At 67.9% G+C, this 225,098-nt stretch carries 206 protein-coding genes (1 of these 206 running past the window's edge); 100 read left to right on the top strand and 106 right to left on the bottom strand.

The features are described from left to right. The 3 genes from BAU06_RS13615 to cuyA form a co-directional block, all read right to left on the bottom strand. Positions 1–389: the 5' portion of a glutathione S-transferase family protein gene (locus tag BAU06_RS13615; RefSeq protein ID WP_066349911.1), read on the bottom strand. The gene continues 223 nt to the left of window position 1, outside the view; 389 of the gene's 612 nt are visible here — the first part of the coding sequence; its start codon is at positions 387–389; the stop codon falls past the left edge of the window. Between the two features lie 128 nt (positions 390–517). Continuing rightward, a complete protein-coding gene (locus tag BAU06_RS13610) occupies positions 518–1,417 on the bottom strand; it encodes a LysR family transcriptional regulator (protein WP_066349910.1) in 900 nt (299 codons plus the stop codon). Between the two features lie 83 nt (positions 1,418–1,500). Next, positions 1,501–2,529: a D-cysteate sulfo-lyase gene (cuyA, locus tag BAU06_RS13605; protein ID WP_066359035.1), complete on the bottom strand. Its 1,029-nt coding sequence runs from the start codon at positions 2,527–2,529 to the stop codon at positions 1,501–1,503. A gap of 135 nt (positions 2,530–2,664) precedes the next feature. Here cuyA and BAU06_RS13600 point away from each other — a divergent pair, with 135 nt between their 5' ends. Both BAU06_RS13600 and BAU06_RS13595 read left to right on the top strand, forming a co-directional pair. Then, positions 2,665–3,573, top strand: coding sequence for a LysR family transcriptional regulator (locus BAU06_RS13600; protein WP_066349906.1), 909 nt, complete (start codon positions 2,665–2,667; stop codon positions 3,571–3,573). 168 nt (positions 3,574–3,741) lie between these two features. Next, positions 3,742–4,233 carry a universal stress protein gene (locus BAU06_RS13595; RefSeq protein ID WP_066349900.1) on the top strand — a complete coding sequence of 164 codons (492 nt, stop codon included), beginning with the start codon at positions 3,742–3,744 and terminating at the stop codon, positions 4,231–4,233. Positions 4,234–4,292: 59 nt separating this feature from the next. Here BAU06_RS13595 and BAU06_RS13590 read toward each other — a convergent pair whose 3' ends face one another. Further along, entirely contained in the window at positions 4,293–5,291 is a 999-nt protein-coding gene (locus BAU06_RS13590; RefSeq protein WP_066349898.1) for a zinc-dependent alcohol dehydrogenase family protein, read from the bottom strand. A 233-nt stretch (positions 5,292–5,524) separates the two neighbouring features. On the opposite strand from BAU06_RS13590, the gene BAU06_RS13585 reads away from it, so the two are divergent. Further along, entirely contained in the window at positions 5,525–8,251 is a 2,727-nt protein-coding gene (locus BAU06_RS13585; protein WP_066349897.1) for a bifunctional acetate--CoA ligase family protein/GNAT family N-acetyltransferase, read from the top strand. Between the two features lie 121 nt (positions 8,252–8,372). Here the strand turns inward: BAU06_RS13585 and BAU06_RS13580 are convergent, their stop codons facing one another. From BAU06_RS13580 to BAU06_RS13565, 4 genes are all read right to left on the bottom strand, one after another. Beyond that, a complete protein-coding gene (locus BAU06_RS13580; RefSeq protein ID WP_066349896.1) occupies positions 8,373–8,798 on the bottom strand; it encodes a universal stress protein in 426 nt (141 codons plus the stop codon). A gap of 31 nt (positions 8,799–8,829) precedes the next feature. After that, the gene (locus BAU06_RS13575; RefSeq protein WP_066349891.1) at positions 8,830–9,666 is read right to left on the bottom strand and encodes a universal stress protein; all 837 of its coding nucleotides are present in this window, start codon (positions 9,664–9,666) and stop codon (positions 8,830–8,832) included. 106 nt (positions 9,667–9,772) lie between these two features. Beyond that, a complete protein-coding gene (locus BAU06_RS13570) occupies positions 9,773–9,961 on the bottom strand; it encodes a hypothetical protein (protein WP_156770227.1) in 189 nt (62 codons plus the stop codon). A gap of 98 nt (positions 9,962–10,059) precedes the next feature. Further along, complete coding sequence (locus tag BAU06_RS13565) at positions 10,060–11,961, bottom strand: PHA/PHB synthase family protein (protein ID WP_231933874.1); 1,902 nt, start codon at positions 11,959–11,961, stop codon at positions 10,060–10,062. A 283-nt stretch (positions 11,962–12,244) separates the two neighbouring features. Between BAU06_RS13565 and phbB the strand changes: the two genes are divergently transcribed. The 4 genes from phbB (at position 12,245) to BAU06_RS13545 (ending at position 16,544) form a co-directional block, all read left to right on the top strand. Further along, a complete protein-coding gene (gene phbB / locus BAU06_RS13560; RefSeq protein ID WP_066349889.1) occupies positions 12,245–12,988 on the top strand; it encodes an acetoacetyl-CoA reductase in 744 nt (247 codons plus the stop codon). Positions 12,989–13,098: 110 nt separating this feature from the next. Continuing rightward, complete coding sequence (locus tag BAU06_RS13555; protein WP_066349888.1) at positions 13,099–14,601, top strand: sensor histidine kinase; 1,503 nt, start codon at positions 13,099–13,101, stop codon at positions 14,599–14,601. Further along, a complete protein-coding gene (locus BAU06_RS13550) occupies positions 14,598–15,011 on the top strand; it encodes a response regulator (protein ID WP_066349887.1) in 414 nt (137 codons plus the stop codon). Before BAU06_RS13555 ends, BAU06_RS13550 begins: the two co-directional genes overlap by 4 nt. 51 nt (positions 15,012–15,062) lie before the next feature. After that, on the top strand, positions 15,063–16,544 hold the full coding sequence (locus tag BAU06_RS13545; protein WP_066349885.1) for a hybrid sensor histidine kinase/response regulator: 1,482 nt from the start codon (positions 15,063–15,065) through the stop codon (positions 16,542–16,544). A 134-nt stretch (positions 16,545–16,678) separates the two neighbouring features. On the opposite strand, the gene BAU06_RS13540 is transcribed toward BAU06_RS13545, so the two are convergent. Further along, positions 16,679–17,116, bottom strand: coding sequence for a universal stress protein (locus tag BAU06_RS13540; protein ID WP_066349881.1), 438 nt, complete (start codon positions 17,114–17,116; stop codon positions 16,679–16,681). Positions 17,117–17,248: 132 nt separating this feature from the next. On the opposite strand from BAU06_RS13540, the gene BAU06_RS13535 reads away from it, so the two are divergent. Then, complete coding sequence (locus tag BAU06_RS13535; RefSeq protein WP_082993676.1) at positions 17,249–20,020, top strand: cation-translocating P-type ATPase; 2,772 nt, start codon at positions 17,249–17,251, stop codon at positions 20,018–20,020. Positions 20,021–20,024: 4 nt separating this feature from the next. Here BAU06_RS13535 and BAU06_RS13530 read toward each other — a convergent pair whose 3' ends face one another. The 4 genes from BAU06_RS13530 to BAU06_RS13515 all read right to left on the bottom strand — a co-directional run bounded on the left by BAU06_RS13530 (position 20,025) and on the right by BAU06_RS13515 (position 26,767). Continuing rightward, entirely contained in the window at positions 20,025–21,548 is a 1,524-nt protein-coding gene (locus BAU06_RS13530) for an efflux transporter outer membrane subunit (RefSeq protein WP_415834865.1), read from the bottom strand. Positions 21,549–21,581: 33 nt separating this feature from the next. Next, positions 21,582–24,800 carry an efflux RND transporter permease subunit gene (locus BAU06_RS13525; RefSeq protein WP_066349874.1) on the bottom strand — a complete coding sequence of 1,073 codons (3,219 nt, stop codon included), beginning with the start codon at positions 24,798–24,800 and terminating at the stop codon, positions 21,582–21,584. A 61-nt stretch (positions 24,801–24,861) separates the two neighbouring features. Beyond that, on the bottom strand, positions 24,862–26,049 hold the full coding sequence (locus BAU06_RS13520) for an efflux RND transporter periplasmic adaptor subunit (RefSeq protein ID WP_066349868.1): 1,188 nt from the start codon (positions 26,047–26,049) through the stop codon (positions 24,862–24,864). 28 nt (positions 26,050–26,077) lie between these two features. Next, a complete protein-coding gene (locus tag BAU06_RS13515) occupies positions 26,078–26,767 on the bottom strand; it encodes a gamma-glutamylcyclotransferase (RefSeq protein WP_066349867.1) in 690 nt (229 codons plus the stop codon). A gap of 173 nt (positions 26,768–26,940) precedes the next feature. Between BAU06_RS13515 and BAU06_RS13510 the strand changes: the two genes are divergently transcribed. Then, positions 26,941–27,846: a LysR family transcriptional regulator gene (locus BAU06_RS13510; RefSeq protein WP_066349862.1), complete on the top strand. Its 906-nt coding sequence runs from the start codon at positions 26,941–26,943 to the stop codon at positions 27,844–27,846. A 149-nt stretch (positions 27,847–27,995) separates the two neighbouring features. Next, positions 27,996–28,640, top strand: coding sequence for a glutathione S-transferase N-terminal domain-containing protein (locus BAU06_RS13505; RefSeq protein WP_066349852.1), 645 nt, complete (start codon positions 27,996–27,998; stop codon positions 28,638–28,640). 12 nt (positions 28,641–28,652) lie between these two features. On the opposite strand, the gene BAU06_RS13500 is transcribed toward BAU06_RS13505, so the two are convergent. The 3 genes from BAU06_RS13500 to BAU06_RS13490 form a co-directional block, all read right to left on the bottom strand. Beyond that, positions 28,653–28,865, bottom strand: a complete 213-nt coding sequence (locus BAU06_RS13500) for a hypothetical protein (protein WP_066349850.1) — start codon at positions 28,863–28,865, stop codon at positions 28,653–28,655. Positions 28,866–28,927: 62 nt separating this feature from the next. After that, positions 28,928–29,194 carry a hypothetical protein gene (locus BAU06_RS13495; protein ID WP_066349848.1) on the bottom strand — a complete coding sequence of 89 codons (267 nt, stop codon included), beginning with the start codon at positions 29,192–29,194 and terminating at the stop codon, positions 28,928–28,930. A gap of 196 nt (positions 29,195–29,390) precedes the next feature. Further along, entirely contained in the window at positions 29,391–29,594 is a 204-nt protein-coding gene (locus BAU06_RS13490; RefSeq protein WP_066349845.1) for a cold-shock protein, read from the bottom strand. Positions 29,595–29,820: 226 nt separating this feature from the next. Here BAU06_RS13490 and BAU06_RS13485 point away from each other — a divergent pair, with 226 nt between their 5' ends. Genes BAU06_RS13485 through BAU06_RS13475 form a run of 3 tightly spaced genes read left to right on the top strand, consistent with a single transcriptional unit; the run spans position 29,821 to position 32,515 of the window. Continuing rightward, the gene (locus BAU06_RS13485; protein ID WP_066349839.1) at positions 29,821–30,777 is read left to right on the top strand and encodes a chromate resistance protein ChrB domain-containing protein; all 957 of its coding nucleotides are present in this window, start codon (positions 29,821–29,823) and stop codon (positions 30,775–30,777) included. Positions 30,778–30,835: 58 nt separating this feature from the next. Further along, entirely contained in the window at positions 30,836–32,032 is a 1,197-nt protein-coding gene (locus BAU06_RS13480; protein ID WP_066349835.1) for a chromate transporter, read from the top strand. A gap of 27 nt (positions 32,033–32,059) precedes the next feature. Continuing rightward, positions 32,060–32,515, top strand: a complete 456-nt coding sequence (locus BAU06_RS13475; RefSeq protein ID WP_066349833.1) for a chromate resistance protein ChrB domain-containing protein — start codon at positions 32,060–32,062, stop codon at positions 32,513–32,515. A gap of 110 nt (positions 32,516–32,625) precedes the next feature. Here BAU06_RS13475 and BAU06_RS13470 read toward each other — a convergent pair whose 3' ends face one another. Next, positions 32,626–33,525, bottom strand: coding sequence for a LysR family transcriptional regulator (locus BAU06_RS13470; protein WP_066359031.1), 900 nt, complete (start codon positions 33,523–33,525; stop codon positions 32,626–32,628). Between the two features lie 319 nt (positions 33,526–33,844). Here BAU06_RS13470 and BAU06_RS13465 point away from each other — a divergent pair, with 319 nt between their 5' ends. The 4 genes from BAU06_RS13465 (at position 33,845) to BAU06_RS13450 (ending at position 39,142) form a co-directional block, all read left to right on the top strand. Then, on the top strand, positions 33,845–35,191 hold the full coding sequence (locus BAU06_RS13465; protein ID WP_066359029.1) for a D-serine ammonia-lyase: 1,347 nt from the start codon (positions 33,845–33,847) through the stop codon (positions 35,189–35,191). A gap of 55 nt (positions 35,192–35,246) precedes the next feature. Continuing rightward, positions 35,247–36,227 carry a Bug family tripartite tricarboxylate transporter substrate binding protein gene (locus BAU06_RS13460; protein WP_066349832.1) on the top strand — a complete coding sequence of 327 codons (981 nt, stop codon included), beginning with the start codon at positions 35,247–35,249 and terminating at the stop codon, positions 36,225–36,227. Between the two features lie 111 nt (positions 36,228–36,338). Further along, entirely contained in the window at positions 36,339–37,862 is a 1,524-nt protein-coding gene (locus BAU06_RS13455; RefSeq protein WP_066349831.1) for an amidase, read from the top strand. Between the two features lie 38 nt (positions 37,863–37,900). Further along, on the top strand, positions 37,901–39,142 hold the full coding sequence (locus BAU06_RS13450) for an NAD(P)/FAD-dependent oxidoreductase (protein ID WP_066349830.1): 1,242 nt from the start codon (positions 37,901–37,903) through the stop codon (positions 39,140–39,142). 20 nt (positions 39,143–39,162) lie between these two features. Here BAU06_RS13450 and BAU06_RS13445 read toward each other — a convergent pair whose 3' ends face one another. Beyond that, positions 39,163–40,065, bottom strand: a complete 903-nt coding sequence (locus tag BAU06_RS13445) for a LysR family transcriptional regulator (protein ID WP_066349826.1) — start codon at positions 40,063–40,065, stop codon at positions 39,163–39,165. Between the two features lie 160 nt (positions 40,066–40,225). On the opposite strand from BAU06_RS13445, the gene BAU06_RS13440 reads away from it, so the two are divergent. Next, entirely contained in the window at positions 40,226–41,287 is a 1,062-nt protein-coding gene (locus BAU06_RS13440; protein ID WP_066349824.1) for an aldo/keto reductase, read from the top strand. On the opposite strand, the gene BAU06_RS13435 is transcribed toward BAU06_RS13440, so the two are convergent. The 3 genes from BAU06_RS13435 to BAU06_RS13425 form a co-directional block, all read right to left on the bottom strand. Next, complete coding sequence (locus BAU06_RS13435) at positions 41,274–42,251, bottom strand: Bug family tripartite tricarboxylate transporter substrate binding protein (protein ID WP_066349823.1); 978 nt, start codon at positions 42,249–42,251, stop codon at positions 41,274–41,276. The genes BAU06_RS13440 and BAU06_RS13435 overlap by 14 nt on opposite strands. Before the next feature lie 116 nt (positions 42,252–42,367). After that, positions 42,368–43,228: an amidohydrolase family protein gene (locus BAU06_RS13430; RefSeq protein WP_066349822.1), complete on the bottom strand. Its 861-nt coding sequence runs from the start codon at positions 43,226–43,228 to the stop codon at positions 42,368–42,370. 78 nt (positions 43,229–43,306) lie between these two features. Further along, a complete protein-coding gene (locus BAU06_RS13425; protein ID WP_066349821.1) occupies positions 43,307–43,741 on the bottom strand; it encodes a carboxymuconolactone decarboxylase family protein in 435 nt (144 codons plus the stop codon). Positions 43,742–43,894: 153 nt separating this feature from the next. Here BAU06_RS13425 and BAU06_RS13420 point away from each other — a divergent pair, with 153 nt between their 5' ends. The 3 genes from BAU06_RS13420 (at position 43,895) to BAU06_RS13410 (ending at position 45,694) form a co-directional block, all read left to right on the top strand. Further along, the gene (locus BAU06_RS13420; RefSeq protein WP_066349820.1) at positions 43,895–44,599 is read left to right on the top strand and encodes a GntR family transcriptional regulator; all 705 of its coding nucleotides are present in this window, start codon (positions 43,895–43,897) and stop codon (positions 44,597–44,599) included. A gap of 99 nt (positions 44,600–44,698) precedes the next feature. Then, complete coding sequence (locus tag BAU06_RS13415; protein WP_066349818.1) at positions 44,699–44,953, top strand: hypothetical protein; 255 nt, start codon at positions 44,699–44,701, stop codon at positions 44,951–44,953. A gap of 168 nt (positions 44,954–45,121) precedes the next feature. After that, positions 45,122–45,694 (top strand): TetR/AcrR family transcriptional regulator, encoded by a 573-nt coding sequence (locus BAU06_RS13410; protein ID WP_066349816.1) that lies wholly within the window; start codon positions 45,122–45,124, stop codon positions 45,692–45,694. Between the two features lie 27 nt (positions 45,695–45,721). On the opposite strand, the gene BAU06_RS13405 is transcribed toward BAU06_RS13410, so the two are convergent. After that, the gene (locus BAU06_RS13405) at positions 45,722–46,729 is read right to left on the bottom strand and encodes a Bug family tripartite tricarboxylate transporter substrate binding protein (protein ID WP_066349812.1); all 1,008 of its coding nucleotides are present in this window, start codon (positions 46,727–46,729) and stop codon (positions 45,722–45,724) included. A gap of 57 nt (positions 46,730–46,786) precedes the next feature. Then, complete coding sequence (locus tag BAU06_RS13400; RefSeq protein WP_082993674.1) at positions 46,787–48,040, bottom strand: CaiB/BaiF CoA transferase family protein; 1,254 nt, start codon at positions 48,038–48,040, stop codon at positions 46,787–46,789. 63 nt (positions 48,041–48,103) lie between these two features. On the opposite strand from BAU06_RS13400, the gene BAU06_RS13395 reads away from it, so the two are divergent. Genes BAU06_RS13395 through BAU06_RS13360 form a run of 8 tightly spaced genes read left to right on the top strand, consistent with a single transcriptional unit; the run spans position 48,104 to position 56,066 of the window. Further along, positions 48,104–49,054, top strand: coding sequence for an NAD(P)H-dependent flavin oxidoreductase (locus BAU06_RS13395; RefSeq protein ID WP_066349811.1), 951 nt, complete (start codon positions 48,104–48,106; stop codon positions 49,052–49,054). Between the two features lie 35 nt (positions 49,055–49,089). Further along, the gene (locus BAU06_RS13390; protein WP_066349810.1) at positions 49,090–49,821 is read left to right on the top strand and encodes an enoyl-CoA hydratase/isomerase family protein; all 732 of its coding nucleotides are present in this window, start codon (positions 49,090–49,092) and stop codon (positions 49,819–49,821) included. Continuing rightward, the gene (locus BAU06_RS13385; RefSeq protein WP_066349809.1) at positions 49,818–51,014 is read left to right on the top strand and encodes a CaiB/BaiF CoA transferase family protein; all 1,197 of its coding nucleotides are present in this window, start codon (positions 49,818–49,820) and stop codon (positions 51,012–51,014) included. The genes BAU06_RS13390 and BAU06_RS13385 overlap by 4 nt, the downstream gene beginning before the upstream one ends. 44 nt (positions 51,015–51,058) lie before the next feature. Continuing rightward, positions 51,059–52,030 (top strand): Bug family tripartite tricarboxylate transporter substrate binding protein, encoded by a 972-nt coding sequence (locus BAU06_RS13380; RefSeq protein ID WP_066349808.1) that lies wholly within the window; start codon positions 51,059–51,061, stop codon positions 52,028–52,030. Positions 52,031–52,039: 9 nt separating this feature from the next. Further along, positions 52,040–52,822, top strand: coding sequence for an enoyl-CoA hydratase/isomerase family protein (locus tag BAU06_RS13375; protein ID WP_066349807.1), 783 nt, complete (start codon positions 52,040–52,042; stop codon positions 52,820–52,822). Next, on the top strand, positions 52,809–54,470 hold the full coding sequence (locus BAU06_RS13370) for an AMP-binding protein (RefSeq protein WP_066349806.1): 1,662 nt from the start codon (positions 52,809–52,811) through the stop codon (positions 54,468–54,470). The genes BAU06_RS13375 and BAU06_RS13370 overlap by 14 nt, the downstream gene beginning before the upstream one ends. Positions 54,471–54,484: 14 nt before the next feature. Beyond that, positions 54,485–55,465 carry a hydroxymethylglutaryl-CoA lyase gene (locus tag BAU06_RS13365; RefSeq protein ID WP_231933872.1) on the top strand — a complete coding sequence of 327 codons (981 nt, stop codon included), beginning with the start codon at positions 54,485–54,487 and terminating at the stop codon, positions 55,463–55,465. Positions 55,466–55,508: 43 nt separating this feature from the next. Continuing rightward, positions 55,509–56,066, top strand: coding sequence for a MarR family winged helix-turn-helix transcriptional regulator (locus tag BAU06_RS13360; protein WP_066349805.1), 558 nt, complete (start codon positions 55,509–55,511; stop codon positions 56,064–56,066). A gap of 32 nt (positions 56,067–56,098) precedes the next feature. On the opposite strand, the gene BAU06_RS13355 is transcribed toward BAU06_RS13360, so the two are convergent. From BAU06_RS13355 to BAU06_RS13330, 6 genes are all read right to left on the bottom strand, one after another. After that, positions 56,099–56,830, bottom strand: coding sequence for an SDR family NAD(P)-dependent oxidoreductase (locus BAU06_RS13355; protein ID WP_066349804.1), 732 nt, complete (start codon positions 56,828–56,830; stop codon positions 56,099–56,101). Between the two features lie 42 nt (positions 56,831–56,872). Beyond that, complete coding sequence (locus BAU06_RS26625) at positions 56,873–57,826, bottom strand: Bug family tripartite tricarboxylate transporter substrate binding protein (protein WP_066349803.1); 954 nt, start codon at positions 57,824–57,826, stop codon at positions 56,873–56,875. Positions 57,827–57,849: 23 nt separating this feature from the next. Next, the gene (locus BAU06_RS13345; protein WP_082988204.1) at positions 57,850–58,317 is read right to left on the bottom strand and encodes a 2,4'-dihydroxyacetophenone dioxygenase family protein; all 468 of its coding nucleotides are present in this window, start codon (positions 58,315–58,317) and stop codon (positions 57,850–57,852) included. 131 nt (positions 58,318–58,448) lie between these two features. Next, positions 58,449–59,414: a LysR substrate-binding domain-containing protein gene (locus BAU06_RS13340; protein WP_066349801.1), complete on the bottom strand. Its 966-nt coding sequence runs from the start codon at positions 59,412–59,414 to the stop codon at positions 58,449–58,451. 157 nt (positions 59,415–59,571) lie between these two features. Beyond that, positions 59,572–59,823: a CsbD family protein gene (locus BAU06_RS13335; protein ID WP_066349800.1), complete on the bottom strand. Its 252-nt coding sequence runs from the start codon at positions 59,821–59,823 to the stop codon at positions 59,572–59,574. A 196-nt stretch (positions 59,824–60,019) separates the two neighbouring features. Continuing rightward, positions 60,020–60,706: a GntR family transcriptional regulator gene (locus BAU06_RS13330; protein WP_082988203.1), complete on the bottom strand. Its 687-nt coding sequence runs from the start codon at positions 60,704–60,706 to the stop codon at positions 60,020–60,022. A gap of 130 nt (positions 60,707–60,836) precedes the next feature. Here BAU06_RS13330 and BAU06_RS13325 point away from each other — a divergent pair, with 130 nt between their 5' ends. The 3 genes from BAU06_RS13325 to BAU06_RS13315 are packed head-to-tail and all read left to right on the top strand — an operon-like array spanning position 60,837 to position 63,942. Beyond that, entirely contained in the window at positions 60,837–61,838 is a 1,002-nt protein-coding gene (locus BAU06_RS13325; protein ID WP_066349799.1) for a Bug family tripartite tricarboxylate transporter substrate binding protein, read from the top strand. A gap of 25 nt (positions 61,839–61,863) precedes the next feature. Next, entirely contained in the window at positions 61,864–62,664 is an 801-nt protein-coding gene (locus BAU06_RS13320) for an enoyl-CoA hydratase/isomerase family protein (RefSeq protein ID WP_066349798.1), read from the top strand. 39 nt (positions 62,665–62,703) lie between these two features. Then, entirely contained in the window at positions 62,704–63,942 is a 1,239-nt protein-coding gene (locus tag BAU06_RS13315) for a CaiB/BaiF CoA transferase family protein (RefSeq protein ID WP_231933871.1), read from the top strand. Between the two features lie 23 nt (positions 63,943–63,965). Here the strand turns inward: BAU06_RS13315 and BAU06_RS13310 are convergent, their stop codons facing one another. The 6 genes from BAU06_RS13310 to BAU06_RS13285 all read right to left on the bottom strand — a co-directional run bounded on the left by BAU06_RS13310 (position 63,966) and on the right by BAU06_RS13285 (position 72,542). Next, positions 63,966–64,658: a GntR family transcriptional regulator gene (locus BAU06_RS13310; RefSeq protein ID WP_066349797.1), complete on the bottom strand. Its 693-nt coding sequence runs from the start codon at positions 64,656–64,658 to the stop codon at positions 63,966–63,968. A gap of 38 nt (positions 64,659–64,696) precedes the next feature. After that, the gene (locus BAU06_RS13305; RefSeq protein ID WP_066349796.1) at positions 64,697–67,834 is read right to left on the bottom strand and encodes an FAD-binding and (Fe-S)-binding domain-containing protein; all 3,138 of its coding nucleotides are present in this window, start codon (positions 67,832–67,834) and stop codon (positions 64,697–64,699) included. Then, a complete protein-coding gene (locus BAU06_RS13300) occupies positions 67,831–69,351 on the bottom strand; it encodes a tripartite tricarboxylate transporter permease (protein WP_066349795.1) in 1,521 nt (506 codons plus the stop codon). Before BAU06_RS13300 ends, BAU06_RS13305 begins: the two co-directional genes overlap by 4 nt. A gap of 365 nt (positions 69,352–69,716) precedes the next feature. After that, positions 69,717–70,223 carry a tripartite tricarboxylate transporter TctB family protein gene (locus BAU06_RS13295; RefSeq protein ID WP_066349794.1) on the bottom strand — a complete coding sequence of 169 codons (507 nt, stop codon included), beginning with the start codon at positions 70,221–70,223 and terminating at the stop codon, positions 69,717–69,719. Positions 70,224–70,275: 52 nt separating this feature from the next. After that, a complete protein-coding gene (locus BAU06_RS13290; RefSeq protein WP_066349793.1) occupies positions 70,276–71,253 on the bottom strand; it encodes a Bug family tripartite tricarboxylate transporter substrate binding protein in 978 nt (325 codons plus the stop codon). Positions 71,254–71,324: 71 nt separating this feature from the next. Beyond that, the gene (locus BAU06_RS13285; protein ID WP_066349792.1) at positions 71,325–72,542 is read right to left on the bottom strand and encodes a pyridoxal-phosphate-dependent aminotransferase family protein; all 1,218 of its coding nucleotides are present in this window, start codon (positions 72,540–72,542) and stop codon (positions 71,325–71,327) included. A gap of 241 nt (positions 72,543–72,783) precedes the next feature. On the opposite strand from BAU06_RS13285, the gene BAU06_RS13280 reads away from it, so the two are divergent. From BAU06_RS13280 to BAU06_RS13225, 12 genes are all read left to right on the top strand, one after another. Further along, the gene (locus BAU06_RS13280; protein WP_066349791.1) at positions 72,784–74,106 is read left to right on the top strand and encodes a hypothetical protein; all 1,323 of its coding nucleotides are present in this window, start codon (positions 72,784–72,786) and stop codon (positions 74,104–74,106) included. Between the two features lie 25 nt (positions 74,107–74,131). Beyond that, complete coding sequence (locus BAU06_RS13275) at positions 74,132–75,703, top strand: serine hydrolase (protein ID WP_082993673.1); 1,572 nt, start codon at positions 74,132–74,134, stop codon at positions 75,701–75,703. Between the two features lie 260 nt (positions 75,704–75,963). Then, positions 75,964–76,335, top strand: a complete 372-nt coding sequence (locus tag BAU06_RS13270) for a hypothetical protein (RefSeq protein ID WP_156770225.1) — start codon at positions 75,964–75,966, stop codon at positions 76,333–76,335. Between the two features lie 88 nt (positions 76,336–76,423). Then, positions 76,424–76,669 carry a DUF2933 domain-containing protein gene (locus BAU06_RS26190; RefSeq protein WP_231934098.1) on the top strand — a complete coding sequence of 82 codons (246 nt, stop codon included), beginning with the start codon at positions 76,424–76,426 and terminating at the stop codon, positions 76,667–76,669. Continuing rightward, positions 76,669–77,322 carry a methyltransferase family protein gene (locus tag BAU06_RS13260; RefSeq protein WP_066349787.1) on the top strand — a complete coding sequence of 218 codons (654 nt, stop codon included), beginning with the start codon at positions 76,669–76,671 and terminating at the stop codon, positions 77,320–77,322. Before BAU06_RS26190 ends, BAU06_RS13260 begins: the two co-directional genes overlap by 1 nt. Beyond that, the gene (locus BAU06_RS13255) at positions 77,315–79,537 is read left to right on the top strand and encodes a copper-transporting P-type ATPase (RefSeq protein WP_415834864.1); all 2,223 of its coding nucleotides are present in this window, start codon (positions 77,315–77,317) and stop codon (positions 79,535–79,537) included. Before BAU06_RS13260 ends, BAU06_RS13255 begins: the two co-directional genes overlap by 8 nt. Before the next feature lie 165 nt (positions 79,538–79,702). After that, complete coding sequence (locus BAU06_RS26185) at positions 79,703–80,029, top strand: ArsR/SmtB family transcription factor (protein WP_082988199.1); 327 nt, start codon at positions 79,703–79,705, stop codon at positions 80,027–80,029. 101 nt (positions 80,030–80,130) lie between these two features. Next, positions 80,131–80,625, top strand: a complete 495-nt coding sequence (locus tag BAU06_RS13245; protein ID WP_066349784.1) for an arsenate reductase ArsC — start codon at positions 80,131–80,133, stop codon at positions 80,623–80,625. Positions 80,626–80,776: 151 nt separating this feature from the next. Further along, a complete protein-coding gene (gene arsH / locus BAU06_RS13240) occupies positions 80,777–81,493 on the top strand; it encodes an arsenical resistance protein ArsH (protein ID WP_066349783.1) in 717 nt (238 codons plus the stop codon). Continuing rightward, positions 81,493–82,701, top strand: coding sequence for an MFS transporter (locus BAU06_RS13235; RefSeq protein WP_066349782.1), 1,209 nt, complete (start codon positions 81,493–81,495; stop codon positions 82,699–82,701). The genes arsH and BAU06_RS13235 overlap by 1 nt, the downstream gene beginning before the upstream one ends. Positions 82,702–82,812: 111 nt before the next feature. Then, positions 82,813–83,037 carry an antitoxin MazE family protein gene (locus tag BAU06_RS13230; protein WP_066349781.1) on the top strand — a complete coding sequence of 75 codons (225 nt, stop codon included), beginning with the start codon at positions 82,813–82,815 and terminating at the stop codon, positions 83,035–83,037. Beyond that, positions 83,037–83,360 (top strand): type II toxin-antitoxin system PemK/MazF family toxin, encoded by a 324-nt coding sequence (locus BAU06_RS13225; protein ID WP_066349780.1) that lies wholly within the window; start codon positions 83,037–83,039, stop codon positions 83,358–83,360. Before BAU06_RS13230 ends, BAU06_RS13225 begins: the two co-directional genes overlap by 1 nt. A gap of 211 nt (positions 83,361–83,571) precedes the next feature. Here BAU06_RS13225 and BAU06_RS26180 read toward each other — a convergent pair whose 3' ends face one another. The 3 genes from BAU06_RS26180 to allB all read right to left on the bottom strand — a co-directional run bounded on the left by BAU06_RS26180 (position 83,572) and on the right by allB (position 87,476). Further along, entirely contained in the window at positions 83,572–84,501 is a 930-nt protein-coding gene (locus tag BAU06_RS26180; protein ID WP_066349778.1) for a LysR family transcriptional regulator, read from the bottom strand. Between the two features lie 268 nt (positions 84,502–84,769). Continuing rightward, positions 84,770–86,119 (bottom strand): MmgE/PrpD family protein, encoded by a 1,350-nt coding sequence (locus BAU06_RS13210; RefSeq protein WP_066349777.1) that lies wholly within the window; start codon positions 86,117–86,119, stop codon positions 84,770–84,772. After that, complete coding sequence (gene allB / locus BAU06_RS13205; protein WP_066349776.1) at positions 86,112–87,476, bottom strand: allantoinase AllB; 1,365 nt, start codon at positions 87,474–87,476, stop codon at positions 86,112–86,114. The genes BAU06_RS13210 and allB overlap by 8 nt, the downstream gene beginning before the upstream one ends. Positions 87,477–87,603: 127 nt before the next feature. Here allB and BAU06_RS13200 point away from each other — a divergent pair, with 127 nt between their 5' ends. Beyond that, on the top strand, positions 87,604–88,479 hold the full coding sequence (locus BAU06_RS13200) for a helix-turn-helix domain-containing protein (protein ID WP_066359021.1): 876 nt from the start codon (positions 87,604–87,606) through the stop codon (positions 88,477–88,479). A 14-nt stretch (positions 88,480–88,493) separates the two neighbouring features. On the opposite strand, the gene BAU06_RS13195 is transcribed toward BAU06_RS13200, so the two are convergent. From BAU06_RS13195 to BAU06_RS13175, 5 genes are all read right to left on the bottom strand, one after another. Continuing rightward, positions 88,494–89,291, bottom strand: coding sequence for a transporter substrate-binding domain-containing protein (locus BAU06_RS13195; protein WP_066349775.1), 798 nt, complete (start codon positions 89,289–89,291; stop codon positions 88,494–88,496). A 195-nt stretch (positions 89,292–89,486) separates the two neighbouring features. After that, the gene (locus BAU06_RS13190) at positions 89,487–90,461 is read right to left on the bottom strand and encodes a Bug family tripartite tricarboxylate transporter substrate binding protein (protein ID WP_066349774.1); all 975 of its coding nucleotides are present in this window, start codon (positions 90,459–90,461) and stop codon (positions 89,487–89,489) included. A 134-nt stretch (positions 90,462–90,595) separates the two neighbouring features. Then, positions 90,596–91,240 carry a 3-isopropylmalate dehydratase small subunit gene (gene leuD, locus BAU06_RS13185; protein WP_066349773.1) on the bottom strand — a complete coding sequence of 215 codons (645 nt, stop codon included), beginning with the start codon at positions 91,238–91,240 and terminating at the stop codon, positions 90,596–90,598. Further along, positions 91,237–92,652 (bottom strand): 3-isopropylmalate dehydratase large subunit, encoded by a 1,416-nt coding sequence (gene leuC / locus BAU06_RS13180; RefSeq protein WP_066349772.1) that lies wholly within the window; start codon positions 92,650–92,652, stop codon positions 91,237–91,239. Before leuC ends, leuD begins: the two co-directional genes overlap by 4 nt. 11 nt (positions 92,653–92,663) lie before the next feature. Then, entirely contained in the window at positions 92,664–93,623 is a 960-nt protein-coding gene (locus tag BAU06_RS13175) for a tripartite tricarboxylate transporter substrate binding protein (RefSeq protein ID WP_066349771.1), read from the bottom strand. Between the two features lie 98 nt (positions 93,624–93,721). Here BAU06_RS13175 and BAU06_RS13170 point away from each other — a divergent pair, with 98 nt between their 5' ends. Beyond that, positions 93,722–94,633: a LysR family transcriptional regulator gene (locus BAU06_RS13170; RefSeq protein ID WP_066349770.1), complete on the top strand. Its 912-nt coding sequence runs from the start codon at positions 93,722–93,724 to the stop codon at positions 94,631–94,633. Positions 94,634–94,698: 65 nt separating this feature from the next. Here the strand turns inward: BAU06_RS13170 and BAU06_RS13165 are convergent, their stop codons facing one another. Then, the gene (locus BAU06_RS13165) at positions 94,699–95,694 is read right to left on the bottom strand and encodes a Bug family tripartite tricarboxylate transporter substrate binding protein (protein WP_066349769.1); all 996 of its coding nucleotides are present in this window, start codon (positions 95,692–95,694) and stop codon (positions 94,699–94,701) included. Between the two features lie 23 nt (positions 95,695–95,717). Continuing rightward, positions 95,718–96,521 carry a maleate cis-trans isomerase family protein gene (locus tag BAU06_RS13160; protein ID WP_066349768.1) on the bottom strand — a complete coding sequence of 268 codons (804 nt, stop codon included), beginning with the start codon at positions 96,519–96,521 and terminating at the stop codon, positions 95,718–95,720. 181 nt (positions 96,522–96,702) lie between these two features. Here BAU06_RS13160 and BAU06_RS13155 point away from each other — a divergent pair, with 181 nt between their 5' ends. The 3 genes from BAU06_RS13155 to BAU06_RS13145 all read left to right on the top strand — a co-directional run bounded on the left by BAU06_RS13155 (position 96,703) and on the right by BAU06_RS13145 (position 100,680). Continuing rightward, positions 96,703–97,419 carry a GntR family transcriptional regulator gene (locus BAU06_RS13155; protein WP_066349767.1) on the top strand — a complete coding sequence of 239 codons (717 nt, stop codon included), beginning with the start codon at positions 96,703–96,705 and terminating at the stop codon, positions 97,417–97,419. Positions 97,420–97,481: 62 nt separating this feature from the next. Further along, a complete protein-coding gene (locus BAU06_RS13150; RefSeq protein WP_066349766.1) occupies positions 97,482–99,008 on the top strand; it encodes an ATPase domain-containing protein in 1,527 nt (508 codons plus the stop codon). Beyond that, complete coding sequence (locus BAU06_RS13145) at positions 98,995–100,680, top strand: ATP-binding protein (RefSeq protein WP_066349765.1); 1,686 nt, start codon at positions 98,995–98,997, stop codon at positions 100,678–100,680. The genes BAU06_RS13150 and BAU06_RS13145 overlap by 14 nt, the downstream gene beginning before the upstream one ends. 24 nt (positions 100,681–100,704) lie before the next feature. Here the strand turns inward: BAU06_RS13145 and BAU06_RS13140 are convergent, their stop codons facing one another. From BAU06_RS13140 to BAU06_RS13120, 5 genes are all read right to left on the bottom strand, one after another. Continuing rightward, complete coding sequence (locus tag BAU06_RS13140; RefSeq protein WP_066349764.1) at positions 100,705–101,280, bottom strand: restriction endonuclease; 576 nt, start codon at positions 101,278–101,280, stop codon at positions 100,705–100,707. Further along, positions 101,277–101,510 (bottom strand): RNA-binding S4 domain-containing protein, encoded by a 234-nt coding sequence (locus tag BAU06_RS13135; RefSeq protein WP_066349763.1) that lies wholly within the window; start codon positions 101,508–101,510, stop codon positions 101,277–101,279. The genes BAU06_RS13140 and BAU06_RS13135 overlap by 4 nt, the downstream gene beginning before the upstream one ends. A 99-nt stretch (positions 101,511–101,609) precedes the next feature. Then, entirely contained in the window at positions 101,610–102,038 is a 429-nt protein-coding gene (locus BAU06_RS13130; protein WP_066349762.1) for a nuclear transport factor 2 family protein, read from the bottom strand. Positions 102,039–102,166: 128 nt separating this feature from the next. Further along, positions 102,167–102,637 carry a MarR family winged helix-turn-helix transcriptional regulator gene (locus tag BAU06_RS13125; protein ID WP_066349761.1) on the bottom strand — a complete coding sequence of 157 codons (471 nt, stop codon included), beginning with the start codon at positions 102,635–102,637 and terminating at the stop codon, positions 102,167–102,169. 58 nt (positions 102,638–102,695) lie between these two features. Further along, on the bottom strand, positions 102,696–103,490 hold the full coding sequence (locus BAU06_RS13120; protein WP_066349760.1) for an alpha/beta fold hydrolase: 795 nt from the start codon (positions 103,488–103,490) through the stop codon (positions 102,696–102,698). An 88-nt stretch (positions 103,491–103,578) separates the two neighbouring features. Here BAU06_RS13120 and BAU06_RS13115 point away from each other — a divergent pair, with 88 nt between their 5' ends. The 3 genes from BAU06_RS13115 (at position 103,579) to BAU06_RS13105 (ending at position 106,125) form a co-directional block, all read left to right on the top strand. Further along, positions 103,579–104,484 carry an alpha/beta hydrolase gene (locus BAU06_RS13115; protein ID WP_066349759.1) on the top strand — a complete coding sequence of 302 codons (906 nt, stop codon included), beginning with the start codon at positions 103,579–103,581 and terminating at the stop codon, positions 104,482–104,484. Positions 104,485–104,530: 46 nt separating this feature from the next. Next, positions 104,531–104,932, top strand: a complete 402-nt coding sequence (locus tag BAU06_RS13110; protein ID WP_066349758.1) for a tautomerase family protein — start codon at positions 104,531–104,533, stop codon at positions 104,930–104,932. Positions 104,933–105,111: 179 nt separating this feature from the next. After that, positions 105,112–106,125 (top strand): tripartite tricarboxylate transporter substrate binding protein, encoded by a 1,014-nt coding sequence (locus BAU06_RS13105; protein ID WP_066349757.1) that lies wholly within the window; start codon positions 105,112–105,114, stop codon positions 106,123–106,125. Between the two features lie 69 nt (positions 106,126–106,194). Here BAU06_RS13105 and BAU06_RS13100 read toward each other — a convergent pair whose 3' ends face one another. Next, positions 106,195–107,019, bottom strand: coding sequence for a TauD/TfdA dioxygenase family protein (locus BAU06_RS13100; protein ID WP_066349756.1), 825 nt, complete (start codon positions 107,017–107,019; stop codon positions 106,195–106,197). Positions 107,020–107,131: 112 nt separating this feature from the next. Here BAU06_RS13100 and BAU06_RS13095 point away from each other — a divergent pair, with 112 nt between their 5' ends. Then, complete coding sequence (locus tag BAU06_RS13095; RefSeq protein ID WP_066349755.1) at positions 107,132–108,100, top strand: Bug family tripartite tricarboxylate transporter substrate binding protein; 969 nt, start codon at positions 107,132–107,134, stop codon at positions 108,098–108,100. Between the two features lie 99 nt (positions 108,101–108,199). Here BAU06_RS13095 and BAU06_RS13090 read toward each other — a convergent pair whose 3' ends face one another. Continuing rightward, complete coding sequence (locus BAU06_RS13090; RefSeq protein WP_066349754.1) at positions 108,200–109,105, bottom strand: LysR family transcriptional regulator; 906 nt, start codon at positions 109,103–109,105, stop codon at positions 108,200–108,202. A 123-nt stretch (positions 109,106–109,228) separates the two neighbouring features. On the opposite strand from BAU06_RS13090, the gene BAU06_RS13085 reads away from it, so the two are divergent. Next, positions 109,229–109,630, top strand: a complete 402-nt coding sequence (locus BAU06_RS13085) for a carboxymuconolactone decarboxylase family protein (RefSeq protein ID WP_066359019.1) — start codon at positions 109,229–109,231, stop codon at positions 109,628–109,630. Between the two features lie 144 nt (positions 109,631–109,774). On the opposite strand, the gene BAU06_RS13080 is transcribed toward BAU06_RS13085, so the two are convergent. Next, a complete protein-coding gene (locus BAU06_RS13080; RefSeq protein WP_082993665.1) occupies positions 109,775–110,668 on the bottom strand; it encodes an alpha/beta fold hydrolase in 894 nt (297 codons plus the stop codon). A 21-nt stretch (positions 110,669–110,689) separates the two neighbouring features. Beyond that, positions 110,690–111,784: an alpha/beta hydrolase family protein gene (locus BAU06_RS13075; protein WP_066349753.1), complete on the bottom strand. Its 1,095-nt coding sequence runs from the start codon at positions 111,782–111,784 to the stop codon at positions 110,690–110,692. 192 nt (positions 111,785–111,976) lie between these two features. Between BAU06_RS13075 and BAU06_RS13070 the strand changes: the two genes are divergently transcribed. The 3 genes from BAU06_RS13070 (at position 111,977) to BAU06_RS13060 (ending at position 114,532) form a co-directional block, all read left to right on the top strand. Next, complete coding sequence (locus BAU06_RS13070) at positions 111,977–112,651, top strand: heavy metal response regulator transcription factor (protein WP_066349752.1); 675 nt, start codon at positions 111,977–111,979, stop codon at positions 112,649–112,651. After that, complete coding sequence (locus tag BAU06_RS13065) at positions 112,648–114,081, top strand: heavy metal sensor histidine kinase (RefSeq protein WP_066349751.1); 1,434 nt, start codon at positions 112,648–112,650, stop codon at positions 114,079–114,081. The genes BAU06_RS13070 and BAU06_RS13065 overlap by 4 nt, the downstream gene beginning before the upstream one ends. A 115-nt stretch (positions 114,082–114,196) precedes the next feature. After that, on the top strand, positions 114,197–114,532 hold the full coding sequence (locus BAU06_RS13060) for a four-helix bundle copper-binding protein (RefSeq protein WP_066349750.1): 336 nt from the start codon (positions 114,197–114,199) through the stop codon (positions 114,530–114,532). A 41-nt stretch (positions 114,533–114,573) separates the two neighbouring features. On the opposite strand, the gene copD is transcribed toward BAU06_RS13060, so the two are convergent. The 5 genes from copD to BAU06_RS13035 all read right to left on the bottom strand — a co-directional run bounded on the left by copD (position 114,574) and on the right by BAU06_RS13035 (position 119,577). After that, positions 114,574–115,503 carry a copper homeostasis membrane protein CopD gene (gene copD / locus BAU06_RS13055; protein WP_066349749.1) on the bottom strand — a complete coding sequence of 310 codons (930 nt, stop codon included), beginning with the start codon at positions 115,501–115,503 and terminating at the stop codon, positions 114,574–114,576. Positions 115,504–115,507: 4 nt separating this feature from the next. Further along, on the bottom strand, positions 115,508–115,894 hold the full coding sequence (gene copC / locus BAU06_RS13050) for a copper homeostasis periplasmic binding protein CopC (RefSeq protein ID WP_066349748.1): 387 nt from the start codon (positions 115,892–115,894) through the stop codon (positions 115,508–115,510). 11 nt (positions 115,895–115,905) lie between these two features. Further along, positions 115,906–116,817 carry a copper resistance protein B gene (locus BAU06_RS13045; RefSeq protein WP_156770222.1) on the bottom strand — a complete coding sequence of 304 codons (912 nt, stop codon included), beginning with the start codon at positions 116,815–116,817 and terminating at the stop codon, positions 115,906–115,908. After that, complete coding sequence (locus tag BAU06_RS13040; RefSeq protein WP_066359013.1) at positions 116,814–118,667, bottom strand: copper resistance system multicopper oxidase; 1,854 nt, start codon at positions 118,665–118,667, stop codon at positions 116,814–116,816. Before BAU06_RS13040 ends, BAU06_RS13045 begins: the two co-directional genes overlap by 4 nt. A gap of 169 nt (positions 118,668–118,836) precedes the next feature. Continuing rightward, the gene (locus BAU06_RS13035) at positions 118,837–119,577 is read right to left on the bottom strand and encodes an IclR family transcriptional regulator (protein WP_066349747.1); all 741 of its coding nucleotides are present in this window, start codon (positions 119,575–119,577) and stop codon (positions 118,837–118,839) included. A gap of 94 nt (positions 119,578–119,671) precedes the next feature. On the opposite strand from BAU06_RS13035, the gene BAU06_RS13030 reads away from it, so the two are divergent. The 9 genes from BAU06_RS13030 (at position 119,672) to BAU06_RS12990 (ending at position 128,596) form a co-directional block, all read left to right on the top strand. Then, positions 119,672–120,643: a Bug family tripartite tricarboxylate transporter substrate binding protein gene (locus BAU06_RS13030; RefSeq protein ID WP_066349746.1), complete on the top strand. Its 972-nt coding sequence runs from the start codon at positions 119,672–119,674 to the stop codon at positions 120,641–120,643. 69 nt (positions 120,644–120,712) lie between these two features. Next, positions 120,713–121,720 carry a Bug family tripartite tricarboxylate transporter substrate binding protein gene (locus BAU06_RS13025; protein ID WP_082993664.1) on the top strand — a complete coding sequence of 336 codons (1,008 nt, stop codon included), beginning with the start codon at positions 120,713–120,715 and terminating at the stop codon, positions 121,718–121,720. A 49-nt stretch (positions 121,721–121,769) separates the two neighbouring features. Continuing rightward, positions 121,770–122,453: an RraA family protein gene (locus BAU06_RS13020; RefSeq protein WP_066349745.1), complete on the top strand. Its 684-nt coding sequence runs from the start codon at positions 121,770–121,772 to the stop codon at positions 122,451–122,453. Then, positions 122,450–123,397, top strand: a complete 948-nt coding sequence (locus tag BAU06_RS13015) for a hydroxyacid dehydrogenase (protein ID WP_197509290.1) — start codon at positions 122,450–122,452, stop codon at positions 123,395–123,397. The genes BAU06_RS13020 and BAU06_RS13015 overlap by 4 nt, the downstream gene beginning before the upstream one ends. Positions 123,398–123,412: 15 nt before the next feature. Beyond that, positions 123,413–124,483: a cyclase family protein gene (locus tag BAU06_RS13010; RefSeq protein ID WP_066349744.1), complete on the top strand. Its 1,071-nt coding sequence runs from the start codon at positions 123,413–123,415 to the stop codon at positions 124,481–124,483. Positions 124,484–124,554: 71 nt separating this feature from the next. After that, entirely contained in the window at positions 124,555–125,520 is a 966-nt protein-coding gene (locus BAU06_RS13005) for a Bug family tripartite tricarboxylate transporter substrate binding protein (protein WP_066349743.1), read from the top strand. A 69-nt stretch (positions 125,521–125,589) separates the two neighbouring features. Then, positions 125,590–126,585, top strand: a complete 996-nt coding sequence (locus BAU06_RS13000; RefSeq protein ID WP_066349742.1) for a Bug family tripartite tricarboxylate transporter substrate binding protein — start codon at positions 125,590–125,592, stop codon at positions 126,583–126,585. A 34-nt stretch (positions 126,586–126,619) separates the two neighbouring features. Then, entirely contained in the window at positions 126,620–127,537 is a 918-nt protein-coding gene (locus BAU06_RS12995; protein ID WP_066349741.1) for an SMP-30/gluconolactonase/LRE family protein, read from the top strand. A 66-nt stretch (positions 127,538–127,603) separates the two neighbouring features. Then, positions 127,604–128,596 carry a Bug family tripartite tricarboxylate transporter substrate binding protein gene (locus BAU06_RS12990; RefSeq protein ID WP_415834862.1) on the top strand — a complete coding sequence of 331 codons (993 nt, stop codon included), beginning with the start codon at positions 127,604–127,606 and terminating at the stop codon, positions 128,594–128,596. Positions 128,597–128,695: 99 nt separating this feature from the next. On the opposite strand, the gene BAU06_RS26175 is transcribed toward BAU06_RS12990, so the two are convergent. Both BAU06_RS26175 and BAU06_RS12980 read right to left on the bottom strand, forming a co-directional pair. Continuing rightward, on the bottom strand, positions 128,696–128,941 hold the full coding sequence (locus BAU06_RS26175) for a hypothetical protein (protein WP_156770221.1): 246 nt from the start codon (positions 128,939–128,941) through the stop codon (positions 128,696–128,698). Between the two features lie 243 nt (positions 128,942–129,184). Then, a complete protein-coding gene (locus tag BAU06_RS12980; RefSeq protein WP_066349740.1) occupies positions 129,185–130,114 on the bottom strand; it encodes a LysR family transcriptional regulator in 930 nt (309 codons plus the stop codon). A gap of 97 nt (positions 130,115–130,211) precedes the next feature. Here BAU06_RS12980 and BAU06_RS12975 point away from each other — a divergent pair, with 97 nt between their 5' ends. Together BAU06_RS12975 and BAU06_RS12970 are read left to right on the top strand one after the other, a co-directional pair. Continuing rightward, positions 130,212–131,465: an MFS transporter gene (locus tag BAU06_RS12975; protein ID WP_066349739.1), complete on the top strand. Its 1,254-nt coding sequence runs from the start codon at positions 130,212–130,214 to the stop codon at positions 131,463–131,465. A 66-nt stretch (positions 131,466–131,531) separates the two neighbouring features. Then, entirely contained in the window at positions 131,532–132,356 is an 825-nt protein-coding gene (locus tag BAU06_RS12970; protein WP_066349738.1) for a L,D-transpeptidase, read from the top strand. 38 nt (positions 132,357–132,394) lie between these two features. Here the strand turns inward: BAU06_RS12970 and BAU06_RS12965 are convergent, their stop codons facing one another. The 3 genes from BAU06_RS12965 to BAU06_RS12955 are packed head-to-tail and all read right to left on the bottom strand — an operon-like array spanning position 132,395 to position 136,121. Then, positions 132,395–134,617 carry a xanthine dehydrogenase family protein molybdopterin-binding subunit gene (locus BAU06_RS12965; protein ID WP_066349737.1) on the bottom strand — a complete coding sequence of 741 codons (2,223 nt, stop codon included), beginning with the start codon at positions 134,615–134,617 and terminating at the stop codon, positions 132,395–132,397. Next, entirely contained in the window at positions 134,614–135,594 is a 981-nt protein-coding gene (locus BAU06_RS12960; protein ID WP_066349736.1) for an FAD binding domain-containing protein, read from the bottom strand. The genes BAU06_RS12965 and BAU06_RS12960 overlap by 4 nt, the downstream gene beginning before the upstream one ends. Beyond that, entirely contained in the window at positions 135,591–136,121 is a 531-nt protein-coding gene (locus tag BAU06_RS12955; protein ID WP_066349735.1) for a (2Fe-2S)-binding protein, read from the bottom strand. The genes BAU06_RS12960 and BAU06_RS12955 overlap by 4 nt, the downstream gene beginning before the upstream one ends. Before the next feature lie 260 nt (positions 136,122–136,381). Here BAU06_RS12955 and glf point away from each other — a divergent pair, with 260 nt between their 5' ends. The 3 genes from glf to BAU06_RS12940 are packed head-to-tail and all read left to right on the top strand — an operon-like array spanning position 136,382 to position 141,749. Then, on the top strand, positions 136,382–138,784 hold the full coding sequence (gene glf, locus BAU06_RS27285; RefSeq protein WP_066349734.1) for a UDP-galactopyranose mutase: 2,403 nt from the start codon (positions 136,382–136,384) through the stop codon (positions 138,782–138,784). Between the two features lie 11 nt (positions 138,785–138,795). Beyond that, positions 138,796–139,959: a glycoside hydrolase family 1 protein gene (locus BAU06_RS12945; protein WP_066349733.1), complete on the top strand. Its 1,164-nt coding sequence runs from the start codon at positions 138,796–138,798 to the stop codon at positions 139,957–139,959. 14 nt (positions 139,960–139,973) lie between these two features. Then, positions 139,974–141,749 carry an ABC transporter ATP-binding protein gene (locus tag BAU06_RS12940; RefSeq protein ID WP_066349732.1) on the top strand — a complete coding sequence of 592 codons (1,776 nt, stop codon included), beginning with the start codon at positions 139,974–139,976 and terminating at the stop codon, positions 141,747–141,749. A 54-nt stretch (positions 141,750–141,803) separates the two neighbouring features. Here the strand turns inward: BAU06_RS12940 and BAU06_RS12935 are convergent, their stop codons facing one another. The 3 genes from BAU06_RS12935 to BAU06_RS26875 are packed head-to-tail and all read right to left on the bottom strand — an operon-like array spanning position 141,804 to position 143,001. Then, a complete protein-coding gene (locus tag BAU06_RS12935) occupies positions 141,804–142,283 on the bottom strand; it encodes a BON domain-containing protein (protein WP_082993663.1) in 480 nt (159 codons plus the stop codon). Beyond that, positions 142,280–142,831, bottom strand: a complete 552-nt coding sequence (locus BAU06_RS12930) for a hypothetical protein (protein ID WP_066349731.1) — start codon at positions 142,829–142,831, stop codon at positions 142,280–142,282. Before BAU06_RS12930 ends, BAU06_RS12935 begins: the two co-directional genes overlap by 4 nt. Further along, positions 142,828–143,001: a hypothetical protein gene (locus tag BAU06_RS26875; RefSeq protein ID WP_197509504.1), complete on the bottom strand. Its 174-nt coding sequence runs from the start codon at positions 142,999–143,001 to the stop codon at positions 142,828–142,830. Before BAU06_RS26875 ends, BAU06_RS12930 begins: the two co-directional genes overlap by 4 nt. A gap of 170 nt (positions 143,002–143,171) precedes the next feature. Here BAU06_RS26875 and BAU06_RS12925 point away from each other — a divergent pair, with 170 nt between their 5' ends. After that, the gene (locus tag BAU06_RS12925) at positions 143,172–144,500 is read left to right on the top strand and encodes an NAD(P)H-binding protein (RefSeq protein ID WP_066349730.1); all 1,329 of its coding nucleotides are present in this window, start codon (positions 143,172–143,174) and stop codon (positions 144,498–144,500) included. Continuing rightward, positions 144,488–144,964 (top strand): DUF2269 family protein, encoded by a 477-nt coding sequence (locus BAU06_RS12920; RefSeq protein ID WP_066349729.1) that lies wholly within the window; start codon positions 144,488–144,490, stop codon positions 144,962–144,964. The genes BAU06_RS12925 and BAU06_RS12920 overlap by 13 nt, the downstream gene beginning before the upstream one ends. 24 nt (positions 144,965–144,988) lie before the next feature. On the opposite strand, the gene BAU06_RS12915 is transcribed toward BAU06_RS12920, so the two are convergent. The 10 genes from BAU06_RS12915 to BAU06_RS12870 all read right to left on the bottom strand — a co-directional run bounded on the left by BAU06_RS12915 (position 144,989) and on the right by BAU06_RS12870 (position 155,602). Then, a complete protein-coding gene (locus BAU06_RS12915) occupies positions 144,989–146,047 on the bottom strand; it encodes an HAD family hydrolase (RefSeq protein WP_066349728.1) in 1,059 nt (352 codons plus the stop codon). 283 nt (positions 146,048–146,330) lie between these two features. Continuing rightward, entirely contained in the window at positions 146,331–146,837 is a 507-nt protein-coding gene (locus tag BAU06_RS12910) for a GAF domain-containing protein (RefSeq protein ID WP_066349727.1), read from the bottom strand. 8 nt (positions 146,838–146,845) lie between these two features. Continuing rightward, on the bottom strand, positions 146,846–147,760 hold the full coding sequence (locus tag BAU06_RS12905) for a branched-chain amino acid ABC transporter permease (RefSeq protein ID WP_066349726.1): 915 nt from the start codon (positions 147,758–147,760) through the stop codon (positions 146,846–146,848). A 12-nt stretch (positions 147,761–147,772) separates the two neighbouring features. Further along, on the bottom strand, positions 147,773–148,642 hold the full coding sequence (locus tag BAU06_RS12900; RefSeq protein WP_066349725.1) for a branched-chain amino acid ABC transporter permease: 870 nt from the start codon (positions 148,640–148,642) through the stop codon (positions 147,773–147,775). Between the two features lie 10 nt (positions 148,643–148,652). After that, positions 148,653–149,864 carry an ABC transporter substrate-binding protein gene (locus BAU06_RS12895; RefSeq protein WP_066349724.1) on the bottom strand — a complete coding sequence of 404 codons (1,212 nt, stop codon included), beginning with the start codon at positions 149,862–149,864 and terminating at the stop codon, positions 148,653–148,655. A gap of 72 nt (positions 149,865–149,936) precedes the next feature. Then, positions 149,937–150,710 (bottom strand): ABC transporter ATP-binding protein, encoded by a 774-nt coding sequence (locus BAU06_RS12890; protein ID WP_082988187.1) that lies wholly within the window; start codon positions 150,708–150,710, stop codon positions 149,937–149,939. Then, positions 150,707–151,537 (bottom strand): ABC transporter ATP-binding protein, encoded by an 831-nt coding sequence (locus BAU06_RS12885; RefSeq protein ID WP_197509503.1) that lies wholly within the window; start codon positions 151,535–151,537, stop codon positions 150,707–150,709. Before BAU06_RS12885 ends, BAU06_RS12890 begins: the two co-directional genes overlap by 4 nt. A gap of 126 nt (positions 151,538–151,663) precedes the next feature. Further along, positions 151,664–153,031 (bottom strand): MmgE/PrpD family protein, encoded by a 1,368-nt coding sequence (locus BAU06_RS12880; protein WP_066349722.1) that lies wholly within the window; start codon positions 153,029–153,031, stop codon positions 151,664–151,666. Between the two features lie 6 nt (positions 153,032–153,037). Next, positions 153,038–154,036 (bottom strand): Bug family tripartite tricarboxylate transporter substrate binding protein, encoded by a 999-nt coding sequence (locus tag BAU06_RS12875; protein ID WP_197509502.1) that lies wholly within the window; start codon positions 154,034–154,036, stop codon positions 153,038–153,040. Positions 154,037–154,123: 87 nt separating this feature from the next. Next, positions 154,124–155,602 carry an FAD-dependent oxidoreductase gene (locus BAU06_RS12870; protein ID WP_066349720.1) on the bottom strand — a complete coding sequence of 493 codons (1,479 nt, stop codon included), beginning with the start codon at positions 155,600–155,602 and terminating at the stop codon, positions 154,124–154,126. A 342-nt stretch (positions 155,603–155,944) separates the two neighbouring features. On the opposite strand from BAU06_RS12870, the gene BAU06_RS12865 reads away from it, so the two are divergent. Further along, positions 155,945–157,315 (top strand): MmgE/PrpD family protein, encoded by a 1,371-nt coding sequence (locus BAU06_RS12865; RefSeq protein WP_066349719.1) that lies wholly within the window; start codon positions 155,945–155,947, stop codon positions 157,313–157,315. A gap of 16 nt (positions 157,316–157,331) precedes the next feature. Here BAU06_RS12865 and gcvA read toward each other — a convergent pair whose 3' ends face one another. Then, positions 157,332–158,243 carry a transcriptional regulator GcvA gene (gcvA, locus tag BAU06_RS12860; RefSeq protein WP_066358999.1) on the bottom strand — a complete coding sequence of 304 codons (912 nt, stop codon included), beginning with the start codon at positions 158,241–158,243 and terminating at the stop codon, positions 157,332–157,334. Between the two features lie 123 nt (positions 158,244–158,366). Between gcvA and BAU06_RS12855 the strand changes: the two genes are divergently transcribed. The 3 genes from BAU06_RS12855 (at position 158,367) to BAU06_RS12845 (ending at position 162,059) form a co-directional block, all read left to right on the top strand. After that, positions 158,367–159,842, top strand: coding sequence for an aldehyde dehydrogenase (locus tag BAU06_RS12855; RefSeq protein WP_066349718.1), 1,476 nt, complete (start codon positions 158,367–158,369; stop codon positions 159,840–159,842). A 49-nt stretch (positions 159,843–159,891) separates the two neighbouring features. Beyond that, positions 159,892–161,094 (top strand): NADH:flavin oxidoreductase/NADH oxidase, encoded by a 1,203-nt coding sequence (locus tag BAU06_RS12850; protein WP_066349717.1) that lies wholly within the window; start codon positions 159,892–159,894, stop codon positions 161,092–161,094. A gap of 62 nt (positions 161,095–161,156) precedes the next feature. Beyond that, entirely contained in the window at positions 161,157–162,059 is a 903-nt protein-coding gene (locus BAU06_RS12845) for a hypothetical protein (RefSeq protein ID WP_066349716.1), read from the top strand. Between the two features lie 31 nt (positions 162,060–162,090). Here BAU06_RS12845 and BAU06_RS12840 read toward each other — a convergent pair whose 3' ends face one another. Both BAU06_RS12840 and BAU06_RS12835 read right to left on the bottom strand, forming a co-directional pair. Next, positions 162,091–162,966, bottom strand: coding sequence for an OmpA/MotB family protein (locus BAU06_RS12840; protein WP_082988184.1), 876 nt, complete (start codon positions 162,964–162,966; stop codon positions 162,091–162,093). Then, positions 162,963–163,868: a motility protein A gene (locus tag BAU06_RS12835; protein ID WP_066349711.1), complete on the bottom strand. Its 906-nt coding sequence runs from the start codon at positions 163,866–163,868 to the stop codon at positions 162,963–162,965. Before BAU06_RS12835 ends, BAU06_RS12840 begins: the two co-directional genes overlap by 4 nt. Before the next feature lie 431 nt (positions 163,869–164,299). Between BAU06_RS12835 and BAU06_RS12830 the strand changes: the two genes are divergently transcribed. The 4 genes from BAU06_RS12830 (at position 164,300) to BAU06_RS12815 (ending at position 167,685) form a co-directional block, all read left to right on the top strand. Next, on the top strand, positions 164,300–164,755 hold the full coding sequence (locus BAU06_RS12830; protein WP_066349710.1) for a DUF305 domain-containing protein: 456 nt from the start codon (positions 164,300–164,302) through the stop codon (positions 164,753–164,755). Between the two features lie 22 nt (positions 164,756–164,777). After that, positions 164,778–166,253: a YncE family protein gene (locus BAU06_RS12825; RefSeq protein WP_066349706.1), complete on the top strand. Its 1,476-nt coding sequence runs from the start codon at positions 164,778–164,780 to the stop codon at positions 166,251–166,253. Between the two features lie 83 nt (positions 166,254–166,336). Next, entirely contained in the window at positions 166,337–166,897 is a 561-nt protein-coding gene (locus BAU06_RS12820; protein ID WP_082993870.1) for an RNA polymerase sigma factor, read from the top strand. After that, positions 166,894–167,685 carry an anti-sigma factor family protein gene (locus BAU06_RS12815; RefSeq protein WP_066349694.1) on the top strand — a complete coding sequence of 264 codons (792 nt, stop codon included), beginning with the start codon at positions 166,894–166,896 and terminating at the stop codon, positions 167,683–167,685. The genes BAU06_RS12820 and BAU06_RS12815 overlap by 4 nt, the downstream gene beginning before the upstream one ends. Positions 167,686–167,717: 32 nt before the next feature. On the opposite strand, the gene BAU06_RS12810 is transcribed toward BAU06_RS12815, so the two are convergent. Then, positions 167,718–169,157, bottom strand: a complete 1,440-nt coding sequence (locus tag BAU06_RS12810; RefSeq protein ID WP_066349689.1) for an MBOAT family O-acyltransferase — start codon at positions 169,155–169,157, stop codon at positions 167,718–167,720. Next, positions 169,157–170,176: a hypothetical protein gene (locus tag BAU06_RS12805; protein WP_066349688.1), complete on the bottom strand. Its 1,020-nt coding sequence runs from the start codon at positions 170,174–170,176 to the stop codon at positions 169,157–169,159. The genes BAU06_RS12810 and BAU06_RS12805 overlap by 1 nt, the downstream gene beginning before the upstream one ends. 266 nt (positions 170,177–170,442) lie before the next feature. Here BAU06_RS12805 and ppk2 point away from each other — a divergent pair, with 266 nt between their 5' ends. Continuing rightward, positions 170,443–171,372 (top strand): polyphosphate kinase 2, encoded by a 930-nt coding sequence (gene ppk2, locus BAU06_RS12800; RefSeq protein WP_415834861.1) that lies wholly within the window; start codon positions 170,443–170,445, stop codon positions 171,370–171,372. A gap of 50 nt (positions 171,373–171,422) precedes the next feature. Here the strand turns inward: ppk2 and BAU06_RS12795 are convergent, their stop codons facing one another. Beyond that, the gene (locus BAU06_RS12795) at positions 171,423–172,457 is read right to left on the bottom strand and encodes a CorA family divalent cation transporter (RefSeq protein ID WP_066349683.1); all 1,035 of its coding nucleotides are present in this window, start codon (positions 172,455–172,457) and stop codon (positions 171,423–171,425) included. A gap of 305 nt (positions 172,458–172,762) precedes the next feature. Between BAU06_RS12795 and BAU06_RS12790 the strand changes: the two genes are divergently transcribed. The 3 genes from BAU06_RS12790 (at position 172,763) to BAU06_RS12780 (ending at position 175,580) form a co-directional block, all read left to right on the top strand. Continuing rightward, positions 172,763–173,830 (top strand): alpha/beta hydrolase family protein, encoded by a 1,068-nt coding sequence (locus tag BAU06_RS12790; RefSeq protein ID WP_082988183.1) that lies wholly within the window; start codon positions 172,763–172,765, stop codon positions 173,828–173,830. A 31-nt stretch (positions 173,831–173,861) separates the two neighbouring features. After that, positions 173,862–174,806 carry an ABC transporter substrate-binding protein gene (locus BAU06_RS12785; protein WP_082988182.1) on the top strand — a complete coding sequence of 315 codons (945 nt, stop codon included), beginning with the start codon at positions 173,862–173,864 and terminating at the stop codon, positions 174,804–174,806. Positions 174,807–175,259: 453 nt separating this feature from the next. Beyond that, positions 175,260–175,580: a hypothetical protein gene (locus BAU06_RS12780; RefSeq protein ID WP_156770220.1), complete on the top strand. Its 321-nt coding sequence runs from the start codon at positions 175,260–175,262 to the stop codon at positions 175,578–175,580. 112 nt (positions 175,581–175,692) lie between these two features. On the opposite strand, the gene BAU06_RS12775 is transcribed toward BAU06_RS12780, so the two are convergent. Beyond that, positions 175,693–176,559, bottom strand: a complete 867-nt coding sequence (locus BAU06_RS12775) for a nickel/cobalt efflux transporter (RefSeq protein ID WP_066349679.1) — start codon at positions 176,557–176,559, stop codon at positions 175,693–175,695. Positions 176,560–176,671: 112 nt separating this feature from the next. On the opposite strand from BAU06_RS12775, the gene BAU06_RS12770 reads away from it, so the two are divergent. Genes BAU06_RS12770 through BAU06_RS12760 form a run of 3 tightly spaced genes read left to right on the top strand, consistent with a single transcriptional unit; the run spans position 176,672 to position 179,209 of the window. Next, a complete protein-coding gene (locus tag BAU06_RS12770; RefSeq protein WP_066349678.1) occupies positions 176,672–176,944 on the top strand; it encodes a metal/formaldehyde-sensitive transcriptional repressor in 273 nt (90 codons plus the stop codon). A 58-nt stretch (positions 176,945–177,002) separates the two neighbouring features. Then, positions 177,003–178,250 (top strand): chromate efflux transporter, encoded by a 1,248-nt coding sequence (gene chrA / locus BAU06_RS12765; protein WP_066349675.1) that lies wholly within the window; start codon positions 177,003–177,005, stop codon positions 178,248–178,250. Between the two features lie 8 nt (positions 178,251–178,258). Then, positions 178,259–179,209, top strand: a complete 951-nt coding sequence (locus BAU06_RS12760; RefSeq protein ID WP_197509501.1) for a homocysteine S-methyltransferase family protein — start codon at positions 178,259–178,261, stop codon at positions 179,207–179,209. Positions 179,210–179,336: 127 nt separating this feature from the next. On the opposite strand, the gene BAU06_RS12755 is transcribed toward BAU06_RS12760, so the two are convergent. Further along, positions 179,337–179,732: a VOC family protein gene (locus BAU06_RS12755; protein WP_066349672.1), complete on the bottom strand. Its 396-nt coding sequence runs from the start codon at positions 179,730–179,732 to the stop codon at positions 179,337–179,339. A gap of 123 nt (positions 179,733–179,855) precedes the next feature. On the opposite strand from BAU06_RS12755, the gene BAU06_RS12750 reads away from it, so the two are divergent. Beyond that, complete coding sequence (locus BAU06_RS12750; protein ID WP_066349670.1) at positions 179,856–181,484, top strand: methyl-accepting chemotaxis protein; 1,629 nt, start codon at positions 179,856–179,858, stop codon at positions 181,482–181,484. A 337-nt stretch (positions 181,485–181,821) separates the two neighbouring features. Here the strand turns inward: BAU06_RS12750 and BAU06_RS12745 are convergent, their stop codons facing one another. The 5 genes from BAU06_RS12745 to BAU06_RS12725 all read right to left on the bottom strand — a co-directional run bounded on the left by BAU06_RS12745 (position 181,822) and on the right by BAU06_RS12725 (position 187,986). Beyond that, positions 181,822–182,952, bottom strand: coding sequence for an L-dopachrome tautomerase-related protein (locus BAU06_RS12745; protein WP_082993660.1), 1,131 nt, complete (start codon positions 182,950–182,952; stop codon positions 181,822–181,824). Positions 182,953–183,112: 160 nt separating this feature from the next. After that, positions 183,113–183,805, bottom strand: coding sequence for a DUF2894 domain-containing protein (locus tag BAU06_RS12740; protein WP_231934056.1), 693 nt, complete (start codon positions 183,803–183,805; stop codon positions 183,113–183,115). Continuing rightward, complete coding sequence (locus tag BAU06_RS12735) at positions 183,798–184,529, bottom strand: OmpA family protein (protein ID WP_082993659.1); 732 nt, start codon at positions 184,527–184,529, stop codon at positions 183,798–183,800. The genes BAU06_RS12740 and BAU06_RS12735 overlap by 8 nt, the downstream gene beginning before the upstream one ends. Then, complete coding sequence (locus tag BAU06_RS12730) at positions 184,526–187,234, bottom strand: DUF802 domain-containing protein (RefSeq protein WP_066349667.1); 2,709 nt, start codon at positions 187,232–187,234, stop codon at positions 184,526–184,528. The genes BAU06_RS12735 and BAU06_RS12730 overlap by 4 nt, the downstream gene beginning before the upstream one ends. Positions 187,235–187,245: 11 nt before the next feature. Further along, positions 187,246–187,986, bottom strand: coding sequence for a DUF3348 domain-containing protein (locus BAU06_RS12725; RefSeq protein ID WP_066349664.1), 741 nt, complete (start codon positions 187,984–187,986; stop codon positions 187,246–187,248). A gap of 374 nt (positions 187,987–188,360) precedes the next feature. On the opposite strand from BAU06_RS12725, the gene BAU06_RS12720 reads away from it, so the two are divergent. After that, positions 188,361–190,160, top strand: coding sequence for a chloride channel protein (locus BAU06_RS12720; protein ID WP_066349659.1), 1,800 nt, complete (start codon positions 188,361–188,363; stop codon positions 190,158–190,160). 102 nt (positions 190,161–190,262) lie between these two features. On the opposite strand, the gene BAU06_RS12715 is transcribed toward BAU06_RS12720, so the two are convergent. The 8 genes from BAU06_RS12715 to BAU06_RS12680 form a co-directional block, all read right to left on the bottom strand. Then, positions 190,263–192,401 carry a M48 family metallopeptidase gene (locus BAU06_RS12715; RefSeq protein ID WP_197509500.1) on the bottom strand — a complete coding sequence of 713 codons (2,139 nt, stop codon included), beginning with the start codon at positions 192,399–192,401 and terminating at the stop codon, positions 190,263–190,265. 363 nt (positions 192,402–192,764) lie between these two features. After that, positions 192,765–194,462 carry an aspartate-alanine antiporter gene (gene aspT / locus BAU06_RS12710; protein WP_066358980.1) on the bottom strand — a complete coding sequence of 566 codons (1,698 nt, stop codon included), beginning with the start codon at positions 194,460–194,462 and terminating at the stop codon, positions 192,765–192,767. A 27-nt stretch (positions 194,463–194,489) separates the two neighbouring features. Continuing rightward, complete coding sequence (locus tag BAU06_RS12705; RefSeq protein WP_066349657.1) at positions 194,490–196,190, bottom strand: aspartate:alanine exchanger family transporter; 1,701 nt, start codon at positions 196,188–196,190, stop codon at positions 194,490–194,492. Positions 196,191–196,264: 74 nt separating this feature from the next. Continuing rightward, positions 196,265–199,021 (bottom strand): aminotransferase class I/II-fold pyridoxal phosphate-dependent enzyme, encoded by a 2,757-nt coding sequence (locus tag BAU06_RS12700; protein ID WP_066349656.1) that lies wholly within the window; start codon positions 199,019–199,021, stop codon positions 196,265–196,267. A 221-nt stretch (positions 199,022–199,242) separates the two neighbouring features. Further along, entirely contained in the window at positions 199,243–200,760 is a 1,518-nt protein-coding gene (locus BAU06_RS12695; protein WP_082993657.1) for an efflux transporter outer membrane subunit, read from the bottom strand. 1 nt (position 200,761) lies between these two features. Continuing rightward, a complete protein-coding gene (locus BAU06_RS12690; RefSeq protein WP_066349653.1) occupies positions 200,762–203,977 on the bottom strand; it encodes an efflux RND transporter permease subunit in 3,216 nt (1,071 codons plus the stop codon). 12 nt (positions 203,978–203,989) lie between these two features. Beyond that, positions 203,990–205,234: an efflux RND transporter periplasmic adaptor subunit gene (locus BAU06_RS12685; RefSeq protein ID WP_082993656.1), complete on the bottom strand. Its 1,245-nt coding sequence runs from the start codon at positions 205,232–205,234 to the stop codon at positions 203,990–203,992. Between the two features lie 227 nt (positions 205,235–205,461). Then, positions 205,462–206,196: a helix-turn-helix domain-containing protein gene (locus BAU06_RS12680; protein WP_082993655.1), complete on the bottom strand. Its 735-nt coding sequence runs from the start codon at positions 206,194–206,196 to the stop codon at positions 205,462–205,464. 131 nt (positions 206,197–206,327) lie between these two features. On the opposite strand from BAU06_RS12680, the gene lhpI reads away from it, so the two are divergent. Further along, on the top strand, positions 206,328–207,257 hold the full coding sequence (gene lhpI, locus BAU06_RS12675) for a bifunctional Delta(1)-pyrroline-2-carboxylate/Delta(1)-piperideine-2-carboxylate reductase (protein WP_066349648.1): 930 nt from the start codon (positions 206,328–206,330) through the stop codon (positions 207,255–207,257). A 3-nt stretch (positions 207,258–207,260) separates the two neighbouring features. Here lhpI and BAU06_RS12670 read toward each other — a convergent pair whose 3' ends face one another. Together BAU06_RS12670 and BAU06_RS12665 are read right to left on the bottom strand one after the other, a co-directional pair. After that, positions 207,261–208,766 carry a tripartite tricarboxylate transporter permease gene (locus BAU06_RS12670; protein WP_066358970.1) on the bottom strand — a complete coding sequence of 502 codons (1,506 nt, stop codon included), beginning with the start codon at positions 208,764–208,766 and terminating at the stop codon, positions 207,261–207,263. 433 nt (positions 208,767–209,199) lie between these two features. Next, a complete protein-coding gene (locus tag BAU06_RS12665) occupies positions 209,200–210,504 on the bottom strand; it encodes a LysR family transcriptional regulator (protein WP_066349646.1) in 1,305 nt (434 codons plus the stop codon). 104 nt (positions 210,505–210,608) lie between these two features. Here BAU06_RS12665 and BAU06_RS12660 point away from each other — a divergent pair, with 104 nt between their 5' ends. The 3 genes from BAU06_RS12660 (at position 210,609) to BAU06_RS12650 (ending at position 214,094) form a co-directional block, all read left to right on the top strand. Continuing rightward, positions 210,609–211,748 carry a 4-oxalomesaconate tautomerase gene (locus tag BAU06_RS12660; RefSeq protein ID WP_231934055.1) on the top strand — a complete coding sequence of 380 codons (1,140 nt, stop codon included), beginning with the start codon at positions 210,609–210,611 and terminating at the stop codon, positions 211,746–211,748. A 203-nt stretch (positions 211,749–211,951) separates the two neighbouring features. Then, positions 211,952–212,932 carry a Bug family tripartite tricarboxylate transporter substrate binding protein gene (locus tag BAU06_RS12655; RefSeq protein ID WP_066349641.1) on the top strand — a complete coding sequence of 327 codons (981 nt, stop codon included), beginning with the start codon at positions 211,952–211,954 and terminating at the stop codon, positions 212,930–212,932. 187 nt (positions 212,933–213,119) lie between these two features. After that, positions 213,120–214,094: a Bug family tripartite tricarboxylate transporter substrate binding protein gene (locus tag BAU06_RS12650; RefSeq protein ID WP_066349637.1), complete on the top strand. Its 975-nt coding sequence runs from the start codon at positions 213,120–213,122 to the stop codon at positions 214,092–214,094. A gap of 70 nt (positions 214,095–214,164) precedes the next feature. Here the strand turns inward: BAU06_RS12650 and BAU06_RS12645 are convergent, their stop codons facing one another. From BAU06_RS12645 to BAU06_RS12630, 4 genes are all read right to left on the bottom strand, one after another. Continuing rightward, complete coding sequence (locus tag BAU06_RS12645) at positions 214,165–215,148, bottom strand: Bug family tripartite tricarboxylate transporter substrate binding protein (protein ID WP_082993653.1); 984 nt, start codon at positions 215,146–215,148, stop codon at positions 214,165–214,167. 140 nt (positions 215,149–215,288) lie between these two features. Continuing rightward, on the bottom strand, positions 215,289–216,104 hold the full coding sequence (locus BAU06_RS12640; protein ID WP_066349635.1) for an enoyl-CoA hydratase: 816 nt from the start codon (positions 216,102–216,104) through the stop codon (positions 215,289–215,291). Beyond that, entirely contained in the window at positions 216,104–216,844 is a 741-nt protein-coding gene (locus BAU06_RS12635) for a FadR/GntR family transcriptional regulator (RefSeq protein ID WP_066349629.1), read from the bottom strand. The genes BAU06_RS12640 and BAU06_RS12635 overlap by 1 nt, the downstream gene beginning before the upstream one ends. Before the next feature lie 39 nt (positions 216,845–216,883). Next, on the bottom strand, positions 216,884–218,062 hold the full coding sequence (locus tag BAU06_RS12630; RefSeq protein WP_066349626.1) for a CaiB/BaiF CoA transferase family protein: 1,179 nt from the start codon (positions 218,060–218,062) through the stop codon (positions 216,884–216,886). Between the two features lie 394 nt (positions 218,063–218,456). Between BAU06_RS12630 and BAU06_RS12625 the strand changes: the two genes are divergently transcribed. From BAU06_RS12625 to BAU06_RS12615, 3 genes are all read left to right on the top strand, one after another. Further along, positions 218,457–218,651 carry a hypothetical protein gene (locus BAU06_RS12625; protein WP_066349622.1) on the top strand — a complete coding sequence of 65 codons (195 nt, stop codon included), beginning with the start codon at positions 218,457–218,459 and terminating at the stop codon, positions 218,649–218,651. A 253-nt stretch (positions 218,652–218,904) separates the two neighbouring features. Then, positions 218,905–219,930 carry an amidohydrolase family protein gene (locus tag BAU06_RS12620; RefSeq protein ID WP_066349620.1) on the top strand — a complete coding sequence of 342 codons (1,026 nt, stop codon included), beginning with the start codon at positions 218,905–218,907 and terminating at the stop codon, positions 219,928–219,930. 156 nt (positions 219,931–220,086) lie between these two features. Next, positions 220,087–220,365, top strand: coding sequence for a peptidylprolyl isomerase (locus tag BAU06_RS12615; protein WP_066349617.1), 279 nt, complete (start codon positions 220,087–220,089; stop codon positions 220,363–220,365). Positions 220,366–220,449: 84 nt separating this feature from the next. Here BAU06_RS12615 and BAU06_RS12610 read toward each other — a convergent pair whose 3' ends face one another. Then, positions 220,450–221,052, bottom strand: coding sequence for a hypothetical protein (locus BAU06_RS12610; protein WP_156770219.1), 603 nt, complete (start codon positions 221,050–221,052; stop codon positions 220,450–220,452). Positions 221,053–221,212: 160 nt separating this feature from the next. After that, positions 221,213–221,815 (bottom strand): hypothetical protein, encoded by a 603-nt coding sequence (locus BAU06_RS12605; RefSeq protein WP_066349601.1) that lies wholly within the window; start codon positions 221,813–221,815, stop codon positions 221,213–221,215. Positions 221,816–222,359: 544 nt separating this feature from the next. Here BAU06_RS12605 and BAU06_RS12600 point away from each other — a divergent pair. From BAU06_RS12600 to BAU06_RS12590, 3 genes are all read left to right on the top strand, one after another. Beyond that, a complete protein-coding gene (locus BAU06_RS12600) occupies positions 222,360–223,571 on the top strand; it encodes a GGDEF domain-containing protein (RefSeq protein ID WP_066349599.1) in 1,212 nt (403 codons plus the stop codon). A 187-nt stretch (positions 223,572–223,758) separates the two neighbouring features. Beyond that, entirely contained in the window at positions 223,759–224,226 is a 468-nt protein-coding gene (locus BAU06_RS12595) for a hypothetical protein (RefSeq protein WP_066349593.1), read from the top strand. Positions 224,227–224,449: 223 nt separating this feature from the next. Further along, positions 224,450–225,061, top strand: coding sequence for a LysE family translocator (locus BAU06_RS12590; RefSeq protein ID WP_066349592.1), 612 nt, complete (start codon positions 224,450–224,452; stop codon positions 225,059–225,061). The last annotated feature ends 37 nt before the right edge of the window (positions 225,062–225,098 follow it).

Genomic DNA, 225,098 nt, shown 5'->3' with positions numbered 1-225,098 from the left:
TGGGCACGGGCGATGGCAGCCTGGGCGTCCAGCGAGGCGCCGAACACCGTGACCAGCCGCGCGGCGGCGGGGCCGAAGGCGATATCGCCGGCCGCGACCGACAGCCAGCGCTGCACGGCGGCCGCCTGCTCGGGCGCTTCCGGCACCCAGTCGGTCCTGCCCAGTTTCTTGCCCACGTAGACCAGGATGGCGTTGGAGTCCGCCACCACCGTCTCGCCGTCGACCAGCACCGGCACCTGGCCGAAGGGATTCAGCTTCAGGAATTCCGGCTGCTTGTGGGCCCGCGCAGCCAGGTCGACCTCGACGAGCTCGGCGGGCGCGCCGATCAGGGACAGGAACAGGCGGGCGCGGTGGGAGTGGCCGGAGAGGGGGTGGTGGTAGAGTTTCATGGCGGCAGTCCTATGTTTGCGGTTTTTGCACGTAATCTCGTGCTGGAACGAATCATAGGAGGGCTACGGACCGGGAAAAACCGCCGCCAGGAGAAAGTATTCTTCTTATATCAGCAATAATAGCTGCATCAATTGAGCGATTTGTCCGCGCGCAGCCGATCGATCGCCAGGTCCAGGAAGGCCCGGACTTTCTGCATGGCGTGCCGGCCTTCGCGGTGGATCAGATGGATGGGCAGGGGCGGCGGTTCATAGTCCGCCAGCACCACGCGCAGCTGGCCATCCCACAACTCGCCGGCCACCTGGTACGACAGCGCGCGCGCCACGCCCAGGCCGGCGACGGCGGCGGCGATGGCCGAGTCGTTGGTCGACGTCGCCAGCCGGGGCGTGAAGCGCAGGTGCCTGGGTTCGCCTTGTTCCAGGAAGCGCCATTCCGCCATCGTGCTGACGCCGGTGGTCTGGATCAGCGTGTGGCCCAGCAGATCGTCGGGCGTGCGCGGCACGCCATGCCGTTCCAGATACGCGGGCGCGGCGCATACCACGCGCCGCACCCGGCCGACCGGGATGGCCTGCAGCGATGAATTCGCCAGGTCCCCGATGCGCACGCCCACGTCCACGCCTTCGTCGATCAGGTTGACGTTGCGGTCCAGCAGCAGGCACTGGGCGTCGACCTCGGGATAGCGTTGCAGGTACTCGACCACGATGGGGGTCACATGGCGGGCGCCGAACAGCACCGGCGCGGTCACCACCAGGTTGCCGCGCGGCGCGGCATGCATGCCGGCGGCGGCGAGTTCGGCTTCCTCGATCTCGCCCAGGATGCGTTTGCAGTTTTCGAGATAGGCGGCGCCGGTGTCGGTGGGCCGCACCACGCGGGTGGTGCGCGTCAGCAGGCGCACGCCCAGATGGGATTCCAGCTCGGTGATGACGCGGCTGACGACCGACAGCGAGACATCGAGCTTGCGCGCGGCGGCGGTGAAGCCGCCGCTTTCCACCACGGTGACGAAGGTCTTCATGGCGTGTAGCCGGTCCACGCGTCTGCTCCCGGAATGATTGCGCAGGCGGCAGTATATCCAGCACCGGGCAGGGCCGGAGGCGCCGGCCCGGGGGAAGGCGGTCAGGCCTTGGGGGACTTGGCGATGGCCGCCTCGAAAGTCGAGCGATAGGCGAACAGCGCCGCCGACCCGCCGGTGTGGACAAAGACGACATTCTGGCCGGCGCTGAACTTGCCGGCGCGGATCTGCGCGATCAGGCCCGCCATGCCCTTGCCGGAATACACCGGGTCCAGCAGGATGCCTTCCAGTTCGGCGGCCAGGCGCACGGCCTCTATCATGCCTTCGGTGGGCACGCCGTAGCCGCCGCCCACGTGGCCGGCGTCCACCGCGACATCCTCGCGGCGCACCGAGCCGGCGGGCAGGCCCATGTAGTCGCGCGTGGCCTGCACCAGCTTCCAGACGTTTTCTTCCTGCTGCTGCTGCGCGGCGCGCACGCTGATGCCCATGACCGGGATGCCGCTGTTGCTGGCGGCCAGCCCGGTGACCAGGCCGGCCTGCGTGCCGGCGCTGCCCGTGGCGTGCACCACGCAATCCAGGCGCAGGCCCGTTTCGAAGGACTGGTTCAGCAGTTCCTGGGCGCAGGCCACGTAGCCCAGCGCGCCCACGGGGTTGGAGCCGCCGCCGGGAATGACGTAGGGCTTGCGGCCCTGGTCGCGCAATTGCGCCGCCAGGTCTTCCATGGCCTGTTGCATATTGGTGCCCGCCGGCAGGCGCGTGACGATTTCGCCGCCCATCAGGCGGTCCAGCAGCACGTTGCCGGATTCTTCGTAGTCCTCGCCGCCGTCGCTGACGCGCTGCTCCAGCAGGATCTTGCATTGCAGGCCGAAGCGCGCCGCCGCGGCGACCGTCTGGCGGGCGTGGTTGGATTGCACGGCGCCCTGGGTGATCAGCGTGTCGGCGCCCTGTGCCAGGGCCTCGGCCACCAGGAATTCCAGTTTGCGCGTCTTGTTGCCGCCCGTGGCCAGGCCGGTGCAGTCGTCGCGCTTGATGTACAGATTCGGTCCACCCAGGTGGCGGGACAGATTGGGCAAGGGCTCCAGGGGCGTGGGGAAATGGCCCAGGCGGACGCGCGGATAGGCGGCAAGATGCATCATGGCTGTTCTGCGTAAGAAGTAAGGGTGGGAAGACAAGCGGTCGAGATTAACGGACAGCCCGCCGGGGCGCCTAATGCTATATTTTCCGGCCCTTATGCTTTTTTTGCATAAGCTCCCCGCGCGGTTCCCCGAATGAAACTGATCTGGCTCGAAGACTTTCTCGCGCTGCTGCACGCCGGCACGTTTTCGCGGGCGGCCGCCATGCGCAATATCACGCAGCCGGCCTTTTCGCGCCGCATCCAGATGCTGGAAGACTGGCTGGGAGCGCCGCTGATCGATCGCGGCAGCCCGGGCCTGCGGCTGACGCCCCTGGGCGAGCGCTATACGCACGAGTTCCGCGCCCTGTTGATGCAGGCCAATGAACTGCGCGCCCGCATCCAGGCGGAACAGCAGGGCGTGCGCCGCGTGCGGGTGGCCGCCCAGCACACCCTGACGATCACCTGGCTGCCCAGCCTGCTGCGGCGCGTGCAGCGCGATGCGCCCGGCATCGAACTGGGGGTCGATGCCCACGATCGCCCCGAGAGCATCGCCCGCTTCTCGTCCGGCGAGGCGCAACTGCTGCTTTGCCTGGAGGCGGAAACGCCGCTGCATGCAACGATGCCGCGCACCGAGTATCTGCACCTGGGCCATGAACGGCTCGTCGCGGTGAGCGCCGCCACGCCGGGGGGCGCGCCGCTGCATCGGCCGCAGGCCGGCCGTCCCGTGCGGCTGCTGGGCTATCCCGCGCCCAGCTTCATGGGCGGCGTGCTCTACAAGCGCTGCCTGCCGCCGCTGATGGACCGCTATCCGGTGCGCATCGTGCAGGAATCGGGCTTTGTCGCCGGCATCAAGGAAATGGTGCTGGCGGGCATGGGCATGGCCTGGCTGCCGGAACGCCTGATCGCGCGCGAGCTGGCGACGAAAACCCTGGTCAGGGCGGGGCGCGGATTGCCCGCCGTGGACATCCCGGTCTCTCTTTACCGCGTTGCGCGCGGACCGGGGCATGGGGCGGTGGACGAGATCTGGGCACTATTGAGCGCCCGTCAGGCGCGCGACGCATAGCGCCCGCCGCGTCCGGGTTGACGCACATCAAAGGACAGGCCGCGCGCGCTGGATACAGTGGCCCTGATCCCGTATGCCTGGCGGCGTCGCGGCCCGGCCGCTTCCGCGCCATCGGCCGCTTGCCCGCAAGGCGATGCACGGGCAATGCAGCCATACGGAGAGGCGGTCATGTACGAGAAAATCCTGGTGCCCATCGACGGCAGCGAAACCGGTGAACGGGCGCTGGAACAGGCCGCCAGTCTGGCGACGCTATGCCATGCGCGGGTGCGCCTGCTGCATGTGCTGGACACGCTGTGGTACGCCAACGGTTTCGAGCGGCCGGAAATCTACGAGCATCAATTGCGGCCTTCCATGGTTCGCGCCGGCCATCGCATCCTGACGGCGGCGCGGCACGTCATGGAACAGGCCGGCGTGCCCTGCGATTGCCATCTGCAGGAGAGCGACGACCGCCGCGTATTCGAAATCATCCTGGACCATGCCAGGCGCTGGGGCGCGGACGTCATCGTGATGGGCACGCATGGCCGCCGCGGCGTGAATCGCCTGCTGATGGGCAGCGATGCCGAATTGGTCGCCCGCTCGGCGCCGGTGCCGGTGCTGCTGGTGCGGCCGCCGCGGTCCGAGCAGCCCGAGGATGCCGGGGCCCTGGCCGACATGCATTGAAGCATTGAACCGGCCCTGTGCCTGAGGTGGCCGCCTCTGCATACAGGCGCCGGCGCTCGCTACTGGCCGGCGCCAGTCGGTAGCAGCACGGCCGCACCCACCAGGCGGCCCTCGCGCAGGTCGGCCAGGGCGCGATTGGCGTCGGCCAGGGCATAGCGGGTCGTATGCATGCATATCCCGGCCGCCGAGGCGATGCGCAGGAATTCCTCGCCATCCTTGCGCGCCAGATTGGCGACGGACACCACCTGCCTTTCCTCCCAGAGCAGCCGGTAGGGAAAGGCCGGGATGTCGCTCATGTGGATGCCGCCGCAGACCACGCGGCCGCCCTTGCGCACGGCGGCCAGCGCGGCGGGGACCAGCGCGCCGACGGGCGCGAACAGGATCGCCGCGTCCAGGGGGCGCGGCGGCGCTTCGTCGGAACCGCCCACCCAGGCCGCGCCCAGTTCGCGCGCCAGCGCCTGGGCGGCCTGGTCGCCCGGCCGCGTGAAGGCGTAGACGGTGCGCCCCTGCCAGCGGCACACCTGCGCCAGGATATGCGCCGCCGCGCCGAAGCCGTACAGGCCGATATGGGGCGCATTGCCGGCGGCCCGCAGCGCGCGCCACCCTATCAGGCCGGCGCACATCAGCGGCGCGGCCGCGACGGGGTCGTCCAGACCGGTCAGGGGAAACACGAAGTCCGCGTCCGCCAGCGCATGCGTGGCGAAACCACCGTCGAAGGTATATCCGGTGAACAGCGGCGCATCGCACAGGTTCTCCTGGTCCTGGCCGCAGTAGGGGCACACCCCGCAGGTATGCGCCAGCCACGACACGCCGACGCGCGTGCCGATGGCGGGCAGCCCGACGTCCGGGCCCAGTGCGTCCACGATGCCGACGATCTCGTGGCCGGGCACGATGGGCAAGGCGGGATGCGGCAGTTCGCCGTCCACCACATGCAAGTCCGTACGGCAGATGCCGCAGGCCTCGATGCGCACCCGCACCTGGCCCGCCGCGGGCTGGGGCAGGGGACGCGTTTCCCTGACCAGGGGCTGGCCGGGGCCGTGCAGAACCATGGCTTCCATAACGGGTCTCCCATACGGTTGCCGAAAGGGGGCGCCGAAGGGCGGGGACGATGCGCGGTGGCGCCGGCGCATCGCAGGGACAGCGTACAGGAGGAAGGGCCGCCGCCGTTGACCTGCATCAAGGCCCCGGCCGCCGCGATGAGCGATGGTGTGTTCCATGGCGCCGCGGCCGGCGCCCGCCGCCCCATGGCCGCGCGCCGTATCGCGATGGCGGACCCGCATAGGAACGAATCATGAGCATCAGGAATCTGAAGGCGCTTTTCCACCCCGGCTCGGTGGCGGTGATCGGCGCCTCCGAACAGCCCTATAACGTGGGCGCGCGGGTGTTTTCCAATCTGCTGGCCGGCGGCTACGGGGGCGCCATCTATGCGGTCAATCCGAAATACTGCATGGTGCGCAACACGCCCTGCTACCGCGACGTGGCCAGCCTGCCCGCGGCCCCGGAACTGGCCATCCTTTGCACGCCCGCGGCCACGGTTCCCGGACTGGTCGCGCAACTGGGCGCGCGGGGCACGCGGGCCGCGATCGTCCTGAGCGCGGGGCTGTCGGCGCCCGCGCCGGACGGCAATGGGACGCTGCGCGAAGCCATGCTGGCGGCGGCACGGCCCCATCTGCTGCGCATACTCGGCCCCAACTGCCTGGGCATGCTCATCCCGGGGCTGGGCCTGAACGCCAGCTTCGCGCCCACGATGGCCTTGCCCGGGCGGCTCGCGTTCGTATCGCAATCCGGGGCGCTGGCGACGGCGGTGCTGGATTGGTCCAACAGCCGCAACATCGGTTTTTCGCATTTCGTGACGCTGGGCGACAGCGCCGACATCGACCTGGGAGACCTGCTGGACTATTTGGCGGACAGCCCGGAGGCCAACGCGATCCTGCTCTACATCGAAGCCGTCACCGCGGCGCGCAAATTCATGTCGGCGGCACGCCGCGCCGCGCGCAACAAGCCGGTGGTCGCGATCAAGGCGGGCCGGGCGCCGCAAGGGGCCCGGGCCGCGGCCACGCATACCGGCGCCCTGGCGGGATCCGATCTGGTGTACGACGCGGCCATCCGCCGCGCCGGCATGCTGCGCGTCGACACCACGGACGAATTGTTCGATGCCGTGGAGACGCTGGCGCGCGCCCGGCCCTTGCGCGGCGACCGCCTTGCCATCATGACCAACGGCGGCGGGGCGGGCGTCATGGCCACCGACGAGCTGGTACGCCGCGGCGGTACGCTGGCCGAACTGGACCCCGCCACGGTGAGGGCGCTGGACGCCGTGCTGCCGGCCACCTGGTCGCACGCCAATCCCGTGGACATCGTCGGCGATGCGCCGGTGAAGCGCTATGTCCAGGCGCTGGACATCCTGCTGCGCGACCATGGCAGCGACGCCATATTGTTCATCCACGCGCCCACCGCCATCGCCTCCAGCGACGACATCGCTTCGGCCATGCAGCCGCATATCGCGGGCTCCCCGCGCAATGTGTTCTCCGCCTGGCTGGGCGGCGATGCCGTCGCGCACGCGCGCAAGCGTTTCCGCAACGCCGGGATCCCCACTTACGACACGCCGGAGCAGGCCGTGGGGGCCTTCATTCATGCCGTGCAATACCGGCGCAACCAGGCCCTGTTGCTGGAAACGCCCTCGCTGGATGCGCGGGCGGACAGCCGCGATACGGAGCAGGCGAGAAGAATCGTCGCCGGCATCCTGGCGCAAGGCCGCGCCATGCTGACGGACGACGAAGCCAAGGCCGTGCTGGCGGCGTATGGCATTCCGGTGCTGGAAACGCGCGTGGCGCGCGATGCCGAGCAGGCCGTCGCCCATGCGCGGGAGCTGGGCTTTCCGGTGGCCGTCAAGGTCCTGTCCTCGGCCATCACGCACAAGTCCGACGTCGGCGGCGTGGCGCTGGACCTGGACGATGCGGAGCAGGTGCGCCTGGCGGTGGCGTCCATGCGGCGCCGTATCGGCGAACTGCGCGCCGATGCGCCCATCGATGGCTATATGGTGCAGCGTATGCTGCGCCGGCCCCATGCGCGGGAACTGATCGTTGGCGCGGCCGTGGATCCCGTGTTCGGGCCCGTGGTGCTGTTCGGCCAGGGCGGCACGGCGGTGGAGGTGCTGGCCGACCGCTCCGTGGGCCTGGCTCCGTTGAACGAGCCGCTGGCGCGCGATCTGGTGTCGCGCACGCGCGTGGCCAGCCTGCTCGCCGGCTATCGCGACCGTCCGGCGGTGGCCCACGAGGCCCTGTACCGCATCCTGACCCGGGTGTCGCAGCTGGTGTGCGACATCCCGGAGATCGAGTCGCTGGATATCAACCCGCTGCTGGCGGATGGCCACGGCGCGATCGCCATGGACGTCCGCATCGGCGTGCGCCCCTGCGCCGGCGCCGCGACGGACCGGCTGGCGATCCTGCCGTACCCCGCGGCGCTGGAGGAGCTCGCCCAATGGGGCGGTTCGACCGTCCTTATCCGTCCCGCGCGCCCCGAGGACGAAGTCCTGTATCGCGGCTTCTTCCTGGCCTTGACGCCGGATGACGTCCGCCATCGCTTTTTCGGCATGGTGCAGCCATTGCAGCATCGCGAGCTTGCCCGAATGGCGCAGCTGGACTACGACCGGGAGATGGCTTTCGTGGCGGTCCGCCGCGGCGCGGACGGCCAGGAGACCATGCTGGGCGAGGCGCGCGGTGTCGTCGATCCCGACAACGACACGGCGGATTTCGCGCTGATGGTGCGGTCCGACCAGAAGAACCGCGGCCTGGGGACGCTGTTGATGGCGCGCCTGATCCGCTATTTCACCGCCAAGGGCACCCGGCGTCTGGTGGGGATGGTCATGGCCGACAATAGCGGCATGCTGGAACTGGCGCGCCGCTGCGGCTTCGCCGCGGAGCCGCATGGCATCGGCGCGGAGATCCGCATTTCCCTGGCGCTGAACGCCGCGGCGGGCGCGCCGCGCCGGGAAGAGCCCGCCGCGTCGCAAGCCGCCTGACTGGTCCGGCGCGCGGCGCCGGACAGGCATTCCCGGACAGAACAAAAGGCGGCCCGCGCGGGCCGCCCTTGCCGATCGCCGCGTCGCCGCCGAAGCCGGCGGCGCGACGGTGCGATAGCCGCTATTTGACGATCGTGACCGGAACCTGCGCCAGGTGCAGCGTCTTGGTGGTGACCGAGCCCAGCCACAGGCTGGCAGTGGAACCCAGGCCGCGCGAGCCCATGACGATCTGGTCGCATTTGTTCTGCTCGGCGGTCGACACGATGGTCTCGGCGATGTGGCCGACCTTGATATGCGCCGCATAGGGGATATGCGCTTCGTCCAGCATGGCCTTGGCCTTGGCCAGCATCGTTTCGCCTTCTTCCTGGTGATAGCGCCGTATCGTTTCCTGGTCGATGAACATCCGCACCGCGCCGGAGACGATGGGGATCTGCACGTTCAGCAGGTGCAGCGAGAGCGGTTCGTACATTTTCATGTGCTGGACGACGTGGTTCAGCGCGCGCAGCGCGTTGTCCGAGCCATCGATGGGGACGAGGACGCAGCTCATGGATTCTCCTTTCAGGGGTTCGAACGGGACGTCAATGGGAAAACAGCACCGGCACCGTCATGCTCTTCAGGATCGCGCGCGAGGCGCCGCCCAGGACCCATTCACGGGCACGGCTATGGCCGTACAGGCCCATGACGATCAGGTCGCAGCCGTAGTCGGATGCGGCGTTCAGGATGGCGTTGCCGGTGCCGATTCCGGCCGTCTCGCCGGTGGTCACGCGCGGACGCACATAGCCGTGCGCGTGGAAATAGGCTTCCAGGTCGCCCACGACGGTTTGCCTGCGGCGCATTTCATCGGAATTGGCGTCCAAGGTCAGGGCGACGATTTCGCTGGCCGTGGCAAAGAAGGGCGCGGCGTCGGCCAGGGCGCGGGCGGCTTCGCGGCCGTGGTCCCAGCAGAACAGGATGCGCGTGCCCACGGTCTCGAACTCGCCGGAGTAGGGGACGGCCAGCACCGGCCGGCCCGCCGTCAGGATGACGGATTCCGTCATGTCCGGCGCCAGGACGGAGTCGGTCACGCCGTCGACCGACTGGCTGATCACCAGCAGGTCCGCGCAGCGCGCATGCCGGGCGAGCAGCTCATCGGCACGGCCCTCCGGCGCCCGCCATTGCACCGCGATCCCGGAGCCGCCCGCCTGGCGCTGGAAGGCCTCTTCGCACTTGCGGCGGTCTTCCTGCATCTGGCGTAGCGCGATCTCCTGTAGCGCGCTGGGCACATAGGCCTCGTCGAACAGATATCGCGGCGGGGCAAAGGATACATAGATACCTAGCAGCTCCGCATGGAAACGGGCCGCCAGGGCGGCCGCCACGGCCGTGCGGCCGGCGCACGCGGCGTCTTTCTCTACTTGAAGGGCGATACGCTTCAGCATTTGGGGGCCTCGCGGGAGAACGTCGGGCTTGCGGGAAGGGCAGACCGGGATCGGGGTCGTGTGCCGTGCACAAGGGCCTGCGTGGCGCGGGTCAGTGCGGCGCGGTTCAGTGCAGCGCTGTTACTTGCGCGCCGGGATCGGCGGCCTGCCCACGCTCTTCGTCATAGGCGTCGCGCAACATGCGTTCCGCCAGCTCGAGCACGCGGATGGCGTCCTCGATGCTGGCGCCGGATCCCAGCACGAAATGGATGGCCAGGGAAGCCAGCCGGGCGATGTCATACTGTTCTGCATTCATGGCGGTGTCCTCGCGATGCATGCCGTCAGTTTCCACCCATCGCCGTCCGCCGTTGTTGACCTGCATCAAGCCCGCGTGCCGCCCGCCCGGCAAGGCGGCTAGCGGTCGAAAACGTATTCCCCCGGGGCGTCGCCCAGCATCGTTTCCGGCGGGTAGCCAGGCGCGGGCCCCTTCGGTCCGGAATGCCGCACCAGCCATGCTTCCCAGTGCGGCCACCAGGAACCCTCTACCGTTTCGGCGCGTTCGGCCCACTCCTGCGGCGCCAGGTAGGGCGCTCCCTCGCGCCGCACACCCCAGCGGAAGTGGCGGTGGGGCCGGTCCGGCTCGCTGACGATGCCCACGTTATGGCCGCCCGAGCACAGGATGAAGGTCAGGTCGCGGTGATTGAGCAGGTGCAGCTTGTAGACCGATTCCCACGGAGAGATGTGGTCGCGCTCCGTGGCGACGGCCAGCATGGGAAGGCGGATATCCGCCAGCGCCACGGGCTGGCCCCGCACGCACAGCCGCCCGGCCGCCAGGTCGTTGTTCAGGTACAGGCGGTGCAGGGTCTCGCTGTGCATGCGATGGGGCAGGCGGGTGATGTCGGCGTTCCAGGTCATCAGGTCGGTGATCTGCAGCTGGTGGCCCAGCAGGTAATCGCGCACCAGGCGCGACCAGATCAGGTCGCGCGAGTTCAGCAGCTGGAATACGCCGGCCAGTTGCTTGCCGTCCAGGTAGCCTTGCTGCCACATCAGCGCATCCAGGCAGGCGACGCCGCTGGGGCTGATGAACAGGCCCAGCTCGCCGGGCTCGTCGAAGTCCGTCTGCGCGGCCAGCAAGGTGATACTGCGCAGCAGCGGCCGCCGTTCGTGGCGCCGTGCTAGCGGGCGCCGTGCCAGCGCCGCGGCGCCGATGGCCAGCAGCGTCCCGCCCAGGCAATAGCCCACCCCGTGCACGCGGCGCCCGCCGCTATCCTGCGATGCCTGCTGCAAGGCCTGCAGCAGCCCGTCCTGCACGTACTTGTCCATGTCCCAGTCGCGTCCTTCTTCGCGCGGGTTTTTCCATGAGACGGCATAGACCGTGTGTCCGTGCGCCACCAGATAACGCACCAGGGAATTGTGCGGCGACAGGTCCAGGATGTAGTACTTGAGCAGCCAGGACGGCACGATGACCACCGGTTCGCGCCAGGTCTCGCGCGTGGCGGGCGCGTAGCGAATCAGTTCGAACATCTCGTTGCGGTAGATCACGGCGCCCGGCGTGGCCGCGATCTCCTTGCCCACCCGGTACACCTGGCGTTTGGTGGCCGAGGTGCCCGGCGCGCAACCCGCCAGCAGGTCGCAGGCGTCCGACCACCAGCGCTTCGCGCCTTCGAATAGATTCAGCCCCGCCGTATCGCCGATCGCCTCCAGGACTTCCGGGTTGGCGAACCAGAAATTGCTGGGGGACACGATGTCCAGCAGTTGCCGTCCGATGAAGTTCATGACGTGCTGGTGGTGCGGCATGGCGCCGCTGACGCCGTGCGTGGCGGCGTCCCAGCTGCCTTCCATGCGCTGAAAGCCGGCACGCCACTGCGCGTAAGGCCAACGTTCCCAATCCGGATGGCGAAATCGCGGGTCCGGCCGATGGTGATAGCGCTCGAACCGCCGCGCGGTTTCCGCCGGGGATTGTGTCGCCGCCAGCCATAGCGATAGCTGCTTGCCGGGCGATATGGCCAGGTGCATGGCCCAGTCCACCCAGTCCAGGTAGATGCCCAGCGGCGACACGCCGCCCACCGTGCGGGCCACCGCGGCATGGCTGAGCCGGTCCAGGTCGCGCCAGGGCGGCTCGGGCGGTTCGGGGCACGACAAAGGCACGCGCGGCTCGGCGGGCAGGGGGGCGGCCTCCTTCGCGATGGCGGCCGACGTCCGCGGACGCGCGGCGAGGGGCCGCGGACGGCGCTCACGCGGCGTGGCCGGCGCGGCGGCCGCGGCCGCCGCGCCGGCCATGGGCGTCTCGTTCGACGGGGATAGGTGCTTCGACATCGCGCCACCTTGTCGGTCGGGTGATGCCTCAATGCTAGGTCCGGGGTATGGCCGGAGTATTGATTTAACGCAAGGTCGCGCGGGCATGGCGCCGCCGCCGCGCCCGGCGCCCGGCCCGGCCTGATCGCGCCCTCGCGGCGGTCCGGCCGGACCGGCTTGACCCATATCAAGATGCCGCGCGCCGCGCCGGCCTAGTGTGTCCGGATAAGTGTCCGGATACCTCGCCGATAAGCGTCCGGATAGACCCGGGCGTCCACCCCCGACTCTTTTCAGGAGCGCAGCCATGTCGCAGAAAATCGCATTGATCACCGGCGGGATGGGTGGACTGGGGCAGGCCATCGTATCGCGCCTGCACCAGGCGGGACATCGCATCGCCGTGACGGTGTCCCCGGAGAACCGGCACGCCGCCGCCTGGCTGGAAGAACACCGGCGCAACGGCCTGGACATCAACGCCTATCCGGTCGACGTCGCGGACTTCGATAGCTGCCTGGCCTGCGTGGGCAGCGTGCGCAAGGAGATGGGCGAGGTCGACATCCTGGTCAACAATGCCGGGGTGACGCGCGACGCGAGCTTGCGCAAGATGCGGCGCGAGGATTGGGACAAGGTCATACGCACGGATCTGGACTCGGTGTTCAACATGACCCAGCCGGTACTGGAAGGAATGATCGCCAAGCGCTGGGGACGCATCGTCAATATCGCGTCCGTCAACGGCCAGCGCGGACAGTTCGGCCAGGCCAACTATGCCGCCGCCAAGGCGGGCATCCATGGCTTTACCATGTCGCTGGCCCTGGAGATGGCCCGGCATGGCGTGACGGTCAACACCGTCTCGCCGGGCTACCTGGCCACCCGGATGGTTACCGCCGTGCCGCGGGAGGTGCTGGACACCAAGATACTGCCCTCGATCCCGCTGGGGCGCCTGGGCGAGCCGGAGGAAATCGCGCACCTGGTGAACTTCGTCGCATCGGAGGAAGCGGCCTATATGACCGGCGCGAACCTGGCCATCAACGGCGGCCTGCACATGCAGTAGCGCTTCGGCGGCATCGCCGGCCGCCTCGCTTAGAATCCACGGTGACGCATCCCCCGGCAAGAGCGGCGCGCCGCCGCCACGGGCATGCTGCCCAGTACATCCCGAGCCCTATGAAAGACCACATCCTGGAAAGCCAGACCATGGACTGGCTGATCCGTTCCGCGACCGAAGCGATCGTCATCGCCGACGCGGAAGGCCGCATCGTCCTTGCCAATGCGGCGGCGGCCGGCCTGTTCGGCCATGCGGCCGAAGCCTTGCCGGGCCTGGCGCTGCCCGCGCTGCTGCCGGAGTGGGAAATGGCCGAACAGGGCAAGGCCGGGCTGCCGGGCGGCGGCCGGGCGGGCGTGTTCGAGGTTTCCGCACAGCGCGCCGACGGCAGCGCCTTCCCGGTCGAAATCTGCGTATCGCCGCTGACCACCCATTGGGGCCTGGCGCTCTGGATGGTATCCATCCGGGACATCACGCCGCGCATGCGCAGCGAGCAGGCCATGCGCGACAACGAGGCCCGGCTGCGCGCGGTGTTCGACACGGCCGTCGACGCCATCGTCACCATAGACGAGGCCGGCCGCATCGAGCGGTTCAACCCCGCCGCCGTACGGCTGTTCGGCTATGCCGAGGACGAAGTCCTGGGGCGCAATGTCTCCATGCTGATGCCGTCGCCGTATCGGGAAATGCACGACGGCTACCTGCACCACTACCTGCGCACCGGCGAGAAGAAAATCATCGGCATCGGCCGGGAAGTCGTCGGCATGCGCAAGGACGGCACCGTGTTCCCCATGGATCTGGCGGTGGCCGAGATGCGCGTGGGGGGCAGCCGCATGTTCACGGGCATGGTGCGCGACATCACCGAACGCAAGCGCGCGCAGGAGCAATACGCCCAACTGCTGCGCGAGGTGACCAGCGCGAACGAGGAACTCACCAACTTCGCCTACATCGTTTCGCACGACCTGAAGGCCCCGCTGCGGGCCATCGGTTCGCTGGCGAACTGGCTGGCCGCCGATTATGCCGACCGCCTGGATGACGAAGGCCGCGAGCACCTGCGCCTGCTGGTGGGGCGTGTCCATCGCATGAGCGGCCTGATCGACGGCATCCTGGAGTACTCGCGCATCGGCCGCATCAAGGAGGCCCGCGTGCCGGTGGACCTGGACGTGCTGGTGGGCGACATCATCGACCTGCTGGCGCCGCCGGACCATATCGAGGTACTGGTCGAGAATCCCCTGCCTGTCGTGATGGCGGAACGCACGCGCATGCAGCAGCTGTTCCAGAACCTGGTGTCCAACGCCATCAAGTACATGGACAAGCCGCAAGGGCTGGTGCGCATCGGCTGCGAGCCCGCCGGCGAAAGCCGCTGGCGCTTCTGGGTGTCGGACAACGGTCCGGGGATCGAGGCCCGGCACCACGAGCGGATTTTCCAGCTGTTCCAGACCCTGGCGCCGCGCGACCGGGTCGAAAGCACCGGCGTGGGCCTGACCCTGGTGAAGAAGATACTGGAGCTGTACGGCTCGGATATCTCGGTACAATCCACCGTCGGCGCCGGCACCGCCTTCGTTTTCACACTGCCCATGATGCCGCCCGGGCACGATCCCGATCATTCCCCAAGATCCCATCCATGAAGACGCCTTCCAAGCCGGTACTGCTTGTCGAGGACGACACGGTCGACGCCATGACCGTCAGGCGCGCGCTCAGGGAAATCAACGTCCTGAATCCGCTGGTGCGCTGCGAGCATGGCGAAGAGGCCCTGGAGTACCTGCGCAATCCCGCCAATGAGCGGCCCTGCATCATCCTGCTGGACCTGAACATGCCGGTGATGAACGGCATCGAGTTCCTGCACGTGGTCAAGGCCGACGAGCAGCTGCGCCGCCTGCCCGTCATCGTGCTGACTACCTCGGAAGAGCAGCAGGACAAGGTCAATAGCTTCAACATGAGCGTGGCCGGCTACATGGCCAAGCCGGTGGATTACCGCCAGTTCGTCGAGATCATGCGTTCCATCGACCTGTACTGGACGATCAGCGAGCTGCCCTAGGGGCGGCGCGCATACCTGCCGCCCGACCAGGATCGCGACCGGACAGCCGCCATGCAGCCAGCCATCATCCGCGTATTGCTCGTGGAAGACGATGCGGTGGACCGCATCGCCTGCCGCCGCGCGCTGGCCGCCGCTGCCGTCCACCGCTTCGAGGTGGCCGCCGCCGAAACCGCGGACGCGGCCCTGGATCATCTGCGGTCGAACCGCGTGGACTGCGTGCTGCTGGATTACCGGCTGCCCGATCGCACCGGCCTGGAATTCCTGGATGAGCTGGCCGACGGCACGGGGGAAGTCACCGTGCCCGTGCTCGTGCTCACGGGCGAGGACAGCACCGAGGTCGCGGTGGAGATGATGCGCCATGGCGCCCGCGACTACCTGTACAAGGATACGGAAGGCCGCTACCTGCAGACGCTGCCCGCCGCCATCGACCGCATGCTGCGCGGCCAGCGGCTGCTGGAAGACAAGCGGCAGGCCGAGGCCATGTTCCGCGCGCTGGTCGAACAGATCCAGGCCATCACCTACGTGCGCGAGCTCGGCGGGGAGGGCAGGCTGCGCTATATCAGCCCGCAGATCAGCGCCCTGGGCTACGCGGCGGACGATTGGCTGTCCGACCCGGCCGCGCCGCTGGCCGCCATCCATGCAGCCGATCGCACCCGAGCGGCCGCCGCCATCGCGCACAGTATCGCGCAGGCCGGAACGCTGCGGGTCGAATACCGCATGCTGGGCAAGGACGGTCGGGAACGCTGGTTCCGCGACGAAGCCGAGGTCGTGCGCGACTCCGCCGGCCGGCCGCTGTTCCAGCAAGGCATCCTGATCGACATCACCCAGAACAAGCTCGCCGAAGAGGCCTTGCGCGAATCGCGCGAAGCCCTGCGCCGCCTGGCGGCGCACCAGGAGAACATCAAGGAAAGCGAGCGCAAGCGCATCGCCCAGGAAATCCACGACGAGCTGGGCGGCCTGCTGACCGGTATCAAGGCCCACGTGTCGGTATCCTGCGAACGCGCGGCCCAGGCCGGCGCCACGCCGGATCCATTGCTGCGCGAGGCCGCGCGCCTGACCGAGGAGGCCATCCAGGCCGTGCGCCGGGTCATCAACGACCTGCGTCCCAGCGTACTGGACCAGCTTGGCGTCTGGGAGGCCATCGAATGGTATGCCAGCCAGGTAGAAGCCCGCTTCGGCCTGGTGTGCGATTGCACTATCGCGGCCTCGGCCCGGGAAGCCCCCGTGGACCCGGATCGCAGCATCATGCTGTTCCGTATCGTCCAGGAATCCCTGACCAATGTGGTGCGGCACGCCGACGCGTCGCTGGTTTCCGTCCATGCCGCCGCCAAGGACGGCGTCATCCTGGTCGAGATCCGCGACGACGGCAAGGGCTTCGCCACGGACCAGCCCGCGAACCGGCATTCCTGGGGCATCCAGGGCATGCAGGAACGCACGCGCCATTTCGGCGGCCAGCTGACCGTGTCCAGCATCGCCGGCAAGGGCACGCGCGTCGCGCTGCGCCTGCCGCTGGAAACCCGGGACGCGCCCTGAATGCCCGCTGCGGCCCGCGTCAGGTCGGGCCGGGCCGCGTCAGGCCGGGCCGCGTCAGGCCGGGCCGCGTCAGGCCGGGCCGCGTCAGGCCGTGCCGCGTCAGGCCGCGTCAGGCCGGGCCGCGATGGATCCCATCATCGGTATACCAGCACGGGGATCTGGCAGTGGGTCAGGACCTTCTGCGTGACGCTGCCCAGTATCACCGCCTTCACGCCGCCGAACCCGTGCGAGCCCATCGCGATGACGTCGCAGCCGCGCTTGCGCGCCGCTTCAATGATGGCTTCGTGGGGGTGGTCGTGCTCGACTTCCTCGCCCTCGCATTCGACATCGGCCGCCTGGCAGATCTCCTTGGCCCAGCCCAGGTACTGCTGAGCGTGGTCATGCTGGTAGGCCTTGTATTCGTCGCGCACGCGTTCGATCTGGTCGGCCTCGGCCGACAGCATGCGGAACGGGTGCGTCACCGTCAGGAACGTCACCTTGGCCCGCATATCGCGCGCAAGTGCGACCGCCGGCCTGGCGGCCGCGAAGGAAGGCTCGGAACCGTCGATGGGGATGAGCATATGCTTGAACATGGCGTCACCTCGACCCGCCGGGATAGGGGCTTTTATCGTCGCCGCGCGCGCCCGGCCGGGCATTGACCTGGATCAAGCTTGCACCGGGTCCCCGGGCCGATCATTGGCGCACGGCATCACGCGGAGCGCGACATGAAGGGCCACATCGCTGCCGCCAGGCAGGACGGAACCCAGGACGGCCGGGCGGTGGCGGACATCTCCGGCGGACCGGCCGGCGGTGTTGCGCTCCCGTACGCATGCGGCGCCGCGGAAGTGCTGCGGAGCTTGTGCGTTTCCGCCGCGCAAGGGCTGAGCGACGAAGAGGCGGCGGCACGCCGGGCACGCCATGGGCCCAATGCCATCGCGGCCCGGCGCGGCGCCAGCGCGATGCGGCTGCTGCTGCATCAGTTCAAAAGCGCCGTGGTCTATCTGCTGGCCGGCGCGGCGGCCCTGGCCCTGTATTTCGGCGAGATGGAAGAGGGCGCCGCTATCGTCGCCGTGCTCGCGGTCAACGCGCTGATCGGCTTCGTCACGGAGCTCAAGGCGGCGCGCTCCATCGAGGCGCTGCGCGCGCTGGGGGGGCACGGCGCACGCGTTCGCCGCGCCGGCCGTGTCCGTCTCGTTCCGGCCGAGGAGCTCGTGCCCGGAGACATCGTCGTGTTCGACGCCGGCGACGCCGTGTCCGCCGATGTCCGGCTGACCGAGGCCTCGCGGCTGGCCGCGGACGAATCGACCCTGACGGGCGAGTCGGTCGCCGTGGACAAGCAGCCCCACGCGGTCAGCGCCGACGCCCGCCTGGGCGACCGCTCCTGCATGCTGTACAAGGGCACCGCCGTCACGCGGGGCAGCGGGGCCGGCGTGGTGGTGGCCACTGGGCTGGCGACGGAGCTCGGCCAGGTCACGCGCCTGGTGCTGGATGCCCATCCCGGCACATCGCCGCTCGAGCGCAAGCTGGCCCGCCTGTCGGCGCAACTGGTCTGGGCGACGCTGGTGCTGGCGGCCGCGATTGCGGCCGTCGGTCTCCTGCGCGGAGGCAACACTTTCCTCATGGTGGAAGCCGCCATCGCGCTCGCGGTGGCGGCGATTCCCGAAGGCCTGCCCATCGTGGCCACGCTGGCGCTGGCCCGCGGCATGTGGCGCATGGCGCGCCAGCACGCCCTTATCGAGCGGCTGTCCGCCGTCGAGACCCTGGGAGCCACCACCATCATCCTGACCGACAAGACCGGGACGCTGACCGAGAACCGCATGGCGGTGCGCCGGCTTTGCACGGCGACGGGCGAGATCCCCCTCGATCCCGATACGGCGGACACGGACCCGCTCCATCCCCTGGCTGGCGACGCGCAAGCCACCGCCTTGCTGCGCGTGGCGGTCCTGTGCAACGACGCCCACCTGGATCGCGCCAATGGGGACAGTGGCGATCCGATGGAGATCGCCCTACTGCGCGCCGGCCTGCGCGCGGGCTTGAAGCGGCTCGCCTTGCTGCACGGCCACGCCCTGGCGCGCAAGCACGCTTTCGACGGCGCGACCAAAATGATGGCCACCGTGCATGAGAGCGGCGACGGTTACCTGTTCGCCGTAAAGGGGGCGCCCGAGGCGGTGATCGCCGCCTCCGCGCGCGTGCCGGACACGCACGGCGAGGCGACCCTGGACGAGGCGCGGCGGGCCGACTGGCTGGCGCGCGCGGACGAGCTGGCGCGGCACGGCCTTCGTGTACTGGCCTTCGCCATGAAAATGAGTACGCAGGCCGATGACGCTCCCTACTCGGGCCTGGTGCTACTGGGTTTGGCGGGTCTGGAGGATCCTGCCCGGGCCGACGTGCCGCGCGCGATCCGCGACTGCCAGCAAGCGGGCATTCGCGTGGCGATGGTGACCGGCGATCACGTCGTCACCGCGCGCAGCATTGCCCGCGCCGTCGGCATCGGGGCTGGCGCGCAGGCGGTGGAGGGACGCGGCGTCGCGGGAATGCTGCGAACCGGCCAGCCGCCGCTGCGCGATGTCGGCGTCTACGCCCGCGTCAGCCCCGCGGAAAAACTGGAGCTGGTCAAGGCCTACCAGGCCTGCGGCGAGATAGTCGCCATGACGGGGGACGGCGTGAACGACGCGCCGGCGCTGCGGCAGGCGGATATCGGCGTGGCCATGGGCCTGCGCGGCACCGACGTGGCGCGCGAAGCCGCCGCCATGATCCTGCTGGATGACGCCTTTCCCACCATCGTCAAGGCCGTGCAGGAAGGGCGGGTCATCTTCGGCAATATCCGGCGCTTCGTGGTCTACCTGCTGTCATGCAACCTGAGCGAGGTGATGGCGGTCGGCCTGGCGGTGCTGGCGGGGCTGCCCTTGCCGCTGCTGCCGCTGCAGATCCTGTACCTGAACCTGGTCACCGACGTATTTCCCGCCTTCGCGCTGGCGATGGGCGAGGGCGAGCCGGGCGTGCTCGGGCGCGCGCCGCGCCCCCCCAGGGAACCCATCCTGGGACGCCGCCAATGGGCCGCCATCGTTCTGCATGGCGCCGCGCTGACCGCCGGCACTTTCGCCGCCATGGCCTTGACCCGCGTATTGGCGCTGGATGCGGGCGCATCCGTTACGGTTACCTTCCTGACCCTGGCGTTCGCGCAGCTGTGGCATGCGTTCAATATGCGCGCCATCCGATCGGCGCCCTTCGTCAACGAGGTCACTCGCAATGCCTGGCTGTGGGGCGCGCTGCTGCTGTGCGCAGGCCTGCTCGCCATTCCTCCGTACATGCCGGCGCTCGCCCGGCTCCTGCATCTGGTCCCCTTGAATGGGACGGCCTGGGCGGTGATCATGGCGGGCAGCCTGGTCCCGCTGCTTGTGGCGCAGCTCGTGCTGGCTGCCATCGGTGCGCGGGACCGCCGTGGCCCCGGCTCCGGCGCGGCGGGTTGGTCGCCGCCACCAGGCCGATTGTCGTAAGGGGCTATGACTCCGATATCCCCGCGGCGTTCCAGCCCCCGCCCAGGGCACGGATCAGGTTGATGGTGGAGCGCGCACGCTCGCCGTCCAGCTTGACCGCGGCGCGCTGCTGCTGCAGAACCGTGCGGTCGGCGTCGATGACGTTGAGATAACCGATGGCGCCTTCGCGGTACTGCGTATGCGAAAGCCGCGCGGCGCGTTCGGACGCGGCGACGGCCTCGTCCTGCGCCTTGCCCTGTTCGCCCAGGATGCGCAAGTTGGCCAGGTTGTCTTCCACTTCGCGGAAGGCGTTCAGCACCGTCCCGCGATACCGGGCGACCTCTTCCTCATAGCTGGCGCGGGCGCGATCCAGTCCGGCCTGGCGGCGGCCGCCGTCGAACAATGGCAGGTTCAAGGCCGTCCCCACCAGGGGCCCCAGGAGGAAGGTGCGGCTGGACCAGTTGAACAGATCGCCCAACTGCGCCGACTCGAATCCCATGGCACCGGTCAGGCTCAGGCTGGGGAAGAAGGCCGAACGGGCCACGCCCACGCGGGCATTGGCCGCCGCCATCGCGCGCTCGGCGGCGGCGATGTCGGGACGGCGCTCCAGCAGGGCCGAAGGCAGGCCTGCCGGGACGCTGATGGCAATGCGGGCCAGGGGGCGCGGCGGCAGGGAGAACTCGGCCGGCGTACTGCCGAGCAGGACCGCCATGGCGTGTTCCGCGGCCGCCCGGCGCCGTGCGATGCCCAGCGCCTCGGATTGCGCGGATGCCAACTCCGCCCGCGCACGGGCCACGTCCGCTTCGTTGGTATCGCCTTCGTCGTAGCGGCGCCGCACCAGATCGAGGGACTGCTGCCGCAGTGCCACGGTGCGTTGGAAGAGCGCGCCTTCCGCGTCCAATTCGCGCAGCTGGAAGTATTGCTGCGCGACATCGGCCTGCAAGGCCAGCAGCACCGAGCGAAAGAGCGCTTCCCCGCGCTGCGCGTCGGCCGTGGCGGCGTCCACGGTGGCCGACACGCGGCCGAACAGGTCGACCTCGTAGGAGACGCCGGCCTGCGCCCGGTACAGGGTGGATGCCGCCGATGCGGCGCCGTCTTCCAGGCCTTGCGAAGCGGGCGAAGGACGTTCGCGCGTGGCTCCCACGCCGGCATTGATTTCGGGATACAGGCCGGCGCGAGCGTTCTTCACCAGGGCGCGGGCCTGTTGCAGTCGCGCGGCGGCCGCCTTCAGGTCCTGATTGGCCTCTTGCGCGCGCGCTTCCAGTCCATCCAGCGTGTCATCGCCGAATACCTTCCACCATTCGCCGCGGCCGGCGTCTTCGGCGGGGCGTGCCGCCTTCCAGCTACCGGACGGGTCGCCTGCCACCGTGGCGGGGCCGGCTTCCTTGTAGGCGGGCGGCGTCTGTACAGCCGGCCGCTCGTAGGCGGGGGTCACCGAACATCCCGCCACGACCATCAACGTGGCGAGCAGCGTCGACCCGATACGGACCAGCCGCGGTAGTCCGCCCGTCATTGTCGACGGGCCGTGCGTGTGTCGTGCGTTGTTCATGAACGAGCTCCGGTAATGTCGGCATCGGCCGGCTCAGGCCTGGGCGCCTTGCTTCGGGACGGTGTACGCCGGCGTGTCCGCGCCGGCCGTGATGGGGGCATCGTGGCGCGCCGCCGAGTGCAGCTTGCGGTTGCCCGTCAGCTGGCGCAGCAGCACATAGAACACGGGCGTCAGCAACAGGCCGAACAAGGTGACGCCCAGCATGCCGAAGAACACGGCGATGCCCATCGCGCGTCGCATTTCCGCGCCGGCGCCGGTGGACATGACCAGGGGAACGACACCCATGATGAAGGCGATCGAGGTCATCAGGATCGGGCGCAGGCGCAGGCGGCTGGCTTCGATGGCCGCCTGGATGGCGGTACGGCCCTGCATTTCTAGTTCGCGGGCGAACTCGACGATCAGGATGGCGTTCTTGGCCGACAAGCCGACCAGTACCATCAGCCCGATCTGGGTGAAGATGTTGTTATCGCCGCGCGTCAGCCACACGCCCGCCAATGCCGACAGGATGCTCATGGGAACGATCAGGATGATCGCCAAGGGCAGCGTCAGGCTTTCGTACATCGCGGCCAGCACCAGGAATACCAGCAGGACGCTGATGGGGAATACCCAGAGCGCGGCGTTGCCGGCCAGGATCTGCTGATAGGTCAGGTCGGTCCACTCGAACTTGATGCCGCGCGGCAGGGTCTGCGCGGCGATGCGTTCCACCGCGGCCTGCGCCTGCCCGCTCGAATAGCCCGGGGCAGGGCCGCCGTTGATGTCGGCGGCGGTGAAACCGTTGTAGCGCACGACCATTTCGGGTCCATAGGCCTGCTTGACCTTGAGCAGCGACGACAGCGGCACCATCTCGCCGTTCGCATTGCGGGTCTTCAGCAGGCCGATATCCTCCGGCGAGGCACGGAACGGCGCGTCGGCCTGCGCGCGAACCTGGTAGACCCGGCCGAAACGGTTGAAGTCATTGACATACAGCGAGCCCAGGTAGATCTGCATGGTGTCGAACACGTCCGTCACCGAGACGCCCAGCTGCTTCGCCTTGGCGCGGTCCAGGTCGATATCCAGTTGCGGCACGTTGATCTGGTAGCTGGTGAACATGGGGCCCAGCGCGGGATCCCGGGCGGCGGCTTTCATGAAGGCCTGCGTCGCATCGTTCAGGGCTTCGTAGCCCAGCGCGCCCCGGTCCTGGATCTGCAGCTTGAAGCCGCCCACCGTGCCCAGTCCCGATACGGGCGGCGGCGGGAAGGTGGCGATAGCGGCGCCCTTGATACGTGAAAACTCGGCGTTCAGGGTGGCGGCGATGGCTTCGGCCGACTCTTCCGGGGGCCGTTCCTTGGAAGGCTTGAGCACCGAGAAAACCAGGGCGCTGGACGAGGAATTGGTCAGGCCGTTCACGGACAGCCCCGGGAAGGACGGCACGTTGACCACGCCCGGTACCCGCAGGGCGATCCGGTTCATTTCGCGTACGACCGCTTCCGTGCGCTCCAGGGAGGCGCCGTTGGGTAGCTGGACGATGCTGACCAGGTAGTCCTTGTCCTGTGCGGGCACGAATCCGCCAGGCACGACCTGGCCGAGCAGGGCCGTGGCGCCCAGCAGCACGGCATAGACGGCGAGCATGGCCATCTTGCGGTGGATCACGCCCGCCACGCCGCGCCCATAGCTTTCCGAGCCGCGATGGAACAGCTTGTTGAATGCCATGAAGAAGCGGCCCAGTACGCGATCGATCAATCGGGTCAGCCGGTCCTTGGGGTCGTGATGGCTTTTCAGCAGGATGGCGGACAGGGCGGGAGACAGGGTCAGCGAGTTGAACGCCGAGATCACCGTCGAAATCGCGATCGTCATGGCGAACTGCTTGTAGAACTGTCCCGTCAGGCCCGACATGAAGGCCAGCGGCACGAACACCGCCACCAGCGTCAGCGCGATGGCGACGATGGGGCCGGAAACTTCACGCATGGCCTTGTAGGTGGCCTCCCGTGCCGAGAGCCCGGCGGCGATATTCCGTTCGACGTTTTCGACGACCACGATGGCGTCGTCGACCACGATACCGATCGCCAGCACCATGCCGAACAGCGACAAGGCGTTGATGGTGAAGCCGAAGGCCAATAGCAGCGAGAACGTCCCGACGATGGATACCGGGACGGCCAGCAGCGGGATCAGCGAGGCACGCCAGGATTGCAGGAACACCACCACAACGATGACGACCAGCACGATCGCTTCGAGCAAGGTATGGATCACCGCATCGATGCTTTCGCGCACGAACTGGGTCGGGTCGTACTTGACGCCGTAGTCGACGCCCTCGGGCATGTCGGCCTTGAGCTCCTCCATGGCGGCCCGCACGTCGTCGGAAATCCGCAGGGCGTTGGCTCCCGGCTGCTGGAAGATGATCAGCTGGACCGCCGGCTTGTCGTCCAGCATGGCGCGCAGCGCGTACTCCGCCGCGCCCAGTTCCACCCGGGCCACGTCGGACAGATGCGTGACGGCGCCATCGGGCGATGTTTTCAGGATGATGCCGCGAAAGTCCTCTTCGGTCTTGAGCCGCCCCTGGGCATTGACGTTGAATTGCAGCGCCACGTTGGCGGGCATCGGCGAAGCGCCTATCGTGCCCGCGGCCGCCTGCACGTTCTGTTCGCGGATGGCGTTGACCACATCGGTTGCGGTCAGGTTCTGCGCCGCCACCTTGGTGGGATCCAGCCAGACCCGCATGGCGTAATCGCCCGAGCCCCACATCACCACTTCACCGACGCCGGGAATGCGCGCAAGGCGGTCCTTGACGTTGATCAGCGCGTAGTTGCGCAGATAGGTCAGGTCGTAGCGGTCGTTGGGCGAGAACAGGCTCACCCCCATGGTCAGGGTGGGAGACGATTTGACCGTGCTGACACCCAGGCGCTGCACATCTTCGGGCAGGCGAGGCAGGGCCTGTGTCACGCGGTTCTGCACGAACTGCTGCGCCTTGTCGGGATCCGTTCCCAGCTTGAAGGTCACGGTGGTGGTCATATTGCCGTCGCTGTTGGCCTGCGACTGCATATACAGCATGTTCTCCACGCCGTTGATCTGTTCCTCGATGGGGGCGGCCACGGTCTCGGCGATCACCTTGGGATTGGCGCCGGGATATTGGGCGCGCACGATCACGGATGGCGGGACGACTTCGGGATACTCGCCGGTGGGCAGCATCTTCAGGGCGATCAGGCCGGCCAGCAGGACGATGGCCGAGAGCACGCCGGCGAAGATGGGCCGGTCGATGAAGAATTTCGAGATGTTCATGTTGGGCTCCGATCGCGGCTCCGCTCCATGCGGGGGAGCGGGCCACGGTCATGGGGGTTCATCAGGCGGCCGGCTTGGCTGGCACGGCGGACGCCACGGGCTTGCCGTCGGTCATGCCCACCAGTCGGGGCTGGACCGTCTCGGCGGGGCGCACGCGCTGCATGCCATTGACGATTACGCGCTCGCCGGGCTCGAGGCCCGCGGTGACGATGCGCATGCCTTCGTATTCATTGCCCAGCACGATTTCGCGGTACCGGACATGGTTGTCGTCGTCGACCACCAGTACGAAGCGCCTGGCCTGGTCGGTGCCGATCGCGGCCTCGTTCAGCAGCACGGCCTGCGTGGGCGTGCCGGCACCGACCTTCACGCGGGCATACAAGCCAGGCAGCAGGTCGTTGGCGGCGTTGTCGAAGCGGGCGCGGACGCGGATGGTGCCGGAACGCCTGTCCATCTGGTTGTCTACAGAGTCGATGCGGCCCTGGCGCGAGTAGCCGTCTTCGTCCGCCAGGCCCAGGTACACCGGCGTGCGGGAAGATCCGCCTTGGCGCAAATAGCGCAGATAGGTCTGTTCGTCGACGTCGAAGGACGCGTAGATCGGCGATTGCGACACCACCGTCGTGAGCAAGGGCGCGTTGGCGCCGGCCTGCACAATGTTGCCCACGGTCAGTTCGGCGCGCGATACGCGGCCGGACACCGGCGCCGTCACCTGCGTATAGGACAGGTTGATACGGGCGCTTTCCGCCGCCGCCCTGGCCGCGCGCAGCGCCGCATTGGCCTGCAGCGAGGCATTGCGCTTTTCCTCGAAGTCCCGGCGAGCGACGGCATTGTCGGCCAGCAGCCGCTGGTTGCGCGCCAGCTCGGATGACGCATAGGCCACCCGCGCCTCCGCGGCCGCCACCTGGGCCTGCGCGCGTTCCAGCTCGGCGGCATAGGGCTGCGGATCGATGGTGAACAGCAAGTCGCCCTTGCGCACCGTCGCGCCGTCGTGGAAATGCACGGCGACTATCCTGCCCGAGGCCAGCGGACGGATCTCCACCTTGTCTATCGCTTCCAGGCGGCCCGTGTAGCTTTGCCATTCCACGATGGGCTCGCTGGCGACACGGGCGACGTCGACCTCGATGGCGGGAGCGGGCGCGCTGGCGGCCCGGGCCGGGACCATGCCGTGGCCATGATGGATGGCGCCGGCCGCGGCGGCCGCGATGAAGAGGGCGCCCAGCGTCAGCGACAGGCGTTTGCGTCGGATAAGCATAAGAAACTCCTCGATGGGGAAATGGCTGCTAGGAGCGGTCCCTGTCCGGGCCGTGCTCGGGATCGGATCCGATGCGGCGAAGCTCGCACGCCAGCGCCTCGACGTAGTCGTCGGTGAAGCCGCGGTCCGCCAGCGCGAAGGAAAGCTGGAATACGTAGTCGGCGTTGCTGCCGTACACGCCGCGCGCCGACGCGATCAATGGGGCCGTCGTGGCGACGGAGGCATCCGCCTCGTATTGCGGGCGCCGCCGGTCGGCGATGAAGGTCAGCGCGTGGACCTGCCGGCCGTCGTCCAGGGAGACCGGCAGCCACGTGGGCAGGTAGGCGCCCGAGACCATCTCGCGTTCCCACAGCAGCGGCAGCTCTCGCGCCAATTTGTCGACGTGGATGCGCAGGGCGATACCCTGGGTCCTGCCACCCGGCTCCAGCGCCAGCATGCGTCCGGGGGTGTCGTGGCTGGCGCGGCCAGCCACCATGCGCAGGCAAAAGCTCCGGTGCCAGCCGTCCAGGATGGCGGCCTGCCGGGCGTGGAAGTCCAACAGCGGATTCCAGATCAGGGACCCGTAGCCGAACACCCATACGTCGCCACTGCCGGGGCGGATCCGCATCGTTTCTTCAAGGGAGCGCAGGATGCGCTCGCGCGGCCAGCGCCACGCATCCGGCAGCGTTGCGAAGTGCCGCAGGTATTCGCCCGAACTGATTGATTTCCTGGTCAACATGACTGTGCCTCATGCCCTTGTGCCGCCGTGCATCGCGACCGCGGTGTGGGAATCCCAGGCTTGGCCAGCATGGCTGGCCTGTCAGGCCCGGGAACGATGGAGCGCAGTATGACTTTCGCCGAATCTTTGATAAATTCCACGAAATGAGTTTCTTTGTCGCCAGGATGGATACAATGAGCGAAAGGGCGGACGCCTCGATACCGGAGATCACGGCTTTTGCCGCCGTGGCACAGACAGGCAGCTTCACCAAGGCGGCCGAAAACCTGGGCACCAGCAAGTCGAACGTGGGCAAGGCCGTGCAGCGCCTGGAAAAGCGCCTGGGAACCCGGCTCTTCCAGCGCACGACGCGCGCGGTCCGGCTCACGGAAGAGGGCGAGACCTATCTGCAGGCCGCGCAAGTGGCGCTGGACCATCTGCGGGATGCGGAACAGGCCCTGGCGGCGCGGCGAGACGAGCCGATAGGACGGGTGCGTATCGATCTGCCCGCCGGTTTCGGGCGTCTGCTATTGCCCAGCTTCGTGGCCTTGCGCCGGCGCTATCCGAAAATCACGCTGGAAGTCGCGTTGACCGATCGCATGTCGGACGCGGTGGGCGAGGGCTGGGATATCGTCGTTCGCATCGGCATATTGCCGGTGGACAGCGAGATGACCGTGCGCAAGCTTTGCGATCTGCGGCTGGGACTTTATGCGGCGCCAGAGTATCTGTCGCGGCATGCGCCCATCGAGGCCGTGTCCGGGCTCAGCGCCCATGAAGCGGTGATTTTCCGCGGGCCCAACGGACGCCTGCGCCCCTGGACCGTGCAGGATGGCGACATCGTGCGCGAGATATCGCCATCGCCCGTCATGGTATTGGCCGATGGCCAGGCCCTGGTGGAAGCCACCATCAATGGGCTGGGCATTTCGCAGATCCTGGATCGCGTTGCGCGGCCGCACGTGGCGGCCGGGCGGCTGGTGCATATCCTGCCGTCCGCCGATGTCCCGGGGCCGCCGGTGCATGCGCTGATTCCCCTCGGACGGCGCATGCCGTCCAAGACCCGGGCGGTGCTGAACCATCTCGCCGAGCAGTTTCAGGAAAGCTGACGCCGGGCGGGGACGGGCAATTGTCGCCGCGATGGCGACACTCTTATGCAATAGGGACGCTTTATCTCATTTGTTGGTGCCAATACAGTGGCGAACCATGACGGACCGTTAAGGGAACGGTCCGGAGCCAACTCCATAAGGGACCAACCATGAAGCTCTACATCGCCAAGGCCACCTGCTCGCTTGCCGTCCAGATCGTTCTCAACGAGTTGGGCATGGACGACACCGAGCTGGTGCATTACGACGTATTCGGCAAGTCCACCTCCAACGGCGAGGACTTCGCCCAGGTCAATCCGTTGGGATATGTGCCGGTATTGCGGCTCGACGAGGGCGAGCAGGAGCTGCTTGCCGAGACGGTCGTCATCGGCAGCTATCTGGCGGACCTGCATCCGCGGTCCGGGCTCGTTCCGGCGCGCGGCACGCTGGAGCGGGTAAGGGTCGATGCGCTGCTGAATTTTGTCGCGACCGAGATCGCGCAGAAGCACATCCCCCTGATGCGCAAACTGCTTACGGAGGAAGGCAGCAGCTGGACGCGAGCCAAGCTGGTGGCCGCCTACGCCCGGCTGGACCGGATGCTTCAGGACGGGCGTCCATGGCTGACCGGCGAGCGATTCACGGTGCTGGACGCTTATGTGTGGGCCACCTTCTGGCATGAACGCAGCGGCGTGGACATCGGCCACCTGGAACATCTGATGGCCTACAAGTCCCGGATCGAGGCACGCCCGTCGGTGATCAAGGCTTTGGCCGACGAGGCCGCGCTGGTGCTCGCGCACGAAACCCGCCTTGCCGCGTAACGCCCCGCGGGTTCAGGGCTTGACCATGCCTTCCTTGCCCGGGCGCCGCGCACCCGCGCCGTGTTGCCGGCTGCTGGCCTGGTCCTGCCCGGTGCCCAGCTGGTTGGCGTGGCCGTCCTTCTTGGTCCGGTTCTGGCTGTCGCCGTGGCTGCGCTGGCTTTCGCGCGATTGGTCGTCGGCCTGGGCGGAAGTCCCGTCGGTGGCGGCGTTCTGGGGATGCGTCATGGCGTGCTCCTGGATCGTTGCATGAGATCCGATCCAAGCATCCTGCATGCCCGCGCGGGCGCTTACCCGCGTCGCGCGCCCAGATTCATGCTGTCGACGACCTGCCGCCCATAGGCCACGGCCGCGTGCACGGCCTGGGCCGGATTGCTGACCGAAACGCCGCTATCGAACTGGGGAACGGGGTAGGTGTTGTCGGGCAGGACCGGCTCGCCGGGAAGGCTCACCACGATGGAAGCCTTGAAAAGGATCGCGCCGGCGCCTTCGCGCGGCACGCGGTCGACCAGCGCGGAGAGCCGGTAGCCTTTGTAGATCGTATTGTTCAGGTGCATGGCGCACCTCCATAGGGAGAGCGGCCGCGCGGTGCGCGCGGGATCGCGCTTGCGGCGCGCTGCCGCCGCGCGCATGGCGAGCGACGGTGCCGGGATGTCGCATGGACGACCCGCTTGCGATACGCGACAAGCATGAGCAGGGCGCCAGGGGACGTCCCGCATGAAAATGAAAAAGCCCTCCGGAGAGGGCTGGTCTTTACATCGCGCGGATCTTGGTGGCCTGGGGGCCCTTGGCGCCGGGTGCCGACGTATAGCTCACGCGCTGGTTTTCCTCCAGGACTCTCGGGCCGTCGCCCTCGATATTGGAGATGTGGGCGAAGAGATCCTTGCCACCCGCTTCGGGCATGATGAAGCCGAAGCCCTTTTCACTGTTGAACCACTTGACGATGCCGGTTTCCATATTGCTCATCCTGACGTTGAAGGCATGCCCCCTTCCGGGCAAGACAATCAAGGAAAGGAAGTGAACGGTGGGCGCAGGCGCAGTAGGCGTACAAATCGCGGTACTTGAAGATCTCCGGGCCACTATGGACGCTGGCGGGCGATGTGTCAACCAATATCGCGGCCCGGGTGTATGTCGCGATGTCTACATGCTTGCAGACGCCATGACCGCAACCTAAGCTGCGGCCATGGAAAATCCCGCCTGGCTCCTTCTTATCGTCAGCCTGCCCACCCGCGGCGCCACCGCGCGCATGCGCGTCTGGCGGGCCGTCAAGGTACTGGGCTGCGCGGCCTTGCGCGACGGTGCCTATCTATTGCCCGCCAGCGCGCCCCAGGCGGGACAGTTGCAGGCGCTGGCCGACCACACGGCCGCGGAAGGCGGCCAGTCCTGGATGCTGCACATCACGCCGCGCACAGCGGAAGAGCATGCCGCCTTGCAGGCGCTTTTCGACCGCTCGGCGCAGTACGAGGCCTGGCTCGCGAAGCTTCCGCAAGCCAGGGCCTCGCTGGCCGGCCTGGCGCCGGCCGAGCTCAACCGCCTGTTGCGGCATCACGCGCGCGCCTACCAGGCGATCCAGGCCATCGATTTTTTTCCCGACGAGATCTCCATACGCGCGGGCGCGCAATGGCGCGACTTCGCCGGCGCCATACAGGCGGCCCTGTCGCCGGGTGAACCGCATGCCACGGCGGGAAGCATCCCGCCGCGCGACCGCACCCAGTACCAGGGCCGCCAATGGGCGACGCGCAAACATCTGTGGGTGGATCGCGTGGCCTGCGCCTGGCTGATACAGCGCTTCATCGACCCGGCCGCCCGCTTTCTGTGGCTCGATGACCCGCGCGGCTGCCCGGACGATGCGCTGGGCTTCGATTTCGACGGCGCCACCTTCACCCACGTGGGAGATCGCGTGTCTTTCGAGGTCCTGTTGGCCAGCTTCGGCTTGTGCGAAGACCGTGGCCTGGCGCATCTGGCCACCCTGGTCCACGTGCTGGATGTCGGCGGGGCGCCCGTGCCCGAAGCCGCCGGCTTCGAAGCCATGCTGGCCGGCGCGCGCAAGCGCCTGCAGGACGACGACGCCTTGCTGGCCGAGGTCGGCAAGGTACTCGATTCCCTTCATGCGCACTTCTCCGGTGGCCGCAAACCCTAGGCGGCGAACGGCAAAGGCGCATCCCGAACGGCCCACCCGACGCTTGGACGAGCACCCCATGAACCCCACTTCCACAAGGGCCGGCGAGACGGCCCCGCAAGACGGCGCCGGCTACACCCTATGGCAGCTCGTCCGGTACTTTCTCCGCCTGGGCGCGATGGGTTTCGGCGGGCCGGTCGCCTTGGCCGGCTATATGCACCGGGACCTGGTCGAATCGCGCAAGTGGATCGGCGACGCCGACTACAAGGAAGGACTGGCGCTGGCGCAACTCGCGCCCGGTCCGCTGGCCGCGCAATTGGCGATCTATCTGGGCTATGTGCATTACCGGGTCGCCGGCGCGACCATGGTCGGCATCGCCTTCGTGCTGCCATCCTTCGCGATGGTCGTCGCGCTGGGATGGGCCTACGTGCGCTACGGCGGCCTGGCGTGGATGCAATCGGTGTTCTACGGGGTAGGCGCCGCCGTCATCGGCATCATCGCGATCAGCGCCTATAGGCTCACCACCAAGAGCGTCGGCAAGGACTGGCTGCTCCGGATCGTCTATCTCGTGCTGGCCGTTGTGACCGTCATCACGGAATCGGAGATGGCCTGGCTGTTCCTGGCCGCCGGCGTGCTGGCCTGGCTATGGCGGGCGCCGCCGAAATGGCTGCGGCAAGGCAGGTTGCCCATGATGGCGGCCGTTTCCCTGCCCGCGGCCGGCGCCACCGTCGGCATGATCGATTGGCCGCTGCTGGCCCAGATCGGCGTGTTCTTCGCCAAGGCCGGGGCCTTCGTGTTCGGCTCGGGGCTGGCCATCGTGCCGTTTCTCTACGGCGGCGTGGTGACGGAGCTGCATTGGCTCAACGACAAGCAGTTCGTCGACGCGGTGGCCGTGGCCATGATCACGCCGGGTCCCGTGGTGATCACCGTCGGCTTTATCGGCTACCTAGTCGCCGGATTTCCGGGCGCCTGCGTCGCCGCGGCCGCCACCTTCCTGCCTTGCTATCTCTTCACCATCCTGCCGGCGCCGTATTTCAAGAAGTATGGCAAACGGCCCGCCATTCTTGCCTTCGTCGACGGCGTTACCGCGGCCGCCGTCGGCGCGATTACCGGCGCGGTCATCGTCCTGGCGCAGCGTTCGATCGTCGACCTGCCCACCGGCCTGCTGGCCGTGGGAACGGCCGCGGTCCTGATGCGATTCAAGCTGCCGGAGCCGGTCATCGTGCTTGCCGCCGCGGCGATCGGCCTGATCGCCTACCCGCTGCTGCATCGTTGAGCCGCGTTCGACCCATTGGAGGTCATCATGAAATGGATCACAAGGGAACATCCCAAGATCGACCGTATCGCCTGCCCCTGGCTGATCGCGCGCTTCGTCGACGACACGCCCGAATTCCTTTACGTTGCACCGCCTGACGTACTGCGCATCGCCGAGGAGACCGGCGCGATTCCCTACGACATTCCCGGCGTGGAGCTCACCCACGTGGGCGAGCAATGCAGCTTCGACGCCTTCCTGCGCAAATACGGCCTGGGCGACGATCCCGCCTTGCAGCGGCTGGCCGGCATCGTCCGGGGCGCGGATACTTCGCGCCTGGACCTGACGCCCCAATCGGGAGGGCTGTATGCGATCTCGCTGGGCCTTTCGCACCTGTATGCGGACGACCGCGAGATGCTCGACCACGGCATGGTGATGTACGACGCGCTCTATGCCTGGTGCAGGTCCTGCCAGGACGAGACGCACGCCTGGCCGCCCAGAATGTAGCGGCGCGCGGCCGGGCGCCGAGCCGAACGCTGCGTCAGCGCCCGGGCGCGCTTCCAGGGGGGGCCGGCCCCTGTCTTGGCCGGTGGGGGCCGATGCCGTCGGGCCCCGTCTTATATCACCTTCTTCAGGTGGGCAATGAAGGCCTTGCAGGCCTCCGGCAGCGGGCGGCCGGCTAGGGTCTGGACTTCGAAGTGCCGCTCGTTCATTTCGCGGTCGCGCAGCGGCACGCATACGACCTCGCCGCGCTTGAGGCGGCCGCGTACCGCGAGCTCCCCGCAAAAGGTTACGCCGCCGGATTCCGCCGCGAAGGTGATCAGCGCATCCAGGTGGCGGCTGGTGAAGGCCGGCTCGTAGACCAGTTGCTGGCGGCTGCAGGAGATCTCCAGCAATTGGCGCAGGGTCGAGGCGCGGTCCGGCAGCGCCAGCGGGTAGGGGACCAGTTGCGCCAGCGACAGCGTACGTTTGCCGGCCAGGGGATGATCCGGCGCCAGCACGGCCATGACGGGGGCGGGCGTGCGCAGCTCCACACGGATGTCGCGTTCGGAAGTCAGGCTCAAGGTCAGGCCGATGTCCGCCTCGCCGTCGCGGATGCGGCGCGGGATGTCCTGCTGCGACACGGCCTCCAGCGAGAAGCGGATGCCTGTGTATTCGCGCCGGAAGGAGGCGATCAGCGCGGGGATGAAACCGAAGGCATACCCTTCGGTGCCGACCAGGCGGATCTGCCCCTGGCGTACCCCGCGCAGGGCCAGGATATCGCTGCCCAGGCGGTCCAGGTCCTGGCGGACGCGCTTGGCATGCGCGGCCAGCAGCTCGCCCGCCGCGTTGGGCACCATGCCGCGCGCGCGCCGTTCGAACAGCAGCGTGTCCATCTCCCGTTCCAGGCGCGCGATCTGGCGGCTGACGGCGGAGGGCGCGACCTCCAGGCGTTCGGCGGCGTCCGTGACGGATCCGCAGCGGACGACTTCCAGGAAGTAGCGCAGGGCAGGGCTTTGCAGGGCGGGAGTGTTCATCATGGAATGCGCCGGCAGGCAGGTGCAGGCATGGGGCGGTAAGAGGCGGAAATTCGGCGCGGGAGGGTGTCAGGGTATTCCCCACACCCGGCTGGCCGCCACGGAGTGCGTTGCCGGTTCGGCAACGATGAATTCTACCCGTTGAGCTTGTTGTACAGGGAGAGCGTTCCTAGCATTGCGCTGAACGATCGCTTCCTCGACCGCCTCCACTGCCTTGACCGCCTTGACGATTCCGCCCCGACCCGCCATGACGCCCAGCCTTGCCGACCTTTCCGCGACCGGCGCGACGAGCGCCGGTACCCGGCCATCTTCCGCCGCCATGGGCGTCGATGCGGGCCCCGGCGCGGAGGCCCTGGCCGCGCTGCGATCCGCGCGGCCCTTGCTTTGGTTGCGTACGTCGGCGTCCCGCGCGGCCCCCGGCGGCGATCCCGTTGTCGACCCGGCGCTCGTGGCGCAGGCGCAAGCCCGCTTCCAGCGCTTCGCCCCCTTGCTCGCCGACCTCGCCCCCGAGACCGCCGCCACGGGTGGCATCATCGAGTCGCCCTTGCTGCCGGCGCCACGCATGCGGCAGGCGCTGGGCCTGGCGCCAAACCAGGGCAGCTTGTATATCAAGGCGGACCATGGACTGGCGGTGGCCGGCTCCATCAAGGCGCGCGGCGGTATCCATGAGGTGCTGCAGTTCGCCGAAAGCCTGGCCATGCGCGAAGGCCTGCTCGGGGCTCGGGACGATTACCGCGCATTGGGCGGCGATGCGGCGCGCGCCCGCTTCGCCCGCCATCGCATCGCCGTGGGCTCCACCGGCAACCTGGGCATGTCCATAGGCATCATCGCCGCGCTATTGGGCTTCCAGGCGGAGGTGCACATGTCGGCGGACGCCAAGCCCTGGAAGAAGGCGCGGCTGCGCGCCCATGGCGTCAAGGTCATCGAACATACCGGCGACTACGAACGCGCGGTGGCGGCCGGCCGCGGCAGCGCCGCCGCGGATCCCCTGGCGTATTTCGTGGACGACGAACGCTCCGTGGCCCTGTTCGCCGGCTACGCGGCGGCGGCGCTGCACCTGCGGGACCAACTGCGGTCCGCCGGCATCCAGGTCGACCGCGAGCATCCCTTGTTCGTCTATCTGCCTTGCGGCGTGGGCGGGGCGCCCGGTGGCATCGCCTATGGCCTGAAGATGCTGTTCGGCGCGGACGTCCATTGCTTCTTCGCGGAGCCGGTGCAGTCGCCATGCTTTCTGGTGGGAATGATGGCCCAGGGCGGGGAAATCCCGGGCCTGCCGGCGCTGCCGTCGGTCTACGACCTGGGCCTGGAGAATCGCACCGAGGCGGACGGGCTGGCGGTGCCGCGTGCGTCGGAGCTGGCGCTGGGCGCGATGGCCACACGGCTGTCCGGGGTGTACACGGTCAGCGACGATCGCCTGTTCGCCGACCTGGCCCGCCTGTACGAAAGCGAAGGGCTGCGCATCGAGCCCTCGGCGGCCGCGGGGTTCAGCGGCCCCGAGCGCGTGTGCGGCAGCGCGGCCGGCACCCGTTACTTGCGCGAGCACGGCCTGGAATCCCGCATGGCCGGCGCCACGCATCTGGCCTGGACCACGGGCGGCCGGTTCGTGCCCGCCGAAGAATTCGACCAGTTCCTGAGCCGCGGCAGGTCCAGCGCGGCCAATCCTTGAAAGGCTCGCGACAGGGCCTCCCATCCACCAGAACCCTCGCACTTCCTTATCCATCATGAAAATCCATGCCTTGATCGCCGCCACCGGCCTTGCAGCCGCCTGCGTCGCCGCCGCGCCGGCCCTCGCCGCGGACAGCTATCCCGCGCGTCCCATTACGCTGGTGATCCCGTTTCCCCCGGGCGGCGCCACCGACGTGGCGGGCCGCGTGCTGGCCCAGGGCCTGACGAAACAGCTGGGCCAGAACGTGATCGTCGAGAACCGCGCCGGCGCGGGCACCGTGATCGGCGCCTCCTACGTGGCGCGCTCCGCGCCGGACGGCTACACGCTGCTGGTCAGCTCCGGCACTACCTTCACCATCAACCCGGCGGTGCGCGGCGATCTGCCCTATGACCCGGTCAAGAGCTTCCAGCCCCTGGGCATCGTCGCGCGCACCGGCCTGATCCTGCTGGCCAATCCCAAGGTGCCCGTGCATGACATCCCTTCTTTCCTGGCCTATGTGAAGGACCCGGCCCACCCGGCCACCCCCTATGGTTCCTTCGGCAGCGGCACCACCGCCAATTTCGTGGGCGAGGCCTTCGCGGCCGCCGCCGGCATCCAGCTGACCCATGTGCCGTACAAGGGCAGCTCGCCGGCGATGGCCGACCTGATCGGGGGCCAGATTCCATTTTCGGTCGACACGGTCGCCGCCGCGCTGCCGCAGATCAAGAGCGGCAAGGTCAAGCCGGTCGCGGTGTCCAGCCCGCGGCGCTCCAGCTTCCTGCCGGATGTGCCGACCTTCGCCGACCAGGGCTATCCGCAGATCGCCATGGACACCTGGCTGATGGTGGCCGCGCCGCGCGGCATCCCGGACGGCGTCAAGAGCCGGCTGGAGACGGCGCTCGCCGCCGTCGTGGCCGATCCGGACGCACGCCAGAGCCTGCAGGCGCAAGGCTTCGAAGTGGGTTTCCAGGACGCTGCCGCCGGCTCGGCGCTGATCGCGAAGGAATTGCCGCAGATGCATGAAATCGCCCAGCGCGCCCACATCAAGGTGGAATGACCGCGGCCCTTGGGCGGGGCCTGCCTTGCCCGCCGCCCCGCGCGCGAGAGCCAGGCCGCAAGAGACAAGCAGCAAGACAAGCAGCAAAAGACAAGCAGCAAGAGACCTTCCATGCCATCGAATTCTTCTCTCGTATCCCTGGATGCCGTGGAACTGCGGCGCTTGATCGGCACCCGGCAAATCTCGCCGGTCGAACTGCTGGAGGCCTGCATCGACCGCATCGCCGCCATCAATCCGTATGTGAACGCGATCACGGCAACGGCCTACGAGCGGGCCCGCGCGGAGGCCCGTGCCGCCGAACAGGCCGTCATGCGCGGCGAGGAGCTCGGCCTGCTGCACGGGCTGCCGCTGGGCGTGAAGGACCTCGAACCGACGGCGGGATTGCTGACCACGTATGGATCCGAAATCCACCGGGCCAATGTGCCCGGGCAGGATGTCGAACTGGTCGCGCGATTGCGGCGTGCCGGCGCGATCGTTACCGCCAAGACCAATGTGCCGGAGATGGGCGCCGGCGCGAATTCGCGCAACACCGTGTGGGGCGCCACGGGCAATCCCTTCAACCCCAATCTGAACGCGGGCGGATCGTCCGGCGGCTCGGCCGCGGCGCTGGCCTGCGACATGCTGCCGGTGTGCACGGGTTCCGATACCGGCGGCTCGCTGCGGATACCGGCGGCCAAGTGCGGCGTCGTCGGTTTCCGGCCGTCCCCGGGCGTGGTGCCCAGCGTGCGCAAGTTGCTGGGCTGGACGCCGATTTCCGTGGTGGGACCCATGGGGCGTACCGTGGCCGACGCCTGCCTGCAACTTGCCGCGAGCGCGGGCATGGATGCGGGCGATCCGCTCAGCTACCCGCTGGATCCGCTGTCCTTCCTGCGGCCCGGCAGGGCCGACTTGGGAAACCTGCGTGTCGCCTATACCGAGGATTTCGGGATCTGCGCGGTCGATGACGGCATACGCGCCGTCTTCCGCGAAAAAATCGCCGCCATGCGCCATCTGTTCGCGGCCTGCGACGCGGTGGACTTCGATATGGGGCAGGCGCACCGCTGCTTCGACGTGCTGCGCGCGGAGTCCTTCGTGGCCGGCATGGGAGAAGCCTATGAAAACGATCCCGCCAGCCTGGGGCCGAACACCCGCGCCAACTACGAAATGGGCGCGGCCATGAGCCTGAAGGACAGCGCCTGGGCCCATGCCGAACAGACCCGCCTGGTCAAGCGTTTCCAGACCGTCTATGCCGATTACGACCTGGTCCTGTCGCCCACCACGCCCGTCTCGCCTTTTCCCTGGACGCAGCTTTACGCCGAGACCATCAATGGCCAGCGGCAAGAGAATTACTACCGCTGGCTGGCGCTGACCTATGTCATCACGCTCACGACCCATCCGGCCATCTCGCTGCCCTGCGGCCGCGATCGCCAGGGCATGCCCTTCGGCTTGCAGGTGGTGGGCCGTTTCCGTGGCGACCACGCGCTGCTCGCCGCCGCGCGGGCCATGGAGCAGGCATTCGCCGGCGTGCCGGCGCTGGCGCGTCCGCGTCCGGACCTGTCGCACATGCCGGCGGCCGTCCCCGCGCTGACGTCCATCGTGACCCATCCGCCCATCCTGGGTGGGCGGCAGGGCGGGGCGGCGACCTCCGCGGTTTGAATGAAGAGGGCGTCGGGCCGCGAGCCCGGCGCGACAGCATGACGCATCGTTTCGACACCTTGGTACTGGGCGCCGGCATCGTCGGCGTATCCGTCGCCGTGCATCTGCAGGCCCGCGGCCACAGCGTGGCGCTTATCGACCGCCGTGCGCCCGGGCAGGAGACGTCGCACGGCAATGGCGGCCTGATACAGCGCGAGGGCGTCTACCCCTATGCCTTCCCGCGCAGCCTGCGCGCGCTGTTCAAGTACGCCGGCAATCGCGCCCCGGACGTGCGCTACCACGCCACCGCCTTGCCGCGCGTGGCGCCGTTCCTGGCACGGTACTGGTGGCATTCGGCGCCGCGCAGCCATGCGGCCATCGCCCGCCGCTACGCCACCTTGATCGAGCATTGCGTCGCGGAGCACCGCGTGCTGGCCCGCATGGCCGGCGTGGCGGACATGATCCGGCCGTCCGGGTGGCTGAAAGTCTTTCGCGACGCGGCCTCGCAAGACCGGGAACTGCGGCAGTCGGAACAATGGCGGCGCGAATACGGCGTGGCCTACGAAGCCCATGACGCGGCCAGCCTGCGCGCGATCGAACCGCATCTCTCGGGCCTGGTCGGCGCGCTGCGCTACGTCGACGCCGATACGGTCGGCGATCCCCGGGGGCTGACGCAGGCCTACGCCCGCTACTTCCAGCGGCTGGGCGGACAGCTGCTGGTGGGCGACGCCATGTCGCTGGAGCCGGGCTGGAGCGTCGATACCGACGCCGGGCCGGTGCAGGGACGCGCGGCGGTCGTGGCGCTGGGGCCCTGGTCGGGCGACCTGGGCCGGCGCCTGGGTTACCGGCTGCCGCTCGCGGTCAAGCGCGGCTATCACATGCATTACAAGGCGCAGGCGGGCACCGGCTTGCGCCATCCGGTCCTGGACGCGGACAACGGGTTCCTGCTGGCGCCCATGGCGCAAGGCATACGGCTGACCACGGGCGCCGAATTCGCCTTGCGCGACGCGCGGCGTACGCCGGTACAACTGGCCGCCGTGGAGCCCCTGGCGCGGGCCATCTTTCCGCTGGGCGAACCGGTCGACACCCAGGCGTGGATGGGCGCGCGGCCCTGTACGCCGGACATGATGCCTATCGTGGGGCCCGCGCCGCGCCATGGCAATCTGTGGTTCGCCTGCGGACATGCGCACCACGGGCTGACGCTGGGCCCGGTGACGGGGCGGCTGCTGGCCGAGATGATGACCGGCGCGGAAACCCTGGTGGATCCGGCGCCATTCGCGATGACGCGTTTCCGGACCTGAGCCGGTTGCGTACGCGCCGCTCAGGCGCGCGGCCGCGGCGGCGGCCCCGCGCCCAGCAGCGGATGCGCGCCCACGGTATCCGCCAGGAACTGCGCCACGGCCCGCACCCGGGCCGATCCGCCCAGGTCGGCGTGCATCACGACCCAGATGTCGTTGCTGAAGACCGCTGCGGGCGGCATGACCGCGACCAGATCCTTGTCCCTGGCCAGGAAGTCCGGCAACACGGCCAGCCCCAGTCCGGCGCGCACGGCCGCGATCTGCGTGGGCAGGCTGGAAGTCGACAGCGCCAGCCGGATCCCTTGCGAACGCGCGGCGAACCAGCGCGCGGCCGGCAGGTGGGCCCGGTTGTCGTCCCAGGTGATGAAAGCGCGTCCGGCCAGCGGATCGCCGCCGCGGGCGGGGTGCCGCTTCAGATACTGGCGCGAACCGTAGACCGAGTAAGTCATCACGCCCACCTTGCGCAGCTTGACATTGCCCGCCGTCGGCCGCACCACGCGCAGGGCCAGGTCGGCCTCGCGCCGCGCGAGCTGCGCCGTGGCGGTGTCGGTGACGATCTCCAGCCGCAGGTCGGGGTGCCGCGCGGCGAAGCCCGGCAGGGCGGGAATGACCAGGTCGGTCGCGAAGTTCTCCGACGTGGCCAGCCGCACCGTGCCGGCGACACTGCCCCCGCGGCCGGCGGCCTCGCGCTCGAAGGCCAGCATCTGTTCTTCCACGGCCTCGGCCCGCTCCAGCATGGCGCGGCCTTCGTCGGTCAGGAAATAGCCGGCCTGGCTATGCATGAACAGGGTGGCGCCCAGGCCGGATTCCAGTTCCGCGATACGCCGCGCCACCGTCGAAGGGCTGACGCGCAAATCGGCGGCGGTACGCGTCAGGCTGGCGGTCCGCGCGACAGACACGAAGTACCGCAGGTCGTTCCAGTCCATATGGTTTTGCGGAAATGAAAAACGATATGCCAATGTTGTCCGTTTTCATCGGCCCGGGCAAGCCGTAGCATTTGCTTGGAACGGTGAAAAACCAGCGGATGCGGCATTCGATCCCTGGTTTCAGGCCGTGTACGCGATTTTTCATTTTTGGAGGTAATCCATGCAATACACGCCATTGGGCAATACCGGCCTGCTGGTGTCCCGGCTGTGCCTGGGCACCATGACCTTCAGCGGCGGCCAGGGCATCTACCAGCACATCGGGGACGTGGGCCAGGCCGATGCCGACGCCCTCGTCAAGGCCAGCATCGAGGCCGGCATCAACTTTTTCGACACGGCGGACGTGTATTCCGCCGGCGAGAGCGAGCAGACCCTGGGGCAGTCCTTCCGCAATCTGGGCGTGGCGCGCCACGAGGTCGTGCTTGCCACCAAGGGCTACAGCCGGATGGGCAGCGGCCGCAACGACGTGGGCGCCTCGCGCGGCCACCTGATGGATGCGGTCGAGGCCAGCCTGCGCCGGTTGCAGACCGATCACATCGACCTGTACCAGGTCCACGCGACCGACGTACTGACGCCGCTGGACGAGACGCTGCGCGCCTTGGACGACATGGTGCGGCAGGGCAAGGTCCGCTACATCGGCGTATCGAACTGGGCCGCGTGGCGCATCGCCACGGCCCTGGGCATCGCCAACGCCAGGAACTACGAGCGCTTCGCCACGGTGCAGGCCTATTACTCGATCGCCGGCCGCGACCTGGAGCGGGAACTGGCGCCCATGATGGCGCACGAGAAACTGGGCCTGCTGGTCTGGAGCCCCCTGGCGGGCGGCCTGCTGTCGGGCAAGTTCAGCCGCGATAACCAGAACCCGGCCGGATCGCGCCGCTCCGGATTCGACTTTCCCATCGTCGACAAGGACCGCGCCTGGAATATCCTGGATGCCATCGCGCCCATCGCCCGGGCCCATGGATGCAGTCCCGCCCGCATCGCGCTGGCATGGCTGTTGTCCAGGCCCGTGGTGACCTCGGTCATCGTGGGGGCCAAGCGGCTCGCCCAGTTGCAGGACAACCTGGGGGCCATGGATATCGTGCTTTCCGAGGACGAGCTCAAAACCCTGGATGCCGTCAGCGCATTGCCGCCCGAGTACCCGGGCTGGATGCTGGACACCCAGGGGGCCGACCGGCACGGCCCGGTGGACCTGTGGGCGCGGCGGCGTTCTACCCCAGCTTGAGATTCGTCGCCTTGATGATCTTGCCCCACTTTTCCGTTTCCGACTGGATGAAGCGCTGGAATTCCTGTGGGGTATCGCCGACCAGATCGACGCCCGTGGCCTTGAATTTGGCGATGACGGCGGGATCGGCCAATACCTGCCGGACCGCCGCGTTCAGCCGGCTCACGATGTCGGGCGGCGTATGGGCGGGCGCCACCAGTCCGAACCAGGCGTCGGATTCGAAACCCGGCACGGTCTCGGCGATCGCGGGAATGTCCTGCATGCTGGGCAGGCGATGGCTGGACGCCACGCCCAGCGGGCGCATGGTGCCGGCCTGGACCTGCGGATAGGTGGTGGGCGAATTGTCGAACATGACCTGGATCTGCCCGCCGATCAGGTCGGTGGCGGCCGGGGCGCTGCCGCGATAGGGAATGTGCTGCAGGTCGATGCCGGCGTCCAGCTTCAGCAGCTCCATGGTCAGGTGGCTGGTCGTGCCGCTGCCTTGCGAACCGTAGGCCACCCGGCCCGGATGCGCCTTGGCGTAGGCGATCAGCTCCGGCACGGTCTTGAACGGGGCCTTCGTATTGGAGACCAGCATGATGGGCACCGAGGCCAGCATCGACACGGGCGTGAAGTCCTTCAAGGGATCGTAGCCCGGCGCGGCATACAGCTGCTGATTGATGCTCAAGGGGCCCGCGCTGGAGACCAGCAGCGTATAGCCATCCGGCCTGGCGCGCGCCACATAGGCCGCGCCTACATTGCCGCCGGCCCCCTGGCGATTCTCCACGATCACCGACTGCTTCAGGATCGGGCCCAGCTTCTCGGCCAGGACGCGCGCCACCACGTCGGTCGTGCCGCCGGGCGGGAAGGGGACGACGATGTTGATGGGTTGCGCGGGCCAGGCATCGGCGGCCAGGGCCGGGCCGGCGGGCAAGGCAAGGACGATGGCCGCCGCCGTCACGGCGCGCCGCAGCTGTACGAACATGGTTTGTCTCCGTCGTGGAATGTCGTTATTCGTGTCGGGCTTCGGTCGGGATGGCCGGGCCGGGGCGGGCGCGGCGCGCCATGAGCGTCCGCTCGCGCGCGGCCGTGGCCGGTGCTTCAGAATCCGTACAACGCCGCCGGGTTGGCCACCAGCATCCGCTGTTGCACCGAGGGATCCGGTATCCACAGGGGGATCAGGTCCACCAGATCGCCGTCATTGGGCATGGGCACATCGCAGATGGGATGCGGCCAATTGCTGCCCCAGATCAGGCGGTCCGGCCAGCGGCGCGCCGCCTCGTGGATCATCGGCAGCATGTCCTCGTGCGGGTAGGGTTGGCTGGATAGCCGGTACAGGCTGGCCAGCTTGATCCACACGCGGCCGGTGTCCATCAATCCGGATAGCGCGCGGAACGCCGGGCTGTCCACGCCCTCGTCGGCGCGGATGCGCGCCAGGTGGTCCAGCACGACATCGACGTGCCGCGCGCGCAGGCGGGGCGCCAGCTCGACCAGTTCGGCCGACTTCTTGAAATGCAGCACCAGGTGCCAGCCCATTTCGCGCGCCTCGGCCGCCAAGGCGTCGAACGCGTCGAAGCCCACGCCGCCGCCCACGACGGTGGACATGCGATACCCCCGCATGCCCAGCGCATGCATGGCCTCGCGCTCGGCCAGGGGGCGGCCCGGCGGGATGACCGCCACGCCGCGGGCCCGCGGTCCCATGCGGCGCAGGGCATCCAGCGTCGCGGCGTTATCGGTGCCGTGCGCGCCGCCGTGGACGATGACGCAGCGGTCTATGCCCAGCGTCGCCAGCAAGCGCTCGTAGTCCTCCACGGTGCAGTCCTCCGGCGTGTAGCTGCGGTCCGGGGAGTAGGGAAAGCGATGGGCCGGGCCGAAGACATGCGCGTGGCAATCGCAGGCGCCCGCCGGCATCCTGAAGCGCGGCGTGCGGGTATTGCGGTCGGGACCGGGGCAGGCGTGCATGGGCGTCTCCTTTGTCGGCCGGCTTGGCGATGCGCCGGCGCTTTGTCGGTATGGGAATGGGCGGGCGCGGCGGGCTGCCTACTGCCCGCCGGCGGCCTCGCGTTCGGCGATGCGCGCCAGCATTTCGGCGCCGCGATTGGCAGCGGACACGCCGCGGAAGATGTAGGCCATGCTGACCACCGCCTGCATTTCTTCCCAGGTGGCGCCCGCGCGGCGCGCGGCGATGCCGTGGATGACGGCGGCGTCGCTCAGTTCCACCACCAGCATGCCGAAGATCATCAACTGGGCGGTCTTGGTGTCGAAGCACTTGGGGTTCATGGCGTGCGCGCGCACCTCTTCCTGCAGGCGCACCAGTTCGGGATCCAGCGCGCCGGTGACCAGCAGTCGGGACTCCACGCGGGGCGGCAGATAGCCGAGCAGGTCGCGGTACGAGTCGCCCAGGGCCCGCATGCTTTCGTGCGGCTGTCCCATGGCGTTGCGGGCGATGTCTCGGTCGATACGGGCTGCGGACATGTGGTTCCTTGTACGGGCGGCGGCGGGCGCCAGGAGCGGCTATCTTTCGCCAAGAGATAATCGAAGTCAACAGAAAAATCGATTTTCTGTGGTTGAATCGATTAAAGCGCCGGGCGAGGTAGAATCCGCCCATGCACAGGCGGACCCATAGGCATGAATAATTTCCTGGAAGCGCTCGCGGCGGACGGCACGCCCGAAACCGGCGCATCGCTGACCGCGGCCGTCGCCATCCAGGTGCGCGCGGCCATCCTGCAAGGCATCTACGCGCCCGGCGCCAAACTGCGCCTGGACGACTTGCGCGTGGAATACGGCGTCAGCCTCAGCCCGCTGCGCGAGGCCCTGACCCGCCTGGCGGCGGAGGGCCTGGTACAGATCACCGACCAGCGCGGCTACCGGGTGGCGCCGGTGTCGGCGGACAACCTGCGCGAAGTCACGAAGCTGCGCACGCAGCTGGAGGTCATGGCCTTGACCGAATCCCTGGCCCAGGGCGACGACCGCTGGGAAGACAGCCTGGTGGCGGCCTATCACCGCTTGAGCCGCCTGGAACGCGAGGGCAGGCGCGACGAAAGGTGGGAGAAGGCGCATCGCGCCTTCCACCTGACGCTGTTCGCCGCCTGCGGCATGCCCTTGCTATTGCGCTTTTGCGGCACGCTGCACGACCTGAGCGACCGCTATCGCCGCCTGTTCCTGGTGCGGCATGCGCCGGACGCCGACGTGCCCGATGAACATCTGGCGATCTTCGAGGCGGCGATGGCCCGCGATGCGGCGCGCGCGGCAGAGATACTGACCCGCCATCTGGAACGGACCGGGCGCAATGTGATGGCCATCCTGACCGAGGCCGGCGCCTTGCCCCGATGAGCCGGCAGGGCTCACGATCGGCCGCCTTGGCGCGGATCGCTACTTGCCTGCCGACGCCCGCAAGGGGCGCATCGCCCCGGATCATCGAGGGCGACAAGTATGGAAGCGGAAGTTCTGGACCTGCTGCAATGGCCCGCCATGGCGGCGTCGCTCGCCGCCGCATGGCTGGTGGCATCGACACGCAAGCACCGGCGCAATGCCGGATTCTGGGTATTCCTGTTGAGCAACGTGCTGTGGATAGCCTGGGGCTGGCACGACGACGCCTACGCCCTGATCGCCCTGCAACTGGGACTGGCGGCGACCAACATCCGGGGGCTGTTCAAGACCGCGCCTGCCGCCGAACAAGCACCTTGACCGATTCCGGTACCTGGCCTGCATGCCGGGGCTTGCCGGCTGGGGCCGATTGTAATTATGATCATAATCCAACATCACGGTCATAATACAAAGTACAAAGCGTTGCCGACACGCCGGATGGAGTCCGCGGTGGGTAGTCAAGGTGTACGAAGACAGGCGGATTCAAAAATGCGTTTCGAGAAAGGACACAAAGAGAACACGCGGCGGCGCATCATCGATGTCGCGTCGCGGCGTTTCAGGAAAGACGGGATTTCCGCATCCGGCCTGGCCGGCATCATGGCGGAATCCGGGCTGACCAACGGGGCGTTCTATCCCCATTTCGATTCCAAGGAAACCCTGGTCCGCGAGGCTGTCTCCAGCGCCCTGAGCGACCAGGCCGCGCGGCTGGCGAACGGCGGTGAAGCGGCCGCCGGCATCGAAGGGGCCATCCGTGACTACCTGAGCATGTCCCATCTTCAAGGATGCGAACAGGGCTGCCCGTCGGCCGCCTTGCTGCCTGAAATCGGCCGGCAACCGGCGCCCACGCGACAGGCCTACCAGGACGGGCTCCTGGCCTATGTCGCGCAACTCGCGACGCTGCTTCCCAAGCCGAAATCCGCGCAGGCGCGGCGGCGCGCGACCGCCATTTTTGGCCTGATGGTCGGTACGCTGCAACTCGCGCGCGCCGTGGCCGATCCGGCGCTGGCCGAGCAGATCCTGGAAGAAGGCGTGCAGGCCGCGCTGAGCCTGGCGAAGGCGTGACGGCGCGTGACGGCGCGTACCGGCGCATCACTCGATCTTTATGCCCGACGACTGGATCAGCCTGGTATAGGCGGCGCGCTCCTCGCTCACCAGCACCTGCAAGTCGCGCGGGCCGCCCGGTAGCGGGACGTTGCCCGTCGAGGTCAATTGCGCGCGCAAGGCCTCGCCCGTCAGCGCCTTCTGCATCGCCGCATTGATACGGTCGACGATCCCGGGCGGCGTGCGTGCGGGGGCGAACACCGCGAACCAGTTGCTTGCGGTGAAACCCGGCACCCCGGCCTCGATGACCGTGGGCAGGTCCGGCAGCAGGGCTTCCCTTGCATTGCCCGTGGTCGCCAGCGCTTTTACCTTGCCCGCCTTGACCAGGCTCAGCACCGTGGGCACGGAGTCGAACAGCAGGTCGATATTGCCGCCGGCCAGGTCGGTCAAGGCCGGCGTCGTGCCCTTGTAGGGAATGTGGCGCAGCTGTATGCCCGCTGCCCGCTGGAAGGCCGCTGCCGCCAGGTGGGTGTTCGAGCCGTTGCCCGCCGAGCCGATGGTGAGCTCGCCCGGCTTTTGTCTCGCGTGCGTGACCAGATCGGCCACCGTCCTGTACGGCAGATCGGGACGGGTCATCAGCACGTACTCGAACCGCGCCACCGATCCCACCGGGACGAAGTCCTTCTCGGCATCGTAAGGCAGGTCGGTCATCAGCACCGGGTTGATCACGAACGTCGCCGCGCTACCCAGGAACAACGTATAGCCGTTCGGCGCGCTCGTGGCGGCGGCGCGCGCCGCAATGGCGCCGCCGGCGCCGGGGCGGTTCTCGACGATAAACGGCTGCCCCAAGGGGCCGGCGATCTCCGAGGCCAGGGCACGCGCGATGAAATCGCTGCCGCCGCCGGGCGCGAAGCCGACGATGAGCCGCGGCGGACGGTCGGGAAAGCCCGCCGCGGGCGCGTCGGCCCGCGGCGAGCCGCCCTGGGCCCTGGCCCCGGATGCGATGCCGGCCAGGGCGGCGGCGGCCAACAGCCTGCGGCGTTGTAGGTCTGTCATGGGTTTGTCTCCGTCCGATGATGGCTCGATGGGTTTTCGAGGGTTCATGCCGCCTTGCTATGCATGTGGGGGAGCATCCGCGGCGGTGTAGGCGGCCCCGCTGTCGAACAGCTCCGCGATGCGCTCAGGCGCATAACCCAGTTCGCCCAGTACCTCGCGGGTGTGCTGGCCGATATGGGGCGCCGGCCGGCGCACGGCGGGATCGAAACCCGTCATGCGGATGGCCGGGCGGATCTGGCGGATCTCGCCCTGTGTCGGATGCCGGGCGGCTTGCACCAGTCCCACGTCGCCCAGGTGGGGATCCGCCAGCAATGACTCCAGCGTGTGGCAGGGCATGCAAGGAATGTCGTGACGCAGAAGCAGGTCGACGATGTCGCCGGTCGCGCGCTGCGCCAGCAATTCGGCGCGCAGCGCGAAGAACTCGGCGATATGTTCGATGCGCGCCAGCGACGTGGCGAAGCGCGCGTCGGCCGCCAGGTCCGGCCGGCCCAGCGCGATGAATAGCTTGTGCACCTGCGCGTCGGTATTGGTCGTGATGCAGACGTGGCCGTCACGGGTGCGCACGGGCCGGGCGTTGGCGTCCAGCAAGCGGCGGTCGCCCAGGCGGTCGGTGGGCGGCTCGAAACTGTGGCCGTACAGATGTTCGCTCAATAGCAGGCCGGCGTAGCTTTCGAACATGGGAACTTCGATCTCCCGGCCCCGGCCATCCCGTTGGCGCGCGAAAAGGGCGGCCAGTACCGCGTGCGCCACCATCAGACCGGCGGTGCGGTCGATCACCACATAAGGCACATAGCGCGGCTGGCCATCCGCGCCGGCCAGCAGGCTCGCCAAGGCGGTACCGCCCTGCAGGATGGAGTCGTAGGCGGGACGCCCCGCGTACCGGCCGTCGCTGCCGAAACCGACGATGCCGCAATACAGCAGACCGGGGCGGCGCGCCATCAGGCTTGTCCCGTCCAGGCCCAGCCTGCCTACCGCGGCGTTGCGCATGTTGTGCAGGAACACGTCGGCGCTGTCCACCAGCTTCAGCAGCGCTTCGCGTCCCGCCGGCTGCTTGAGATCCAGCGAGATGCTGCGCTTGTTGCGGTTCATATGCATGAACTTTCCGGACATGCCGGGTGTCCTGGAGCGCCCGGAAATCCAGCGGATGACGTCGCCGGATTTTTCCTCCAGCTTGATGACGTCAGCGCCGTAGTCCGCCAGCACCTGCGTGCAATAGGGCCCCACCACCGCCGAGGTCAGGTCCACCACCCGTATGCCGGCCAAGGGCATCGCCATATCGGCGGGCGCCGCCGCTGTCTCCGTGTTTTTCATAGTAGTTGATTTCGTCCACTAGATAGTTTAGTTTATCAACTACTTTCACCAGTCGCCAGGGCCATGCGTACACGGATCACCACCATGCTCGGTATCGAGCATCCCATCGTGCAGGCGGGAATGAGCTGGGCCTCGTCCAGCGCGGCGCTGCCCGCGGCCGTTTCCAATGCCGGCGGACTGGGCGTGCTGGCCGCCGGCCCCTTGCGGCAGCAGGACTTCGTGCGCATCCTGGGCGAACTGGCCCGGGCCACCGACAGGCCCTACGCCGTGAATATCCCGCTGTATCGCGCCGGCGCCGCCGAGATCCTGGATGCCATGCATGGCCAGCGGGTACCGGTGGTGATTGCCTCCCAAGGCAGTCCCAAGGCGCACCTGGCCCGCTTCCGCGACATCGGCACGATATGGATACAGGTCGTCGCCACCCTGGAACATGCCCGCAAGGCCGCGGCGGCGGGCGTCGACGCGCTCGTGGTCGTGGGCACGGAAGCGGGCGGCCATCCACCGGCCAGCGAGGTCACCACCCTGGTGACGGTGCGGCGCGTCCTGCAGGAAGTGTCCATCCCCGTCATCGCCAGTGGCGGCGTGGCCGACGGCTGGGGCATCGCCGCCTTGCTGGCGCTGGGCGCCGATGCCGTGCAGCTGGGAACCCGCTTCCTGCTGACGGAAGAGGCCACCGTGCATGCCAACTACAAGGCCGCGGTCCTGGCCGCGGACGTCCAGGACACCGCCCTGGTGGGACGCCGCGACCTGCCCATACGCGGGTTGCGCAACGCCTTCGCGCAGGCGGTCTTCGACGCCGAACGCGATCAGGTGGGCCAGGACGAATACCTGGCCCTGTTCAAGAAAAGCACGCTCAGGCAGGCCGCGCTGGACGGCGACGTGGAATGGGGCAGGGTGGAGCTGGGCCAGTCCGCCGGCCTGATTTCCCGCATCGAGCCGGCCGCGGCCGTGATGGAGCGGCTGGTCCGCGAGCTGGACCAGGCCACGGGCCGGCTGCGGGCAATGGCCGGCTGAGGCGCGCACGATTCCTTCCTCGACTTGCGAACGCCATGGAACACCTGCTCATCGAAGACCGCGGCGCCGTCCGCATCCTGACCCTGAACCGGCCCGAAAAGCACAATGCCTTGAACACGCGCCTGACGCAGGAACTGCTGGACAGCCTGCGCGAGGCCGACCGGGCCGACGGCATCAACGCCGTGGTGCTGACGGGCGCCGGCAAGTCCTTTTGCGCGGGCGCCGACACCACGGAATTTTCCGCGCTGACACCACAGGACCCGCAAGCGGTCAGCGCCCGCGCGGACCTGACCACCAGCCTGCACCTGGTGTTCTCCCAAATGAACAAGCCGGTGATTTCCGCCGTGCGGGGCAACGCGCTGGGCGGCGGCGCCGGGCTGGCCATCGCCTGCGACTTGTGCGTGATGTCCGAGACCGTGCGCTTCGGCTATCCGGAACTGCGGCACGGCATCGTCGCCGCGGTCGTGATGGCCAATCTGGTCCGCCAGCTCGGCCGCAAGCAGGCCTTCGAGCTCGTGGCCCTGGCCGAGCCCCTGGATGGCCACGCCGCCCGGGCATGGGGCCTGTGCAACCGCGTCGCGCCGGACGAACAGGTACTGGAGACGGCGCTCGCCCTGGCCGACAGAATCGCCGGCTGGAGCCCCATCGCCATGGCGACGACCAAGCGCGCCTTCCACCGCGCGGCGGACCTGGGCCTGGCCCAGGCGCTGGAAGTCGGCCGCGATGCCAACGTCATGATGCGCGGCTTCCGCAAGGACAAGGCATGAGGCCGCTGGAAGGCATCACGATCCTGGACCTGTCGCGGGTCCTGGCCTGCCCCTTCGCATCCATGATCCTGGCCGAGCTCGGCGCCGAGGTCATCAAGGTGGAGCAGCCGGGCACCGGCGACGAAACGCGGGATTTCGAGCCGGTCGTGCAAGGGGAGAAGGGCAGCGTGTCGGCCTACTACATGGCCTTCAATCGCAGCAAGCGGTCCATCACGGTCAACCTGCGTTCGCCGCAGGGCCAGGACGTGGTGCGCCGCCTGGCGGCCCAGGCCGATGTCCTGCTGGAGAACTTCCCGGTCGGCACCTTGAAGAAGTACGGGCTGGACTATGCCGCGATGTCCGCCTTGAACAGCCGCCTGGTCCACGTCAGCTGCACGGGCTTCGGCATGACGGGGCCCTATGCCGGGCGCAAGGGCTACGACACGGTCTTCCAGGCCATGTGCGGCATCATGAGCCTGACGGGAGAACGCGGTGGCGGCCCGGTCAAGCCCGGCCTGCCGGTGGCGGACCTGAGTTCCGGCCTGTGGGTATGCATCGCCATCCTGTCGGCCCTGGCGGGGCGCGAGAAGACCGGCCGGGGCTGCCACGTGGACTTCTCCATGTTCGACGGGCAAGTGGGGTTGCTGTCGCTGGCCGCCGCCCGCTGGTTCACGCTGAAGGAAGTCCCCGAACGCCTGGGCACCGAGCATCCGGGCCGCATTCCATCGGCCGCCTTCCTGTGCGCCGACGGCAAGTGGGTGCAGATCACGGGCAGCGACCAGCATTGGGCGCCGCTCTGCAATCTGCTGGGCCTGGAAGGCTGGGGCGCCGATCCGGGCCTGGCCCGTAACGCCGACCGCCTGGCGCGGCGCGAGGAAATCATGGCTGGCCTGCAGCAGGCCATAGGCCGCCTGGCGCGCGACGAATTGTGCCGACTCTGCGACGCGGCCGGCGTACCGGCCGGGCCCATCCTGCAGGTGGATGAAGTGCTGGCCAATGAACACGTGGCCGCGCGCGGCATGGTGGCGGACTTCGAGCATCCGCTGGTCGGCCGCTTCCCGGCCCTGCGGGTGCCGCTGCGTTTCGACGGCATGGACGACCCGCGGGTGGGCAGGCCGCCCCTGCTGGGCGAACACACGGACGAGGTCCTGCGCGACAAGCTGGGCCTGGACGACGCCGGGATCGCCAGCCTGCGCCGCGCCGGCGCCGTCTAGATACCGGGGCGCGGAGCGCGCCGACAACAAGGAGGAGACAGAATATGAAACCCTTGCGCCGTATCCTGCTGGCGGCCGGGCTCTGCGCGGTGCTGCCCCCGGCGATGGCCGCGGATGCCTATCCCTCGCATCCCATCGTGCTGGTCAACCCCTATGCGGTGGGCGGTCCGGCCGACCTGCTGGGACGCGCGCTGGCCAAGGAGCTGGGAGAAATCCTGGGGCAGTCCGTCATCGTGGAGAACAAGCCGGGCGGCGGCGCCAGCATCGGCGCGGCCTACGTCGCCAAGGCCGCGCCCGACGGCTATACCTTGCTGCTGGGCACCGCGGCCGCCCACACGGTCACGCCGGCGGCGACCAAGGTCCCCTATAAAGGCATCGAGGACTTCAGTTTCGTCGGCATGGTGGCCAACGTGCCCAACATCCTGACCGTCTACCCGTCCGTTCCCGCGCAGGACCTGAAGTCCTTCATCGCCCTGGCCGGATCGCAGCCCGGCAAGCTGAACTACGCCTCGGCCGGCATGGGCAGCTCCCCGCATATCGCGGCGGAGATGTTCAAGTACTACGCCAAGGTAGACCTGGTGCACGTGCCCTACAAGGGCGCGGCGCCGGCGGTCAACGATATGGTGGCGGGGACCGTGCCCGTCGGCCTGCTCAATATTTCGGCGGTACTGCCCTTCATCAAATCGGGCAAGCTGCGGGCGCTGGCCTACGCCAACACGGAGCGCTCGCCGGACCTGCCCGACGTGCCCACCTTCGCCGAATCGGGCCTGCCCGACATGGTGTCGGGCAGCTGGTACAGCCTGGCGGTTCCCGCCGGCACGCCGGCGGCCGTCGTCGACAAACTGGCCGCCGCCCTGAAGACGGTGCAGGAGCGGCCGGCCTTCAAGAAGATCCTGGCGGCACAGAACGCCATCGCGATGCCTCAGCGGAAAGAGCAGGCCACCGAATACATCCGTACCGATGGCGCCCGCCTGGCCGAACTGGTCAAGGCCACCGGCATGAAACTACAGGACTGAAGGACCGCAATGCCCACGCTACCCCAATACGAAACCTTGCAGCTCGACGCCGACGGCGCGGGAATTGCCACGCTGTGGCTGAATCGTCCGGACAGCCGGAATGCGCTGAACCTGCGCATGTGCCACGAGATCACCGCTGCGTGCGAGGCGCTGCAGGCCGACGACGCCGTCCGCGTGGTCGTGCTGCGGGCGCGCGGCGTGGCCTTCTGCGCCGGCGCGGACCTGAAGGAGCGGCAGGGCATGAGCCCGGCGGAGATGGTGGCGCGCCGGGTCGATGGCTTTACCGCCTATGCCGCCCTGGAGGCCCTGTCCAAGCCCCTGATCGCCGCCGTGCACGGGGCGGCCTTCGGCTCCGGCTGCGAGATCGCCGCCGCCTGCGATTTCGTCCTGGCGACCGCCGACGCGGCATTCAAGTATCCCGAAGTGGGCTGGGGCACCGTCGGCGCCACCCAGCGCCTGCCACGCATCGTCGGCCGCCGCATGGCCAAGGAGCTGCTTTTCACGGGCAGGGTGGTGGACGCGCGCGAAGCGCGCGAGCTGGGACTGGTCAACCACGTCTACGAGCCCGCGGAATTCGACGCGGCCATCGCCGACATGGCCGGGCGGATCGCGGCGGCCAACCCGCTGACCGTGCAACTGACCAAGCAATGCATCGACGATGGCCTGGACACCACGCGCGAAGGCGCCATGGCCATCGAACTGGTGGCCATCCAGCGCAATCTGCGGCATAGCGATTGGCAGCAGGCGATCGCCGGCTTCGGCAAGAAGGAGAAGGGCGATGCGGCTTCTTGACGATCGCGGGATCCCCCTGCCCATCACGCTGCCGCGGGTGCTGGACGCGACGGCGCGCGAGCGGGCCGGGCGCGAGGCCTACGTGGGGCCGGGCGAACGGCTGACATGGGACGCCTTGCGCGAGCAAAGCCGGCGCCTGGCGGCCGCGCTGCACCAGGCGGGCATAGGCAAGGGCGACCATGTCGGCCTGATGCTGGGCAATTCGGGGCTGTGGATCGCGGCCTTCTTCGCGTGCGCATCCATCGGCGCGGTCACGGTGCCGGTCAACACGCGCTTCCGGATCGAGGAATTGCAGTTCTGCCTGAAGCAGGCCGATGTAAAGCTGCTCTTGTACGCGGATACCTTCCTGGGCATAGACTTCACCAGCCTGCTGCGCCAGGTGGAGCCGGCCATCGACCGCGCATTGCCCGGCGACGCGCTGCCCCGGCTATGCGCGGCCATCATGGTGGGCGACGGCGCCGCGCCGGCCGGCGTGCGCACGCTGGACGATTTCCTGTCGGCCGGCCAGGCGGTCCCGGACGCGCAACTGGACCGGCTGGCCGACGCGGTGGCGCCCGGCGATGTACTGCTGATCCAGTACACCTCCGGCACGACGTCCTTCCCCAAGGGCGTCATGCTGAGCCACCGCAATATGCTGGGCGACGCGGCCGCCGTGGCGCGGCGGCTGGGCGTCACGCCCGAGGACCGCTATTTCAGTATCCGCCCGTTCTATCACGTGGCCGGCAGCACCTTGTCGGTGCTCGTGGCCCTGGCGACGGGCTGCTGCCTGTTGAGCCTGCCCAAGTTCGATGTCGCCCGGACGCTGGATGTGCTGGAAACCGAGCGCTGCACCCTGACCTCGGGCAATGACACCATCTTCCTGATGATGATGGGCCACGCGGACTTCGATCCCGGGCGCCTGTTCCTGCAAGGCGGCTGGGCGGCGGCCGGACCGGAAGTCATGCAGAAGATCCGCGACGTCATGCGCGTGCCGTATGTCTGCAACGCCTATGGGCAGTCCGAGGCCTCGCCCAATGTGCTGGTCAGCGATCGGGAGGACGCCTTCGAACTGCGCCGCGACGGCTACATGTTGCCGCACCCCGGCGTGGAGGTACGCCTGGCGGACCCCGACACAGGCGCGGTCATCGCGCCCGGCGCCGGACAGGGCGAAATCCAGGTGCGCGGCTGGAATGTCATGCGGGGCTATTACAACCTGCCGGACGCCACCGAACGCGCCTTCACGGCGGACGGCTGGCTGCGCACCGGCGACATGGGCGAACAGCGCGCCGACGGCCGCATGCGCATGGTCGGCCGGCTGAAGGACCTGTTCCGCGTCGGGGGCGAAAATGTCGCGCCTGCGGAAGTCGAGGAAGTCCTGCATGGCCATCCCGCGGTGCAGATGGCGCAAGTGGTGGGCGTGCCGGACGCCCGGCTGGGCGAAGTGGCGGGCGCCTTCATCCTGCTGAAGCCCGGCCAGCAAAGCAGCCGCGAGGAACTCCTGGCGTGGTGCAAGGCGCGTTGCGCCAACTTCAAGGTGCCGCGCTATATGGCGCTGGTGGACACCTTCGAGAACATCGGCATGACGGGCAGCAGCAAGGTCCAGAAGAACAAGCTGCGCGACTACGCGATCGAGCTTTGGAAAATCGAACGCGATACGGTGGCCTCATGAGCGGCGGCAATCGAATGGACGACATGGCCATGCTGGAACAGGACGGCCGCGACGTCGTGCTGTGCGAGTGCTTTGCCCGCGACGGCCTGCAGCATGAACCGGCGTTCCTGCCCACCGCCACCAAGGTGGCCCTGGTGCGGCAATTCGCCGAGATGGGGTTCGCGCGCGTGGAGGCCACCTCGTACAGCAATCCCAAGGTGGTGCCGCAGTTCTCCGACGCCACCGAGCTGCTGCGGGCCCTGCCGCGCCGGCCGGGCGTCTTCTACAAGGCTACCTGCGCCAACGTGCGCGCCGTCGAGCGCGCCGTGGCCGACGCCCAGGCCGGCATCGGCGCCAACGAAATCAGCCTGCTGGTATCGGCGACCGAATCGCACTCGATGAAGAACCTGGCGCGCAGCCGGGCGGACCAATGGGCCAATATCCGGCAGATGGCCATGGCCGCCGGCGGCCGCTTCCGGCTGATCGGCACGATCTCCATGGCCTTCGGTTGTTCCTTCGAAGGCCATGTGGACGCGCAGACCGTGATCGAGGACGTCGGCCGCATGCGCGATGCCGGCGTGCGCCACGTGGCCCTGGGCGATACCACCGGCACGGCGACGCCGGTCACCACGCGCGCGCTGTTCCGCCTGATGATGGCGGAATACCCGGACGTGGTGCCCATCGCGCATTTCCACGACACGCGGGGCACGGGCCTGGCCAATTACGTCGCGGCGCTGGAGGCCGGCGTGCGGCACTTCGATTGCGCCTTTGGCGGCGTGGGCGGCCATCCGGCCAAGGTGCGGTATGGCGGCGGGCACACCGGCAATGTCTGCACCGAAGACCTGGTGGACCTTTTCGAGAACATGGGCGTCAGGACGGGTATCGACCTGGACCGGCTCGTGTCCACCGTCGAGGCCTGCGAACAGGCGCTGGGCCGGACCTTGCAGGGCAGGGTGGCCCGCAGCGGCCTCAATCCCCTGCGCACCGCCGCGCATGCGCCCGCGGGCCCCGCATGACGGGTTTGAGCCCGATCGACTATCCATTAGACTTCGCCACACCATGAACACCGGAACCCTTAGCCGCACGAAAACGCCCTCGGCATCCCAGTCGCCGCCGGCCGCTGCCCCGGCGCGCAATTTCAAGGAGCTGATTTCCTTTCGCCTGAACATCCTGGCCAGCACCTGGAGCCGGCTGGCGGCCGAATCCAATCAGCGGGACTTCGGCCTGGATCCGCGCGAGTGGCGCATCGTCGGCATGTTGGGCGCCTTCGCGCCGATGTCCCTGCAGGGCCTGGCCCGCGAGGTCAACCTGGACAAAAGCCAGGCCAGCCGCACGGTGTCGGACATGATCGAACGGGGCCTGTTGCAGCGGGACTCGGACGAAAGCGACGGCCGCGGCGTGCAACTGAGCCTGACGGCACAAGGCAAGGCGCTGTACCGCAAAGTGTTTCCGCGCGCCGTCAAGCGCAACGAGGAACTGCTGTCCGTGCTCAGCGAGGAAGAACGCGCGGTACTGGACCGCGCGCTGGATGTCCTGACACGCCACGCGCAGGAAACCCTGGCGAAGTCGCGCCAGGCGGCCGGGCGGCAAGGCCGGGCGAAGCCGGGCACGCCGTGACCGCGCCTTGTCCACGGCATCCGCTTGAAGCCTTAAAGATAAAGACCGCCGTCTATCATGATCTCCGCCCCGGTGATGTACTTGCCGGCGTCGGAGAGCAGGAACAGGACCATGGGCGCGACGTCCTCCGGGTCGGCCAGCCGGCCCAGCGGCACCATGCCGGCGCGCCTTTGGTTTTCCTCATCGCCCCGGAAATGGATCATCGATGTATTGACCGGCCCGGGCGCGACATAGTTGACGCGCACATTGTGCTTGCCCACGTCCGCGGCCAGGGCCTTGGTCATGCCGCGCAATGCCCATTTGGTGGCGCAGTACGAGAACGAATTCGGCGAACCGCGCATGCCCGCCGCGGAGCCTATGTTGACGATGCTGCCGTTCTTCCTGGCGCACAGGTGGGCGACAAACACTTTCATGCCCAGGAAGGGACCCAGCTGGTTCACGCGGTAGTGCCTGTCGAAGTTCTCGGCCGATGTCTCGCCGATCGGTGCGGGGTCGTAGATTCCCGCGTTATTGACCAGGCCGTGGACCTCGCCCATGTCCATCGCCACCGCCAGCGCCTGCCGCCAGTCCGCTTCCCGGCTGACGTCCATGGGCACGAACCTGGCCATTTCGCCCAGGGCTCGCGCCGCCTCGCGGCCTGCCTCCTGCAATATGTCGCATAGCACCACGCGGGCGCCCCGCTCCACAAGGAGCCGGGCTTCCAGCAGCCCCTGGCCCTGCGCGGCGCCGGTAACGACTACGACTTTTCCGGTGAACTCATCCATGGTGTTCCTGTACGCCGATGCGAGTGGATTCCTGCAAGGTCCTTAGTCGGCGGAAATATTGCCTTCCGTCACGATGACCTTCCATTTGGCGACTTCGGCGCCGATGTACTCCTGCGCCTGCTGCCGGGTCTGCGCCATGGGCAGCGCGGCATTTTCCCGGAACAGTTTCTGCAGCCGTTCCGTCTTGATGACGGCCTGCGTCGTCTTGTTGAGCTGGTCGAGAATCGCCGGCGGTACGCCCTTGGGCGTCATCAGCGCCACCCAGGTGGTGGCATTGAAGCCGGGATAGTATTTCGCGATGGACTCGACCTCGGGGTAGCCGGGCAGGCCTTTCGCGGAGCCGGTGGCGATCATCTTCAGCCGTCCGGACTGGATATGCGGCATGGCGGCCGGCAGCGATTCGACCATCAGGTCCACGTCGCCGCCGATCAAGCCGCTGAGCGCCGCGGTCGCGCCTTTGTAGGGAATGTGCACCACGTCCACCCCGGCATAGCGCTTGAACATTTCCATCGTCAGATGGTTGGTCAGCCCGATGCCGCCCGACGCGTAGTTGGTGCCCGGCTTCTTCTTCAGGTAAGCCACCAGTTCGTCCACCCGGTTGGCCGGCATGTCGGTGCGGGTGACCAGGACCTGCGCCATTTCGTAGAGGACGGCGATGGGATCGAAGTCCCGCAGCGTGTGGTACGGGATGGACTTGTACAGGCTCTCGTTGATAGAGGCCGGCCCGCTGGAGGTGAACAGGATGGTATAGCCATCGTTGGGAGATCGCTTCGCGGCCTCGGTGCCGATGATGCCCCCCGCGCCAGCCTTGTTCTCCACGATGACGGGCTGCTTCAAGTCCTTCTGCATCTCTTCGGCGAAGGCCCTGGCGATGATGTCCGTCGTTTGTCCGGGGGGAAAGGGAACGATGAGCTTGATGGGCGCTTCGGGATACGCCGCGTGGGCCGAAAAGGCCAGGCAGGCGCTGGCCAGCAATCCCCTGATGATGGTTTTCATGTTGTCTCCTGATTTTTTATGGTCTAGCGGATGAAGTGCTTTACGAAGTCCTTGCCCAGGCCGACTTTCTCGAAATGCGCTTCGGCCAGGTTGATGTAGTAGAAGGTGTCGATGACTTTGTCGATGCTGCCGTCTTCCCGGTAGTAGGTGATGGCGCCATGGTTCTGGAAGAGCGTGATCATCTCGTCCTGGTCTTCGTCGACCACCAGGGTGTGGATGTCGCCGGGCGTCTCGAACAGGTAGGAGCCCGGCCGCGCGACCCAATCGCGTTCCAGGTATCGCCACGAGCCCTTGATCACATAGGCATGGACGGGCGCGGGATGCCGGTGCCGCGACAGGAAACCCTTGCCGCGGAAGCGGGTGAGGTGCACCCAATAGCCCTGCGAGACATTCAGGCAGAGCGGCCTGGACCACCTGTTCTCGCCATTCGGCACCCATAGCCTTTCGTCGTCGGCCGACAGGACATCGGGCACGAAAAGTTCGGGCAGCATGTGACGCTCTTGCGGTCCGGCATACGGTTTCAATTGATCCACGGTTCCCTTCTCTTGCGGCATCGATCTACGGAGCCGGAAGTGTAGGGGGGCGCGCTTTTTCGATGTATCCCCGCCGGGGAATGGCGCCATCAGTTTTCGTGATGGATCGGCTTGACGCCTTGCCAGGTGCCATCGGCGATCAGCTGACGGACACAGCTCCTGAGTACCGTGCGCGCCGCCAGGGCCGCCGGCGACAGTTCATCGTCGTTCAGGCTGCAGAGCAGGTTGATCCGCACCGCGTGCGGGTCCTTGACCAGGGCCCATTCGAAACGGCGGCTCGCGTCCTTGACGCTGCCCATCGCGGCCCAGGGCTGGATCATGGACGCAAGGCCGGCCTCCAGCGCCGCCATCGTCATCGGCTGCGAGTCGATCTCGAGCGCGATGCGGGGCGGGATATTGGCATGCGTGAAGGCGGCGTCGAGGATGGTGCGCAGCCCATGCCTTGCCGTGGGCAGGATGAGCGGCTCCGCCGCCAATGCGGCCAGGGTGGTCTCGGCGGGAAGCGCCCGCCGCGGCGTGGCGTCGCGCGCGCGGATCAGGAAGAGCTGTTCCTCGAACAGCGGTAGTACCATCCAGCGCCGCCCGGCATAGATGTTCTGGCGGCCGGACAGGCGCTGGTCGAAGAGTATCGCCATGTCCAATTCCCGGGCGTTCAGCATGTCGCCCAGATTGCCGGACATGCCGCCGACCATGTGCAGGCGCACGTCCGGATAGCGGCTGCGCATGGCGGTGATCAGGGGCAGTCCCAGGATGGATTCGGTGGTGGCCGGAAGCCCTATGCTGACGGAGCCGGTCAGGCGCGACTGCTGGGCGCTGCGCACCGCTTGTTCCGCATGGCGCAGGGTGAGCTTGGCCTCGCGAAAGAAGGCGGCGCCTGCTTCGGTGGGTTCGACGCCCCGTGGGTTGCGCTTGAGCAGCCGGGTGCTGAGTTCGCCCTCCAGGCGGCTGATCTGCTGGCTGAGCGCGGACTGCGCCATATCTAGCTCGATGGCGGCGCGGCTCATCGAGCCCAGTTCGACGATGCGGACGAAATAGCGAAGCTGGCGGAGTTCCATTCGAAGGCGCGGCTGCGGCAGGGATGTCGAAGATACATCATCCTGCCCGCTCCCGAGGCGGGGCCGGCGATCCGCGTGCGGCGACCGCCCGCGCGGATGGGCAAGACGCGCGGGCCGCACAGGGCCCGCGCGCCGGCTTCGCGATGGAAGGCCGCGGTCAGCGCCGCGACGAAAGCAGGGCGCCCAGCAGCAGGCCCGCGCCGACCGCGACGGCCACGGTGGCCAGCGGATTATTGGTCGCGCAATCGCGCACCATATTCAGGGCATCGCCATAGGACTCCTGGGCGCGTCCCGTCAGTTCGCGTGCCTTGCCCTTGATTTGCGTGCCGGTATCGCCCGTCATTTCGCCAATGGCGTCTTGCGCCTTGCCGGCCCATTTTTCAGCGGTACCTTCGGTTTTTTCCAGCATAGTGGCTCTCCTTGTCCATGTGGGTTCATTGGAAACCCAGGGCCGCGCACGGGAGCGGCGCGGCGTATGGGCACAAGTGCCTTCTTCAGCAATGCGCGTGCCGGCCGGCGCACCGGCCAGTGACCGGGCAAAGCGGCGCGACGGACGGGCAGGATGCGCAGCATAGGCCGAAGCCGTTCGCGCCCCGCCGGCCCGGCTACCGCAGGTTGTAGGCCTTTTTGCTATACAGGTGCGCGCGCATCAATTGCTCGGCGCGTTCGCCGTCGCGTGCCAGCAGCGCCTGCACGATGCCTTCGTGGTCGGCGACGCCGGATGCCCATTCATCCGGGTCCAGGTTGGACTTGTAGCGCAGCGCCTGCACCTGCAGGTTCAGGCGGTCGTAGCTGGACACCAGCGCGGGGTTGTGGGCGGCGCGGCTGATGGCGATGTGGGTGCCCATGCTGGCCTCGAAATAGGCGGCGATATTGCGCGCCTCGTAGCCACGCAGCATGCGTTGGTGCAGGTCGGCGATGTGCGCCATCTCCGCCTCGGTGGCGCGCTGCGCGGCCTGCCGCACCGCCAGGCCCTCCAGTACGCTGAGCACGTCGAAGGTGTTCTCGATGTCCTCGCGCGAAAGCTCCACCACCATGGCGCCGCGCTTGGGCTGGATGCTGAGCAGGCCGTCCGACGCCAGGATGCGATAGGCCTCCCGCAAGGGGGTGCGCGAAACCTTCAGCAGGTCGCAGAGATCGCGCTCGTTCAGCCACGTGCCGGGCCGCAAGGTCCCGTTGACGATGAGTTGCCGCAGCCGGTCGGCGACGACCGCGGGCAGGGTGGGGTGGTGGATCGCCAGGCCTTCGGGGGGCACCGGGACGGTCGCGAGCGCGGAATCAGGGTTTGCCATAGGTGTACATCGCCAGGTTAGACGGTAGGCTGGTGTCTGGTATACCAAATATCAAATTCCAGAAAAATACCAGCTCTGCCCGAATCATAGACCAGGCTGTCATGGGCGGCGCACCCCAAAGGAGACCGTCATGTGGAAGGAAACCCTCGCCGCGCTTGCCGGCACGCTGCTGCTGTTACAGGCATCCCCCGCCGCCGCCGAATACCCCGATAAGCCGATACACCTGTACGTGGGCTTCGTGCCGGGCGGCGGCACCGACGTATCGGCGCGCATCGTCGCGCAAAAGCTGTCGACCATCCTGAAACAGCAGATCGTCATCGAAAACAAGCCCGGCGCGTCGGGACTGATCGCGGCGGACATGGTGGCGAAGGCGGAGCCGGACGGCTACACGCTGCTGCTGGCCAATATGCAATCCACGGTGGCGGCTCCGTATGTGCTGCCCACCTCGTTCGACCCCATCAAGGACTTCACCCCGGTGCGCTATATCGGCACCGTGCCCAACGTGCTGGTCATCAATCCCACCCGCCGCGATTTCAAGTCGGTGCAGGATCTGGTGAAGGCGGCGCGCGCCAAGCCCGGGGCCCTGACCTACGCGTCCTCCGGCATGGGCAGTCCCCAGCACCTGACGGCGGCGCAGTTCTCGCAGATCGAAAAGGTGGAAATGGTCCACGTGCCGTACAAGGGCAGCGGCCAGGCGGTCGCCGATCTCCTGGGCGGCCAGGTCGATCTGAACTTCGACACGCTGCCCGGCGTCATCGGGCAGATCCAGGCGGGCAAGCTGCGCCCGCTGGCCGTGACCGGCGCGCAGCGCAGCGCGCGCCTGCCGGACGTGCCCACGCTGGCCGAGGCGGGCGTCAAGGGCGTGGACGTAGTGCAGTGGTATGCGGTGCTCGCGCCCGGCAAGCTGCCCAAGCCGGTTCTCGACCGCCTGGACGCGGCACTGGCCGAGACGCTCAAGGATCCCTCCGTGCGGGCCAAGCTGGCCGACCAGGGCATGGACGTGGGGGGCGGCCCGGACACGCCGGCCGCGTTCCGCGCCTACGTGGATGCGGAATGGGCCAAGTACGGACGGCTGACGCGCAGCCTGGGCATGACCAAGGAACAGGCCGACGGCCGCGCCGCCAAACAGTGAATCGCCTAGCAAGAGGAAACCCATCATGACCGAACCCGCGGCATCGGCCGAATCTCCCATCCTGACCCAACGCGACGACGCCATCGTTACCGTCACGCTCAACCGTCCCGCCAAGCTGAACGCGCTGACCGTCGACGCATGGCGTCTGCTGGGGGATATCTTCCTGGCGCTGTCCGCGGACGACGACGTGCGCTGCGTCATCCTGCGCGGGGCGGGGGAAAAAGCCTTCTCGCCGGGCAACGATATCTCGGAGTTCGAAACGTCGCGCGCCAACACGCGGCAGGCGCGGGAATATGGCGCCATCATGCGGCGCACGATCGAGGCCATCGGCGGATGCCGCCATCCCGTCGTGGCGCAGATCCACGGCATCTGCGTGGGCGGCGGCATGGAGATCGCCAGCCTGGCGAACGTCCGCATCTGCGGCGCCAGTTCGCGCTTCGGCGTGCCGATCAAGAACCTGGGCCTGGTGATGTCCTATTCGGAGCTGACGCCGGTGGTGCGCCTGGTCGGGCCCGACGCGGCGCTGGCGATGCTGCTGGAAGGCACGATCTTCGATGCGCAGGAGGCCCTGCGGCTGGGCGTGGTGACGCGCGTGGTGGCGGACGACCAGGTGGCGGCCGAGGCGCAGGCCACCGCACGGCGCATCGCCGCCGGCGCGCCGCTGGTCGCGCGCTGGCACAAGAAGTTCGTGCGCCGCATTGTCCAGGGCGGCGAGCTGACGGACGCCGAGCGCGACGAGGCCTATGCCTGCTTCGATACGGAAGACTTCCAGACCGGCTATCGCGCTTTCCTGGCCAAGCAGACGCCCCGGTTCAACGGCCGCTGAGACGATCCGGGAGACCGACCCGGGATGAAGGAAGGAGCAATGATGGAAGAACGGAACACGCCGGCGCCTGGCAAGGGCGCGCTTGCTGGCATGCGGGTCATCGAGCTGTCGCAGATCATGGCCGGCCCGACCTGCGGCATGATGCTGGCCGACCTGGGCGCGGATGTCATCAAGGTGGAAAAGCTGGACGGCGGCGACGACGCGCGCCAGTACCGCGATCCGCAGGTCAACGGCGTGTCCATGCCTTTCCTGATGCTCAACCGCAACAAGCGCGCGATCGCGCTGGACCTGAAGCACCCGGAAGGCAAGGCCGTGCTGATGCGGCTGCTGCGGGATGCGGACGTCATCACGGAGAACTTTCGCAAGGGCACCATGGAAAAGCTCGGCCTGGGCTACGAGGATCTGCGCCGGGAGAACCCGGGCCTGATCTATTGCAGCGTGTCCGGCTACGGCAGTACCGGACCCTACGCGGACAAGGGCGGCTTCGACCTGATCGCCCAGGGCTTCTCCGGGCTGATGAGCATTACCGGCGAGCCGGGCGGCCCGCCCTTGCGCACGGGCAATTCGGTGGCCGATATCAACGCCGGCCTGCTGGCCGCATTCGGCGTACTGGCGGCGTACCAGCACAAGCAGCGCACCGGGGAAGGCCAGCGCGTGGAGACTTCCCTGCTGGAGGCCAGCCTGCAGCAACTGTACTGGCATGCCGCCATCTACTTCGGTTCCGGCGTGTCGCCGGGTCCCAGCGGGTCCGCGCACGTGTTGACCGCGCCGTACCAGGCTTTCCCCACGGCCACCACCTGGATCATCATCGGCGGCGCCAATGAAAAGAACTGGGCGCGCATCGCGCAGACGCTGGGGCAGCCGCAGTGGATAGAGGATCCGCGTTTCGCCTTCAACCGCGACCGGATGGCCAATCGCGAGGAACTGACGCGGCTGATATCGGCGATCCTCGTGCAACGTCCGGCCGAACACTGGCTGTCCGAACTGGACCGCGCCGGCGTGCCGGCGGGCCCGGTGCATTCGGTGGGCGAGGCGCTCTCGCACCCGCAGACGCTGGCCAGGGATATGGTGGTGGAGCAGGAGCACCCCCAGGCCGGCAAGATCCGTACAGTGGGCATGCCGGTGAAGTTCTCGGCCACGCCGGCGCATTACCATCGCGCCGCGCCGCGCCTGGGCGAAGACACCCGCGCCATCCTGGCCGAACACGGCTACGATGCCGCGCGCATCCAGGCCCTGCTGGACGCCGGCGTGGTGCGCGAAGTCGCCGGCGCGGCGTAGTTCCGGCGCGCGCCCTCCGCGGACTACCTGGGAAGCCCCAGCTCCAGCAGGGCGTCGCGCTTGTCCAGCAGATGCTGGCGCAGGATGCGCGCCAGGCGCGCGCCGTCGCGTTCCTGCAGCGCCACCAGCATCTGCTCGTGGTCCTCGATCGCGCTGGCCCATTTGGGGCCCTTCAGGTTGGAGCGTAGGCGCAGGGCCTGCACCCGGCGGTTCACCGACAGATAGGTTTGCCGCAGCACCTGGTTGCGGGCCGCCAGGTTGATGCGGTCATGGATCTGTTGGTTGCGGCTGTAATAGCCGGGCAGGTCGCCGCGCGCACGGCACTCCAGCATGGCGGCGTGCAGGGCGCGGATCTGTTCGACTTCCTCGTCGCTGATGCGTTCGCAGGCCAGTTCGCCGGAGAAGGCTTCCAGCCCGCTCAGTACTTCGAAGGCTTCGCGGATCTCCGCTTCCGACATGCGCGCCACGGCGGCGCCGCGGTTCGGCGATATCTCGATCAGGCCTTCCGCGGCCAGCACCTTCAGGGCCTCGCGCAGCGGCGTTCGTGAGATTCCCAAGGTCTCGCACAACTGCCGTTCGTTCAGTTTCATGCCCGGGGCCAGGGTGCCCTCGATGATGAAGTTGCGCAGGTGCTCGGTGACCGAATCGTGAAGGATCGCCCGTTCCACCGGCGTCAGGAGCGGCGTGGCGCGAGAGGTTTCCTGGTCTGTATACATGGCGGATCCGGATCGGCTGGCAGGCGCGCCGGCGGCGGTCAGGCGGGCGCGTCCTGCTGTTCCCGGGGCGGGGAAGCGGTGGCGAGCGCCGCCGCCAGTACCTGCGCGACGTGCAGCGATTCTACCCCGGCCCCATCCAGGATCTGGTGCCGGCAACTGGTGCCGTCGGCCACGATCCAGCTGTCCGGCGGCGCGGCGCGCACGGCCGGCAGCAGGGCGGCCTCGGCCATGGCCCGCGATACGGCGTCGTGCTCGGCCTCGTAGCCGAAACTGCCGGCCATGCCGCAACAGGAGGACTCGATGACGGACACCTCCAGTCCGGGGATCCATCCCAGCACGGTGCGAACCGGCTGCATCGCGTCGAAGGCCTTCTGGTGGCAGTGGCCATGGACGAGCGCACGCCGGCGCGCGGGCGTGCCCAGCGGCAGCGACAGCCGGCCGGCCTGGTGCTCGCGCACCAGGAATTCCTCGAACAGGAAGGCCGATTCGGCCAGGCGGATCGCGGCGTCGCCGTGGCCGTAGTTCAGGCACTCGTCGCGCAGCGTCAGCAGGCATGACGGTTCCAGGCCCACGATGGGCACGCCGCGCGCCACATAGGGCGACAGCGCATCCAGCAGCCGGCGCGCCTCCGCCTTCGCTTCATCCACCAGGCCGGCGGCCAGGAAGGTCCGGCCGCAGCACAGCGGCCGCTGGCCCGGACGCGCATTCAGGTGCACCGTGTAGCCGGCCGCCTCCAGCACCTGGCGCGCGGCGCGCGCATTGCCGGCTTCCATGTAATTGTTGAAGGTGTCGACGAACAGCAGGACTTCCTTGGCGCCGGCCTGGGCGGCGCCCGGGCGCCCGGCCCCCTGGGCGGGCGCCGCCGCCGTGGCGGCAGCAGGGGCGGCCCGGGACGTATCGAGGGCAGGGCGGTCCCTGCCGGCCGCCTCGCGCAGGAAGGATCCGCCCAGCGGCGGCAATGAGCGGTGCGCCGCCACGCCCAGGCCGCGCTTGACGAGCCGCGCCAGCGCGGGCGTGCGGTCGATCAGCCGCAACAGGGGGCCCAGGCGGCTGGCCAGCGGCGCATAGCGGGGCAGGAAGGCGATCATGCGGTCGCGCAGCCTCAGCCCATGGGCCTGCGTCCAGGCGCGGCGCGCCTCGATTTTCAGCTTGGCCATATCGACGCTGGTGGGGCACTCGCGGCGGCAACCCTTGCACGAGACGCACAGGTCCAGCGCCTCTTTCACCGCGGGGCTGGCCAGTCCGTCCAGCCCCAGTTGCCCGCTCAGGGCCAGCCGCAGCGTATTGGCGCGTCCGCGCGTCACGTGCTGTTCGTCCTTGGTGACGCGGTAGCTGGGGCACATGGTGCCGGCGTCGAACTTGCGGCAATGGCCGTTGTTGTTGCACATCTCCACGGCCTTCGCCAGGCCCGCGGCGGGGTCGCCCCCGCTGCCGGGCGCGGACTCGCGGCCCGTCATCGGGTCGCGCGTCACGTCCCAGGCCGACCAGTCCAGCGCGGGCGCGTAGGGCCGGACGCGGTAGGCGGGCGGGAAGCGGAAATTGGCCGGATCGTCCATGCGCGGCGGGTTGACGATCTTGTCGGGATTGAAGCGGTTGCCGGGATCGAACAGGGCCTTGATCTCGCGAAAGGCCTGGTTGATGCGCGGGCCGTACTGCCAGCTGACCCACTCGCCGCGGCATAGCCCGTCGCCGTGTTCGCCGGAATAGGCGCCCTTGTAGCGGCGCACCAGTTCGGCGGCTTCCTCGGCGATGGCGCGCATGCGCGCCGCCCCGTCGCGCCGCATGTCCAGGATAGGACGCACGTGCAGCGTGCCGACGCTTGCATGGGCATACCAGGTGCCCTCCGTGCCGTGCCGGTGGAACACTTCCGTCAACTGGCGCGTGTACTCGGCCAGGTGCTCCAGCGGCACGGCGCAGTCCTCGATGAAGGATACGGGCTTGCCGTCGCCTTTCATGCTCATCATGATGTTCAGGCCGGCCTTGCGGACTTCCCACAGTGCCTTCTGCGCATTGGCGTCGGCCATTTCCACCACGGCGCCGGGCAGGCCCAGGTCGGCGATCATCCCGGTCAAGGCGCGCAACTGCCGCAACAGCGCTTCCTTGTCGTCCCCCGCGAACTCCACCAGCAGGATGGCCTGCGGCTGCCCCACCAGGGCGCGTTCGATGACCGGCCGGAAGGACGGATTGTCCATGGCCAGGTCTATCATGGTGCGGTCCACCAGCTCCACCGCCACCGGCCCCAGCCGCACGATGTGCTGGGCCGTGTCCATGGACTGGTAAAAGGTGGGGAAATTCACCACCCCCAATACCTTGTGGGCGGGCAGGGGCGACAGCTTCAGGGTCAGCCGCCGCGTAAAGGCCAGCGTGCCTTCGGAGCCCACCAGCAGGTGGGCCAGGTTGGCCTCGCCGTCGTCGCTATAGGCGCGCGGATTCTGGCAATCGAAGATATCGATGTTGTAGCCGGCCACGCGCCGCAGCACCTTGGGCGTGCGCGCGGCGATCTCGTCGCGTTCGCGCAGGGCGATGCCGCGCACGCCTTCCAGGATGCCTTGCAGGCGCGGGTGCGCCGCCAGCCGCGACACCGGCCCGAAGGTCCCCTCGGTGCCGTCGGCCAGGATGGCGTCGATGGACTGCACGTTGTGCACCATGTTGCCGTATTCGATGGAGCGCGACCCGCAGGAGTTATTGCCGGCCATGCCGCCCAGCGTGCATTGCGCCGAGGTCGATACATCCACCGGAAACCACAGGCCATGCGGCTTGAGCCAGGCATTCAGGCGATCCAGGACGATGCCGGGTTCGACCGTCACCGTCCGTGCGCCCGGATCGAAATCGATCACCTGGTTCAGCCATTTGCTGGTGTCGATGACCAGCGCCTCGGCCACCGTCTGCCCGCACTGGCTGGTGCCGGCGCCACGGGCCAGGACCGGTATGTCCTGATCTCGGGCCACGTCCAGGGCGGCGGCCAGGTCGGCCTGGTCGCGCGGCACCACGATCCCGATGGGCGCGATCTGGTAAATGGAGGCGTCGGTGGCGTAGCGGCCGCGGCTGGCGCCGTCGAACAGCACGTCGCCGCGCAAGGCCTTGCGCAACTGCGTGGCCAGGGCAGGGGCCGCGCCTGCGGCATAGGGCATCAGGCGCACGGGCCGCGGCGCGACCGAAGCGGGGGGCGTAGTCATGGATAGCGTGGCGACAGGTTGCTGCGGTGCTTGCGCAGGCGCGTGAAGGCCGCCGAGATCAGCGGCCAGAACAGGGCGACCAAAGCCAGGGCGACGATGCTGCCGACCAGGCCGTTGGACCAGAAGACACTCAGGCTGCCGGAGGAAATCAGCATGGTCTGGCGGAAGGCGTCTTCGGCGCGATCGCCCAGCACCAGGGCCAGCACCAGCGGGGCCAGGGGGTACTGCAGCTTCTTGAACAGATAACCCACCACGCCGAACACCAGCATCAGCCAGATATCGAAGCCCGCGTTATGCACGGTGTAGGCGCCGATGGCGCATACCACCAGGATCATCGGCGCGACGATGGAAAACGGGATGCGCAGGATGGCGGCGAACAGCGGCACGGTGCACAGCACCACGAACAGTCCCGCCAAGTTGCCCAGGTACATACTGGCGATCAGGCCCCACACGAATTCCTTTTGTTCCGCGAACAGCAGCGGGCCGGGCTGCAGGCCCCAGATCATCAGTCCGCCCAGCAGGACCGCGGCGGTCGCGGAACCTGGAATGCCCAGGGCCAGCATGGGCAGCAGCGCGCTGGTGCCCGCCGCGTGCGCCGCCGTTTCGGGCGCCAGCACGCCTTCCACATTGCCCTTGCCGAAGGAGTCCGGGTCCTTGGCGAATTTCTTCGCGACGCCATAGCCCATGAAAGACGCCGCGATGGCGCCGCCCGGCGTCACGCCCAGCCAGCAGCCGATCGCCGCCGAACGCAACAGCACCAGCCAGTAGCGCGGCAGCCCGGCCCAGGTCTTGAACACCACCTTCAGGTCGATGGCGGCTTTCTTGCCCTTGAAGGCGACGCCTTCCTCCATGGTCAGCAGGATCTCGCCGATGCCGAACAGCCCGATCACCGCCACCAGGAAGTCGAAGCCGCGCAGCAACTCCGACGAACCGAAGGTCATGCGCAGGTCGCCCGATACGGTGTCCATGCCCACGGCGGCCAGCGCGAAACCGATGCCCATGGCGATGATTATCTTGGGCTTGGATTCGCGGCCCATGCCGATGAAGCTGCAGAAGGTCAGCAGGTAGACCGAGAAGAACTCCGCCGGCCCGAAACGCAGCGCGAAGCGCGCAACGGCCGGGGCCAGGAAGGTGATCAGCAGCACCCCGACCAGCGCGCCGAAGAAGGAGCCGGTGAAGGCCGAGGTCAGTGCCTGTCCGGCGCGCCCCTGCTGGGCCATCGGATAGCCGTCGAAGGTGGTGGCCACCGACCAGGCCTCGCCCGGGATGTTGAACAGGATCGACGTGATGGCGCCCCCGAACAGCGCGCCCCAGTAGATGCACGAGAGCAGGATGATGGCCGAGGTCGGATGCATGGAAAACGTCAGGGGCAGCAGGATCGCCACCCCGTTGGGGCCGCCCAGGCCGGGCAGCACGCCCACCACGATGCCCAGCAGGATGCCGACCATCATCAGGCCGACGTTGCCCCAGGACATGACGACGCCGAAGCCGTCCCAGAGCGCGGATAGTTCTTGCATGGTGTCCTCCCTAGGCGTGTCGCCCGCCTGTCGCCGCGCGCTTCGCGTGCCGGAATCCGCGGCATCCGGCACGGCCCGGCCGCCGCGCCGTCTCGTCCTAGGGCCTGTTAACGCTAGAAGGAGCCTCGCACTGGCCGAGTCCGGGGCGGCAGACTAGGCGCGGACGACGCGGCGTGGTTAATCCACGTGAGGAGTCCGTAACGACGTATGCCGCCCCGGACTCGGCCAGCCCGTAGGGTGAGTACGCAAACCGGCGCCTGGCCGCGTTACGAATGCTCGCCGTGGCACCACCACGACTGCGCTTCGTGCCTTGCCATCCACCGGTTTGCGTACTCATGCGAGGCTCCTTCTAGCGTTAACAGGCCCTAGTAGCCCAGCAGGTTCTCCAGCGGCCCCTTGGGCAGCGGCACCAGGAACTTCATCTCGAATACCCAGAACAGGACCATCATGATGGCCACGGCCAGCGGCAGCCCCTTCCACAAGGGGTACTTGCCCACCCAGCGCATGAAGGCCGCGACGAAGAGCGCGGAGGCGACATAGATGCCCAGGAAGTGGATCAGGGCGACGTAGACGACCAGCGGCACCAGTACCACGCCCACCTGGCGCAGTTCGTCCAGGTGCACGAAGGCGCGCCGGTCGCGCTTGCGCAGGGCCTGTATCGCCACCGCGGCGGTCGCGATCAGGATGATGATGCCGATCCGCATCGGGAAATAGCCCGCCTGCGGCCCGTCGTCCGTCCAGCCCGCGCCGATGATGTAGTTGCTCCAGATCACCGTCGCCGCCAGCGCGGCAAGCAGGACGGCGACCGCCAGCTCCATGGCCATGTACGACACCACGGCGCGGCTCCCGGGCCGCTCTTGCTCTTGCTCCATGTTCGTGCTCCTTCCATGGCGCGCCGCGCGCGGCGCGCCGCTCCGGCACCGTCTAGAAGCCGGCGGACTTGATGATGTCCTTGTGCAGGGTTTCGTCCTTCTCCAGATACTGGGTCAGGGCGGGGCCGGTCAGCAGCTCGGGCTTCAGCGCCGATCGCTCCAGGTATTGCTTCCATTCCGGCGTCTCGCTGATTTTCTTGAAGACGTCGGCGTAGTAGGCGACCTGGTCGGCGCCGACCTTGCCCGGCAGCAGGAAGATGCGCAGCATCTCGTAGTGGACGTCCAGGCCCTTTTCCTTGCAGGTCGGGATGTCGGCCCAGCTCTGCGTCTCGGTCACCTTCTGCGTATAGGACAGCCGCTGTTCGGCGAAGACGCACAGCGCGCGGTGCTCGCCCGCGCGCCATTGCGCGACGGACTCCGCCGGGTTGTTGACGTTGGCATCGATATGGTTGCCCGACAGCTGCGTGGCCGCCTCGCCGCCGCCCTTGTAGGGCACGTAGATGAACCTGGCGCCGGTGGCGTGTTCCACCATGGCGGTAATCATCTGGTCCTCGCGCTTGGAACTGGTGCCGCCCATCTTCAGCTTGCCGGCCTTGGCCGCGGCGATGAACTGGTCCACCGTCTGGTACGGCGACTTGGCGTTGACCCACAGCACGAACTCGTCCACCGCCACCATCGCCACCGGCGAGAGGTCGCGCCAATTGAACGGCAGCTTGCTGATCAGCGGTACCGTGTACAAGGCCGACGAGGCCACCAGCAGCTTGTGCGGATCGCCGGTGGACGCCTTGGCGTCCATCAGGCCTTCGGCGCCGGACGCTCCGGCCTTGTTCACGACAACCAGGGGTTGCTTCATCAGGTTGTGCTTGGCGACGATGCCCTGGATGGTGCGGGCCATCTGGTCGGACGCGCCGCCGGCGCTGAACGGCACGATGATTTCCACCGGCTTGGTGGGCTCCCAGGCCCACGCCGCCGCCGGCATCAAGGCCGCCATCGCCAGGGCTATCGCGCTGCGCACTCTGCTTGACTGCATCATGGTCTCCTCCGTGGTGTGTGGCCGCGGACGTGGCGTCGCCTTCTGGGTGGCGGTCGCCCGGCGCGGCGTCAGGCCGCCTTGGCCCGGCGCTCCCGGGCCTTGTCCTGCAGGATGTCCATCGCCGCCTGTACGCCGCTGCCGGCCAGCGCGACGCCGGAAAGCTTCAAGCCCATCTCGCACCCCGCCAGGGTCGCCATCAGGGTCAGGTCGTTGCAATCGCCCAGGTGGCCGATGCGGAACATGCGGCCCTTGATCTTGCCCAGCCCGGTGCCGAGCGACATGTCGAAGCGCTCGTAGATCAACTGGCGCACCGCGTCGGCGTCCACGCCGTCGGGCATCATGACGCCGGTCAGCACCGGCGAATAGCGTTCGGGCTCCACGCACTGGATCTCCAGGCCCCAGGCCTGGACCGCCGCCCGGCAGGCATGCGCCAGCCGCTGGTGGCGCGCGAAGACCGCGTCCAGGCCCTCGGCCAGGATCATCTCCAGCGATTCGCGCAGGGCGTACAGCAGATTGGTGCTGGGGGTATAGGGCCAATAGCCCGTCTTGTTGCTTTCCAGGATCTCCGACCAGCGCCAGAAGCTGCGCGGCAGGCCGCCTTGCTCGCTGCGCGCGATGGCCTTGGGCGACACCGCGTTGAAACTGATGCCCGGGGGCAGCATCAGTCCCTTCTGCGAGCCCGATATCGAGACGTCCACGCCCCATTCGTCGTGGCGATAGTCGGCGCAGGCCAGGCCGGAAATCGTATCGACCATCAGCAGGGCGGGGTGGCCGGCGGCATCGATGGCGCGGCGCACGGCGGCGATGTCCGAGGTGACGCCGGTGGAGGTTTCGTTATGCACGACGCAGACGGCCTTGATCTGGTGGCCGGTATCCGCGCGCAGGCGATCCTCGATCATCCGCGGCTGCACACCGCGGCGCCAGCCTTCGGTGCCGGGCAGGCCCAGGAATTCCGTCTGCAGGCCCAGGCCGTCGGCCATCTTCTTCCACAGGCTGGCGAAATGGCCGGTCTCGAACATCAGGACGCGATCGCCGGGGCTCATGGTATTGGACAGCGCGGCTTCCCATGCGCCCGTGCCGGAAGCCGGGTAGATGATCACGGGATGCTGGGTCTTGAAGATTTTCTTGATGCCTTGCAGGACTTCCAGGCCCAGCGCGCCGAACTCCGGCCCGCGATGATCGATGGTGGGATAGCTCATGGCCCGCAGCAGGCGGTCCGGCACGGGGCTGGGACCGGGGATCTGCAGGAAATGGCGGCCGGCGGGGTGGAAGTCGAGTCGCAGCATGGGGCCTCGCTCCTGGCATCTTGAATTTTGAATGCAAAATACCATAGCAGCGGATCGCGGCCGTGGGAAGGGCGGGGAGGCGATTTCTTATAGTGGTTTACCCGCGCAAGGACGGCTGGCCCAAGCGCCGCCAGCGCGCGCGCGGCGCACGCCCGGCCGGACCGCGGTACCGCTTCAAACGCGAATTCCGGGGTATTCACGGCGTTTTTCCATCGCTTGGGCTCTACCGTGGATTACTAGAATGCGCTTGCCATTCCGCCGCGCCGTGCGGGATGCCGTGGGCGCGATGACCGCATGCGGCCGCCTGTACACACCGATCCAGGAAATGCCGCCATGCACCCCGGCCACGCCGCCATCCCGCAATGACCGTCCCGTTTCCCGGAGCCTCGTGATGGTGCGCGCCAGGACCGCACTTTCCCCGCGAGCCGCCATGGCCTGCGTCCTGCTGGCCATGATGCCCACTGCCGCGAGCGCCTCGCAATCGGAGATATTCCTGGATCCCGCGCCGGAAACCCAGGGCATGGCGCCGCCGCAGGCCTATCCATCGGTGCAAGGCCGTGTCCTGGGCTACGTGGAGAACGCCAACTTCTTCGGCGTGAAGGGACCCGGCGCCACAGGCCTGCCTTCTTCATGGCATACCGTGGATCCTTTCCTGCAGGGCGCGGCCGTCGCCCGCTTGTCGCCGCGCTGGACGCTGTCCGGCCTGGCCGAACTGCGCGCTTTCGGCAATGACCCGGGAGACCGGGCATTCGAGACCCTGGACGGACAGCTGCGCAACCTGTTCCTCAGCTACGACGCCGGCGCGGTGTCCTACTTCGCCGGCAAGTTCGAGGTCGGCCTGGGCGAAGCCTGGGAATCGATGGACGGCATATACAGCGGATTCTCGGGGGACTACGCCTATCCGGGGTCGCTGGGGGCAGGCGCCCGCTGGAGCCTGCGGCGGTCCGACTCGGCCAGCCATACGGTCACCGCCATCGTGTTCAAGCGCGACAACACGACGCTGGGGCAGACCTGGTTCAACAACTACCCGTCGCAGCCCGATAGCGCGGACGGCGGGCCCGCCAACACGCCCGGCCTGCAGTCCGGCGGCATCGCCTACGACATCGGCAACATTCCGGGCCTGGACGGCTTGCGCGCCGGCGCCACCGTCGCGCGCCTGGGCGCGGGGCAGGGTGACGCCCGCTCGCAGACAGCGCTGGAAGCGCACGTCAACTACGAAAGGCCGCTGGGCGACGGCATGGGCCTGCGGCTGTTCGCGGAAGCCGTCCACATGCGCGGCTTCCTGGGCCGAGAGGCGGCCGCAACGGATACGATCGCCGCGGCCAGCCTGTCGGCGGGCCGCTGGCTGTACACCATCGCCGCGGCCCAACGGAATCTGCAGGCGCTGAGCGGTTCCCTGTCCGCTCAGGGATTCAGCGACAGCCGCGATTGGGGCGTGTCGGGCACGGTGGCCTACCAGACGGACATCGGCGTGATCGTCCAGGCGGGACTGCTGCGTCAACAGGAGCAGGGCGTGACGTTCAACCAGGGCCTGCTGCGGTTCATCTTTCAAACCAGTCTGTAGCGGCCGCCGAGCCGGGGAGGTAGGAATGAAGCAAGGAATACTGCGCCAACGGGGATTGAAGCGTCTGCTGCCGTGGATGGCGGCGGCCTGCATCGCTACTTCCGCGCAGGCCTATAACCTGGATGTCGGCGGCGCGGCGTCGCGGCAGGCGGTGACGCCCCAGGATGTGGAGCGCATCCTGCCGCAATTCGAGGCCTATGCGCAGGACCTGCTGAAGCGCAGCGGCGTGCCGGGCATCGCGGTCGGCATCCTGGCGGGCGGCAAAACGGTGCTGGCGCGCGGCTGGGGCGTGGGCGACGTGCGCGAGGGCAAGCCGGTGACGGCGGACACGGTGTTCCCCCTGGCTTCCGTCTCCAAGGCCCTGGCGGGCGCCTCGGTCGCCGCGCTGGTCGGAGAGGGCAAACTGGATTGGGATGCCAAGGTCTCCTCGCTGGTGCCCGACATCCGGTTCCAGGATCCCTACGTCACCAGCGAGATGACGCTGCGGGACCTGCTCGCGCAGCGCACGGGCTACGCGCCGTTCTATGGAGAGGACCTGGATCTGGTCTTCGGCTACGGCCGCCAGGAAGTTTTCCGGCGCTTGCGCAACCTGCCGCCGGCCACGGCCTTTCGGACCCAATACGCGTATTCGAACTGGAACCTGACGCTGGCCGGCGAGGTCGCGGCGCAGTCGGCCGGCATGCATTGGGAGGACCTGGTGCGCCAGAAGATCATCCAGCCGCTGGGCATGCAGCGTACCGTGGCCTCGTACAAGGAATACATGGCCTTGCCCGACCGCGTGGCGCCCCACGTGGTGGAGGGCGGCCATGCGCGCGCCGAAACCCTGGCGTCGCGCGATGCGCAGGCGCCGGCCGGCGGCGTGTCGTCCACGGTCAACGACATGCTGCGCTGGCTCGCCTTCGAAATCGACGGCGGCAAGTTCGCGGACAAGCAGATCGTGGCGGAGAGCGCGCTGCGCGAAACGCAGGCGCCGCAGTCCATCGTCAGCGCGGGCTTTCCGCCCATCCACTACGGACTGGGCCTGGAGGTGCGCAACGACCATGGCCGCAAAGAGCTCGAGCACAATGGCGGCTTCGAGGAAGGCATCAATACGCGCATCGCCTTCCTGCCGGACGAACGGCTAGGCATCGTCATCCTGACCAATGCGCCGCCCATGGGCATCCCCGAAGCGCTGGAGTACAAGCTGCAAACCTTGCTGTTCAAGGACCGGCCCGATGTGGATACCTGGCCCGAACTCGCGGAGAAATGGCGGCAAGCCCTGCAGTCGTTGCTGGACCGGCCGGGCCGCCTGCACGGCCAGCCGCCCGCGGGCGCGCAAACCGCCCTGGACGCCAGGCGCTACGCCGGGCGCTACTCGCATCCGTATTACGGCGATATCGTCGTCTCGGCCAAAGGCGGCGCGCTGGAGATGCGGGCGGGCGCCGCGGCGCCTCGTCCCTTGCAGCACTGGCAGGGCGATACCTTCCGCGTTCCCGCGCTGGAGGACGCCGCCATGACCTTCGTCCTGGGTTCGGACGGCACCAGCCGGGCGCTGACGCTATCGTCGCTGGACGACGTGCCCGATGCGCTGTTCGTGCGTGGCGACGACAAGCCGTGATGCGGTCCCGGGGGCGGTCCCGGGGCGGTCCGCCGCGCCGGGTCCGAAGCCGCCGTGCAAAGAAATCCCTGTAGCGCGATCCATAGTTTCCATGCGGAATAGGGCTGTTCTTCGGGTCCGATCGGATTTGACATAGGTCAGTCGAATTGCCGCAGGGACTCCGTAGCATGTCTGGATGATGCAAAGAATCGCGGAGGGGCGCCTTCAGATAGCCCGTGGCGTCTCGTCCCGCACATTCACATATGCTTGAGGAGGTCCCCATGAACAACGGTTTCCGGATGCGCTTCGTCGCTGTGCCGTCCCTTATTACAGCCCTGTTTGTTGCTCCCGCTTTCAGCGAGGAGGCCGAGCATGATCACGATCATGGCGCCCCCACGCCCGAAACCGTTGCGCCGGACGCCGGGACGAAGACGCCGAAGTCTGTATCCGAGAGCAAAGACCCAAACAGCCAAGCGGCGGCCAACCAAGGGGGGATGATGATGGACAAGAAGTCGATGTGCGATATGCACCGGCAAATGATGAACGCGAAATCGCCCGCTGAACGTCAGGGAATCATCGATGAACGCATGCAGGGAATGCCATCGGACGCCAGGCAGACGCATTTACAAATGATGGACGAGCAATGTAAGTAGCCAGGCGATAGAGACGTCGCCCCCCCTGGGTGCCGTCGCTCCAGGTGACGCCGGCGCACAGGCGCTATTGGAGATAGCCATGGACGATATGCACCTTTCCCAGAGAGCCCACGTCCGGCGCGGCAGGTGGGTTTTGTACGGATTCCTGGCCGTTGCTGCCTTTTTCTTGTGGACCGAACACCGCGCCCATCTTCTCGGATTTCTTCCTTACCTGCTGGTTCTGGCCTGCCCGCTGATGCACCTGTTCCATCACGGGCATGGACAGCATCGACCGGATTCCCAGCCCGATGCCGGCCGCGGCACGGGACAATCGCCGAAACCGGGAGAACAGTGATGCATGACACTACTCCGGCCTATGGCCTCTGGTCCCTTGTCATTCTGAACTCGCTGGTGTTCGTCATCTTCGCCTTCAGCTTCACCAAGCCGAAGACGTCTCGCGACTGGCGCTCGTTCGGCGCATTTTCGGCCTTTATTGTCGCGCTGTTCACCGAGATGTATGGCTTCCCGTTGACGATCTACCTGCTGTTGCCCTGGCTCTCGAAACGCTTCCCGGGAGTCGACTTCCTGTCCCACGACGCTGGCCATCTGCTCGAAGTGGCGTTCGGCTGGAAGGTTAATCCACACTTCGGCCCCTTCCATATCGCTGGCATTGCCTTGATCGTTGCCGGTTTCTGGCTCCTGGCATCGGCATGGCGCGCGCTATACCAGGCCCAGACAGCGCACCGTCTGGCGACTACCGGCCCCTATGCGCGTATCAGACATCCGCAATACGTCGCGTTCATCCTTGTCATGCTCGGCTTCCTGCTGCAGTGGCCGACCATCGTCACGCTACTCATGTTCCCCGTATTGGTCGTCGTGTATGTACGGCTCGCGAAGTCCGAGGAACGCGACATGGAAGCAGACTTCGGCAGCGAGTATGTCCGGTATCGTGACCGGACGGCCGCTTTTATTCCGTCCTTTCATCGGGAGAGGAGGGCGCATGGATAGACGAGCAAATGGCCATCACCAGCATGGCGATGCGCAGATGAAACACCATCACCATGCTGGCGACTTGTCAGGGCAGGGGTATCCGGCCGGCGCTTCCGCGACGTCTTCGCCGGAATCCGGCACTGTCTATACATGCCCGATGCATCCGGAGGTCAGGCAAAACGAACCGGGGAATTGCCCGATTTGCGGCATGACGCTCGAGCCCGTCATGCCATCCCTCGACGACGAAGAGAATCCCGAACTGATCGATTTCCGGCGGCGCTTCTGGTGGACCTTGCCGTTGACCATCATCGTCACGGTCCTGGCGATGGCCGCCCACAAGATCTTTTACGAGGGATTGCCGTACCAGAGCTGGATAGAGCTCGCGCTGAGCACCCCGGTCGTACTGTGGTCGGGATGGCCGTTCTTTGTTCGCTGCGCCCGGTCCATTGCCCAGCGCAGCCCGAATATGTGGACGCTTATCGGGACGGGAACCGGGGCGGCGTACGGCTACAGTCTGATAGCGACCGTCGCGCCCGGATTATTTCCGGAGACGTTCGTCATGCATGGCCGCATTGGGGTCTATTACGAGGCCGCGGCAGTCATCATTTCCTTGACCCTGCTCGGGCAGATTCTGGAGCTGAAAGCACGATCGCGGACGTCGGCCGCCATCAAGTCCTTGCTCGGCCTGGCGCCCAAGACGGCCCGTCGCATTGATCCGAACGGGACCGAGGAAGACGTTCCCTTGACGCACGTGCACATTGGCGACACGCTTCGCGTGCGCCCCGGTGAGAAAGTCCCTGTGGATGGCATTGTCCTAGAGGGCGAAAGCGCGGTCGACGAGTCCATGCTTACCGGCGAGCCGGTGCCCGTCACCAAACGGCCGGGCGACAAGGTGGTTGCCGCCGCCATCAACACCAACGGCAGCCTGATTGTCAGGTCCGAAAAAGTGGGCTCCCAGACGATGCTGTCCCAAATCGTCCAGATGGTGGCGCATGCGCAGCGTTCGCGCGCCCCGATGCAGCGTCTCGCGGACGTCGTGGCCGGCTATTTCGTCATGATTGTTGTCGCCATCGCAGTGCTGACGCTGCTGGGCTGGGGATTCTTCGGCCCTGAGCCGAGCTGGGTCTATGGTTTCGTGAACGCGGTCTCGGTCCTTATCATCGCCTGTCCCTGCGCGCTTGGTCTGGCGACGCCAATGTCCATCATGGCGGCAACCGGGCGGGGCGCTACCCAAGGCATCCTGTTCCGTGATGCCGCCGCCATCGAGGAACTGCGCAAAGTCGACACCCTTATCGTCGATAAGACCGGGACGCTAACCGAGGGCAGACCGGCATTCGACAGGGTCGTACCGGCCGCCGGTATGTCGGAGCACGATGTCCTGCGCATCGCGGCCAGCATCGACCAGGGCAGCGAACATCCGCTCGCGCACGCCATCGTCGCCGAGGCACGCAAGCGATCGATTCCGCTGGATAAGCCGGAGACGTTCGAATCGTCCAGCGGCATCGGGGTTCGCGGCATTGTCGCCGGCAAACGGATCGCCTTTGGCAATACGGCGCTGATGGAGCAGGAACGGGTCGACTGGACGCCGCTCCAAAAGCACGCCGAGGTTCTCAGGGGCGAAGGCGCCAGCGTCATGTACCTGGCCGCGGACGGCAAGCTGCTCGGCCTGGTCGCGGTATCCGACCCGGTCAAGGCCACCACGCCGGAAGCACTCCACACCCTGAAAGCGGCCGGCATCACGGTCATCATGGCCACCGGCGACGGTGTGACGACGGCGAAATCGGTCGCGGCGCGGCTTGGCATTTCCCGGGTGTACGGAGAGGTAAAACCCAAAGACAAGCTCGATCTCGTCGAAACGCTGCAGAAAGAAGGCAAGACGGTCGGGATGGCGGGCGATGGCATCAATGACAGTCCCGCGTTGGCCAAGGCGAACGTGGGCATTGCCATGGGCACGGGTACCGACGTGGCCATCAATTCGGCGCACGTGACCCTGGTGAAAGGCGACCTGCGTGGAATTGCGCGGGCCCGCCGGCTGTCCCTGGCTACGGTGCGCAATATGCGGCAGAACCTGGCTTTTGCCTTTGTCTATAACGCACTGGGCATTCCGCTCGCGGCCGGGCTGCTATATCCGTTCACGGGGCAATTGCTGTCCCCGATGATCGCAGCCTTGGCGATGAGCCTGAGCTCCGTGTCGGTGATTACGAATGCATTGCGGCTGCGAGGCACAGCCTAGTGATGGCCCGTGTCTGATCCGCATAATGTATATTATGTAAAGTCAGATATCTTATTGCCGGAGGCTTCTCCACGTACACAGGCTTGGCCTCGGACCTGGCCTAGGACGCCAGTGATATCTTCGTGCTAAAGTTCAATAAAACATGAATTGATGTACAGGTGAATCGTGGAAGAAAACGACGCAGTGCTCGCATTGGCGGCGTTGGCGCACCCGCAACGCCTCAGGGCATTTCGTGCGCTTGTAGTGGCCGGTCCCGAAGGCCTTGCGCCCAGCGTTCTGGCAGAGCATCTGGGCGTGGCGCGCAATGCGCTCTCTTTCCACCTCAAGGAGCTGTCGCATGCCGGCCTGGTCCACAGCGAGCAGCAGGGTCGCTACCTGATCTATCGCGCCAACTACGACCGGATGAATGGCCTGCTCGGCTACTTGACCGAACATTGTTGCCAGGGGGGCGCCTGTGAAACCGGTCCGGCCGCCGCCTGCCGGGCGTGTTGAGCGAATCCGGTGTTCCGCGAGGCTGACAATGCGTCGAGCTCTCCGTCGAGTTGCCGCGCGTCGGCATCTCCATCCCCCAAACCCTTGATGCTGAGACACCCATGCAAGAGAAAATCTATAACGCCCTGTTTATCTGTACCGGCAATTCCGCGCGCTCCATTCTGGCAGAGGGATTGTTGAACGGCATGGCGCGGGGACGCTTTCGCGCGTACTCCGCGGGCAGCCAGCCGAAGGGCGAAGTGCATCCCTTGGCACTGGCCGCGCTCGAGAAGCTGGGCATGCCCTCGGCCGGCTATCGCAGCAAGAGCTGGGACGAGTTCACCTTGCCCGATGCACCGCCGTTGGATTTCATCTTCACGGTGTGCGACAACGCGGCCGGCGAAGTGTGCCCGATCTGGCCGGGCAAACCGATGTCGGCCCATTGGGGCGTACCCGATCCTGCCGCTGTAGAGGGCTCCGATGACGAAAAGCGCAAGGCCTTCCAGGACGCCGCGCGGGTGCTCAAGCGCCGCATCGAGCTGTTCCTTTCCCTGCCGATGGACCGACTGGATGCGATGTCGCTGCACAGGGAACTGCACGGCATCGGCAAGGCATGAAGCGAGCCATGTCCGCCCGCGCGCGGCTCCCCTTCCCCATCCAGCACCCTCTAAGCGCGCCCGGACAAGTCCGCCGGCATTGGGCGGGCGGCATCGGCGCCACATCGCGGCCAGCTCGGCGCCATGATCGCGGCCTCAGGTGAAAGTTCCAATGGTCAAGCTCGACGATCTACCAAACGTACAGACGGACTGCTTTGACGACGGCATTGCGCGGCGGCTGGATGCACCCCGGTCCGTACATCCGCCGCGCATCCTGTTGCTCTATGGGTCGCTGCGCGAACGGTCGTTTAGCCGCTTTGCCGCCGAAGAAGCGTCCCGGCTGCTACGTGCGATGGGCGCGCAAACGCGTTTATTCAGCCCCGCCGGGCTTCCCCTGGTGGACAGCGAGCCGGAAAGCCACCCGAAGGTCGCGGAGCTGCGCGAGGCCGTGCAATGGGCCGAGGGCATGGTGTGGTGTTCGCCGGAACGGCACGGCGCCATGACGGGCCTCATGAAGACGCAGATCGACTGGATCCCGCTGTCGCTGGGTTCGGTGCGGCCCACGCAAGGCAAGACGCTCGCCGTCATGCAGGTCAGCGGCGGCTCGCAGTCCTTCAATGCCGTGAACCAGATGCGCGTGCTGGGCCGCTGGATGCGGATGATCGCCATCCCCAACCAGTCGTCGGTGGCCAAGGCCTGGCAGGAATTCGATGAACACGGGCGCATGCGGCCGTCGGCCTACTACGACCGCATCGTCGATGTCATGGAAGAGCTCGTGAAGTTCACGCTGCTTACTCGCGATGTCGCGCCCTATCTGGTGGACCGCTATAGCGAACGCCGGGAAAGCGCAGAGCAAACATCCAGGCGCGTCAATCAAGGAAGCATCTGATGCGTCTGTCTCGGCGTCGCGATGTGGTGCTGGCTCTGGGGACGACGCAAACACTCGCGTGGGCATCTTCATACTATCTGCCGGCGATGCTGGCCGCGCCAATGGCCCGCGACCTCGGCGTGGGTACGCCCACGATCTTTGCGGCCTTTTCCTTCGCCCTGCTGATTTCCGCCCTGCTCGGGCCCTATGCCGGCCGTGCCATTGACCGTTGGGGCGGCAGGCCGGTTCTCGTAGCCACCAACCTGCTGTTCGCGGCGGGACTGGCCTGGCTGAGCCAATCGCATGATCTTTGGAGTCTGTTCGCTGCCTGGGCGGTACTGGGTATCGGGATGGGGAGCGGCCTGTATGAGGCCGCCTTCGCCTCGCTGGTACGCCTGTACGGCCGTGACTCGCGCGGCGCGATTTCCGGCATTACGCTCATCGCCGGGTTTGCCAGTACGGTGGGTTGGCCCGTCTCGACCTTCCTGGAGCTGCACTTCGGCTGGCGCGGCGCCTGCCTCGGGTGGGCGGCGCTGCATCTTATCCTGGGACTGCCCTTGAACTGGCTGCTCGCATCGCCTCCGTCCGCGGTGGGCGTCGGCTCGCCGTCGGGCGCGAGGCATACGCAGGACATGCAGCCCACGCCGTCCGGATCGCTGCGCGCATCGGTCCTTCTGGCCGTGGTTTTTGCCGTCACCTGGTTCATCAGCACGGCCATGGCCGCCCATCTGCCCCGCCTGCTGATGGCCGCCGGCGCGACCTTCGCCGCCGCCGTCGCGGCGGGGGCTCTGGTCGGGCCGGCCCAGGTGGGCGCGCGGCTGTTGGAATTCGGGCTGCTGCGGCGTGTGCATCCTTTACTGTCCGCCCGCCTGGCCGCCATCGCGCACCCCGTGGGCGCCGTTGCGCTTTTGGCGTTGGGCGCGCCGGCCGCCTCGGCTTTCGTGATCCTGCACGGCGCGGGCAACGGCATCTTGACGATCGCCAAGGGGACCTTGCCGCTGGCCCTGTTCGGCCCACAAGGTTATGGCGCCAGGCAAGGCATCCTGATGGTCCCCGCCCGGATCGCGCAGGCGCTGGCGCCGTGGCTGTTCGGGCTGGCCCTGGATCATTGGGGTGTCGGCGCCCTGTGGGTCTCCGCCGCTTTGGGATTGGTCTCTTCAGCAGCCCTCGTCATGCTTCGGAAGCACATGAACTCGCCAGTCGCCAGGCCAAGCACCGTGTCCCCGTAGCCGGCGTTGCGTCAGATTCCAAGCCAATGTCAAAACTAGAACAAACGGATCAGCGATGTTGCATGCCACTAGTAAGCCGGCTAGCCTGTTACATGCAACAGGCGGACCATCATGCCGGGAAGCAACGTTAACGCCCGTGTGAATAAGCACCGTGCGGCTTTGCGCATGGCAGGGCTGCGGCCGGTGCAAATCTGGGTACCCGATACGCGCCGGCCGAATTTCGCCGAGGAATGCCGTCGCCAATCCGTCTTGGCAAGCCGTGACGATTCAAGGGACGACGATATGCAGCGGCTGATGGACCAGGCCGTGTCCGAGGTAGACGGCTGGGATGCCTGATGCGAGGTGATCTGGTAACCGTCGCTGTCCAAGGGGATTTTGGAAAGCTTCGTCCCGCGTTGGTGATCCAGTCGGACCTGCTCAGCGAACATGGCAGTGTGACGGTCCTTCCGGTAACCAGCAGTCTGGTCGAAGCGCCGCTGCTGCGAGTAATGGCGAAACCTAGCCTGCAGAACCGCCTGCGGCAACCTTCCCAAATTATGGTGGACAAAGCCGTCACCGTAAGGCGTGACAAGCTCGGCGCGGCTTTCGGTCGTATCGAGCCGGAAACCCTCGTCGAGGTCGAACGGTGCCTGGCGGTCTTTCTTGGAATCGCCAAGTAGCACCCACCGGGACGCCGTATTCCGGCTCGGGCCCCTCGGTCATTTCTTCTTTGCTTGATCGCGATGCCACTTGATCGCGAAGAACATGCCCGTGCCGAACACGAGAACCTTGAACGTGATGAAAACGATAGGAACCCAATCCATTATTTCGAGTGCTTCCAGGCTTTGATTTCCCGCTTTTTTAACACGTCTGCCCGGCGCGTCCGCGCGGTCAGACCCAATGTGTCGACGAGCGCGTCGCCACGACCAGCGGATCATGCATCAATATCGTCGCGAACTGATGAGCCAGGTCGGACTGGCTCGACGACCGCTTCATGACCAGGTGCAGTTCCCGGAATGCCCAGCGATCCAGCAGGTTGACCGCGCCCACCCGCCCGTCGCGCAGCGCCGATTCGGCCACGCTCATCGGTACCAGCGCAACACCCACGCCCGCCGCCACCAGGTCCATCATCGCCGCGAAGTCATGGGCGTACACGCGGGCTTTCACGGGTTTGCCTATTTCCTGGGCGCGCTGGAACAGGAATTGGGTATTGCTGCTGGCGGTGTCGCGACAGACGAAATCGTTGTCCAGAATGTCCTTGAGGCTGGCGCGAGAGCGCTGGACCAGGGGATGGGCCGGCGGCGTGGCGCAGATCAGCCTGTCTATCGCGTATAGCTCGCACGTCAGGTCGGCGTCTTCCACCCGGCCGGCGAACACACCGATATCGGCTTCGCCATCGCGGATACAACCCGGAATCGCCTCGCTGCCCAGTTCCTGGATTTCGACATCGACCCGCGAATTCGCCGCCAGGAATCGGGCAACGCTGGGAACGATAAAGCCCTGCAGGGCGCTGCTGTTGGCCAGCAGCTTTACCTGGCCATGCAAGTCCGTGGCATACGTGCTGAGCTCCTCATGCATGGCGTTCAAATCGCCGAGCAGCGTATCCACGTGCTTTTCCATGGCGTCGCCGGCCGGCGTCAAGGTCATTCCCCGCGGGCTGCGCACGAACAGCGGACAACCCGCCGTGTACTCCAGGTTCTTCAGGCGGTAGCTGGCCAGCGAGGCCGTCATGTTCAGCGCCGCCGCGCCCGCCGCCAGGTTGCGGGCCTGGGCCACGGCCTTGAACAGGCGCAAATCCTTCAAGTCATACGCGTAAGGCATGGATGGTCTCCAGTCGCGGTACGGCGCCATGAGCAGGCGGTCCGGGCTCCCGGATCCGTAGCCGGCTTGGCGACGTCCCCGGGGATGCAAACATGCGGCTATCCCGAACTGTATTGCACCATCCACGCCTTTTGCACGCAGCGTATGCCACGGCGGGTGTCCGCCATATGGGCGATACGCGCGCCCCGGCGTCCCCGCGCGGTGTCCGCCAGGGCGATGGCGGCAATGCCACGTCCTTGCGGACCACCCGCTTCCGTGGGTCCAAGCGCTACCGCAGCAAGCTGCGAATTCCAATGGCGCCCAGGTACTTGCCGCCCCCGGGCAGATCCAGCAGCGCGCGCAACAAGGTCGTATGGCGCCCGCTCGCCAGCGCAAGGCACTTTCGGGCGATGTCGGCGCTATCGAGAGGCTTTGCCTGGCTTCCCAGCGGCGACAGGCATTGGGCCTGCCCCGACCGTCCATCGCCCAGCGTGACGGTGACCCGTGCCGCGCGATGATGCGGCGGCGGCAGCGCAGGCCGCAGCGGGCGTAGCCGGATCGCTTCGCGCAAGCGCGCCACCCGGGCGTCCCGCAGGAATGCGGCACCCAGTGCATCGGCGTCCGTGCGGCCATGCAACCACGCCACCGCGAGCAGATGCGGGATGGAAAACCGTGCCGCGAGGCTGGTGCGGACGTCGCGCTGGGCCATGCCGACGGCAAAGGCGTGCACTTCGGCGTCGATGCGCACCCCGGCATCGAAAACCTCGCAACCTTGCGCGAGCAGGTCTTCGCGGATCCGCAGCAATGCCTCCAGCGCGGCGTGGCTTTGGCCGGCGCACGGCAGCACCTTGAAGTAGTTCAGGCGTACGGCCCAGGCGCCGCCCAGGTCGTCCGTGCAGGCCGCGGCATCCGTCTGTACGCCCAGCATTTCGCCCAGGCGGGCCAGGGCCTGCGCGGGCGCTGGCAAGCCGCCGTCCGCCCGCGCCGTGCAGGCAAAGGCCTGCTCCACCCCCTTCCCCACCCATAGATTGGCGGCCAGGCCGCCATCGGCCACGATGGCGAACGGCCGGGGCGCAGCAAAGGAAGCCGCATGCAGCAAGGCCTGGTGCAACGTATCGCCGTCCAGGGCCCGCAGCAAGCCGAGTGTCGCGGTTGCGCCCAGCGTGCTCCACAGGGAATGCGGGTGGACGGGTGCCGCGCCGAATGTCCAGGCCGCGGCCAGGCGGCAGGTCATCTCATAGCCCAGTGCGACCGCATGCAGGAACTGTCCCAGGCCCAGGTCCGCCGCCTCGCATTCCGCCAGCGCCGCCGGCACGCAATAAATGCCGGCATGGCACATCAGGCGATGATGCCCTTCATCCAGCTGCAACCAATTGGCGGCGACCGCGTTGTGGCGGGCGGCGATGCCCGGGGATGCGCGCGCCTGGCCCTTCCCCAGCACGGTGCATGCGCCCGTGAAGATATCGGGATCGGAATCGCGGGTCCACGCGCACAGTTCCGCATCCTGGGCCGCGCCCAGCGCGCAAGCGATCGTGTCGGCGGCAACCGCCCCGATACGGGCCAGCACGTCCGCCGGAACGGCATCCGGCGCCGCGGCGGCGGCCCATTGGCACAGGTGCCGTAGCGCGAGGTCATCCATGGGAAGGACGGCCCCAGTCCGGCGCGATGGCCCTGCCCCAGCCGGGTTCTCCCACCACGCGCCGGTTCCGCATGACCGCCCTGCCGCGCACGATGGTATGCACGGGCCGCGCCGTCACCAGCCGCCCGTGCCAGGGCGAGATGCGGTTGAGCGAATGCAGTGTCGCCTGGTCGATCCGATAGGCGCCGTCCATATCGACGATCGCGAAGTCGGCATCGGCCCCCACGCCGATATGTCCTTTCCGGGGATAAAGTCCCCAGGCCAGCGCCGGGGCCAGCGCGCTCCAGCGCGCATATTCCGGCAAGCTCATCCGGCCTCGCTGCGATTCGGTCAGCATGACAGGCATCTGCGTTTCCAGGCCGATCATGCCGCGGCAGCATTTCCAGATGTCCGGATTGCGCTTCTCTTCTTCGGTATGGGGCGCGTGGTCGGTGGCAATCATGCCTATGGTGCCGTCCAGCAAGGCCGCCCATAGCGCGTCCGCATGCGCGCCGCCTCGTATGGGCGGATTGACCCGGACCATGCCGGCCAGGCTGTCGATCTCCGGCATGCCGAACAACAGGTATTGCGGACAGGTCTCGGCCGTCATGTCCAGCCCCTGCCCCAGCGCCTGACGAATGGCCTGCACACCGCCGGCCGAGCTCACATGGGCAATATGCACGCGGGCGCATGCCGCGCGCGCCAGGGCGCTCACCCGCCCGATTGCTTCGACCTCGCAGATCTCGGGCCGGGATTCCTCGTGCGCGCGCGGGTCCGTGCGGCCGGCCTCCATGAGCCGGCGCCGGCGGTGCTGCATGATGGCGGCGTTCTCCGCGTGGACGGAGCAACGCACGCCCAGCCGGCCGAGGCGTTCCAGGCCTTCATGGATGACGCCGTCGTCGGGGGATTCCAGGTCCCCCGTGTTCTCCGTCATGAAGCACTTGAAGCCGCCGATGCCGTCCTCGGCCAATGCTTCCAGATGCGGCAGGCTGCTGCTGTCCAGGACGCCATACAGGCCCCAGTCGACCAGCGACAAGGCCCCTGCCCGTTCGCGCTTGCACGCCAGGGCCCGCGGACTGGCGGTGGGGGGATCCGTATTGGGCATGTCCATCACCGTCGTCACGCCTCCGGCCGCGGCGGCGCTGGATCCCGTCCGCCAGTTTTCCTTGTAGGTAGAGCCGGGGTCGCGGAAGTGCACATGGCAGTCGATGGCGCCGGGCAGCACATGCAGTCCGGCCGCGTCGATGACTTCGCGCGCGCCGGGCAGCCCGGTCAAGGCGCCGAGCGCCACGATACGTCCCGCTTCGACGGCGATATCGGCTTGCACGACAGCGTCGCCGATGACGGCGTGGCCGCCCGCGATGATCAGGTCCATCATGGCGCACCCTTTCGGTATGAACGTGGATTTACTTTCAACATGGCCTGTTCTATAAGCATCGGAGCCGATCCTGTCGCATCCGGTGAGATCGCCGCGACCCGGGACCGGCAAGGGGACGTTGCGCAGCATGGATACGAAGTTGTTGGAAATCGGCATGCGCCTGCGCGCATACCGGATCGGTGCCGGACTCAGCGCGGATGCGCTGGGAGAGCGCCTGAACGTTTCGCGCGCATCCGTCTACCGCATGGAGGCACAGGGCATAGGCCGGCTGGATGTGCTGCTGCGCGTCGCGCGGCTGCTGGACGTACCGCTGGAAACCCTGCTTGGCGTCGGCGTCGAATACGTTGCGTCGGCGCTGGCGTACTTCGAGCGGCTCAGGCAGATCGAAGCGCGCGCGGAGCACATTTTCGTGGCTTTCGGTCCCATCGTTTACCTGCTCACGTCCGATGGCTACGACACCCTGCTGCGCCAGGCCCTGGCCACCCGCGCCGCGGCGACGAAGCGTCCGGCACGCGCCCGGATCGACATCGACGCCCTTATGTCGATACTGAAACTGCGCAAGGCGCAATACCTGCAACGCCGCCCCGCCATCACCAACGTGCTGTCGTTGCCGGAACTCGTGCAGTTCAGCGAACAGGGCCTGGAGGACGAGGGCGCCAGCGCGCCCGTGCGCGTCGCGCATCGAAAAATGGTGCTTCATGAGCTGGAACGCGTGGCGCAATTGCTGGAGTCTCCGCCCATGGGCATCCAGGTGGGGATACTTTTCGACAGGCTGCCCACGACCAGTTTCTCCGTCATTCGCCAGGCGGATGCCACGTTTTCCCTGACAAGTCCGTTTCGCATCGGGCCGCAGCTCAATGTGTGGCGTGGCGTCGGTACGATCTCCCAGGATGCGGAGGCCTTGCGCCTGCATCGCGAGCTTGCCACCGGGTTGTGGTCGGAGGTCGTGACCGGCCAGCGGGCCGCGGATTTCGTCCGCCGCCGCCTGCTGGCCCGCGCCTGACCCGCCCGCCGTCTCTATTTCGCGTTGGCCTGCAGGAGTTCCGGCGATAGCGGCTGCTGCAGCCATTTGCGCGATATCGCGTTCAGGCTGCCGTCCGCCTTGATACCGGACAGGAAGGCATTCATCTTGTCCAGCAGGCGCTTCTCTCCCTTGGGCACCGCCGCATGCACCGGCGAATTGAGCAGGATCAGTTTTTCCTCGAAGGCCGGCGAGCCTTTCTGCCGTAACGCCACGGCGATGACGTTGCCTATGGCCATGGTGCTGGCCTGGCCGCTGAAGAACGCGGCGATGGTGCTCGCGTTGTCGTCGTAGCGCGAGAGCCTGGCGTCCTTGGCCTGTTCGGTCAGCAGGCGTTCTTCGATGGCGCCCTTGGTCACCGCCACGGTAACCCCTTTCAGGTCGGCCGGGCCATGGATGGCGGGACTGCCGGGCTTACCGTAGATGCCGATGTAATACGGGGCATAGGGCTGGGTGAAGTCCACCGCCTTGGCGCGCTCTTCACTGCGGCCGATATTCAACATGATGTCGGCCTTGCCGGTCTGCAGGGTGGCGACCCGGTTGGGAGCCGTCACCGGAACGAATTCCACCCGGACGTGCCAGGCCTGCGCGAGCAGGGCCGACATGTCGATGTCGTAGCCGCGCGGCTGCATCTGCTGGTCCACGCTGCCGAATGGCGGATAGTCGGTCATGATGCCGACCCGCACGACGCCGCGCGCCGTGATGTCGTCGAGCAGGTCGGCCTTTGCCGGGAGCGCCAAGGCGCACAGGCTGGCCAACAGCGCCGCCGCAAAAGAAGAAGCGGAGAGACCCATGGATTTTCCCCAAAAAATAGTTATGGGGCCTTGATCTCACACGCTTGCCCCTGCCAGGCATTCTCGCGGCATAGGGCGCGTTGCGCCAGATCAGATTTCGCGGATCGTCTCAGAAAACGAGACACGGCCCGGCGCCACGGCGTCATGCGGCTCGCGCGCCGGCGCCGGAGGCATGACGCCAGGCCGCGCCCTTGCCTAGTTCGCCGTGATGTTGCGCGTCTTGACCAGATCGCCCCAGCGCTGGCGCTCCTGCTCCTCGAAGCGTGCCAGTTCCCTGCCCGTGGCGTTGCCCGGCACGGCGCCCAGGGCCTTGAACTGTTCGCGGACCGCATCCGTGCGCAGTGCCTGCTGCGCGGCGGTGATGAGCTTGTCCCGTACGTTGCCGGGAATGCCCGCGGGCGCGTAGAGCGCGAACCACGCCGTCACGTCCATCTTGCCTATGCCGCTTTCCGTCACCGTCGGCACGTCGGGCAGCGAGGGCGAGCGCTCGGCGCTCGTGACGGCAAGCGCGCGCACGCGTGTGCCGTCCTTGAGCTGCCCCAGGGTGCTGGGCAGGTTGTCCAGCAGCACATCGATCTGCCCGCCGATCAGGGCGGGCATGGAGGCCGCGACGCCGCGGAACGGCACGTGCAGCATCTCTATTCCGGCGATGTGTTCCAGGTAGGCGCCCGTCAGATGCACCGACGACCCGATGCCGGGCGAGCCATAGGTCATCGGCTTGCCCTTGCTGCCCTTGGCGTACGCGACCAGGTCCTGCATGGACTTCAGTTGGGAATCGGCGCGCACCACGATCACGTTGGGCGTGGTCAGTACCAGGGCCAGCGGGGTGAAGTCTTTCTCCGCGTCGTAAGGCATGTCCTTGTAAATGAACTCGTTGATCGTCTGGGTGCCGATGGTGCCCATTCCTATCGTGTAGCCGTCCGGCTGCGCCCGCTTGACCATCCCCATGCCGATATTGCCGCCCGCGCCGGCCCGGTTGTCCACCACCAGCGGCTGCCCCAGGAACGGCGCCATCGCCTGGGCGACGGTTCGCGCGGCGATGTCCGTCGTTCCCCCAGCCGGGTAAGGCACGATGAGCGTAACGGGCCTTTCCGGGTAATCGGCGGCATGGGCCGTCCCCGCCACGAAAGTCGCGATTGCGCAAGCAGCTGCCAACAGAGTGAACCGCATGGTTTGATCTCCTTATTGGAATGGGCGTGGCCGCGATGATCCCGACTTCGGCCACGGCCTAGCTTAACCGCTGCGCGCCCGCCACGCGTCCCCTGGTCCACCGGATATCGAATGCGCCTGCCGGTGCACCGTCCTCATCCGCGCGAGAGCCGTTCCCGTGTCAGGGCCGCGACATCCTTCAGCCAGGGCTGCCGCCGCCAATGCGCCGTGGCGAAGTCGCGCACCTGGTCCTGGTAGGTCAGCGACAGGCCTATGTTGTCCAGCCCTTCCAGGAACATCTTCCGGTGGCGCGGCACCATGTCGAAACGCGCGTCCAGGCCGCGGCTCCGGATGGTCTGGGCCATGACATCGATCTTTACCGCGTTGCGCGCGGGATCGCTGGCATCTTCCGCCAGCCTGGCCATGGCGTCCGGCGGCAAGGTGATCAGCAGCAGCCGGTTGTTCATCGCATTGGAAAAGAAGATCTCCGCGAAGCTGGGAGCGACGATAGCCTTGATGCCGTACTGCAATAGCCCCCAGACGGCGTGCTCGCGGCTGGATCCGCAGCCGAAATTCGAGCCGCCCACCAGTACCGACACCTTGGCATACTCGGGGCGATTAAGGACGAAATCCGGATAAGACCGGCCGGCTGGATCGAAGCGCAGGTCGTATAGCAAGCCTTCTTTCAAGCCCGATTTATCGATGCCCCGCAGGAACTGCTTGGGCATGATCTGGTCCGTGTCCAGATTCTCGATGGGCAAGGACGCCGCGCGCCCTTCGATGCAGTGGAAGTCGGTCATTGCGCCCTCTCCAGCCGACGGATATCGGTAATGCACCCGGTCGTCGCCGCCGCGGCCGCCATGGCGGGACTCATCAGGTGGGTGATGGCGCCGCGCCCTTGCCGGCCTTCGAAATTGCGGTTGGTGGTCGACGCGCAGCGCACGCCGTCGCCCAGCACGTCGTCGTTCATCGCCAGGCACATCGAACAGCCGGCGTTGCGCCATTCGAAGCCGGCGTCGATGAATACCCTGTCCAGCCCCTCGGCTTCCGCGGCCCGCTTCACCGTCCCGGATCCCGGCACGACCATGGCCCGCACGCCGGGCGCGACATGGCGGCCGCGCACCACGTCGGCCGCGGCGCGCAAGTCCTCGATACGGCCGTTGGTGCAGGAGCCGATGAACACATGCTGGATGGGCGTGCCCTCGATGGCCGTGCCGGCCGCCAGCCTGGCGTATTCCATCGCGCGCGCGCCGCTGCTGCGCGCGGCGCCCTCTTCCAGCTGGTCCAGGCGGGGCACGTGCTGGTCCACGGCGATCACCTGGTCGGGACTGGTGCCCCAGGTCACCTGGGGGGCGATCATGGACGCATCGAACACGTGGACGGCATCGAAGACGGCGCCTTCGTCCGATCGCAGGTCCCGCCAGGCTTGCAGCGCGGCGGCGCGGTGCGGCCCGGCCAGGTCGGGCGCACGGCGCAATACATAGTCGACGGCCTTGTCGTCGGGCGCGATCAAGGCGCCCCGCGCGCCGGCTTCCACGATCATGTTGCACAGCGTGAAGCGCGCTTCGATGGAAAGCGCATCGATGGCGCTGCCGCTGTATTCCAGCACATAGCCCAGCGCGCCGCGGGCCCCGATGCGGCCGATGATGGCCAGCACCAGGTCCTTGGCCGTCACGCCACGGGCCAGTTGGCCGTCCACGCGGATATGCATGGTCCGGGCGACGCGGTACACCAGCGTCTGCGTCGCGAGTACGTGCTCCACCTCGGTCGTGCCGATGCCGAAACCCAGCGCGCCCAGGGCGCCGTAGGTGGTCGTATGGCTGTCGCCGCAGATCACCACCATGCCGGGTCGGATCATCCCGTGCTCGGGCGCCACCACGTGTTCTATGCCCTGCAGCGGATCGTTGGTATCGAACAGCGGGATGCCGAAGGTGTCGCAGTTCTTCTTCAGGTAGCGGGCCTGCAGCGCCGACGGCGGGTCGGCGATGACGCGTATCTTGCCGGGATGGGTGGGAATGATGTGGCTGACCACGGCGACATTCTGGCCGGGCATGGGGACGCCCCGCCCTTCCTCGTACAGGCCGGCGAACGCCTGCGGACTGGTGTACTCGTTCATCAGGTGCAGGTCGCAGAACAGCAGGATGTTCTGTTCGTCCAGCGACGCGACGGTATGCGAGTCGATGAGTTTGCGATAGAGCGTACGTGGGGGCATTTTTCGTCGCCTCATTGCATGGTGATGCCGCTTTCCTTCACAAGCTTCTTCCACTGCGGCAATTCGCGCTCCAGGCGTGCCCGTGCATCGGCGGGCGACGACGGCATGGCCTCGAAGCCTTCCCGCGTCATGCGGTCCGCCGTCGCGGCCGACGCAAGAACCTGGTTCAACGTGCGATTCAGCGTATCGATGACCGGCTGCGGCGTGTTGGCGGGCGCGAACACGATGAACCAGGTTTCGAAGCTGTAGTTGGGAAGGCCCGCCTCCGCGATGGTCGGCACATCCGGCATCAGCGGCGAACGCTTCGGCCCGGTGACGCCCAGCGCGCGGATCTTGCCGGCCTGCACCTGGCCCCGCGCGGCGGACAGCACGGGGAAGCACAGCTGGACCTGGCCGCTGATGGTGTCGATCAGCGCCGGACCGCCGCCCCGGTAGGGAATATGCGCGATATCGACACCGGCGACGGCCTTGAACAGTTCCGCCGCCATGTGGAAGGTGCTGCCCGGGCCGGCCGAGCCGTAGCTCAGCTTGCCCGGCTCCTTCTTCGCCAGCGCGATCAGTTCCCGCACGCTTCTGGCCGGCACCTCGTTATTGACCACCAGCACGTGCTGCGAAGAGGCCACCATGCCGATGGGCGCCAGGTCCTTCAGCGTGTCGTACGGCATGTGGGCGAACAGCGCGGGATTGATCGCCAGCGATACCGTCTGCAGGCCTATGGTGTAGCCGTCCGGCGCGGATTTCGCCACGGCATCGACGCCCACGTTGCCGCCGGCCCCACCGCGGTTCTCGATGACGACCGGCTTTCCCAGCGCCTTGGCCCACTCGTCGCCGATCATGCGGGCGACGATGTCGGCGCTGCCGCCGGGGGCGTAGGGCACGATCAGCTTGACCGGGCGCTCCGGATACTGCGCCTGGGCGGCTGTGCCGATCGCGGACATGGCAAGGACGGCCAAAAGCATGCGACGCAACATGGATGTCTCCTCTTATGGTGGTTGTGGGAACATCTTAATGGTGAATTGCGCTGCGATAATGTCCGTCGGTTCAGTTGTTTATTTCTTCAAAGTTCACAATGAGCCCCCTATCCGACCTGGAGTTCTTTTCCGTCCTGGCCAAGCACGGCAGCCTGCGCGAAGCCGCGCGGCAGCTGGGGATTACGCCGCCGGCGGTCAGCAAGCGGCTGTCCGCGATCGAGCGCCGGCTGGGCGTGCGCCTTCTGCACCGCACGACCCGGCGCGCCAGCCTGACGCCGGAAGGCGAAACCTACTTGCTGGACGGCGCCCGGGTGCTGGAGGAGCTGGAGGCACTGGAACGCAAGGTCGCCGGATCCCATGCCGCGCCACGCGGCCTGCTGCGCATCGTTTCCACGCTCGGGTTCGGCCGGCGGCACATATCGCCGGCGCTGTCGGCGTTCGCCCTGCGCCACCCGGAGGTCGAAGCGCGTCTGACCTTGACCGACCGTCCGGTCAATGTCATCGAGCAAGGCTACGACCTGCAGATCCGGCTGGGTGAATTGCCGGATTCCACGCTGACCGCGCGGCTGCTGGCGCACAATCGCCGCGTCCTTGCGGCGTCGAGAACCTACCTGTCCAAGCGCGGCCATCCCGCAACGCCGCGCGAGCTGGCCCAGCATGCCTGCCTGTTCATCCAGGAAAGCGACGAGACCTTCGGCACCTGGCACTTGCAGTCTGGCGCCCATGCTGAAACCGTGAAAGTCCGAGGACCGCTGGCCTCCAACGACGGGGAATGCGTCGTGAACTGGGCCGTGGCCGGTCACGGCATCCTGATGCGCTCCTTATGGGAGATCGCGCCCCTGCTGCGCTCGGGCCGGCTGCTGCCCGTGCTGCCCAAGTGGCATGCGGCCGCGGATGTCTACGCCGTCTTTCCCACCCGCAGCCACCTGTCGGCGAAGACCCGTGCGGCGGTCGACTTCCTGCTGGATGCGTTCCGCGAGCATCGGCTGGACAGGGACGGGAATTGGTAGGCGGCAGGCGGTTCCCCGGCTGCCTGGTCCGAAGTCCCGCGTCCCATCGCCGCCCGCCTTAATCGCTACTCCGTCACGATCTTCTTGTCGGCCGCAAGCTTGGCCCAGCGGGCGATTTCCGCCTTGAGATAGGCATCGGCCTGCTCGGGGGTACCTCCGGCGATCTCGGTGCCCAGTTCGACGAGCTTCTTGCGCACCTCCGGCGTTTGCAGCGTGGCGTTGACCGCATTCGATAGCTTGTCGACGATGGGCCTGGGCAGTCCGGCGGGCCCCATCAGCATGTACCAGGCGCCGATCTCGTAGTCCGGCACGCCTGCTTCCATGACGGTGGGCACATCGGGCAGGCTGGCCACGCGCTGGCGCGTCGTGACGGCCAGGGCGCGCAAGGAACCCGAACGGATCTGTTGCAGCACGGTCGGCACGGTGTCGAAGTTCACATCCACCTGGCCGGCCATGAGATCGGTGAGCGCCGCGCCGCTGCCCTTGTACGGCACGTGCACCATGGTCGTGCCTGTCGCCTGCTGGAACAGTTCCGCCGCGAAATGCTGCTGCGTCCCCGTCCCGGAGGACGCATAGTTCAGCCCGCCCTCTTTCGTGCGCGCCAGCTGGATGAATTCGGCCAGCGTCTTCGCGGGAGAGGAACGGGGCACCACCACCACCTGCGGGACGCTGCCGATAAGCGCGATCGCCGTGAAGTCGCGCGCGGCCGAGTACGGCAGCTTGGGCATGATCGCCGGCACCATGGCGTTGGAACTGACATGCCCGAGCAGCAGCGTGTAGCCGTCGGGATGCGCCTTGGCGACGGCTGCCGTGGCGATGGTGCCGCTGGCCCCTGCCCGGTTTTCGATGACCACGGGCTGTTTCAGCAGCTCCGCCAGGCGCGGCGCGATGTGGCGCGCGATCAGGTCGGTGCCGCCGCCTGGCGCGAATCCCACCAGCAGGGTGATGGGCCGGGCGGGCCAGGTCTCCTGCGCGAACGCGTGGACCGGCGCGGCCAGCGCGGCGCATGCCGCCAGGCCCAGCCGGGCGGCGCGCAGCAGCATCGTTCTTCTTGTCTCCATGCTTGTCTCCTTCCCTCGCCGGCTCAATGGAATTCGCAAAGGCTGCCGAAGCCGGGGAACTGGTCCTTGATGCCCATCTTGCGCAATGCGGACCAATAGATCACCGGTCCCGACGCGAATACCGGCATCTTCAGCCACTTCTCGGCATCATTCGCCACGCGCGCATAGGCCAGGTTGGTACCCAACTGCAGGATGGCGTCGGGCTTGGCCGCGTGGCACCGCAGCGTGGCCTCGGCAAGCTGTTCGTAGGTTTGCGACGCCACGTGGATGATGCTCTTGCACTTCAGCCCTTCCACGTGCACGACCTCGAATCCCCGCGCCGTGAAGTAGCTGATGGCGTTCTGCTCGATGACCGGGTAGTACGGCGTGAGCAAGGCGATGCGCTTGGCGCCGCACAGCTTGAAGGCTTCCTCGGCCGATTGCGCGCCCATGGTGACCGGCACGCCCGACAGCTTCTGCAGATGCTCCAGCAGCGCGAAGCTTCCTTTCTCTCCGCCCATATAGCTCTGCGAGGACATGCCCAGGATCAGGTGGTCGATCAGCGCCTCTTTCAGGCGGCGTACCGAGTCGTCCAGGTTGGCCGCCACATTGCGCATGATCACCGACCAGTCCTCGTTCTCGGCGATCTTCTGGTTGGGAACGTAGTAGCGGTCCACGGCATTGATGACGCCGCGCGGCCGCATGTCCATCATCTCGTTCTCGACGTTGACGTTGGGGCCCGGGGTCATCACGCCGATCACCCCCCTGGGTCCGAGCGCATTGACGTAGCGCTGGGTGTCATGGGTCGAGCCCGCGATTTCCTCTATCCCTTTCTGAAATGCATTCATTATTCGCTCCTTTGCGGTGATATGGCGCCGAAAAACGCTTTCTTTTGCCAAAAATGAATGCGCTCAATGTAGAGTGCGGGTCGCGCACCGTCAACAGATATGAATTCAAACTAGGGTTTATACGGAGATATTTCTCGCCATGATGGCTCTGAAAGCCGAATAATGAATGCATAATCGCGGTATGAGCAAAATCTTTGTCCACGCTTCCCTGCTCGACCAGTTGCGCGAGGTCTTCGTCCAGGGCGAGATCCCGCCCGGCAGCAAGGTGCCCGAAGCCGCGCTGTGCGAACGCTTCGGCGTCTCCCGCACGCCCTTGCGCGAAGCGCTGAAAGTCCTTGCCGCGGAAGGCCATATCGAGTTGCTGCCCAATCGCGGCGCGCGGGTGCGCGAACTATCGCTGGATGAGGTCGAAGGCCTGTTCGCGGTCGCCGGCGCCCTGGAGGCCCTGGCCGGGGAACAGGCCGCCGAACGCGTCACCGACGAGGAACTGGCGGAGATCGCCGCGCTGCACGAGCGTATGCGCCAGGCATATCTGCGCCGCGATCGCCAGCCGTACTACGAGGACAATCGCGCCGTCCATGAGGCCATCGTTCGCGCGGCGCGCAACCCTGTGCTCGTCAGCCAGTATGCGATCGTCAATGCGCGCATCCGCTTCATACGCTTCCAATCGCCGATGACAGAGGAAATCTGGAGCCGCGCCATGGCCGAGCACGATGGCATGCTGAATGCCTTGATGCGGCGCGATGCCGCGGCGCTCTCGGGCATCCTCAAGACGCACCTGAAGCACAAATGCCAGGCGATCGTCAGGGAGCTGCAGGCACAGGCGCCCGTCCCGCCCACGCGCCGCCGACATTCCACCGCGACGGCGGACCGTACCGGATCCGCGTCCCGCAAATAAGGAGATGCCAGCGAGCATTTGCGGTACGCTTGCCCAAGCGAGGCCAAGCGAAAAGGAACGGCGTGAGCAACGAACTTCACGATAGCGATCGGGACAGCGATGGCGAAGCCCGTATTTCCACGGGCAGCCAGGGACTGGACGATATCCTGGCGGGCGGACTGGACCGCGATCGGATGTACCTCTACGAAGGCAATCCCGGCACCGGCAAGACGACCATCGCCATGCAGTTCCTGCTGGAAGGGGCGCGCCAGGGCGAGCGCGTGCTCTACATTGCGCTGTCGGAAACCCGGCAGGAACTGGCCCTGGTGGCGAAACGGCATGGCTGGTCGCTGGAAGGCATCGAGATTTTCGAGCTCGTTCCGCCGGAGACCACGCTGGATCCGGAACGCGAGCTGACCGTGCTGCATCCCGCCGAAGTCGAACTGAACGAGACCACCAAGCTTATCGTCGACTGCGTAGAGGCCATCAACCCCACGCGCGTCGTGCTGGACAGCCTGTCCGAGCTGCGCATGCTGGCCCAGACCCCGTTGCGCTACCGCAGGCAGGTCCTGGCGCTGAAGCACTTTTTTGCCAGCCGGCAATGTACCGTGGTGCTGCTGGACGACCTGTCCTCCGATTCCGTGGACCTGCAGCTGCACTCCATTTCGCATGGCGTGGTGTCGCTGGAGCAGATTGCCATCGACTATGGCGCGCAGCGCCGCCGGCTGCGCGTGATCAAGATGCGCGGCATCGATTTTCGGGGCGGCTATCACGACTTCACGATCAAGAAAGGCGGACTGTGCATCTATCCGCGCCTGGTGGCGGCGGAACATCATCGAAGCTTCCCGATCGAGCGGATCGCCAGCGGCAATGCCGAACTGGACGCGCTCCTGGGCGGCGGGCTCGAACGCGGGACGAACGCCTTGTTGATCGGCTCCGCGGGAGTCGGCAAATCCTCGGTCGCGCTGTCCTATGCCGTGGCCGCCACGCAGCGCGGCCACCATGCGGCCGTGTTTGCGTTCGACGAGGGCCGGCACACGCTGGAAGCGCGCGCGGCCAGCCTGGGCATGGGGCTGACGCCCGCCCTGGAAAGCGGACTGCTGCGCATCCAGCAGATCGATCCGGCAGAGCTTTCCCCCGGCGAGTTCGCCGCAATCGTGCGTGACAGCGTGGAGAAGGATGGCGCGCGCGTCGTGGTGATCGATAGCCTGAACGGCTATCTGAACGCGATGCCGGATGGCCGCTTCCTGATCCTGCAGATGCACGAGCTGCTTACATATCTGGGCCAGCAAGGTGTGAACGCGATACTTGTCCTGGCACAGCATGGGCTGGTCGGCCCCATGGATACGCCGCTGGACATCAGCTACCTGAGCGACAGCGTGCTGATGCTGCGCTATTTCGAGTATGCCGGCACGGTGCGCCGCGCCCTTTCCGTGGTGAAGAAGCGCGCCGGGCGGCATGAGCAGACCATACGCGAATTCCGCCTTGGCGCTGGCGGCCTGCAGGTCGGTCCGCCGCTGACCGGTTTCAGCGGGGTGTTCGCGGGAACGCCCCAGTACACGGGCGACAGTCTGCCTTTGATGCCAGGCGACGACGATGGAGCGGATTGATGCATGCGAGGCGCGCGTCCTGGTCTATGCGCCCATCGGCCGGGACGGCCCGGCATCCGCCGCCCTGCTCCGCCGCTCAGGGCTGGAGGTCCAGCTCTGCACCAGCATGGAAGACGTGCTGGCCAAGGCGGAAATGGGCGCATCCGCGCTGTGCGTGACCGAAGAAGCCCTGTTCGGCCGGAACCTGGTCGCCATGACGGCCTGGGTGGACAGGCAAGCCGCCTGGTCCGACATGCCCTTCGTGGTCCTGACCAGCCGCGTGCAGCAGACCGCGGTGGTGGCATGGCGGCAGAAGATGGTGACCGCGTTGCGCAATGTGTCTCTGCTGGAACGGCCGGTGCACGGCATTACGCTGACCAGCACCGTGCACGCCGCGGTGCGCGCGCGCATGCGGCAATACGAGATGCGGGCGCTGTTGCGCGCGCGCGAGGAAGCCGCCGCCGTGCTGGAAGACATGGTGCGCGCCCGCACCCGTGAGCTGGAAGACGCCAATGCGCAGCTACGCCAGCAGATGAAGGAGCGCGCACAGGTCGAGGAATCGCTGCGCCATGCACAGAAAATGGAGGCGCTCGGCCAGCTCACGGGTGGCGTGGCGCACGACTTCAATAATCTGCTGATGGTGATTTCCGGCGGCCTGCAAATGTTCGACCGGCAGACGGATCCGGAGCGCCGCGCCCGCCTGCTGCGCGCCATGGAGCAGGCCGTGGAGCGCGGATCGGGACTGACGCGGCAGCTCCTGGCGTTTTCGCGCAGGCAACCGCTGCAGGCCGAGCCGGTGGATCTGGTACGGCAAATCAACGCCATGCGGGAAATGCTGGATCGCAGCCTGAGAGGCGATATCAACGTCAGCCTGCGCTTGCCCGAAACGCTGTGGCCGGTCGAGGTCGATCCTGGCGAACTGGAACTGGTGCTACTCAACCTGGCCGTGAACGCCCGCGATGCGATGCCCTCGGGCGGCACGATCGAGATACGCGCGGAGAACGTCCCGGACTACCGGGAAGACGGCCTGGCCGGCGATTTCGTCAGCCTGTCCGTCGTCGATACGGGAACGGGAATGACCGAAGCGGTCAAGGCGCGCGTCTTCGAGCCCTTCTTCACGACCAAGGACGTCGGCAAGGGCTCGGGCCTGGGCCTGGCGCAGGCCTACGGCTTCGCGCGCCAGTCCGGCGGCAGCGTGCGCATTTTCAGCGAACTCGGCCAGGGCACCACGGTGCGCCTGATGCTGCCGCGCTGCCGGAAGCCATTGCCCGCCGCCGAACGGCCGCCAGGCAACACCGTCGCGGCGGCGTCCCCGTGCGCCCACGTGCTGGTGGTGGAGGACGACGACGAGGTCGCGGCCCTGGTAAGCGACATGATGGCGCAGCTGGGATTCGAGGCGACCCGGGTTGCCAGCCCCGCCGCCGCCTTGGGCGCGCTGGCCAATGGCCACATCGATGTGGTGTTCTCCGACATCATGATGCCCGGCGGCATGAACGGCCTTGAATTCGTCCGCGAAATACAGGCCCGCCGGATCGAGCTGCCCATCGTATTGACCACCGGGTATATGGGCCAGGAAGCCCGGGCGGCGGAAAACCGCGGCATCCCGCTGTTGCCCAAGCCTTATCGGCTGGAGGAACTGGGTACGGTCCTGCGCGCCGTCCTGGCGGGCCGGGGGCCGGCGGCCCCGGCGTAGCGCCGGACTGGCCGAAGGCGCCGTTCAGGGTCGGGAATGCCGCAATAGCTTCGCGAGTTCGGGCGCGGCCATGAAGGAAATACCGTGCGCCGCGGCATACTCCCGCGCCGATGGAGAGATCTCCCCCAAGGCGATATAGATGGCTTCGTGCGCGCCGCGGCGCTCGCGGGCGGCTTGCAGCGCCCGCACGGGCTCGACACCCGTACGGGCGGCCTTCCAGCGCTGGGCGCTGACCAGCGCGATACGCCCGGCCTTGGTCAGGACGAAGTCGGCGCCGCCGCCATCCAGCTGCTCTACCTGGCAACCGTCGCGCTCCAGGCCTTCCCGGACGGCGCGCGAAAACGCCGCCCATGGCATGGCCGCGGCGGCCGCGGCAACGGCTTCCACGCGCGCGGCGGACGGCGCCCGCAACTGCCGCATGCCGGCCAGGACGGCAATGACCGCGAAGGGTATGGACGCGAAAACCCCTATCGCCCAATACTCCCTGGACAAGGCGGCGACCGCGCCGGCGATCAGCACGAGGGCGATGCCCGCGCTCATCCACCAAGGTGAACGCAACAGCACACCGAACAGGGAATTTTTGGCCGGCTGCAACTTCATGCCGGGTCCGCCTCGCGCACGACAATGCGCACATCGCCGCAGCTTACCGTCTGCCCGGCCCGGATCTTCGCGGTCTTGCGGGTCTCTACCGCGCCGTCCACGCTGACCCTGCCGTCGGCGACCATGGCCTTGCCCGCCCCGCCGCTGTCGCAGACGCCCGCGGCCTTGAGCAGGTGGTTGACTTCAATGTAGAGAGCGCCCGGCGCGAGCTGGAATTCGATGGTTGGCATTGGCGTGTGCGGCAATAAGAAATGATGCGGATGGCGAGCCGAGCGGGAAGCCCGCGCATCCGGATTTTGCCATCATCCCGCGCCTTGCCGAACCCCATGTCAATCCAGCAGAAGCTTGGGATACCGCCGCGGCTCCCTTCCTTCCAGCACGTCCCTGCCCCGTGCCGTATCGGCGTAGATCCGGCCGTAGGCGATCTTTCCGTCCTTCACCCGGAACAGGAAGCAATGCTCGTTCTCCATGGAGAATCCCGTCTTGGCCTTGGCGCGCATCACCACGGGAATGATGATGTAGTCCTCCGCCCGCAGGATCGTCCGAAGGTCGTAGTTGAGATACTCGTACTCACTATCGACGTGTTTCCAGAAGGCCAGGAACTCCTTCTTGCCTCGATACGTGCCGCCATAAGGCAACGAGTCGGAGAACTCGAACACCACGTCGTCGGCCAGGGCGGCCACCAGGTCCGCGCGGTCGTTTCGTTCAAATCCGGTGAAGGCCTTCCTGCACGCGGCCAGCAATTCTGCATCGGTCATACCTGGTCTCCTCGTGGAACGTCTTACAAAAGTGCCGACGTTATTATGAGCATATACGCATAACAAGGCCGGAAAAAGCGGGTACAAACCCGCGGAATCCATGGACGGCAAAGCGGCGCGCCGGGGCGCTAGACGGCGCTCTCCGCCCAGGGCTCGAAGCCCGTCTGCAGCACAAAACCCAAGGCCTTGCGCAAATCCTGGGCGCGCTTGGCGCCATAGCTGGACTCGAAGCGCGCCTGCACATCGGACCACAAGGGGAAGGCCCGCTTGTAGCGCGCCTTGCCCGTGTTCGTGATGACCGCGAGCTTGGCACGGCGGTCTTCGCCTGTCGTCAGGTCGATCAGCCCATCGCGCTGCAGCAGCTTGAGGTTGGTCGACAACGTGGTGCGGTCCATTGCCAGCCGCGCGGCCAGCTCCCCGATGGGCATCGGGCCATTCTTCGCCAGCTGGTACAGGATGGAGAACTGGGTGATGCGCAATCCCGCGGGGCTGAGCGCCTGGTCGTAGACAGCGGTCAGGTAGCGCGACGCACGGCGTACCGCCGTCAGGTTGCACAACCCGTCGATATTGACCAGCAGCTCTTCTTCCAGCGTCGGCATGCCCTGCTACTCCCGTATCGTCGCACGCGACGAATATACGCTTATCTGCGCCTGTTCTTCAAGGCGTATCGGCGCCAAGGCCCAGGAAATCCCGCAACCGCGCCGCCGTAGCCGCAGGCTGCTCTGCCTGCGGCCAATGCCCGCTGCCTTCGATGAAGGACAGCTCGGCCCGGGGATGGCGCGCGGTCCGGATGCGCTCGACCATCTCGCGCGGGATAACCCGGTCATCGGCGGCGCCCAGGATCAAGGTGGGCCCACCGTAGGCGCTGGGTCGTTCGCCCGCGCGATCGCCGTCCGTGAATGCATCGTAGTAGCCGCGGGCCGCCGCCTTGCCCATGATGCGCGCGGGGTGCAGGCTGCCCTGCAGGAAATCATCGGACAGATTGCGCGAGAACAGTTGCCGGATTCGGCGCTGGGCCTGGATGTCTCCGCCCGATTCGCGCAGCATGGCCCGCACGTCGTCCGGCAGCGCATTGCCTTCCAGCGGCGTCGGTGTGATGAGTACGAGCGCGGCGATCTGCCGCGGAATGCGCATCGCCACCAATTCGGCGATCTGCGCGCCCATGCTATGGCCGACAAGGGCCAGACCTTCCGCGGGCCCGGCCGAGCCTACCCGTTCGAGCACGTCGTCCACGGCCTGGGCCAGCGTATACGGCCCCTGTTCCGCGGCCCGCTCGCCGGCGCCGCGCAGGTCCGGGGCAAGGCACTGCACCCCATAGGGAGACAAGGCGCGGACCAGGGGTGTCCACGAGGCTCCGCTATCCAGGAATCCATGGATGAATACGGCCGCGCGGACGGGTTCAACGGACCTGTCCCGGGCCTGCTGCGATGGATGGTTGGATGGTGCGTCCATGTCTCGGCTCCGTTATCGAAAAGCTTGTCATCGGTGATGGACATGAATATTATGTGTATATGCTCGTAATGTCCATGAGGAATCCAGGATGACGATCAGGAAAGATATCGAGTTCACCGGCGAATCCGGCGTCACCCTGCGCGGATGGCTATTCCTGCCGGACGGCGCGGCGGACAAGCGCAGCCCGGCGATATCCATGTGCCATGGCTATGCCGCGGTCAAGGAACATGGGCTGGAGCCCTACGCACAGGCCTTCGCGCGGGCGGGTTTCGTGGTGCTCGTGCACGACCATCGCAACTTCGGGGCGAGCGACGGCGAGCCGCGCCACGACATCGACCCCTGGCAGCAGATAGAGGATTGGCGCCGTGCGCTGTCCTGCCTGGAATCGCGTCCCGAGGTGGATGCCGGCCGTATCGGTATCTGGGGAAGCAGCTACAGCGGCGGCCACGCGCTCGTCATGGGCGCCACCGACCGGCGCGTGCGGTGTGTCGTGTCCCAGGTGCCGACCATCAGCGGCTTCGAGCAAGGACGACGGCGTGTCTCGCCCGACGCCACGCCGGCCCTCCTGGATACGTTGATGCAGGACCTGCGCGCGCGGCACCAGGGACAGGCGCCGCAGTACCAGGCCATCGTGCACGCCGATCCGGCGCAGCCGGCCGCCTACCGCTCGGCGGACGCGCTGGCCTTCTATTCGCGCGACATCGGCGCCGCGCGCTGGACGAACACGGTCACGCTGCGTTCGACCTTCGCCGCCAGAATGTACGAGCCCGGCGTATGGGCCGCCCGCGTATCGCCGACCCCGCTATTGATGATCGTCGCCCAGGAAGACCGCCTGACCATGACGGATCTGGAGCTGCAAGCCTACGAAAACGCGCTGCAGCCCAAGCGCCTGGTGCTGTTGCCGGGCGGCCATTTCGATCCCTACGACAAATATTTCTCACGTGCCTGCACCGCGGCCGCCGAATGGTTCGGCGAGCACCTGGCAGGCCACTAGCTGCCGTCGCCAGGCGTTCCTGGCAAACACGGATTGGAGGATTCCCATGCCCGTATTCCATGCGTACATACCCAAGGGACGCTATACGCGCGAGCGCAAGATCGCCATTGGCAATGCCTTGAACCAGTCCCTGGTGCAGGGACTGGGCATACCCGAGGGCGACCGCTTTATCGTGATCTCCGAGCACGGCGACGACGAATTGTTCATCCATCCCACCTTCATGGACATGGCGCGCACCGGCGAGGCCATGATCATCGAAGTACTGGTGGGCGCGCATCGGCCGTCTTCGGACAAACGCAAGCTGATGGCCACCATGACGCGCCTGCTGGAAGTGGAAGCGGCGGTATCGCCCGATGACGTCTTTATTGCCTTCGTGCCGGTGCCCAACGAGAACTTTTCATTCGGGCGCGGCATCCCGCAGCTCGCCGACATCGAGCCCAGGTGGTAGCAGCCTGCCGCCCGCGCGCCATGCCGGGCGGGCGCAAGATGTTTTTTTCACTGCCCTTCCGAGCACTGCTCATGAAAGGCAACCGGCGGGGACGCGGCCGGCACGACAGTGGAATGCGCGCCGAACCGATCGCGGCGCCAGCCGTTGCGCCGCGCACAAGCACCATACCGGAGACTGCCATGCCCCGCTTTTCATTCGCGCTCTTATCGTATTGGCTCGACCGCCTTGGACGGGCAGCCCTTTTCGCCGCCGCCTGCATGGCCATGGCCAATGCGGCGGCGGACACCTTTCCTTCGCAGAATATCGTGATCAAGGTGGGCTACCCGGCGGGCGGCGGCGGCGATGTGGCGGCAAGGCAGCTGTCCGGCCAGCTGCAGCACATACTGGGCAAGCCCGTGGTGATCGAGAACCAGGGGGGCGCGGGCGGCAGCGTCGCCACGATGACGTATCTGCGCCAGCCCGCCGACGGCCATTACCTGGTGGTCCTGACCGGCAACGACGCGGTGATGAACCCGATTGTTTCCGCATCGGCGAAGTACCGGCCCGATGAACTGCGCTTATTGCATCCGCTGATTTTCTCCGATCTGGTCCTGGTTACCGCGCGGGACGATGCCCCTGGCAACATCGACGAACTGATCGCCCGCATGAAAGCCCCCGGCGCGGCCGAATATTCCTTCGGCAATTGGGGCATCGGTTCCACGCCTCACCTGGCGGCGGCCGATTTTCGCGCACAGGCCGGCATCCAGTCCCTGGATGTTCCCTACAAGGGGATTTCGCCCATTGTGCAGGACTTGATCGGCAAGGGGCTGGACTACGCTTTCATCCCCTTGATTTCATCGGTGCTGGATATGATCCGCAGCGGCCGGCTCAAGGCGGTCAGCATGGCCACCGCCGGACGCAATCCGCTGCTGCCCGATGTTCCGGCCGCCGGGGAAAGCAAGGTACTGAAGGCGTTCGATTACAAGGTCTGGCCCGGTATCTTCGTCAACGCCAAGACCCCCCAGCCCGTCGTGGAGACGCTGCACGCGGCAATCTCCTCGGTGGTCAACGGCGAGCGATACCAGAAGTGGTCCGTGGAGACCGGCAACCGGCCGATGACGCCCATGACGCTGGCACAGGCCGATGCCTTCTACCAGGATGAGCTGGCGCGCAACCAGCGCCTGGCGGCGATGATGAAGCTGAGCCCCCAGTGAAGGCCGGGCGAGCGCCCGATGAGCCTCCAGGCGAAGGGCCGTGGGGCGCGGGCCCGCTTCCCACAGCCCTCAACGCGGCCGGTCGCCCTTGAGCGTGATGCGGTGCATGACGCGGCGGTGGCCATGGTAGTCGTTGACCGGGTTGTGCATGGCGCAGCGATTGTCCCAGAAGGCGATCGCGTTCTTCGTCCACATGAAGCGGCAGGTGAACTCCGGCTTGACCTGGTGTTCGAAAAGGAAGGACAGCAGCGGCGCGCTTTCCTGTTCCGTCATGCCCTTGATGCCGGCGGTATGCGCGACGTTCACGTACAAGGCCTTGCGCCCGGTTTCCGGATGCGTGCGCACGATGGGATGTTCGGCGATGTAGTTGCGTGGCGCTTCCTGCTTGCCGTCGGACTTCATGCGGTCTTCGCGGGTCTTCGATACGTCGGCCTTGGCCGAGGTGCTGATGCCCACCAGCCCGTCCAGCAGGCGCTTCATCGTGTCCGACAGCGCCTCGTAGGCCAGGTACTGGTTGGCGAACAGGGTATCGCCGCCGTACGGCGGGATCTCGCGCGACAGCAGCATGGAGCCCATCGGCGGCTCTTCCAAGTACGTGGTGTCGGAATGCCAGATGCCGCCGAAGTTGACGCGTTCGTTTTCCAGCTTCTTGACTTCGATGATCTGCGGAAAACCGTCCAGCCCCTTCACGAAGGGATACTCGATGGGCGTTCCCATCGCGTGCGCGAAGTCCAGGAATTGCTGCGGGCTCAGGTCCTGGTCGCGCAGGAAAATGACCTGGTGATCCAGCAGCGCCTTGCGTACTTCGGCGGCCTGCGACGCGTCGAGCTTCTTGCGCAGGTCGATGCCGGTGATTTCCGCACCCAGCGCCCCGGCGATCTTGCGGCTTTCCATGTTGTCTCCGATAGGGACCGAAGACGCGGCGCCATCGGGCGCCGGCGTGGCCCATTGTATGATTTGTGAACGCGAAGCCCGGCTTCGCGACAATAAATTATACGGAGACATAATGCGGATCATCCCCCGGATGCTCGGCGCCGTCCTGGCCGCCGCCTGTATCGCGACCCCCGCCCTGGCGGCCGACGCCTTTCCCGACAAGCCCGTGCACCTGGTGGTGCCGCAGGCGCCTGGCGGCGCTTCGGATACGCTGGCGCGCATCCTGGGCCAGTTCCTGGGCCAGAAATGGAAGCAGTCCGTCGTGGTGGAAAACCGCGCGGGCGCGGGCGGCAACATCGGCATGGAATACGTGGCCAAGTCCGGAACCGATGGCTATACGCTACTGATGAGCTACGAGGGCTCGCATGCCATCAATCCCGCCATCTATCGTCATCTGCCCTTCGACGTGAAGAAAGACTTCACGCCCGTGGCCACGGTCGCCACCCTGCCCTTTGTCGTGGTCACCAGCCCGAAGTCGGGTATCAGGAGCCTGCAGGACCTGGTAAAGGCCGCCAAGGAAAAACGCATGACCTTCGGCTCGGCCGGCAACGGCTCGGTCAACCATTTGCTGGGGGAAATGTTCAACGGCGCGGCCGGGGTGAAGATGGTGCATGTGCCCTATCGCGGCGCCGCGCCCGCCATCCAGGACCTGCTGGGCGGCCAGATCGACGTGGTGTTCACCAGCTTTCCGTCGGTCAAGGGGTATATCGATGCGGGGACCTTGCTGCCGCTGGCCGTCACGAGCGCCAAGCGGTCGGCCAGCGCGCCCGATATTCCGACGATCGCGGAACAAGGCTACCCCTCGTTCGACGTGAACCCCTGGTTCGGCCTGTTCGCGGCGGGCGGCGTCAGCGCGGACAAGGTCGACAAGATGAACCGCGACATCAACCAGCTGCTGGCCACCCCGGAAATCGCGGAGAAGTTCGCCGCCCAGGGGGCGGTCGTGTATGCGACGACGCCGCGGGAGTTCAGCCAGCAGGTCGACGCCGCGCTGGCCAAATGGGCCGAAGTGGTGAAGGCATCGGGCGCGCAGGTGGAATGAGGCGCCTTGGGGATGGCCGGGCCGTTGGCCCGGGCCGTCGGCCCGGGCGCCGTGGCGTATCGCGATAGCGCGCGCCGTGGCGGCGGGCATGGCGGGGCGTCAGGCCGTCTTGCGGTCCTTTGCCGCCCACGGCAGCACCAGGCGGGGCAGCAAGCCCAGCAGCTCCGCGCGGTCGGGATGCGCCGCCAGGCCGATGGAAACCGCCAGTTCGTCGCCCTCTTTCAAGGGCCGGTAGCAGACGCCGGTCCGTTTCAGGGACATGAAGGAACGCGGCAGCAGCGCGCAGGCTTCGCCGTTCGCGACGCCGGCCAGCAGCACGTGATGGTCTTCCGGCTCCCTGAGGGTGCGCGGCGCGTAGCCATGGCGCCGGAAGACGGCATGGCAATGGTCGAAGAATGCCGGCTGGCGCGCCCTTTCGAACGCATACATCGTGGTGTCCCCCAGCTCGCGCAGCGACACGCTCCTGCGCCGGGCCAGCGGATGCGCGGTGGACATCGCCACCATCATGGCCTGCCTGTCCAGGATCGTCACGGACAGGCCTTCCGTCTCCGTCGGCAAGGCGATGAAGGCGGCATCCAGCCGCCGCGCGCGCAATTGCCGCACCAGGCGCGGTGAACTATCGGAGGTCGTCAGCACCGCGTCGAAGCGTCCGCATGATGCGATGCGGCCCACCATCCCGCGAAACCAGGGCGGCTCCACCGCGGTGGTCAGCCCCAGGCGCAGGCGCGCGGGCAAGGCCGGGGCCGCCACGCTGGCCTGCGCCTGCTCCAGCAGGCGGACGATACGGCGCGCGTGGGGAAGCAGGCGCTCTCCGGCGGGCGTAAGCCGTACCGTATGCGTATCTCGGAAAAACAGGGGCGTGCCCAGGCGGTCTTCCAGCTGGCGGATGGCGCGGCTGAGGGGCGGTTGCGACATGTGCAGGCGTTCCGCGGCCTGGCGGAAGCTGAGCGTATCGGCCACCGCGAGAAACAGCGCGATGCCGCGGGAGTCGAGGGCTGCGGTCATATCGAAAAGGTATCACGAAATCGGTCATTCCCCGGTCCGGCGGCCATGCCTAAAGTGCTCGCCAAGGCCATCGCGCATCCGTGCGGCGGCGACGATCAACCGGAACGGACAAGGACGGACATCATGGCATCCGAGCGCTACATCACGGGTTTGCGGCAGCTTCACGCGGTCGACGGCGAGGCCGGCGTCGCCGTCGTCGAAAGCCTGCGCCAGGCGTTTCCCGATTTCGCCACTTACGTGGTCGAGTTTCCTTTCGGCGACATCTATGCCCGTCCGGGCATAGGGTTGCGCGAACGCGAGCTGGCCACGGTCGCGGCCCTTTGCGCCCTGGGCAATGCGGCGCCCCAGTTGCGCGTACACCTGCACGCCGCGCTGCATGTCGGCTGCACGCCGGCCGAGATCGTCGAGATCGTCATGCAGATGGCCGTGTATGCGGGCTTTCCGGCGGCATTGAACGGCCTGGCCGAAGTCCGGCGGGTTTTCGAGGAACGCGGCATCCCGCTGCCATTGCAGGCGGCGGCGTGATGGGCCGCCGCCTGCCGGCGGTACTTCCCGGAGCGGGCACGTCGCGCGCCCCCAGCACCCCGGGGAACGACGGAAACGGACCGCGGCCCGAAGACAGGCGGCGTCAGGCCCGGCACGCGCGGTCAGGCGCACCAGGCCCCGGCCTTATCCCCCCGCCGCCGCGCGCGGCAGCGATTTTTCCCACTTGACGATCGCGTCGACCACGGCGGCCGGCGCCTCCGGTACCAGGGCGTGGCCGGCGCCGGGAATGACGACCATCGTCACCCGGTCGCCGAACTCGTCCTTGACCTCGTTGCGGGTGGATGCCGGCTTGAAGGGATCGCTGCCCGCCTGCAGGTCCAGCATGGGCACCTTGCCGCCGGACCACCAATCCGACTGCTTCGTCGCCTTGCCGGCCAGGCGTTGGCTTTCGTTGACCGCCGGATACCAGCCACGCAGCCATGCGCGGGCGTCGTGGCCCGGCGCGAAGAACGCGTACTGCAGCGACTTCACGCGCTCGGCATCGGGCAGCGACAGGTCGGCGCTGCGGTCCACGTGTTCGCTCAGGCCGGGCGGATACTGCTTGGCGGCCGCCGCCACGATCGCGACGCCGCGCACCAGCCCGGGGTGGTCCACGGCGGTGGTCCGCGCGACCCAGTTGCCGAAGGCATGGCCGACGATGACGACGGGCTGTCCCGCCTGGTCGCGGATGACCGCCGCGACGTCATTGCCCAGATCGTGCAGGGTGATGTTCCGCATGGGACCAGTGCTCCGGCCTATGCCCCGGGGCTGCGGGCGCAGCACCCGATAGCCGGCCTGGGCCAGGCGCCGCGCCACGTCGTCGAAGTCCTCCGCGCCGCGCCCGCGGGACGGCAGCAGCACCAGCGGGCGGCCGGCGCCCTCTTCGATGACGTCGATGCGGACATCCGGCGCGGCCTGCACTAGGACATGATGGCGCTGGCTGTCCGCTTGCGCGCCCACGTCGGCTGCCCGCGCGGCGGCGACGCCGGACACGGCGCATGCACCCACCAGGGCCCATGCCGTCATTGTTTTCTTCATGGCTGTCTCCCCGATGTCCGTTCACGACGGACGCTGGTCGCGGGTCCGCTTGCCGGCGGACGCCGCCTGCCCCGCGCGCTCGACGTTGCGATCGATCCAGGCCAGGATCAGGTCCGCGACCTGCAGGTTGTTCTTGTCCTGCATCATCATGTGCGAGTTGCCATGGATGCCGATGGCGGGCAGGCTCAGGAACTCGCCCGTGCCGCCGGCCGCCTTGAAGGCGGAGATAAAGTCCTGGCAGGCCGTGAAACGCGGCGCCCAGCGGCTGGACTCCTGCACGTGGTCGCCGAAGACCACCAGGATGGGTATGCCGACCAATCCCTCGGCCTCCTCTACCTTGGGACACTCGCCCGGTTCCACCGCGACGATCCCCGCCACGCCTTGCTTGTTCAACTGCGCGGTCTGGAAGGGATAGATGCCCGATTGCGAGTGGCTCATCAACACCGTGCCCTTGAGCTTGATGGCCAGCTTGGACAGGTCCGGCACGGTGGGGTTGGGCGTGGGCAAGGCGGTGATCCAGTCGGGCACCATCTGCTGCCACAGTTCGCCCTGGGCTTGCACGGGGAATTGCGTGTCCTTGTAGGCTTCCGGGTACCTGGGACCGAAGCGGAAGATGGTCCAGGCGGCCTCGTGGCCGGCGGCGAATACCGCGGGCAGCGTATCGGGCGCGGCCTTGCCCAGGTGCGCGGCATTGATCGCGGAGATGTCCGTGGCGGAACGCCCGCGGCCCGCCTGGTCGATGGTGTAGGTGGCGTAGCCCTTGCGCACGAAGTACTGGTTCCAGCCCATCCTGCCGTCGGGCGTGGTCTCCCAGGTCTTGCCCGTCAGGCAGCAGCCGTGGATCAGGGTGATGGAATAGCGGCGGGCGTGGACCGGGATCTGGTATTGCACGTACATCTGGTCCACCGTCACGGTCCCGTGGGGATCGTACTTGGGCGTCAGCGACAACGTGTCGGAAGGCACTTCGCGGCCGCCGACAAAGAAGCTGCCTTCGTCGGCCAGGACCAGGGGGGCCCGTTTGGCGGGAGTGGCGCCGTCAGGCGCCGCGGTCGCGGAAAAAGCGGTAACGATGAACAGGCCGGCGGCGAGCCGGGCGAACAACCGGTGCAGGGACATGGGTGATGCTCCACGAAATCGAGTACGAAGGAACGCGCTGTCCGGCTGCTGTCGTCCGGTCGATATCGCGAAAAGCCCCCGCGGACGGATTTCGCCCGCAGACCATAATGTTTCTTTGCATTTGCCGCAAGAGGCATGCGCGCCGCGTGCGGGATAATGCTGTTTATTGTTCTCGCCCCGCCCCGGCATCCCATGCGGCTACTCATCATCGAAGACGAACACAAGCTTGCCGATCACCTGTGCAAGGGCTTGTCCGAGCGAAACTATCAGGTGTCGCTCGCGCGCGATGGCATTGCCGGACGGCGCGCAGCGCTGGCCGGGGGCCATGACCTGATCATCCTGGATGTCATGCTGCCGGGCATGGACGGCTTCGGCATCCTGGCGGAACTGCGCAAAAGTGCCAATACGCCGGTGCTCATGCTGACCGCCCGCGACAAGGTGGAGGACCGCGTCCGGGGCCTGGAAGGCGGCGCCGACGATTACCTGGTCAAGCCCTTCGCCTTTTCTGAACTGCTCGCGCGCGTGCATGCTTTGCTGCGCCGCGGCCGCAGCCACGAAGCCACGCTGCTGAAGCTGGCGGACCTGGAGCTGGACGTGGTGCGCCGCAAGGCGCACCGCGCCGGTACGCGGCTGGACCTGACGGCCAAGGAATACGTACTGCTATCGCTGATGTTGCGCCGCCAGGGCGAAGTCGTGTCGCGCGCCACCCTGGCCGAGCAGGTGTGGGATATGCACTTCGACAGCGATACCAATGTCATCGAGGTCGCCATCCGCCGGCTGCGCGCCAAGCTGGACGATCCCTTCCCTGTCAAGCTGCTGCACACGGTGCGGGGCCAGGGCTATGTATTGAAGCAAGGCAAGGCATGAAGCTCCGGCCGATCGCGTCCATCCGCCTGCGCCTGACGCTTTACCTGGCGGCGATCGCGCTGCTGGTTTCGAGCGTCGCCGGCTATACCCTTTATCTGGCGCTCAAGTATGAGGTACAGCGCCGCGAAATGGCCGAGGTCGCCGGGAAGCTCGACCTGATCGACCATTTGGTCGGCATGCAGGGCACGTCCGGCGAGCTGCAGGCCCTCAAGGGCACGCTGGACAACATCCTTATCGGCCACAACAACCTGAAAGTGTGGCTGGTCGATCCGAACGGCCGGCTTCTATACGGCGTATCCCCCGCGCCCCCGGCACAAGCCGCCGACCGCCGCGAGGTGGCATTCGAAACGCCAGCCGGGAATCCGGTGCGTGCATTGCAGGTTCGCGTGGACTCGCCGGCCGCGCCCGGCGCCGTACTGACGGTGGCCATCGACACGCAGCCCAGCGCGGAGTTCCTCTACGGCTACGCCACCGTGCTCTTGGCCATATGCGGCGTCTGGGTGGGGGCCACGGCCCTGCTGTCTGCCTGGGCGGTTCGCCGTGGCCTGGCACCCGTGCAAAGTCTTTCGCGCCAGGCCGCCCGCATCCAGCCCGACCGGCTGGACCTGCGCCTGCCCGTCGGCGGTATCGACCGCGAGCTGCGTGAACTGTCGATGGCCTTCAACAGCACCTTGGATCGCCTGCAGGCGGCGTATCGCCAGTTGGAGGGTTTCAATGCCGACGTGGCGCACGAGCTGCGCACTCCCTTGGCGACGCTGATCAATGGCACCGAGATCGTCCTGGCTTCCGACCGGTCCAACGCGGAACTGCGCGAGGTGCTGGAATCCAACCTGGAGGAGCTCGTCTCCTTGAAGGCCCTGGTCAACGACATGTTGTTCCTGGCGCGCGCCGACGGAGGCGAACTGGCGCGCGACCTGGACGAAGTCCAGATAAGCAGCGAAATCCGCCATGTCGTCGACTACTACGATGCGGCGCTGCAAGAGGCGCGTTTGACGGCGCACGTGGCCGGGGACGCGCGCATACGCGCGAACCCGCGGCTGCTGCGCCGCGCGGTCTCCAACCTGGTGGCCAATGCCATCAAGGCGTCCCCGCCTGACACGACGCTGGAGATCGCCTGCCATGCGTCGCCAAGCGAAGTGGAGATCCGGGTGGCCAACGGCGGCGCGGCGATTCCGCCGCAGGCCTTGCCGCGCATTTTCGATCGTTTCTACAGGGTGGACGATGCCCGCGCGGGGCGCGCGGAGGGACATGGCCTGGGCCTTGCCATTGTGCGCGCGATCGCGCGGATGCACGGGGGCCGCGTATTCGCCCTGTCCGAACCGGGCCGTACGGTGATCGGATTCAGCCTGCGCTGGGTGGGGCCCGCCTCGGGCTCACCGCAGCCTGCGAAGCCTGCCGGCGCGACGGCGACGCTGCCCCTGCGGACCTGACAATCCCGTAATGAAACAGCGCTTTGCCCCCTGCCCCGCGCGGCACGGCGGGTGCTGCATTCCGGCTTCCATCCGGCGCCGGCATGGGGCCGCGCCGGTCTCGAGGGAGACGACGATGAACGCCCAGCAATTCGAAAGCTGCATCCGCGAGTGCTACACCTGCGCCGCGACATGCGACATGTGCGCCACGGCCTGCTTGCAGGAGCAGGACGTCGGCGCGATGGCAAGATGCATCCGCCTGGACCTGGACTGCGCGCAGGCCTGCCGCTTCGCGGCGGCCGTCATGGGGCGCGGCAGCGAACTATCCGGACGTGTATGCGCCCTGTGCGCCGAGATCTGCCAAGCCTGCGCGCAGGAGTGCGGGCAACACCAGATGGATCACTGCCAGCAGTGCGCCCAGGCTTGCCAGCGCTGCGCCGAGGCGTGCCGGTCCATGGCGGCGCAAGCCTGAAGCGATCCGGTGCCGCAGTCGTGGCGCTTACGTCGCCACGATTATGACGACGGGGATGGATCCAGCATTCCCAGCCACGCGACGATCGCCAATATCAGCGTGGCGGCGCCGGCTTCCAGCAGGACACTCCTGCCCAATGCGGTAGCCGCGACCGGAGCGTGCCGGGCCTCGATGGCCCGTCCCAACGCCGGCACCAGGCGATAGCGGTTGCCGGCCGCAAGGGCGATCATGGCGGCCACCAGGGTCAGCTTGGCGACCAGCAGCAGGCCGTATTGCGTCGTCATCAAGGGCGACAGGCGCGGGCCGGCCGCCAGGCAGTAGTTCAGCGCCCCGCTTACGCCCAAGGCGAGAACGATGGCCGTTCCCGGCCAGGCAAAGCGTGACAGACCCTGGTGCGCCAGTCGCCATCGCGACAGCGACACTACCCCGCGTTGGCGCAGCAGCAGCGCGAATGCCGCCAACGCACCTAGCCACGCAGCGGCCGCGATCAGGTGGACGATGTCGGCCGCCATGTGGATGTAAGCGCGCGCGCCTTCGTTCATCGCGGCGTGTCCAGTCCATGCCAGCGAGACCAGCGGCACGGCGCCCAGTACGGACAGGGACCGGATCGGCAGGCTGCCACGCGAGCGGGCGGCCCGGGTCAGCAGGGCGACCGAAACCAATGCCGCGATACGTATCCACCATGCGATGCCCGCGTCGGTGTGGCCGAGTACGGTGGCAAAGACTTCGCCGTCCAGGTCGGACAGGGCCGCCACCCCGCTCATCGCCCGGGCAAGCATCGCCAGATGGCACAGGGACACCAACAGTCCCATGCTCGCCAGCACGACCAGCAGCCGGCGCAGCCCGATGGCAAGCGCCATCCGCCCGGCGTCCTGACGAAAGGCCAGGAGCGCAGCCAAGGGAAGGCCGGCCATCAAGCCCAGGTCGAGGTACAGCGCCCAGCGGACAACGACATGGAGCGTGTCGTCCATCGCCTTACTTCACCTCGAAAGAGAAGTTTCCCGTCACGGTGTGGGTATCCGACGATACCGCGCGCCACTCCACCCGATATGTGCCCGGAACCAAGGGCTGCGCGGGAACGATGATCATGGTCTTGGGATCGTCGCCGGCCGACACGCCGGACTTGATCGCCATCGGCGCGTGGGCGCCCATGCCGGGCATGCCCGTCATGAGCAGCCTGGCGCCGGAAAACCGCGGCACCAGCGGCTCGGAGAAATGCAGCTCGATCCGTCCTGGCGCCCCGCTTTGCGCCTGCGCCGCGGGCGTGGAGGAAAGAAGCTTGGGATGCGCCTGCGCCGCCCCCGCGGCGGCAACGCCGGCGGCAAGCACGAGGGTAGTGAAGATGGAACGCACGATAGTCATGGATCATTCCCTTAAAACCACATCCGCACGCCGACCAGGAAGCGCGTTTCGTTGCGGCTGCCGCCATCGGCCCGCACGAAATCCGCGGTATTGCCGTACGACCGGTTCCAGCTCACGCCGATGTACGGTGCGAGTTCACGCCGGATCTCGTAGCGCAGGCGCAAGCCCAGCTCCGAGGTTCCCAAGCCCGCTCCCTGGCCGCGGGCCGGATCGTTCTTGCCGTAGAAGTTGACCTCCACCATCGGCTGCAGAACCAGACGGTTGGTGATCAGAACGTCGTATTCGCCTTTCAGGCGCAGCGATGTCTGGCCGCTGTCGCCGACGAAGCCGGTGATTTCCGACTCCAGGTTGTACAAGGGCGTGCCCTGGATACCGAAGGCGGCCCAGGTCTGCGAGGGCCCGGGCTTGAAGTCCTGGCGTATGCCGCCAACGGCGTCCCACCAAGGCGAGACCGCATGTCCCCACAGGGCCTGGACCTCCGCGTGCTCGAGCTTGCCGCTGTCGCGCTCGCCCTCCGAGCGCAGCCAGAAGCGGTCGATATCGCCGCCTATCCAGCCGGTGAGGTCCCATTTCAGGGTGCCGCCGTCCTTGGCATCCTGCCATTCCAGCTCATCGAACAGGAATTGGTAGTTGATCGCCTTGTCATGGACGACGTGGCCGTCTCCGCTGTATGAGGCGGCTTCGCGGTCGGCATCCGTCAGGGCGGGAATGGGCGTGCGGCTATGCACCGGCGCGGCCGGCTCATTGGCTTGCGTGGCGGGCACCGTCTGTCCAGAGTCGGTGGCATGGGCCGCGTGGCCGCCATGGGCACCCTGGGCGCGGGCCTGTGCCGGTGCGATGCCCAGCGCCACCATGATGGCTGCCGCGAGCACGCTCTTCGAGGTGGGCGCGCGCGCGATCGTCGTTGCGGTGGCGAACTTCATTCCTGCACCCTGACTTCGCGGAACATGCCCATTTCCATGTGGTAGAGCAAGTGGCAGTGGTACGCCCAGCGGCCCAGGGCATCGGCGGTAACGCGGTAGCTGCGGCGCGAGCCCGGGGGCATGTCGATGGTGTGCTTGCGCACCAGGAAGTTGCCGTCCGCGTCCTCCAGGTCGCTCCACATGCCATGCAGGTGGATGGGGTGGCTCATCATGGTGTCATTGACGAGCACGATGCGGATTCTTTCCCCGTACGTCAGGGTCACCGGCTTGGCATCCGAGAACTTCACGCCGTCGAAGGACCAGGCGAACTTTTCCATATGGCCGGTCAGGTGGAGCTCCAGGGTGCGGGCCGGTTCCCGGCCATCGGGATCCTGGAACGCGCTGCGCAGGTCCGCGTAGGTGAGCACGCGCCGCCCGTTGCCGCGCAGCCCGATGCCCGGATCGTCCAGCTTCGGGGCCGAACTCATGGCCTGCATGTCCACCAGCGGATTGCCGCTCTCCGAGGCCGGATGTCCTTGCATGGCGCCCATGCTTCCGGCCTGGCCATGGTCCATGCCCGCCATGTCCGCCGACCGGCCACTGCGGGTGTCCGGCGCGCCGTGGACCTGGCCATGGTCCGTGCCCTGCCCGTCGCCCGCTTCCGGCTCGCGCGCGGCCTGCATTGGCGTGTACTCGTCCGCGGGGGCGCCGGTCGCGCTGGCATCCATGCCGCCCATGCCGCCGTGGTCCATGCCCCCCATTCCCATATCGTCCATGGTCAGCAGTGGCCGGGGATCCAGGGCGGGAACCGGGGCTGTCCGCCCCGCGCTGACGGCCAGGGTCCCCCGGGCATAGCCGGTACGGTCCATGGACTGGGCGAACACGGTATAGGCGTCTTCCGCGGCCGGCTCCACGAGCACGTCGTAGGTCTCCGCCACGGCGATGCGAAACTCGTCGACGCTGACCGGCTGGACATACTGGCCGTCGGCGGCCACCACGGTCATTTTCAGGCCGGGGATGCGCACGTCGAAATACGTCATGGACGAGCCGTTGATGAAGCGCAGGCGCACACGTTCCCCGCGTCGGAAGATTCCCGTCCAGCCCGGCTCGGGCGCGCGGCCATTCATCAGATACGTGTAGGTCGATCCGCTCACATCGGCGATATCGGTGGGATTCATGCGCATGCGGGCCCACATCATGCGGTCGTCCACGGTCGGGCCCCACCCCTTCGTCTCCCCGTCCTTGAACAAGTCCGCCAGGGTGCGCTTGTGGAAGTTGTAGTAATCGGCCTGCTTCTTCAGCTTGCGGGCAACGGCGGCGGGATCCTCGTCCGTCCAGTCGGAGAGCATCACCACATAATCGCGGTCGTAGGTGAACGGCTCAGGATCCCTGGCGTGGATGACCAGGGGGCCGTACACGCCGGCCTGCTCCTGGAACCCTGAATGGCTGTGGTACCAGTAGGTGCCGTTCTGCCTGACGGTGAACCGGTACACGTACATGCCGCCGGGCTCGATGCCGCGAAAGCTCAGGCCCGGCACGCCGTCCATATTGGCGGGCAGGATGATCCCGTGCCAATGGATGGACGTCGTGTCCCGCAGGCGGTTGCGCACGCGCAGCGTGACGGTATCGCCTTCGCGCCAGCGCAGGATGGGTCCCGGTATGCCGCCGTTGATGGTCAGGGCCGTACGCCGGCGCCCGGTGTAATCGACGGAGGCTTCCTCGATGGAGAGGTCGAATTCGGTGCCCGTCAGGACATCGGGCCGGCCGCTGTTATCGGCCGCCCAGGTGGGATCCCACAGGCCCACGCCCCCCATCAAACCACTGGCGCCCAGCGCCTTGACGAACCTGCGTCGGGAGATTGAACGTTGCATCGAGATTGCGGCGATCCGGAAGGCGGCACACGGCACGCAGTCCTGGCGGGACATGCGGTCCAGCCAGGCACGCGTACCGGCCGCGCGCATTGAGACAGCGGGATGGTGCCAGATCGTGCGGGGCGCTCGATTACATTTCTGTCAGCTGTGGGGCCATGCGGCGCGCGCCTTAGCGCGGCTGCCCTTGCCGCATGCCCATCATCGCGCGCGACAGCTTGCTGGCCGCCGACAGGATATGGTCCTTGTGCGCCAGCAGCACCTGCTCCGTCAGCCGCGATAGCGGGCCGGATATGCAGATGGCGCCCACCAGGCTCCAGTTGATGCCGTAGACGGGCGCGGAGATGCTGGAGACCTCCGGATCGCGCTCGCCCAGCGACATCATGTAGCCCGCGCGCCGTATCGATTCATAGGGCTCGTCCGGCTCGCCCGAAAACGCCAGAAGCACGCGCCCGGGGCTGCCCAGGTCCAGCGGCAGCGCGGCCCCGACGCGCACGTGATGGCGTATCGACCTGGGCCCTTCCACCCGTGCCACGCATATCCGCTGCTTGCCTTCCCGCACATAAAACGTGGCGCTTTCGCCGGTGGCGGCGGAAAGCTCGCGCAGTACCGGTTGCACGACTTCCAGCACATTGAAGGTGGCCTGGTAACAGGCGCCCAGCCAGCCCGCGGCCCGCGCCAGGCGCCAGTTGCCGTCGGGGCGCTGCGCCAGATAGTCGTCCATGGCCAGCGTGCGGGCCAGGCGCAGCACGGTGGACCGGTGGCAACCGGTGCGCCGGCTCAGCTCCGCCAGGGATAGATAGGCGTCGTCCACGCCGAAGGCTTCCAGGATGCGCATGGCGCGCCGCACGGCCACCACGCCCTCTTCCGGACCGGCGTCTTCGGCGCCGGGCGGGGTCTCGTCTTGCTTCATACCGTGATACATGTCTCATCCAGTGAAATGGCATTGTAGTACGCGGAACATCCGACCACAATGCGCGCATTCCATAAAAACATCGGAGACAGCGATGAAATTCCTGCGCCACGCGTTCACGGCCCTGCTCATGGGGGCGTGCGCCCTGCATGCGGGGGCCGCGCAAGCCTACCCCGACAAGCCCATCCGCCTGATCGTGCCCTTCCCGCCCGGCGGCGGCACCGATGCGCTGGCGCGCCAGGTGGCCACCGAAATGGGCGCCCTGAACGGCTGGACCTTCGTCATCGAAAACCGGCCCGGCGCCGGGGGCAATCTGGGCGTGGACCAGGCAGCCAAGGCGGCGCCGGACGGCTATACGCTGGTCATCGGCCAGACGAGCAACCTGGCGATCAATCCCACCTTGTATTCCAGGCTGCCCTACGACCCCGAACGCGACCTGACGCCGATCGGCCTGGTCGCCGAGGCGCCCCTGGTGCTGGTGGTGGCCAGCAACTCGCCGTACAGGACGCTGGCCGACGTCGTGGCCGCATCCAAGGCCAAGCCGGGTTCGCTGGACGTAGCGACCTCCGGCAATGGCACCGTGGCCCATCTGGCCACCGAAATGTTCCAGAAGGCCGCCGGCATACGGCTGACCCATGTCCCGTACAAGGGTGCGGCACAAGGATCGACCGACCTGATCGGCGGCCAGATCGATATGTATATGTCCTCGGTGCCGACGCTGATCGGCCATATCCGCAGTGGCGCGATGCGCGCGCTGGCGGTGACCTCGGTCCAGCGCAGCGACGACCTTCCCGACGTTCCCACCTTCGCCGAGTCCGGCTTCAAGGATTTCGATGCCGTGACCTGGTTCGGCCTGGCCGGTCCCGCGGGCCTGCGCGCCGATGTCGTGCGCACGCTGAACAAGGCCTTGATCGGCGCGCTGGACGCACCCGCCACCCGCAAGCTGTTCCAGGCGCAAGGCGCGGCGGTGCGCGGCAGCACGCCGGAAGCCTTCGCGACCTTGATCCATGACGACCGCATCCGCTGGGGGCGGATCGTCAAGGACTCGGGCGCGCGCATCGATTGATCGGAGGCAGGCCCGGCGCGAGCGCGGCGCCGGGCCGCCCATGAGAAAGAACCCGGATCGGGAGACATTATGAATGCATCATCCGACTCGCCGCGGCGCAGCCGACGGCGTTTCCTGGCCCGTGCCGCAATGCTGGCCGCCGGTACGGCGGGCGCCCGCGCGGCGTCGGGCGCCGAGGCCTGGCCCGCGGGCAGGCCCATCACCTGGGTCGTGCCCTATCCGCCGGGCGGAAGCACCGACGTACTGGGGCGCAGCATCGCGCAGCAACTGAACGGACCGCTGGGGACCACGGTGATCGTGGAGAACAGGCCGGGGGCGACGGGCACCATAGGCGCGGCGCTGGTCGCGCGCGCCACGCCCGATGGGCTGACGCTGCTGGGAACATCCATCGGTCCGCAAGCCATTGCCCCGCACATGATGGGCAAGCTGCCCTACGACCCCGTCGCGTCCTTCGCGCCCGTCATCACCATCGGGACCATCCCGCACGTTCTGGTGGTGGCCGCGCGCCAGCCCTATTCGTCGGTCCGGGCACTGGTCGAGGCGGCGCTTGCCGCGCCGGGAACGCTGGCCTTCGCCTCCGGCGGCACCGGCACCATCCTGCAAATGCAGGGAGAGCTGCTGCAGCAACAGAGCGGCGCGCGCTTCCTGCACGTTCCCTACAAGGGCGATACGCCCGCGCTGCAGGACACGCTGGGCGGCCAGGTGCAGTTCATGTTCGCGCCGGCCGCCGCCGCCCTGCCCCACGTGCAAAGCGGCGCCTTGCGCGCCCTGGCCGTGACCTCGGCGGCGCGCCTGTCCGCCTTGCCCGACACGCCCACCATGACGGAGGAAGGCTACAAGGACTTCGTCGTCGAGCAATGGCAGGCGGTCTTCGCGCCGGCCGGTACGCCCGGTGGCGTCATAGAACGATTGAACGCGGCGATCGGCGCGGCCATCCGGACACCCGCCGTGGCCGAGCTGGCGGACAAGCTCGGCATCACGCTGGCCGGCGGTTCTCCGCAGCAACTGGACGCCCTGCGTCGCGCCGACTACGACAAGTGGGGCAGGCTGATACGCGATGCCCACATCAAGGCCTGACCGCCGTGGCGAGAAGGCCGGCTTCTTTCTCTTGCAACCAGGAATCACCATGAGCAGCTCCGATATCGTCAACGATTTCCCCCGCGTGCCCGCGCAGGTCGTGGCCCAGGCCGCGCGCTTCCAGCCCGCCATCCTGGCCGACGTGGCGGGCCGGCGCGGCGCGATGCACGGCCGCATCCGCCCCCTGCATCCGTCCATGAAGCTTGCCGGCCCGGCCTTCACGGTGGAGGTGCGGCCGGGCGATAACCTGATGATCCATGCGGCGATCTCGCTGGCGCGGCCGGGCGATGTGCTGGTCATCGACGGCAAGGGCGATCTGACCTCGGCCCTGATGGGCACCATCATGATGACCGCGTGCAAGCAGCTGGGCCTGGCGGGCGTGGTGATGGACGGCGCGGCCCGCGACAGCCTGGAAATCGTCGAGATGGACTACCCCGTCTTCGCCGCCGGCACCAATCCCAACGGCCCGACCAAGAACATCGGCGGCCGCATCGGGCATCCCGTCACGGTGGGGGGCGTCACGGTCCACCCCGGCGATTTCATCATCGGGGACAACGATGGCGTGGTCGTCGTCGAGCGCGACAAGATCGAAGGCCTGCTGCCGGCGGTCGACAAGAAAGTGAAGGACGAAGCCGCGCGCATCGCCGCAATCAAGACCGGCGATACCGCGGCGAAGTGGCTGGTTCCGGCCCTGCGCGCCGCGGGTGTCCTGAAGGAAGGAGAGACGCTTTGAACAGCCCTGCTCCCGAACGGCCGGCCATCCTGGTGACCGCGGCCGATCTGGCGCCGCAGGCGCTGGCCTTGCTCGATGGGTATGACGTCGTCTATGCCGGCAGGACGCCCAGCGAAGAAGATATCGTGGCGCTGTGCCGCGCGCACGACCCCGTCGCCATCATCGTGCGCTACAGCAAGGTGGGCGCGGCGGCGATGGATGCCGCCCCGTCGCTGAAGGTGATTTCCAAGCACGGCAGCGGCACCGACACCATAGACAAACAGGCCGCCCAGGCGCGCGGCATCGCCGTGGTGGCGGCGGCCGGCGCCAACGCGGCGGCGGTGGCCGAGCAGGCCATGGCGCTGCTGCTGGCCTGCGTCAAATCGGTGGTCGCGCTGGACGGACGCATGCATGCGGGGCACTGGGACAAGGCCACGCACAAAAGCACCGAGCTGGCCGGCAAGACCCTGGGCCTGGTGGGCCTGGGCGCCATCGGCCGGCGCGTGGCGCGCATGGCGGCCAGCATGGACATGCGGGTCATCGGCTTCGATCCCTATGCCCGCGACCTGCCCGAGGCGATCCAGGCCGTGGACCTGGACGCGATCTGGCGCGAGTCGGACGCGATCTCGCTGCATTGCCCGCTGACCGAGGAAAACCGCGGCATGGTGAACGCCGAGACACTGGGCCGATGCAGGCGCGGCGTCGTGATCGTCAACACCGCGCGCGGCGGGCTGATCGACGAAACGGCCCTGCTGCAGGCCGTGCGCCAGGGACAGGTGCTGGCCGCGGGCCTGGACAGTTTCGCCACGGAGCCGATGCACGCGGGCCATCCCTTCCAGTCCGAGCCCAACATCATCCTCAGCCCGCACATTGGCGGGGTCACGCGCGAGGCCTACGTGAAGATGGGCGTGGCCGCCGCGGAAAATGCGCTGGCCGTGCTGCGGCAGGCCGCGGTGCCGCATTGATCGCGGAGTACCCGAATGAACAAGCGATGGAGACATGCCCCGCCCGATAGCGCGTGGGGAGAGTTCGGCGAAGAGGACCAGCGCGGCCGCATGAATCTGGTGGATCGCGCCAAGGTGCTGCAGGGCGTGGCCGAGGTGCGCGAGGGGCTGACGTTCTGCCTGTCGCTGCCGCTGGACCTGCCGGGCGGGATGGCGCTGAATCCGCGCCGCCTGCCGCCGCGGCGCTATGCGACCTTGCGCGACGGCAAGAGCGCGGGCATACAGGGCTATTGCTGGTCGTACGCCAGCGAGGACGCGTCGCTGACCGACGTGGTCTGCGACGACGTGCTGGTGATGAACACGCAGTACTCCACCCAGTGGGACAGCCTGGCCCATATGGGCAGCCGCTTCGACGCCGATGGCGACGGCGTGGCCGAGGCGGTGTTCTACAACGGCTTTCGCGCCGGCGAGCACGTGCGGGCGGCGGCCGAGGATCCCTCCGCCCCGGCGGACTGGGCGCGGTTTCCCGGGCCGCGCGCCGATGCGCTGGGCATCGAGAACCTTGCGGAGCACGGCGTACAGGGACGGGCGGTCCTGATCGACCTGGAGCACCACCTGGGGCGCAAGCGTCAGGCGGTCGGCTACGACGCCCTGATGCGCATCATGGACGCCGACGCCATCGCCATCGAAGCGGGCGACATGGTGTGCCTGCATACCGGCTTCGGCGACACGCTGGTGTCCATGCATGGAAAGCCCGATGTCGCCCACCTGCACGCGACGGGCAGCGGCCTGGACGGCCATGACGCGCGCCTGTTGCGCTGGATCGCCGATGTGCGCCTGGCCTGCCTGATCTCGGACAACCCGGCCGTGGAACTGGTCCAGCCGGTGAAGTTCGGCCAGGCCGGACAGCCCATGCGCGGGCCGCGCCTGCCCTTGCATGAGCACTGCCTGTTCAAGTACGGGATCCACCTGGGCGAGCTGTGGTGGCTGACGCCTTTGGCGCGCTGGCTGCGCGCGCATGGGCGCAGCCGTTTCCTGCTGACGGCGCCGCCCCTGCGCCTGCCGGGCGCGGTGGGCTCGCCCGCTACGCCCATCGCCACGGTCTAGCGCGGGCGCACGCAAACAAAAAAGCTCAAACCACATCGCACACGAGCCCACGCGGCACGAGGAGACATAAGATGCAAACTTTCCGCGCCTTGATGGCGGCGGCCCTGGCGCTGGCCGCCACGGCCGCATCCGCGCAATATCCGGACCATCCGATCAAGCTGGTGGTGCCCTATTCCGCCGGCGGCGCCGCCGATGCCCAGTCGCGCATCGTGGCGGTAAAGCTGGGCACCCGGCTGGGCCAGCAAGTGGTGGTGGAGAACCGCCCCGGCGCCAGCGGCACCATCGGCGCGGCGGCCGTCGCGCGCGCTCCCGCCGACGGCTACACCTTGCTGTATGACGCCACCGCGCATGCGGTGAATCCGGTGCTGTACAAATCGCTGTCCTACGACAGCAAGCGCGACTTCCTGCCGATTTCGCTGGTCAGCCGCACGCCCAACCTGCTGGTCGTGCGCAATGAATCGCCCTACCGCTCGGTCGCCGAGCTGACCGCCGCGGCGCGCCAGAAACCCGGCCACATCACGTTCGCCACGCCCGGCCAGGGTACGGCGCAACACATCGCCGCGGCGCTCTACGCCCAGGGCTTCGGCCTGACGATGACGCACATCCCCTACAAGGGCGGCGCGCCCGCCCTGACGGACCTGATGGGCGGGCAAGTCGACATGATGTTCAGCAACATGGCGGCCTCTTCGCCCCTGGTCAAGAGCGGCAAGCTGCGCGCGCTGGCCGTGAGTTCGCGCGAACGCGTGGCCGGCCTGCCCGATGTGCCCACGATGGCCGAGTCCGGCCTGTCCGGCTATGCCGTCTATGAATGGAACGGGGTGTTCGCGCCGGCGGGCACGCCGCCCGACGTGGCCGCGCGCCTGGAGCGGGAAATCCGCGCCGTATTGCAAGACCCTGCCGTGCGGCACAGCCTGGAAGAGCTGGGCGCGCAACCGATCGGCTCCTCGTCACGGGAGTTCGCCGACTTCGTGGCCGGCGAGATGCAACGCGCCGAACAGGTCCTGAGCGCATCGGGCATCAAGCAGGAACACCCGTAGGCGCGGCCCGGTACACGCACGAAATTACGGGCGCCACGCCCCGAAGCAATCGCGATACGGAGACTTCCCATGAAAGCACGCTTATCCGCCCAAGCCCGCACGGCCAGGGCCGGCATCACCCTATGCGCCCTGGCGCTGCTGGCCGGCATCCCCGCCGCGCATGCGGCATATCCGGAACGCCCCGTGCGCATCATCGTCGGGTTTTCGCCTGGCGGGCCGACCGACGTGGTCGCGCGCGGTTTCGCGTCCTACGCCAGCCAGGCGCTGGGCCAGCCTTTCGTGGTGGAAAACAAGCCGGGCGCGAATACCATCCTGGCGGCCGAAGCCGTGGCCAAGGCGCCGGCCGACGGCTATACGCTGCTGTTCGGCGCCACCAACCACACGATGATCCCGGCCTTGTACAGCACGCGGGTCAAGTTCGACGCCTTGGGATCCTTCACGCCCATCTGCACGGTCGCGGTCAGCCCCACCGTGCTGGTCGTCGGCCCCGCCATGGCGGTGACGACGCTGGACGGCTTCATGACGAAGCTGAAGGCCGAACCGGGCCGGCATACCTTCGCCACCCCGGGCACCGGCAGTTCCGGCCATTTCTTCACCGAGCAATTCCTGCGGCTGACCGGTACCGCCATGAATCACATCCCATACAAGGGCGCGGCGCAGGCGGTCTCCGACTTGATGGGCGGCCAGGTCGACAGCTCATTCGCCACGTTGGGTTCGGTGCTGCCGCAGGTGCAATCCGGCAAGCTGACAGCCCTGGCCGTCGCCGCGCCGCAGCGCCTGCCCCAGTTGCCGCGGGTGCCGACCTTCGAACAGGCCGGCGTGCGCGGTTTCTCGGCCGACGCCTGGTATGGCGTGCTGGCCCCTGCCGGGCTGCCGGACGAGGCGCGCCAGCGGCTGGAGCAAGCGGCCACCGCGTATGCCGGCGCTGCCGAGACGGCAAAGAGCCTGGATGCGCTGGGCATGCAGCCCCGTCCCGCTTGCGGCGAGGCCTTTCGTGCCCAGATGGCGCGGGAGATCGATCAATACAGCGGCCTGGCCAAGGACCTGGGCTTGAAAGCCGAGTAGCCGCCCCGGGACGCACCACAAAGGGAAAACCACGATGTTCTTGCTCAATCCGCCCCGCGTCGTGGACTTCGACGTATGGTCCGCGATGCCCGACGCCTATCGCAGGCCGCGGCGCAGCGCCTGGGCCGATGCCAACCGCGGCGGCGCGCACACCGACTCCTTCCTGGAAGGGCCCGTCTTCGACGACCACGGCAATCTCTACGTGACGGACATACCCTGGGGACGGGTATTCCGCATCGATCCGGCCGGCCGCTGGAGCCTGGTCGCGGAATACGACGGCGAGCCGAACGGCATGAAGTTCCTGGATGCCGGCCACCTGCTCATCACCGACTACAAGAACGGCCTGATGCTGCTGGATGTCGCCGCGGGCACGGTCACGCCCTACCTGGAACGCCGCAACAGCGAGCGTTTCCGCGGCGTCAACGACCTGACCTTCGACCGCGAAGGCAACCTGTATTTCACGGACCAGGGCCAGAGCGGGCTGCACGACCCCACCGGCCGCTTGTATCGCCTGCGCCCCAATGGCCAGCTCGACCTGCTGCTGGACAACATTCCCAGCCCCAACGGCGTAGTGGTGGCGCCCGATGGGCGCGTGCTTTATCTGGCCGTGACGCGCGGCAATTGCGTGTGGCGCGTGCCGCTCATGGCCGATGGCAGCGTCAGCAAAGTCAGCCAGTTCTTTACCTCCCACGGCCCGAGCGGGCCGGACGGGCTGGCGATGGACAGCGAGGGCAATCTCGTCGTCTGCAACCCCGGCCTGGGCTATGTCTGGCTGCTGAATCACCGCGCCGAGCCGATGACCGTCTGGCGCAGCACACAAGGCATGTCGACGACCAACCTGGCCTTCGGCGGCCCCGACCGGCGCACCGTGTTCTGTACGGAATCGGTGTCCGGCAGCATCCTCACCGCCCGCGCGCCCCATCCCGGCATGCCGGTACCGCGCGCTTCCTAAGAAGGCCCCCGGCGACACCGCCGGTACCCGGGAACCGGCACGACACATCATCGAAAGGAGACAGCAATGTCAATATCGCGGGGCGCCAAGCCCTCATTCATCCGGCGCGCGGCGCGCGCCTTGCTTGCCCTGTCCGCGCTGGCCGGCACTTCCGCCGCGCACGCGGAATTCCCCGACCGTCCCGTCACGCTGGTCGTCCCGTATGCCCCCGGGGGCGCGGCCGATGCCCTGGCCCGCCTGCTGGCACAGCACATGGCAGGCAAGCTGAACACCAGCATCGTCGTGGAGAACCGCGCCGGCGCCAGCGGCACCATCGGCGAAAGCTACGTGGCCAAGGCCGCGCCGGACGGCTACACCATGCTGTACGACGCCACCCCCTATTCCATCAATCCGCATCTGTTCGCGCAGATGCCCTACGCCCGCACGGCCCTGCAGCCCCTGTCGCTGGTTTCGCTGGCGCCCAATGTGCTGATCGTGAAGGCGGATTCGCCGTACCGGGATGTGCAGGGCCTGATCGCCCAGGCCAAGGCCCATCCCGGCAAGATCAACTTTGCCTCGGGCGGCAGCGGGACGGTGCAGCGCCTGGCCGCGGAATTGTTCCGGCAGAAGCTGCAGCTGGACATGGTGCACGTGCCCTACAAGAGCGGCGGACCGGCGATCACCGACGTGATGACCGGCCAGGTGGACTTCATGTTCAGCACCGTGGCGGCCTCTTCGCCGCTGATCGACGCCGGGCGGCTGCGCGCCCTGGCGATTTCCTCGCCAGAGCGCTCGCCGCGCCTGCCTCAGGTTCCCACGGTGGCGGAGGCCGTGATCCCGGGCTATGAGGTGTACGAGTGGAATGGCGTCTTCCTGCCGGCGGGCGTGCCCGATGCCGTGGCGGCCAGGCTGCACGATGCCCTGGTCCAGGCCCTGAAGGAAGAAGAGGTGCGCAAGCGCTTCAAGGACCTGGGCGCGCAGCCTGTAGGCTCGACGCCCGCCGCCTTCGCGGACTACCTGAAAAAAGAAGACGCCAAATGGGCGGAAGTGGTCCAGCGGGGCAATATCCGCCTGGACTGACCGGCGGCGCCGGCGCGGGACGGGAACGCATGCATCATGCGGCCATGGGCATGGCAAGGCGCACCCTGGCCGGGATCGCGGGCGGCGCCGCGATGCGGGCTAATCGTCGAATTCCGGTTCGCCGCCGCGCCGGACGTGCATCAGGCGCGCCAAGAGGGCACGCGCATCCCGCTCGGCCGTTTCCCGCTGCGTATAAACCTGCTGCCCTTTCGGATGCCACACCTGTTCGTCGGCGAAGGCGCCCTGCTGCGTGGTCACTTCTATGGTGTACCCGCCGGACGCCATGGGCACGACATCGCAATATATGCGATGTCCATCGATGGAAATTGCGTGGTCTGGTGTCATGGGTACCTCCGGCGTTGACGTGGGCTTCACGTCCATGGTGCGCGGCATCGTCGATCGTGGGCCCTCGGGTTTGCGTGGCGAATCCGCCATGTGTCCACCATACGCGCTGCGCCATGCCGCGTCCAAGCCTGAATTGAAAATCAAAGATTCCGCGGCGCGGGAAGATGACGGCTCCGTGCGCAACACGTTGGATTTCGTTAGCCGTCACGCGATTGCAATGAAATCCGGGAGCCTCGCGCCGCGTCAGTTGCCCGGGCCGCGCGGCAATTCGGCGCGCATGGTGTCGATGAAGGCGCGCAACCGGCGCGGCTGCAGCCGGCTGGCGGGATAGACCAGATTGAGCGGCAGCGCATGGGCCTGCCAGCCCGGCGCCAGTTGGCGCAGGCGACCTTGGCGAAGATCGTCCTCGAAGATCCACGTGGAGGCCACGCAGACACCCAGCCCCAGTATGGCGGCGGTGCGCAGCGCATAAAGACTGTCCGTGGCCATGCGCGGCTGTATGGGCAGCCGCACCGCCTCGCCCGTGAGCGTGTTGTTCAGCGCGACCTCGTCGCGATAGAAGGTACGCAGGGCCAGCCAGGGCAGGCGCGCCAGGTCGTTCGGATGGTCCGGCACCGGCCCGTCGTCCAGCAGGGCGGGCGCCGCCACGATGATGCGGGGCACGTCTCCCAGCCGGATGGCGACCACGGACTCGTCCTGGACCTCGCCGACGCGGATGGCGCAGTCCACGCCGTCGGAAATGAAGTCGGGCATGCGGTCGTTCAGCAGCCATTCCACCCGCATGCCGGGATAGCGCCGAAGGTAGGTCGCCAGGGGCCGCACGAATTCCTGCTGGCCGAAGGCGTGCGGCACCACCACGCGCAAAGTCCCCACGGGCTGCTGGCCCGCGCCGCGGACCTCGCTGTCGAAGGCCTGCCAGGAGGCGATGAGCTCTTCGGCGCGGTCGTAGCAGCGACGGCCTTCCTCGGTCAATTGCATCCCGTGCGTGGACCGCTGGATGAGGCGCACGCCGACCGCCCGTTCCAGGGCCTGCAGCCGCCGGCTGACCGTGGGCTGGGTCGCGCCCAGCTGTTCGGCCGCCGCGCTCAGGCTGCCGGCGTTGACGATGCGGACGAAGGTATCGATCAGGGTCAGGCGGTCCGCGCCGCCTTTTTCGGGGGTAGGCTCTTTCATGCGTCACACGTATAACCGATGTGCGCGACATGCGTCTACCGATCGATTCCTCCTATGGTCACAATGGCGCATTTTCCAACGCACCCAGGACTTTGCCATGAGCTCTATTCGCGCAACGCATGAACCGCCGGTCCATGCCAGCCATCCCGCATCCCGCGCGCTGCCGGCGCCGCTGCTTCTGCTGCTTGCGGTCGCCGCCGGCCTGAGCGTGGCCTCGCTGTACTACAGCCAGCCCATGCTGGGCATCCTGGGCGCCGACATCGGGGCCAGCGGGCGCGAAGTCGGCTGGCTGCCGACGTTGACGCAGCTGGGCTACGCGGCCGGCATCCTGTTCCTGGCGCCGCTGGGCGACCGCTACGACCGCAAGCGCATCATCCTGGTCAAGGCGCTGCTGCTGAGCCTGGCCCTGCTGTTCAGCGGCATGGCCCCTTCCATGCAGGCGCTGCTGGGCGCGAGCTTCGCGATGGGGCTGGCGGCAACGCTGGCGCAGGACATCGTCCCGGCGGCCGCCACGCTCAGCCCGACGCACCAGCGGGGCAAGACGGTGGGGACGGTCATGACCGGCCTGCTGCTGGGCATCCTGCTGTCGCGTGTCGTCAGCGGTTTCGTCGCGCAGCACTTCGGCTGGCGCACGATGTTCCAGGCGGCGGCCGTGGCCGTCCTGCTGCTGGGCGCGCTGCTGTGGCGGGGCCTGCCTGCCTTTGCGCCGACCACGCGGCTGCCGTACGGCGCGCTGCTGCGATCCATCGCCCACCTGTGGCGCGCGCAGCCCCCGCTGCGCCTGGCCGCACTCTCGCAGGGTTTGCTGTCGCTGGCCTTCAGCGCCTTCTGGTCCACCCTGGCGATCATGCTGCATGCGCAACCCTTCAACCTGGGCGCCGGCGCGGCGGGCGCCTTCGGCATCGCGGGCGCCATCGGCGCGCTGGCGGCGCCGGTGGCGGGCCGCATGGCCGATCGCCATGGCCCCGGCACGGTCAGCCGCGTGGGCGCCGGCCTGGCCGCCGTGTCCTTCGCCGCGATGGCACTGATGCCGTCGCTGCCGCCCGGTGGCGCGCTGTGGGTCCTGGGCCTTAGCACCGTGGGCTTCGACCTGGGCATCCAGATCGCCTTGATCGCGCATCAGACCATCGTGTACAGCCTGGATCCGGCGGCACGCAGCCGGCTCAATGCGGTGCTGATGGTGGGCGTGTTCCTGGGCATGGCGGCCGGCGGCGTGCTGGGCAGCATGGCCTTGGCAAGCTTCGGCTGGATGGGCGTGACGGCAGTTGCCACAGCGGCCGCACTGGGTGCGCTGGGGCTGCGCATGCGGGCCTCGGCCCACACGCGGCACGGCATTGCACGGGCGGGATGATCGGCGTCAAGGCCATTGCCCGGGGACATGTCCATACTGGACGGTAACCCAAAGGCCGAACCTCCGATGAAAACGCCGCCCCTGACCGCCGCCCGCACACGCATCGCCCGCCTGGCCGTCCAGGCCGGATGGATCCTGGCGGCCCTGGCCGCAGTCCCGGCCGTCCCCGCCTCTCCCGCCCCCGACGACGTGGCGGCGGCCTACCGGAAATCCGTGCGCCCGCAACTGTATCCGCCGGAGGACGAGGCGCAGTACTACGGGGTACACGCCCTGCTCATGCTGGAGCAGGCGGGCGCGGACCTGTCGGCGCCGCAGTACGTGGCGGTGGTGGACCGCGATCCGCGCGTACAGGCGATCTTCCTGTACTGGCTGCTTCCCGCCGGCACCGCGCGCCTGGTCGGCGCCTCGCCCGTGTCCACCGGCCGGGTCGGCGAATTCGATCACTTCGAAACCCCCATCGGCGTGTTCGAACATTCGGTCTCGGACGGCGATTTCCGCGCCGAAGGCACGAAGAACGAAAACGGCATACGCGGCTACGGCCGCAAAGGCATGCGCATCTACGACTTCGGGTGGCAGCACGCCGTGCGCGGGTGGGGCGGCGGCGGGGTCGCCACGATGCGCCTGCAAATGCATGCCACCGACCCCGACCTGCTGGAGCCGCGGCTGGGGCGCGTTCACTCCAAGGGGTGTGTCCGCATTCCGGCCAGCCTTAATGTCCTGATGGACCAGTTCGGCCTGATCGATGCCGACTACGAGGCCGCCGAGCAGGCCGGACAGCACCGATGGGTACTCTTGCCGCGGCGGACGCCGGCGCAGGGCGCCGGCCGCTATCTCGTGATCCTGGACAGCCAGCGCCCCGCCCGTCCCGCCTGGTCCCCGGCGCCGCGATAAAGCGCCGGACAACGCTTTGCCGCTCGCCACCGTGGGCGCTAGCCCCCTTCCAGCAGATGTTCGATGCGGATGGGAAGATTGCGCAGGCGCTTGCCCGTCGCGTGGAAAACCGCGTTGGCGATGGCGGGCGCGACGCCCACCAGCGCGATCTCGCCCAAGCCCTTGACGCCCAAGGGGTTGGCATGCGCATCGTGCCCATCGACAAAACACACGTCGATATCGCCGATGTCCCGGTTGACCGGCATCAGGTAGTCCGCCATGTGGGCATTGACGGGCCGGCCGTCCCGGCGGTCCAGGGCCGTGGCTTCCATCAAGGCCATGCCGATGCCCCCGATCATGCCGCCCACGCACTGGCTGCGCGCCAGGCGCGGATTGACAATGCGGCCGGCGTCGTAGGCGCCGACCATGCGGCGCACCTTCATCGTGTACACATCGGGGTCGATGGCGATTTCCACGAACACCGCGCCCCAGGCGTGCATGGAGAAGCGCTCGCCGGCCGCCGGATCGCGCCCGCCGGTGGCCGTTGCTTCCACCGGCCTGCCCCCGATGCGCTCCAGGACTTGAGCGTAGGGCATGGCAAGCGATCCTTGGGCGTCGGCCAGCATGCCGTCCCGCCAGGACAGCCTATGGGTAGCTTCGCCGGTAAGCGGGGTGCCGGAAGCCTGCTCCAGCTGGCGCAGGAGTTCTTCCTGCAGCGCCCGGCACGCGGCCAGTACGGCCGAGCCCACGGACGCCATGGTCATGGAGCCGCCATGGGGCGGCGTGGCGGGGTAGCGCGAATCGCCCAGGCAAAAGCGGACGCTGTCCATGGGCACGCCCAGCGCGTCGGCCGCGACCTGGGTCATGGACGTGTAGGTGCCGGGACCCATGTCGCTGGCCGCCGCCTCGATCTCGAAGCGGCCGCCAGGCAGGATACGGGCGCGCGCGCCCGCCGGGGCGAAGAAAACGGGATACGTCGACGCGGCCATGCCCCACCCCAGCAGCAGGCGGCCGTCGCGCATCGATCCGGGCTTCCGCTCGCGCCGCGACCAGCCGAAGCGTTCCGCGCCCATGTCGTAGCAGGCCAGCATCGAACGACTGGAAAAAGGCAGGTCCCTGCCCTCGTCCCGCGACGTTTCATTGCGCCGCCGCAGGTCCACGGGGTCCATTTCCAGGGCATGGGCCAACTCGTCCATCGCGCATTCCAGCGCATAGATGCCGCTGGCCTCGCCGGGGCCGCGCATATGGGTCGGCGTGGAGACGTCCAGGGGACGCAGCCGGTAGCGGGTAAGGACGTTCGGACAGGCATACAGGTACGAAGTCGCGGACGTCATGGCTTCGGTGAATTCTTCGAAGCGGCTGGTCTCGCCATGGCCTTCGTGGACGATGCGGCGCAGCTGCCCGTCCGGCGTGGCCGAGAGCTCCACGTGCTGCATCGAGCGCGGGCGATATCCCGTTGCGTGGAAAGTCTGGCGGCGGCTCAGGACCAGCTTGACCGCGCATCCGGCGAGGCGTGCCGCCATGGCGGCCAGCACGACATGCGGCCAAGTGCGCAGGCTGGTGCCGAAGGCGCCGCCGACATACGGGCAGACCACCTGCACCTGGTCCGGCGCCAGCCCGAAGACGGCGGCGATCTCGTCCCGCTCGTTGGCCACGAACTGGCTCTTGCTCCACAGCGTCAGGCCATCGTCGCGCCATTCCGCGGTGGTGGCGTGCAGCTCGATGGGCGTGTGGTTCTGGCGGGCGATCTCGTAGTCGGCCCGTATGGTGACCAGATCGGTCCCGGGCGCCGCTTCGGGCTCGCCGCGCCGGTGATCGGCGCGTTCCGGGCCGAAGGCCGTCGGGACGATGGCCGCCACACCCGGGTCGTGCGGGTCCACGATGGGGGTGTCGGCCTCATAGCGCACCGGCAAGGCCATGGCCGCATGCTCGGCGCTATCCGGCGTCCGCGCGATGACGACGGCCACGGGCTGCCCGTGGAAGCGGACATGCTCGTCCTGCAGGACATGCAGGCGTTCCCCCGCGCCGGGATCGATGAAGCTCCGGTGGGCGCGGTAAGCCAGGCGCGGCGCGTTTCGGTGCGTCAGCACGCCGATGACGCCGGACATCCCGGCGACCGCCTCGGTATCGATGGAGGCCACGCGGCCCAGGCCCACCGTGGCACCGACCACGACGGCGTAGGCCTGGCCAGGGCGCTGGAAATCCGCCGCGTAGCGGGCGGCGCCGGTCACCTTGTCGCGCCCGTCCACGCGTGGCGCCGGCATCCCCACGAATCCGTTCATGGCTGCACCTCGCTGGCCATTTGCAGGGCCCGCGCAACGGTGCGGGCCAGCAGCGGCACCTTGTAGCGGTTATGGACCAGCGGCTGGACGCCGGCCAGCGCGGCCCTGCCCGCTTCCTCGAACGTATCGGCGTCCGGTTTCCTGCCGATGAGGATCGCCTCGCTGGCATGCATGCGCCACGGCCGCGTCCCGACGCCGCCGCAGGCGATGCGCGCGTGGCGGATGATGCCGTCCGCGATGTCCAGCGCCGCCGCGGCCGACACCAGCGCGTACTCGTACGAGGCGCGATCGCGAACCTTCAGATAGCGCGCGCGGCGCGCGTGCGGGCCGCCGGGGACACGGATTTCCACGATCAGCTCGCCGGGCCGCAGCGTGTGTTCCAGATGCGGCGCATCCCCGGGCAGGCGATAGAGCTCCTCCACCGGAAAGCGGCGCGCGCCCTGCGGACCGGCCACGCTCAGTTCGGCGCCCAGCGCCACGAGCGACACGGCCAGGTCCGAAGGATGGGTGGCGATACACGCGGCGCTGCCGCCCAGGATCGCATGGCCGGCGTGCAGGCCGTCGATGGCGGAACAGCCCGTTCCCGGCGCGCGCTTGTTGCATGCGGCGTCCAGCATGCGGAAGTACGGGCAGCGCACCCGTTGCAGCAGATTGCCGCCTACCGACGCCATGTTGCGCAGCTGCGGCGAGGCGCCTTCCACCAGCGTTTCGGACAGCAGCGGCTGCAGCCGCCGCGTCGATGGATGGGCCGCGACATCGGACATGCGCGCCAAGGCGCCGATGAGAAGGCCGTCCTGTTCCTCGCGTATGTAGTCCAGCGGAACGGCGTTGATGTCGATCAGAACGGGCGGACACTCGACCTCCTCTCGCATCAGGTCGTAGAGCGTCGTTCCCCCCGCGATATAGCGTCCGCCCGCGGCGGCCAGGGCGATGGCGTCGGCCTGGCTGCCGGCGCGCCGCAGGGTGAAGGGCGTCACGGCCGCGTCTCCTTCGCGGCATCGGCCACCGCCTGGTTGATGCCGGGATACGCGGCGCAGCGGCAGATGTTGCCGCTCATCCAGAACTGGATGTCTTCCGGCGTGCGGGCGTGGCCTTCCGCGATACAGGCGACGCCCGACAGTATCTGTCCCGCCGTGCAGTAGCCGCATTGGAAGGCATCGCGATCGATGAAGGCGCGTTGCAGCGGGTGCAGCACGCCGTCGCGGGCCAGGCCTTCTATCGTGGTGACGTGGGCGCCTTCGTGCAGCGCCGCCATGGCCAGGCAGGAGACTATGCGGCGCCCGTCGACCAGCACGGTACAGGCCCCGCAGGCGCCCTGGTTGCATCCCTTTTTCGCACCGGTCTTATGCAGCCGTTCGCGCAGGACGTCGAGCAGCGAGATGCGCGGATCGACGGTCAACGCCACGGCTTCGCCGTTCACGGTCAGGTTCAGGGCGATGGTGCCGACGGTATCCGCCGGGGCGGATGCCGTCGCCGGCGGCGCGTTGAGCGTTTCCCGATTCATGTGCAGGCCCCCCGATGGCGGTGCGGTCCGTACGCGGCCGGACGGCACAGGGACACTAATCCGCGCCGCGCAATGGCGTCAATCATGCGTAGGGATGAGTACCGGGCGATTTCCGCGCGAGCTTGAGTATGAGTTACCGCGCCTTGTAGCAGCGTTACGCCGCGGATGCGCAGCGTCGCGCAACACGGGCGGGCATGGCGGCTGCGTTGCCGGCAAGCCATTCGGCAGCGCCGCTCCACCTCCCTCCTACAGAGGCAAATATGCTTTCCCACGCCCGCACGCAAGCCACCGGCCCCGCGCCGTCGGCCGGGGATACCCGCCCGCCCGTCGACGGAACCCCGCGTCCAGACCTGATCTGTTTCTCGCATCTGCGCTGGAACTTCGTCTATCAGCGACCGCAGCATCTGCTGTCGCGCTTCGCGAAGTCGCATCGCGTCTATTACGTGGAAGAGCCCATCGCGATCGACGGCGGGCAGGCGCGCATGGACCGGCAGTCCGTCGCGGCGGGCGTCACGGTGCTCGTGCCCCTGCTTCCCGCGGGGCTGGATGGCGACCGGACGGAAGCGCGCGTGCGCGCCCTGCTCGACCAGGTCATCGAGGACGACGCCATCGACCCGTCCGTGCTCTGGTACTACACGCCCATGGCGCTGGGCTTTTCGGCGCACCTGGCGGCCGATGTCGTGGTCTACGATTGCATGGACGAGCTGTCGGCCTTTCGCGGCGCGCCGCCCCGCCTGACGGAACGCGAGGCCGAATTGATGCGCCGCGCGGATATCGTCTTCACGGGGGGATACAGCCTGTACGAGGCCAAGCGCGCCCGCCATCCCAACGTGCATGCCTTTCCCAGCAGCGTGGATGTCGACCATTTCAAGCAGGCGCGCCTGCCCGGCGGCGAGCCGCCCGATCAAGCCCGGATACCGGGCCCCAAGCTGGGCTTCTATGGGGTCCTGGACGAACGCTTCGATACCGCGCTGATCGCACGCGTGGCGGCCCTGCGTCCCGACTGGCAATTGGTGTTCATCGGTCCAGTCGTCAAGATCGATCCCGCGATGCTGCCGCGCGCGGACAACATCCATTATCTCGGGCCCAGGGATTACGGCGCGCTGCCCGCCTATCTGTCCGGGTGGGACGTCGCGCTGATGCCCTTCGCGCTGAACGAGTCCACGCGCTTCATCAGCCCGACCAAGACGCCGGAGTTCATCGCGGGCGGCCGTCCGGTGGTAAGCACGCGCATCGCCGACGTCGAGCGCAGCTATGGCGACTGCCCCCTGGTGCGGATCGCGGACGACGCGGAAGCCTTCGTGCGGGCGGCCGAGGCGGCGCTGCGGGACGCGCGCTCCCCCCAGGTCCTTGCCGCCGAGGCGGATCGCGTGCTGGCCGATATGTCCTGGGAACAGACCTGGAGCGCGATGTCGCGGCTGATGGCGCGCGTGCCCCCCCGGCGTCCGGCGCCGGTGGTGCCCATGCCGCAGCGTGGCGAGCTTCCCGACAGGCGGGACGCCCGCGCGGGGCGTGCCGGGGCCTCCCGCTATGACTATCTGGTCGTCGGCGCGGGTTTCGCGGGCTGCGTGCTGGCCGAACGCCTGGCGGCCGGGCTGGGCCAGCGGGTACTGGTCATCGACCGCCGGCCCCACATAGGCGGCAATGCCTACGATCATTTGAACGAGGACGGGATACTGGTGCACCGCTATGGGCCGCATATCTTCCACACCAACGCCGACCAGGTGGTGAAATATCTCTCCCGCTTTACGGGATGGCGGCCCTACGAACACCGTGTGCTGGCGCAGGTCGAGGACAAGCTGGTGCCCATGCCCATCAACCTGACCACCTTGTCCATGCTGTACGGTGGCCCGTTCAACAGCGAAACCGCGCAGGCCTTCCTGGCGGCCAAGGCCGAAACCCCATTGCAGATCCGCACCGCCGAGGACATGGTCGTCTCGCAGGTGGGCCGCGAGCTGTACGAGCTTTTCTTCCGCGGCTATACGCGCAAGCAATGGGGCCTGGACCCGTCGCAGCTGGACAAGAGCGTGACGGCGCGGGTGCCGGCCCGCACGTCCGCCGACGACCGCTACTTCACCGACCGCTTCCAGGCCATGCCGGACAGGGGCTATACGGCAATGTTCGAGCGCATGCTGGACCATCCGGACATCGACGTATTGCTGGACACCGACTATCGCGAACTGCGTGGCGCCGTGCCGGCCCGGCGCCTGGTCTACACCGGCCCCATCGACGAGTATTTCGATTACTGCCACGGGCGGCTGCCCTACCGTTCGCTCGCCTTCCGGCATGCGACCTTCGACCAGGCGCGATTCCAGCCGGTGGGCGTGGTCAACTACCCGGCCGAAGACGTGCCCTACACCCGCATCACCGAATACAAGCACCTGACCGGCCAGCAACACGCCAAGACCAGCGTCACCTACGAATATCCCAGCGAGGAAGGCGACCCCTACTACCCGGTGCCGCGGCCGGAAAACGCCGCGCTGTACCGCCGCTACCAGGCCATGGCCGACGAGCGTCCCCACGTGCTCTTCGTCGGCCGGTTGGCGACCTACCGCTACTACAACATGGACCAGGTGGTGGCGCAGGCCCTGGCCGCCTATGCCCGCGTAGAGGCCGAGCATCGCGCCGGCCCCACCGTGGCGCCGCAGCCCGCGGTCGCATGACGGGAGCCGCCATGCCGAACCTGTTCCGCAGTTTCCTGCAAGGAGGCTTCGAATGCTCGACCCTGAAGCTTCCCGACGGCAGGCGGCTGGACCTGCTGGAAAGCACCGGCCACGCCAGCCATGCGCTGTCCGACTATCGCGCGCTGGCCGAGTACGGCATGCGTACGGTACGCGACGGCTTGCGCTGGCACCGCATAGAACAGCCCGACGGCAGCTTCGACTGGCGCAGCGCGATGGCGCAGATCGAGGCGGCCGCGGCAAGCGGCACGCAGGTGATCTGGGACCTGTGCCACTACGGTTGGCCGGAGCACCTGGACATCTGGAGCCCGGCGTTTCCGGCGCGCTTCGCCCGATACGCCGAACACGCCGCGGCGCTCATACGCGAGCGCTGTCCGCAGGTGCCCTTCTATTGCCCCGTGAACGAGATATCCTTCTGGGCCTGGGCCGGGGGCGAGATGGGGCATTTCGGTCCCTGCGCCACGGGCCGCGGCGACGCCTTGAAACGCCAGCTGGTCGCCTGCACCCTGGCCGCCATGGACGCGATAAGGCAGGTCGACGCGCGCGCACGCTTCGTGCTGGCCGATCCCATGATCCATGTCGCGCCGCTGGACGGGGCGGACACGGCCGCCGCGCGCGGCCACACCCAGGCGCAGTACCAGGGGTGGGACATGATCGGCGGCGCCATGGCGCCCGAGCTGGGCGGGGCGCCCGGCTACCTGGACATCGTGGGCGTGAATTTCTATCCGCATAACCAGTGGTACCTGGACGGTCCGACCATCTCGCGCGGCGATCCGGCGTACACCCCCATGCGCGAGTTGCTGGATGCTGTCCACACCCGCTACCGCCGCCCCATCCTGGTCGCCGAGACCGGCGCGGAAGGCGAGCTGCGCGCACCCTGGCTGCGCTACGTCTGCGACGAGGCCGCGGCCGCGATGGCGCGTGGCGTGCCGATCGTGGGGATATGCCTGTATCCGGTCACGGACTATCCCGGCTGGGGGGACGACCGGCACTGTCCCACGGGCCTGCTGGGCCACGCCGATGCCCAAGGCCGCCGCCGCGTCGACCCCGCCACCGCCGCGGAAGTCGTGCGGCAGGAGCGCCGCTTTCGCGGCGTGCTCGAGGGCCGGCCGCGCACCGTACCGGCCGCGGGCGCCGCGCGCGCCTATCCGTTCTGAGCCGTTTCCCAGCCATGCCCGCCACCACCATTCCCTCGCGTCCCCTGGCCTTCCTGTTCAGCTATGTCCGGGCCAGGCCCTGCAGCTTCTCCGCCCTGGCGCTGCTGATCGTCGGCGCGGCAAGCTGCGCGGTGCTCGTGCAATACGGCATGAAGCTGATCGTCGACGCCATGTCGGCGCCGGACCGCGCCCAGGCCGACATCTGGCATCCGCTGGCCTTCTTCCTGGCCCTGATCGCCGTGGAAAGCGCGCTGTGGCGCTCGGCGGGCTGGCTGGGCTGCCGCACCATCGTGGCCTCGTGCGCGGATATGCGCATCGATCTTTTCGACCATCTCACCGGGCACTCGCTGCCCTTCTTCAAGCGCCATCTGACGGGCGCGCTGGGCAACCGCATATCGTCCACCGCCACGGCCAGCGCGACGATCTACGGGACGCTGACCTGGAACGTGACGCCACCCTGCGTGGAGTTCATCGGCGCCACGCTCGTGCTGCTGACCATAGACTGGAAGCTGGCCCTGGCCTTGACGCTGTTCGTCGCCTCGGTGGCGGCCGTCATCGTGCTGTTCGGGGTGCGCGGGCGCAAGCTGCACGAAACCTACGGCATGCACGCCTCTCGGGTGGGCGGCGAGATCATCGATACCGTCTCCAACATCTGGACGGTACAGGCCTTTGCCGCGCGCCACCTCGAGCGCAAGCGCCTGCGATGGCAGGTGGACCAGGAGGCGGGCGCGCAGCGGCGCAGCTGGATGTACCTGGAGAAGGCCCGCGTGCTGCACGATATCTGCCTGTGGCTGATGGCCGGCACGATGCTGCTTTGGGCCCTGCACGCCTGGCGCGGCGGGACCATGACCACCGGCGACGTGGTGGTGGTCAGCGCCCTGGCCTTTCGCATCCTGCATGGTTCGCGCGACCTGGCGCTGGCCTTGGTGGGGACGGCCCAGCAGTTCGGCGTGATCGCCGAGATGCTGGGCGTGGTCGCCCAACCGCACGGCATGAGCGACCGGCCGGACGCCCGCCCCTACCAACCCTTGGGCGGCGAGATCGAATTCGAAGCCGTGCACTATGCCTATCCCGACGGCCATGTGGTCTTCCGCGGGCTGGACCTGCACATTCCCGCGGGGCAGAAGGTGGGCGTGGTGGGCGCATCCGGCGCGGGCAAGTCCACGCTGTTGAACCTGCTGCAGCGCCTGGACGATGTCGGCGCCGGCCGCATCCTGCTCGACGGCCAGCCGGTGGCGGGACTGACGCGCGACAGCCTGCGCCAGGCGATCGCCGTGGTGCCGCAGGATGTGCCCTTGTTCCGCCGCACCGTGATGGAGAACATCCGCTATGGCAGGCCGGACGCCAGCGACGACGAGGTCCACGAGGCGGCGCGGCTGGCGCATTGCGACGAGTTCATCGACCGCCTGCCGGACGGCTACCAGACCCTGCTCGTGGAGCGCGGCGCCTCGCTGTCCGGCGGACAGCGGCAGCGCCTGTCCATGGCCAGGGCGTTCCTGAAGAACGCCCCCATCCTTTTGCTGGACGAAGCGACGTCCGCCCTGGACAGCCGCTCGGAAGAACGGGTGCAGCAGGCCCTGGGGCAGTTGATGCGCAACCGCACCGTGATCGCCGTCGCGCACCGCCTGTCGACGCTGTCGTCCTTCGACCGCATCATCGTGCTGGACGAGGGCCGGATCGTCGAGGACGGCGCGCCCGATGCGCTGCGCGAGCGCGGCGGCCTGTTCAGCGCGCTGTGGCGCATGCAAAGCCTGCAGGAGCCGCTGGAGGAAAACCTGTCGACGCGCTGAGCGGCTGAGCGGCTGAGCGGCTGAGCGGCTGAGCGGCTGAGCGGCTGAGCGGTGTCAGGCCTTGTTCGCGCCCTGCAGTTCCGGGACATTGCCTGGTTCGCCATACTCGGACAACTGGTCGGAAACGCGCTCCACCCCGTCGACGGCCGACACGGCCGATATGAGCTTTTCGCGCTCGGACGACAGGACATGCCCTGTCAGCAGGACATTGCCGGCCGCGACGTTGACGTCGATGGCGCCCGGCGTACTCAGCGCGCGGCCGATCGCCGCCCTGACACGCTCATGCACCTTGCGGTCGCTGGCCGGTGCGCCGCCGTCATCGATGACATGGCGCGCCTGCGCCGCCATGCCGCGCAGCCTGTCGCCGGCCCAACGCGCCCGCCGCCGCAGGTAATGATCGGCATCCCGGACGCGCCCGCCGGCCTGATCCCGCAGCATCGCGCGGCGGCGCCGTCCCAACTCGGGGTCGAAGTAATACATGGCCACCGCGCCCACCGCGGCGGCGACCAGATAATCCAGTGTGTGGTTCTTCATGGCGACTCCCGCATTTCCTTGTCAATGGCATGGCGCACGATCGCGCCCTTGCCGCCTTCCCGCATCCGCGCCGGCCAGCGGCGGCGCAATACATGCGCCGCGTACAGGGCCGCGCCGAAAACCGAATACATGGCGACGAGCGCCCGCGGACGCAATTGGCGCTCGAACCCGGGGGTGAGCCGCTTGGGCGTCAGCTTGAGGTCGACGCCGGCCGCCACCCCGGCCACGGCGGCCGCCAGCGCCGCCGCGCGGGCTGCATTGTGGGGACGGTCGAGCAGCAGATGCTCGAAGAAAACCGCCCAGAACACGGAGGACCCGTGGTGAATGAGGTAACCGGGCAGCGTGTGCCGCAGCGTAAAGCCTTGCTCATGCAGGGCTTCGTCGCGCCACAACCAGTGGCTGGGCGCGTTGACCGGGGCCAGCGCGCTGGCGCGCTCGCGCCGCCCCGCATACGCGAGTACCGCGACCGAGGCCAGACTGGCCACGCTGCCGGACCATAGCGCGGCGCGCAACAGCGCGGGGATGCGTTGGGCGTCGTGGCTGCTCATGCGCCGCCCACCGCCTTGACGATCTTGCCCGTGCCGCCGCAATTGGCGCACTCGGCGTCGTCCTTGCGCCCGCTGCCGCCGCATTCCGGGCAAGGCGCCTCGCCGGTGCCGGGCGTTCCGGGGGGCGCCTGGTCCCCGGGATTCATGGAGGCGTCGTTGGTCTGCGTCATGATGCGATCTCCCTGGCGTGTCCGCTGCCTTGCTACGCCGCGCAACAGGCGTACCCGCCGGCGCGCATGAAGGCCGGACCACGGCGGTATGCGCCACAAGGGCCGGCGATCCCGATGCACGGGCACGAAGACTGCGGACCGCCCGGCGACCATCTTGCCGCGAGAACCGCATGAGGATCCTACTGACCGGCGCAACCGGATTCATCGGCCGCCGACTGGCCGACGCCTTGTCGGCACAGGGACACCAGCTGCGCTGTGTCAGCCGCAAGCCCCCCGCGCGCGACGCCACCGCCCACGATCCGGCGCCGCCGGCCGACGCGCGCGCCGGCCATGAATGGATAACCCTGGACTACGCCAGCGCGCTGACGCCGGACCGCTGGACCCACGCGATCCGCGGTTGCGACGCCGTCATCAACGCCGCCGGCATCTTCCGTTCGCGCGGCGCGAACACGCTGGAACGCGTCCACGAACTGGCGCCGCGCGCCCTGTTCCTGGCGGCGCACGCGCAGGGCGTGCGGCGCGTCATCCAGCTGTCCGCCCTGGGCGCCGACGAGCACGCCCGCACGGCCTACCACCGCAGCAAGAAAGCCGGCGACGATAGCCTGCGCGCGCTGGGCATGGCGCACGCCATCGTGCAGCCTTCGCTGGTCTTCGGGCCCGACGGTCCCAGCAGCCGCTTTTTCATGATGGTCGCCAGCCTGCCGTGGATCCCCTTGCCCGGGCACGGCGACAGCCGCATCCAACCCGTCCATGTGGACGACCTGGTCCAGGCGGTGGCCGCCCTGCTGGCCTTGCCGGAGCGCGATATGCCGCGCGAGCTGCCTTTGGTGGGTCCGGCGGCCCTGACGCTGCGTTCGTACTACGCGTGCCTGCGCGCCGGAATGGGCATCCGGCGCGGGCCCCGCTATGTGCCGCTTCCGCTCGCGGCCATGAAGGCCCTGGCCCGCGCGGGCGACCGGCTGGGCGCCGCCTTGTTCAACAGCGAAGCGCTGGAGATGCTGGCACGGGGCAATACCGGCGATCCCGCGCCCCTGCGGCGGCTGCTGGGCCGACCGCCGCGGCCGGCCCAGGGCTTCATCGGCCCTTCCTGGGCCGGCGCCCTGGCCACCCAGGCGCGCGCCGCATGGCTGCTGCCCCTGCTGCGCTGGAGCATCGCCGTGGTATGGCTGGTGACCGCCGCCGTGTCGGCGTTCGGATACCCGCTGCAAGGCAGCTACGCGCTGCTGGACCGCGCCGGTGTGCCCGCCGCCTGGCAACCCGCCGCGCTATATGGCGCGATCGCATTGGACCTGCTGCTGGGCGTGGCGCTTTTGATGCGGCGACGCCCGCGCTGGATATGGGCGGCGCAAGGCGCGCTGATACTGGGCTATACGGCCATCATCAGCCTGCGCCTGCCCGAGTACTGGCTGCATCCCTACGGACCGCTGGTAAAGAACCTGCCCATGCTGGCCGCCTTGTGGCTGCTGTACGAACTGGAAGACCGGCCATGGACATCGTGATCGTCAAGTGGATCCATATCCTGTCGTCCACGCTGCTGTTCGGCACGGGCATAGGCAGCGCCTTCTATCTGCTGGCCGCGACGCTGCATGGCGATGCCCGCGTCGTGGCCCCGGTGGCGCGCTTCGTCGTGCGCGCCGACTGGATGTTCACCGCCACGACGGCCGTGATCCAGCCCGCCAGCGGCGCCTGGCTGGCGTGGCGCTACGGCCTGGGCATGGAAGCGACGTGGATACGGGTTTCCGTGATCCTGTACGTCGTCGCGATCGCCTGCTGGCTGCCGGTGGTGTGGCTGCAGGTGCGGCTGCGCGACACGGCCATGGCGGCGCTGGGCGATGGCGCCGCCGCGCCGGTGCGGTTGCCGCCCGCCTATCGCCGCTACTTCAGGATCTGGTTCCTGCTGGGTATCCCTGCCTTCGTGGCCTTCCTGGCGATCTTCTACCTGATGGTGGCGAAAACGCCATAGCGCGGCCGCGGCGCAGGCCGCCGCCTATCGGGCCGGCGGCGCCGCGCTGGCATCCCGCACGCGATCCGGCGCCTCGAAGGGATAGATCCACTTCCAGTCCGTCTTCATGTCCACGACGGCCCAGCCGCGCAGCCGGGCCTCGTCCAGCGCCTTGTCCAGCCTGCCAATCTTCGAGTCCCGGTCGTACGCCCACTCGCGCACGGCATCCGTATGGTGTACCAATCCCGCGAAGCGCTTGCCGGAGCCGTCCGCCGTCCATTGCAGCATTTGCAAATCGCCGTCGGAATTGCCGAACGCGAACACCGGCTGGCGACCGATGAACCGGTTGATCGACACAGGCTTGCCCGGGCCATCGTTATCGTGGTCCACCTTGGGCGTTCTCATCAGCACGGGACGGCCGTCCCGCACCAGGTATTCGGTGACGAACGTACTGCCGATGACCTGCTCGGGCGGGATGCCGTAGGCGTCCTGGGCCCACGCCCGCATGAATTCCACCTCGCCGCCGGAAACAATGTAGGTTTTGAACTCGTTGGCGCGCAGATAATCCAGCAGCTCCAGCATGGGCGCATAGATCAATTTCGTGTACGGCTGGTTGAAGCGCGGATGCCGCGCCGTCTTCGTCCAGCGCCTGACATCGCCCAGGAAGGCCTGCGTCGTCATGTCGGTATGCGTGACGCCGACGATCTCCAGCATCCCTGCGCGGCCCGCTTGCGCCAGCGCTTCCCGGTCGTTGTCCAGTACCGCCTTGTAGGGCTGGCGCTCTTTCCAGTCGGGATGCGTCGGCGCCATGGCCTTGACCTCGTCCAGCGAGTAGATCAGCTCGAAGTACAGCGGCTGCTCGCTCCACAAGGTACCGTCGTTGTCGAAGACGGCGATGCGGTCGGCCTGCGGGACGAAATGCTCGCCGTTTTCGGTAGCCGCGCCTTGCACGAAAGAAATAATGGCGCGTCGCGCGGGACTGTCGTTCCATGAGGGCAGCAGGGCTTCCTGTGCCATCGCGCCGGCGGCCATGAGTGCGAGCACGATGCACAGGGCCACCTGCCGCAGACAATCCGGACGGAACCGGCGAATGGCGTCGTACATGATGGCCTCCCCCGCGCGGGAACATGGCCCGCGGCGCGACAGCGCCAGTGTAGGAGGTGCTCGGTCGGTCGCGTACGGGCGTTTACCCCGCTTTAGGCTTTAAGTCGCATCCTTCCGATGCGGGGTCGCCGATTATGCGGCGGCTATCGCATGGCTGGCCGACCTGGCGCCCCGGGCGGTGACCGTTTCGCAGCTACGCGCACGCACTACGTCGGGGTTAACGCCGAACCTGGACACGCGCGCGTCGCGGCACCGATGCGCACAACGACATCGCGCGGCGGCGCTAGGCCGGCCCTGCTTCGTGCCTGACCGCCTCGAAGACCGGAGCGAGCAGATAGGCGAACGGCGTCGCAAGGGCCACGTGCCGCTCTTCATACCATCCGGCCTGGTGCAACAGATTCAAGGTGCCCAGCGTCTTGCCTTCCACCACGACCGGGATATTGAGCACGGAATCGCAGCCCAGGGATGCGATCAATTCGTGGTCGAAGAACGCCCACCTGATGTCGTCGGCCGTATTGCCGATATAGGGCTGGCCGCGCCTGATGACCAGATCGCCCCAGGGCGTGGGCCCCATTTTCTTGGCGCCGCTGACGGGATAGGCGCCGGGCTGATTGCTGTACAGGCGGATGACCTGCTGGGCGTCCGGAGACGTATACAGGATGGTGAACAGCCGATGGCCCACCAGCTCGCCCAGCGCATGGTCCAGGGCGCGGTACAGCGCTTCCCGGCCGCCGCGCGCGGCGACGGCGCCGCAGGCTTGATGCAGCAATTGCAGGGTTCTCGATTCCATATGGCTACCTATGCACGGTCAGTGGGAGGAAGGCCCGCGGGACGCACGCGTTCCGGCAGGATGCCTTGCGGGCGGAATTGCAATAGCGCGACCAGGGCGGCCGCGATGACGAAATCGCGCAGCGCGGCCGCCTGCACCGCCGATAGCGCCGAGGTGAATTCCGCCAGCATGCGCGTGCCTTCCAGCAAGGCCATGACCAGCAGTGCCCCCACCACGGCGCCCATGGGACGGCTGTTGCCGCCCGCCGTGGCCGCCAGGAAGACATAGATGGTGAGCAGCGGCGCCACCAGGTCCGGAGCGATATACGACGTGAAATGGGCGTAGAGCGCGCCGGCCAGGCCTGCCAGCGCGGTACCGATGGCGAAGGCCGCCACCTTGTAGCGCGACACGGGCTTGCCGGCGACCAGGGCCACCACGTCATCGTCGCGGATCGCGCGCAGGACACGGCCGTAGGGACTGGCGGCCAGCCGCGCCAGCATCCATGCCGCCAGTGCGGCGATCAGCCATGCCGCCAGCAGGTAGGCCGTGTTGAACCACGGTCCCAGCGCGGCCTTCATCGGGCCCGGTATGCCGGAAATGCCCTCGGCGCCCTTGGTCAGCCAGTTCTCGTTCAGGGCCACCAGGCGCATGGTTTCCGCGAAGCCCAGCGTGACGATGGCCAGGTAATCGCCGCGCAGTCCGCGCGTGGCGTGCGTCAGTATCACCCCCGCCACGCCGGCGGCCGCCGCGCCCAGGATCCAGCCGGCCGGTATGGGCAGGCCCCATTGCGTGGTGGCGATCGCCGAGGCGTAGGCCCCCACCGCGAAAAAGCCGACGATGCCCAGGTTGACCATGCCGGTATAGCCCCAGATCACCGTCAGGCCCAGGGCCAGCAGGCAGTACACGGCGGCCAGGGTAAGCGAGAACGCCAGATAGGAAAGCATAGGCGGTACCTTTTAGCGGCGGCCCATCAGCCCCTGGGGGCGGAAGGTCAGGAACAGGAAGATCGCCACGAAACCCACCGCGCTGCGATAGGTGGGCGGCAGCCAGATCAGGGCGACTTCCTCGGCCACGCCGATCGCCACCGCGCCGATCACCGCGCCCGCCGGGCTGGCCAGACCGCCCAGCACGCTGGCGGCGAAGAAGGTCAGCAGGAAACGGCTGCCCGTCAGCGGGTCGATACTGGTGTCGATGCCCAGCAGCGCGCCGCCCACCCCGGCCAGGCCCATGCCGAGGAATATCGCCAGCGCCGAGACGACGTCCGGATCGATGCCCTTAAGGCGTGCCAGCGTGGGATTGTCCGCCACCGCCCGCATGGCCTTGCCCATCCGCGTATGGCGGAAGTACAGGAACAGGCAGGCCGTCACCGCCACCGCCACGCCCAGGTTGGCGAACTGCTGCGGGCTGACCCGTATGCCGCCGACATTGACGTCGCGCATGATGGGCACGTCGAAGCTGCGCAGGTCGTTGCCGAAGGCGAAACGCAGGATGGCCTCCAGCGCGAGCATGATGGCGATCGAGACGATGGCCACCGTCAGGCCGCCATCCGACGATGGCGCGCGCCGCAGCCGCCGCATGCCGATGCGGTCGCAGGCCAGGCCCACCAGCCCCGCGCCAGCGAAGGCCACGGGCAGGGTCGCCAGCGGCGGCAGCCCCCAGCGCACATTGGCGACATAGGCCAAATAGGCGCCCACGCTGGCCACGCCGGCCACCGCGAAATTCGGGAAACGCAGCACCGCGTACATCATGGACAGCCCCACGGCGGGCAAGGCGATGGTGGCGCCGGCGATGATCCCATTGGCCAGCGCTTGCAGCAGCTCCGTCACGGCCTGTCCTTCAAGCGATCTTCAGCAGCGTGGGCTTGCCGTTCCTGACCTGTTCGTAGCGGAAGCTGGCTTCCGCCACATCGCCGATATCCGTGAAGCGGCAGGGGCCGCTGGCGCCCACGTAGTCGACGCTGCCGCCGGCCGCCAGGATCTTGATGCCCGCGGCCGCGTTGTCCACGCGCTGGCCGCCATCCGCGGCGAGCTTGCGGATCGCATCCCTGATGGCCGTGCCCGAGGCGTTCCTGGCCTGGGCCATCGCCATCAGCACCAGGTCGGCGTGGTCGTAGGCCTGGGCGGTATACGGATCGGGGCTGTCGGAATTGACGATCTTCTTCAGGCGCGCGTAGGCCGTGCCGTCGGCCGCCGGCGACGGCGCGATGGTGTAGATGCCTTCCACGGTGTCCTTGGGCACCGAGTCGATCAACTGCTTGTTGACGGTATAGGCGTAGGACAGCATCTTGCCTTGGTAGCCCGCGCGATAGATGTCCTTGACCAGCACCGCCGTATCGGCGACATAGCCGCCCAGCACCAGCATGTCGGGCTTGCCGGCCAGCGCCTTGTCGACCTCGGTGCGGTAGCTGGCCTTCTTGTCCTCGTACACCACCGTGCTCACCGTGCCGCCGGCCGCCGCCATGGCCTTGGCCATGTTCTCGGACATGGACTGCACAAACGGCGTTTGCGGAGACAGGTACACCACTTTGCGCGCGCCCTGCTCCAGCGCGAACTCGCCGAACTTGCGGCCCTGCAGCGTGGTGGTCGGCTGCGTGCGGAACAGGTAGCCCTGGTGCGGCAGGTGGGTCAGGTTGTCGGCGCCGGAGGCGCAGGCGATCACCGTCCTGCTTTCCCAGCACAGCGGCGCAACGGCCTGCGTCACGGGAGACGACCACACCCCGATGATCGCCACCACCTTGTCCACATCGATGAGCTTGCGCGCCGCGCGTACCGCCGCTTCCGGGTTGGTCTGGCAATCCTCGCGCACCAGTTTGACCGGCCGGCCCAATACGCCGCCGCCGGCGTTGACCTCTTCGACGACCGCGGCGATGGCCTGCTGCATGGGGGGCCCGTACTGTGCGCCGGAGCCCGATAGCGGCGAGAGCGCGCCCAGCATGATGGGATCCCCGCTTTGCGCATAGGCGCCGCGCAGGATGGCGGGCTGCGCGCCCAGGGCGGCGCCGGCGGCAGCCAGCTTGAGGAAACGGCGGCGTTGCGTGATGTGTGGCATGGCGGTGATCCTCGATGGCAGGTATGGGAATGACAGGGACCGGCGCGGCCGGCGATGTGGCGCGCGGCGCCGTCAGGCAGGCGGGTCGTCGGCGCCGCCGCCCAGGAACATGCGGCGCGTTTCGGGATCCTCGGCCAGCGCGCGGGCCGGGCGGTCGGCGCGCTTGGTGCCGCTGACCATGACGATGCCGCGATCGGCGATATCCAGCGCGGCCAGCGCGTTCTGTTCGATCATCAGGATGGTCAGGCCGCCGTCGGCCAGCTCGCGCACCGTGTCGAACAAGACCTCGCAGGCCGCGGGCGACAGGCCCGCGGACGGCTCGTCCAGCAGCAGCATGCGCGGCTCGCCCATCAGCGCCATGGCCATGGCGACCACCTGGCGCTGGCCGCCCGACAGCGTTCCGGCGGGCGCGCGGCGTTTGTCGCGCAACACGGGAAAGCGCTGGTACATGGCCTCTATGCGGGCCTCTTCGCCGCGGCCATGCAGATAGGCGCCCATCTCCAGGTTCTCGCGCACGGTCATCGCGCCGAAGATATTGCTTTCCTGCGGCACGAAGCCGATGCCGGCGCGGGCGCGCGCCAGCGGGGTGTGGGTGGCGAGCCGGCGTCCTTCGAGCTCGATGCCGCCGTCCGCCAGGTGGTGCAGGCCGGCGATCAGCTTGAGCAAGGTCGATTTGCCCGCGCCGTTGGGGCCGACGACCACGACCAGTTCGCCAGGCTCGATATCCAGGTCCACGCCCTTGACGATGCGGTCGGACGGGCTATAGCCGCCGGCCAGGCCGCGTACGCGTAAAAGCGGCGCGCCCCGCGCCAGGGGTGCGGCGCCGGCCACCGCGCGGCCGCTCATGCGGCCCCCGGCGCGGATAGGCGGCCACCCGTCGATGCGCCCACCGGGCGGCCCGCGCCCGCGGCAAGCGCGGCATGGCGACGGCCCAGGTAGGCTTCCTGCACCCGCGGGTCGGCGATGACGTCGTCGTAGCGCCCGCGCGTCAGAAAGGCGCCTTCGGCCATGACCACGACGTCGTCGCACAGCAGCCGCACCAGCTCCAGGTCATGCTCGATCAACAGCACCGTCAGGCCGTCCTCGCGCAGCCGCGCCAACTGGCCGGCGATCTCGCGCGCCAAGGTGGGATTCACGCCCGCCATGGGCTCGTCCAGCAGCAGCATGCGCGGTTCGGCCATCAGGGCGCGGCCGATTTCCAGCAGCTTCTTCTGCCCACCGGAAATGTCCACGGCCAGGTGGTCCAGCACATGGTCCAGTTTCAGGCGGCGGGCGACCTGGAAGGCCTGTTCGCGCAGGGCCTGTTCGCGCTGGCGCGCCGCGGCGCCGCCCAGGCAGGCGGCCAGCAGGCCTTCGCCGGGCTGGTCCTTGCCGTAAAGCATCAGGTGCTCGAACACCGACATGCGGGGAAAACCGCGCGCCAGCTGGAAGGTGCGTATCAGTCCCGCGCGGGCGATGCGGTCGGCGCGCCAGCCCAGGATCTGGCGCTCCTGGAATTCGACCGCGCCGCGCGCCGCCGGCAGCAGGCCCGTGACGCAATTGAACAGCGTGGTCTTGCCCGCGCCGTTGGGGCCGATCAATCCCGTGATAGCCTGGCCGCGCACCGTGAACGCGGCATCGTTCAACACCCGCAGCCCACCGAAGCGGACATTCAACTGCCTGATATTCAGCACCGGCTGCTTCCTGCACAGGCGGCCCCGCGCGGCGCGCGAGTCCGGGATCAATTGGATCCAATATCCTAATCGCTAGGCCGGGCGGCGTGCAATCGCCGGTTCATTAGGGATTTCACGGGCGTCGGGTCAGGCGCCGCAAAGGCCGATCAGCCCGTGTATATCGTCCTGGTCTTCCAGCGAGGCCGCGGCGCCCAGGATGCGGGCGGCCCGCTCCTGTCCCAGCGACTCGCCGGCGACCGCGCGGAACTTGCCGGCGACCCGGGAAGATTGCGCGGCCTTGTCGGCCATGGGTTCGCCACAGTCGAAGTCCATGTTGAACGCCTGCCCCGACCGCGCCACGAGGGTGACGCGGGAATCGCTCAAACCCATGCCGGGCACCAGCGACACGCGCACGCGCGCCAGCATGTCGGCAACGGCCGGCTCGGTCACCCTGGCCCAGCTGCCCAGGCTGCCGGTATCGATGCCCAGCATGGCGAAGGCAGCGGTGGCGCGCAGGCTGAACTTGGCTTGCAGGGCGTCACGGGGTGTCTGGATATTGCAGATCGAGCATCCCTCGCCGGCCACCACGTCGATGCGCGATACCGCCTCGGGCGCGATGCCGTGCGCCGCCCGCAGCGCGGCGACCGCCTCGATGGTGGAATGCGTGCTGTAGCAGGCCGCGTGGAACTTGAACAGGTTGTTCAGGATATGGAAGCCCCCCGCCGGCGTCGCCAAGGCCCGCGCCGCGTCGAAGTCGGCGCCATGGACCGCGGCGTAGCCCTGGCTGCACTCCAGGATGTCGGGCCGGCTGACGAAGCCTTGCGCGGCCAGCAATGCGGCGCGCAGGCCGGCTTGCGCCGCCAGCCCCGCGTGCAGCGGCTTGGCCATGCTGCCGAACATCGCTTTCAAGCCTGCTGCCTGGGTGGCGGCCACCCCCACGGCATGGCAGGTCCGTTCCGCGTCCAGCCCCAGCAGGTGCGAGCAGGCCACGGCGGCACCCAAGCCGCCTATCGTGGCGGTGGCGTGGAATCCGTTGGCGTAATGGGCCGGCTCGACCAGCGCCCCGACGGCGCAGGCGTACTCATACCCCGCCACGAAGGCCGCCAGCACGTCGCGCGGCGGGCGGGCACGGTGTTCCGCCAACGCCACCAGTCCCGGCAGGATGGCCACGGACAGATGGCCGGGCACCGTCAGGTTGACGTCGTCATAGTCCAAGGCATGCGAGGTCGCGCCATTGACCAGCGCGGCTTGCGATACGGTGCCGCGCCAGGCGCGGCCCAGCAGCGTGGCCTGGGCATGTCCGCCCTCTTCCCGGGCCAGCCGCGCCACCATGTGGCTGACCGGCTCGTCCAGCGCGGCCAGGGCGCATCCCAGCCAGTCCACGAGGCAGTCGCGCGCGACCCGGCGTACGTCCGCGGGCAGCGTCTCGTGGCGGATCGCCAGCGCCCGGTCGACCAGCACGCGCGTCAATCCCCGGGCGCCATCGCCACCCCCTTCCACGGCATGGCTTTCCATGGCGGATCACTCCTCCAGGTGGATGCCGGCGTCCTTCAGCCGTACACCCAGCTTGGCGATATCGGTGCGCAGCATATCGGCCACCTGCGCCGGCGCCATGTAGGTGACCACATTGCCCTGTCCTGCCTGCTGCTTCTGGTAGGCCGGATCCTGCGCCATCGCCTTGAGCGCGCCGTCCAGTTTCTCCACCACGTTGGCGGGCGTGCCCGGCGGCGCGAACATCGCATACCAGATGGGGAAGACCATGTCGGGATAGCCCTGCTCCGCCAGGGTCGGCACCTTGGGCAGGAAGGGCAGCCGCTTGGCCGAGGTGGTCGCCAGAGCCACCAGCGTACCGTTCTCGATGGCGGCCTTGACGGCGTCGGTATAGCCCGGCCCGGAAATCGAGACCACGCCCGCCATGGTGTCGGCCATGGCCGGCGCCGCGCCCTTGTACGGCACGTGCAGCAACTTGATGCCGGCACGATGGGCGAACAGGGCGATGGGCAGATGCGTGGTGCCGCCCACGCCGGCCGAGCCGTAGCTGAGTCCATCGGGCTTTTTCTTCGCCGCTTCCACCAGCTGCGCGATGTTGGCGATGCCCAGCTTTTTGTTGGCCACGATCACGTGCGCGGACTCCGCCACACTGCCGATGGGCGTGAAGCCGTTGGGATCGAAAGGCAAGGGATTCGACGCCGAGCGCGTGTACGGAAAAATCGCCATCGAGTTCACCGCGAACAGCAGCGTATAGCCGTCGGGCTTGGCGCGGTTGACGTAGTCGGTGCCGATCACGCCACCCGCGCCGGGCATGGACATCACCACGATGTTCTGGCCCAGGCGCTGGGACAGCGTCTGCGCCATGACCCGCGCGGCCACGTCGGTGGGACCGCCCGCGGAATACGGCACGATCAGCTGGATGGGACGGTCCGGATAGGCGCCCTGCGCCCACGCGGAAGAAAACACGGCGGCGCCGGCAAGGGTGGCCGCGATGCCCAGGGCGGCGCGGCGGGTCAGTATGCGATTCACGATGCTTGTCTCCATTGTTTTTCGAATCATGTGCGCGCGGAGGTCCGGCCACGCGGTAGCCCGCATGTACCGGCGCGCGTGGCCGTGCTAGCGGACCGACGCGGCCGCGTGCTCCCCCGCGCGGCGCCCGAACACCGCGCCGCGCAGCACGGACGTGGCGCCGGGATAGCGGCCGTAGTACAGGCCTATGGTCTCGCCCGCGGCATACAGGCCAGGCAGGACGCAGCCTTCGTTCTTGATCACTTGCGCGTTGGAATTCACCTTCAGTCCCCCCAGCGTGAAGGTATTGGCCGAGATGATCGGGTAGATATGGAAAGGCGGCGTGTCCAGCGGCACCGCGTAATTGGATTTGCGCGGCGACAGGCCCGCGGTGGCCACGCCGTCCAGGGTGGCGGGATTGAAGTCGCCGCCGCCGCAGGCGCGGTTGTATTCGTCGATGGTGCGTTGCGCGGCCTCGCCGTCGAAGCCCATCTTCCGGCCCAGGGCGACCAGGTCGGATCCGGATTCCGGCGGCTGGTCGCTGCGCACGCAGCGCTTCCAGTTGCCGATGCGGTTGATCTTGTCGTCCAGGATGCAATAGGCGATGCCCTTCTTCTGCTCGGCGATCAGGCGGATGGTTTCCTCGTAATGCGCGTCGATGGTGCCCGGCGCCTCGTCGATGAAGCGCCTGCCCTCGCGGTTGACCAGGATGCCGTAGGGATACACCATGACCAGCGCCTCGGACGCGCTGGAGCGCGGGTCGATGGGCTGGCCATGGTATTCCGCGTAGTCGCCCGAGGCCGCCGCGCCTATCGCCAGCGCCATCTTGATGCCCTCGCCCTTGTTGTAATAGCCGCCCGGGGCCACCGGGCGCAGATAGCGCCCCTTGGGGCCGATATAGCGGATGACCATCTCCGGGTTGCCCTGGAAGCCGCCGCAGGCCAGGATGACGGCGCCGCAATCGAAGCGATGCGGCACGTTGGCGGTATCGGTGGCCTTCAGCCCGCAGACCTGGCCGCTGTCGGACTGCACCAATTCGTAGGCCGTCATCTCGTAGAAGAAGCGCACGCCGGCCCGTTCCGCGCAGCCGGTCAGCGTTTCCACCAGCTGCAGCCCGCCGCCGTTGACGGCAATGCGTGGCGAGGGGCGCGGCGTCAGGCCGTAGAAGCCGGCCTCGCCGAAGGTCACCCCATGCGCCTTCAGCCAGGCGATGGCGGGCGGCACGGAATCGGTAAAGGTGGAGATCAGCTCCGGGTCGGTGAACGGCAGCGCCTTGACCACCGGCGACCAGTTCTCGTAGTCGCGCACGGTGGACTCGGCGAAGTCCGGCTGGATGTAATAGCCGCTGTTGTCGACCAGCAGCGACTCGAAGTCGTGCGCCAGCTCGGTCTCGCTTTTCATGCGCAGATAGGCCTCGGTGTAGCGGGTATTGCCGCCCCGCTCTTCATAGGTCGACCTTTCCAGCAGCGCGACCTTGGCGCCGGCTTCCGCGGCGGCCACCGCCGCGCTCAAGCCCGCCACCCCGCAACCCACCACGACAACGTCGAACCGCGAACCGCCGCCCGGCGGTTCCTGATGCGCAACCATAGGATTTTCCCTTGCCAAAGAAACACAGGCCCCAGCCATCCGATGGCGACGGCCGGCAAACGAATCGCCATCGAGCCGACATGTCGGCGAAGGATGGGCGTGCGGCTAGTGTTGGAGATTTCGGCCAGCCCCTCAATCGATATTTTTGCCGGCTTGCATGAGTTGGAGTTATGCCAGGCGTGCATAGATATCGTGCAGGACATGGCCGCCCCGCTGTGTATAGTCGATCGCATCGACGGCGGCGGAAGCGCCTTCCAGCACGGACACGCAGGCGGGCGTCGCGCCATTTACCGCAACGAAGCCGCGACGAAGCGCGGCCGCGCAAACAGGAAGGAGACAGCAATGCAGCAGGACTTCGAGGCGCTGGGCGCCATGGTGGCCACCGCGGATATCGCCACCGAGCAGGAAGCCTCCCGGACCGCCATCGACCAGGGCATCCGGGCCAGTCTGCTCTGCACCTTGTTCGGCATCGAACGCGAAAACTGGGTGTGGCCGTTTTCCGCGCGGCAGGCGAGCCAGGCCGATGCATCGGCCATGCGGGCGGCCAGCGCGACGCCGGACGCGACGGCGCGGGAAATCCGCGCGATGCTGGGCGGGCTGTTGCGGCCGCTGGGCGGTATCGGGCATCTGGGCACGCTGGCTGGCGCGTCCGACCTGGATCCCATGGATCCCGGCCCTTCGCATACCGTGCTGCCTGCCACGTTGGCGGCCTGCACGGCGCACAGCCTGGCGGACCCGGCGGGCGCCGGCAGCGGCAACGCACGGGCCGACGACGCGGCCATCGCCTCCGCCGTGCTGGCGGGCGTCGAGGCGGCATGGCGCTTTCGCCGCGCGCTGACCGGCACGCGGCCGGGCGTGGGCTTTCACAGCCCGGGCGTCTTCGGCACCCTGGCCGCCGCCGCGGCCGCGGCCCGGCTGCTGCGGCTGCCGCCCGCGGCCTGCACCAACGCGCTGGCCATCGCGCTGACCCGTGCTTCGGGCCTGGCCATCAATAGCGCGGCCTCGATGATAGGCATGACGCACTTCGGCTGGGGCGCGCTGCACGGGCTGGAGGCCGCGCTGCTGGCCTCGCAGGGCTGGGAAGCCTCGCGCGACTTCCCCAAGGGCCTGGCGACCCTGTTCGGCGAAGACCGCGTGGACGCGGAGCGGCTTTGCGAGCCCGGGCCGAAGGCGGCGCAGGCGCTGGTCTTCAAGCGCTATCCCTGCAACATCTACCTGAACCTGCTGGTCGCCATCCTGGAGGAGGTCGTCCAGGACGGCCCCGTCGACCGCATCGACGTGGCCATGCCCTGGGTGCCGCACCTGGATTGCGCCGCGCCGCGGGACCTGCGCCAGGCCCGCAACAGCGCGCAGGCCGTGGCCGCGATCGCCGGCGCCGCCGATATTTCCTATGCCGCGTTCTCCGGGCCGCCCGGTGCCTGGATGCCGCGTGCGGAGGTGGCGCGCCTGCTGCCGCACATCCACCTGGCCGTGGACCGCGACGCGCCCACCGGCCTGAAGAACGCGGTGATTTCGGCGCGCATCTGGCGCAATGGCGCCGTGGTCCACGAGGCCCGGCGCTCCATGCAGGACCTGCGCGGCTGGGGCGCCGCGCATGCGCGGCGGCTGATGGGACCGGACGACCCGCATGGCGGCGTGGCCGCGCTTTACGACGGTTCGTACAAGGCAGGCTACGACCACGTGCGGGCGCGCCTGGCCGACCTCGCGCCCTGAGGCGGCGAAAGGCCCGCTATGCCGCCGCGGGCCGCGCCGTCGCGGCGGCGATTTCCCCCAGCAGCCAATCGCGGAAGAGCTCCAGCGCCGGATCGCCGCAATGCCGCGGCGAGCTCATCAGGTAGTAGGTGCGCTCGGACGGCACCTCGTGCGGAAACAGGCGCCGCAACGTGCCGTTGGCGATTTCGTCCTGCACCAGGAAACTCTGGGCCAGGGCCACGCCCAGCCCTTGTTCGGCGGCGCGATACGCCATGGCGGACGATTCGAACTTCATGCCGCCTTCCAGGGGCACATCCCGCGCGCCGACGGCTTGCAGCCAGACGCCCCAGTCTTCCGGACGCGCCAGCGAATGCAGCAGCGTCGCGGCCTTCAGGTCCGAGGGCGCGCGCAAGGGACGCGCGGCCGACACCATGGACGGCGCGCCCACGGCGATCAGCCGGTAATCGAACAGCTTGTCGCAGCGTATGCCGTCGTCGACCCGTCCGGCCACGGCACGGATGGAAGCGTGGATATCGCTGTGCTCGAAATCCAGCGGCGCCACCGACGCCGTCAGGCGTACCTCGATTTCCGGATTGATCTCCTGGAAGCGGCCCAGCCTGGGGATCAGCCAATACATGGCGAAGGTGGAGAACGCCTGCAGGTTCAGCACATTTTGGCGGCCGGAGAACTTGAGGCGGCGCGTGGCCAGGTCGATGCGGGCGAAGGCCTCGACCACGTCGCGCATATAGGCCTCTCCATCGGGGGTCAGCGTGACGGCGCGATGGGTGCGGTAGAACAGCGCGATGCCGAACAGCTCTTCCAGGTTGCGCACGTGCCGGCTGATGGCCGACTGAGTCAGGAAGAGCTCCTGCGCGGCCTTGGTGAAACTGCGGTTGCGCGCCGCCGACTCGAAGGCCCGGAGCGCGGTCAGCGGGGGAAGGCGCGACATCGACGGATGTTCCATGATTCCGGGCATGCATGAGTCAGAGTCATGCAGCGTAGCACAAGAAGTCGTTTGAGCTTATCGGCATCGCCCCAGAGAATGAGGGGCTGCACATCCGGAGACAGACGTATGAAACGCTACCAGCTCTTCATCGACAACGAGTGGGTGGACCCGCTGTCCGGCGCCTGGTTCGAGACCCACGATCCCTACTCCGGAGTCGCCTGGGCCGAGATCCCGCGCGCCAACGCCGCCGACGTGGACCGTGCCGTGGCGGCCGCCGCCCGCGCCTTCCAGGGGCCCTGGTCCGCCATGTCGGCCAGCGACCGCGGCATGCTGCTGCACCGCCTGGGCGCGCTGATCGAGCGCGATGCGCGGGACCTGGCGGCCGTGGAAAGCCGCGACAATGGCAAGCTGGCGCGCGACGTGCTGGGCCAGATCAAGTACATGGCCAAGTATTACTACTATTACGGCGGCCTGGCGGACAAGATCCAGGGCGCGGTCGTGCCCATCGACCGGCCGGGGGTGCATAACTTCATACGCTACGAACCCATGGGCGTGGTGGCCTGCATCACGCCGTGGAATTCCTCCCTGCCGCTGACCACGTGGAAGATGGCCCCCGCGCTGTGCGCCGGCAATACCGTGGTCTGCAAGCCCTCCGAATACACCTCGGCTTCGCTGTTCGAGCTGGCGCGGCTTTTCCAGGAAGCCGGCTTCCCGCCCGGCGTCTTCAACATCGTCACGGGCTTCGGCGCCGAGGCCGGCGATCCCCTGGTGCGCCATCCGGACGTGCCGCGCATCGCCTTCACCGGCGGCGACGAAGCCGGGCGCAGGATCTACGCGGCGGCCGCGCAAGGCTTGAAGCGGGTCTCGCTGGAACTGGGCGGCAAGTCGCCCAACATCGTGTTCGACGACGCCGACCTGGACGAAGCCGTCAAGGGCGTCATCGCCGGGATATTCTCCGCCACGGGCCAGACCTGCGTGGCGGGCTCGCGGGTACTGCTGCAGGAATCCATCCACGACGCTTTCGTCGAGCGCCTGGCCGCGATCACCCGCGGCGCCCGCGTGGGCGATCCGGCCGACCCGGCCAGCGAAATCGGCCCGGTGACCACGCGTCCCCAGTTCGAGAAGATCCGCGACTATATCGACATTGCCAGGAAGGAAGGCGCGCGCTGCATTGCCGGCGGCCGGACGCTGAGCGGGCCGGGCTACGGCGCGGGACAGTTCATCGAACCGACGATTTTCGTGGACGTCACCAACGACATGCGCATCGCGCAGGAAGAAGTCTTCGGCCCCGTACTGTCGGTGCTGAAGTTCAAGGACGAGGAGGACGCCATCCGCATCGGCAACGATATCCGCTTCGGCCTGGCGGCCGGCGTATGGACCACCAGCCTGCATCGCGCCATGCTGATGTCCGAGCGCCTGAAGGCCGGCACGGTGTGGATCAACAACTACCGGTCCAGCAGCTACACTACGCCGTTCGGCGGGGTCAAGCACAGCGGCATCGGCCGCGAAGGCGGCATCGAGTCGGTAAAGGAATTCATGGAAGCCAAGAGCGTCTGGATTTCCACCGATCTGAAAATGCCCAAACTTTTCGCCGGGCAATGAGCCGCGCGGCCACGCCGCGCCGCCTTCGACCGGCCGTCACGGAAGCCCCATGGAAACCACGCCCGCCGCACCGCCGCTGCTATTCACGCCCATCGCCTTCCGTTCGGTCGTCCTGCGCAATCGCATCGTGGCGTCCCCCATGTGCCAATACCATTCGATGGACGGCGGGCCCGGCGCCTGGCAGATGGTCAATTTCGGCAAGTTCGCCGTAGGCGGCGCCGGCCTGGTCTTCGGCGAGGAAACCGCCATCGAGCCGCACGGTCGCAAAACCTACGATTGCGCCGGCCTGTGGAACGATGCGCACGTGGCGGCCTATCGCCGCATCAATGATTTCATCGCGGAGCAAGGCGCGGTGCCCGCCGTGCAGCTGGGGCATTCCGGCGGCAAGGGATCCTGCCACGGCGCGCTGCGCGACTTCGCGCCCTTGACCGACGACAGCGCGCAAGCCGGCACGCCGCCCTGGACCTGCCTGGCGCCCAGCCGGCGCGAGCCCCCGGCGCCCTGGCCCCGCATCCACGAGATGGACGCCAGCGACATCCGCCAGCACATGCTGCGCTGGAAAGAAGCCACGGCCAGGGCCGTGGACGCCGGCTACCGCGTCCTGGAAATCCACGGCGCGCACGGCTACATCATCCATCAGTTCCTGTCGCCGGTGACCAACCGCCGCCAGGACGGCTATGGCGGCTCGCGCGAAAACCGCATGCGCTTCGCGCTGGAGGTCGCGGAAACCGTGCGCGCCGCCTGGCCGCGAGACCTGCCCTTGTTCTTTCGCGTCTCGGCGGTGGACGGCCGCGGCGGCCTGTGGGACCTGGACGACACGCTGGCGCTGGCCGCGGCCCTGCGGGACCGGGGCGTCGACCTGATCGACTGTTCCTCGGGGGGGATCGCGGGCAGCTCATCCATGCCCGTGGTGCGGCGGGTTCCGGGGTACCAGGTGCCCTACGCGGAAGCCGTGCGCCGGCAGACCGGCTGTCCCACCATGGCCGTGGGCCTGATCACCGAAGCCGAGCAGGCCGAGGCCATCCTGCAATCCGGCCAGGCCGACCTGGTGGCGCTGGCGCGCGAACTGATCTGGAATCCCAACTGGCCCGTGCACGCGGCCGTCCGCATGATGGGACAGGATGCCTACCGGCTGCTGCCGCCGGAACAATCGGCGCGCCTGATCCGCCGCGAGGTGATCGCCGCCCTGCCCCTGAACCGCACGGGCGCGCCGTCCTCGGCCGGCGAGGAAGCCTTGAGCGAAAGAATCTGATCCACGGGTATGGCGTTTGCTCGACCTGGCGGTTCAACCACCGTCCTGAGCGAGGTATAGCCATGGAAAGCACCACACTGCATAGCGGAGCCTCGCCGGCATCCGTGGGCAAGCGCGAGTCATTCGGATCCGCGGTCTCCTGGGGAGCCGTCCTGGCGGGCGCCTTCGTCGCGGCCGCCACCTACCTGATGCTGCTGCTTGCCGGGGCCGGCCTGGGCTTCGCGTCCATGTCGCCCTGGGGCGACGAAGGCGCCTCCGCCAAGACGCTGGGCATCGGCGTCATCGTATGGCTGGTCGTCATCCAGATCATTTCCGCCGGGCTGGGCGGGTATATCGCCGGCCGCATGCGCACCAAATGGGTGGATGTGCATTCGGACGAGGTATTCTTCCGCGATACCGCGCACGGCTTCCTGGTCTGGGCCGTGGCCGCCGTCGTCAGCGCCTTCCTGATGGGCTCGGGCGTCACGTCCGCGCTGAGCGGCGTGGCGCGGGTGGGCGCGGGCGCGGCATCCGGCGCCGGCAGCGCGGTGTCTTCCGCCGTGTCGCAGGCCGCGGAAGGCGGCGGCGCGGGGCAGCCGGCCCAATACTATGTCGACACCCTGTTCCGCTCCGACCGCCCCGACGCCACGCAGGGCGATGCCGCCAAGGCGGAGGTCGGCCGCATCGTGGCGGAAAGCCTGCGGCGCGGCTCCATCACCAGCGAGGACAAAACCTACGTGGCCCGCGTCATCTCGGCGCAGACGGGAGTGGACCAGCCCACCGCCGAAAAGCGCATCGACGATACGATCAATCGCGCCAGGCAGGCGGCGGATGAAGCCAAACAGAAAGCCCGCGAAGCCGCCGACCAGGCGCGCAAGGCGGCGGTCGGCTTCGCCCTGTGGGCGTTCATCTCCATGCTGATCGGCGCGTTTTCTTCCACCTATGCCGCCACGCGCGGCGGCCGCAGCCGCGACGCGGTGTTGTGATGGCCAGGCGCGCGCCGAGCCGGCGCGCGCCTTATTCCGCGGCCTGCTCCGGCACGATGCGCATGATCAGCTCCACGCGTCGGTTGGCGGCCCTGCCCGCCTGCGTGTCATTGCTCTCCAGCGGCTTGGTGTCGGCATAGCCCACGGCGCGCAGGCGCCGCGGATCGACGCCATCGCGTACCAGTTCGCGCAGCACGGAGGTCGCGCGGCTGGTGGACAGGTCCCAGTTGGACGCGAACTGGCGCGTCAGGATGGGCACATTGTCGCTGTGGCCCTCTACCGAGACCGGATACTTGCTGCGGTTGATCACCTCGGCCAGCTTCTTGATGAGCGGGCCGCCTTCGCTGCTGAGCGTGGCCTGCCCGGACGTGAACAACAGCTCATTGCTGATGCGGAAGCTCACCGTCTGGCGGTTGATCTGCACGTTCACGGATTTGCCCAGGTCCGTCAGGCCCAGTTCCGCCGCCGTGGGCATCTTGACCGGCGGCGCCGGTTTTTCCAGCGGCTCGGTGGGCGCCGTGGCCACGGCTTCCGGCGGGGGCGGATCCGGCAGGCGCGACCATTCCTCCGGGATCTTGGGCAGGTCGGCGGCCCACGGCTGCGCGGGAGCCGGCGGCAGCTTGGCCAGGCTGACCCCGGCCGCCACCTGCGGCGGCTTGGCGCCGGGGCCCGGGCCGATGCGCGTCAGGGCCAGCATGACCACGAACAAGGCCAGAAGCAGCGTGATCAGGTCCAGGTAGGTCATCAGCCAGTTGTCCGGCTCACGATCCAGCGTTTCAGGCACATGCCAGCGCTCGTAGCGGTTGCGGCGCGCCGTCTTGCTGCGCTCGCGCAGCCGGCGCTCTTCTTCCGCCTTGCGCTGTATGGCGATGTCTATCCAGGACGCGCGCGAGGGATTGGAACTCATGGCCGCGGCGATGGGGTCCGGTTACGCAGGCTGGCGGCGTCGGCTGCCGGCTGGCGCGCCAAGGTCGGGGACGCCCGCGTGGCGCCGGGCGTGGCGGGCCGCGCGGGCTTGGCCTTGGGCTTTTTCGGGGGCGCTTCGCGGATTTCGTCTTCCAGGTTCTGCATGAAGGAGTTGAGCGTCTCGCGCACCATCGCGGGACCGCGCCGCTCGCACATCATCGAGATACCCTGCAGCACCATATTCATCAGCACCAGCCGCTGTTCGGTGCGGCGCTCCAGCTTGATGGCGATGGGCTTGCAGATCAGGTTCGCCAGCAGGATGCCGTAGAAGGTGGCGATCAGCGCGATGCCCATCTGCTTGCCGATGACGTCCATGCCCTGCGAGCCCAGCACCGTCATCAGGTTCACCAGGCCGATCAGCGTGGCCAGCATGCCGAAGGCCGGCGCGAAGCTGGCCATGGTGCGGAACATCTGCGCCTCGGCCTGTTCGCGGGCGCGCATGCGGGCGATGCGCCATTGCAGCAGTTCGACGATCTGCTCTTCCGGCGTGTTGTCGATGATCAATTGCACGCCGGTGCGCAGGAAGGGGTTGGTGACCTTCTGCAGTTCGCGTTCGACGTTGTGCACGTCGGCGCTTGCCCAGCTATGGGCCAACGCCACCAGTTCGTCGATATCGCGCTGCGTGTCCACCTTCTCGTTGCGGAAAACCAGGCGCAGCAGCGGGACGATGCGGCGCACCTCCGTCATCGGGTAGCCGATGAACAAGGCCGCGGCGGTGCCCCCCAGCACGATGCCCAGGCCCGGCAGGTTGACGAAGGCGATGGCGTCGGGCGAAGAGGAGAAAATCGCGGCCGCCAGGGTGACGAGGGCGACGGCGATACCGATCAGGGTCGAAGCATTCATTCAAAGGGCCCATGTAAGGCGACCGGGCCGGGCCGCCGGGCCCGCCGGATCCCGCGCGGACGGCGGGACGGCATCATTCTAGTGAGGGGGCCGTCCGGCCAACGGCCGTAAAAAGGGCCGAAAACCCCCCGAAACCGGGCGCTTGGGCTCGCGGGCCCGGGCGGCGGGATCGCGTTGCCGGGGCGGCGCCGCGCGGGGGACGCCCGTGCTGACTGGTCCGGCGCCGCCGCGCATGCACCGGGCCGTCGGATTGGAGAAATCCCAATCGTATCAATGGCTTCACGCTGGAACCGAAACAGAAACTTTAAAGTAGTACGTCAACTCCGGACCGCCGCTGCCCCGGTCCCCAGTTTTTTTTCCTCGGCCCGGAAGGATCCGCCGGTCCCGCGCGTCTACCCCCGTATGACCCACTCTTCCGACAAGGGGATGCCATGACCAGGCTCCATATCCACCGGCGGCGCGCGGCCGCCTTGCTGCTGTCGGCCGCGGCGCTGTGCGCCGGCGCCTGGGCCGCCGAGGGCGACGAGGCCGCCTTCCTGGCCGAAAACAACGCCGCCATGGACCGCATGATGGCGGGAATGGAGGCCCGGCCCAGCGGCGATATCGACCAGGATTTCGTCGCCATGATGATCCCGCACCACCAGGGCGCCATCGATATGGCGCAGGCCGAGCTGCGCTACGGCAAGAACGAGCAATTGCGGCGCATCGCCCAGGAAATCATCGTCGACCAGCAGCAGGAGATCGCCGCCATGCGCCTGGCCCTGGGCCAGCCGCTGCCGCCCTCCACGCCAGCCCCGACCCAGCCCGACGCCGCCGCGCCGTCCGGAACGCCGGCGCCGCCCGCGATGGCGCCCGCCATGTCCATGTCCCATCACCACCACGATTGATTTCCCCAGGAGTGTCCCCGCAATGAAGCGCATCCATGTCTTGAATCTGCTGGCGGCCGCCGTGCTGGGCGCCGCCAGCCTGTCCACGCAGGCCGGCCAGGCGCCCGGCGCGGCCGGCGCCCCCGATGTGCCGGTGAGCCACCGGGACCGCGTCTACGCCGCCGAACAGTTCTCCAACACGGTGTCCGTGACGGACCCCGTCGACAACCGCCTGCTGGGCGTGATCCGCCTGGGCGATCCGGCGCCCGGCAACTTCAGTCCGCTGTATCGCGGGCAGGTGCTGGTGCACGGCATGGGCTATTCGCCCGACCATCGGACACTGGCCGTGGTGTCGATCGGGTCCAATTCGGTGACCTTCATCGACACGGCCACCAATACGGTCAAGCACGTCACGTATGTCGGGCGCTCGCCGCACGAGGCCTTCTATACGCCCGACGGCAAGGAAGTGTGGGTCACGGTGCGCGGCGAGAACTATGTCTCGGTGATCGACGCGGCGACCTACAAAGAGAAGACCCGTATCACCACGGCCGCGGGCCCCGGCATGCAGATCTTCTCTCCCGACGGCAAGTACGGCTATGTCTGTTCGTCCTTCAATCCCGAAACCGTGGTGGTGCAGGTCTCCAACCACCGGATCGTCGGCAAGGTGCCGCAGGCCAGCCCCTTCTGCCCCAACATCGCCGCTACCGCCGACGGCAAGCAGGTGTGGTTCACGCTGAAGGACGTGGGCAAGGTGCAGGTCTTCGATGCGCGCCCGCCCTTCACGCTGCTGAAGACGCTGGACACCGGTCCCATCACCAACCATGTGAACTTCGTCCGCAACCGGGCAGGCAGCTTCGCCTATGTGACCGTGGGCGGCCTGAACCAGGTGAAGGTGTTCCGCACCGACGACTACGCCCAGGTGGCGACCATCCCCGTCGGCAAGCTGCCCCATGGCGTCTGGCCCTCCGGCGACGGTACGCGCGTCTACGTGGGGCTGGAAAACGGCGACGCGCTGGCGGCCATCGATACGGCCACCAACACCGTCGTCGGCAATGTGCCCATCGGCCAGGCGCCGCAGGCAATCGCCTATGTCCCGAACGCGGTACCGCAAGGCGACGGCATGCAGAACCTGCAGCCGCTGGGGGTGGCGGGCCAGGCCGCACACCTGGTGCTGCAGGCGGTGCGGGACGGCAAGCCGCTGGCGTCGGACACGCCGCCCACGTCCGTCACGCTGTTCGACCAGGGCTTGCTGCAGGTGCTGCAGGCGTCCGCGACCGGCTTGCAGCCCAGGCATCCCTACGTGCTGGCCCTGGCCGACCGCGCGGACGGCGGCGGCACGCTGCAGCCCCTGGCCGCCTTCGTCGCCAATCCCGCCGGATCGGCTATCGTCAACGCCATCGGGCCCATCCGCCAGATCGTGCAGGACGACGCCACCGCCAAGGACGCGCGCCGCTATCTGGTGATCGCGCCGCAGACCGACGGCAAGACCGGCGCGCCGGTGCAGGTGCAGGGGCTTTGAAGCAAGGCGGCCGGCTATCCCCCAGGGGCGCCGGCCGGCGAACAGGTTGGCATCGCAACGGATAAGGAAGAACCTTGGACGATATGATGCGGCTGGTCGAGCCGCTGATTCCCGCCCTGCGCCGCTACGCCCGGGCGCTCCTGCGCGACAAGTCCCTGGCGGACGACCTGGTGCAGGACTGCCTGGAGCGGGTGATCGCCCGCTGGCACCAGCGGCGCGACGTGGCCGATACCCGCAAATGGGTCTTCGCCATCCTGCACAATCTGGCCATGGATCACCTGCGGCGCGCGCGTCCGCGCAATGCCGACCTGACGCTGGACCAGGTGGATGACGACGCACTGGCCGTGCGTCCCTCCCAGGAGGACGGCCTGCGCTACGGCGACGTACTGCGGGCCCTGGAACAACTGCCGGACGAACAGCGCAGCGTGCTGCTGCTGGTCTCCGTGGAAGACATGACATACGAAGAAGCCGCCAAGGTGCTGGATATCCCGACCGGTACCGTCACGTCGCGCCTGGCGCGCGCCCGCGAGAAACTGCTGCGCATCCTGCACGGCGCCATGACGGCCGGCGGCGGGCCGGTGGACGGCTTGCACGGCCAGGCGCGCGCCGTCCCGGGCCGCCCTGTACTGCGGAGAGTGAAATGAGCCAGGACGAATCCCCTATCCGGGAAGAGGACCTGCTTGCCTACGTCGACGGCGCACTGGACGGCCCGCGGCAGGCCCAGGTGCGGGATTACCTTGCCCGGCATCCGGATGTCGCGGCGCGGACCCGCGGCCATGCCGCGCTGCGCCAGCGCCTGCGCGAGGAACTGGCGCCCGTCATGGACGAACCCATCCCGCCGGAGCTCGACCTCAAGCGCATGGTCGAGGCCCACCGCCAACGCCGCCGCATTCCCTGGCGCATCGCCGCATCCATCGTGCTGGCGCTGGGCATAGGCGGGATAAGCGGCTGGAACCTGCGCGGCACGACCCAGGGGCCGTCGGGCGGCATCGCGGCGCTGGCGCGCGAGGCGGCGGCCAGTTACCGGGTCTATGCGGTCGACGACCGCCGGCCGGTGGAAATGCCCGCGGCCGACAAGACCCAGCTGGTCTCCTGGATTTCGCAACGCCTGGACCGGCCCATCGCCCTGCCCGACCTGGACGCGGCGGGCTATCGCTTCATGGGGGGCCGCCTGATCGCCACGGAACACGGGCCCGCCGGCCTCTTCCTGTACGACGATGCGCAGGGCACCCGCATCGCCATGATGGTCCGGCCGATGGCCGTCGAACGCGACACGCCGATGTCCGCGCACCGGCAAGGTGGCGTGGCGGGCTACGCGTGGTCCGACCAGGGACTGGGATATAGCGTGATGGCGCCATCGTCCCTGCCCGACCTGCACCCGCTGGCCGATGAAGTGCGCCGGCAGGTCGATGCCCCGTCCGGGCAGGGGTGACAAGGCAGCCCCGGCCGCCTTCGCTCGCCGTCTCAGAACTGGAAGTAAATGAATTCCGTGCGGCCGAAGACGCCGAACAGCAGGACGTAATAGCCCAGCGCGACGCCCGCGGCCGTACCGACCGCGGGCATGCCGGCCAGGCGGCGCAGGCGTTCCGGCCGGTAGACCAGGTGGTAGTCGACCGCCAGCAATAACAGCAGCGAGACGGCCAGGATGGCGATCTGGAACGCCGACAGGCCCAGGGTGTTGAAAACCCCGTAGGAGAACGCGCCCCCCGTACCCAGGTGCCGGAAGACCTGGACCGCGTCGGACAGCGAGCCCGCCCGGAAGAACACCCATGCGGCCAGTACCACCAGCAGCGTCCAGGCATGCGCCAGCAGGGTGGACAGGCGAGGCAGCGAGGCGGCCAGCCACCGCCGCGCGGCCGTATCGCGAAAGCCCCGTTCGATCGCCAACCCCAGCCCATGCAGCACCCCCCACACGATGAAGGTCCAGCCGGCGCCATGCCAGATGCCGCTGACCAGGAACACCACCAGGATGTTGCGTGCCGCGACGGGTCCGGCCCGGCGGCTGCCGCCCAAGGGCATATACAGGTAATCGCGGAACCAGGACGACAGCGAGATATGCCACCGGCGCCAGAACTCCGTCAGGCTGGCGGCGAAGTACGGCTGGCGGAAATTGACCATCAGCTCGCAATCCATGATGCGCGCGGCGCCCCGCGCGATGTCGGAGTAGCCGGAGAAATCGCAATAGATCTGTACCGCGAACAGGGCCGCGGCCAGCGCGTGGTATCCGCCGGAATACGCCCCGGGATTGGCGTAGATGCCCGCCACGAAGGGCGAAATGACGTCCGCGATGCACATCTTCTTGAACAGCCCATAGCCGATCAGCCACCCGCCGCCGACCAGGTTGTCGTAGCGGAAAACATGGGGCCGCCTGAACTGCGGCAACATATGCCCGCCCCGCTCGATGGGCCCGGCCACCAGTTGCGGAAAGAAGGACACATACTGGGCATAGACGATGAAATCCATCTCCGCGGGTATCCGCCGGTTGTAGACGTCCAGCGTGTAGCCCACGGACTGGAAGGTGTAGAAGGAAATGCCCACGGGCAGGACCAGGCCCAGCGCATGGGCGGGGATCTCGATGCCGAAGAAGCCGGTGATCCCCACGATGTTGGATATCGCGAAATCCAGGTACTTGACCGTCCCCAGGATGCCCAGGTTGATGGCCAGCGCCGCCGCCATGTACAGGCGCCGCCCCGGCTCCCCGCGCGCCCTTTCCATGGCCAGGGCCGTCGTGTAGTCCACGATGGTGGTGAACGCCAGCAGGATGGCGAAGGACGGACGCCAGCCCATGTAGAAAAGGTAGCTGGCGATCAGCAGCACCATGGGTTGCTGTCCGGGCCGCACCGTGAAGAACACGGCCAGGAAGGCGCCGAAGAAGGCCACGAACTCGAAGGAGTTGAATAGCATCAGTTCAGGACCCCGCTGTCGGCGACCAGGCGCGCCAGGTCATGCGTGTACGCCAGGGCCCCGGCGGGATTCAGGTGCACCGCGTCGGAGTAGTCCTTGGGCGGATAGATCCAGTAATCGGGCCCGATGACGCGCATGCCGGGATGGCCCGCGATATCCAGGGCGCGGCGCTCGTCGCCGGCCGGCGCCGGCGCCTGCGCATGGCGGCGCGTATTGCCCGGGACCAGGATGACCTTGAACCCGTACTGGCGCGACAGCCTGTCCAGCTCGTCCAGCACGAAGGACGCCGGCGGAATCGGCCGCGCAAGGAATTCGTCGGGATGGTCGCTGGGAATGGCGTAGTCGTCGGGCAGCTCGCCGCTGGGGAAATAGCTTTGCCCCTTGATGAAATACCAGCCGCGCTGCGCCAGCATGCGGTCGCGCTCGTGCCGGCCTTCCTCGTAGCGCTCGCGGAAGCGGAAATGGCTGGAGACGATGAAGGCGGTGATGTCGCGCGGCAGGTCGCGGAACGGCACCAGGGTATACAGGATGGTCTCGTCGTCGCGCAAGCGGTCCAGCAGGGTGGGCTTGGGCTTGTCGTCCCAGGCCATGGTCAGCAACACGTGGGTGGGTACGTTGCCCGCGGCCAGGGCCGCTTCCAGGATAGGCAGGATGCGGGCGTCGCCGGGCAAACCCAGGTTGTACGAACGCACGCCGGGCCGGAAGGCACCATCGAAGTCCTCGGGCCGGAAGCCGGCCAAAGTCTTGCTGTTGCCGAAGACCAGCACGCGCGCGCGATCCTCCGGCGAGAACAGCCGCCCTTTCACCAGGGACTGGAACTTGGCTTCCATGACGATGTCCGCGCCCGGCCGGATCATGGGAAAGGCGGCATAAAGGCCGTCCAGCACCGCCCACACCACCGCGGCAATCGCGAGGAAGCGCGCGGCCCGGCGACCGCGTGCATAGCCGCTTCGGCCGTTCTCTCGAACGGGAAGCGTCGCGCTCATGGCCTGCAGGGATTCCACGTTTTCTTCTTGCATGATGAACGTGTGTCCTCTTTTCGATCTGCCTGGACGACTCGATGCCCCGCGCATGCCTTAAGCCGGATGATGCCGGCCGTGGCGACGGCGACCGAGGCGGCGCCGATGCGTTTACATCCGGTCGACTCCGAAATGCCAGCATGCTGTCACGCCGGGTCTCATCCCTTCCATCCCCCAAACGAAGGGGAAAAGCAGCGGTCGCGGCCGTCATGTCGCTGTCATCGATGTGTCATAGCATGGCGCCGGAATCGCACAGGGAGCCGGATGTGGACGGGAAGCAGGCAGCCATCGACGAAGACCTGGTGCGGCGGATACATCGCGATCTGGCCGACCACTACGACGAAGAACTCGAACTGGAGCTGGAAGACCGCACCTTCGAGGAATTGCAGGGCCAGGCCGCCCAGCTGCCCACGGACGAGGAAAAGGCCTGGCGCCGCACCTATTTCCGCGAGCTGTTCCGCCTGCAGGGCGAACTGGTCAAGCTGCAGAACTGGGTGGTGGCCACGGGGCACAAAGTCGTTATCCTGTTCGAAGGGCGCGATGCCGCCGGCAAGGGTGGCGTCATCAAGCGCATCACGCAGCGCCTGAACCCGCGCGTGTGCCGCGTGGCCGCCCTGCCCGCGCCCAACGACCGCGAACGCACGCAATGGTATTTCCAGCGTTACGTGTCGCACCTGCCGGCCGCCGGCGAGATCGTGCTGTTCGACCGCAGCTGGTACAACCGGGCCGGCGTCGAGCATGTCATGGGCTTCTGCACGGACGAACAGTACGAAGAATTCTTCCGCACCGTGCCCGAGTTCGAAAAGATGCTGGTGCGCTCGGGTATCCAGTTGATCAAGTACTGGTTCTCCATCACCGACGAAGAACAGCACCTGCGCTTCCTGGGCCGCATCAACGATCCGCTGAAGCAATGGAAGCTCAGCCCCATGGACCTGGAATCGCGCCGCCGCTGGGAAGCCTACACGCGCGCCAAGGAAACCATGCTGGAGCGCACCCACATTCCCGAAGCGCCCTGGTGGGTGGTGCAGGCGGTGGACAAGAAGCGCGCCCGGCTGAACTGCATCAGCCACCTGCTGGCGCAGATGCCGTACCACGACATCGAACGTCCCGGCATCGTACTGCCCCCGCGCGAAAGGCATGCCGATTATGTGCGCCATCCCGTGCCGGCCCATATGATGGTGCCCGAGCGGTATTGAACGCGCCGTGCACAGTGGACGCGTCGCGCATGCGATGCGAACGCGCCGCCCTAGAATAGTTTCAGCTTTTTCAACAACAGCAGCATCCCCACGCCCAGCCCCAGCATCAGGCTCAACACCAGCCAGAACGCCCCCGGCCACTGCAGGCCCGGTACGTCCGCCATGTTCATGCCGAAGATGCCGGACACCAGCGTGCCCGGCATGAGGAGCGCGGTCAGGATGGACAGCACCATCAGGTTGCGGTTCATCTGCTCGGCCATCTGCGAGGCGATCTCTTCCTGCAACAGCTTGGCACGCTCGTACAAGGCATCGATGGCGCCGGCCAGGCCGTGCAAGGCGTCGATTACCTGGACCAGGCGGTCCTGCGCCTCGCTGTCGGCCCACGCATGCCCCAAGGTGCACAGGCGGCCCAGGATGTTGCGTTCCGGATTGATGTGGCGGCGGAACTCGGCCAGTTGCCGCCGCACGGCGCTGAGCGCGCTGCGGTCGGCCTGCTGGCGGTCGGACAGCACCGATGCCTCGATATCGTCGACCTCGTCGGTCAGCGCTTCCAGCCGTTCCAGGAAGCCTTCGTGCAGGCATTGCAGCAAGGCGGCCAGCAGCTCCAGGGTGCAGCCGTAGTCGGCGCCGTCCTCGACCAGGCGCCGCAGCCGGTCCGTGGAGCGCAGCGCCCGCGTGCGCACGGTGATCAGCCGCGTGCCGTCCATGAAGAAATGCAGCACGCCTTTCTCGTCGTCCTGCGCTTCCGCGTCCATCTTCAGGTCGACCAGCAGGCCATGGACGCCCTCGTCGGTGACATGCAGGCGCGGACGGCTGTCGCGGCCCGCCAGGAAGGCGCGCGCGGCTTCGGGGATGTCCTGGTTGTGTTCCAGCCAATCGTGTATGCGGCCGTCGGCCGACTTCAGGTGCATCCAGGTGAATTCGCCGGACGCGGCCGGCGGCGGGACCTGGATGTCGGCCCAGTTCAGGCGCCGCGGGGCGCCGCGGCCGAAGCGGAAGGCGCAGATCAGGCCGCCCGGCCCGTCGGCCAGGGCCAGCAGCCGCCTGCGGCTTTCCAGGGTGTCCGTGCGGACGGAAGTATCCATTGCGGCAGGAATGATGGGGTGTAGGGCGAGCGCCCGCGCCTGCGCGACCCGTGCGGCCGCGCAGGCGCCCATCAATACGCTGCGCGGATGACGGTGGCGTGACAGGCGCACGACGACAGCGGCACGACGACCGCGGGCACGATAAGGACCGACCGCCGGCACCCGCCGCTTCCCCGGATACCCGCGTGGCGCGGCGCGGTCAGCGCGCTGTCAGTCGGTGCCCGCTACGCTTGCGGCACCACGGCAGGCCATGCCGGCGCGCGGCGCCGGGCGTTTGCCGCGATACAACGACAAACGGAGACAAGATGATGGAAACCGGTTCGCGGTGGCGCCATGCCCTGCGTGGCGCCTTGACGGCCCTGGCATTGACGATGGCGACGGGGGGCGCGGCCGTCCGGGCGGCCGGACCGGCACAGGCGGCGGCGGGGCCATTGACGATACAGGCGCAAGGCAGCTTCTTCGTCGGTGGCCGCGACGTGCATTCGGACACCCTGTCCACGGCGCCGGGCCGCGGCGCCGACGGCACGATAACGGTGGACCAGATGTACGTCAGCTACCAGGTCCCACCGCATGCCAGGCGCTATCCCATCACGCTGATCCACGGCTGCTGCCTGACGGCCAAGACCTGGGAAACCACCCCCGACGGCCGCATGGGCTGGCAGGAGTATTTCGTCCGCAAGGGATACGCCACCTATACGATCGACCAGGTGTCGCGCGGGCGCTCTGCCTTCGATCCGTCCGCCATCAACAGCGTGAAAATGGGCAAGACTGCGCCGGACACCCTGCCGGCCCTGTTCGCCGCTGGCCACGAGGAAGCCTGGACGGTCTTCCGCTTCGGGCCGGAATATCCCAAGCCCTATCCCAATCTGCAATTCCCGCTGCAGGCGCAGGCCGAACTCTGGAAGCAACTGGTGCCGGACTGGTTCGCCGCCCTGCCCTCGCCCAATCCCACCGTGCCCAATCTTTCCCGCCTGGCCCAACGGCTGCACGGCACGGTGCTGATGAGCCATTCCCAGGGAGGCGTCTATCCCTTCCAGACGGCGGCGCTCAGTACCGAGGGCATAGCCGGTATCGTCGCCATCGAACCGACGGTATGCCCCGCCCCCACCGGCGACCTGCGCCCCTATACCAGGATGCCTATCCTGGTGGTGTATGGCGACAACGTCGAGATCGCCCCGCGCTGGGCGCCACGCCTGCGGAAATGCCGGGAATTCATCGATGCGGTCGCCAAGGCCGGCGGCAAGGCGCGGCTCGTGGAGCTGCCACAGGTCGGCTTCCGCGGCAATTCCCATATGTTGATGCAGGACGCCAACAGCCTGCAGGTGGCCGACTGGCTGCTGGACTGGATCGACCGCAACATCGAAAAGTCGTGACGGACAGGCGCGCGCCGCGCAGGAGACAACGATGCAAAGACGCCAACTGCTGGGATGGCTGGCCGCCGCGCCCCTGATATCGGCCGCCCGCGCCGAGGCGACCCAGATGCCGGTCGCCGTCAACCAGACCACCATAGAAAGCGGGCCCCTGTTGATCGGCAGTCCGCCCGGCATACGCGTGGTGCGCCTGCCCAATGGCCGGGCGGCGTCGGCACGGCTGGTGGCCGGCCAGGTCGACGCGGCCACGGGCAGCGAGACCCAGGCCACCCTGAGCGCCGTCCTGCGGCCGCAGCTGCGCGTGATACTGACGCTGGCCGAATGCCATTACCGCATGGTGGGCCGGCGCAGCGCCGGCATACACCGTATCGCGGACCTGCGCGGCAAGCGGGTGGCGTACACGCCGGCAACCTCGTCGGAGTATTTTCTGCGCGTCATGCTCGCCACGGCCGGGCTGGACCTGGCCGATATCGCACCGGTCAAGCTCGAGCCCGAGGCCATGCCGCCGGCCCTGGTACGGGGCCAGGCGGACGCCATGGCAATGTGGGAGCCGCACCCGCAGAACGCCATCGACGCGCTGGGCCAGGACGCCATTGTCATGACCGACCCGCGCAAGCCGCCGCATGCCTACTTCGAGCGGTTCAACCTGAACACGACCACGGCGGTGCTGAACGACCCGGCGCGACGCGCGGCGCTGGTACGCGCCATCCGCACCATCGCGGAGGTATCGCAGGAGCTGACCGCGCATCCGCGCAAGCACTGGCCTGCCCTGTCCCAGGCGGTCAATGCCCCCGTCTCCGTCATCGAGAAAGCCTGGCCGCAGTTCCGCTTTCCGGCGCGCCTGGATACGGAATCCCTCATCGCCGTCCTGACCGATATGGAGCCCTGGGCCGCCGGCGTGCAGAAGCGCGCGCCGCGCAGCCGCGGCGAGCTGGCCGCCATGCTGGATCCCGGCGTGGCGCGCGAAGCGGGACGCTGATGCCGGGATGGCGGCCACAGCTGTGCGGTTATCGACGCCCATGCGCCGTGCGGCCGGTCTTGGTCTAGGCACTCGGTAGCAATCCCTCGATGCGGGGGAGCGGCTCGCCCCCACCGGCGGGCCAGGCGAAGCGAACACGACGGGAAGTCGTCGCCATAGGGATGAAAGAAGCGGCGCAATCGCACGCCAAGCGCCTGCCGCGGCGCGCCATGGACGTATCCCTAAGGATCGTGCCGGCGCCGCGCCACGTCAGGCACTGAGCGTATTGGCAATTGTTCGGCGGCAACGCGCGCTGTGTAATCAGCGCCGGCGTGGCATTCCGCGCTTGCCGCCGGCCCGTTGCGCGCTATCGCGACGGCAACGCGAGCTTGACGCGTGAACGCATCCTGCCTGGGCGCGACCCGCCCGCGCAGGCCGCCGTCGCCCATTCCTGGATACGCCGAGGTCATCATCATGCGCAGCTCCTTGCATCGCCATGTGGCGCTTGCCTTCGTCTTGTCGGCCCCGCTTGCCGCCAAGGCGCAGACCGCCGCCACGATCCCCCCGACCTTCTCCGTTACGACGGAACAGATCTATGTGGTGAACACCCTGGATCAAGAGATCGTTTTCTACGTGGAATCCGAAAACACCCAAAGAACGGAATATCACCTGGCGCCCGGCAGCGCCCGCACCTTCAGCGGCGAACCCGGCGACAAGTGGCTGAACATCGAAATGCAGCGTGGCGTTTCGCCGGCAGGATCGGCCAACGTCGCCGCCACGCCAGCGGCCCAATAGCGCCGCCCCGCTCGGGCGGAGCCATCCTGCCCGGGGCTGGCCGGGACGTCATCCAGGCGACCGTCTCCGCGTCCCGACCGCCGGCACGCGGCACTGCCCTCTTCGCTTGGGCTTATGCAGGCGGCAATGCCTGCGTCGCGGCCGCCAATCCCTGCCAGCCCTGCCAGCCCACGTAAAGCCCCACCATTACGATGAGCAGGCCCGATACGTAAGGCGCCCGCCGCGCGAATTCACCGAATCCGCCCCAACGGCGCGATACGTGCCTGACGCTGAGCGCTGCCAGCGCGCCCGAGGCCACCATGGTCAGGGCCAGGCCGATGCTGAAGCACAGGACCAGCGTGGCGCCCAGCGTCAGCTTCTTCAGTTGCAGGCAAAGCAGCAGCACCGTGATCGAGGCCGGGCAAGGCACGAGTCCGCCCGTCAGCCCGAACAGCGCGATTTGCCCGGTCGTGACCTGGCGATGCGCGAAACGGCGCCGGATGTCCTGGGCGTGCGCGCGTTCATGGGCATCCTGGTGTTCCAGCACGGGGAAGCCCGGCGGCTGGCCATGATGACCGTGCTCATGGCTGTGACCGTGCTCATAGCCGTGACCGCGCTCATGGCTATGACCGTGATGATCGCAATGGCCATGTGCGGGCTGCCCGCCCCGCCAGGTACGCCACAGCATCCAGCCGGCCACGCCGACGATCAACACGGCCGAGGCGATCTGGAAATACGGCTCGCTGGTCCGCGCGTCCCAGTTCCGGCCGAAGTACAGGCCGGCCAGCGCGACAGCCCAGACCACCGCCGTATGCGACACCGTGGCGGACAGGCCCAGCAGCACCGCCTGCGCCATCGTCCCGCGTATGGCGACGATGAACGCCGCCATCATGGTCTTGGAATGCCCCGGCTCCAGGCCGTGCAGCGCGCCCAACAGGATCGCGCTGGGGATGAACAGCCACGCATTGCCCTGCTGCAGCAGGGTGGAGAACTCCGACATGGGGGACGGCCTGTGTGACATAAAAGAGCGGGCCAGTATACTACCCCCCAGTATCTGGCGGTTATGCTTGCGCCGGCATATCGCCCCCTTTTTCCACAGGTAGATTGCGACCATGGCTCACACCATCCGCGACAAGGCCAGGCTGCAGGCACGCGTCAGGCGCATCCAGGGACAGGCCGCCGCGCTGGAACGGCAACTGGACGCTGAGGCGGACTGCAACGCCGTCCTGCAGCAGATCGCCGCCATACGCGGCGCGGTCAACGGCTTGATGATGGCCGTCGTCGAAGGACACCTGACCGATCACGTCGTCAAGGAATCGCACGAAGCGCGGCGCCAGCAGGACCTGGAAGCCGTCATGCGCGTCATCAAGTCGTATCTGAAATGACGCGATAATGTGCCGCCGCCCCTTCGCCGCGGCACGCCACGCCAGAGACCGCCCAGCCATGCCAGCCAGACAAGATTCCCGCACGCCACAGGGCGTGGCCGCTACCCGGACGCAAGGCGGCATGCCCGCATGGCTGGAGGTGTTCCTGCTTTTCCTGCGCCTGGGCCTGACGTCCTTCGGCGGGCCGGTGGCGCACCTGGGCTATTTCCGCGGCGAGTTCGTCGAGCGCCGCAAATGGCTGGACGAACATGCCTATACCGATATCGTCGCCCTGAGCCAGTTCCTGCCTGGGCCGGCCAGCAGCAAGGTCGGCATGACCATCGGCCTGATGCGGGCGGGTTGGCCGGGGATGCTGGCGGCGTGGGTGGCATTCACCCTGCCCTCGGCCATCCTGCTCATACTGTTCGGGCTGGGCCTGGCCCGCTACGGTGGCATCGCCGATTCCGGCGTGGTGCATGGATTGAAGATCGTCGCCGTGGCCATCGTGGCCCAGGCGGTATGGGGCATGGCCAAATCGCTGTGCCCGGACCGTCCGCGCGCCATGCTGGCCGTCGCCGCCACGCTGTTGACGCTGGTACTGCCCACGGCCTTGAGCCAGATCGGCGCCATCGTGGCCTGCGCGCTGATCGGCGCCACGCTGCTGAGGCTGCCGCCGCGCCCCCTGCCGGCCACCATGGCCTTGAACGTGACGCGTCGTGCCGGGGTGGTCGCCATCGTGCTGTTCTTCGTCCTGCTGATCGGCCTGCCGCTGGCCGCCTCGCTTTCCGGGGACGTCCTACTCTCGCAATTCGCCGGTTTCTACCGGTCCGGTGCGCTCGTCTTCGGCGGCGGCCACGTGGTGTTGCCGCTTTTGCAGTCCACCGCGGTGGGCAGCGGGATGGTGACGAACCCGGATTTCCTGGCCGGCTACGGCGCTGCCCAGGCGGTGCCGGGTCCCCTGTTTACCTTCGCCGCCTTCCTGGGCGCCGTCTCGGCCGGCCCCTTGTCGGGCTGGGCCGGCGGGCTGGTCATGGTGGCGGCGATCTTCCTGCCCGCCGCCCTGCTGGTCGTGGCCGCCCTGCCGTTCTGGCACCTGCTGCGTACGCGGCCCGGCATCCAGAACGCCGTCGCCGGCATCAACGCGGGCGTGGTGGGGATCCTGCTGTCGGCCCTGTACAACCCCGTCTGGACCAGCGCCATCGGGTCGGCGCGCGATTTCGGCCTGGCCCTGCTGTGCTTCGCGCTGCTGGTGGTCATGCGCTGGTCCCCGCTGCTGGTCGTGGCGGTGGCCGCGGCCGGCGGCTGGCTGCTGGGCACGATGTCATGACTTCCGCCATGCCGCGCCTTCCCTTCGCTGACGCCTGCCGTGCCGGTACGCCCGTCCTTGCCGACGGTGGAATCGAGACCCGCCTGATCTACGAGTTCGGCGCCGACCTGCCGGAATTCGCGTCCTTCCTGCCGCTGTTCCGGCAAGATCGCGACGCGCTCGAGCGCATTTACCGCAGCTATCTGCGGGTGGCGGCAAGTTCCGGACTGCCCATGCAGATCGGCACGCCCACCTGGCGGGCCCATCCCGACTGCCTGGCGCGCCTGGGCTACGGACAGCCGGGCGACCTGGCGCGCGTCAATAGCGAAGCGTTCCGCCTGCTGGCCGGCCTGCGCGCCGGGATGGGCCTGGAAGACCGGGTGTATATCGCCGGGGTGATCGGCCCGCGCCGCGACGGCTACGATCCCGCCGGCGCGCCGGGCACGGAAGAAGCGCGGGCCTACCACGCGCCCCAGGTCCGGGTCCTGGCGGCGTGCGGGGTGGACCTGCTCTATGCGCCCACGTTCGCCTGCTTGCCGGAACTCCTGGGCGTGGCCCGGGCCATGGCGGAAACCGGCCTGCCTTATGTGCTGGCGCCCGTGCTGGGGGCGGACGGCCTGCTGCCGGACGGCACCCCGCTGGCCAAGGCCATAGACGCCGTGGACGCGCAGGTCTCGCCGCGGCCCCTGCACATCATGATCGGCTGCGTGCATCCCACGCGGGTCGGCGCCATGGCGGCGGCCGCCGGCGCCGCCGGCCTGCCGGCGCGGGTGGCCGGCCTGAAGGCGAATGCCTCGGCGCTGCCGCCGGAGGACCTGGACAAGCTGGACCACCTGGACGAAGGCGATGCGCGGGTGTTCGCCGCGCAGATGGCGGCCTTGCGCCGCGATCATGGATTGCGCGTACTGGGGGGTTGCTGCGGCACCAGCCACCTGCATATCGCCGCCCTGGCGGAAATCCTGAAAAACCAGGACGCCTGAAGGGCAAGCGGCCGGGCGCCGACCTTCGCGCCCCTTCATGCCGCCTTCGTGCCTCTGTCATGCCGCCTTCATGCTCCCTTCGTGCCCCCGTCGCCGCCGCTTCGGTGCACGCCGCCCGAAGGCGGCCTCAACCGGCTCGCAGCTCCAGCCCGTTGCCCTCCGGATCGCGCAGGTAAATGGACATGGCGCGGCCGGATGCCCCGTAGCGTTCCGCGATGTCGCCCACCGCCACGCCATGGGACAGCAGCTCGCCGCGGATCGCGTCGACATCGAAGTCGGCGACACGCAGGCAAAGATGATCCATATTGTTCCCCGAGCCCGTGGGCGCATCGCCGCCCTTCCGGCCCAGCGTCCCGGCCACATCCACCAGATCGATCAGCGAGGGGCCCGCCCGCAAATGGACCAGCCCCAGGTCGTCCTGCCGGTGCGCCACTTCGCAACCCAGCACGTCATGGTAGAAAGCAATCATCCGGTCCAGGTCCCGCACCCGCAGTACCACGTGGTCTATGCCTGTCGTTTTCATGGGTCTCCCAACCGCTGATGCCGCCATCGCGCATGGCTTGCCGCCATTCTATGCCCGACATGCGAACGTAAGAATCGGCGTGCTACAACGCGGCCGCTCCGCAACTTCGCATATCGTCGACAGATGAGTCTCTCGCAGCGTATCGCCGCCACCATCCTGCTTGCCTTTGTCTCGCTGCTATTCGTCGGCCTGTACGGCGTCCACAGCCTGCAGGACGCCGAAGCCCGTTCCGAAGCCTTCCAGGGCGACCTGCTGCCTTCGCTCGACACCTTGTCGCGGCTGCGCGGGCTGATCACGGCGGAACGGCTGACCCTGGCGCAGACCATTCTGTTCCAGGACGAGAAACGGCAGGCGGAGACGGTCCAGGCCCTGGCCGAAGAGGACCGGCAATTCGACGGACTGCTGCAGCAATATGCCGCGAACTACGTCAACGGCGACCAGGCGGACGCCGCCCTGGTGCGGCGCGACCGGGACGACCTGGCCGCCTACCGCCACGTCCGTGTCTCGCTGCTGGAGAAATCCCGGGCCCATGACGTTCCGGGCGCCCTGGCGGTGCTTGCGCCGGAGGGCGAGTTCTTCAAGACCGTATTCCGGCAGACAGCCGACCTGGACGGGCATATCGACTACGTCAAGCGCGTCGGTGGCGAAGTCCACGCCGACAACGTCGCCAGCTATCGCCGCACGGTGCACGTCTTCGAGGCCGCCATGGCCGCGGCCCTGCTGGCGCTCGTGGCCATGGGCGCGCGCATGTACACGGGCCTGCGCGACGGATTGAAAGGCATGCAGGCCACCATGCAGCGCGTCAACCGGGAGCTGGACCTGACCGCCAGGGCGCCGGTCCGGCGCATGGACGAGATCGGGGTCGCGGCGTCCGCCTTCAACGAATTGCTGGGCCGTTTTGCGGGCGTGCTGCAGGCGGTCCTGCGGGGCAGCGAGGCGGTCGGAACCGCCAGCGCGCAGATCTCCGCCGGCAATGCCGACCTTTCCGCGCGCACGGAAAGGCAGGCGGCGGCCCTGGAAGAGACGGCCGCCAGCATGACCCAGCTGGCGGAAACCGTGCGACAGAATGCCGACCGCGCACGCCAGGCAGAGACCCTGACCGCCTCGGCGGCCCAGCGGGTGGACGAAGGGCATCGCGCCGTCCGCGACATGGTGGCGACCATGGGCGTAATCAGCGCCCGTTCCGGCCAGATCGGCGATATCACCGCGCTGATCGAAGGCATCGCCTTCCAGACCAATATCCTGGCCTTGAACGCCGCGGTGGAGGCCGCTCGCGCGGGCGAACAGGGCCGCGGATTCGCGGTGGCGGCCGCGGAAGTGCGCGCGCTGGCCCAGCGGGCCTCCACGGCCGCCAAGGAAATCAAGGGATTGATCGGGGCTTCGGTCGCCAGCGTGCACGGCGGCTCGGCGCAGGCCCAGGAGATGGGCCATGTCATGGACGACGCCCAGGCCGCCATCCGCCATGTCGCGGCGGTGGTGGGAGAGATCGCCACGGCTTCGGCCGAGCAAAGCCAGGGCATCGGCCAGGTCACCCAGGCGGTGGGACAGATGGACGAAACCACGCAGCAGAACGCCGCGCTGGTGGAGGAAGCCGCCGCGGCGGCCACGTCGCTTCATGACCAGGCCGAATCGCTGCGCGCCGCGGTGGCGGCTTTCCGCTTGCCGGCGGGAGAGATGGATGGCCCCGGCCGCGACACGCCGCTTGATCCATGGGCGTCCCGGACAGCGCCGGTCATGTTGTCCGGCGCCTAGGCACGCGGCGCCGTCCGCGGTCTGGCGCGCCGGCGTCCGGGCTGCGCGAACCTGCGGATTCACTTTAACTTTGTGACGTCCGCACAGCCATATTGAGAAACTACTTGAAGATCGTGACATGCCGCCGGGCAAAGCAGGCGCGCTCTTGACAAACTACTTTAAAAACACCCGCAGCATGGCAAATTATCGCGGCGTATAGTCCTTAGAATTCAATGCTTTATGGCAGATTCTGAAGGCTTTTTCTCGAATCCGCCGCCACGATCCGGGGTGATATCGGGCAGTTCCAACCATACGGCGTCGCCCGGCCGCTGCCGCGGCCGCCGCGACGCCGTATCCGTCAGGAGTGGTCCAGCGGACTCGGCTGCGCGTGGATCTGCAGCCGGTAGATCCAGACGGGGTATTGCACCTCCATGCGGCCGCCATTGAAGTCCGGCGTGCGGTTCAACTGCGACGCCGGTATCCACAGATAGCCCTGGCGGTCGATCCACAGCGCATCGGCCCAGATCAGGCGGTCATCCTCGATCACGGTAGACACCTTGCCTTCCGGCGAAACACGCAGGATGCGGCGCTTGTCCGTGTCGGTCGTGTACAGATTGCCCTTGGCGTCGATGGCCGTGCCGCCGGTGCTCGGCGTATCCGCCCACTCCAGCTTCACCTGCGACGCGATGTCCTTCTCCGACGCGGACGGATCGTTCAGCACCCGCGTGGGAACGCGCGCCATCGGTCCGGAAGCCGGCTGGAAGTACAGCCATTGACCGTCCGGCGAGACCTCCAGCTGGTCGGCATGCACGCGTACGGGCTGGCCCTTGGCATCCAGCACCGCACGGCCGTCGGCGCGCAGGGGCCGCATCGCCGTGGTGGCGTTGTTGTTGTCCAGGACCCGGCGCGCCGCGCCGGTCTGCAGGTCCAGCACGATCAGGCCGGGCGCGCCGGCGTCGGTAATGTATGCGTAGCGGCCGTTGAAGCGGACATCGTCGATATAGCTATAAGGATGCACGGCCGCCGCCAGGTCGTAGGTCTGCAGCAACTGGCGGGTCTGCGGATCGAAGCGGAACAGCCGGGCGCCGCCCTTGACAGCCGGTTTGCCCATGCCGGGCGCGCCGGCGTCGACGATCCAGAGCTTGCCGTCCGGGCCCACGCGCAAGGCGTTCACGTGCACGAAGCCGGTACCGACGGTGCCTGGCGCCCAGGTCTGCGGTCCGTTCCAGCTGGCGTCGGGAAAGGGATAGGGACGCCCCTGCGCATCGAGCTCGGCCACTTGCATGCCGCTGCCATCCGCTTGGGGATAGCTCACGAACACGCGTCCCTCCGGGGTGGTCGTGACGCCATTCCAGACGCGCTGGCCCTGGAACATCGGCACCAGCGGTTCATTGCTCTCGGGGCGCGAGGCGCACCCCTGGATGACGGCGATCGCCAGGCAGGCGGCGGCCAGGCGCGCCGCGGTGGTGAAGGATTTTGCCAACCTCATTCGTATTCTCCTTGGACGGCGCGGCGGCTTCCCGCGCCGGATTGACAGAGGACGATGGGGTGCGGCAATGGCGCAGGCGCCGGCCGCGACCCATGCGGCGGCTGCTCTAGCAAACAGCGGGCCTTGGCGCCAAAACGAGGTAACGCAGTGCTACGACGCCTTAGCGCGATCCGCCGGCGCGCGGGGATTTCCTGGCGCCGGCCGCGCGCGATCCTTCCTTTTGGGACAGGATGTCCGCGCCGCTGGCCTGCTCCATCCAGGACAAGGCGTCCAGGTAGGAAAGGAAATACTGGAGGTAGTCGGGCGATACCTCGCCCATGAGCGACAGGGTGCGGTGCACCAGCAGGCTTGAGTTCAAGGGGCCGGCGTTCTCGGGCACGCGCTCGCGCGACTGCTTCAGCTGGCGCCGGGCGCTGTAGCGTGACCAGGTATCGCGGAAATAGTCCAGCAAGGCCAGGTCCGGATAGGCCGGCGCCGACGGCCTCGTGGCCGCCTCCGTGCCGTCCACGGCCGGCGCGCGGCCGGCCTGGAAGTCATCCAGCATCCGGGCCAGCGGGCCGGCCATCGCCGCGCCGGCCTGGCGTCCCGGCTCGCTTCCCGTCGTTTCCCCGGTGGGCGGACCGGCGCGGCTGCCGGCGGCCCCCACATCGCGCTGGTAGGCTTCGACGAGCCGCGCCAGCTTCCGGTCGAGTTCGCGGCGCGCGGGGCCGGTGCGCGCCGATGCGCGCCGGGCAAGCGCCTCGATGAAGTGGAAACGGACGGGGCTGATCCTGTCGGCCCCCTGCTCGCGCCACGCGTCCAGCATGGCCGAAACGTCGGGCGGCGCCGGTTCGGGGGCGGCGGCGCTATTCACCGGCGCCGCCTCTTTCGACGGGCTTCTTCGCCGTGGATGCCGGCGGCCCGGCCTGGCCGGCAGCGGGCGCTGCCCCCGTCACCGGGCGGGCGGCGCCCTGTCCGGCCTGCCGGGGCACCGGAGCGATCTCCACGCGCCGGTTCTTCGCCCTGCCCTCCGCATCGGCGTTGGACGCCACGGGATGTTCCGCGCCGAAGGCCGCCGCGAACACGGATTCGGCCGGCAAGCCATCGTCGATCAGGGCGCGGGTCACCGTCAGCGCCCGCTGCGCGGACAGCTCCCAGTTGTCGGCGAAGCCGCGGGTATTGCCGTGCACGGGCTGGTCGTCGGTAAACCCGCTGACCATCAGGATCTCGTCGCGCGTGCGCAGATAGTCCCCCAGCGGCTGCGCCAGGCTCTTGATCAGCTCCACGCCCTCCGGCTGCAGCTGATTCGAATTCAGCGCGAACAGCACGCTGCCGCTGATGCCGATGCGGCCGTTCACCAGGGTGATGCGGCCGGCGGCCAAGGGCACGGCCAGCGCCTGTTCCAGGGTCTGGCGGCGCTGGGCCTCGGCCTGGCGCTGCTTGACTTCCTCGTCCAGCTTGGCGGAAAGCTGCAGCTGCACGCCGACCAGGCCGACCAATATCAGCACCAGCGCGCCCAGCGCGGCCGACATCAGGTCGCCGAACACCGCCCAGGCGGGAACCGATGGCTCGACGCCGCCGTCGATATCGTCGCTCATGCCGCTTCGCTACCCGCCGAGGCCCGCCCTTCGGCCAGCTGTCGCAGGTCTTCGATGATCTGCTTCTGGGACATCACGCTCAGGTCGATGGCTTCGCGCGCCTGGGCGACGTAATAGGCCAGTTGCTCGTCGCTGCGGGCCAGGGACTTCTCCAGCGCGCCCTCGATGCGCGCCAGATGCGCCATGAGCTTTTCGTTGGAGTCGCCGAAGGCCTGTACGGCGGCGCCGAAGGCTTCGCCCAGGCTGGCGACTTCCACCACGCTGCCGGTGATCTGGCCGGCGGCCTCGGCCAGCTTGGCGGTCTCGGCCTCCAGTGTGTCCGTGAACTGGCCGCCGACGCGCGCCAGCAGGTCGGCGGACGTCGATACCAGGGCGTCCACGGCCTGGCGCTGTTCGGTGGACGCCCGGTTCACCGCGTCCAGCAGCGTGCCCAGCGTATCCAGCAGGCGCCCGCGTTCCTCCAGCATGGCGTTGTCGCGCACCATGCTGTCCGACAGTTTCTGGCGCAATTCGGCCACGACATCGGCGGCGGCCTTCGGCGCTTCGGAGGCGGCCTGGACCAGGCGCTCGATCTCGGCGATGGTGGCTTGCGCGTGCGCCTGCGTCTGGCTGGCGATGTCCCGCGCGGCGCGCGACAGGGCATCGCAGATTTCCTGCTGCCGGGCCGCGGTGCGGGTACCGGTTTCCTGCCATTGCGCGGCCAGGTCCGTAGCGATGGCGTCCAGCGCGCCGGTCCAGGCCTGCAAGCGCTGCTGGTCGCGCGACTCCAGCGCGGCCTGCTGCTGCGCCTGGGATTGCTCCACCGCCTGCAAGAGCGCCGCCGAATGGCCCTCGAAGTTCCGCAGCAGCGAGGCGGCATGGGCCTCCAGCCCTTCGCGCAGGCCGCGGGCCTGGTCCTGCACGGCGGCCAGCACCGTGGCCGAATGCCCGTCCAGCTTGCCCATCAGGGACGCGGAATGCCCCTCGGCCTTTTCCAGGACCGCGGCCGAATGGCCTTGCACCGCCTGCAGCATGGCGGCGGAATGGCCTTCCACCTTATCCAGCACGGCGGAGGAATGCGTCTGTACCTTGTCCAGGAAGGCAGAGGAATGTCCTTGCAACTGCGCCAACAGGGACGAGGAATGCTGCTCGAAAGTGGCCGTGGCCGCCGCCAGGGCCTGCTGGTGCGTGTGCGCCAGCTGCCCATTGGCTTGCTCCTGACGCGCCAGCGCATCCGTCCACGCCTGCGCCATGCCGGCGGTGGCGGTGTCCAGCCTGGCCGCCACGCCATCGACCAGGCCGGCGGAACGCTGTTCGAAGGATTGCGCATAGCGCTCCAGCATGGCGCGCAGGTCCTGCGTCAGCGTCTCGCTGGCCTGCTGCTGTCGCGCCAGCGCCTGGTTCCACAGATCGCCGACGGTGGCCGTGGCCGTCTCCAGGCGCGTCGACAGGCCGTCCAGCTGGCGCTGCACCGCATCGGCCACGGCGTCCTGCTGCCGCTGCATGGCCTCGGCAAGGGTGGCGTGCTGCTGTTGCGTGGCCTGCGTCACCGTCTCGTACTGCCGCGCGGCTGCCCGCGCGATGGCATCGTGCTGCTGCTGCGCGGCCTGCGTAATGGTCTCGTGCTGACGGGATACCGCCAGGGTCACGGTCTCGTGCTGGCGCTGCACCGCCTCGGCCACGGTCTCGCGCCAGGCGGCGGTTTCGCGCGCCAGGCCGGCCATCGCGGCTTCTACCACCGGCTGCAAGGCCGCGCCGGCCAGGCGGGCGCTCTCGGCGGCGCTTTCTTTCAAGGTCCGGTCCACCGATGCGGCCAGGCGCGCATAGGCGGCCTCGGTCTTGTCGTGGAAAGCCTCCTGGCCCGCGCCCAGGCGGGCATTCAGGGCGTCCTGCCCCGTGGCCAGGCGCTGGTCCAGCGCCGCCTGTCCGGCGGCCAGCCGTTCGCCCAGCGCGGCGCTCTGGCGCTCCATGGCGGCCATGCCGGCGGCCAGTTGCTCGTTCAAGGCCTGGTTGCGCTGCTCCATGCCCGCCATCAGCGTCTGCAGGCGGTCGACCAGCAGCGGCATCGTTTCGGCCTGCCGCTGCAGCACGCGGAAGGTTTCCTCCCGGTGATGGGCGCGCGTGTGGCCGCGCAGCGTGGTGGCGATGCAGGCATCCAGTTGCTGCGCCGCCCCGATGCGCTCGCGGCGGCACAGGGCCGAAAGCAGGCCCAGCATCGCGGACGTCGCCACGCCGGCGACCGACGTCCCGAAGGCAAAGCCCAATCCCTTGACGGGCGCGGCCAGCGAAGCGCGGATGGCCTGGAGATCGGTGGCGCTTTCCAGCGCGACCCCGGTGCCGCGCAGGGTCGCCACCATGCCCAGGAAAGTGCCCAGCATGCCCAGCAGGACGAGCAAGCCGACCAGGTAAGGCGTCAGTGCCGGGCCGGGCAGGCCCACGCGGTCGCCTTCCACGCGCAGCCGCACGGGACTGCGCAGCGTCGGATGCAGCGCGTCGAGCCAGCCCGCCAGGCTGGGCGGCGTATCGGACAGCCGGCCCAGCGCGTCCCGCAGCGAGGCGGTCGCCTGGTGATAGCGTCGCAGCTCCCAGGTGCCCGCGACGTAAACCACGCCTATCAGCGCCGTCATGGCCAGGGCCAGCGGATTGGAGCCGATGTAGCCCGCCCCGATCCAGCCGACGACGGCCAGGCCAACGAGAAAAACAGCGATATAGAGAATTCTGATCATGACGTCCCGGTTTAGCGCGCGCGCAGCGCCGCGAGCAGGCCTTCGACAGGCTGAAAACGGATATCCAGTTCGGCGAGCAGCACGGCTCGCATATCCTGGCGGAAGGCATCCAGCCAGGCGCCCGGCTTGACGGCGGATGCGGCGGTGCCGTTCTCCGCCTCCGCCAGGGCGGCCGCTTCCGCCCGGCGCAAACGGTGGAAGTGGGTTTCGAGCAGGCCCGGCACCGCGGCCAGGGTGTTGTGTTCGCGCGCGCCCAGCGCTTTTTCCATGATGGCGTCGACCGCCGCCAGCTGTGTCATGGCCGGCGTGCGCCCGGCCATCAGGCCGCGCAGCCGCGCGCGCAGATTGCCTATCGCTGTCTCCATGGTCTGCTGCAGTGAAAGATAGCGTTGGCGGTAAATGACATAGTCCACGGGCGCCTTGGCCGGCGCCGGCCCGCCCGGCCGCGCCCAGCCCTGGCCGGCCCCCGGCGCGGACGCACGGTTCTTTTCCGCGATGGCCTTGGCCAGCGTGGCGCGCACGCGGTCGCACTCCCGCGCCTCGTCGGTCTCGGTCGCGGCGCCTGCCGCCGCGGCCGGGGGATTGCTGTTCAGCACCGCGGACAAGGCGATCGCGTCCGTCCAGCCCAGCCAAAGGCTGAGCCGGTCCGCCAGGGATTGCCTGGGTTCGGAGACCTCGATATCCGTCAGTCGGCCAAGCAGGCGGACCAGGGTCGGGCCGCTCAAGCTCGTGCGCCGGGGCACTTGTTCCATACCGCCGAATCAAAAATCCGGCAGTTTACACGGCGGGTCCACGCTGGGGGTACCCGCCCGGCGGGCCGGGAAGCCGACCGGGGGGCCGACAGGCGTGCCGCGGCGCCCGTCCGAAGGCTCACCCGCCGGAATGGGCGCCGCCGCCGCCTGGCGGCGCCCCATGATGCGCCGCCCGCGTGAGGGGCTTCGCCAGCGTTCCCCCGGCTTGACCGGGCCACGAACCGGCAAATACATCGTACTACGATATAATTGCCGGCGCCCGACGATGCTCGATCGCATGGCGACGCACTCGTCGCGTCCCCACCCGCCGGCGTCCGGCGCCGGCGACCGCCCGCGGGTGACCTCCCATTTGTCGATCTTTTCCAGGAATCAACGTGCACGCAGACAACTCCAAGGGCGACTTCGCCGCCAGCGCGCGGCTGCTGGGCATCGCGGCCATCGCCGCGATCATCGGCATGTTCAGCACCTTGACCGCCTACGCCCTGCTGCGGCTGATCGCTTTTTTCACCAACCTGTTCTTTTTCCAGAAGTTCTCATTGGAAAACACTTCTCCGGCCGGCAATACGCTGGGCCTGTGGGTGATCGTCGTGCCGGCCATCGGCGGCCTGCTCATCGGCCTGATCGCCCGCTACGGCACGGAGAAAATCCGCGGCCACGGCATACCCGAGGCCATAGAAGCCATCCTGTTCGGCAAAAGCCGGATGTCGCCCAAGGTAGCCGTGCTCAAGCCGCTTTCCTCCGCCATCGCCATCGGCAGCGGCGGGCCTTTCGGCGCGGAGGGCCCCATCATCATGACGGGCGGCGCCATCGGCTCGCTGATCGCCCAGCACTTCCACTTGAGCGCCGCCGAGCGCAAGACGCTGCTGGTGGCCGGCGCGACCGCCGGCATGACCGCGGTGTTCGGCACCCCCATCGCGGCGGTGATGCTGGCGGTGGAGCTGCTGCTGTTCGAACTGCGGCCCCGCAGCTTCCTGCCCGTGGCGGTGGCGTGCGCGGTGGCGGGCTTCTGCCGTCCCCTGGTCATGGAAGGCGGCGCCCTCTTTCCGCTGCAGACCGATGTGCTGGGCGCGACAGGGCTTGCGGCCTGCGCGGTCGCCGGCGTGGTCACGGGCGCCCTGTCCTGGGGCCTGTCCACCGCGCTGTACAAGATGGAAGACCTGTTCATGAAGCTGCCCCTGCACTGGATGTGGTGGCCGGCGCTGGGCGGCCTGGCCATCGGCATCGGCGGCTACTTCCAGCCGCGCGCCCTGGGCGTGGGCTATGACGTCATCGGCGACCTGCTGCACAACAATCTGGCCGTGGGCGTGGTGGCCGGCCTGATCCTGGTCAAGGCGGCGATCTGGGTCGTCTCGCTGGCTTCGGGCACGTCCGGCGGCGTCCTTGCCCCCTTGCTGATGATGGGCGCGGCCGCCGGCGTGGTCGCCGCGCCCTACATGCCCGGCGGGCAGCCGGGGCTCTGGCCCATGATCTTCATGGCCGCCACCCTGGGCGGCATGATGCGCGCCCCCATCATGTCGGTGCTGTTCGCCTTCGAGCTCACGCACGATATCAACGCGCTGCTGCCGCTGCTGACCGCCTCGGCCTGCGCCTACGGCTTCACGGTGCTGGTCATGCGCCGGTCCATCCTGACGGAAAAGATCGCCCGGCGCGGCTATCACATCTACCGCGAATACGGCATCGATCCGCTGGAGCGCCATTTCGTCGACGAAGTCATGACGGCGCAGGTGCGCGCCATCGATGCCGGCACGCCGCTGCGCGAGGCGCTGGACCGCTACTTCGGCGAGGACCAGACCCACCGCGCCTATCCCGTCGCGCGCGACGGCGCCCTGATCGGCATGATCGACCGCCAGGGCCTGCTGCAAGGGCTGGCCAATCCGCAAGCCCATGTCATGGCCGATCTGTTCGGGGCCAATGTCCCGCTCATGGCCCTGCCCGGGGAAACCTGCCGCACCGTCGCGAACCGGCTCGCCGTGCATGGCCTGGAGCGTGTTCCCGTCGTCACCGATGCCCGATCGCGCCGGCTGGTCGGCATCATCAGCCGCAGCGACCTGGTCAAGCCTTCGCTGGCGTTCTCCGAGGAAGAAGACCGCTACGAGACCCTGCGCCGCACCCCGCTGCACGGCCTGGGACGCCGCTTCGGCAAGGCGCGCCGGCGCGGCGACGGACTGGCTTGAGAAGAAAGCGCCGCCGTCGCATCGACGGCGACGGCGCGACGATGCGACGGGATCCCGGCCGCGGACTTCGTCCTTGCGAGGCCCCGCCCCAGATGCCCGGCCTTACCGGTTGCGCGGATCGCGCGGCGCGGCGCGATGCGCGCGCTCCTGGCCCGGCAATAGCGTCGTATAGAACTCCGGCACCCGTGGCGGGCGGCCGTCCGCGTCCAGCGGGGCGTCGTCCAGCGCCGCGTCGCGCAGCACATGGGCGGCCAGGCGGCTTTCGGCCACCAGCAATTCCTCCAGCGCCCGATCGCGCAGCAGCGACAGCAAATCCACCGTGCGACGCACCCAGGCATGCAGCGCGGCGAGCCAGTTCTCCAGGTTCCGTGCCGACGGATACACCAGCTCCAGGGAACCGAAGGTGGGGGCCCACTCCCCGATCGCCATGCGCGTGCCCAGGACGGGCCCCGGCCGCACGGCATCCCGGTCCTCGTAAATCGTCTCCAGCACCCGGTAGAGCCGCTGGGCGGCCATCAGTACGCGGCGCCGCGCCGCTTTGCCGAACCGGCGTGGCGCGGTCTCCCTTGCCAGCATGCGGCGGAAGGCGCCGTGCGCGTCCGCCAGGTCCGCCGCGGTGTGATCGGCATAGTGGACGGTGCGCAGCAGGCCTTCCAGGTATTCCGGCCAGCCGCGCCCGACGGTCTGCGCCGCGGCGGCGTGCCAGGCCCGGCAGGCGGCGTCATGCGCGTGCAGGCGTTTGCGCACCTGGGCCAGTGCCTGCTCGCTGGCGGCGAGCGAGCCGGACGGCAGCCCGCGCGGCGGCTCCCTGCGCCAGCGCGCCGCCGCATCGCCCCCGGGCGCCCCGCCATGCATTGCGCGCTGCCGCGCGATCGCCGCCTCCAGCGCGCGCAGCGCTTCCATGTCCGCCGCCAGGGCAGGCGGATACAGCAGCGCGTGGGCGGCGAGGTCGCCCGAGGTTTCATGGTCGTACAGCGCCAGCGGATCGACCACATGGCGCACGGAAGAACGGTCCAGATAGATGCCGCGGTAGCGCGGCTTCAGGTACTCGCGGGAGAACCGCTCGTCCAGCCTTTGCAGCGTTTCCTGTAGCGGGGCAGGCTCGGCGCCGGGAGCGTCCAGCATCGAGGCGGTCAGGTGGCGCCGCAAGCGCAAGGCGTCCTCGAAGACGCTCCAGGCGCTGGTGTTGTCGGCCAGGGACGGGATGTAGCGCGCCTTGGCATGGGCCTCGCGTTCGTGGCTGGGCGTATGGGCCTGCCACATGCGCGGCGGCCGCCCCGGCCCGGCCTGGAATACGCGGTGCGCCTGCGGATCGTCCGCGGGCACGGGCGCCACGGCACCGTAGTGCGGGTCGTCCAGCACGTGCCGCATGTGCGCCAGGATGCGCGCCTGCACGCAGAATGCGTCTTCCGCCGTGCGGCCGGCCTGATGCTCGGCGGCGATGAAACGGCTGGCACGGTCCCAGGAATCTTCCGCCGCCTGCGATCGGTGCAGCGCGTGCACCAGCGCATCGCTGCCCGTCAGGTGGACGGCCACCATGTCGGCGTCGCGCTCCATCTGGCGCGCGAGCGCGCATGGGATGGCCGCCACGAAGCGGATGGCGGCCCCTGCCGCCGCGCGCGCGCCACGCAGTGTGCGGCCGGACGCCGTGCCCGCCGGGGCGATACGCCCGTCCGCGGCCACACCCCGCGATAGACAGCCGTCCGGGACGTCGAACGGCGCGCCCAAATGGGCCCCTGCCCGTTGCGCGACGTACACCCAGCGTCCCATCGCGCTCGAGCGTTGCGCCAGGTGGCCGAACTCGTGCGCCAGGACGGCACGCAGCTCCTCCCGCGTCAGCACATTGACCAGTCCCAGCCCTATCTCCAGGTCCTTGCGCGGGAATAGCAAGAGATGCATCAGCGACACGTCGCGGGACACGCCCGCGTGGACCCGCGGCGATAGCAGCACGCGCCGGGGCCGCGGCGCCCCCGCGGCGTCGGCGATTTCATGCACGAAGCGGAACAGATCGGGCTGCTGGGCGGCGGTGACCTGCACCACATCGCGCTCCATGTCCCCGCGCCGGACGCCGGTCAGGCCCTTGATCATGAGCCCCGCGACCACCGCCGCGCAAACGCCGGCCAGCCTGGCATAGGGGGCGTCGCCACCCGGCAGAGGTTCGGCCAGCAATTGCACCGCCACCAGGACGAACCACGCGGCGGCCGCCATGTACAGGATCAGGAAGGCGAGCAGGAGGGTCACCGCCAGGCCGGCCCGCAGTCCCCAGCGACCGGATGGACGCGGCAGCGGGCTGGGCGGCGAAGCGGGCGCTGCGCGGTGCGGGGCGGCCGGCATGTTGCTCCCTGGGAAGGTTTCGATGGGGCAAGGGCGCGCCGGACGGCCGGGTGTCCCGGATGCCGCGCGGCGCGGACCACGCCCGGCGGGCATGCCCATGTGGTTACATTGGGAAATATTATAGAGACAACTTCGAAACATGGAGTAACCGAGGCCGGCTTTTTTATGCGCGGCGGGTCGTGGGCCGGGCACGGACGGCGCGCGCTTCCTGCACCGGCGGGTCTTGCGGCTCGGCGCCGGGCTCGGTGCGCGGCACGGACGTCCCCGCCCCTAGCCCGCGGCCAGGACCACGACGATGGCCCCACAGGTCGTGAGCAGGATGTTGGAGGTGGCGTAGGGCACGGTGTAGCCCAGGACCGGAATCTTGCTGCCGGCCTTTTCCTGTACGGCCGCCAGGGCCGCCGTGAAGGTCTGGGCGCCCGCCAGGGCACCCAGCAACAACACGGGATTCATGCGCAGCACGTAGCGGCCGACAAGCAAGGCCGCCAGCATGGGCAGCAGCGTGAGCGCCACGCCGGCCAGCAGGATGCCCAGGCCGAGTTCCCGCACCGCGCGCAGGAACTCCGGCCCGGCCTGCAGGCCGGCGCAGGCCACGAAGCCGGCCAGCCCGAAGGTGATCATGAAGTCCAGCGCGGCCTGCGGAATCTCGCCCTGGCCTGGCCTTACCGTGCGCAGCCAGCCGAAAAACAGGCCGGCCAGCAGGACGCCGACGCTGGTCCCCAGGGTCAGGTTGAAGGCCCCGACATCCAGGTAGGGCAAACCGATGGCGGCGCCGATCAGGATGCCGAAGCCCAGGATGGACAGATTGGTGGCGTTCGTGGGTCGCAAGGCATAACCCACGCGGGCGGCCACCATCTCCACCGCATGCTGCGCGCCGATCAGTTCCACCACGTCGCCGCGGTTCAGCCGCGTGGAAGCGCCGAAGGGGATGTCCTGGCCGCCCCGGGTCAGCGTGCGCATCCCCACGCTGCGCAGTTCCAGCGTGCGGGCATCCACCAGTTCCTGCAGGGTGGGCCCGCATAGCGCCGGGTTGGTCACCACTACCCGCAGGACCTCGACCGGGAAATCCAGCAACTCCGGCTCGTGCAGTTCCGTGCCGAAGCCCGGCCCGGCGGCAACCAGCGCCTCGGTGCGGCCGTACACCACCGCCACGTCGCCCGGCAGCAGGGCCGTATCCGGCCGTATTTCGATATCCTGGTTGCCACGTCGAACGCGTTCGACGAAATAGCGCAGGCCGACCCGCGCCCGTTCCGCCTCGTCGATGCGCCGGCCGGCGAACGGCGCATCGGCACGCAGCTGGTAGGCCCGCGCGGCAAAGCGCTGGTAGCCCGACACCACGCCCTCGATCCGCGTCTTGATGCCGTATTGCTGCTCCAGCAAGGCCGCTTCGGCGCGCAGGTCCACGCGCAGGATGCGGGGCGCCACCACGCTGATGAACAGAATGGCGCCGATGGCGCCGAATACATAGGTCAGGGCGTCCGCCACCGCCACGTGGCTGGCCATCAGCCTTTGCATTTCCGGCGGGATCGGCAAGGACATGATCGCGTCCGTCGCGGTGCCCATGACCGCGGACTGCGTCAGCGCGCCGCTGAACAGGCCGGCCGTCAGGCCCGGGTCCAGTCCCAGCAGCCGGCCCAGCAGCACGGCCAGCGGCACGGCCACGATGGCGATCACCAGCGACAGCACCATGGGCTTGGCGCCGTCCCGCCGCAGTGCCTGGAAAAACTGTGGTCCGGCCGAATAGCCGTTCGCGAACAGGAACAGGTAGAACAGGCTCCAGCGCAGCTGGCGGTCCACATCCACGCCGGCCTGCCCGATGAACAATCCGGCGATCAGCGCTCCCGTGACGGTACCGAACGAGAACTTGCCAAGCTTGATATTTCCCACCACGTAGCCGATGGGAACGGCCATGAACAGCGCCAGCTCCGGCGACTTGCGCAGCAGCGCCACGATCCAGTCGAAGTCCATGGTCATCCCCTGCCCGCGCGCGCGGGGCTAGTGCGCCAACAGCATCGCGAAGTAGCCGAAGATCGTCAGCAGCACGCCCGACACCGCGTATGCCACGGGAAAACCCATCCACGGCACGGAGCTGTCGATTTCCTTGGCGGCCTCCCGGCAGGGCCCGGAATGGCTGCGCGCGCCTGCCGTCACGCCCATCAGCACCGCCGCATTCGTCTTGAGCAGGTGATAGCCGATGGCCCAGACCACGAAAGGCGGTATCGTGCAGGCGATAAAGCCGACGATGAATATCTTCAAGGCAATGGCGCCCGTCAGTTGTTCCAGCAGGGTGGAGCCGGCGTTCAGGCCCACGATGGCGACGAAGACCACCAGCCCCAGGTCCTCCAGGATATTGCGCGCCGCGTTGGGCGTACTGCCGAAGAACCGCAGCCGCGACGAGATCGACGCCACGATAATGCCCGACACCAGCAGGCCGCCGGCATTGCCCAGCCCCACGCGGCTGCCGAAGGCGGGGAAGTCTATCTTGCCGATCAGGAAGCCCAGGATCATGCCTGCCGCCAGGGTCAGCAGGTCCGTGGCCGTGCTGGGCCTGGCGACGATGCCTATCAACTCCCCTGCCCGCTTCACCGCCGGCTTCAGTCCGGTGATGAACAGCACGTCGCGGCGCTTCAGCGTGGTTTCCAGGCCTATCGGTATGGGCACGCCCGAGCGCTCGATCTTGGTCAGCTGGACCTGCCCCGCGATGTCGGAGGTGCGGAAGGATTTCAGCGGCTTGCCCACCGCATCCTTGGACGTCACCAGGATCTCCGCCTGGTCCAGCGGCACGCTCAGCGCCTTCTGGTCCGGGACTTCCGGTCCCAGCAGGCCCATCTTGTCGGTCAGGGACTCCAGCCGTCCGCCCAGCGCCACCACATCGCCCTGGCGCAGCACCAGGTCCGGTTCCGCGCCCACTGACTCGCCATCGCGGCACACATTGACCACGCGGTACTCCGGATTGTCCTGGCGGAATTGCGCGATGGTCTTGTTCGCGGCGGCCGGATTCTCCAGCCGGTAGGCGCGCAGGCCGCCCGCGCGATAGCCGGACAGGCCGGCCTCGTCGACATTGCGCACGCCGACCTCGTCCTCGTACTTCTTGGCCGCGGCCCGCGCATCGACGCCCCACCAGCGCGGCAGGTACTTGACGATCAGGATGATGCCCACGGTGCCCCAGATGTAGGTAATACCGTAGGACAAGGCGATCATGCCCGTGGCGGCTTCCGGCGGCATGCCGGGCGGCAGCGCGACCACGCCGTCCAGGACGGCCTGCTCGGCCGAGCCTATGGCCGCGGACATCGTCTGGCTGCCGGCCAGGATTCCCCCGGCCGCGCCCACCGGCAAATCGGCCAGCCTGGTGCCCACCACCACCAGGATCAGGCCCAGTACCGGCGCCAGTACCGCCAGGAAGGTGAATCCCAGGCTGTCGCGCCCCAGGCTGTTGATGAAGGACGGCCCCACGCGCAAGCCCACGCCGTACATGAACAGGTAGTAGAAAAGCAGCCGCACGAAGTTGTCCAGCTGCAGCTTGATGCCATAGGTCGACGCCCAGATGGACAGGATGGCGCCGACCACCACCGCGCCGGCCACCATGCCCAATCCATACCCCTTGATGGTGACGCGCCCCAGCCACACCGACAGGCCGACGGTGAAGAACAAAAGAATGTAGGGGTTCGCCTTCAGGAATCCGAAGAACCATTCCATGGCCGTTTCTCCTTGATTTTCGACAGGCAGGAAATGCCGGGGATACCGCGGCGGCCCCGGCGTCCGCGGGCCGTCTAGCCGCCTGTTCGCGGCTTGCCGATGGCCGCCGGCTTGATCAGCTTGAGCCCGCGCGCGGCGTTGTAGCCGTGGATCTCCTTGACATCCAGCTTGCGCATGAACCCTATGGTGTCCGCGTCGATGATCTGGCCCGGCACCATGATGGGAAAGCCTGGCGGGTAGGGAATGACGAAGTTGGCCGAGACCAGTTCCGGTCCCTGTGCCAGCCGCTCGTCCAGCGCCGCGCCGTTCAGCGGCAGGTACTCGCATTCCTCTTCGTCATAGGCCGCGAAGAAGGCCGAGCGCATGTCGCCCTCCAGCGTGACGCTGCCGGGATGCTCCCGATAGCCGTCATGGAAGCGGCTGAAGTTCGGCAGGTTGGGCACGTCTTCCATCAGGCTCTTGACCCGTGCCGCGAATGCGGCCTGGCCGGCCTCGCCCTCTTCCTTCAAGCGGGCCTCGATCTCTTCGGAAAGCTCCACCAGAACCTTGATCAGCACCGCCACGTCGCTGCGCGTGTTATTGATATTGCTCTGGAGCAGCACGCTATTGCGCGAGGTCTTGTTCAACTGGATGTTGTAGCGGGACGCCAGCAGGTTTTTGAAGGCCGTGCCGTCGTAGCCGGCGGTGCCGCAGACCAGCGTCATCCGGGTGGGATCCAGGACGAACTCGTCTTCCTTCAGCGCCTTGGCCGCCGTCAGCCAGTTGGCCCCGGGCGTCAGGTAATCGACGAAGCCGGAAGAGCGGTACTGTTCCGGCACCATCCTGTCCGCGCCCAGCACGCTGAAGTACTTGGAGATCAGCGGATGGGCGGCCACCTCCCTGCGCACCGCCAGGGCGATCTCGATCGCCCGCATCACCAGCTCGTAGCCCTCCAGCTCCATCTGCCGCCGCGCCACGTCCATGGACGCGATGATCTGCGCGTTGGGCGAGGTCGAGGCATGGATGAACACCGCCTCGCGGAAGGCGGACGCATGGCGGTTGTAGTCCTCGTCGCGTACCGCGACGATAGAGCCCTGGCGCAGGCACGACATGGACTTGTGGATCGAATCCGTTTCATACACGCGGATGCGCATCTTGCGCGGATCCGGCACCAGGCGCCGTTCCAGCAGCCGGGCGTCCTTGGGATCCAGGTCTTCGCCCAGTTCCTGGGCCTGGGCCTGCCACGCGTCCATCGCGGCGGGATCCTCGCGCCATCGCTGCAGGGTCTCGGCCGCGCCCATGGCGGTGCGCGGGCGCAGGAAGGGCGACCAGCGCGCGAAGCCGAACCAGGCTTCGTCCCACAGGAAAATCAGGTCCGGCTTGATCGCCAGGCACTCTTCCATGACGCGGCGCGTGTGATAGACGTGGCCGTCGAAAGTACAGTTGGTCAACGTGACCATGGCCACGCGGTCCAGCCGCCCCTCGGCCTTCAGGTCCAGCAGCGCCTGCTTGATCGTGCGCAGCGGCACCGCGCCGTACATGGAGTACTCCGTCATGGGGAAGGCTTCCACGTAAAGCGGCTGCGCCCCCGACAGCACCATGCCGTAGTGGTGCGACTTGTGGCAATTGCGGTCCACGATCACGATGTCGCCGGGCTTGGTCACCGCCTGGTAGACCATCTTGTTCGAGGTGGACGTGCCGTTGGTCACGAAGAACACGTGATCGGCGCCCACCGCGCGGGCGAACTTCTCTTGCGCCAGCTTGATGTTGCCCGTCGGCTCCAGCATGCTGTCCAGGCCGCCGGTGGTCGCCGAGGTCTCCGCCAGGAACAGGTTCATGCCGTAGAACTCGCCGAAGTCGCGTATCCAGTTCGACTTGATAATGGACTTGCCGCGCGCGATGGGCAGCGCGTGGAAGGTGCTGATGGGCCGCGCGGCATAGCGCTTCAGATTGTCGAAATGCGGCGTGGCCTGGCGGTCCAGCACGCCTTCCAGGATATTCAGGTGGATCTCCATCGGCTCTTCGACCTCGTAGAACACGCGGCGTATCGCCGATGCCTTGCGGTCGCCGGCCAGTTTCTCCACTTCCCGGTCGGTCAGCAGATAGATGTCCAGCTCCGGGCGCAGCCGCTTGAGCAGTTGCGCCAGCTGCACGCCCACCTCGCGCGGCGCGTCCGTCGAGGTGTCCAGCTGCTGGTGCACGGCCAGGAACTCGTGCAGCAGCGGTACGTCGTGCTGGCACGGCACGGGGATCCCGTCGTAGATCACCACGGCTTCCAGCTTGCCGTTCAGGAAGGCGGCCAGGATGGCGTCCTCCAGGCTGCCCACCATGACGGGCTCGTAGATGGCGGTGTCGTCCGGCCGGCGCAGGTTGCGGATCTCCTGCGCCATCGCGGCCAGTCGCGCCGCCGGCGCCGGCGTCACGAACAGCGTCTCGAAATACGGCCGCCGTGGCGGCGCCTCGCCCAGACCGGGCGGCATGCGGTCGGGCGCGTCCGTGGGCGTGTCCTCGGTGGCCTCCCACTCGCCGCTGTCATAGCGGTAGCGGCCCGAAAGCAAGGCATTGCTCATGCGCAACACCAGGCGGGCCGCGCCCAGCGCGTCGTCCTCGGCGATACGCTCGTCCAGCACCCGCAGCAGATGCAGGCCGGGATAGGCGAAGTAGTTCTCCATGGGGCGCAGGGCCGCCAGGGCCTCCTGCACCGGGCCGGCACCCTGGCCCTTGCGCACGCCGCGTTGTTCCGCGGCCCAGCCCTGGGCCTTGGCATTCAGGTCGCGCCATCGGTCCATGCGCGCGGCCGAGTTGGAAAACAGGTGGTCCAGCTGCTGGCCGTTCTTTGCTCCGTTTTTCATGTCGTCCCCTACTCTCCATAAGCCCGTGAGGCCGTGGCGCCTCGACGCCGCGATCGCATCCAGGCGACGCCGGACAGGCGACCCCAGGCTGCGCCGATGGCCCTGCCACGGACGATCCAGGAGCCCATTGCCGGCGGTGCGCGGCAGGGCATCCCATCGAAAACGAACCATGCATTACGTTTGTTGCCAGTCCTCCCTGGATCGAGGTCGGATGCGCCAGGTCAAGGCTCAATGGGCCGTGTCGCGGCCGTGGCCGACGTCGCCTGCGGCGCCGCCGTGGAGGACGCCTCCCGCGCGGGATCCGCCTGCGTGGTTTTCAATGGGTCCGGCGGGCCCGCCGTCATGCGCTCGGCCTCCAGCACCCAGCCGCCGCCCATGGCCTTGTACAGCTGCACGATGGAAGAGAAGACCACCCCCTGCGTCTGCGCCTGGGTCAGCTGGGAATTGAACAGGCTGCGCTCGGCGTCCAGTACCTCGATATAGCTGGTGTAGCCGCCTTCGTAGCGCAGCCGCGCCAGGCGTGCGTAGCGGCCCAGCGCCTCTACCTGCTTGCCCTGCACCGCCAGCGCCTCGCGCGTCTTGCGCAGGCTGATCAGCGAATCGGAAACTTCCTGGAAGGCCGTCTGGATGGCCTTCTCGTACTCCAGCAGCATCTGCTGGTGCTGGGCTTCGGCCTGACGGACCTGGCCGGCGATGCCGCCCGCCGTGAAGATGGGCACGGTGACCACGCCGGCGAAGGACCAGACCTTGGACGCACCCGTGAACAGATTGGAGAACTGCGTGCTGGCCGTGCCGAACGCGCCGGTCAGCGAGATCGAAGGGAAATACAAGGCCCGCGCCGCGCCGATCAGGGCGTTGGCGGCGATCAGGTTCTGCTCGGCCTGCCGCAGGTCCGGCCGGCGCGCCAGCAGCTCCGAAGGCAACCCGGCGGGGACGGCGGGCAGCACCAGCTGGTCCAGTCCGCGGTCGCGGGGCACCGCCGCGGGATTGCCGCCCAGCAGCACCGAGAGCGCGTCCTCCTGCTGCGCGATCTGCAGCTCCAGCTGCGGGATGGTCGCCAGGGCCGCCTGGTACTCGGATTGGCTCTGCGCCAGCTCCATCTCGGATACCTCTCCGTAGCTATAGCGCAAGGTGAAGATACGCACCGACTCGCCGCGGCTTTCCGCCGTGGCGCGCGCGATGGCAAGCTGGCGGTCCAGCGCCACCAGGTTGATGTAGCCCGATGCCGCCGACGCCACCAGCGCCAGGATGGTGGCCCGCCGCCCTTCTTCGCTGGAAAGCAGCAGCGCGCGCGCGGCCTCGGTCTGCCGGCGCAGGCGGCCGAAGACGTCGATCTCCCACGAGGCGGACAAAGTGGCCGAGTACTGGTTGAACACGGGCCCGACGTTATCCGGCAGATTGACCGAGCCGACGGGCAGGCGCTGGCGCTCGGCCTGCGTCCCGGCGCCCAGCTGCGGGAACAGTTGCGCGCGCGTCGTCTGCAACTGGCCCAAATACTGCTCCACGCGCGCCGCGGCGATCTTCACGTCCTTGTTGCCCGCCAGCGCGCTGGCGATCACGCCGTTCAAGGCGGGATCCTGGAACTGCTCCCACCATGCGGTATCGACCAGGTCGCGCGCCTCCTGGTCGGCGAAGCGGAACGACGGCGGCGCGTCGACCTCCGGCCGCTTGTAGTCCGGGCCCAGCAGGCATCCGCTCAACAGCGTACAGGCCATGAGCACAATCGCGGCGGCGCGCATGTCAGCCCTCCTCGCGCCGGGCCGAGGGACTGGGACTGGCGCTGGCCGCCCCATGCGGCGCCGCGCCGGTGGCGGGCGGCGGCTCGGCCGCCTGCCTGGACGCCTTGCGTTCCGACATTTTTTCCAGCACGTAGAAGAACATCGGGATGAAGAACACCGCGATGGCGGTCGCCCCCAGCATGCCGCCGATCACCCCCGTGCCGATGGAGTGCCGGCTATTGGCGGCCGCGCCCGTGGCGATCGCCAGCGGCACGCAGCCCAGGATGAAGGCCAGCGAAGTCATGACGATGGGCCGCAGCCGCTCATTGGCGGCGGTGACGGCGGCGTCGTAGACGGACTCGCCGGACTGACGGTTCAGCACGGCGAACTCGAAGATCAGGATGGCGTTCTTGGCCGCCAGCGCGACCAGCATGGTCAGGCCGATCTGGAAGTACACGTCGTTCTCCAGGCCGCGCGCCATGGTCGCCGCCAGCGCGCCGAACAGCGCGAACGGCACCGTCATCAGCACGCCCAGCGGCAGGCTCCATTTTTCGTACTGCGCCGCCAGGATCAGGAACACCATGACCAGGCCGAAGGCAAACACCAGCACCGATGTATTGCCTGCCTTGCGGGCCTCGTAGGCCTCGCCGCTCCATCCCAGGTTGTAGCCGGACGGCAGGACCTGGGCGCCGATTTCCTCCAGCGCCTGCATAACCTGTCCCGTACTGGCGCCGGGGGCGGCGTTCACGGTCACCTTGATTGCCGGGAAGTTATTGAAGCGGGTGACGAGGTCCGGCCCCGTGACGTAGCGCGTCGTCACCATGGCGCTCAGGGGCACCATATCGCCGTTGCGGCTGCGCGTGTAGATGCGCGACAAGTCCTCCGGCCGCACGCGGTAGGACGACTCGGCCTGCAGGATCACCTGCCACAGGCGGCTGGAGCGGTTGAACTGCGACACGTACAGCGAACCGAACATGGTCTGCATGGCGCTGTAGACCTCTTCCACCGGCACGCCCAGGGTTTCGGACTTGTCGCGGTCGACATCCACCAGCAGCTGCTGCGACGAGGCATTGAAGGTCGAGGTCACCCGCGCCAGCTCGGGCCTTTGTTGCGCCTTGCCGATGTACTGCTGCACCACGCCCGCCAATTGCGCAGTGGTGGCATCGCCCTGCCCCTGTATCCACACCTCCGTGCCCCCTGTGGTTCCCAGCCCGGGGATGGCGGGCGGGTTGACCGGCAGCACGATGCCTTCCTGCACCTGGGAAAAACCGCGGTAGGCCGCCAGCAGCACGGCCCGGGCGTTCTGCGTGCGTATGTTGTCCGAGGAATAGCGTTCATCGAAGGACTTGAAGCCCACGAAGAAGGTCGCGGCATTGTTCTTGTTCTGGTTGTCCAACAGGCTGTAGCCATCGACCATGGCCACGCTGCCCACCGCCGGCTGCTCCAGGAAGTAATCCGTGACGCGGCGCGATACGTCGCCCGTGCGGTCCAGGCTGGCCGCGTCCGGCATGATGACCTGCCCCAGCAGATAGCCCTGGTCCTCTTCCGGCAGGAAAGAGGTCGGCAGGATCCGCATCATCATCACCGTCAGCGCCACCATGCCGGCGAACAGCAGCAGCCCGATCGCGTAGCGCTTGATCATCCACTTCACCGCATGCGTATAGCCGTCCGTCATGCGGGTGAAATGGCGTTCGAACCAGCGGAAGAATCCTTTCTTCTCGTGGTGTCCCGGCTTGAGCAGCAGCGCCGCCAAGGCGGGCGACAGCGTCAGCGCCACTACCCCGGACAGCACCACGGAAATGGCGATGGTGATGGCGAACTGCTTGTAGAGCTGTCCGGTGATCCCGCCGATGAAGGCGACGGGCACGAACACGGCGCACAGCACCAGCACGATGGCCACGACCGGCCCGGCGACCTCGTCCATGGCCCGCTTGGCGGCGGCCTTGGGGTCCAGCTTGTGCACGGTCATGTTGCGCTCGACGTTCTCGATCACCACGATGGCGTCGTCCACCACGATGCCGATGGCCAGCACCATGCCGAACAGCGTCAGCATATTGATGGAAAAGCCCAGGGCCAGCATGCCGACGCAGGTGCCCACTATGGACACCGGCACGGCAAGGACAGGGATCAGCGTGGCGCGCAGGCTCTGCAGGAAGACGAACACCACCACCACGACCAGCACCAGGGCTTCGAAGAACGTGTGGATCACGTCCCCGATGGATGCCCGGGTGAACTCCGTGGTGTCCATGGCGATGCTGTACTGCAGGCCTTCCGGGAAGGTCTTCTGCATTTCCGCCAGCGTGGCGCGCACCTGGTTGGACACGTCCAGGGCATTGGCGCCGGGCTGCTGGTACACCGCCAGCACCGTGGCCGGCTTGCCCTGGAAGCGGCTGCGTATCGAATAATCTTTCTGGCCCAGTTCGGCGTGGCCGATGTCCTTCAGCCGGACGATGGCCGCGCCCTGGCTGGCCGCGCGGATGATGATGTTGTCGAACTCGGCGGGATCCGACAGCCGGCCGCGCGTAGTCACCGCGAAGGACTGCTCCACCGGCCCAGCCGTGGGCGATTGGCCGATGCGTCCCACCGCGAACTGCTCGTTCTGGTTGGACACGGCCTTCTGCACGTCGGATGCGGTGACCTTCAACTGCGCCATGCGGTCGGGCTTGAGCCAGATGCGCATCGCGTAGTCCGGCGTGCCGAAGATGGCGGACTGGTTCGCGCCCGGGATCCGCTTGAGCGCGTCCAGCACGTAGATGTTGGTGTAATTGGCGATATAGGTGGCGTCGTAGCGCTGTTCCGGCGAATAGACCGCGATCACCATCATGAAGGCCGAAGACTTCTTCTGCACCTGTATGCCCTGGGCCTGCACCGCCTGCGGCAGCTGCGGCAGCGCCAGGTTGACGCGGTTCTGCACATCGACCTGCGCCAGCTCGGGATTGGTGCCGATTTCGAAGAACACATTGATCGTCAGGTTTCCCGTGGAGGAACTGGACGAATTCATGTAGATCATGTTGTCGGCGCCATTGACCTGCTGCTCGATGGGCGCCGCGACATTGTTGGCCACCACGTCGGCGCTGGCGCCGGGATAGGTGGCGCTGATGGTGATCTGCGGCGGCGTAATGTCGGGATACTGCGCCACGGGCAACACCAGCATGGCCACCGCGCCCGCCAGGGTGATGACGATGGAGATGACCGTCGCGAAGATCGGGCGGTCGATGCAGAAGTGCGAAATATTCATTTCGCCTCCGTCTCAGCGGGGGGGCCGGCTATCGGCCTGGCGCGCCGGGCCGCCGGCGCCGCCCTGCCGGCCGCCGTCGCCGTCCCCGGATTTGCCCGAGCCACCGCCATCGCCCTGCCCGGGCCCGCCGTCCGCGCCGGGCGCGGCCCGGCTGATCTTCAGCGGCGCGTCGGGCACCACGCGGATGGCCCCGTCCACGACGATCTCTTCCCCCGCCTTCAAGCCGTCCATGATGAACCAGTCGTCGCCATGCCAGCTGCCCACTTCCACCACGCGCTGACGCGCCTTGCCGTCCTTGTCGATCACCCAGACGAAATGGCTGCGCGAGCCCTGCAATACCGCCCGCTGCGGCACCAGCACGGCATTAGGCCGGATCGCGCCGGCGACGCGCGCGCGCACGAACTGGCCGGGGCGCAGCAACCCGTCGGGGTTGGAGAAGGAAGCGCGTACCAGGAAGGTCCCGGTCTGCGTGTTGAAGGCCGGGTTGGCGAAATCGATGTGGCCGATCTGCGGATACACCGACCCGTCGGCCTGGATGACGGACACGTCGAACTGGCTGCGCGGCGGGAATTTCAGCTGGCCCTTGGCGATCTGGTCGCGGTAGGCCAGTAACTCGTTTTCCGAAATGCTGAAGTTCACCCACATGGGGTCGAGTTGGTAGACGTAGGTGAGCAGGCTCTGGCTGGTGGCTGTGACGTAGCTGCCGTCCTGCTGGCGCGCGAAACTGGACAGGCCGTTCAGCGGCGACTTGATCGTGGTGTAGCTCAGGTTCAGCTCTGCCGTCTGCACCTGCCCCTGCGCGGCGATGACCGCCGCCGCCGCTTCCTGTTCGTTGCCCACTGCATCGTCCAGGTCCTTCTTGCTGATGGCGTTCTGCGCAACCAGCGGCCGCACCCGCGCCAGGTTCAGCCGCGTCACGGTCCAGCGCGCCTGCTGCTGCGCAAGCTGCCCCTTGGCGGTCTGCAGCGCGGCCTGGAAGGGCCGGGGATCCATCAGGAAGAGCGTCTGTCCTTCGCGCACCAGGTCGCCCTCGACGTAGACGCGCTTGTCCAGGAAGCCGTCGACGCGGGCGCGGATTTCGACTTCGCGCGAGCTCTGCGTCTGGGCGGTGAACTCGAAATCGACGGGGGTATCGCGCTGCATCACGGTCTGCACCGTCACAGCGATGGGCTCGCGCGGAAGCGTTTCCGGCGTCTTGTTGCAGCCGGCCAGCGCCGCCAGCAGTATCAATGATGTCCCAGCAATACGCCCATGCATGCGGACCTCGTCGCGGCGGCATTCGGGAGGCGGACCCCGCGGTTGTGGTGCAAGCGCGGGACGACTGACATCTCCTGAGCAGGATACGCCGGACTTATGCCACGCAGATGTGGCGCGTGCACCCATAGGCCAAACAGTGGTGGCTGGAGGGCTGAACCGGCACGCGGGACGCTGCCGTCATGCCCGCCGAATAGCGGCCGAGGCCCGTGGCGCGCGCCGCATCGCGGCTACGCGTCCGCCCTTGGCAACACCGGGTTGGAGCAGACCCAGAGCACCCGGGCGTCGGTGTCCCCCGCCACACAGGCGTGCCCCATGGTGCTGTCGAAATAGCAGGCGTCGCCCGCCGCCAGCTCCATGGGCTGGTAATGGTCCGTATGCACCGTCACCCTGCCCTCCAGGACATAGATGAATTCCTCGCCGGCATGCCGCAACATGGAGGGAAAGGCCTGCAGCGAGCGCGCCTTGATGGTGGTCAGCAAGGGCACGAACTGCTTGTGCGCCAGTTCCGCGCACAGGACTTCGTAGTCGTATTGCGCGGTCGCGTGCACCAGGCCCTGGCCGTGGCGCGTCACGCTGCGGCGGGCGGTGGGCGCGGCGGGCGGCTCGTCGTTGAAGAGTTCTCCCACCTGCACGTCTAGGCCTTGCGCCAGCGCCGCGATTTTTTCGTAGGTGGGCGACAACTGGCCGTTCTCTATCTTGGACAGCGTGGAAACGGATATGCCGCAACGGGCGCTCAGCTGCTGCAGGGTCAACTGCCCTTCCCGGCGCAAGCGCCGGAGTTTGCGCGACAGCGGGTTCGCGGCGGTGGGCGTATCCGGGACCTGGACGCGGGCCGCCGCCGTCACGGCCGCGAGCCGGGCGGCGGCGCGGGGACCTTCCCCGGCCGCGCGCTTGCCGGCGGCTTCGATGCCGCCGCGTGTTTTTCCCGCGCGCGCGGATGGCGTTTTCCCTGCCCTGGCCATGCGGTCTCCATCGAGGCGTAGCGTTGATCGTTGCCGCGACGCAGGCGGCAACGGGCAAAAATTATCTTAACAGAGGTATTTTTATCGGATACGATAATTTATCGCCGCATCGCAAAACAGGAGAGCCCGCCTTGCAGATATTCGACAGCGCCACCACCGCCGCGCGCCTGCCCTTCGACCGCTTGATCCCAGCGCTGGAAAAGATGTTCGTCCAAGGCTGCACCGTGCCGCGCCGGCACAACCACATCCTGCACGACACGGATGGCGCCAAGGACAGCCTGCTGATCATGCCCGCCTGGCAGGACGACTACCTGGGCATCAAGCACGTGACCATCTACCCGGGTAATGGCAGCCGCGGCCTGCCCGGCCTGCATTCCACCTACACGCTGTACAACGCCGTCAATGGCGTGCCGCTGGCCTTGATCGACGGCGACCAGATCACCGTGCGGCGCACCGCGGCCGCTTCCGCGCTGGCGGCGTCTTTCCTGGCGCGCCAGGATGCGCGGAAACTGCTGGTAGTGGGCGCGGGCAATGTGGCCACCGCGCTGGCGCCGGCCTATGCGGCGGTGCGCGATATCCGCCAGGTCCGCGTCTGGGACCGCTATCCCGAAAAAGCGGCCACCCTGGCCGCCGCGCTGGCCACGCAGGGTTTCGACGCGGCAGCGGCGCCGGACCTGGACGCGGCCGTGCGCGAGGCCGACATCGTTACCTGCGCCACGCTGTCGCAGGAACCGCTGGTGCGCCGCGCCTGCCTGCGGCCCGGCACGCATGTCGACCTGATCGGCGGCTTCCAGCCCTTCATGCGCGAGAGCGACGACGCCACCTTCGCGGACACCTCGGTGTTCGTCGATACCGAAGAAGCCCTGGACAAGGCGGGCGACCTGTTGTCGCCCATCGCCGCCGGCGTCTTCCGCCGCGACGGCGTACTGGCCACCCTGGAGGCCCTGTGCCGCCGCGCGCACCCCGGGCGCCGCGCCGCCGACGAGATCACCGTGTACAAGGCGGTGGGCGCGGCGTCGGAGGACCTGGCCGCGGCCATGCTGGTGTACGCCGGGGACTGACCGTCAGGTTTCCTCCGCGAACGCTTCCTGGCGGCCCTTGCGTATCGAGGGCAAGGCGACGATGGCCACCAGCGCCAGCGTGGCGATCAGCAGCCCCGCGGAAATCGGCCGCTCCAGGAAGGTCATGAAGTCGCCGCGCGACAGCAGCAAGGCGCGGCGAAAGTTCTCTTCCATCATCGGGCCCAGCACCAGGCCCAGCAGCAGCGGCGCGCCTTCGCACTTCAGCTTGGCCCACACATAGCCGACCACGCCGAAGAACGCGGTGACATAGATGTCGAAGACGTTGTAGTTCAGCGAATACACGCCGATGGTGCAGAAGATCAGGATGGCCGGGAACAGGATGCGGTAAGGCACCTTGAGCAGCTTCACCCAGATACCGATGAGCGGCAGGTTCAGCACCACCAGCATCAGGTTGCCGATCCACATCGAGACGATCAGCCCCCAGAACAGGTCGGGATGGCTGGACATCACCTGCGGCCCGGGCTGTATGTTGTGGATGGTCATCGCGCCCACCATCAGCGCCATCACCGCGTTGCCGGGTATGCCCAGCGTCAGCAGCGGGATGAAGGAAGTCTGCGCGCCCGCGTTGTTGGCCGATTCGGGACCGGCCAGGCCGGCGGGATGGCCCTTGCCGAAACGCTCCGGCTGGCTGGACAGCTTTTTCTCCATCGTATAGGAGGCGAACGCGGACAGCGTCGCGCCGCCGCCGGGCAGGATGCCCAGGCAGGACCCCAGCGCCGTGCCGCGCAGGATGGCCGGCGCGGCCTCGCGCAGTTCGCGGCGGTTGGGATACAGCGATCCCACCTTGCCGGCGATCTCCACCCGGTTCTCGCGCTGCTCCAGGTTGGCCAGGATTTCCGCGAAGCCGAACACGCCCATGGCCACGATGGCGAAGTCGATGCCGTCCTGCAGCTCGGGAATGCCGAAGTCATAGCGCGCGACGCCCGAGTTCACGTCCGTGCCGACCATGCCCAGCAGCAGGCCCACGACGATCATGGCGATCGCCTTGATCAGCGAGCCGGAAGCCAGCACCACGGCGCCGACCAGGCCCAGCGTCATCAGCGAAAAATACTCCGCCGGACCGAACAGGAACGCCACTTCGGCCAGCGGCGGCGCGAAGGCGGCCAGGATGGCGGTGGCCACCGTGCCCGCGAAGAACGAGCCCATGGCGGCCAATGCCAGCGCCGCCCCCGCCCGGCCATTGCGCGCCATCTGGTGCCCGTCCAATGTGGTCACCACCGCCGACGTTTCCCCCGGCAGGTTAACCAGGATGGCCGTGGTCGAGCCGCCATACTGCGTGCCGTAGTAGATCCCCGCCAGCATGATCAGGCCGGCGACCGGCGGCAGCACATAAGTGATGGGCAGCAGCATCGCGATGGTGGGCACGGGGCCCAGGCCCGGCAGCACGCCGACCAGCGTGCCCAGGATGCAGCCCAGCAAGGCGTACAGCAGGTTCTCCGGGGAAACCGCCACCGAGAAGCCCTGCATCAGGTGTTCGAACAGCTCCATGGTCACCGCCCCCGGTCGTGCGCGCGGACGCGCGTGGCCGGCCCGGGCCGCGACATTCCGGCGGCGATCGGCGTGGCGCCCGCCCGGCGGGCGCGCCACGGCGCGGGTAGATCCTGGCGCGGACATAGGAAGGGATACGGCTGCATGAAGGCTCCTTGTCGTAGTGGTATTTCGTCAGGACGAACCCGCCCCTGCGCCACCGGGGTGGCGGCACATGGTTGCCCTTGCACGGAACGGTGTGCGGCGCGATGGACGGAGGTGCGGCATCCGCGCTGCCGGCGGCGGCCGCGATCGCGCCGCTTACCCGGACGGAAAAAAGCGCGTCGGAAAGCGGATTGAAATGTATCTGACGCGAAGCATAACGGCGGCGGCGCGTGGGGAATACTAGGGATATCTCTAATTAATCGTCATACGATATATTCGCGCACACTCTTCATCGGGACCGCGATGCCTCGTCCTCGCGCGCCGGCGCCGCCGCCCCATCGCCGCCCGGCATCGACGCAGCCAGCCGCGAGATCTCCCGCAGCAAAGCATCGGCGCCCGGCGACAATCGCGCGCCGGTACGGGTGGTAACGCCGATTTCGCGGCGCATGCCGTCCAACGGAAAGTCCAGCATGGCCAGGCCGCCCGCCTCGAACTCGTAATGCAGCTGGTGCACCGATAAGGCCGTCAGCATGTCGGAATGCAGCAGCAGCCCGCGCAGCAGGGCCAGGTCCGCGGTCTCCACGGAGGGCACCAGGAGCGGCTGCCCCTTGCGCCGGAAAAAATCGTCCAACTGGTCGCGCAGCGGCGTGGACGCGCGCGACAGCACCCAGGGATAGCGCGCCAGGTCGTCGAAGCCCAGCCGGCGGCCCGCCAGCGGATGCCCCGCGCGGGCAATCAGCGCGATGTCCTCGTGCAGCAGCAGGCGCGTGCGCAAGGACGCATCGCGCAGCGGCCGCAGCGCCCCCAGGATGAAATCGACCTCGGCGCTGAGAAGCCGCGCGCACAGGTCCCCGTATGGGCTTTCCAGGGTGCGTATCCTGAGCCTGGGATGGCGGGCCAGCACATTGGCGATGGCCGCGGGCAGCACGATGGTGCGGATCATGGGCAATGCGCCGACCGTGACCACGCCTTCCAGCACCCCTTGCAGGGCCGCCACATCCGCCTGGATGTTGCGCAATTCGCCCAACACCCGCTTGAACCGCACCACCCAGCGCTCGCCCACCGGCGTCGGCACCATGCCGCGCGGCGTGCGGCGGAACAGCGGCTGCGCCAGGTTTTCCTCCAGCCTGGCGATGGCGGCGCTGATGGCCGGCTGGGTCAGGCCGCAGGCGTGCGCCACCGTCGACATGTGGTGCACGTCGGCCAGCAGCGCGGCACTGCTCAGGCGGCGGGTGTGGAAGAGCGCCGCCGTCGCGCCCACGCCGCTGGCCCCGCGCTGCCCGCGCTGCAAGGCCAGCGCCTCGTCCCGCACGGCGTCCAGCTCGGCTTCGATGCGGCGCGCGCGCGCGTATACGGTCTCGCCCGCCGCGGTCAGCAGCATGCCGCTCGCCTTGCGTTCGAACAGGGGCACGCCCAGGCTGCGCTCCAGTTGGGCGATAGCGCGCGTGACGGCCGAAGACGCCCGGTACAGGGTCTCGGCACTGCGCCGCACGCCGCCGGCGCTGGCCACCACGGTGAACACGTGCAGGTGATGCAGGCTCAGGCCGCCGCCAATATCGCCACGGCCGTTGTCGGCTTGGGCGCTCGCTTTCATCTCATGTTGTGCCGCACAAGGAAATAAAAATATTAGAACGGCCGCCGCCGTACAAGGCAACCCGCCTCGTCCCAGCCGAACCGATACTGGACGAAAACCAGAGCATGACCGGAGACAGTATGGGCATCCCCCGCAAAAGCCAAAGGCAACGCGCCATCCCCTGCATCCTGATGCGCGGCGGGACCTCGCGCGGCCCCTTCTTCAAGGCCGCCGACCTGCCCGCCGATATCGCCGCCCGCGACGCGGTACTGCTGGCCGCCATGGGCTCGCCGGACCGGCGCCAGATCGATGGCCTGGGCGGCGCGCATCCGCTCACCAGCAAGGTCGGCATCGTTTCGCCCGGCACGGCGCCGGGCGTCGATGTGGACTTCCTGTTCGCCCAGGTGTCGGTCGCCGAGCCTGCCGTCGACACCACGCCCAATTGCGGCAACATGCTGGCCGCGGTGGTGCCCTTCGCGCTGGAAACCGGCATGCTGCGCGCGCAAGGCGATACCAGCACCTTCCGCGTGCTGACGGTCAACACCGGCATGCAATGCGACATCACCGTGCAGACGCCGGACGGCACGGTCAGCTACGACGGCGAAGCGCGCATCGACGGCGTGCCGGGCACCGCGGCCCCCATCGCCATCAGCTTCCTGGACACCGCCGGTTCGGTCTGCGACGCCCTGCTGCCCACCGGCCGCGCGCTCGACATCGTCGAGCTGGATGGCATCGGCCGCCTGGAGATCACCTGCATCGACAACGGTATGCCCATGGTCCTGGTGCGTGCCGCCGACCTGGGACGCACCGGCTACGAGAGCGTGGCGGAACTGAATGCCGACGACGCACTGAAGCAGCGGCTGGAAACCCTGCGGATGAAGGCGGCACGGCTGATGGGGCTGGGCGATGTCGCCGCCAGGCCCTTTCCCAAGATGTGCCTGCTGGCCGCGCCGCGCGACGGCGGCAGCGTGTGCACGCGCTGCTTCATCCCGCATGTCTGCCACGAGGCCATCGGCGTGCTGGCCGCGGTCACCGTGGCCACCGCCTGCGTCATGGACGATTCGGTGGCCGCCGGCATCGCGCGCACGCCCGCCGGCCAGGAAAAGACCGTGTCCGTCGAACATCCCACGGGCGAGTTCAGCGTGCAGCTGACCCTGGACCCCGCCGATCCGCATACGGTGGCGCGTGCCGCGCTGCTGCGCACTGCCCGCCTGCTGATGCGTGGCGAAGTGGCCATCCCCGCCGCCGCCTGGCCGTCGGACTAGGGCCTGTCAACAGGCCCTAAGGGGCACGCGCGTCGCGCGGGCGGCGTCCGTTGCCGCGATCGCGGCGCGCGCATCGCGGTTTTCCTCCGGTGGCAACGGGCGGATAATAGCCACGCCGTACCCGCCCCACCCGCGCGCCTCCAGGCCCGTCCCGGGTCCGCCAGAGCGTCCGCGCGCCACAATAACGATCACCGGAGACATCCATGGATATCGTGCGACGCCGCCTGAACGCGGCCGCGCTCGGCCTTGCCAGCATCGCCGTTGCGCCCCGGATTGCCCACGCGGAGGACAAATGGCCCTCCAAGCCCATCCGCATCATCGTGCCCTTCGCGGCCGGCGGCGCCAATGACCTGCTTGGCCGCGCCGCCGCGGAGGGAATCGCGCAATACCTCAAGGCCAGCGTGGTCGTCGAAAACAAGCCGGGCGCCGGCGCGGTGATCGGCACCGACTACGTGGCCCGCGCGGAGAACGACGGCTACACCTTCCTGATCAGCGGTGCCGGCGTGATCTCCAACAGCATGATCCGCAAGGTCCAGTACCAGGACAGCGACCTGGTGCCCGTTGCCATGATAGGCCTTGCGCCCTCCGTGATCATCGCGCCGGCGAGTTCGCCCTATACCAACCTGAGGGACTTTGTCGAAGCCTCCCGCAAGAGCCGTGGCGGCCTGCATTTTTCCACCGCCGGCACCGGCAGCACGCCGCATTTCGTCGAAGGCATCCTGACCACCGACTACGGCGCCAAGCTGGACCTGGTGCCGTACAAGAGCGGCTCCGAATCGGTATCCGCGGTCATTGGCGGCCAGGTCGATGCGACCTCCGAGGCCAGCATCGTCGTGCTGCCCATGGTGCGCGCCGGCAAGCTCAAGGCCCTGGCCTGCACCTGGTCCGAACGCATCCAGGCGTATCCAGAACTGAGCACCGCGGCCGAACAGGGTTTTCCGAAGATCAAGATCGCCCATTGGGCCGGCGTGCATGCGCCCAAGGGCACGCCCGATGCCATCCTGGACAAGATCGCGGCGGGAGTGGACCACGCCATGAAGGACCCCGCCAACGTCAAGCGCCTGACCGAGCTGGGCATCGAACCGGTGGGCGGCACGCGCGCCGACTTCGTCAAGTTCTGCGAAGAAGAGCGCGCCCGCCTGGGCGCGGTGGTCAAGGCGACAGGAATGCGACAGGATTCCTGAGCGTCGCCAGCGCGCGCGACGTCCGCGATCGGCAAGCCCTTGCCCCATGAACGGCAGGCGGGCGCGTGCGCGCCGGCGCGCGTGCCACGCGTCGCGTGGCGCGCGTCGGATCGGTTAAATTACGCGTCCCACCAAGCTATCCCAAATCTCCATAACTACTAGAAAAGTCCTACCCGGAGCACCCTTCATGAACTTCTCGCGTCGTCGATTCAACACGGCCGCATTCGGCATGGCCACCGTCGCCATTGCCCCCAAGATCGCTTTCGCGGATGACAACTGGCCCTCCAAGCCCATCCGCATCGTCGTGCCTTTCGCGCCGGGTGGCGCCAATGACCTGCTGGGCCGCGCCGCCGCCGAAGGCATCGCCAAGAACCTGAAGGCCAACGTGGTCGTCGAGAACAAGCCGGGCGCCGGCGCGGTGATCGGCACCGACTACGTGGCCCGCGCCGACAACGACGGCTACACCTTCCTGATCAGCGCCGCTGGCGTGATCTCCAACAGCATGATCCGCAAGGTCCAGTACAAGGACAGCGACCTGGTGCCGGTGGCCATGGTGGGCCTGGCGCCGTCCGTGGTCGTCGCGCCGGCCAACTCGCCTTACAACACGCTGAAAGATTTCGTCGAAGCCTCCAAGCAAGGACACGGCCTGCATTTCGCGACGGCCGGCACGGGCAGCACGCCGCACTTCGTCGAAGGCATCCTGACGACGACCTACGGCGCCAAGCTGGACCTGATTCCCTACAAGAGCGGTTCGGAATCGGTGTCCGCCGTCATCGGCAACCAGGTCGATGCGACCTCCGAAGCCAGCATCGTCGTGCTGCCGATGATCCGGTCGGGCAAACTCAAGGCCTTGGCTTGCACGTGGTCCGAGCGCATCAAGGCGTATCCGGAACTGAGCACCGCGGCCGAACAGGGCTTCCCGGAAATCAAGATCGCCCACTGGGCCGGCATCCACGCGCCCAAGGGCACGCCCGACGCCATCCTGGACAAGGTCGCCGGCGCGGTCGACGCGGCCATGAAGGATCCCGCCAACGTCAAGCGCTTCACCGAACTGGGCATCGAACCCATCGGCGGCACGCGCGCGGACTTCGTCAAGTTCTGCGACGAAGAGCGCGCCCGCCTGGGCGCCGTGGTCAAGGCCACCGGCATGCACCAGGACTGAACGCGCATTGCCGTTCGCGCATGAAAAGGCCCGGGCGTACCCGGGCCTTTTCATTTGCGCGATGCGCCGATCAATCGATCTTGATGTTCACGCCCTTGACGATGCCCGCCCACTTGCTCAGCTCGGCATCGATGAAGGCAGTCAGCTCGGCCGGCGTGCTGGCGCGCGGCGCGGCGCCCTCTGCCTGGAAGCGCTTGCGCAGTTCCGGCGACGCCATGGCCTGCCTGAGCGCGCCGTTCAGTTTATCCACGACGGCCTGCGGCGTGCCCTTGGGCGCCAGCAAGGCATTCCAGGTGTTGATCTCATAGCCCTGGAAACCCGGCGTCTCGGCCACCGTGGGCACATCGGGCAACTGCGGCGAGCGTTCCCGCGTCGTGACGGCCAGGGCGCGCAGCGTGCCGGCCTTGACCTGGGGCAGCGCCGCCGGCAGTGTCGCGAAACTGAACTGCGTCTCGCCCGACATGACCGACGTATTGGCCAGCGCGCCGCCACGATACGGCACGTGCACGATATTGACGTGTGCCGCCTGGGCGAACATGGCGCCGGCCAGGTGCACCGGCGAGCCGTTGCCGCTGGACGCATAGTTCATCTCGCCGCCCTTGGCCTTGCACAAGGCAGCCAGCTCCTGGACGTTGCCCGCGGGCAGCTTGGGATTGGCGATCAGCACCAGGGGAATCTCCGCCACCATGCCGACCGGCGCATAGCCCTTGGGGTCGTAGCCCAGCTTGTCCTTGTACAGGGCGGGATTGATGCCGTGGCTGGACACCGTCGCCATGAAAAGCGTGTAGCCGTCCGGCGCGGCTTGCTGCACATAGGTGGCCGCGATGTTGCCCGCCGCGCCCGGCTTGTTCTCCACGATGATGGACTGGTTCAGTACCCGTCCCAGCTGTTCGCCCAGGGCGCGCGCCAGGATGTCGGTGGTGCCGCCGGCCGCATAGCCGATGACGATCTTGATCGGCTGTTCCGGATAGGCCGCGTCCGCCGCCGGGGCGCCCGCCAGGACGCCGGCCGCCAGCACGCCGGCCGCCAGGGTGGCCGCCGCGAACTTGTTCATGATGTGTCTCCTCGTTCTGGTTGTTTTTTGTTCTCGCGACAGGCGTGCGAGGTCCTGCGGGGCATGGAAGCCCTGCATGGGTGCTGCGGTACGTCAGGTGTAGCGGCACCCGGCCCATGCCCGGCGCCAGGTGCGGGTACTCAGGTGCCGGTGAACGACGGCGCGCGCTTTTCCGCGAAGGCCTTGCGCCCTTCCCGGTAGTCATTGCTTTCGAAGCATTGCAGCACCAGGCGGCTCATCGCCTCCCGGTCGACTTCCGGCCCCAGCTGCTGCAATTGTCGGATCATCTTTTTGCCCGCCTTCAAGGTCAGCGGCGCATTGGCGGATATGCCGTCGACATAGTCCTGGACGGTGGCATCCAGTTCCGCGGCGGGCACCACCTTGTGCAACAGGCCGCGCCGATCGGCCTCCCGCGCGTCGAAGCGCGCCGCCGTCAGGAAGATTTCCAGCGCGCGCGCCGCGCCGACCACGGTGACCAGGTTGCGGATGGCGGTCATGCGGTAGCCCAGGCCAAGCTTGCCGGCCGGGATGGCGAAAGCACTATCGTCGGACGCGACACGCAGGTCGCAGCACAAGGCGATGTTCAGCCCGCCGCCGATGCAATAGCCCTTGATGCGGGCAAGCGTGGGCTTGTCGTAGTCGTACAGCGCCAGCTGCGCGGCTTCCGCGACTTTCTCGTAGGCCAGGACGGCTTCCTCGCCCGAGCGCATGTTGTCGAACTGCGAAATATTGGCGCCGCTGACAAAGGCACGGTCGCCCGCCCCCGTCAGCACCACCACGCGTATGGCCGGGTCTTCGGCCAGCGCGGCCAGCGCGACGGGAATCGCTTCCCACATCGCCACCGACACCGCATTGTGCCGGCCCGGGTCGTTGAAGGTGATCCAGCCCGCGCCGCCGCGCTTTTCCACCACGATGTTTTCGGTGATGCGGTCCTGCAGGATGCGTACGCTGCTCATTATCGTGTTCCCTTCAGCAGCGCCTGGCGCCGCTGCATGCCGTTGATCAGATGCAGGCGCATGGCCTGGCGCGCCGCCTCGCTGTCGCGGCCGGCGATGGCGTCGAAAATCCGGTGGTGCTCGCGCTCGATCTGCGCCACGCGGTCGGTGCCCGTGCTGCCATAGCGCAGCGTGCGCACCGCATCGCCGATGGCATGGCCGAAGTGCGCGAGCAGGCGCACGAAGTACGGGTTATTGGTGGCCCGGCCCACGGCCATATGGAAATCCAGCGCCGTGTCCGCGCCTTCGCGCCAATCGGCGCTGGAGGCATCGGCGATGATCAGCGCGGCGCGCAGTTGCTCCAGCTGCGCCTCGGTGCGCTGTTGCGCGGCCAGCGCGGCGGCGCCCGCTTCGATTTCCACGCGCAGCTGGTACACCTGTTCCAGGGCGTCCTCGCGCAGCAGGTCCTGCGGCAGGATTTCGAAATTGCGCTGCCCGGTTTCCGCGGCCACGAAGCTGCCGACCCCGCGGCGCGTCTCGATATAGCCGGACAGCTTCAGGCGCGCGATCGCCTCGCGCACCACATTGCGGCTCACGCCGAAGGACTGCGCCAGTTCCAGCTCCGTGGGCAGGCGCTGGCCCGGTTCGAAGGCCTGGCTCAGGATCTTCTGCCGGATCTGCTGCGCGATTTCGTCGGGCAGATTGTCCGGGCGGGCCAGGCTGCCGAACACCGTTTCAGGGGAGTTTTCGCTGCGGACCATGGGACGTTTGCGGCACGGTGGAAGAAAGGCGCGATGGTGTCATATCGCGCCCACGGCACGCAAACGGCCGCGCTGCGCGTCGTCCATGCCCAGCCAGGCAAGGATCTCGTCCGAATGGGCGCCGGTTTCCGGCGCCGGGCGCACCTCCGGCAGGTCGGTCCCGCCGAAGACCACCGGCTGCGCCATGATGGCGATGTCTCCCTTGGCCGGATGGCGGACGTGGCGCACCATGTTCAGGTGGCGTACCTGCTCGTTGTCGAAGGTGCCATCCATGGAAAGAATGGGGCCGCAAGGCACGCCCGCCGCATTCAGCCGCGCGATCCAGTCCGCACTGGTGCGCGTGCGCGTGCGGGCGATGATCTCGCGGTTCAGCGCCGCCCGGTTTTCCACGCGCAGGCCGGCCTCCACGAAGCGCGGATCATGGACCAGCGCCGGCAGGTCCAGGACTTCGCACAGCCGGGTGAACATGCTCGATCCCATGGCGGCGATGTTGATGTATCCGTCCGCCGTGGGATAGACACCCGTGGGCGCGCTGGTGGGATGATCGTTGCCCGACTGCGCCGGCACTTCGCCGTCGATCAGCCAGCGCGTGGCCTGGAAATCCATCATCCAGACCTGCGCCTGCAGCAGCGAGGTCTGCACCCAGCGCCCCTGGCCCGTTTCCTCGCGTTCCAGCAGCGCGATCATGATGCCGATCGCGGCGAACAAGCCGGCGCTCAGGTCGGCGATGGGTATGCCGGCGCGCATGGGACCGCGGTCGGCCTCTCCCGTCACGGACATCAAGCCGCCCAGTCCTTGCGCGATCTGGTCCAGCCCCGGGCGGTCCGCATAGGGACCGTCCTGGCCGAAACCCGAGATGCTCGCATACACCAGGCGGGGATTGATGGCACGCAGGGATTCGTAGTCGATGCCCAGCTTGGCCTTGACCGAGGGACGGTAGTTTTCGACCAGCACGTCCGCGCGCTTCACCAATTCCAGGAACACCGCCCTGCCCTCGGGGTGCTTGAGGTTCAGCGTCAGGCTGCGCTTGTTGCGATGCGTGTTCTGGTAATCGCTGAACTTGGCCGCGCCCCCCGGCTTGTCGTCCTTGACCTCGCTGGGCTCCTCGATCTTGATGACGTCGGCGCCCCAATCCGCGAACTGGCGCACGGCCGCCGGACCGGAGCGCACCCGGGACAGGTCCAGGACCACGAAACGTTTCAGCGGGGCAAAAGCCACGGATGTCTCCTTTGTCCGTGCCAGGCGGCAGGCGCGGCGCGGCCCTGGCTTGGCAATCATTTGTAGGATGTTGGACATCCTAACTTCGCCAGGCATGACCACGCCATGCAGGAAAACCCGTGGTCATCGGCACGCACGCTGCCCTGCCGGGGTCGGTCGAAAGGCGTCCACAGGCCAAACGAACTAAGGAAACATCCGTGGACGGCGCCCGTGCCTGTCCCACAGAATTAAACCGTTCAGGCCCCCTGCCCGATTGCGGCAGGGCCAGCGATCTCCATCGTCCCCGACGCGCTGACATCCGGCGCACCTCGATCAACCGGAAAGGGATGAGAACGGCGTCGGCGCGCTCCGGCTGCCACGTTTCCGGCACGCATCGTGTTTATGGAGGTTAGCCATGAAGACCATGACCCTGGCGGGCGCGCTGCTGGCGCTTGCGCTGGCGGGTTGCGCCATGCCGGACTCCGGTTCGCGCGGCGGAATGCCGCGCTCGGATAGCCAGACCGGCGCGGACCCGGCCAATTACCACGCGAGCCAGTTCGGCGAAATGGACAACCAGCCATTCGACGGCGCCTACAGCGCCGCGTGGTAGCGGCGGTTCCGGGCGTGCCCCGGCGCGATCGCATCGCGCCGAGGCACGCGCGATTTATTCGGTTTCCCTATTGAAAACCGCGCAAATATATATTTGACGCAGGTCGCCCCGGATCGCACCATAGGCCGTCCGGGTTCGCCCTCGCGGTCGCAGCCGTCGCATCCGGACACTCCCTACACGCTACAACAACGCACCTGCGCGCCGTCGTCTCGCCCGGCGCCCGACCGGGTGCGACACCACCGGATGAGTTGGCATGATCATCGATTGTCACGGACACTTCACCACCGCTCCCCCCGCCCTGGAAGCCTGGCGCAAGCGCCAGATCGCCGCGATCGCGGACGGCACGCCGGCGCCCCGGGCGGCGGAGCTCAACATCGGCGACGACGAGTTGCGCGAGGCGATCGAGCAGAACCAGCTGCGCATCATGAAAGAGCGCGGCCACGACATCACCGTTTTCAGCCCGCGCGCCAGCTTCATGGCGCATCACATCGGCGATTTCCAGGTCTCGTCCACATGGGCCGCGATCTGCAACGAGATGTGCTTCCGCGTCGCGTCCCTGTTCCCGGATCATTTCGTCCCGGCGGCCATGCTGCCGCAAAGTCCCGGCGTGGACGTGGCCACCTGCCTGCCCGAACTGAAGCGCTGCGTCGAGGAATACGGCAACGTCGCCGTGAACCTGAATCCCGATCCTTCCGGCGGCCACTGGACCAGCCCGCCCCTGCACGACCGCTATTGGTATCCGCTGTACGAGAAACTGGTCGAGTACGACGTGCCGGCGATGATCCACGTCAGCCAGAGCTGCAATGCCTGTTTCCATACGACCGGCGCGCACTACCTCAACGCGGATACGACGGCCTTCATGCAATGCCTGGAATCCGATCTGTTCAAGGACTTTCCGGCGCTGAAGTTCATCATCCCGCATGGCGGCGGCGCGGTCCCCTATCACTGGGGACGCTTCCGCGGCCTGGCGCAGGCGCTGAAGAAGCCCTTGTTGCAGGACCACCTGCTGAACAACATCTTCTTCGACACCTGCGTCTATCACCAGCCGGGTATCGACTTGCTGACCCGCGTGATCCCGGTGGACAACATCCTGTTCGCCAGCGAAATGATAGGCGCCGTGCGCGGCATCGATCCCGAAACCGGACACCATTTCGACGACACGCGCCGCTATGTCGCCGCCGCGGACATCACGCCCGAGGCCCGCCACAAGATCTTCGAAGGCAATGCCCGCCGCGTGTATACCCGCCTGGATGCGCGCTTGAAGGCAAGCGGGCGCTGATCGCGGCATGGCCGGCGCGTAACGCGCACGCACCGTGCCGCACCGCGCGGCGCGCGTGCCCATGGAAAAACCCCACACCGCCTTTCAACGCGTCACCACGCGGGCCATGCGAATGCGGTACGCTTGCGAGTTCACTTTGCGTAAAGGAGACGCCTTATGGCCCAAGCTACCGCCCGCCACATCCTGGTTCCCACGGAACAGCAGTGCAATGAACTGAAGGCCGCCATCGAAGGCGGCGCCGATTTCGCCCAGCTCGCGCGCGAGCACTCCCAGTGCCCCTCCGGCCGCGACGGCGGCAACCTGGGCACCTTCGGCCCCGGCCAGATGGTCCGCGAATTCGACGAAGTCGTTTTCAGCGCACCGGTCAACGCCGTGCAGGGTCCCGTCAAGACGCAGTTCGGCTATCACCTGGTGGAAGTCACCGACCGCCGCTGAGCACCCCTTGCTTCCCCGCGCGGATCGCCGCGGGGAAGCGCTTTCGAAGGCATACGGCACCGGCGTCCAGTCCGGGCGCCCGCCTTATCTCGGCACCCATTTGTTTTTCCGCAGCACGTAGACCACCGGGTTGCCGGGCACGATCTTGACATTGGTGGTGTCGAAGGAATACCAGTCGTTGACTTCCTGGCCGCTCCACGGCACCCAATTGCAGGACTCCTGCTTGGAGCCGCAATAGGCTTTCGGCAGCAAGCGGATCTTGTGGCCCAGCTCGTCCGAGGCAACATACTCCAGCCGCCCCTTGGCGCCGGAAACGCTGACGTCCTTTTCCTTGTAGGTCAGGACCAATGCCTGCTCGAAACTCGAGAAAATCCCGTCCGAGATTTTCGTGGCGTATTTCCAGACGATATTCAAGGATCTGGCCGAACACCCCGGGGAAATCTTGATGGCGTAACTCTTCGCCTTGTCGCCGGTCGCGCCGGGGTCCACGGTAAAGGATCGCAAGCCAGGGTCCGTCACGCAGCCCCCGAAGCTGTCGACCTGGATCTGGTAGGGAAACGGAGCCGGATTCTCCCAGGTCACCTTGCCTTCCGAGCTGCTGCCCGCGGCATGCGCGGCGGGCAAGGTCCAGATTGCGCAAGCGGCTGCCACCCATCGCGCGACGCACGAGTTCGTTTGCTGTTTCACCGTATTCTCCCGTCGACGGGCGAGAATGCCCATGCGCCGCAACGGCGCGCATCCAAGCGCTTTCGCGCTCTGCCTGGCGGCCATCTTATGGGCTTAATCGGCGAAGCACGGTGGCCCCTGCCATAACATCGTGTGTCCAGACGTCAACGCGGCGCCGGCCTCAAATTCCCAGATGAGGTCCGGGAGACTCGATACGCCGTTCCGGACGCGCCGCGGGAGCGGGATCGGGCGTGGCACGATGCGTCACGCTGTAGACGATGAACGTATCCAGGTAAGGCTGCGGAAGCGTCATGCCCGTGCGCAGCAGCTTGACCCCCATGGTGCACGCTTCATACGTGGAGATCTTCGTGCCGCGTTGAAGCAGCCGCATGATCGATTCTCCGTCCTCGAAGGGCATCGCGCGCAAGGCCGCGACCGTCGCCTCCCGGTAGGCGGAGGTGGATACCGTGCGTGGCGTTCCGCTATGCGCGGCTTCCGCCTGAAGCGCGCGGATACGTACCGCGTTCTGGCGCTTGAACGGTTCGACGCCGATGTATTGGATCAGCTCCGTGTCGCCCAGCGTGCTGCCGCGCTCGTGGTTTTCGCAGAAACCCGGCAGGTTGCCGATCTTCATCTGGAACTCCGCGGCGGCCTTGATATCGGACATGTCCAGGCGCGCGTAGCCCGCGTTCGCCATGCGGTCGGCCTCTTGCATGATGCCGGCGAAGGACGCGCCCTGCTGGATCCTGGCCTGCAGGACCGGCACCGCCTTGACGGCGTTCATCCAGTCCGCCTGCAATTGCCGGGAGGCCTGTATCGCATCGGCGCGGGGAACCAAGGGGGGACCCGGCGGCAGGATGGGGCGCGGCGCCGGGGAGCCCGGCCGCGCCGCGCTTGGCGGCGGCGGTGGCGGACTCGGGGAAACGCTGTCCCCCGACGGCGGTACCGGAAGGGCGGGCGAAGACCCGGTCCCCGTGCCGGCGCCCGAGGCAGGGCCAGCGGACACGGTTCTTGCCGGTATGCCGTGCGCGGCTCCCGGCGCCTGTCCCACACAGCCTGCCAGGGGCAGGGCCAATACCATCGATACCGCGCCTGCGGTCTGCCAGGAATTCATCGCTTTTGCTGTCTCGTTATTGGCCCGGGGGTCGGGGGGTCGTTACGATGCCTGCCAAATGGTACATTATGTAACTTACGTCCTGCTAAAAGCCTCGCCGGCGCGACGCGTCGTCGCCGCAACGCGCGGTGCGGGCGGGCGTCGCCGGCACGTCCTTTCAACGTAAAATCCTGCTCGCGCCGCAACTCGCCGGCGCGGTGCCCTCAGGTCCCGGATGCACGTCGATATCCTCACTCTGTACTTCCTTGCAATCGGGACGCTGCTCGCCAGTGCCGGGATGACGTTCTGGGAGCATCGAAGCAATCCCCGGCGCAGCCATTCCCTGCGCATCCTGGCCGCCGGCTACGCCATGCTCGCGGTCGGTTGCGCCACCGTGCTGGTCCGGGGCAGCCTTCCCGGCATATGGGGCCCTGCCGCCAGCAATCTCGGCATTCTCGCCGGCTATCTGCTTATCCTTGCAGGCGTCGCGTCCTTGAACGGGCGCGGCTACGGCGCCTTTTCCGCCGCGCTCCTCATGGGCATGGCGCTGGCCTGGATCGCCGGCGGCGTGGCCTCGCAAGCCGTCATGTGGAATTACCTGAGCGCACTCCCCATCGCCGCCGTCAGCGGCATGACGGCATGGGAAATGTGGCGATGCGACGCCATGCGGTCGCTGCAGTCGCGGCGGCTGGTCGTGGCCGTCACCGGCATCCACGCCGCGCTCTACGCCGGCAGGGCCTTCTTCCTGCCATGGCTGGTGCAGGCCTACGGCCCGGGAATGCAGGCCCTGGCCAGCCAGGTCACCATGTACGAGGGTGTGCTCTATTCGGTGGTGCTGCCCATGACGCTGCTCAAGCTCATCCGCGAGGAAGCCCATGGACAGCTGCTGCGCGAGTCCCAGACGGACTACCTGACGCGCCTGGGCAATCGCCGGTGGTTTTTCGAGGAAGGCGGCCGTCTCATGGACGGTGGCGCGCGGCACGGGCCGGTGGCCATCCTGGCCTTCGACCTGGATCACTTCAAGGCGATCAACGATCTGTACGGCCACCAGACGGGTGACGAAGTGCTGAAGTCCTTCGCGGACATCGCCCGGGGCGTGATCGGGCCCGAGTGCATTCTCTCGCGCATCGGCGGGGAAGAGTTTGCCGCCCTGCTCACCGGCAAGGAAGCGCGCCGCGCGCGCGCCTTGGGCGAGACCATCGCGCAACGTTTCGCACGCACGGTCTCCGACCGCGCCGACAGCCTCGGGGTACCCGCGACCGTCAGCATCGGCCTGGCGCAATTCGACGATGTCCTGCCCGAGCTCGCCGACGGCCTTGCCGCGGCGGACCGCGCCTTGTACCGCGCGAAATCGCTGGGCGGCAATCGCCTGGAACTGGCGGAAACGCCGTCCATCCCGCCGGCTTTCCAGGGCCGGCCGGCGCGGCGGGACCGGGTGGAGTACTAGGCGCTTCCGTGGGAATGCGGGCCACCGCGCCCGACTGCAAAGCGCCACGCGACGTGTCACGCGATGTGCGCGCGATATGTCGCGCGATATGTCACGCGATGCGCCACGGGCCCTGCCAGGCGATGCGCCAGGCGCGGTGCCGGCGGAACGGTCCTTGCTGTGGGAACGGACCCACACAGGAGGCTCCATGGACGATACGACGCAATCTCTCCCGAAGCCCGCCGCCCAGGGCGGCCTTGCCAATGGCCTTGGATGGTTCAGCATCGCGCTGGGGATCACCGAACTCGCCATGCCCCGCACGATCGCGCGCCTATGCGGCATCAAGCAGCGGCCCGCGATGGTGCGGCTTTATGGGCTGCGCGAAATCGCCACCGGTCTCGGTATCCTGCGCTCGGCCAACGCTGCGCCCTGGCTATGGGCGCGCGTGGGCGGCGATATGCTGGACATGGCCACGGTGACCACCGAACGCTCGCGCCGCGCATCGCTGGTACGCACCGGCGCCACACTGGCCAATCTGGCGGCCGTGGCCGCCGTGGACGTCTACGCCGCCAACGGCTATCGGCGGCCGCCCCCGCGGCGCGGCATCGATTACCCGGACTACACCGACCGCAGCGGATTTCCCCGGCCCGCGGCCGAAATGCGCGGCGCCGCGTAGCAACGCCCGGGCGCCCGCCACGCGGACGAGGCCGTCGACGCGGCCCGGCGGCGGCCGATGCCATGGACCGGGACGGTACCCGGAGCGCGCGCGGGAAGACGCCCTGGCGCGGTAGACTCACGCCTGGCCTGGCGGCCCCCTGCCGCCGGCCGCGGGGCGTACGCCGGTACGCGCCGCGGTTCACCATGGAAAACGCGGTCCGGCAGCCGGGCAAAACAGGACAATGACAGACCAGACGCAGTTCCTGCTGTTTCTCATCGGCGTCGCGACCGTTCTGGCCGTGCCGGGTCCCACCAACACGCTGCTCGCGTCGGCCGGGGTCGCGCAAGGCTTGCGGCGGTCACTGAAGCTGCCCGTCGCGGAAGCTGCCGGCTACATCGTCAACATCACCGTCTGGGGCAGCTTCCTGAACCAGGCCAGCCATGCCCTGCCCTGGCTGCCGCCCGTGGTGCGCATCCTTTGCGGGATCTATATCGCCTACCTGGCCGTCAGGATGTGGCGGGCGGCCGCCGCGCTTGCCAGGCAGGAAGCCACGGCAACGCTAGGCATGCGCGACCTTTTCGTGGCGACACTGCTCAATCCCAAGGGCATCCTGTTCGGCGGCACCATCTTTCCCGGGGCGGCTTTCGTATCGCTGCCGACGTATCTGCAAAGCATGGGCATTTTCGTACTGCTGGTCCTGCCCATCGGCTCGGTATGGATAGCCTTCGGGGCGCAGTTGGCCAGCGGCCGGATCCCGTGGCTGCGGCCCCTGCACGTGCAGCGGGCCGCCTCCGTGATGCTGGGGGCGTTTTCGCTATCGCTGGCGTGGACGGCCGTCCACTGGCCGGGCTAGAGCGATCGAGATGGCGCCGGGCCGGCCGCGGTTCCGC

Source organism: Bordetella bronchialis (assembly GCF_001676705.1).
GTDB classification, from domain to species: Bacteria; Pseudomonadota; Gammaproteobacteria; order Burkholderiales; family Burkholderiaceae_B; genus Bordetella_C; species Bordetella_C bronchialis.
Note: the sequence above shows the minus strand (reverse complement) of the source record. Positions and strands in the feature narration are given on the sequence as shown.

Coding starts and splice junctions, on each gene's coding strand:
- BAU06_RS13510 (WP_066349862.1), top strand. CDS start 26,941: ATGAGCGAAAGGGCGGACGCCTCGATACCGGAGATCACGGCTTTTGCC.
- BAU06_RS12920 (WP_066349729.1), top strand. CDS start 144,488: ATGGACATCGTGATCGTCAAGTGGATCCATATCCTGTCGTCCACGCTG.
- BAU06_RS13070 (WP_066349752.1), top strand. CDS start 111,977: ATGCGGCTACTCATCATCGAAGACGAACACAAGCTTGCCGATCACCTG.
- BAU06_RS13130 (WP_066349762.1), bottom strand. CDS start 102,038: ATGACCGATGCAGAATTGCTGGCCGCGTGCAGGAAGGCCTTCACCGGA.
- BAU06_RS12890 (WP_082988187.1), bottom strand. CDS start 150,710: ATGAGCGGCCGCGCGGTGGCCGGCGCCGCACCCCTGGCGCGGGGCGCG.
- BAU06_RS12695 (WP_082993657.1), bottom strand. CDS start 200,760: ATGCGCGCCGCCGCGATTGTGCTCATGGCCTGTACGCTGTTGAGCGGA.
- BAU06_RS13060 (WP_066349750.1), top strand. CDS start 114,197: ATGAACGCCCAGCAATTCGAAAGCTGCATCCGCGAGTGCTACACCTGC.
- BAU06_RS13255 (WP_415834864.1), top strand. CDS start 77,315: ATGGATAGACGAGCAAATGGCCATCACCAGCATGGCGATGCGCAGATG.
- BAU06_RS12845 (WP_066349716.1), top strand. CDS start 161,157: ATGGAAAGCACCACACTGCATAGCGGAGCCTCGCCGGCATCCGTGGGC.
- BAU06_RS12620 (WP_066349620.1), top strand. CDS start 218,905: ATGATCATCGATTGTCACGGACACTTCACCACCGCTCCCCCCGCCCTG.
- BAU06_RS12625 (WP_066349622.1), top strand. CDS start 218,457: ATGAAGACCATGACCCTGGCGGGCGCGCTGCTGGCGCTTGCGCTGGCG.
- BAU06_RS12945 (WP_066349733.1), top strand. CDS start 138,796: ATGCCGAACCTGTTCCGCAGTTTCCTGCAAGGAGGCTTCGAATGCTCG.
- BAU06_RS13470 (WP_066359031.1), bottom strand. CDS start 33,525: ATGAACACTCCCGCCCTGCAAAGCCCTGCCCTGCGCTACTTCCTGGAA.
- BAU06_RS13495 (WP_066349848.1), bottom strand. CDS start 29,194: ATGCACCTGAACAATACGATCTACAAAGGCTACCGGCTCTCCGCGCTG.
- BAU06_RS13120 (WP_066349760.1), bottom strand. CDS start 103,490: ATGGACGCACCATCCAACCATCCATCGCAGCAGGCCCGGGACAGGTCC.
- arsH (WP_066349783.1), top strand. CDS start 80,777: ATGGTCAAGCTCGACGATCTACCAAACGTACAGACGGACTGCTTTGAC.
- BAU06_RS13170 (WP_066349770.1), top strand. CDS start 93,722: ATGAGCCCCCTATCCGACCTGGAGTTCTTTTCCGTCCTGGCCAAGCAC.
- BAU06_RS13490 (WP_066349845.1), bottom strand. CDS start 29,594: ATGGAAACCGGCATCGTCAAGTGGTTCAACAGTGAAAAGGGCTTCGGC.
- BAU06_RS13425 (WP_066349821.1), bottom strand. CDS start 43,741: ATGTCCGCAGCCCGTATCGACCGAGACATCGCCCGCAACGCCATGGGA.
- BAU06_RS12640 (WP_066349635.1), bottom strand. CDS start 216,104: ATGAGCAGCGTACGCATCCTGCAGGACCGCATCACCGAAAACATCGTG.
- BAU06_RS13105 (WP_066349757.1), top strand. CDS start 105,112: ATGCCCCGCTTTTCATTCGCGCTCTTATCGTATTGGCTCGACCGCCTT.
- BAU06_RS26175 (WP_156770221.1), bottom strand. CDS start 128,941: ATGACACCAGACCACGCAATTTCCATCGATGGACATCGCATATATTGC.
- BAU06_RS13475 (WP_066349833.1), top strand. CDS start 32,060: ATGAAATGGATCACAAGGGAACATCCCAAGATCGACCGTATCGCCTGC.
- gcvA (WP_066358999.1), bottom strand. CDS start 158,243: ATGTCGCGCCTTCCCCCGCTGACCGCGCTCCGGGCCTTCGAGTCGGCG.
- BAU06_RS13035 (WP_066349747.1), bottom strand. CDS start 119,577: ATGAAGCAAGACGAGACCCCGCCCGGCGCCGAAGACGCCGGTCCGGAA.
- BAU06_RS13310 (WP_066349797.1), bottom strand. CDS start 64,658: ATGTATACAGACCAGGAAACCTCTCGCGCCACGCCGCTCCTGACGCCG.
- BAU06_RS12855 (WP_066349718.1), top strand. CDS start 158,367: ATGAAACGCTACCAGCTCTTCATCGACAACGAGTGGGTGGACCCGCTG.
- BAU06_RS12965 (WP_066349737.1), bottom strand. CDS start 134,617: ATGAACGGATTCGTGGGGATGCCGGCGCCACGCGTGGACGGGCGCGAC.
- BAU06_RS13450 (WP_066349830.1), top strand. CDS start 37,901: ATGACGCATCGTTTCGACACCTTGGTACTGGGCGCCGGCATCGTCGGC.
- BAU06_RS12955 (WP_066349735.1), bottom strand. CDS start 136,121: ATGAATCGGGAAACGCTCAACGCGCCGCCGGCGACGGCATCCGCCCCG.
- BAU06_RS13445 (WP_066349826.1), bottom strand. CDS start 40,065: ATGGACTGGAACGACCTGCGGTACTTCGTGTCTGTCGCGCGGACCGCC.
- BAU06_RS13145 (WP_066349765.1), top strand. CDS start 98,995: ATGGAGCGGATTGATGCATGCGAGGCGCGCGTCCTGGTCTATGCGCCC.
- BAU06_RS13330 (WP_082988203.1), bottom strand. CDS start 60,706: ATGGCAAACCCTGATTCCGCGCTCGCGACCGTCCCGGTGCCCCCCGAA.
- BAU06_RS12830 (WP_066349710.1), top strand. CDS start 164,300: ATGACCAGGCTCCATATCCACCGGCGGCGCGCGGCCGCCTTGCTGCTG.
- BAU06_RS12590 (WP_066349592.1), top strand. CDS start 224,450: ATGACAGACCAGACGCAGTTCCTGCTGTTTCTCATCGGCGTCGCGACC.
- BAU06_RS12975 (WP_066349739.1), top strand. CDS start 130,212: ATGAGCTCTATTCGCGCAACGCATGAACCGCCGGTCCATGCCAGCCAT.
- BAU06_RS13045 (WP_156770222.1), bottom strand. CDS start 116,817: ATGAAGTTCGCCACCGCAACGACGATCGCGCGCGCGCCCACCTCGAAG.
- BAU06_RS13190 (WP_066349774.1), bottom strand. CDS start 90,461: ATGCGGTTCACTCTGTTGGCAGCTGCTTGCGCAATCGCGACTTTCGTG.
- BAU06_RS13520 (WP_066349868.1), bottom strand. CDS start 26,049: ATGCTTATCCGACGCAAACGCCTGTCGCTGACGCTGGGCGCCCTCTTC.
- BAU06_RS12635 (WP_066349629.1), bottom strand. CDS start 216,844: ATGGTCCGCAGCGAAAACTCCCCTGAAACGGTGTTCGGCAGCCTGGCC.
- BAU06_RS13345 (WP_082988204.1), bottom strand. CDS start 58,317: ATGCTGCCCGAACTTTTCGTGCCCGATGTCCTGTCGGCCGACGACGAA.
- BAU06_RS12755 (WP_066349672.1), bottom strand. CDS start 179,732: ATGAAAACGACAGGCATAGACCACGTGGTACTGCGGGTGCGGGACCTG.
- glf (WP_066349734.1), top strand. CDS start 136,382: ATGCTTTCCCACGCCCGCACGCAAGCCACCGGCCCCGCGCCGTCGGCC.
- BAU06_RS12650 (WP_066349637.1), top strand. CDS start 213,120: ATGAACTTCTCGCGTCGTCGATTCAACACGGCCGCATTCGGCATGGCC.
- BAU06_RS12850 (WP_066349717.1), top strand. CDS start 159,892: ATGGAAACCACGCCCGCCGCACCGCCGCTGCTATTCACGCCCATCGCC.
- BAU06_RS13210 (WP_066349777.1), bottom strand. CDS start 86,119: ATGGATGACCTCGCGCTACGGCACCTGTGCCAATGGGCCGCCGCCGCG.
- BAU06_RS13110 (WP_066349758.1), top strand. CDS start 104,531: ATGCCCGTATTCCATGCGTACATACCCAAGGGACGCTATACGCGCGAG.
- BAU06_RS12805 (WP_066349688.1), bottom strand. CDS start 170,176: ATGCAAGAAGAAAACGTGGAATCCCTGCAGGCCATGAGCGCGACGCTT.
- BAU06_RS13465 (WP_066359029.1), top strand. CDS start 33,845: ATGGGCGTCGATGCGGGCCCCGGCGCGGAGGCCCTGGCCGCGCTGCGA.
- BAU06_RS26180 (WP_066349778.1), bottom strand. CDS start 84,501: ATGCCTTACGCGTATGACTTGAAGGATTTGCGCCTGTTCAAGGCCGTG.
- BAU06_RS13175 (WP_066349771.1), bottom strand. CDS start 93,623: ATGTTGCGTCGCATGCTTTTGGCCGTCCTTGCCATGTCCGCGATCGGC.
- BAU06_RS13370 (WP_066349806.1), top strand. CDS start 52,809: ATGCGGCTTCTTGACGATCGCGGGATCCCCCTGCCCATCACGCTGCCG.
- BAU06_RS13515 (WP_066349867.1), bottom strand. CDS start 26,767: ATGTTGACCAGGAAATCAATCAGTTCGGGCGAATACCTGCGGCACTTC.
- BAU06_RS26625 (WP_066349803.1), bottom strand. CDS start 57,826: ATGAAAACCATCATCAGGGGATTGCTGGCCAGCGCCTGCCTGGCCTTT.
- BAU06_RS12735 (WP_082993659.1), bottom strand. CDS start 184,529: ATGAGCGACGATATCGACGGCGGCGTCGAGCCATCGGTTCCCGCCTGG.
- BAU06_RS13025 (WP_082993664.1), top strand. CDS start 120,713: ATGAATGCATCATCCGACTCGCCGCGGCGCAGCCGACGGCGTTTCCTG.
- BAU06_RS12930 (WP_066349731.1), bottom strand. CDS start 142,831: ATGAGCAGCCACGACGCCCAACGCATCCCCGCGCTGTTGCGCGCCGCG.
- BAU06_RS12690 (WP_066349653.1), bottom strand. CDS start 203,977: ATGAATATTTCGCACTTCTGCATCGACCGCCCGATCTTCGCGACGGTC.
- BAU06_RS13505 (WP_066349852.1), top strand. CDS start 27,996: ATGAAGCTCTACATCGCCAAGGCCACCTGCTCGCTTGCCGTCCAGATC.
- BAU06_RS13400 (WP_082993674.1), bottom strand. CDS start 48,040: ATGAAAAACACGGAGACAGCGGCGGCGCCCGCCGATATGGCGATGCCC.
- BAU06_RS13275 (WP_082993673.1), top strand. CDS start 74,132: ATGAAGCAAGGAATACTGCGCCAACGGGGATTGAAGCGTCTGCTGCCG.
- BAU06_RS13230 (WP_066349781.1), top strand. CDS start 82,813: ATGCCGGGAAGCAACGTTAACGCCCGTGTGAATAAGCACCGTGCGGCT.
- BAU06_RS13325 (WP_066349799.1), top strand. CDS start 60,837: ATGTGGAAGGAAACCCTCGCCGCGCTTGCCGGCACGCTGCTGCTGTTA.
- BAU06_RS13200 (WP_066359021.1), top strand. CDS start 87,604: ATGGATACGAAGTTGTTGGAAATCGGCATGCGCCTGCGCGCATACCGG.
- BAU06_RS13590 (WP_066349898.1), bottom strand. CDS start 5,291: ATGGAAGCCATGGTTCTGCACGGCCCCGGCCAGCCCCTGGTCAGGGAA.
- BAU06_RS13355 (WP_066349804.1), bottom strand. CDS start 56,830: ATGGATGAGTTCACCGGAAAAGTCGTAGTCGTTACCGGCGCCGCGCAG.
- BAU06_RS12790 (WP_082988183.1), top strand. CDS start 172,763: ATGATGGAAACCGGTTCGCGGTGGCGCCATGCCCTGCGTGGCGCCTTG.
- BAU06_RS12680 (WP_082993655.1), bottom strand. CDS start 206,196: ATGGCCAGGGCAGGGAAAACGCCATCCGCGCGCGCGGGAAAAACACGC.
- BAU06_RS12785 (WP_082988182.1), top strand. CDS start 173,862: ATGCAAAGACGCCAACTGCTGGGATGGCTGGCCGCCGCGCCCCTGATA.
- BAU06_RS13455 (WP_066349831.1), top strand. CDS start 36,339: ATGCCATCGAATTCTTCTCTCGTATCCCTGGATGCCGTGGAACTGCGG.
- BAU06_RS12730 (WP_066349667.1), bottom strand. CDS start 187,234: ATGATCAGAATTCTCTATATCGCTGTTTTTCTCGTTGGCCTGGCCGTC.
- BAU06_RS13335 (WP_066349800.1), bottom strand. CDS start 59,823: ATGCTGGAAAAAACCGAAGGTACCGCTGAAAAATGGGCCGGCAAGGCG.
- BAU06_RS13500 (WP_066349850.1), bottom strand. CDS start 28,865: ATGACGCATCCCCAGAACGCCGCCACCGACGGGACTTCCGCCCAGGCC.
- BAU06_RS13085 (WP_066359019.1), top strand. CDS start 109,229: ATGGCATCCGAGCGCTACATCACGGGTTTGCGGCAGCTTCACGCGGTC.
- BAU06_RS13375 (WP_066349807.1), top strand. CDS start 52,040: ATGCCCACGCTACCCCAATACGAAACCTTGCAGCTCGACGCCGACGGC.
- BAU06_RS12865 (WP_066349719.1), top strand. CDS start 155,945: ATGCAGCAGGACTTCGAGGCGCTGGGCGCCATGGTGGCCACCGCGGAT.
- BAU06_RS13550 (WP_066349887.1), top strand. CDS start 14,598: ATGAAGACGCCTTCCAAGCCGGTACTGCTTGTCGAGGACGACACGGTC.
- chrA (WP_066349675.1), top strand. CDS start 177,003: ATGCCAGCCAGACAAGATTCCCGCACGCCACAGGGCGTGGCCGCTACC.
- BAU06_RS12615 (WP_066349617.1), top strand. CDS start 220,087: ATGGCCCAAGCTACCGCCCGCCACATCCTGGTTCCCACGGAACAGCAG.
- BAU06_RS12600 (WP_066349599.1), top strand. CDS start 222,360: ATGCACGTCGATATCCTCACTCTGTACTTCCTTGCAATCGGGACGCTG.
- BAU06_RS13065 (WP_066349751.1), top strand. CDS start 112,648: ATGAAGCTCCGGCCGATCGCGTCCATCCGCCTGCGCCTGACGCTTTAC.
- BAU06_RS12745 (WP_082993660.1), bottom strand. CDS start 182,952: ATGAGGTTGGCAAAATCCTTCACCACCGCGGCGCGCCTGGCCGCCGCC.
- BAU06_RS13405 (WP_066349812.1), bottom strand. CDS start 46,729: ATGACAGACCTACAACGCCGCAGGCTGTTGGCCGCCGCCGCCCTGGCC.
- BAU06_RS12925 (WP_066349730.1), top strand. CDS start 143,172: ATGAGGATCCTACTGACCGGCGCAACCGGATTCATCGGCCGCCGACTG.
- BAU06_RS12595 (WP_066349593.1), top strand. CDS start 223,759: ATGGACGATACGACGCAATCTCTCCCGAAGCCCGCCGCCCAGGGCGGC.
- BAU06_RS13125 (WP_066349761.1), bottom strand. CDS start 102,637: ATGCCGACGCTGGAAGAAGAGCTGCTGGTCAATATCGACGGGTTGTGC.
- BAU06_RS13280 (WP_066349791.1), top strand. CDS start 72,784: ATGCGCTTGCCATTCCGCCGCGCCGTGCGGGATGCCGTGGGCGCGATG.
- BAU06_RS12980 (WP_066349740.1), bottom strand. CDS start 130,114: ATGAAAGAGCCTACCCCCGAAAAAGGCGGCGCGGACCGCCTGACCCTG.
- BAU06_RS13315 (WP_231933871.1), top strand. CDS start 62,704: ATGATGGAAGAACGGAACACGCCGGCGCCTGGCAAGGGCGCGCTTGCT.
- copC (WP_066349748.1), bottom strand. CDS start 115,894: ATGACTATCGTGCGTTCCATCTTCACTACCCTCGTGCTTGCCGCCGGC.
- BAU06_RS13340 (WP_066349801.1), bottom strand. CDS start 59,414: ATGGAACTCCGCCAGCTTCGCTATTTCGTCCGCATCGTCGAACTGGGC.
- BAU06_RS13225 (WP_066349780.1), top strand. CDS start 83,037: ATGCGAGGTGATCTGGTAACCGTCGCTGTCCAAGGGGATTTTGGAAAG.
- BAU06_RS13260 (WP_066349787.1), top strand. CDS start 76,669: ATGCATGACACTACTCCGGCCTATGGCCTCTGGTCCCTTGTCATTCTG.
- BAU06_RS13030 (WP_066349746.1), top strand. CDS start 119,672: ATGAAATTCCTGCGCCACGCGTTCACGGCCCTGCTCATGGGGGCGTGC.
- BAU06_RS12870 (WP_066349720.1), bottom strand. CDS start 155,602: ATGGTTGCGCATCAGGAACCGCCGGGCGGCGGTTCGCGGTTCGACGTT.
- BAU06_RS13440 (WP_066349824.1), top strand. CDS start 40,226: ATGCAATACACGCCATTGGGCAATACCGGCCTGCTGGTGTCCCGGCTG.
- BAU06_RS13020 (WP_066349745.1), top strand. CDS start 121,770: ATGAGCAGCTCCGATATCGTCAACGATTTCCCCCGCGTGCCCGCGCAG.
- BAU06_RS12835 (WP_066349711.1), bottom strand. CDS start 163,868: ATGAATGCTTCGACCCTGATCGGTATCGCCGTCGCCCTCGTCACCCTG.
- BAU06_RS12700 (WP_066349656.1), bottom strand. CDS start 199,021: ATGAAAAACGGAGCAAAGAACGGCCAGCAGCTGGACCACCTGTTTTCC.
- BAU06_RS13570 (WP_156770227.1), bottom strand. CDS start 9,961: ATGAATGCAGAACAGTATGACATCGCCCGGCTGGCTTCCCTGGCCATC.
- BAU06_RS26190 (WP_231934098.1), top strand. CDS start 76,424: ATGCACCTTTCCCAGAGAGCCCACGTCCGGCGCGGCAGGTGGGTTTTG.
- BAU06_RS12760 (WP_197509501.1), top strand. CDS start 178,259: ATGCCGCGCCTTCCCTTCGCTGACGCCTGCCGTGCCGGTACGCCCGTC.
- BAU06_RS13005 (WP_066349743.1), top strand. CDS start 124,555: ATGCAAACTTTCCGCGCCTTGATGGCGGCGGCCCTGGCGCTGGCCGCC.
- BAU06_RS13100 (WP_066349756.1), bottom strand. CDS start 107,019: ATGGAAAGCCGCAAGATCGCCGGGGCGCTGGGTGCGGAAATCACCGGC.
- BAU06_RS13090 (WP_066349754.1), bottom strand. CDS start 109,105: ATGACCGCAGCCCTCGACTCCCGCGGCATCGCGCTGTTTCTCGCGGTG.
- BAU06_RS13555 (WP_066349888.1), top strand. CDS start 13,099: ATGAAAGACCACATCCTGGAAAGCCAGACCATGGACTGGCTGATCCGT.
- phbB (WP_066349889.1), top strand. CDS start 12,245: ATGTCGCAGAAAATCGCATTGATCACCGGCGGGATGGGTGGACTGGGG.
- BAU06_RS13410 (WP_066349816.1), top strand. CDS start 45,122: ATGCGTTTCGAGAAAGGACACAAAGAGAACACGCGGCGGCGCATCATC.
- BAU06_RS12915 (WP_066349728.1), bottom strand. CDS start 146,047: ATGTACGACGCCATTCGCCGGTTCCGTCCGGATTGTCTGCGGCAGGTG.
- BAU06_RS13040 (WP_066359013.1), bottom strand. CDS start 118,667: ATGCAACGTTCAATCTCCCGACGCAGGTTCGTCAAGGCGCTGGGCGCC.
- BAU06_RS12970 (WP_066349738.1), top strand. CDS start 131,532: ATGAAAACGCCGCCCCTGACCGCCGCCCGCACACGCATCGCCCGCCTG.
- BAU06_RS12935 (WP_082993663.1), bottom strand. CDS start 142,283: ATGAAGAACCACACACTGGATTATCTGGTCGCCGCCGCGGTGGGCGCG.
- BAU06_RS13290 (WP_066349793.1), bottom strand. CDS start 71,253: ATGCAGTCAAGCAGAGTGCGCAGCGCGATAGCCCTGGCGATGGCGGCC.
- BAU06_RS26875 (WP_197509504.1), bottom strand. CDS start 143,001: ATGACGCAGACCAACGACGCCTCCATGAATCCCGGGGACCAGGCGCCC.
- BAU06_RS13155 (WP_066349767.1), top strand. CDS start 96,703: ATGAGCAAAATCTTTGTCCACGCTTCCCTGCTCGACCAGTTGCGCGAG.
- BAU06_RS13535 (WP_082993676.1), top strand. CDS start 17,249: ATGAAGGGCCACATCGCTGCCGCCAGGCAGGACGGAACCCAGGACGGC.
- copD (WP_066349749.1), bottom strand. CDS start 115,503: ATGGACGACACGCTCCATGTCGTTGTCCGCTGGGCGCTGTACCTCGAC.
- BAU06_RS13420 (WP_066349820.1), top strand. CDS start 43,895: ATGAATAATTTCCTGGAAGCGCTCGCGGCGGACGGCACGCCCGAAACC.
- BAU06_RS12660 (WP_231934055.1), top strand. CDS start 210,609: ATGACCGGAGACAGTATGGGCATCCCCCGCAAAAGCCAAAGGCAACGC.
- BAU06_RS13545 (WP_066349885.1), top strand. CDS start 15,063: ATGCAGCCAGCCATCATCCGCGTATTGCTCGTGGAAGACGATGCGGTG.
- BAU06_RS13135 (WP_066349763.1), bottom strand. CDS start 101,510: ATGCCAACCATCGAATTCCAGCTCGCGCCGGGCGCTCTCTACATTGAA.
- BAU06_RS13235 (WP_066349782.1), top strand. CDS start 81,493: ATGCGTCTGTCTCGGCGTCGCGATGTGGTGCTGGCTCTGGGGACGACG.
- BAU06_RS13010 (WP_066349744.1), top strand. CDS start 123,413: ATGAACAAGCGATGGAGACATGCCCCGCCCGATAGCGCGTGGGGAGAG.
- aspT (WP_066358980.1), bottom strand. CDS start 194,462: ATGGACTTCGACTGGATCGTGGCGCTGCTGCGCAAGTCGCCGGAGCTG.
- BAU06_RS13395 (WP_066349811.1), top strand. CDS start 48,104: ATGCGTACACGGATCACCACCATGCTCGGTATCGAGCATCCCATCGTG.
- leuD (WP_066349773.1), bottom strand. CDS start 91,240: ATGACCGACTTCCACTGCATCGAAGGGCGCGCGGCGTCCTTGCCCATC.
- BAU06_RS13385 (WP_066349809.1), top strand. CDS start 49,818: ATGAGGCCGCTGGAAGGCATCACGATCCTGGACCTGTCGCGGGTCCTG.
- BAU06_RS13080 (WP_082993665.1), bottom strand. CDS start 110,668: ATGAAGAAAACAATGACGGCATGGGCCCTGGTGGGTGCATGCGCCGTG.
- BAU06_RS13485 (WP_066349839.1), top strand. CDS start 29,821: ATGGAAAATCCCGCCTGGCTCCTTCTTATCGTCAGCCTGCCCACCCGC.
- BAU06_RS13160 (WP_066349768.1), bottom strand. CDS start 96,521: ATGAATGCATTTCAGAAAGGGATAGAGGAAATCGCGGGCTCGACCCAT.
- BAU06_RS13000 (WP_066349742.1), top strand. CDS start 125,590: ATGAAAGCACGCTTATCCGCCCAAGCCCGCACGGCCAGGGCCGGCATC.
- BAU06_RS13380 (WP_066349808.1), top strand. CDS start 51,059: ATGAAACCCTTGCGCCGTATCCTGCTGGCGGCCGGGCTCTGCGCGGTG.
- BAU06_RS12780 (WP_156770220.1), top strand. CDS start 175,260: ATGCGCAGCTCCTTGCATCGCCATGTGGCGCTTGCCTTCGTCTTGTCG.
- BAU06_RS12705 (WP_066349657.1), bottom strand. CDS start 196,190: ATGGAATGGTTCTTCGGATTCCTGAAGGCGAACCCCTACATTCTTTTG.
- BAU06_RS13525 (WP_066349874.1), bottom strand. CDS start 24,800: ATGAACATCTCGAAATTCTTCATCGACCGGCCCATCTTCGCCGGCGTG.
- BAU06_RS13300 (WP_066349795.1), bottom strand. CDS start 69,351: ATGCAAGAACTATCCGCGCTCTGGGACGGCTTCGGCGTCGTCATGTCC.
- BAU06_RS13530 (WP_415834865.1), bottom strand. CDS start 21,548: ATGAACAACGCACGACACACGCACGGCCCGTCGACAATGACGGGCGGA.
- BAU06_RS12820 (WP_082993870.1), top strand. CDS start 166,337: ATGATGCGGCTGGTCGAGCCGCTGATTCCCGCCCTGCGCCGCTACGCC.
- BAU06_RS13320 (WP_066349798.1), top strand. CDS start 61,864: ATGACCGAACCCGCGGCATCGGCCGAATCTCCCATCCTGACCCAACGC.
- BAU06_RS13595 (WP_066349900.1), top strand. CDS start 3,742: ATGTACGAGAAAATCCTGGTGCCCATCGACGGCAGCGAAACCGGTGAA.
- BAU06_RS12895 (WP_066349724.1), bottom strand. CDS start 149,864: ATGCCACACATCACGCAACGCCGCCGTTTCCTCAAGCTGGCTGCCGCC.
- BAU06_RS12750 (WP_066349670.1), top strand. CDS start 179,856: ATGAGTCTCTCGCAGCGTATCGCCGCCACCATCCTGCTTGCCTTTGTC.
- BAU06_RS12655 (WP_066349641.1), top strand. CDS start 211,952: ATGGATATCGTGCGACGCCGCCTGAACGCGGCCGCGCTCGGCCTTGCC.
- BAU06_RS13115 (WP_066349759.1), top strand. CDS start 103,579: ATGACGATCAGGAAAGATATCGAGTTCACCGGCGAATCCGGCGTCACC.
- BAU06_RS12905 (WP_066349726.1), bottom strand. CDS start 147,760: ATGCTTTCCTATCTGGCGTTCTCGCTTACCCTGGCCGCCGTGTACTGC.
- BAU06_RS13165 (WP_066349769.1), bottom strand. CDS start 95,694: ATGGAGACAAGAAGAACGATGCTGCTGCGCGCCGCCCGGCTGGGCCTG.
- BAU06_RS12940 (WP_066349732.1), top strand. CDS start 139,974: ATGCCCGCCACCACCATTCCCTCGCGTCCCCTGGCCTTCCTGTTCAGC.
- BAU06_RS13585 (WP_066349897.1), top strand. CDS start 5,525: ATGAGCATCAGGAATCTGAAGGCGCTTTTCCACCCCGGCTCGGTGGCG.
- BAU06_RS13270 (WP_156770225.1), top strand. CDS start 75,964: ATGAACAACGGTTTCCGGATGCGCTTCGTCGCTGTGCCGTCCCTTATT.
- BAU06_RS13575 (WP_066349891.1), bottom strand. CDS start 9,666: ATGCTGAAGCGTATCGCCCTTCAAGTAGAGAAAGACGCCGCGTGCGCC.
- BAU06_RS13435 (WP_066349823.1), bottom strand. CDS start 42,251: ATGTTCGTACAGCTGCGGCGCGCCGTGACGGCGGCGGCCATCGTCCTT.
- BAU06_RS13390 (WP_066349810.1), top strand. CDS start 49,090: ATGGAACACCTGCTCATCGAAGACCGCGGCGCCGTCCGCATCCTGACC.
- BAU06_RS12685 (WP_082993656.1), bottom strand. CDS start 205,234: ATGCATGGGCGTATTGCTGGGACATCATTGATACTGCTGGCGGCGCTG.
- BAU06_RS12725 (WP_066349664.1), bottom strand. CDS start 187,986: ATGGAACAAGTGCCCCGGCGCACGAGCTTGAGCGGCCCGACCCTGGTC.
- BAU06_RS13360 (WP_066349805.1), top strand. CDS start 55,509: ATGAACACCGGAACCCTTAGCCGCACGAAAACGCCCTCGGCATCCCAG.
- BAU06_RS13365 (WP_231933872.1), top strand. CDS start 54,485: ATGGACGACATGGCCATGCTGGAACAGGACGGCCGCGACGTCGTGCTG.
- allB (WP_066349776.1), bottom strand. CDS start 87,476: ATGATGGACCTGATCATCGCGGGCGGCCACGCCGTCATCGGCGACGCT.
- BAU06_RS12825 (WP_066349706.1), top strand. CDS start 164,778: ATGAAGCGCATCCATGTCTTGAATCTGCTGGCGGCCGCCGTGCTGGGC.
- BAU06_RS12910 (WP_066349727.1), bottom strand. CDS start 146,837: ATGGAATCGAGAACCCTGCAATTGCTGCATCAAGCCTGCGGCGCCGTC.
- BAU06_RS12775 (WP_066349679.1), bottom strand. CDS start 176,559: ATGTCGGAGTTCTCCACCCTGCTGCAGCAGGGCAATGCGTGGCTGTTC.
- BAU06_RS13075 (WP_066349753.1), bottom strand. CDS start 111,784: ATGTCCCTGCACCGGTTGTTCGCCCGGCTCGCCGCCGGCCTGTTCATC.
- BAU06_RS12880 (WP_066349722.1), bottom strand. CDS start 153,031: ATGGAAAGCCATGCCGTGGAAGGGGGTGGCGATGGCGCCCGGGGATTG.
- BAU06_RS12795 (WP_066349683.1), bottom strand. CDS start 172,457: ATGGATACTTCCGTCCGCACGGACACCCTGGAAAGCCGCAGGCGGCTG.
- BAU06_RS12995 (WP_066349741.1), top strand. CDS start 126,620: ATGTTCTTGCTCAATCCGCCCCGCGTCGTGGACTTCGACGTATGGTCC.
- leuC (WP_066349772.1), bottom strand. CDS start 92,652: ATGCCCCCACGTACGCTCTATCGCAAACTCATCGACTCGCATACCGTC.
- BAU06_RS13415 (WP_066349818.1), top strand. CDS start 44,699: ATGGAAGCGGAAGTTCTGGACCTGCTGCAATGGCCCGCCATGGCGGCG.
- BAU06_RS13285 (WP_066349792.1), bottom strand. CDS start 72,542: ATGCTGCGACTCGACTTCCACCCCGCCGGCCGCCATTTCCTGCAGATC.
- BAU06_RS13295 (WP_066349794.1), bottom strand. CDS start 70,223: ATGGAGCAAGAGCAAGAGCGGCCCGGGAGCCGCGCCGTGGTGTCGTAC.
- BAU06_RS12670 (WP_066358970.1), bottom strand. CDS start 208,766: ATGGAGCTGTTCGAACACCTGATGCAGGGCTTCTCGGTGGCGGTTTCC.
- BAU06_RS13430 (WP_066349822.1), bottom strand. CDS start 43,228: ATGCACGCCTGCCCCGGTCCCGACCGCAATACCCGCACGCCGCGCTTC.
- BAU06_RS13565 (WP_231933874.1), bottom strand. CDS start 11,961: ATGTCGAAGCACCTATCCCCGTCGAACGAGACGCCCATGGCCGGCGCG.
- cuyA (WP_066359035.1), bottom strand. CDS start 2,529: ATGCATCTTGCCGCCTATCCGCGCGTCCGCCTGGGCCATTTCCCCACG.
- BAU06_RS13095 (WP_066349755.1), top strand. CDS start 107,132: ATGCGGATCATCCCCCGGATGCTCGGCGCCGTCCTGGCCGCCGCCTGT.
- BAU06_RS13245 (WP_066349784.1), top strand. CDS start 80,131: ATGCAAGAGAAAATCTATAACGCCCTGTTTATCTGTACCGGCAATTCC.
- BAU06_RS12605 (WP_066349601.1), bottom strand. CDS start 221,815: ATGAACGCCGTCAAGGCGGTGCCGGTCCTGCAGGCCAGGATCCAGCAG.
- BAU06_RS12770 (WP_066349678.1), top strand. CDS start 176,672: ATGGCTCACACCATCCGCGACAAGGCCAGGCTGCAGGCACGCGTCAGG.
- BAU06_RS13540 (WP_066349881.1), bottom strand. CDS start 17,116: ATGTTCAAGCATATGCTCATCCCCATCGACGGTTCCGAGCCTTCCTTC.
- BAU06_RS13480 (WP_066349835.1), top strand. CDS start 30,836: ATGAACCCCACTTCCACAAGGGCCGGCGAGACGGCCCCGCAAGACGGC.
- BAU06_RS12810 (WP_066349689.1), bottom strand. CDS start 169,157: ATGCTATTCAACTCCTTCGAGTTCGTGGCCTTCTTCGGCGCCTTCCTG.
- BAU06_RS12840 (WP_082988184.1), bottom strand. CDS start 162,966: ATGAGTTCCAATCCCTCGCGCGCGTCCTGGATAGACATCGCCATACAG.
- BAU06_RS12645 (WP_082993653.1), bottom strand. CDS start 215,148: ATGAACAAGTTCGCGGCGGCCACCCTGGCGGCCGGCGTGCTGGCGGCC.
- BAU06_RS13580 (WP_066349896.1), bottom strand. CDS start 8,798: ATGAGCTGCGTCCTCGTCCCCATCGATGGCTCGGACAACGCGCTGCGC.
- BAU06_RS13195 (WP_066349775.1), bottom strand. CDS start 89,291: ATGGGTCTCTCCGCTTCTTCTTTTGCGGCGGCGCTGTTGGCCAGCCTG.
- BAU06_RS13460 (WP_066349832.1), top strand. CDS start 35,247: ATGAAAATCCATGCCTTGATCGCCGCCACCGGCCTTGCAGCCGCCTGC.
- BAU06_RS13305 (WP_066349796.1), bottom strand. CDS start 67,834: ATGACTACGCCCCCCGCTTCGGTCGCGCCGCGGCCCGTGCGCCTGATG.
- BAU06_RS13140 (WP_066349764.1), bottom strand. CDS start 101,280: ATGAAGTTGCAGCCGGCCAAAAATTCCCTGTTCGGTGTGCTGTTGCGT.
- BAU06_RS13600 (WP_066349906.1), top strand. CDS start 2,665: ATGAAACTGATCTGGCTCGAAGACTTTCTCGCGCTGCTGCACGCCGGC.
- BAU06_RS12815 (WP_066349694.1), top strand. CDS start 166,894: ATGAGCCAGGACGAATCCCCTATCCGGGAAGAGGACCTGCTTGCCTAC.
- BAU06_RS12990 (WP_415834862.1), top strand. CDS start 127,604: ATGTCAATATCGCGGGGCGCCAAGCCCTCATTCATCCGGCGCGCGGCG.
- BAU06_RS12665 (WP_066349646.1), bottom strand. CDS start 210,504: ATGAAAGCGAGCGCCCAAGCCGACAACGGCCGTGGCGATATTGGCGGC.